The sequence below is a fragment of the Saccharibacillus alkalitolerans genome (assembly GCF_011090185.1).
In the GTDB taxonomy this organism is placed as follows: Bacteria; Bacillota; Bacilli; order Paenibacillales; family Paenibacillaceae; genus Saccharibacillus; species Saccharibacillus alkalitolerans.
In genome coordinates this window covers 57,672-225,002 of sequence record NZ_JAAFGS010000008.1, presented here as the reverse complement: position 1 = coordinate 225,002, position 167,331 = coordinate 57,672, and the positions used below count along the sequence as shown (strand labels likewise).

General features: G+C 59.1%; 147 protein-coding genes, 1 tRNA gene, 1 pseudogene and 2 riboswitches (1 of these 151 cut by a window edge). Of the genes and pseudogenes, 43 read left to right on the top strand and 106 right to left on the bottom strand.

Going from position 1 to position 167,331, the window contains the following annotated elements:
• Positions 1–328 precede the first annotated feature (328 nt).
• From GYN08_RS19665 to GYN08_RS19625, 9 genes are all read right to left on the bottom strand, one after another.
• Positions 329–1,720 (bottom strand): NCS2 family permease, encoded by a 1,392-nt coding sequence (locus GYN08_RS19665; RefSeq protein WP_166277977.1) that lies wholly within the window; start codon positions 1,718–1,720, stop codon positions 329–331.
• 138 nt (positions 1,721–1,858) lie between these two features.
• A riboswitch (purine riboswitch) is annotated at positions 1,859–1,959 on the bottom strand.
• A 269-nt stretch (positions 1,960–2,228) separates the two neighbouring features.
• Positions 2,229–2,600, bottom strand: a complete 372-nt coding sequence (locus GYN08_RS19660; RefSeq protein ID WP_166277974.1) for an MmcQ/YjbR family DNA-binding protein — start codon at positions 2,598–2,600, stop codon at positions 2,229–2,231.
• Between the two features lie 73 nt (positions 2,601–2,673).
• Entirely contained in the window at positions 2,674–3,276 is a 603-nt protein-coding gene (locus GYN08_RS19655; RefSeq protein ID WP_166277971.1) for a DUF1349 domain-containing protein, read from the bottom strand.
• Between the two features lie 139 nt (positions 3,277–3,415).
• Complete coding sequence (locus GYN08_RS19650) at positions 3,416–3,589, bottom strand: hypothetical protein (RefSeq protein WP_166277968.1); 174 nt, start codon at positions 3,587–3,589, stop codon at positions 3,416–3,418.
• Positions 3,590–3,620: 31 nt separating this feature from the next.
• Positions 3,621–4,391, bottom strand: coding sequence for an ABC transporter permease (locus GYN08_RS19645; protein WP_166277965.1), 771 nt, complete (start codon positions 4,389–4,391; stop codon positions 3,621–3,623).
• The gene (locus GYN08_RS19640; RefSeq protein WP_166277962.1) at positions 4,392–5,114 is read right to left on the bottom strand and encodes an ATP-binding cassette domain-containing protein; all 723 of its coding nucleotides are present in this window, start codon (positions 5,112–5,114) and stop codon (positions 4,392–4,394) included.
• 100 nt (positions 5,115–5,214) lie between these two features.
• Positions 5,215–5,817: a response regulator gene (locus GYN08_RS19635; protein WP_166277959.1), complete on the bottom strand. Its 603-nt coding sequence runs from the start codon at positions 5,815–5,817 to the stop codon at positions 5,215–5,217.
• Positions 5,798–7,831, bottom strand: a complete 2,034-nt coding sequence (locus GYN08_RS19630; RefSeq protein WP_166277956.1) for a sensor histidine kinase — start codon at positions 7,829–7,831, stop codon at positions 5,798–5,800. The genes GYN08_RS19635 and GYN08_RS19630 overlap by 20 nt, the downstream gene beginning before the upstream one ends.
• Positions 7,832–8,191: 360 nt before the next feature.
• Positions 8,192–9,154: an NmrA family NAD(P)-binding protein gene (locus GYN08_RS19625; RefSeq protein WP_235946399.1), complete on the bottom strand. Its 963-nt coding sequence runs from the start codon at positions 9,152–9,154 to the stop codon at positions 8,192–8,194.
• Between the two features lie 102 nt (positions 9,155–9,256).
• On the opposite strand from GYN08_RS19625, the gene GYN08_RS19620 reads away from it, so the two are divergent.
• From GYN08_RS19620 to GYN08_RS19610, 3 genes are read left to right on the top strand one after another with little or no spacing between them, the layout of a single operon-like run.
• Positions 9,257–10,162: a LysR family transcriptional regulator gene (locus GYN08_RS19620; RefSeq protein ID WP_166277953.1), complete on the top strand. Its 906-nt coding sequence runs from the start codon at positions 9,257–9,259 to the stop codon at positions 10,160–10,162.
• Positions 10,159–10,872, top strand: coding sequence for a potassium channel family protein (locus GYN08_RS19615; protein WP_166277950.1), 714 nt, complete (start codon positions 10,159–10,161; stop codon positions 10,870–10,872). Before GYN08_RS19620 ends, GYN08_RS19615 begins: the two co-directional genes overlap by 4 nt.
• A complete protein-coding gene (locus tag GYN08_RS19610) occupies positions 10,862–11,767 on the top strand; it encodes a hypothetical protein (protein WP_166277947.1) in 906 nt (301 codons plus the stop codon). The genes GYN08_RS19615 and GYN08_RS19610 overlap by 11 nt, the downstream gene beginning before the upstream one ends.
• A gap of 115 nt (positions 11,768–11,882) precedes the next feature.
• Here the strand turns inward: GYN08_RS19610 and GYN08_RS19605 are convergent, their stop codons facing one another.
• The 4 genes from GYN08_RS19605 to guaA all read right to left on the bottom strand — a co-directional run bounded on the left by GYN08_RS19605 (position 11,883) and on the right by guaA (position 15,836).
• The gene (locus GYN08_RS19605; RefSeq protein WP_166277944.1) at positions 11,883–13,091 is read right to left on the bottom strand and encodes a Bcr/CflA family multidrug efflux MFS transporter; all 1,209 of its coding nucleotides are present in this window, start codon (positions 13,089–13,091) and stop codon (positions 11,883–11,885) included.
• A gap of 91 nt (positions 13,092–13,182) precedes the next feature.
• Positions 13,183–13,659, bottom strand: a complete 477-nt coding sequence (locus GYN08_RS19600; RefSeq protein WP_166277941.1) for an SMI1/KNR4 family protein — start codon at positions 13,657–13,659, stop codon at positions 13,183–13,185.
• Positions 13,656–14,174, bottom strand: a complete 519-nt coding sequence (locus GYN08_RS19595; protein WP_166277938.1) for an RDD family protein — start codon at positions 14,172–14,174, stop codon at positions 13,656–13,658. Before GYN08_RS19595 ends, GYN08_RS19600 begins: the two co-directional genes overlap by 4 nt.
• 123 nt (positions 14,175–14,297) lie before the next feature.
• Positions 14,298–15,836, bottom strand: a complete 1,539-nt coding sequence (gene guaA, locus GYN08_RS19590; protein ID WP_166277935.1) for a glutamine-hydrolyzing GMP synthase — start codon at positions 15,834–15,836, stop codon at positions 14,298–14,300.
• Between the two features lie 194 nt (positions 15,837–16,030).
• Here guaA and GYN08_RS19585 point away from each other — a divergent pair.
• A pseudogene (locus tag GYN08_RS19585) lies at positions 16,031–16,618 on the top strand (DedA family protein); the annotation flags it as partial.
• A gap of 365 nt (positions 16,619–16,983) precedes the next feature.
• Here GYN08_RS19585 and GYN08_RS19580 read toward each other — a convergent pair.
• The 5 genes from GYN08_RS19580 to GYN08_RS19560 form a co-directional block, all read right to left on the bottom strand.
• Positions 16,984–17,223: a hypothetical protein gene (locus GYN08_RS19580; protein WP_166277929.1), complete on the bottom strand. Its 240-nt coding sequence runs from the start codon at positions 17,221–17,223 to the stop codon at positions 16,984–16,986.
• Between the two features lie 489 nt (positions 17,224–17,712).
• Positions 17,713–18,177 (bottom strand): thioredoxin-dependent thiol peroxidase, encoded by a 465-nt coding sequence (gene bcp / locus GYN08_RS19575; protein ID WP_166277926.1) that lies wholly within the window; start codon positions 18,175–18,177, stop codon positions 17,713–17,715.
• A 660-nt stretch (positions 18,178–18,837) separates the two neighbouring features.
• The gene (locus GYN08_RS19570; RefSeq protein WP_166277923.1) at positions 18,838–19,623 is read right to left on the bottom strand and encodes an ABC transporter permease; all 786 of its coding nucleotides are present in this window, start codon (positions 19,621–19,623) and stop codon (positions 18,838–18,840) included.
• Positions 19,624–19,627: 4 nt separating this feature from the next.
• Positions 19,628–20,422: an ABC transporter permease gene (locus GYN08_RS19565; protein ID WP_166277920.1), complete on the bottom strand. Its 795-nt coding sequence runs from the start codon at positions 20,420–20,422 to the stop codon at positions 19,628–19,630.
• Positions 20,415–21,467 carry an ABC transporter ATP-binding protein gene (locus tag GYN08_RS19560; protein WP_166277917.1) on the bottom strand — a complete coding sequence of 351 codons (1,053 nt, stop codon included), beginning with the start codon at positions 21,465–21,467 and terminating at the stop codon, positions 20,415–20,417. Before GYN08_RS19560 ends, GYN08_RS19565 begins: the two co-directional genes overlap by 8 nt.
• Before the next feature lie 257 nt (positions 21,468–21,724).
• On the opposite strand from GYN08_RS19560, the gene GYN08_RS19555 reads away from it, so the two are divergent.
• Both GYN08_RS19555 and GYN08_RS19550 read left to right on the top strand, forming a co-directional pair.
• Positions 21,725–22,813: an LCP family protein gene (locus tag GYN08_RS19555; RefSeq protein ID WP_166277914.1), complete on the top strand. Its 1,089-nt coding sequence runs from the start codon at positions 21,725–21,727 to the stop codon at positions 22,811–22,813.
• 176 nt (positions 22,814–22,989) lie between these two features.
• A complete protein-coding gene (locus GYN08_RS19550) occupies positions 22,990–24,297 on the top strand; it encodes a glutamate-1-semialdehyde 2,1-aminomutase (protein WP_166277911.1) in 1,308 nt (435 codons plus the stop codon).
• Positions 24,298–24,397: 100 nt separating this feature from the next.
• Here GYN08_RS19550 and GYN08_RS19545 read toward each other — a convergent pair whose 3' ends face one another.
• The 3 genes from GYN08_RS19545 to GYN08_RS19535 all read right to left on the bottom strand — a co-directional run bounded on the left by GYN08_RS19545 (position 24,398) and on the right by GYN08_RS19535 (position 26,814).
• Entirely contained in the window at positions 24,398–25,603 is a 1,206-nt protein-coding gene (locus GYN08_RS19545; protein ID WP_166277908.1) for an MFS transporter, read from the bottom strand.
• A complete protein-coding gene (locus GYN08_RS19540; protein ID WP_166278033.1) occupies positions 25,596–26,156 on the bottom strand; it encodes a PadR family transcriptional regulator in 561 nt (186 codons plus the stop codon). The genes GYN08_RS19545 and GYN08_RS19540 overlap by 8 nt, the downstream gene beginning before the upstream one ends.
• Before the next feature lie 121 nt (positions 26,157–26,277).
• Positions 26,278–26,814: a type 1 periplasmic-binding domain-containing protein gene (locus GYN08_RS19535; RefSeq protein ID WP_166277905.1), complete on the bottom strand. Its 537-nt coding sequence runs from the start codon at positions 26,812–26,814 to the stop codon at positions 26,278–26,280.
• Between the two features lie 152 nt (positions 26,815–26,966).
• Between GYN08_RS19535 and GYN08_RS19530 the strand changes: the two genes are divergently transcribed.
• Positions 26,967–27,914 (top strand): ATP-binding protein, encoded by a 948-nt coding sequence (locus tag GYN08_RS19530; protein ID WP_166277902.1) that lies wholly within the window; start codon positions 26,967–26,969, stop codon positions 27,912–27,914.
• 92 nt (positions 27,915–28,006) lie between these two features.
• Positions 28,007–28,903: a tetratricopeptide repeat protein gene (locus GYN08_RS19525; RefSeq protein ID WP_166277900.1), complete on the top strand. Its 897-nt coding sequence runs from the start codon at positions 28,007–28,009 to the stop codon at positions 28,901–28,903.
• 19 nt (positions 28,904–28,922) lie between these two features.
• On the opposite strand, the gene GYN08_RS19520 is transcribed toward GYN08_RS19525, so the two are convergent.
• From GYN08_RS19520 to GYN08_RS19490, 7 genes are all read right to left on the bottom strand, one after another.
• Positions 28,923–32,069 (bottom strand): PAS domain-containing hybrid sensor histidine kinase/response regulator, encoded by a 3,147-nt coding sequence (locus GYN08_RS19520; RefSeq protein ID WP_235946398.1) that lies wholly within the window; start codon positions 32,067–32,069, stop codon positions 28,923–28,925.
• A 226-nt stretch (positions 32,070–32,295) separates the two neighbouring features.
• A complete protein-coding gene (locus GYN08_RS19515; RefSeq protein WP_166277897.1) occupies positions 32,296–33,537 on the bottom strand; it encodes a stalk domain-containing protein in 1,242 nt (413 codons plus the stop codon).
• A 143-nt stretch (positions 33,538–33,680) separates the two neighbouring features.
• Positions 33,681–33,962: a hypothetical protein gene (locus tag GYN08_RS19510; RefSeq protein ID WP_166277894.1), complete on the bottom strand. Its 282-nt coding sequence runs from the start codon at positions 33,960–33,962 to the stop codon at positions 33,681–33,683.
• Between the two features lie 49 nt (positions 33,963–34,011).
• On the bottom strand, positions 34,012–34,872 hold the full coding sequence (locus GYN08_RS19505) for an inositol monophosphatase family protein (protein WP_408015078.1): 861 nt from the start codon (positions 34,870–34,872) through the stop codon (positions 34,012–34,014).
• Positions 34,873–35,240: 368 nt separating this feature from the next.
• On the bottom strand, positions 35,241–36,008 hold the full coding sequence (gene fabI / locus GYN08_RS19500; protein ID WP_166277891.1) for an enoyl-ACP reductase FabI: 768 nt from the start codon (positions 36,006–36,008) through the stop codon (positions 35,241–35,243).
• A gap of 28 nt (positions 36,009–36,036) precedes the next feature.
• Positions 36,037–36,354 carry a hypothetical protein gene (locus GYN08_RS19495; protein WP_166277888.1) on the bottom strand — a complete coding sequence of 106 codons (318 nt, stop codon included), beginning with the start codon at positions 36,352–36,354 and terminating at the stop codon, positions 36,037–36,039.
• 78 nt (positions 36,355–36,432) lie between these two features.
• Positions 36,433–37,521, bottom strand: a complete 1,089-nt coding sequence (locus tag GYN08_RS19490; RefSeq protein WP_166277885.1) for a D-alanine--D-alanine ligase — start codon at positions 37,519–37,521, stop codon at positions 36,433–36,435.
• Between the two features lie 331 nt (positions 37,522–37,852).
• Between GYN08_RS19490 and acnA the strand changes: the two genes are divergently transcribed.
• Together acnA and GYN08_RS19480 are read left to right on the top strand one after the other, a co-directional pair.
• Positions 37,853–40,597, top strand: a complete 2,745-nt coding sequence (acnA, locus tag GYN08_RS19485) for an aconitate hydratase AcnA (RefSeq protein WP_166277882.1) — start codon at positions 37,853–37,855, stop codon at positions 40,595–40,597.
• A gap of 209 nt (positions 40,598–40,806) precedes the next feature.
• Positions 40,807–41,277, top strand: coding sequence for a GNAT family N-acetyltransferase (locus GYN08_RS19480; RefSeq protein WP_235946397.1), 471 nt, complete (start codon positions 40,807–40,809; stop codon positions 41,275–41,277).
• 25 nt (positions 41,278–41,302) lie between these two features.
• Here GYN08_RS19480 and GYN08_RS19475 read toward each other — a convergent pair whose 3' ends face one another.
• The gene (locus GYN08_RS19475) at positions 41,303–41,812 is read right to left on the bottom strand and encodes a GNAT family N-acetyltransferase (RefSeq protein ID WP_166277880.1); all 510 of its coding nucleotides are present in this window, start codon (positions 41,810–41,812) and stop codon (positions 41,303–41,305) included.
• A gap of 134 nt (positions 41,813–41,946) precedes the next feature.
• Complete coding sequence (locus GYN08_RS19470; RefSeq protein ID WP_166277877.1) at positions 41,947–42,690, bottom strand: IclR family transcriptional regulator; 744 nt, start codon at positions 42,688–42,690, stop codon at positions 41,947–41,949.
• A gap of 420 nt (positions 42,691–43,110) precedes the next feature.
• Here GYN08_RS19470 and GYN08_RS19465 point away from each other — a divergent pair, with 420 nt between their 5' ends.
• Complete coding sequence (locus GYN08_RS19465; protein ID WP_166277874.1) at positions 43,111–44,163, top strand: alpha/beta hydrolase; 1,053 nt, start codon at positions 43,111–43,113, stop codon at positions 44,161–44,163.
• Positions 44,164–44,335: 172 nt separating this feature from the next.
• Here GYN08_RS19465 and GYN08_RS19460 read toward each other — a convergent pair whose 3' ends face one another.
• The 9 genes from GYN08_RS19460 to GYN08_RS19420 all read right to left on the bottom strand — a co-directional run bounded on the left by GYN08_RS19460 (position 44,336) and on the right by GYN08_RS19420 (position 52,482).
• Positions 44,336–45,283, bottom strand: a complete 948-nt coding sequence (locus GYN08_RS19460) for a lipoate--protein ligase family protein (RefSeq protein ID WP_235946396.1) — start codon at positions 45,281–45,283, stop codon at positions 44,336–44,338.
• Positions 45,284–45,459: 176 nt separating this feature from the next.
• A complete protein-coding gene (locus GYN08_RS19455; protein ID WP_166277871.1) occupies positions 45,460–46,071 on the bottom strand; it encodes a TetR/AcrR family transcriptional regulator in 612 nt (203 codons plus the stop codon).
• Between the two features lie 22 nt (positions 46,072–46,093).
• Positions 46,094–46,885: an ABC transporter permease gene (locus GYN08_RS19450; RefSeq protein WP_166277868.1), complete on the bottom strand. Its 792-nt coding sequence runs from the start codon at positions 46,883–46,885 to the stop codon at positions 46,094–46,096.
• Positions 46,882–47,781, bottom strand: a complete 900-nt coding sequence (locus GYN08_RS19445) for an ABC transporter ATP-binding protein (RefSeq protein WP_166277865.1) — start codon at positions 47,779–47,781, stop codon at positions 46,882–46,884. Before GYN08_RS19445 ends, GYN08_RS19450 begins: the two co-directional genes overlap by 4 nt.
• Positions 47,782–47,990: 209 nt before the next feature.
• On the bottom strand, positions 47,991–48,524 hold the full coding sequence (locus GYN08_RS19440) for a hypothetical protein (RefSeq protein WP_166277862.1): 534 nt from the start codon (positions 48,522–48,524) through the stop codon (positions 47,991–47,993).
• Between the two features lie 167 nt (positions 48,525–48,691).
• A complete protein-coding gene (gene folE, locus GYN08_RS19435) occupies positions 48,692–49,285 on the bottom strand; it encodes a GTP cyclohydrolase I FolE (RefSeq protein WP_166277859.1) in 594 nt (197 codons plus the stop codon).
• Positions 49,286–49,387: 102 nt separating this feature from the next.
• On the bottom strand, positions 49,388–49,669 hold the full coding sequence (locus GYN08_RS19430) for a YneF family protein (RefSeq protein ID WP_166277856.1): 282 nt from the start codon (positions 49,667–49,669) through the stop codon (positions 49,388–49,390).
• 126 nt (positions 49,670–49,795) lie between these two features.
• On the bottom strand, positions 49,796–51,727 hold the full coding sequence (gene queG, locus GYN08_RS19425; RefSeq protein WP_166277853.1) for a tRNA epoxyqueuosine(34) reductase QueG: 1,932 nt from the start codon (positions 51,725–51,727) through the stop codon (positions 49,796–49,798).
• Positions 51,728–52,056: 329 nt separating this feature from the next.
• A complete protein-coding gene (locus GYN08_RS19420; RefSeq protein ID WP_166277850.1) occupies positions 52,057–52,482 on the bottom strand; it encodes a GNAT family N-acetyltransferase in 426 nt (141 codons plus the stop codon).
• Between the two features lie 720 nt (positions 52,483–53,202).
• Here GYN08_RS19420 and GYN08_RS19415 point away from each other — a divergent pair.
• On the top strand, positions 53,203–53,814 hold the full coding sequence (locus GYN08_RS19415) for a superoxide dismutase (protein ID WP_166277847.1): 612 nt from the start codon (positions 53,203–53,205) through the stop codon (positions 53,812–53,814).
• A gap of 149 nt (positions 53,815–53,963) precedes the next feature.
• Here the strand turns inward: GYN08_RS19415 and mutY are convergent, their stop codons facing one another.
• The 5 genes from mutY to GYN08_RS19390 all read right to left on the bottom strand — a co-directional run bounded on the left by mutY (position 53,964) and on the right by GYN08_RS19390 (position 59,591).
• A complete protein-coding gene (gene mutY, locus GYN08_RS19410) occupies positions 53,964–55,163 on the bottom strand; it encodes an A/G-specific adenine glycosylase (RefSeq protein ID WP_235946405.1) in 1,200 nt (399 codons plus the stop codon).
• 74 nt (positions 55,164–55,237) lie between these two features.
• Positions 55,238–55,636: a holo-ACP synthase gene (gene acpS / locus GYN08_RS19405; protein ID WP_166277841.1), complete on the bottom strand. Its 399-nt coding sequence runs from the start codon at positions 55,634–55,636 to the stop codon at positions 55,238–55,240.
• A 657-nt stretch (positions 55,637–56,293) separates the two neighbouring features.
• Positions 56,294–57,109 (bottom strand): ammonia-dependent NAD(+) synthetase, encoded by an 816-nt coding sequence (nadE, locus tag GYN08_RS19400; protein ID WP_166277838.1) that lies wholly within the window; start codon positions 57,107–57,109, stop codon positions 56,294–56,296.
• A 230-nt stretch (positions 57,110–57,339) separates the two neighbouring features.
• The gene (locus GYN08_RS19395; protein WP_166277835.1) at positions 57,340–57,774 is read right to left on the bottom strand and encodes a BrxA/BrxB family bacilliredoxin; all 435 of its coding nucleotides are present in this window, start codon (positions 57,772–57,774) and stop codon (positions 57,340–57,342) included.
• A 95-nt stretch (positions 57,775–57,869) separates the two neighbouring features.
• A complete protein-coding gene (locus tag GYN08_RS19390; RefSeq protein WP_166277832.1) occupies positions 57,870–59,591 on the bottom strand; it encodes an ATP-binding protein in 1,722 nt (573 codons plus the stop codon).
• A gap of 230 nt (positions 59,592–59,821) precedes the next feature.
• Here GYN08_RS19390 and GYN08_RS19385 point away from each other — a divergent pair, with 230 nt between their 5' ends.
• On the top strand, positions 59,822–61,096 hold the full coding sequence (locus tag GYN08_RS19385) for a BaiN/RdsA family NAD(P)/FAD-dependent oxidoreductase (protein WP_166277829.1): 1,275 nt from the start codon (positions 59,822–59,824) through the stop codon (positions 61,094–61,096).
• Between the two features lie 87 nt (positions 61,097–61,183).
• Here GYN08_RS19385 and GYN08_RS19380 read toward each other — a convergent pair whose 3' ends face one another.
• Both GYN08_RS19380 and GYN08_RS19375 read right to left on the bottom strand, forming a co-directional pair.
• The gene (locus GYN08_RS19380) at positions 61,184–62,452 is read right to left on the bottom strand and encodes an ABC transporter permease (protein ID WP_166277827.1); all 1,269 of its coding nucleotides are present in this window, start codon (positions 62,450–62,452) and stop codon (positions 61,184–61,186) included.
• A complete protein-coding gene (locus GYN08_RS19375) occupies positions 62,449–63,183 on the bottom strand; it encodes an ABC transporter ATP-binding protein (RefSeq protein WP_166277824.1) in 735 nt (244 codons plus the stop codon). The genes GYN08_RS19380 and GYN08_RS19375 overlap by 4 nt, the downstream gene beginning before the upstream one ends.
• A 289-nt stretch (positions 63,184–63,472) precedes the next feature.
• Between GYN08_RS19375 and GYN08_RS19370 the strand changes: the two genes are divergently transcribed.
• The gene (locus GYN08_RS19370) at positions 63,473–63,940 is read left to right on the top strand and encodes a MarR family winged helix-turn-helix transcriptional regulator (RefSeq protein ID WP_166277821.1); all 468 of its coding nucleotides are present in this window, start codon (positions 63,473–63,475) and stop codon (positions 63,938–63,940) included.
• A gap of 325 nt (positions 63,941–64,265) precedes the next feature.
• Here GYN08_RS19370 and GYN08_RS19365 read toward each other — a convergent pair whose 3' ends face one another.
• Complete coding sequence (locus GYN08_RS19365) at positions 64,266–65,732, bottom strand: MDR family MFS transporter (protein WP_166278017.1); 1,467 nt, start codon at positions 65,730–65,732, stop codon at positions 64,266–64,268.
• A 315-nt stretch (positions 65,733–66,047) separates the two neighbouring features.
• Entirely contained in the window at positions 66,048–66,350 is a 303-nt protein-coding gene (locus GYN08_RS19360) for a hypothetical protein (RefSeq protein WP_166277818.1), read from the bottom strand.
• Positions 66,351–66,611: 261 nt separating this feature from the next.
• On the opposite strand from GYN08_RS19360, the gene GYN08_RS19355 reads away from it, so the two are divergent.
• Complete coding sequence (locus tag GYN08_RS19355; protein WP_166277815.1) at positions 66,612–67,091, top strand: GAF domain-containing protein; 480 nt, start codon at positions 66,612–66,614, stop codon at positions 67,089–67,091.
• 110 nt (positions 67,092–67,201) lie between these two features.
• On the opposite strand, the gene GYN08_RS19350 is transcribed toward GYN08_RS19355, so the two are convergent.
• The 3 genes from GYN08_RS19350 to GYN08_RS19340 form a co-directional block, all read right to left on the bottom strand.
• Entirely contained in the window at positions 67,202–67,927 is a 726-nt protein-coding gene (locus GYN08_RS19350) for a phosphatase PAP2 family protein (protein WP_166277812.1), read from the bottom strand.
• Positions 67,928–68,143: 216 nt separating this feature from the next.
• Positions 68,144–69,475: an Nramp family divalent metal transporter gene (locus GYN08_RS19345; RefSeq protein ID WP_166277809.1), complete on the bottom strand. Its 1,332-nt coding sequence runs from the start codon at positions 69,473–69,475 to the stop codon at positions 68,144–68,146.
• A 233-nt stretch (positions 69,476–69,708) separates the two neighbouring features.
• Complete coding sequence (locus GYN08_RS19340; protein ID WP_166277807.1) at positions 69,709–70,176, bottom strand: DUF402 domain-containing protein; 468 nt, start codon at positions 70,174–70,176, stop codon at positions 69,709–69,711.
• Between the two features lie 237 nt (positions 70,177–70,413).
• On the opposite strand from GYN08_RS19340, the gene GYN08_RS19335 reads away from it, so the two are divergent.
• Entirely contained in the window at positions 70,414–70,872 is a 459-nt protein-coding gene (locus tag GYN08_RS19335) for a GNAT family N-acetyltransferase (protein ID WP_166277804.1), read from the top strand.
• Between the two features lie 153 nt (positions 70,873–71,025).
• On the opposite strand, the gene GYN08_RS19330 is transcribed toward GYN08_RS19335, so the two are convergent.
• Together GYN08_RS19330 and azlC are read right to left on the bottom strand one after the other, a co-directional pair.
• Positions 71,026–71,352 (bottom strand): branched-chain amino acid transporter permease, encoded by a 327-nt coding sequence (locus tag GYN08_RS19330; protein WP_166277801.1) that lies wholly within the window; start codon positions 71,350–71,352, stop codon positions 71,026–71,028.
• Complete coding sequence (gene azlC, locus GYN08_RS19325) at positions 71,349–72,086, bottom strand: azaleucine resistance protein AzlC (RefSeq protein ID WP_166277798.1); 738 nt, start codon at positions 72,084–72,086, stop codon at positions 71,349–71,351. The genes GYN08_RS19330 and azlC overlap by 4 nt, the downstream gene beginning before the upstream one ends.
• Positions 72,087–72,194: 108 nt before the next feature.
• Between azlC and GYN08_RS19320 the strand changes: the two genes are divergently transcribed.
• Positions 72,195–73,583 carry an aminotransferase-like domain-containing protein gene (locus GYN08_RS19320; RefSeq protein WP_166277795.1) on the top strand — a complete coding sequence of 463 codons (1,389 nt, stop codon included), beginning with the start codon at positions 72,195–72,197 and terminating at the stop codon, positions 73,581–73,583.
• A gap of 44 nt (positions 73,584–73,627) precedes the next feature.
• Here the strand turns inward: GYN08_RS19320 and GYN08_RS19315 are convergent, their stop codons facing one another.
• The 11 genes from GYN08_RS19315 to GYN08_RS19265 form a co-directional block, all read right to left on the bottom strand.
• On the bottom strand, positions 73,628–74,290 hold the full coding sequence (locus GYN08_RS19315; RefSeq protein ID WP_235946395.1) for a M15 family metallopeptidase: 663 nt from the start codon (positions 74,288–74,290) through the stop codon (positions 73,628–73,630).
• Between the two features lie 160 nt (positions 74,291–74,450).
• The gene (locus tag GYN08_RS19310) at positions 74,451–75,674 is read right to left on the bottom strand and encodes a TraB/GumN family protein (protein ID WP_166277793.1); all 1,224 of its coding nucleotides are present in this window, start codon (positions 75,672–75,674) and stop codon (positions 74,451–74,453) included.
• 175 nt (positions 75,675–75,849) lie between these two features.
• Positions 75,850–76,749, bottom strand: a complete 900-nt coding sequence (locus GYN08_RS19305) for a YitT family protein (protein WP_166277790.1) — start codon at positions 76,747–76,749, stop codon at positions 75,850–75,852.
• Between the two features lie 246 nt (positions 76,750–76,995).
• A complete protein-coding gene (locus tag GYN08_RS19300; RefSeq protein ID WP_328802981.1) occupies positions 76,996–77,400 on the bottom strand; it encodes a GNAT family N-acetyltransferase in 405 nt (134 codons plus the stop codon).
• A 379-nt stretch (positions 77,401–77,779) separates the two neighbouring features.
• Positions 77,780–78,397: an NAD(P)-dependent oxidoreductase gene (locus GYN08_RS19295; RefSeq protein ID WP_166277787.1), complete on the bottom strand. Its 618-nt coding sequence runs from the start codon at positions 78,395–78,397 to the stop codon at positions 77,780–77,782.
• 157 nt (positions 78,398–78,554) lie between these two features.
• Complete coding sequence (locus tag GYN08_RS19290; RefSeq protein ID WP_166277784.1) at positions 78,555–79,850, bottom strand: ABC transporter permease; 1,296 nt, start codon at positions 79,848–79,850, stop codon at positions 78,555–78,557.
• Positions 79,843–80,748 (bottom strand): ABC transporter ATP-binding protein, encoded by a 906-nt coding sequence (locus GYN08_RS19285; RefSeq protein WP_166277781.1) that lies wholly within the window; start codon positions 80,746–80,748, stop codon positions 79,843–79,845. Before GYN08_RS19285 ends, GYN08_RS19290 begins: the two co-directional genes overlap by 8 nt.
• 44 nt (positions 80,749–80,792) lie before the next feature.
• Positions 80,793–81,686: an ABC transporter ATP-binding protein gene (locus GYN08_RS19280; RefSeq protein WP_166277778.1), complete on the bottom strand. Its 894-nt coding sequence runs from the start codon at positions 81,684–81,686 to the stop codon at positions 80,793–80,795.
• 92 nt (positions 81,687–81,778) lie between these two features.
• Positions 81,779–82,168, bottom strand: coding sequence for a GntR family transcriptional regulator (locus tag GYN08_RS19275; RefSeq protein WP_166277775.1), 390 nt, complete (start codon positions 82,166–82,168; stop codon positions 81,779–81,781).
• Between the two features lie 27 nt (positions 82,169–82,195).
• Positions 82,196–82,915 (bottom strand): hypothetical protein, encoded by a 720-nt coding sequence (locus GYN08_RS19270; protein ID WP_166277772.1) that lies wholly within the window; start codon positions 82,913–82,915, stop codon positions 82,196–82,198.
• Positions 82,916–83,209: 294 nt separating this feature from the next.
• The gene (locus GYN08_RS19265; RefSeq protein ID WP_166278008.1) at positions 83,210–83,398 is read right to left on the bottom strand and encodes a hypothetical protein; all 189 of its coding nucleotides are present in this window, start codon (positions 83,396–83,398) and stop codon (positions 83,210–83,212) included.
• 503 nt (positions 83,399–83,901) lie between these two features.
• Between GYN08_RS19265 and GYN08_RS19260 the strand changes: the two genes are divergently transcribed.
• Together GYN08_RS19260 and GYN08_RS19255 are read left to right on the top strand one after the other, a co-directional pair.
• A complete protein-coding gene (locus GYN08_RS19260) occupies positions 83,902–84,930 on the top strand; it encodes a serine hydrolase domain-containing protein (RefSeq protein ID WP_166278006.1) in 1,029 nt (342 codons plus the stop codon).
• A 177-nt stretch (positions 84,931–85,107) separates the two neighbouring features.
• Positions 85,108–86,376 carry an MGDG synthase family glycosyltransferase gene (locus GYN08_RS19255; RefSeq protein ID WP_166277767.1) on the top strand — a complete coding sequence of 423 codons (1,269 nt, stop codon included), beginning with the start codon at positions 85,108–85,110 and terminating at the stop codon, positions 86,374–86,376.
• A gap of 80 nt (positions 86,377–86,456) precedes the next feature.
• Here GYN08_RS19255 and GYN08_RS19250 read toward each other — a convergent pair whose 3' ends face one another.
• The 3 genes from GYN08_RS19250 to GYN08_RS19240 form a co-directional block, all read right to left on the bottom strand.
• Positions 86,457–88,145: a glycoside hydrolase family 13 protein gene (locus GYN08_RS19250; protein ID WP_166277764.1), complete on the bottom strand. Its 1,689-nt coding sequence runs from the start codon at positions 88,143–88,145 to the stop codon at positions 86,457–86,459.
• 346 nt (positions 88,146–88,491) lie between these two features.
• The gene (locus GYN08_RS19245; RefSeq protein WP_166277761.1) at positions 88,492–89,907 is read right to left on the bottom strand and encodes a nucleobase:cation symporter-2 family protein; all 1,416 of its coding nucleotides are present in this window, start codon (positions 89,905–89,907) and stop codon (positions 88,492–88,494) included.
• Between the two features lie 129 nt (positions 89,908–90,036).
• Positions 90,037–90,621: a xanthine phosphoribosyltransferase gene (locus tag GYN08_RS19240; protein WP_166277758.1), complete on the bottom strand. Its 585-nt coding sequence runs from the start codon at positions 90,619–90,621 to the stop codon at positions 90,037–90,039.
• Positions 90,622–90,959: 338 nt separating this feature from the next.
• Positions 90,960–91,059, bottom strand: a riboswitch (purine riboswitch).
• Positions 91,060–91,174: 115 nt separating this feature from the next.
• On the opposite strand from GYN08_RS19240, the gene mscL reads away from it, so the two are divergent.
• On the top strand, positions 91,175–91,660 hold the full coding sequence (mscL, locus tag GYN08_RS19235; RefSeq protein ID WP_166277755.1) for a large conductance mechanosensitive channel protein MscL: 486 nt from the start codon (positions 91,175–91,177) through the stop codon (positions 91,658–91,660).
• Between the two features lie 174 nt (positions 91,661–91,834).
• Here the strand turns inward: mscL and GYN08_RS19230 are convergent, their stop codons facing one another.
• Complete coding sequence (locus GYN08_RS19230; RefSeq protein ID WP_166277752.1) at positions 91,835–92,140, bottom strand: hypothetical protein; 306 nt, start codon at positions 92,138–92,140, stop codon at positions 91,835–91,837.
• A 216-nt stretch (positions 92,141–92,356) separates the two neighbouring features.
• Positions 92,357–93,535, bottom strand: a complete 1,179-nt coding sequence (locus GYN08_RS19225) for a hypothetical protein (protein ID WP_166277749.1) — start codon at positions 93,533–93,535, stop codon at positions 92,357–92,359.
• Positions 93,536–93,822: 287 nt separating this feature from the next.
• Between GYN08_RS19225 and GYN08_RS19220 the strand changes: the two genes are divergently transcribed.
• Positions 93,823–94,770 (top strand): GTP pyrophosphokinase, encoded by a 948-nt coding sequence (locus tag GYN08_RS19220; RefSeq protein WP_235946393.1) that lies wholly within the window; start codon positions 93,823–93,825, stop codon positions 94,768–94,770.
• Positions 94,771–94,903: 133 nt separating this feature from the next.
• Here the strand turns inward: GYN08_RS19220 and GYN08_RS19215 are convergent, their stop codons facing one another.
• The 3 genes from GYN08_RS19215 to GYN08_RS19210 form a co-directional block, all read right to left on the bottom strand.
• The gene (locus GYN08_RS19215; protein ID WP_328802980.1) at positions 94,904–95,728 is read right to left on the bottom strand and encodes a M15 family metallopeptidase; all 825 of its coding nucleotides are present in this window, start codon (positions 95,726–95,728) and stop codon (positions 94,904–94,906) included.
• Positions 95,729–95,810: 82 nt separating this feature from the next.
• The gene (locus tag GYN08_RS23850; RefSeq protein ID WP_235946392.1) at positions 95,811–96,668 is read right to left on the bottom strand and encodes a hypothetical protein; all 858 of its coding nucleotides are present in this window, start codon (positions 96,666–96,668) and stop codon (positions 95,811–95,813) included.
• 73 nt (positions 96,669–96,741) lie between these two features.
• The gene (locus GYN08_RS19210; RefSeq protein WP_166277743.1) at positions 96,742–99,822 is read right to left on the bottom strand and encodes a DEAD/DEAH box helicase; all 3,081 of its coding nucleotides are present in this window, start codon (positions 99,820–99,822) and stop codon (positions 96,742–96,744) included.
• 379 nt (positions 99,823–100,201) lie between these two features.
• Here GYN08_RS19210 and GYN08_RS19205 point away from each other — a divergent pair, with 379 nt between their 5' ends.
• Entirely contained in the window at positions 100,202–101,056 is an 855-nt protein-coding gene (locus tag GYN08_RS19205) for an AraC family transcriptional regulator (protein ID WP_328802984.1), read from the top strand.
• Between the two features lie 223 nt (positions 101,057–101,279).
• Positions 101,280–101,756: an HTH domain-containing protein gene (locus GYN08_RS19200; protein ID WP_166277737.1), complete on the top strand. Its 477-nt coding sequence runs from the start codon at positions 101,280–101,282 to the stop codon at positions 101,754–101,756.
• A 68-nt stretch (positions 101,757–101,824) separates the two neighbouring features.
• Here the strand turns inward: GYN08_RS19200 and GYN08_RS19195 are convergent, their stop codons facing one another.
• The gene (locus tag GYN08_RS19195) at positions 101,825–102,331 is read right to left on the bottom strand and encodes an SMI1/KNR4 family protein (RefSeq protein WP_166277734.1); all 507 of its coding nucleotides are present in this window, start codon (positions 102,329–102,331) and stop codon (positions 101,825–101,827) included.
• A gap of 230 nt (positions 102,332–102,561) precedes the next feature.
• Entirely contained in the window at positions 102,562–105,003 is a 2,442-nt protein-coding gene (locus GYN08_RS19190) for a glycoside hydrolase family 31 protein (protein WP_166277731.1), read from the bottom strand.
• A 404-nt stretch (positions 105,004–105,407) separates the two neighbouring features.
• Here GYN08_RS19190 and GYN08_RS19185 point away from each other — a divergent pair, with 404 nt between their 5' ends.
• The gene (locus GYN08_RS19185) at positions 105,408–106,178 is read left to right on the top strand and encodes a tryptophan-rich sensory protein (protein ID WP_166277727.1); all 771 of its coding nucleotides are present in this window, start codon (positions 105,408–105,410) and stop codon (positions 106,176–106,178) included.
• 833 nt (positions 106,179–107,011) lie between these two features.
• On the opposite strand, the gene GYN08_RS19180 is transcribed toward GYN08_RS19185, so the two are convergent.
• The 3 genes from GYN08_RS19180 to GYN08_RS19170 form a co-directional block, all read right to left on the bottom strand.
• Positions 107,012–107,398, bottom strand: coding sequence for a RidA family protein (locus GYN08_RS19180; protein ID WP_166277724.1), 387 nt, complete (start codon positions 107,396–107,398; stop codon positions 107,012–107,014).
• 206 nt (positions 107,399–107,604) lie between these two features.
• Complete coding sequence (locus GYN08_RS19175) at positions 107,605–108,930, bottom strand: MFS transporter (protein ID WP_166277722.1); 1,326 nt, start codon at positions 108,928–108,930, stop codon at positions 107,605–107,607.
• Between the two features lie 79 nt (positions 108,931–109,009).
• The gene (locus tag GYN08_RS19170) at positions 109,010–110,404 is read right to left on the bottom strand and encodes a sensor histidine kinase (protein ID WP_166277719.1); all 1,395 of its coding nucleotides are present in this window, start codon (positions 110,402–110,404) and stop codon (positions 109,010–109,012) included.
• Between the two features lie 227 nt (positions 110,405–110,631).
• On the opposite strand from GYN08_RS19170, the gene GYN08_RS19165 reads away from it, so the two are divergent.
• The 3 genes from GYN08_RS19165 to GYN08_RS19155 all read left to right on the top strand — a co-directional run bounded on the left by GYN08_RS19165 (position 110,632) and on the right by GYN08_RS19155 (position 112,932).
• The gene (locus tag GYN08_RS19165; RefSeq protein WP_166277716.1) at positions 110,632–111,489 is read left to right on the top strand and encodes a carbon-nitrogen hydrolase family protein; all 858 of its coding nucleotides are present in this window, start codon (positions 110,632–110,634) and stop codon (positions 111,487–111,489) included.
• 10 nt (positions 111,490–111,499) lie between these two features.
• Entirely contained in the window at positions 111,500–112,192 is a 693-nt protein-coding gene (locus tag GYN08_RS19160; RefSeq protein WP_166277713.1) for a GNAT family N-acetyltransferase, read from the top strand.
• Positions 112,193–112,263: 71 nt separating this feature from the next.
• Complete coding sequence (locus GYN08_RS19155) at positions 112,264–112,932, top strand: GNAT family N-acetyltransferase (RefSeq protein ID WP_166277710.1); 669 nt, start codon at positions 112,264–112,266, stop codon at positions 112,930–112,932.
• A 54-nt stretch (positions 112,933–112,986) separates the two neighbouring features.
• Here the strand turns inward: GYN08_RS19155 and GYN08_RS19150 are convergent, their stop codons facing one another.
• Both GYN08_RS19150 and GYN08_RS19145 read right to left on the bottom strand, forming a co-directional pair.
• On the bottom strand, positions 112,987–113,247 hold the full coding sequence (locus GYN08_RS19150) for a hypothetical protein (RefSeq protein WP_166277707.1): 261 nt from the start codon (positions 113,245–113,247) through the stop codon (positions 112,987–112,989).
• An 84-nt stretch (positions 113,248–113,331) separates the two neighbouring features.
• Complete coding sequence (locus GYN08_RS19145) at positions 113,332–113,559, bottom strand: CsbD family protein (RefSeq protein WP_206023834.1); 228 nt, start codon at positions 113,557–113,559, stop codon at positions 113,332–113,334.
• 353 nt (positions 113,560–113,912) lie between these two features.
• On the opposite strand from GYN08_RS19145, the gene GYN08_RS19140 reads away from it, so the two are divergent.
• The 5 genes from GYN08_RS19140 to GYN08_RS19120 all read left to right on the top strand — a co-directional run bounded on the left by GYN08_RS19140 (position 113,913) and on the right by GYN08_RS19120 (position 119,223).
• Positions 113,913–114,824, top strand: a complete 912-nt coding sequence (locus GYN08_RS19140; RefSeq protein WP_166277704.1) for an FMN-binding protein — start codon at positions 113,913–113,915, stop codon at positions 114,822–114,824.
• A gap of 145 nt (positions 114,825–114,969) precedes the next feature.
• Positions 114,970–116,844: an FAD-dependent oxidoreductase gene (locus tag GYN08_RS19135; protein WP_166277701.1), complete on the top strand. Its 1,875-nt coding sequence runs from the start codon at positions 114,970–114,972 to the stop codon at positions 116,842–116,844.
• Positions 116,845–117,054: 210 nt separating this feature from the next.
• On the top strand, positions 117,055–117,486 hold the full coding sequence (locus tag GYN08_RS19130; RefSeq protein WP_166277698.1) for a hypothetical protein: 432 nt from the start codon (positions 117,055–117,057) through the stop codon (positions 117,484–117,486).
• Between the two features lie 2 nt (positions 117,487–117,488).
• Entirely contained in the window at positions 117,489–118,469 is a 981-nt protein-coding gene (locus GYN08_RS19125; protein ID WP_166277695.1) for a polyprenyl synthetase family protein, read from the top strand.
• A 271-nt stretch (positions 118,470–118,740) separates the two neighbouring features.
• A complete protein-coding gene (locus GYN08_RS19120; RefSeq protein WP_166277692.1) occupies positions 118,741–119,223 on the top strand; it encodes a heme-degrading domain-containing protein in 483 nt (160 codons plus the stop codon).
• 401 nt (positions 119,224–119,624) lie between these two features.
• Here the strand turns inward: GYN08_RS19120 and GYN08_RS19115 are convergent, their stop codons facing one another.
• From GYN08_RS19115 to GYN08_RS19080, 8 genes are all read right to left on the bottom strand, one after another.
• The gene (locus GYN08_RS19115; RefSeq protein ID WP_166277689.1) at positions 119,625–120,497 is read right to left on the bottom strand and encodes a UbiA-like polyprenyltransferase; all 873 of its coding nucleotides are present in this window, start codon (positions 120,495–120,497) and stop codon (positions 119,625–119,627) included.
• The gene (locus GYN08_RS19110; RefSeq protein WP_166277997.1) at positions 120,494–121,897 is read right to left on the bottom strand and encodes an aspartate aminotransferase family protein; all 1,404 of its coding nucleotides are present in this window, start codon (positions 121,895–121,897) and stop codon (positions 120,494–120,496) included. Before GYN08_RS19110 ends, GYN08_RS19115 begins: the two co-directional genes overlap by 4 nt.
• A 137-nt stretch (positions 121,898–122,034) precedes the next feature.
• Complete coding sequence (locus tag GYN08_RS19105; RefSeq protein WP_166277687.1) at positions 122,035–124,110, bottom strand: peptidase U32 family protein; 2,076 nt, start codon at positions 124,108–124,110, stop codon at positions 122,035–122,037.
• A gap of 130 nt (positions 124,111–124,240) precedes the next feature.
• Positions 124,241–125,077, bottom strand: a complete 837-nt coding sequence (locus tag GYN08_RS19100) for an energy-coupling factor transporter transmembrane component T family protein (RefSeq protein ID WP_166277684.1) — start codon at positions 125,075–125,077, stop codon at positions 124,241–124,243.
• Positions 125,062–126,282, bottom strand: a complete 1,221-nt coding sequence (locus GYN08_RS23510; RefSeq protein ID WP_328802979.1) for an ATP-binding cassette domain-containing protein — start codon at positions 126,280–126,282, stop codon at positions 125,062–125,064. The genes GYN08_RS19100 and GYN08_RS23510 overlap by 16 nt, the downstream gene beginning before the upstream one ends.
• Positions 126,260–127,120 (bottom strand): ATP-binding cassette domain-containing protein, encoded by an 861-nt coding sequence (locus GYN08_RS19090; RefSeq protein ID WP_166277681.1) that lies wholly within the window; start codon positions 127,118–127,120, stop codon positions 126,260–126,262. The genes GYN08_RS23510 and GYN08_RS19090 overlap by 23 nt, the downstream gene beginning before the upstream one ends.
• 68 nt (positions 127,121–127,188) lie before the next feature.
• Positions 127,189–127,740 carry a Gx transporter family protein gene (locus GYN08_RS19085; RefSeq protein WP_166277678.1) on the bottom strand — a complete coding sequence of 184 codons (552 nt, stop codon included), beginning with the start codon at positions 127,738–127,740 and terminating at the stop codon, positions 127,189–127,191.
• Positions 127,724–128,116 carry a NusG domain II-containing protein gene (locus tag GYN08_RS19080; RefSeq protein ID WP_166277994.1) on the bottom strand — a complete coding sequence of 131 codons (393 nt, stop codon included), beginning with the start codon at positions 128,114–128,116 and terminating at the stop codon, positions 127,724–127,726. Before GYN08_RS19080 ends, GYN08_RS19085 begins: the two co-directional genes overlap by 17 nt.
• Before the next feature lie 500 nt (positions 128,117–128,616).
• Here GYN08_RS19080 and GYN08_RS19075 point away from each other — a divergent pair, with 500 nt between their 5' ends.
• Positions 128,617–129,975, top strand: a complete 1,359-nt coding sequence (locus GYN08_RS19075; protein ID WP_166277675.1) for a hypothetical protein — start codon at positions 128,617–128,619, stop codon at positions 129,973–129,975.
• 547 nt (positions 129,976–130,522) lie between these two features.
• On the opposite strand, the gene GYN08_RS19070 is transcribed toward GYN08_RS19075, so the two are convergent.
• The 7 genes from GYN08_RS19070 to GYN08_RS19040 form a co-directional block, all read right to left on the bottom strand.
• The gene (locus tag GYN08_RS19070; RefSeq protein WP_166277672.1) at positions 130,523–130,870 is read right to left on the bottom strand and encodes a hypothetical protein; all 348 of its coding nucleotides are present in this window, start codon (positions 130,868–130,870) and stop codon (positions 130,523–130,525) included.
• Positions 130,871–130,932: 62 nt separating this feature from the next.
• Positions 130,933–132,918 carry a hypothetical protein gene (locus GYN08_RS19065; RefSeq protein WP_166277669.1) on the bottom strand — a complete coding sequence of 662 codons (1,986 nt, stop codon included), beginning with the start codon at positions 132,916–132,918 and terminating at the stop codon, positions 130,933–130,935.
• Between the two features lie 105 nt (positions 132,919–133,023).
• On the bottom strand, positions 133,024–133,629 hold the full coding sequence (locus tag GYN08_RS19060) for a hypothetical protein (RefSeq protein WP_166277666.1): 606 nt from the start codon (positions 133,627–133,629) through the stop codon (positions 133,024–133,026).
• Positions 133,630–137,187 carry a DUF4132 domain-containing protein gene (locus tag GYN08_RS19055; RefSeq protein ID WP_166277663.1) on the bottom strand — a complete coding sequence of 1,186 codons (3,558 nt, stop codon included), beginning with the start codon at positions 137,185–137,187 and terminating at the stop codon, positions 133,630–133,632.
• Positions 137,188–137,214: 27 nt separating this feature from the next.
• The gene (locus tag GYN08_RS19050; protein WP_235946391.1) at positions 137,215–138,381 is read right to left on the bottom strand and encodes a VWA domain-containing protein; all 1,167 of its coding nucleotides are present in this window, start codon (positions 138,379–138,381) and stop codon (positions 137,215–137,217) included.
• The gene (locus tag GYN08_RS19045; protein WP_166277660.1) at positions 138,342–141,161 is read right to left on the bottom strand and encodes a DUF5682 family protein; all 2,820 of its coding nucleotides are present in this window, start codon (positions 141,159–141,161) and stop codon (positions 138,342–138,344) included. The genes GYN08_RS19050 and GYN08_RS19045 overlap by 40 nt, the downstream gene beginning before the upstream one ends.
• Positions 141,149–142,249 carry an ATP-binding protein gene (locus tag GYN08_RS19040; protein WP_328802983.1) on the bottom strand — a complete coding sequence of 367 codons (1,101 nt, stop codon included), beginning with the start codon at positions 142,247–142,249 and terminating at the stop codon, positions 141,149–141,151. Before GYN08_RS19040 ends, GYN08_RS19045 begins: the two co-directional genes overlap by 13 nt.
• Positions 142,250–142,565: 316 nt before the next feature.
• On the opposite strand from GYN08_RS19040, the gene GYN08_RS19035 reads away from it, so the two are divergent.
• Positions 142,566–142,817: a hypothetical protein gene (locus GYN08_RS19035; RefSeq protein ID WP_166277654.1), complete on the top strand. Its 252-nt coding sequence runs from the start codon at positions 142,566–142,568 to the stop codon at positions 142,815–142,817.
• 118 nt (positions 142,818–142,935) lie between these two features.
• On the opposite strand, the gene GYN08_RS19030 is transcribed toward GYN08_RS19035, so the two are convergent.
• From GYN08_RS19030 to GYN08_RS19020, 3 genes are all read right to left on the bottom strand, one after another.
• The gene (locus GYN08_RS19030) at positions 142,936–144,555 is read right to left on the bottom strand and encodes a sensor domain-containing diguanylate cyclase (RefSeq protein ID WP_166277652.1); all 1,620 of its coding nucleotides are present in this window, start codon (positions 144,553–144,555) and stop codon (positions 142,936–142,938) included.
• A gap of 222 nt (positions 144,556–144,777) precedes the next feature.
• Positions 144,778–144,849: transfer RNA gene (locus GYN08_RS19025), tRNA-Thr, on the bottom strand.
• A gap of 117 nt (positions 144,850–144,966) precedes the next feature.
• Entirely contained in the window at positions 144,967–145,287 is a 321-nt protein-coding gene (locus GYN08_RS19020) for an MTH1187 family thiamine-binding protein (RefSeq protein ID WP_166277649.1), read from the bottom strand.
• 359 nt (positions 145,288–145,646) lie between these two features.
• Here GYN08_RS19020 and GYN08_RS19015 point away from each other — a divergent pair, with 359 nt between their 5' ends.
• The 7 genes from GYN08_RS19015 to GYN08_RS18985 all read left to right on the top strand — a co-directional run bounded on the left by GYN08_RS19015 (position 145,647) and on the right by GYN08_RS18985 (position 156,075).
• Positions 145,647–147,689, top strand: a complete 2,043-nt coding sequence (locus GYN08_RS19015) for an anaerobic ribonucleoside triphosphate reductase (protein ID WP_166277988.1) — start codon at positions 145,647–145,649, stop codon at positions 147,687–147,689.
• Between the two features lie 28 nt (positions 147,690–147,717).
• Complete coding sequence (nrdG, locus tag GYN08_RS19010) at positions 147,718–148,278, top strand: anaerobic ribonucleoside-triphosphate reductase activating protein (protein ID WP_166277646.1); 561 nt, start codon at positions 147,718–147,720, stop codon at positions 148,276–148,278.
• A 276-nt stretch (positions 148,279–148,554) separates the two neighbouring features.
• Positions 148,555–149,397 (top strand): TerC family protein, encoded by an 843-nt coding sequence (locus tag GYN08_RS19005; protein ID WP_166277643.1) that lies wholly within the window; start codon positions 148,555–148,557, stop codon positions 149,395–149,397.
• 268 nt (positions 149,398–149,665) lie between these two features.
• On the top strand, positions 149,666–150,118 hold the full coding sequence (locus GYN08_RS19000; protein WP_166277640.1) for an IDEAL domain-containing protein: 453 nt from the start codon (positions 149,666–149,668) through the stop codon (positions 150,116–150,118).
• Between the two features lie 655 nt (positions 150,119–150,773).
• Positions 150,774–152,087, top strand: a complete 1,314-nt coding sequence (gene serS / locus GYN08_RS18995) for a serine--tRNA ligase (protein WP_166277637.1) — start codon at positions 150,774–150,776, stop codon at positions 152,085–152,087.
• A gap of 236 nt (positions 152,088–152,323) precedes the next feature.
• Positions 152,324–153,910: a methyl-accepting chemotaxis protein gene (locus GYN08_RS18990; RefSeq protein WP_166277634.1), complete on the top strand. Its 1,587-nt coding sequence runs from the start codon at positions 152,324–152,326 to the stop codon at positions 153,908–153,910.
• 170 nt (positions 153,911–154,080) lie between these two features.
• Positions 154,081–156,075, top strand: a complete 1,995-nt coding sequence (locus GYN08_RS18985) for a methyl-accepting chemotaxis protein (RefSeq protein ID WP_166277631.1) — start codon at positions 154,081–154,083, stop codon at positions 156,073–156,075.
• Between the two features lie 120 nt (positions 156,076–156,195).
• Here the strand turns inward: GYN08_RS18985 and GYN08_RS18980 are convergent, their stop codons facing one another.
• Positions 156,196–157,851 carry an NAD(P)H-hydrate dehydratase gene (locus tag GYN08_RS18980; RefSeq protein WP_166277628.1) on the bottom strand — a complete coding sequence of 552 codons (1,656 nt, stop codon included), beginning with the start codon at positions 157,849–157,851 and terminating at the stop codon, positions 156,196–156,198.
• A 61-nt stretch (positions 157,852–157,912) separates the two neighbouring features.
• Positions 157,913–158,545 carry an NAD(P)-dependent oxidoreductase gene (locus tag GYN08_RS18975; RefSeq protein WP_166277625.1) on the bottom strand — a complete coding sequence of 211 codons (633 nt, stop codon included), beginning with the start codon at positions 158,543–158,545 and terminating at the stop codon, positions 157,913–157,915.
• A gap of 395 nt (positions 158,546–158,940) precedes the next feature.
• Between GYN08_RS18975 and GYN08_RS18970 the strand changes: the two genes are divergently transcribed.
• Positions 158,941–159,867, top strand: coding sequence for a hypothetical protein (locus GYN08_RS18970; RefSeq protein WP_166277622.1), 927 nt, complete (start codon positions 158,941–158,943; stop codon positions 159,865–159,867).
• A 111-nt stretch (positions 159,868–159,978) separates the two neighbouring features.
• Here GYN08_RS18970 and GYN08_RS18965 read toward each other — a convergent pair whose 3' ends face one another.
• Positions 159,979–160,431, bottom strand: coding sequence for a DUF4385 domain-containing protein (locus GYN08_RS18965; RefSeq protein WP_166277619.1), 453 nt, complete (start codon positions 160,429–160,431; stop codon positions 159,979–159,981).
• 61 nt (positions 160,432–160,492) lie between these two features.
• Positions 160,493–161,545: a lactonase family protein gene (locus GYN08_RS18960; RefSeq protein WP_166277617.1), complete on the bottom strand. Its 1,053-nt coding sequence runs from the start codon at positions 161,543–161,545 to the stop codon at positions 160,493–160,495.
• Positions 161,546–161,790: 245 nt separating this feature from the next.
• On the opposite strand from GYN08_RS18960, the gene GYN08_RS18955 reads away from it, so the two are divergent.
• Positions 161,791–162,720 (top strand): ArsR/SmtB family transcription factor, encoded by a 930-nt coding sequence (locus GYN08_RS18955; protein ID WP_166277614.1) that lies wholly within the window; start codon positions 161,791–161,793, stop codon positions 162,718–162,720.
• Positions 162,721–162,853: 133 nt separating this feature from the next.
• Here the strand turns inward: GYN08_RS18955 and GYN08_RS18950 are convergent, their stop codons facing one another.
• The 5 genes from GYN08_RS18950 to GYN08_RS18930 all read right to left on the bottom strand — a co-directional run.
• A complete protein-coding gene (locus tag GYN08_RS18950) occupies positions 162,854–163,081 on the bottom strand; it encodes a hypothetical protein (RefSeq protein WP_166277611.1) in 228 nt (75 codons plus the stop codon).
• A 124-nt stretch (positions 163,082–163,205) separates the two neighbouring features.
• The gene (locus GYN08_RS18945; protein WP_166277608.1) at positions 163,206–164,618 is read right to left on the bottom strand and encodes a DUF4179 domain-containing protein; all 1,413 of its coding nucleotides are present in this window, start codon (positions 164,616–164,618) and stop codon (positions 163,206–163,208) included.
• 24 nt (positions 164,619–164,642) lie between these two features.
• A complete protein-coding gene (locus tag GYN08_RS18940) occupies positions 164,643–165,161 on the bottom strand; it encodes a sigma-70 family RNA polymerase sigma factor (protein WP_166277605.1) in 519 nt (172 codons plus the stop codon).
• Between the two features lie 250 nt (positions 165,162–165,411).
• Positions 165,412–166,734, bottom strand: coding sequence for a hypothetical protein (locus GYN08_RS18935; protein WP_166277602.1), 1,323 nt, complete (start codon positions 166,732–166,734; stop codon positions 165,412–165,414).
• Between the two features lie 116 nt (positions 166,735–166,850).
• Positions 166,851–167,331, bottom strand: the 3' portion of a protein-coding gene (locus GYN08_RS18930; RefSeq protein WP_166277599.1) for a hypothetical protein. Its footprint extends 992 nt past the window's final position; the window shows 481 of its 1,473 coding nt (coding positions 993–1,473); its start codon lies off the right edge, out of view; it ends in the stop codon at positions 166,851–166,853.

Sequence of the window (167,331 nt, the reverse complement as noted above, 5' to 3'; positions counted from 1 at the left end):
TCGAAGCGTCTATTTCGATCTCTTTTGGACCTGCTCACTCACTCGAACCGCACCGGCGCTCTCTCAAGGCCGTTCCTAGACTATAGCATGTGATTAAGAGCGGCGCAACCCCTTTATCCAAAAAATTTATATAGTCGATTAACCCGCTTTATCGCTTCCCCCCTTTTCTTCTATATATAAATGCGAAAAACCGGAGTCGTCTGTTCGACGTTCTCCGGTTTTCGCTTATTCCGCACGTTGTCCCTTTTGATTGTTTCTCTCTATTATATCTCTATCTTTTTATACGTAAGCTTCATGCATGTCCGGTCTTGATCTCGTTTCGGCAGAATTACTCGCCGCCCAAGAAAATGTAACGCGCAAGAACCAGAATCGCCAGCACCCACATCAGCCAGTGAATTTTCACTTTACGGCTGGTGAACAAGCTGCTCAGTCCGCCCAATACCACGTAAGACAGAATGCCGATCGAGATGCCGTTGGCGATGCCGTTGGTGAACGGCATGAAGATGATCGTCAGGAATGCCGGAATTGCATGCATCATGTCGTCCCATTCGATGCTGCGAACCTGGGAGATCATCAGAACGCCGACCATGATCAGCGCGGGAGCCGTTGCCGCCGAAGGCACGACCAGAGCCAACGGGGAGATGAACATCGCCAGCAGGAACAGTACGCCCGTCGTTACCGAGGTCAGGCCGGTACGACCGCCTTCCGCGATGCCCGCCGTGCTTTCCACATAAGAAGTGATCGTGCTTGTGCCGAGTACCGCGCCGGTGCTGACACCGACCGCGTCGACCAACATCGCTTTGCCCAGCTTCTTCTCGCCTTCTTCTTTGTTCTTCATGAGGCCTGCGCGTTCCGCCGTACCGACCAGCGTGCCGAACGTATCGAACAGCTCAACGAAGGTGAAGACGAATACGATCTCGAACAGGCCGAGCTGCAGCGCGCCCATGATGTCCAATTGGCCGACAGCCAAATCGTTGAACGAAGGAATCCATCCGCCTCCTGACAGACCGCTCAGATTCGTTACGCCCATCGGGATACCGATCAGCGTGATCAGCACGATGCCGATCAGCAGCGCGCCGCGAACCCGCATAACCATCAGAACGCCGATGATGAAGATCCCGATCAGCGCCAGCAGCGTATCTTTCTGGTGCATGAAATCGCCCAGTGCCAATTGGAAGTTCGAACCGATGACCGTTACCGGAGCCTGCAGCTGCGCCACGTCCGTCACCCCGGTAACCGTCGCCGAGACGGAAACGATGTTGCCGAGCTTCATGCCGATAATGGTCACGAACAGGCCGATACCGACCGTGATCGCCGCTTTGATCGATGAAGGTACGGCCACAATAAGCATTTGGCGCACCTTGGTCACCGTCAAGATGATAAAAATAATGCCGGAGATAAAGACTGCACCGAGCGCCGCCTGCCAGGTGATCATGCCGTTCGATCCGAGCACGACGGTCATGAAGTATGCGTTGAGTCCCATACCCGGTGCCAAGGCGACCGGAATATTGGCGACCAGCCCCATCAGGATGGTCACGATGCCTGCGCCTACCGCCGTCGCGAAGAATACGCCCGAAGCCGGGATGCCTGCTCCGGCCGGCCCCAGGAACGAAATGTTCACGATAAGGATGTAGGCCATCGTGATGAAGGTTGTCAGACCGGCGATGATTTCCGTTCTGACCGTGGTGCCGTGTTCTTTGAGTTTAAAGAACTTTTCCATGATACTGACTTTCCTCCTCGGGAATGTAAAAATGGGGGAACGACAAAAGAGCGCGGGTACGAATGGCTCGCCCCGACGCTCTTTAAAACTGGGAAAAGGCGGCGCCGCGCGCCGGACGATGTAAGGTCCCGGCCTATAGGCCGCCTTCTCCCGTTTCGTAGAGCGATCATTTGAGGTGATCACGTAGAGACTTTCGGGCCGATTCCCGAAATTATACGAATGCGGTTTTTATTGTCGATTACCTTATCCGCCGCCGCCAAATCATTCGTTCCGGCAGGTCGGCTTCACAGGTTACATTCTAGGGCAGCCCTTAAAGCTTGTCAACAGAAAAAACGAATGATAAAGAGAGGGTTTTAATCTAATGTTCGTTAATTATCCGAAATTTCTGAATAAAAAAAACGCTCTGCCCGCGCTTCTACTCACCCGAATGTCAGGCATGCCCGTAAAAAGCGCGGCAGGACGTCTAATATGCTTCTCCTACCTCATTTGAAAACGTTCGCTTTTAAGACTATTCTTCCAAAAGCGCCAGTTCGTCGCGAACTTTTTTCGGCAGCCCGCGGCGCACCAGCTCATACGAATGGCGAATCATTCCGGCGGCGAATTCCTTTTCCAGACCGCCTTTTTCCAACAGGAAGCTGTTCCAATGCGACTTGTTCGAGTAGTAACCGGGCACGATCTGTTCGTAACGTTCGCGGTACTCCTCGGCCAATGCCGGATCGCATTTGAGCGTCAGGATCTCCCGGCCTTCGTTATCGCGCCCCCGCATGCCGAAGTATTTGCCTCCGACCCGATATAGGGTGCTCCCCCACTCTTCTTTGAAAAATTCTTCCGCCCCCGGCAGCGCCAGGCAGGTCTCGCGAATCCATTCGTCCGTCAGCATGTCTGTTCGTTCCCTTCCTCGCGCGCCTATCCGTCTCTGCGGCTCGGCGCGTCATGGTCGCTGTACTGCAGGATTATTCGCCCGAATGCCCGCCTTGTTCGATCTCGAAGCTGCGGAAGACCGTTTCGAATCCGCCTTCCGTGCCGGGACTGGCCGAATACAACCCGACTTTGAGCGCCGCGCCTTCCGGGCAGCGCAGATGCGCGATCCGCAGCTGCTCCCACTCTCCGCCGGCCGGGCTCGCGTGCACGAAGAAGTCGTTTCCTTCGCGCGTGATTTTAAACCGAAGCTTGCCTTCGAACACGCCCGCGTCCGCGTTCCGCGTCGACCAATCGGAATATCCGTCCCGGGTCACGACCGCTCCCAGATGCGAAGGTCCGTCCGGAATGTATTCGACCGACGTTTTCAGCCAGTTATCGCGGTCGACCTCCACGAACAGGCCGGACTGGTCGAACGTGCAGCGCGGGTCCATGCTCAGCTCGGTCACGGCCGTGAAGTCTCCGACGATCTCGTCGTACAGCACATGCCCGTTATAACGCTCGAAGCCGTAATGCGTTTTCAGCCAAAAATCCGTGTCCGGACGGGTATGCAGCTTGAGTCCCTCCTCCGTCGTCTCCAGCTTTTCCGGCTGCGTCATGATTCGAAGCTTATCGATCCCCTGCGGTATGTACTGCATCTTGCCCTCTCCTTTCCAAAAACGGGAATGGTTTGAACGTAACGAACAATCCAAGTATATCCGATTTCCGCTTCGCAAACGACCGAACGGCCCTTCCCTTTCCCGGGAAAGGCCGCTCTCTTAACGCCTGAAACGGCGTTTATTTGAAGTCGGGGTTCGTCAATTTGAGCTTCGCTACCGTACCGCAGTTTGCGCAGAAGGTCAGAAGGACTTCCGAACCTTTCAAGGCCATTTTCCCCTTGCTCGCCTCTTTGACTTTCATATACTGGATCGCTTCATTGAATTCGGTTCCGCTGCATTCTTGGCATTGCATGGATCTCGCTCCTTTATCGGTAAGTTGTAAGTCAGATGCGCTCGCCGCGGTCGGCGATCTTGAACGTCTTCAAAGCGGCGAACCACAGCGCGGCGCACAAGCCGATCAGAATCAACAAGTACTGGTACGTCGGCAGCCAGGTGCCTTCGATCATGTTCAGCTCGAACAGCGCGATATCGTTCATGATCATCATGGGATTCCAGAACAGGAATTTGTAATACATCTGCGGGTTCTGCCCCTGCGTCATGGCGAGCATGGACGGCATCGTGATGCTGAACATCAACAGCAGCGTGATCGGGGTCAGGAACGCGACGACCTTTTTGCTTTTTTTGAAAAACGAAGCCAGGACGTAGCTCGCCGGGTAGAGGCAGAGCAGCGTGACGTTGGCAAACAGCGCGATCGATATCAGAGCCCCCGCGCCGATACCGAGCATCAGCTCGTAGCAGGCCAGGAAAAAGACCAGAAAAAAGTTGAAGATGATGAAAATCCCCGCCGCCGTCCCTATCAGGTAGCTGTTCATCTTCAAATCGGTTCGCTTGAGCAGCAGGAACGTCCCGTCTTCTTTCTTCTCCGACAGCAGCAGGACGTTCAGCGACAGCGCCAGGCTGAAGATCAGAATCAAGAGCGAAAAGGGCAGAAACTGCGACTTGATGATCAGATCGGCCGTCGCTTTGTCTTCGATCGTGCTCCGCAGCACCAGAGCGAACGCCAGGAAGATCATGGGCGCCATGATATTGCCGATGACGGTCCATTTGTTGCGCCACTGCTCCAGCAGATAGAATCTCGCGATATGCATCACCATTCAGCTCACCTCGATGTATTTTCCGGTCAGGCTGTAGAATACGCCTTCCAGGCCGCGGAACGGGGAATTTTTGTATTTCTCCAGCAGGTCCCGCGTTTCGCCGGCTTCGACGACCCGACCTTCGTCCAGCACGACCAGGTCGGTAAACAGTTCCTGATAGCCGGAAATCTCGTGGCTGACGATGATCGCGAGCAGGTTCTGCGACGTGATTTTTTCCTTCAGATGCCTTTCCAGCAAAAACTTCTTCTCGATGTCCAGTTCCGCGAACGGCTCGTCCAGCACTACGACCTTTTTGTTGAGCAGAAAGGTCAGGTAGAGCGAGACCGCTTTGCGTTCCCCGCCCGACAGATTCTCGATCAGTCGGTTCTTGATCCGATCCAGCGAAAGCAGTTCGTACAGCTCGGGATCTTCTTTCGCGCGCGCCGTCGTCATGGCGAAGAAAGACAGCACTTCTTTGACTTTCAAGAAGCGGAAGCTGGCGAAACTTTGATACTGGAAGATCGCGTTCGACTGCAGATCGCGCGTTTCGCCGTTCTCCAACAGTTCGACCGCACCTTCGTCGCTGTTGACGTTGCCCGCCAGAATGTTGATGAACGTGCTTTTGCCGGCGCCGTTCTTGCCCAGAATCAGATACGTCCGGCCGCTTCTGAAGGAAAGGCATACGTCCTGCAGCACCTTCCTGCCGCCGTAACGTTTACTCAGCTTCGTGACGTTCAGTTCCATTTCGCTCGCCTCCTTATTCGTCGTTGAACCTAGTTTAGTTCGGCGGACGAAAACGGAAACGAGTAATTTGTGCAATGTCGAACAGAGATCGCAAAAATATTCAGGTGCGGAAATTCAAACTGACGATTCCCAGCTCGATTCCTTTGACGATCGCCGATACGGTCGAATTCACTTGAAATTTCTCGTTGATCGCCTGAATATGATTGTTGACCGTTCTTCGGCTGATGTTCAACCGATCCGCCACGTCCTGCTGCCTCAAGCCTTCGGCCATCAGCTGCAGCACTTCTTTTTCCCTCGCGGTCAGAGGAAACACCTCGGAATCGGACGCGCTGCGCGGGAAGATCATTCCGCCCCGGTGAACTCTCTCCACCTGATCGATCAGATCATGGATGGAAATGTTTTTGTTGATGAAGCCTTTGGCTCCGATCTGGATCGCGCGATTATGGTATTCGAGCAGATCGTAGCCCGACAGAAACACGATCTTCTGATCGGGATGGTCTTCCAGCAGGCGCTGCGCGACCTCAAGCCCGTTATGCGCGCCCATATGAATGTCGAGCATCAGCACATCGGGGCGTTCCTGCCCGAGCCGCTCCTTCAACCCTTCCGGAGAAGTCAGCACCTCGAAGCGGCCGACGCGGCCTTTGAGCGAAATTTCCAGGCTTTTGGCAAACAGCTTATGATCGTCAACCAGAATAATATGCACGTTCCTCTCCCGTCCTTTCCAGCGGAATTTCGAAATGAAGATGCATGCCAGAGTCCGTCCTCTTCCGCACCGTCAGTTCTCCGCCAAGCGCGTTCATCTCTTGCTTCACGGATAACAGACCGATATGCCGGCCTTCCTCGGGAGCGCGAAGCTGCTTCTCCATGTCGAACCCTCGGCCGTCGTCGATCACGTCGCCCAGCAGCACGCCTTCCGCCGATATGTCCAGCGATACGACGATTTCATTGGCCTCGGCATGTTTGATCGCGTTCTGAAGCAGCTCCTTGACCGTACGGAACACCGTATATTCCAATTCCTCCGGCACTTCCAGCATCGTCTCCGCGTTCAAACGGACTTCAAGGCCCGGCTGCCCGACCGCTTCTTCCCGCAGCTTGCGGCACAAGATTCCCAGGCTCGGATAGAGTCCCAGATCCTGAAGCGTCGTCGGATAGACGTCGAACATCTTGTCGCGAATCGATACGTTCAGCTCATCCAACGTGCCGATGATCAACTCCCGAATCTCCGGGTCGACGCCGCCGCCGGCTTCGCACATATGGCGAACGGCCAGAATGGACTGCAGCACCTCGTCGTGCAGATACAGCGACATTTCCTTACGGATCTTCTCCGCGCCGCGGGCGACATGGACCTGCTTGTAATCTTCATAACGCAGCATGGGAAGATAAGCGTAACGCCGCCGGTTCTCCTGCAAAATTTCGGTCGTCTTGAACAGTTCGCAGACCGTGTCGGCAAGCAGTCCCAACGTCTCGACTTCGCTCCCCGTGAACTTCTCGCCGGCGGACTTATGTCCGACGATCATCCAGCCGTTCAGATTATTTTTGTACAGGAGCGGAAAAACGAGATGCGCTGCTCCGTCGATCTTCACGCTGTCCGTACGCTCGTGCAGCCGCACTTCATCCAGCCGCTTCAGCGAAAAGTCCGCGAACACGCCGCTCTGCTCCAAAATGTAGCGATGTTCTTCCTCTTTCCAGATGATCAACGTGCCGTCCAGCGAGATCGTTCTGTCGATCAGCTGTTTGATCAAGCCGCTCAGCGTGTTCAAATATCGGTCGTAAGTCACTTTTTGCAGGATGTCGAGCCGTTCCTTTTCCAGATTTTCTTTGGCCCGGCTTAATTTTTGCAGCTCCCGCTTCGACAGCGCTTTTTGCGCCGACAGGTACGCGTAGACGGTCAGGCTGGCGATCAGCAGCAGCAGCAGGATGTCCGCCAGCGACAGGCCGAGGCCGTAATAGGCCGCGCTCACGAATACGACCGTCCCTCCCAGAGCAATCGCCGTGAGCTTCAAAATAAAGCCGTAATTGTACCGCGTCTGAAGGCTGCTGCGTTTGATGAGGATATAACCGACGGCAATCGGCAGCGCGATCATCATATAAATGGAGAAGTAGCGAACCTCCGGGGGAAAGACATTTCTGAACGTCAGGTAGCTTAACAAAAACGGTCCGAAAGAGACTCCGACGGCCGCGTTCATCAGCAGGCGTTCCCGATTGAGCGTCTTTCGCTGCCGGGTTCGGTAATGCATCGAGATGCGAATGCATGCGGCGATCCCGAATATGACGTGGAAGAAAAAGACGTACTTGAGCAGCGTCTGAAAAGTCAGCAGGGCGATCATCGTCGCGGCTGCGGCATTAAGCATCCAGAAGTTCCACCGCTCGTACAGCTGCTTGCGGGGAAGTTCTGTGAAATGGACGAAAAACGCGAACAGCATGTTCGGCGCCAGGCTCATAAGCACCATCGCGATTCCGGCATATAGATAGGAAGGCGCGTTGAGCAAAACGATGATCCAAGCGGACTGATACATCAGCAGCAAAAACAACGTGCTGGCCGTCGTCTTGACGGTGCAGAGATAAATAAACGTCCCGAGCAGCGTAAGCATGGCCGCGAAGCCCATATCGGCAAAAAAAATCGGCAGGCTGTTTTTCGTCGGATAGAAATACAACATGAGGACCGACATGAGCAGCAAGTTGATCGGAATGAACCCCGCGCGTTTGCCTGCGATCATGCCGCGCGGAACCGAACCAAATCGGCCTTCTCCTTGTAGGCATTGGCTCTCCGAGCGTGCCTCGTGACTCTGAACGGCCTTTTTCGGAATATATGTACCTCAAGCATGCCGGACATCCCCTCCGTTTCGTTTCTTTTCCATATTTTATTTTACCGAAAACTTCCGAACATACAAACGGATAGGGGAACGAAGCCGGATTCGCGCGAAGATTTCACGAAAAATCGCGCGAGCGCGAGGAGGATGCGACCGATTTCAGAAATGCGCCCAAGCAAAAAAAGGACTCCGACGGCCGCCGAAAACTATTCGGCAGCCGCGAGTCCTTTTCCTTTTTTTCATTCTATTGCCGACATATTGCGGGAATTATTTCATCTGCCGCCAGTGCGTGATCTTCTCTTCCCAGATATAACGGTAGCGTTCCACGATATCGCGCGCCGTTTTCGGCTGCTGTCCGGTCAGGAATTCGATATCGCTTGATTTGATGTCGAACAGCCCTTCCTTGATCGCCGTGTCGTTCGTCACCAGGTCGGCTCCGCAGAACGGTACCGGAGCCTGCGAGAAATCGCCCGTGATCTCGCGCGGGATATGCAGGTTTTCCAGGTAGCGGTAATATTCTTCTTCCTCGACGGGCACGTATTCCAGCGGAAGGCCGGATACTTCCTTGACCAATTCGCACAGTTCGCGTACGGAAATGGCCTGCGAACCCACGATGTTATAAGCCGTGTTGTCCGCGCCGCGGCCCAGCAGCGAGTAAGTGGCGGCAAGCGCGGCATCGTCTTTATGCACGAGCGTCGCTCTGCCTTCGCCCGCCGTGCTCAGCCATTTGTTGTCCGACATCAGCGCGAGCATGACGTACATCGTCAAATAGTTTTCCAGATACAGATTGTTGCGCAGCGCATTGTAGGTCACGCCGAGCGTTTTCAGATAGTTCTCGGTGGCCGTATGGTCCGGCGTCACATAGACTTCGGCGTAAGCCGGATCGGTGGCGCCGACGAAAGAGCTGTACGTAATATGCTGCACGCCCGCTTTGACCGCCGCGTCGATCGCGTTTTTATGCTGCTGCACCCGTTTGCCGACTTCCAGCCCCGAGACGATATAGATCCGGTCTCCGCCGGCGAACGCTTTTTCCATCGAGTCGACGTCGTCGTAATTGGCTTCATGGACGCTCACGCCGGCCGCCCGCCAGCGAGCCAATTTGTCCTGCGGAAGGCGGTCCAACTTGTAGCAGGTAAAGGTCAGGTCTTTGCCGTCGACTTCTTTGAGCATGTTTTCCGCGACCCGCCCGGCCAATTGTCCGTCTGTTCCGCACACGATATAATGCATCATAATCCCTTCTTTCCGGTTAGTACGTTCAATTTATCACAAAGATTTAGGGCCGGGAAATGAAACTATGTTATCGTCGATAACCGAAAGGAATAGGTAAGGACCGTGAACTTCAATCAAATCTCCTGCTTCATTCATCTTGCGGAAACGCTGAACTTTTCGGAGACTGCCAAGAAGATGGACCTGACGCAGCCCGCCGTGACCAAAATCATCAAACAGCTGGAGATCGAGCTCGAAGCCGTCCTTTTCCACCGCAATACCCGAGGAGTAACGCTGACCCGGGCCGGCACGATTTTCTATGACGACATGAAGGACGTATTATTGAAAACGAACCTGACAATCGAACGGACTCGCAAGCAGAATCAGCAGGATCAGCATCTGTTGTCCATCGGTTTTACGGGAACGAAATTCGAAGAGATCTATCTCCCGCGGATCATTCGGAGATTTCACGAGACCGCTCCCCATACCCAGGTCCTCCTGCGCAATTTTGTGTTAAACCAGGAAACCCACGATCTGCTCACGCAAAAGTTCAATCTGGTGCTGACCTCCAACGAAGACATTAGCAGGCAGTCGAACTTCCGGTACGCCAAAATATTGGACGGGAGTTATGTATGCGTAGTGCCCCATGATCATCCGTTCGCGCGAAAAAAGGAAATCGGATCTGCGGATCTCGCCGGACAGACCTTGATTTTGTTCAATAAGTCCCAGTCCCCCCATTCGTTAAAAATGCTGCAGGATCGCTTATTGGAACAGCCCGACATCGCTTCTTTCCTATATGGAGACAGCATCAGCATCATTCATACGATGATCAAATCGGAAATGGGTATCTCGGTGCTGCCCAATTTCGTAACCAGCGACCGGGATGCCGAACTCCGCTTGATTCCTTTTGCGACCGATCTGGAAGTAAACTACGGAATCGGATATCTGGCCGACCAGTCCGCTCCGGACGTTCTGCGCTTTATCCGGGTGTTCCGGCAGGTCGTGGAGGAACTGCAGGAGGAACTCCGATGAAAAAAAGCGTGCTTGTCTTCGAATGTTTGATGTTCGTTCTTGTATTGGTCTCTTTGTTTTTGTCCTTTTCGGACATGCAGGACCTTACGGCGCTGAATTGGGGGATTTGGCTTATCTTTTTCATCGATTACACGGTGAGATTGGTGCGTTCGGAAAACAAATGGACGTATGTAAAAAAGCATCCGCTCGAACTGATCGCGATCATCCCGTTGGATGCCGTTTTCAGAGCCGCGCGCGTCGTGAGATTGCTTCGCATCCTTCGGTTAATCGGCATCGGTTCCCGGTATATGCCGCCCGTCTACAAGCTGCTCAAAACAAACGGCTTGGATAAAGTATTGATCGTGGCTCTCATTCTTCTGTTCATTATTCCTATCCCTATTGTCTTTCTCGAGCCCTCCATTCACAGCTTTACCGATGCTCTGTGGTGGGCCGTCGTGACGACGACAACCGTCGGTTACGGAGATCTGTCTCCCGAGACGCCTGTCGGCCGAATACTGGCTGTCGTGCTGATGATGGTGGGGATCGGAATCATCGGTACGTTAACTTCGGCGATCACCAGCTTTTTCAGCAGAAAAGAAGCGAATACCCACGATAAACAGGTGCTGGAAATCTTGAATACAATCGAGCAAGTAGACAGGTTGACGGAAGATGATGTCGAGCTGATTCAGCTTTATTTGAAAAGGAAAGGAAGCCAATCGAATGGACAGTAAAGCTTGGATAGAAGAATGGTTTAAGAATTGTACGGCATTCGAAGTCAAGCCTTGGGAATGGGATTTCAAACAAAGTTATATCGAAAGTCCGATTCCTAAAGACCGATCCCGCATTGCTCTCTTGTTGGAATATAAAAGCAATCAACTTACGGAAATCGGGATCTCTAACTCTACCGGAAATACTCGTAGTAAAGCGGACTGCGATAAAGAAGCTTATCCTGTTTATCGTTCTCTATGGGGGTTGGATGATTATAAGGTTATTCGCGGAGAAACCATGAATTCTTTTATCACGACGTTTCATCACGGTATTTTCGAATCCAAAAACAAAGATATCGTATACAGAAGTATAGGAATTTCTGAGAAAAAATACTTTACAGATCAATATGACAAACTGATTGCCGACGATAATTTCAAAAAATTCGAAATCATCCAACGGCATATAACCGAGCTCGAAAAATTCGCCGCTTTAACACACTGTATCGGAAATTTCACAATCTTACCTCATTGGATGAATACCGGTCGCTATCTTTTTTCTCAAGATTATTGGGATATTACTTTGCAATCATTTTCCGATTTTCTTCGACCTTTGGAAGCTTGGGAAAAATTCGTGGACTTGTACGACATGCAGCCTTACGTGAACAATGATCAAGAATGGACGGCAGATGAATTTTGGGAAGACCATTTTTCGAACATAGGAGGGCATCATCAAAAAATGAAGCCTCAAACTGCTAAACAATTCGATGAATATCTTAATAAAGTGAATATAAGGATTGAAGAAAGAGGCAGGTGGATGGTCAAAAAAATCTGCGAAAAACTTTCGTTAACTCACTTCGAGTTTTATCAGGAAATCAAAGACATGCAAATCCGATTCTCTAATGAAATTATGGATAAATGATTAATGTCCATCCCTTGAATAAAAAGGCTTGGAACTTACGATCGGACAACGACAAAAAAGAACAGCCGCCTAAGTGCGCAGCTGTCCTTTTTCAGATTCATTTTACGGCAATTCTCTATACCGATTCCGCTTTTCGCACAAGCATGAAGTAAGCGAAAAGCGCGATAAGGCTCGTACCCATCAGGGTAAGGCCGAGCGGAACGGCCGTGTCTTCGCCCGCAACCCCGACTATAGGCGCGACCAGCCCTCCCAGCACGAACGGCACAAGGCCGAGCAGCGCCGCCGCGCTTCCCGCATTTTTGGACTGGCTCTCCATGGCAAGCGGGAAGGCCGCCGTAGAGGTGATGCTGATCGAACAGACGAAGAAAAACAAAGGAATGACCAAAGCAAACAGCGGTCCTTCGACGATCGTAACCCCTACCACGACGATGCTTGACAGCAAAGCCATCCATAAGCCGACGACCATAAGCTTCTGCTCCGGAACCCGATGCGAGATCCGCCCGACGATTTGGGAACCGATCATCAAGCTGATTCCGTTGGATGCAAACAACACGGAGAACATCGTCGGCGAAACGCCGTAAATATTTTGATAAACGAAAGGCGTGGCGGCCACGTACGCGAATACGCCTCCCGTCAGGATGCCCTGCGCCAACATGTAGCCCACGAACTTCCGATCGCGCAGCATCAAGCCGTAGTTGCGAAGCTGGGACTTGAAATTCGGCGATACGCGCCGCTCGGGAGGATGGCTTTCCTTCAAACGAAACTGCGTCATCAGGTACAGGAAAACGCCGAGAATCGACAGGGAAAGAAATACGCCCGGCCATGTCGTGAATTTAAGCACTCCGCTTCCGGCAATCGGAGCGGCCAACGGTCCCAGGTTGCCGACGAGCAGCAGCAGGGAGAAGAATTTGGTCAGTTCATGCCCGCTGTACAGGTCCCGGGCGATCGCTCGGGAAATGACGATTCCCGCCGAAGCCGCAAAGCCTTGAGCGAATCGGAATACGATCAACGTGCCGATATTGGGCGAATACGCGCATGCCAACGAAACGATCACGTAAGCAATGATGCCGATCAGCAGAGGTCTGCGTCTGCCGTAAGCGTCGCTTAAAGGCCCTACGACAAGTTGGCCGATGCCGAGTCCGAGCAGGCAAGCCGTCAAACTGATTTGAACCAATGAGGCGTTCGTTTCGAAGTCTTTTGCGATTTGAGGGAACGCGGGCAGATACATATCGATCGTAAAAGGCCCTAACGTCGAAAACACGCCTAACAATAGAGCGAGACCGATGACGCTCCATCGACTATTTTTGCTTGTATGTTTATCCATAATAATGTAACTCTCCAGCCCCTCTTCATCTGATCTGATTCCAGATTATACAGGACCGCGGTTACTAAATGCACCTTATTTATTTTTGATTTTAAACTTTATTTTGTTCCTGCATAGCTCGATACGTCTCCAGAACAAACTTCGCCAGCTCGCCCAGCAGCGTCGGGAGATCGTCGGCGATCGCTTCCAGCGGGGATTCGTCGTATCCGTCGTGATCGAGTCGATACACGCTGCCGCCCGGCTGCAGCACGAGCAGATCGCCGTCGCCGAAGCTTCCGATCGGCAGCAGCTCCGTATCCCGCTCGATCGCGCCCTGACTGCGGTATTCCGCGATCAGCTTCGTGCCCGCCGGGTACGCCCACTCCTGCTCTTGGAGTCCGTGGATCGTGGGTTCGGCAAAATGCAGCGGACCGAACCGCGCCAGAAGCTCCCGGTATTCGCCGGGCAGGCGGATGCCGCGGCTCTCTTCGAACGCGGCCAGCCGCTCTTCCGATTCCGGTTCGGCCCGCTCATGTTCCCATAATTCATACGCCTCTGTCAGCAAAGATTCGATTTCTTGCATCTTCATGCTTTTCCCTCCTTTCGCACCTGCACCTGCGTTCCCGCAAGCAGGTCGCCCAAATGCCGTTTATCTTTTCTCGCGAATCCCATGATCAACAAAACAAGCGCCAGAATCAAGCTGAAGGCTGTATACATCATAGATATGCCGTCGTAACCGAGGTACACGCCGCGGATCGTGCCGATATGTCCCAACTGCCAAGGCAGGAACTTGATCACGTTACGCAGAAGACTTGCGCCGAAGTTCTTCCGGGTACGGTGCAGTGTCAGTCCCGCTTTGCGTTTGCCGATGCTGCCTCCGTTATGGTCCAGAACCGCAAAGATCAGAACAATCGGAATAACCGAAGTCAGCGATGCGATCCATTGGGACTGGGTTTGGGTAAAGATCGGAATCCCTTGAAAGATCGCATAATAAAGTCCCAGCGCCGCTCCCAGCAGAACAAGCAGATAGATCGAGACGACGAGATAATCGACCAGCAGCTCGCGGACCCGCTTTTTCCAGGAGACCGAATTGTTTTCAAACATGAATCATTCCTCCTTCGCTTTTTTCGATGACCGCGAAATTAAATAAATCCCTGTCAAGCTTAACCTTGACAGGGATTCGGAGCAATGAAGATCGGACTTCCTCGTAACTATTCGATTAATGGACTATTCCCACTCGATCGTTGCCGGCGGTTTCGACGTCACGTCGTACACGACGCGGTTGACGTTATCCACTTCGTTGACGATACGGACCGAGATTTTCTCCAGCACGTCCCACGGGATGCGCGCCCAGTCGGCGGTCATGCCGTCGATCGAAGTGACCGCGCGGATGCCTACCGTGTACGAATACGTGCGCGCGTCGCCCATGACGCCGACGCTCTTCATGTTCGGCAGCGCCGTGAAGTACTGCCAAATCTCGCTCTCGAGACCGGCTTTGGCGATCTCTTCGCGCAGGATCAGGTCGGAGTCGCGGACGATGGTCAGCTTCTCTTCCGTCACTTCGCCGAGAACGCGGATCGCGAGACCCGGACCCGGGAAAGGCTGACGCCATACGATCGCGTGCGGCAGGCCCAGTTCTTCGCCGACTTTGCGGACTTCGTCCTTGAACAGCGTGTTCAGCGGCTCGATCAGCTGGAACTTCATGTCTTCCGGCAGACCGCCCACGTTGTGATGGGATTTGATCGTCTGCGCCGTCGCCGTGCCGCTCTCCACGATGTCCGTGTACAGCGTACCCTGCGCCAGGAAGCCGAAGTCGCCGAGCTTGGCCGATTCTTCGTCGAAGCAGTAGATGAATTCGTTGCCGATGATTTTGCGTTTCTGTTCCGGATCGTCGACGCCCGCGAGCTTGCTCAGGAAGCGTTCCTGCGCGTCGATCTTGATTACGTTGATATCGAACTTGCCGACGAACGTCTCCATGACGCTTTCCGCTTCGCCTTTGCGCAGCAGTCCGTGGTCGATGAACATGCAGGTCAGCTGATCGCCGATCGCTTTGTGGATCAGCATCGCCACGACGGACGAATCGACGCCGCCGCTCAGCGCGCACAGCACCTTTTTGTCGCCGACTTTACCCCGGATATCCTGAATGGCTTCCTCGATAAACGATTCCATCGTCCATTCGCCGCTGCATTTGCAGACTTCGTAGAGGAAGTTCTTGATCATCTCGTTGCCGTATACGGAGTGGCGCACTTCCGGGTGGAACTGCACCGCATGCAGATTGCGTTCCGGATGACTCATGGCCGCGATCGGAGCGGATTCCGTGCCCGCTTCCAGCACGAAACCTTCCGGCAGCGTCACGACGTGGTCGCCGTGGCTCATCCAGACCGTCTGCTTGCTGTCGAGACCTTTCGTCAGGATGCTGTTGTGCAGGAAGTCGACGTCCGCCTTGCCGTATTCGCGCTTGCCGGCGCGCTCGACTTTGCCGCCGAGCTGCTGCGCCATCAGCTGCATGCCGTAGCAGATGCCGAAGATCGGCAGCCCCAGATCGTAAATGGCCGGATCGACGTGCGGGGCTCCTTCTTCGTATACGCTCAGCGGTCCGCCCGAGAAGACGATACCCGCAGGATTCAGTTCGCGAATGCGCTCGACCGGGGTATTGTACGGCATTAGCTCGCTGAATACGCCCAAATCGCGAATTCTTCTGGCAATCAGTTGGTTATACTGTCCCCCAAAGTCGAGTACGACGATGAGTTCGTTCGGTTTATTCATGTCACGCCTCCCTTAATTACTGTCGCTAATTATACCGATGCCCCCCACATACCGCAAGAAAAAAAGGCGATTCCGGCACCTTATTCGGCAAGCCGGCAGAGTCCGCCCCGCGAAGATGGATTTTTCCGTCCCAAATATCGTAAAATCAAGGAAAACGTCCGCCGCATTCATTGTCCAAAGGAGTTCGAAGCGCTATGGAAATATTCAAAATGGTTCAGCAGCTGTTCGAGCAGTACGGATATCTGGTCATGTTTTTGGGCCTGTTCCTGGAGTTCATCGCCCTGCCGTTTCCCGGGGAAACGACGATGGCTTACGCCGGCTATCTGTCCTACAAAGGCTCGCTCCGATTCGATCTGCTGCTGCTCGTCGCCTTTCTCGGCACCACGATCGGCATGAGCATTACGTATTTTATCGGCAAAAAAGCGGGTCTGCCTTTTCTGCGCCGCTTCGGCGGTTGGTTCTTCAAGGAAAGCAAGCTGCTCAAAACGCAGGCTTTTTTCGCGAAGTACGGTCCCGCCTTGATCTTCTTCGGCTACTTTATTCCGGGCGTACGGCACTTTACCGGCTACCTGGCGGGAATCATGAATATCGGGTTCAAAAAATTCGCCGCTTACGCTTTCACGGGCGCGCTGTTCTGGACGCTGCTGTTCCTCGGCATCGGCAAAATATTCGGCCCCCAGTGGTCGGTCGCGTTCCACCTGGCCGAGCGATATGCCGTCTGGATCGTATCCGTGCTTGCCCTGCTGCTGTTCGTTTTCCTCATTTACAAATACCGGGCGTGGACGGCTTCCGTGTTCGCGGCGCTATCCCGGTTATGGAGCGGCCGCGGACGGCGCAGTCCCCTCCCTCGCGCCGAGGGAGAAGCGCGGCGGGATGCCGGACGGCCGCAGCAGGCGCTGGCGCGAAGCCGGTTCCGGAACGCTCCCTCGGCGCACTTCCGCTCAGAGCTCAAGCATGTCCGCATTGTGCGGATCCGCCCGGGACGTTTTCCTTCAAAGATTGTGCTAAAATCCCGCCCGAAGTCTCGATAATGCATAGGGCATAGGGGCCGAAAACGAATCAAACGCACGCAAAAAAACCCGGATCGCAATGATCCGGGTTTTTAAGCAGTCCGGGGCCCCCCTGACCCAAGACCGAATCTGCCGATTCAGACGCCGACTCCGGCCGCTTCGTGCTGACGCTCCGGCTGTTCCGCCAGAATTGCAGCATCCTGCGCAGGAGCTTCGATTCCTCGAATCTCCAAGTCTTCAAGCAAATCCATGTACAGACGTTTTGCCTGTTCGCAAGCCGCCGTAATATCGTTTTCCCGTACATTTTTATAGATTCCCCGAAGTTTCGCGTTGTAAGAATTGTGATCCACTTTCACCCATGCTGGAATGATTTGCATGACAAATTCCCCTCTCCCCAAAAAATCGTTCAAGTTCCGGCCAACGGGCCCCTCGCCAGTTGTCGGACCGCTTGCAGCGCATATTCACTTATGGACGACAGTGATGCGCGGCAATCCCGAATACGGCAGAATCCGCCCATCCTCGGGCTTATGCGAACGGCTCTTCCTTGTTCCTCCCGGAAATCGGAATCCCCGGCCGTTCGGCTTATTCGTATGAATTCCCCCCTATCCAGAATATAATCTTGAAAACCATTGGTATTTTCATTTCCTAACATAAATTTAAACGTTTTTCCGATTTTTCTCAAACGATTTTTCCCATATTTCATTAAAAAATCTGAAAATACGACAAAGATATTTCAAACTTTGGATATAAAAGGGCCAAGCAAATGAATTTGTACGTTCTGTTCGAATAAGTCTTCGTTCTTCTATTTATTACTTTATTACTTGATTTGGATAAAATTAAAATCAGAAAATTGATAACTGGTCGATTTATTTAGAAGCGTCGACTGCTTGGAGCACTTCGTCGACGTGGCCTTCCACTTTGACCTTGCGCCATTCCCGAATCAGGCGCCCTTCTTCGTCCAGCAGGAAGGTCGAGCGCACGATGCCCTCGTATTCTTTGCCGAAATTCTTTTTAAGCTGCCATACGCCGAACAGGTCGCTTACTTGGTGTTCCGTATCCGACAGCAGAGGGAACGGCAGATCGTATTTGGCGCCGAATTTCTCGTGCGATTTGACGTCGTCCGCGCTGATGCCGATCACCGCCGCGTTTTTCGTCGTGAAATAGCTTTCGGAATCGCGGAAATCGCAGGCCTGCTGCGTGCAGCCCGGCGTCATGTCTTTCGGATAAAAGTAGATGACGAGCTTCTTGCCGCGATAATCGCTGAGCTTGATCTCTTCCCCGCCGACGGCCGGCAGGCTGAATTCCGGGACTTGTTGTCCGATTTCTACCATAAAAATGAATCGCTCCTTTTCGGTTTGGAAAATGTGGGGTGCCGCTCCGGAGAAAGGGGCCTTACGATCGCTGTTCCGATTCGATTTCTTCCTTGATTATATTTTATAAGGTGGAAGTCGAATCTCAAAGGCGAGCGCTAGCTTATGCTTCCGATGTGCCTTTCCTCCAGAAAGGCTTTAGCTTCTTCAGGCTCCCTTTCTCCTCCGCTTACTGCGGCGCATAAAAACATTTTACAAAGAAAACTCGCCGAAGGCGAGAGAGGAGCCGGCTTATTTAGCCGGCTCCTCTCGGCGCTGCCTGCGCCTTGGTTATTTAATCTCTTTTTACGCCCTTGTCTTGGTCTCTTCTTTCTCTTAACGTCGGCGGTTCGGCCCCCCGAACCGCCGACGTCCGAGTCAAAGCCAGAGCCTGGCTTTTGCTGCACCCGTTTTGGACCTTCAACAGCGATCGAAAGCGCAGCCTCGAAAAGCGCTTCGCCCTTTTCTCTCCCACCGCCGAGCAGGGCGTGAGCGGAGGGGGAGGGGGAGGCTGGAGAAACGGAGTGTTCGCCTTTGAGGTTTGATTTCACCCCTATAAAAATAAAATCGAAGAAATCAAACCGAAACAGCGATCGTAAGGCCCCCCTTCCCCGGAGCGCCTCCCCGATCGCCTCCCTCATATTACGACCCTGCCCCGCGGTACCTTTTCACGCCCACGTTCCAACTGACCAGCCCGATCGTCAGGAACACCGCGGCCATGACCGGCGTCAACCATGCCATATGCAGCATTTCTTCCCGGCCGAGGAACAGCGACGCGGGATACACGCCGACGAACGCGAAAGGCAGAATCCAGGTCAGCAGGAACTGGATCGCGCGGTTGTAGATCGTGACCGGATACCGTCCGTAGTTTTGGATATTGTACAGCAGCGGGATAATGCCGGTCGGCGAATCCGAGTAGAACGACAGCGACGTCAGCGTAATGTAGATGCCGCTGTAAATCAGCATGGCGCTGATCGAGAACAGCAGCAGCACCGGAATGTGCCACCAGAGCAGCTCGAGTCCCAATTGGCCGCCGCTGATGATCATGATGACAAGGCCGATCAGCGAACCGATCAATCCCGGCGGATCGATGTTTTCCAGGAAAATCTGAAACAGATTGTACGCCGGGCGGGTCAGAATGCGGTCCATCTCGCCTTTGACGATATAGCGGTCGCTGAAATTCCACAGATTGACGAAGCAGCTGAACAGCCCGAACGGCACCATGAAGAATCCGTAAACGAAGACGACTTCCGCCTCGCTCCAGCCGCCGAGCGAATTCGTGTGGCCGAATACGACGAAGATGAAGATCAGGTTGCTCGCCTGCATCAGCAGGTCGGAGATCACTTCGACCCAGAAGTCCGCGCGGTAGGTCAGTCTCGTTTTCATATAGTTTTTGAGATATTCGAATACCAAGCCGATATAGTACATCTTCTCACCCCCCCTGCACGAACAGCCGCTTGCGCGCCGCCCGCCACATGAAGAAGATCGGGATCAGCAGGCCGAAGAACCAGATCAGCTGGATGCCGAAAACTTCGAGAATGCCCGTCCCCTGCGTGCGCCCCGTAAATACGGAACCCGGCAGATAAGTAATCGCCTGAAAAGGCAGCCACTGCATGATCGAGCTCAGCCATCCCGGGAACAGGCTGATCGGAATGACGAGTCCGGAGAACAGATCGACGATAACCCGCTTCATCCGCATCATGCCCTCGTTGTTTTCCACGAAAAACGCCATCAGTCCCGTCAGGATATTGAGCTGCGAGTTGATGAGGAAGCTGAAAAACAGCATGACCAGAAAACCGATCCAGGCGGCCGGGTCGCTCGGCAGGCGGACCGGGAACAGCAGCAGCGCGAGCAGCATGCCGGGAATCATGAACAGAGTGAAGCGGAACAGTCCCTCGCCGAAGCCCTGCATCATTTTGACGAACAAATAGTTGTACGGTCGAATAAACTGAATGGCGATGGAACCGTCGCGGATATCGTTCGCGATCTCGCGGTCCAGATTGTTGAAGTAAAAAGCGCGCGCCATCCACGACACCGCGATATACGTCGTCATCTGGGATGCCGTGAAGCCGCCGATCTCTCCCCTGTCGCCGTAAATGGCCTGCCAGGTAAAGTAGTAGACGCCGATATTCAGCATGTAAATCAAGATGCCCGAGTAGTAATTGACCCGGTACGCGAGCATGGTCAGGAAACGGATGCGGATAAAATCGGTGTAGGCGCTAAGCATGGGAATTCCGCCCGCTTTCCGTCCCAGTGCCGGGATCGGCCGCCGCCGAACCGGTCCGGTAAATTTGGCGCACGATCTCGTCGGTCGTCGTCTCGGTGATTTTGATGTCCGTGATCGGGATATCCGTCTGGCCGACGACCCGCGCCAGCACGTCCGACACGTTCAGCCCGCCCGGCACCAGCGCTTCGGCATGCAGGTCGTTGTCGGCGGTCCAGCTTATGTCCACTCCTTCGGTCAACGCGCGCAGCCGCGCCAGCGGACAAGCCGTGCCGAACTGGAACGTGACGCGAGTCCCCTGGCCCCAGCGGGTCTTGAGCGTATCGAGCCCGCCGTCGTAAATGACGCGCCCTTCGTCGAGCATAATGACCCGCGAACAGAGCGCTTCGATATCCTGCAGGTCGTGCGTGGTCAGCAGAATGGTCGTGCCGTGCTGGCGGTTCATGTCTTTGAGGAACTCCCGGATCTCCGTCTTCACGATGATATCGAGGCCGATGGTCGGCTCGTCCAAAAATACGATCGACGGATTGTGCAGCAGCGCGGCGACCAGCTCGCAGCGCATGCGCTGCCCGAGGCTGAGCTTGCGCACGGGACGGCTGAGCAGCTCGCCCAGATCGAGGCGCTGCACCAGCTCGTCCAGCCGCTTTTTATAATCGTTCTCCGGCACTCCGTACACTTTGCGCAGCAGGCCGAACGATTCGATCACGCCGATGTCCCACCAGAGCTGGCTGCGCTGGCCGAACACGACGCCGATGTTGCGGACGAACTTCTCGCGCTCTTCGTGCGGCACGTAGCCGCCCACGTTCAGCCTTCCGGAAGTCGGAACGAGAATGCCGGTCAGCATCTTGATCGTCGTCGACTTGCCCGCGCCGTTCTCGCCGATATACCCGCAGATTTCGCCCGCGGGGATGGAGAACGAGATGTCGTTGACCGCCGCGACTTCGTTGTACTGCCGGGAGAACAGATCCTGCAGCGCGCCCTTCAGGCCGCCGCGGTTTTTCTGGACTTTGAAAACCTTGCTGAGGTGCTCCACTTCGATGGCGTTCATGTAAGTTCCTTTCTCTGATCCGTTCGCGTCGGATGGCGTTATTTTGCCTGAACGGCGCTCTCGCGCGGTTCATGATGAAAATAAGGGGGTATTCTGCGTGTAAGACGCCGATCCTTGCCCTACCGGCGGTTTCCTTATGCGCGGATGCGATCGGAAACGGCGATTGCCTGCCGCTCCGAAAAAAATTATAATGTAGGGATATCACGAAGGCAATCTGTTTCGCGCGTATTCCCTCCAGAACGAAAGGAAGAAAACGAATGACGAAAAGGCAAAAAAAGACCCTGATTTGGACGATTTGCCTCGTCTTGACGGCGGCGGCCGGTTATGCGGTCTTTTACTTTACAAGCCTCTACAATCAGGTGTCCGGCCTGCAAAAAGTAGGGGAAAGCTCTCCTTTCCGAAATCTCCCCGTGACCGAGACGACCACTGTGCAGGAACCTCCGAAATGGGAGGGCAGCGAGCCGGTCAACATTCTCCTGATGGGCGTGGACGCCCGCGGCGTCAAGGAAGGCGAAATTCCGCGCTCGGACTCCATGATCGTCGCCTCGATCGATCCGACCCGCAAAACGATCAACCTGTTCTCCATCATGCGCGACACCTACACCGATATCCCGGACCATGGCAAACAGCGAATCAACGCCGCCATTACCCACGGACCGAACACCGCCATGCAGACCGTTTCCGATCTGCTCGGCATCCCGATCCAGTATTATGTATATACCGACTTCCAAGGCTTCATCAAACTGGTGGACGCCGTCGGCGGAGTCGATTTTTACGTGGAAAAAGATATGCATTACGTCAGTGCGGCCGATGAGCATCTGTACGACATCGACCTGAAGGAAGGCCGGCAGCATCTGGACGGCACGACCGCGCTTCAATATGTCCGTTTCCGTCACGATCAACTGTCCGACTTCAGCCGTACGGGGCGTCAGCGCGAATTCCTGCAGGCGATCGCGGACAAGCTCAAATCCTCGACGTCGATCATGAACCTGCCGAACATCCTGGAACAAGTCAGCCCGTACATCGATACGAATTTGAGCGTCGGCGACATGTGGAAGCTGGCGACCGTCGCCTACGACAGCAGTATGGGCGGCAGCGAGCAAATCCCGCCGAACGAACTGCTGCGCGAAGAAAATATCGGCGGAGCAGCCGTTCTGACCGTAAGCAGCGAAGAAAAATTGAAAGCCTTTATTCAGGACACCCTGAACGGCTCCGATAACGAGAATGAAAATTCCGACGCCGCCGATTCGTCGAAGGACCTCGAAAAGGCTCCGGTGTCGTCGCTTCCGGTTCCTTCCGCCGTGAAGACCGAAGCGCTCGGAACGGACGCCGAAGGCCGGCAGTAAACCGCGCGCAGCCCCGCTTCCGCGCGCACCGATGCCGTCAGCCGAATCTTAACACAAAATCGTCCCTGTACGCGGGGCAAAAAATTCGTTACGCTTAAAGAGCGCCCTTGACGGGGCGCTCTTTAACGTTGGCCGACCTGCGCGTCGTACACCATATATCGAAAGGATCGTGAATCATGAATCGTCCAAATTCCGAAAGACTATACGCCGAAGCGCTTGAACATATCGTCGGCGGCGTCAACAGCCCGTCCCGCTCGTTCAAGGCGGTGGGCGGCGGCGCCCCCGTTTTCATGCAGAAGGGCCAGGGTTCCCGCTTCTGGGACGTCGACGGCAACGAATATATCGATTACCTGGCCGCTTACGGCCCGATCATTACGGGACATGCGCATCCTCATATCACCGAAGCGATTCTGAGAGCGGCGCAGAACGGCACCCTTTACGGCACGCCGACCGAGCTTGAGATCAAACTCGCCAAGATGCTGAAGGATGCCATTCCGTCGCTGGACAAAGTCCGCTTCGTCAACTCCGGCACCGAGGCCGTCATGTCGACGATCCGCGTCGCACGCGCTTATACCGGCCGGTCGAAGATCATCAAGTTCGCGGGCTGCTACCACGGCCACTCCGACCTTGTGCTCGTGGCCGCCGGCTCGGGCCCTTCCACGCTGGGCACTCCGGACAGCGCCGGCGTGCCGGCCAGCATCGCGCAGGAAGTCATCACGGTACCGTTCAACGACCTCGAAGGGCTGGAACAGGCGCTGAGCCGCTGGGAAGGCCAGATCGCGGCCGTCATGGTCGAGCCGATCGTCGGCAACTTCGGCATGGTCATGCCGGAGAAAGGCTTCCTCGAAGGCCTGTGCAGACTGGCCCACGAGCACGGCGCCCTCGTCATTTACGACGAGGTCATCACCGCGTTCCGCTTCCATTACGGCTCGGCGCAGACTTATGCCGGCCTGGACAACCATGACGCGATTACTCCGGACCTGACGGCGCTGGGCAAGATTCTGGGAGGAGGGCTGCCGATCGGCGCCTACGGCGGCCGCAAGCATATCATGGAGCAGGTCGCTCCGCTCGGCCCAGCATACCAGGCCGGTACGATGGCGGGGAACCCGGCTTCGATCTCGGCCGGTATCGCCTGCCTGGAAGTGCTGCAGGGCGAAGGCGTGTACGAAGAGATGGAACGCCTGGCGATCCGCCTGACGGACGGCATCGCCGAATCGGCAAAACGTCACGGCGTGCCGATGACGATCAATCGCATCCGCGGCGCGTTCTCGACGCACTTCTGCGATCACCCGGTCACGAACTACGACCAGGCGCAGGACACCGACGGCGAATCGTTCGCCGCTTTCTTCCGCGGCATGCTGAATCGGGGCGTCTGCCTGGCTCCGTCGAAATACGAAGCCTGGTTCCTGACGACCGCGCATACGGACGAAGATATCGACCGCACTTTGGAAGCGGCCGACGCCGCGCTGAAGGAAATGCGCTAGGCGTCCGTTCGGTTATAGCGGGAACGTTCCGCCTGAACAAAAAAATGAAAAGCAGCAGACGAAGAGACCTTTCCCCGCTAGGGAAGGTCTCTTCGTCATATCAGGCTTTTTTTCTGTTAAGAATAAAAGCGGTAATGTATAAAAGCGAGACGGCGCCGAAAACCGAATAAGCCGTCAGCAGCCCGAAGCCCTGCATCAGCACCCCGCCGAGCAGCGGGCCGACCATCATGCCGGCCGAATAGGCTGTATTATAGACGGCGAAGGTCGCGCCGTAAGAAGCGTTCCCGTGGCGCTCGGCCAGCAGCGCCAACCGAGGCAGCGTCGGCGTCAGCACGGTTCCCATGCCTGCGCCAAGCAAAGCCAATGCCGCCGCCTGCTGCCAAACTCCGTCGACAGCCGCATTGAGCGGCAGGGCAAGCGCCGTGACCAGAAGCCCCGCGGCGATGGTTCGGCTGTGTCCCCAGCGGGCGGATAAGGTGCCGATAATCGGCGCGACAAGGCCATAGGCCAACGTCGGTACGGCAAAGAGCAGGCCCACGGTGCCGGGCGAAGCGCCCAAGCTTTCATGGAGATGCAGAGGCAGCGTCGGTTCGAGCACCGTAGGCACCGCCGCGCCGATCGCAATGGCTCCCCCCGTCACCAGAAGAGCGGGGTGGCGCAGCAGCGCCCATACGGAACCTTTTTCTTTTTCAACGAGGCGTCGCTCTTCCGTCCGGCGCAGCAGCACTACGCGCAGAATGCCGTCCAGCAGGGCGAGTCCGGCCGCGCAGAGGAAAGGAAGCGTATAACCGCCCAGCTCATACAGCCAGCCTCCGACGGTCGGCCCAAGCAGAGTACCGGCGGCCTGGCCCGACAAGGCAAGCCCCATCGCCCGGCCTCGCGTTTCCGGCGAATAATGTTCGGCAATCAGCGCCAAGCCCGCCGTCCAGGTTGCCGCCGCGGAAATTCCCTGCAGCACTCTCGCCGCGACGAGCCAGGCGAACGACTCGGCGAAGGCGAACAGAAGCGTGGCGGCAGCGAGTCCCAGCAGCCCCCAGAGCAGAGGCTTTTTGCGGCCGATGCGATCGGACAGCATCCCCCAAAACGGCGTAGCCGCGAACAGGGCGATGGCATAACTGGCGAACAGCGCGCCGATCATCGATTCGGAAGCCCCGAGTTCCTCCGCATAGACCGGCAGAATCGGCACGATAAGTCCGTAAATCAACATATCCACAAAGATTGCGATGCCGACTACCCATAATACGGCGGAAGGATTGCTCCCTTTTCCCGTTTCGCGAAGCGCGGACCCTCCAAGTTTTTCACCCACGGCGATCCCCCTCCGATCCGGCTTCGCCGCCGAGAATGCGCCGAATGCGATCCAGCGTTCTCAGCTGCAGTTCGCATTGTTCGTAAATATGCTCGAAGATCGCTTCGACCTGCCAGGGAAGAGGCGCATCGGGGAAGGCGGCCTTTTTCTGTTCGCTGCCCGACTTCATGTCCGCATACAGACGGCGCACTTCCTGTTCCTGCTCGTCGAGTTTGCCCAAAATTTCGGATTTGCCCAGCTGATTGGCAAAAGTAAGCGCCGTGTAAAATTCGGTCGGAAACGCCAGAGCGGAACGTCCCAACCCCTGCAGAATCAACTCTCTCAACTCCGCTTCGCCGTCGAGCGTAATCTTGAAAATCGTCTTCGTTCGCATGCCGGTCTGTTCGACCGCTTCCAACACGACTTTCCCTTCGCCCTGCAGCTTCTTGAGCGCGTGATAGATCGAAGCGGGATTTACGCTCGCCCATGTCTCCGTTTGCGCCGAATTCATCATCTGCTGAATTTCATAGCCCGACATGGGGCCGAACTGCTGTAGCAAACCCAATACCATCATTCTTGTCACTGCTGCCGCACCGCCTTTAGTAAATATGTAATACTAAACGTTTAGTATGTGCTTATCATACCCCCTCTTTCGCTCGTTGTAAAGAACCGAAAAAAACTTCCGGCGTTCGGGATTATTCCCCGCCGGAAGCTTTATTCAACAAATCCCCTAACTTTACGTCTTTATGCAGACCGTGTTCCCACTCGACCCGCACGATTGCTTCCCCTTCGCCCGACAGCAGCTTCTCATAGCGCTCCCGCTGCAGCGTCAGCACGAAATTGTACCTTCCCTGTTCCGAGCGCGGAATATCGATCCGTACCGCCTCTCCGGCGTAACGGACATCTTCCCCTGAGCCTTCCGGCAAAATACCGGCACGCACATTTCGCATCTGCCGGAGCGGATTGCGATTGCCGATATTCAATTCCAACGGAAGGAAGACATACTCCCCGTTCGCGTCCATCCCTTCCGGCAGCGCAGAAACTTCTCCGCCGTTCGCTTCCGGCTCCGCCGATCGGATCACTTTCATCAAAGCATGATCTTTCGTTTTCAACGGTTCTTCCGCTTTTACCGAAGGCGAAAACAGCGCAAAGGAGCCGAAGCCCAGCACCATTTCTTCCGCAGCAAGCAGGAGCAGCATGACGATGACCAGGGCGGGCAATTTTTTTCTCATATCCGAATTTTCTCCTCACGCGCGCATTTTCCTTTTCTTCCTATGGAATAAACGCTTTGGCCTGCAAAAAAGTTGTGCGAACCCCCGTTTCTGGTGAAAAGCCCCTTCTATCGGTTATGATAAAGAAAAACGGGAGGCGGAAAGGAGCAACCATGGACGACGAAAAAGAGCAGCGGCGCAAAAACCTGAAAGTGATCCAGTTCGACAAAAATGCCGAAGATTTGATCGAAAGCGAAAAGCCGACGGTTACGTTCGCCGATGTCGGCGGGCTCGAAGAGATCAAGAAGAAGATCCGCATGAATTTCATTCTGCCGCTCAAGCAGCCCGAGCTGTTCGCGGCGTACGGGCGACAGGCGGGCGGATCGCTGCTGCTCTACGGACCTCCGGGCTGCGGCAAAACGTTCCTGGCCCGTGCCGTCGCCGGCGAGATCAGCGCAACTTTCCTGCATCTGGAGCTTCAGGCGATCCTTTCGATGTACGTGGGAGGCAGCGAGCATAATCTGCACGACATTTTCGAAAAAGCTCGCGCCGAAGCGCCGTGCGTGCTGTTCATCGACGAACTCGACGCGCTGGGCGGAAGCCGCCAGGGCATGCGTCAGCACCACGACCGTATGCTGGTCAACCAGCTTCTGATCGAACTGGACGGACTGGCGAGCTTCAACGAAAACGTGTTTATCATCGGAGCCACCAATACCCCGTGGTACCTGGACTCCGCCCTGCGCCGTCCGGGACGATTCAACAACCTGCTGTTCGTCCCGCCGCCGGAGGCGGAAGAGCGAAGCACGATCTTAGATTTGAAGCTCGCCGGCAAGCCGGCAGGCGGACTCAACGTGAACAAACTCGCCGAAGGGACGTCCCTGTTTTCCGGCGCCGACCTGGAGCAGCTCGTGCGGGATGCGACGGAACTTGCGCTCGAACGGGCAATGGAAACGGGCGAAATCCAGCCGCTGGCGGATACCGATTTTCGCCGCGTGCTGAAAAGCCGTCAGCCTTCCACGCTCGATTGGTTCGCCACGGCTCGCAATTACGCCACGTTCAGCGACACCAACGGCGAATATGCTCAAGTGCTCGAATATATTAAAAAGCACAAAATCCGTTAAACGAGGAGATAAATCCGGCACGACGATAAACGAGACGTTCCGCCCGCGGCCCCCAACCTGTGACGGCCGGGCGGGAAACGGGAGGTCGAACGATGAGCGAGCAAACGAACGGTTCCGTTCCTCCCGGCCTTCGGGCTGAGCGGTTCGAACGCCTGCTGAACTGGGGCAGGCATAAGGAAGCGCTGACCGAAGCCGGCGAATGGCTGCGCGAAGAGCCGGAGACGCCCGGGCCCTACAATGCGCTGGCGCTGGCCTATATCCATACGCATGAGTACGAACAGGCATTGGCATGCACGGATCAGGCGCTGCGTCTCGATCCCGACGATGAAGACGGCTGGTTTTTGCGCGCGGTCACTTATTATTCGACCGGCAAGTGGGCGCAGATGCAGGAAGCTGCGGACGAAGGGCTGCGCATCAACCCGTACCGCGCGCATCTGCATTATCTGTTGGCGAACATGCACAACAAGCAGGGCAAATTCGACCGGGCGCGCCGAAGCATCGAGCAGGCTTTGAAGATCGAGTCGGATAACGGACTGTACGAGGCGCTCTACAGCTATGTGCTCGCCAACGAGCGGGACTTCGCCGCTTCGCTGGAAGCCGCCGAAGCGGCGCTGCGCAAAGACGTCGAGAACGCCCAGTCGTTTTTGTATCTCGGTTGGGCCGCGGACCGGCGCGGCGACCCGAAGACGGCCAAGACGATGATGGAGCAGGCCATCCGTCTCGATCCGGACGACGAACAGACGCGCAACGAATACATGGAGGCGCTGCAAAAAAATTATTGGTTTTACCGCGTCTTCACGCTGCCCGTCTTTCTCCGCCGATTCAAGCCGTGGCAGCTGCTGCTGATCTGGGTCGCCGCTTCGATCCTATTCAGGCCGCTGATCATTCTGCTCGTCATTTTGTACATCCTGAGCTTTGCGCTCAGCAAGCTGTTCGTGCACGTCCAGGTCTACGGCTGGCGGCGCGCGCCGAAAAGGCGGGAGAAATAATCTCCCGCCTTTTCGGCGTTCAGACGACCTGCCGGCGGCGCAAAAATTCGCGCATTCTTCCGTTCGAGTCGGTCAGCACGCGCCGGATCTCGCTTTCCGAGATCGGCTTCGCGATATAATCCTGCATGCCGCTGGCCAGGCATTCTTCCGCAAAGCCGGGCCGCACGAATGCGGTAACGGCCACAAGGTAAGGAATCGATTCCGGCGGCAGCACTTGACGGATCAGCTTGGCAGCCGTCATGCCGTCCATCTCGGGCATCTGCACATCCATAAAGACCAGGTCATAGGGCTTCTTGGCAACGGCTTCGAAAGCTTCAATCCCGTTTTCGACCATGTCCGCCGTATGTCCGAGCTTCAACAGCAGCTCTTTCAGCAGTCTTCGATTGACCGGATGATCCTCGGCAATCAGAATGCGCAGTTCTTCGAGACGCTCCGGCTCCTCGGCCGCTCCCTTTCCGGCTGCCGGCAGCGCTTCGACAGGCAGCCGTTCGCCGTATCCGTTCGGCAGCAGCCCGGGAGTTTCCGGAATTCGGCCGGGGATCGTAAAGCGAAAGACCGAGCCTTTCCCTTCCCGGCTGTCGGCCCAAATTTCGCCTCCCATCAGTTCGACCAGCCTTCTGCAAATCGACAAGCCCAGTCCCGTACCTCCGTATCTCCGGTTCAGTTCCGAATGAAGCTGGGAAAACGACTGGAACAGCCGATTTCGCTTGTCTTCCGCTATGCCTATGCCGGTGTCCCGGACGCTGAACTCCAGCAGCGCGTCTTCGTCGGTCGATCCCTCGACGGGTTGAACCGACACCGTAATCGATCCCTGTTCGGTAAACTTCACCGCGTTGCCGATCAGATTGGTCAGCACTTGTCTGAGGCGTACGGGATCGGTTACGATTTCTTCCGGCACGCCGGACGCAATCTCCAACTGAAGGGAAATCCCTTTTTCCTCCGCGCGCGGCTCGAACAGCTCCGCCGCCTCCGATACCAGCGGCGCGAGCAGCACTCTCTCCGGCTCCAGCGACAGCCTTCCGGCATCGATCTTGCTGAAATCCAGCACATCGTCCAGAATTCGCATCAGCGAGCGGCCGCTGCCGCTTATAATCTCGGCGTATTCGCGCTGCTCCGGCGTCAATCCGGTATCCAGCAGCAGATCGGTCATGCCCAGCACGCCGTTCATCGGCGTGCGGATTTCGTGGCTCATCATGGCGAGAAAATCGGACTTCGCCGAAGCCGTCCGTTCGGCCAGCTCTTTTTGCCGCATCACTTCCCGCTCGTTCGTCACGTCCCGGAACACGATGACGGTTCCCTGTACCGCGCCTTTGTCGACGATCGGATTGACCGTATACTCGACGAAGCTGCTCGATCCGTCTTTTTTCCAGAGAACGCCTTCCTTGACCGCTCTGAGCATGCCGTCTTGTCCGGTAGTGCAGATCGGGCAATCTTCGACGGCATACGGTACCCCTCCGATTCCGGAATGAACGAGCAAATTGTGGTTGTCCTGCCCGATAAATTCATCCTGCTCGTAACCGAGCAGTTCCAGGGCGGCGGGGTTGGCAAACATGGTTTTCCCGTCCGTGCCGACTCCGAAGATTCCTTCCGACACCGAATTCAGAATCAGCGTGTATTCGTAGCCGAGCTGTTCGATCCGCCGAATATAACGCTTTCTCTCGGTAATATCGCCGGCAATTCCGTACACGCCGACAATTTCCCCTTCCACGAAAATCGGAATGTTCGAAATATTGAGTTCCACCCGTTCGCCGTTCGCCCGGTAAATGACCGCTTCGTAATTTTGCGGAATGCCGCGGCAGGCCGCTTCGAAGTGCCGGTTTGTCCGACTGAGATTTTCGTCTTCGATCGCGGTACGGTACGACTGCCCGATCAAATCTTTCTTTTCGCAGCCGAGAAGCGCCGCCATGCTCTCGTTGCAGGAAGTATAGACGCCCTCCAGGCTCAGCGAGTACACGCCGGAAGGATTGTATTCGAACAGCGATCTGTAGCGTTCCTCGCTCTCTTCGAGTCGGCGCTGAGCCAGCTTGCGCTCGGTGACATCCCGCGAAACGGCGATGATTTCCAGCGGTTCGCCGGTAGACTCGTCGTACGTAAAGCTCGCGGCGCTCTCCAGCCATACATAATCCCCGCTGCGGGTGCGCGCGCGGAACTCGACGGTGTGCGATGTATCTCCTTTGCGTACTTTGTCCAGGTAAGCCGCGACTTTTTCAGCATCTTCGGGATGGAGCACGCTGAAAGAACTCGTGCCGACCAGCTCCTCCGGCTTGTAGCCGAGAATATGCTCGCACGCCGGCGATAAATACAGGAAGAACGAATCCGCGGACTGCCGGGTGAACAAATCCAGCGAATATTCGGAGATGAGTTGGAATTCCAATTCTTTTTTCCGCATCTGCTGTTCCATCGCGGCCTGCTTCGTAATATCTTGAACCGTCCCGACCAGTCGGCCTTTGCTGGCGACCTTACCTTGGGAACGAAGGATTCTCAGTTCTCCGGCATCGGTTCGAAGCGTGTACGTCATGTCGTATTCGCTTCCGACGGCTTTTCGCCTGATCGTTTCCTCCACCCGCTCGCGGTCTTCCGGCACGATCCGCCGGAGCAGATCCTCCCGCCGGAAATCGGAGGTGCGATCTTCGATGCCCAGTATATCGTACAGCACCTCGGAAAATTGAATTTCCCCGCTGTCCAGGTTCAATTCCCAAAATACGATTCTGGCCCTCTCTTCCGCCTGCCTGTGCCTTTCGGACGCGGTCTGCAGACTGCGTTCCATTCCTTTTACCGACGTCATGTCCCGGCAGACCACATAGACGCCGAGCTGCTCGGACTCGTGCTCCAGCGGAACGAAATCCAAATCCAACTGCAGCAGTCCGCCGTTTTTGTGCAGGGCTTCGCATTCCGTATGGACTCGCTGCCCCGCTGCAGCCTGCGCGAACAGCGCGCGCAAATCGCCGAACTCTTCCGAGAGACGCAGACGGCTGTTTGCGGCTCCGGCCGTAAGCTCTTGAGCGGTAAAGCCGGTAATGTGCATGATGGCAGGGTTAAGATCTACAATTTCGCCTTGCATATCCAGCACGATGATTCCGTCCGGATAGTTGAGCAGCAAAGAACGGTACAATCCGTCCGCCGACATGAGCTTTTTAAGTGTTTCTGTCCGATTCTGCTCCAACAATGGATTTCTCCTTACGCTAAAAAATAATGAACGTATGCCGTGTCCTGCCGATCGTTTGCTAGTTATTACCCCGGAAACCGCTTCAAAAAACGAATCTCCCCGCTCGCCGTCCCCCTGCCGCGCGCCGACAAAAAACCGGGATCGGCATGCGCCGTTCCCGGTTTTGTCAGCCTCGGAAGCCGTTGGATCGACCCGACGATCCGGAAGGATCCGCGCTGCCGCCCTCTTACGGATTAACGAATACCGCGCGCAGACGAGGCACGTACTGAACGTCGAAGCCCAGACCGTCGGCCAGTACCGCCAGCGGTACGTAAGTCTTCGACTCTCCGCTTACTTTTTCCGTAAAAGCCGGCGTCTTGATCGCTACGTTCTTCCCGTTGACGACGACCGCCTTCTTCCCGACCGGAATGCTGACGCTGCGGCCTTCGAAATCGATGCTTGCCGTCGATGTTTTGTTGTCCCACTTCAATTTGGCGCCCAGGGCGTCCGTAATGTCGCGCAGCACGACGAAGGTCGTGCTGTTTTTCAAAATCGGTTTGAATTTGGTGTCCAGTTCTTTGCCGGATACGACAACGGCCACGGTCGACGCGGGAACGGCCTTGTTCAGCGTCCGATATTCGTTCCAAATTTTCTTGGAAAACGCTTCGGCGAGCGCTTCGTAGCCATCCTGATTCGGGTGGATATCGTTATAATCGATATAGGTGAGTGCGGATTCTTTGCCTGCGAACAAGGATACCACATGCACCACTTCCACCTTTCCTCCCTCTGCATTCCGCTTGGCCGCAAGGGTATCCAGCGTCTTCGTATACGACAGGGCTGCCTGGTTCAATTGGGGATATAACCCTTCGGATTTCGCTTCCGACACCGGCTGATACTGGTCGGCAATCACGATTCGCGCGTTCGGATTGATGAGCTGCAGGCTATCCACCACTTTATCGACATTGGCAGCGTAGTTCTTCAACAGTTCCTCCACTTTCGGTCCCAGCTGCTCTGCGGTCGGTCTGGGACGAGCCATGAGAAGCGGAAGCAAATCATTGCCCCCGATCGTGATCGTAATGACGTCCGCCTCCGCCACATCGCCGCGGATCTGAGATACCTTCGCCGCGAATCCGGCAGCGTTCGGATCTTGAATCCCCGCCTGGATTGTGGCAGCCGTCGTATTGGTTCCGGACTGAACCGCTTCGACAAAGTGATTCAATCCCGAAGAAGTGAGGCCGGATATTCCGTAATTGTCCACTTCGGCACGTCCGCGGAACTTTGCCTGTTCTTCGAGGCGCGGCACAAAGCCGTAGTATTCATCGGGTTTCCTGTCCGGCTGATAACCGGCCGTCAGCGAGTCTCCGAACGATACGATCTTATAAGCGGACTCCGCCGCGGAAGCGCGGGTGCCGCCGGTCATTCCGAATGCCGGCAGCACCAGCGCGGCGCACATCATTACCGTCGAGATTTTTTTCCATGTCAATTTCATGAATGTCTCCTCCCGGTCCGAGCGGACCATACGAATAGGGCATGTCTCCTGCTTATCCTGCAAACCGTCAGCAGCAAAAACTGCCGCCGTATCCGTCTCATGCTCCGAATACGGCGGCTCGTCTCACACTGCCTGTTCCCTGTTTATTCCTGCCCGCCGTCCGTGTCTTTCGGCTGGCCAGTCTGGGTCTTTTTCAAATATTCGTCGTAGCGTCCGTCGATTTCTTCGGCCATCTGCCGATACAGGCGCGTTTCTTCCACGATCGGATCAAGGGTCGTCTGGATGCGAATCTCGTAGCGGGGCGAAATTTGCTCCCGCTCTTTGCGCTCGCGATCCTCGTCTTTCAGTTCGCCTTCCGTAAGCAGCTCGCTGAGTTCCTCTTCCAATTCTCTTTGTCCGGGGCTGCGGTCTTGTGCATCGCTCATGCTTATTCCTCCTTGGGAATGTTCAAGTATGATGCTTTCGTCCTGAACGCTAAAAACCGGTAGCATCCGCTTCTTTAAGCAGGGTCAGCAGCTCGGCGTGCAGCGCGCCGTTGGTGGCGACGACGTTGCGGACGCCGAGATCGTACGCGCTGCCGAGCGTATCGGTCACCCGGCCGCCGGATTCGGCGACGAGCAGCGCGCCCGCCGCGATATCCCACGCGTTCAGTCCGGCTTCCCAGTATCCGCTCAGCCGACCGGCCGCCACGTGGGCGAGGTGAAGCGCAGCGGAGCCTCCGGCACGAAGGCTGCGCGCACGCGGCGCGACGGCTTCGATTCCCCGGATATTGATCGGCAGCTTAACCACCGGATCCGCCGGGAATCCTACGGCGATCAGCCCTTCGGACAGCCGCTCTTCCCTGGAAACCTCCATGCGTACGCCGTGCACATAAGCGCCTTTGCCTTTTTCCGCCACGAACATTTCGTCGCGCGACGGATCGTAGATGACTCCCAGAATCACTTCGCCGTTATGGGCCAGCGCGATCGATACCGAATAGAACGGGAAGCCGTGAACGAAATTGGTCGTTCCGTCGATAGGATCGATGATCCAGAGGTATTCTTCGTCCTGGGCTTCGGACAAGGCGCGGATCGAAGCTTCTTCGCCCGGCTCCACGCTTTCCTCGCCCAAAATCGCATGGTCCGGGAAATGGGTCAGGATCAGTCGGCGGATCATCTGTTCGGCGCCTTTGTCGATCTCCGTAACCAGATCTTGTCCGGACGTTTTCGTGGAGAGCTGTCCGTAAGAGCCCAGCCTGCTCTTGATCCATTCGCCTGCCTTGGCGGCCGCGTTGATCGCGACCGCCGTATAACTTTTGCCGGTTAAGACATAAGGAACTTTCTCGTTCGATTCCACAGATATACCGCCTTTCTTGGATTGCTCGGGAAGCCGCGGCCGCTCAGGACGCGGTTTGAAATGTCGGGTCAAGAACGCGGGACGAGTTCAGGTTTGCGCAGGGCGCGTAGAAGTCCGCGATCAGCGAGACCTAAGAGCCCGCTGGGCGCGGGAACTGCGAACCGCTTTGCCCGGAGGGGTATGCGGTTCTCGGCGTTGAAGACCCGCTGGGCGCGGGAACTGCGAACCGCTTTGCCCGGAGGGGTATGCGGTTCTCGGCGTTGAAGACCTGCTGGGCGCGTAGAAGTCCGCGATCAGCGAGACCTAAGAGCCCGCTGGGCGCGGGAACTGCGAACCGCTTTGCCCGGAGGGGTATGCGGTTCTCGTTCCTAACCCATTACATGATATCCGCCGTCGACATAGAGGACCTCGCCGGTAATACCGCGGGACAATCCGCTCAACAGAAACATCGCGGTGTCGCCGACTTCGGCCGTTTCGGTCGTGCGGCGGAGAGGGGCTTTCTCCTCCACAATCTTAAGGATGGAGTTGAAATCGCTGATGCCTTTCGCGGCCAAGGTACGGATCGGGCCGGCGGAGATGGCGTTGACCCGAATGCCGGACGGTCCGAGGTCGGCGGCCAGGTAGCGTACGGAAGCCTCGAGAGCGGCCTTCGCCACGCCCATGACGTTGTAATTGCGCATGACGCGCTCGGCGCCCATGTACGTCATGGTCACGATGCCGCCGCCTTCGGTCATCAGCGGATGCAGCTTCTGCGCCACCGCCACCAGCGAATACGAACTGATATCGTGCGCCAGAGCGAAGCCGTCGCGGGACGTGTCGACGAACTGTCCGGACAGATCTTCCGCCTTGGCGAAGGCGATGCAGTGCGCGATGCCGTGCAGCACGCCGAATTCTTCCTTGAGTCTGGAGGCCAGCGTCTCGATCTCGGCGTCATCCGTAACGTTGCACGGAAGTACCAACGAGTTCGGCAGCGTATCCGCCAGTTTGCGCACCCGGCCTTCTACGCGCTCGCTTTCGTAAGTGAAAGCCAGTCTCGCTCCCTGTGCGGACAAACTTTGCGCGATTCCCCAGGCGATGCTGCGATCGTTCGCGACGCCCATCACCAAGATATTTTTACCCGCCAACAGTTCTCCCATAATCCGTTCCTCCCCGATTATCCGTTCATTATTTTCGTTCGCCGAAAAACATTTCGTGCGCCAGCGAAGTCAACATCCTCGATTCCTCGTCCGTCAACTTCCGCACCAGTTCCAGTTCGACCTGGGTGATTTCCTTGTCTTGAAAATTGATCTCCGCAATGGATGCCGTAACCAGCACAATCGCTACCGCGCGGTTGTCCGGCGTATAAGCGATTACTTTTTGCCCCGTAGGAAATATCCGGAAGCCTTCCTTGCGCATCTTGCCGCGGCCGTACTCCAGCAGTTCGTACAGTTCCTGCTCGCTCTTGAATTTGCATACCGAATTGAACTCCGTTTCGAATCCCATCGATCAGAACTCTCCCTTCGAATCGTATCGTCGTTCTTCGGCCGTTGCCGGCGCGGAGCCTGCAGCCAAGTTGTTCTCCTAGCGTCCGTACTGGAGACGGGTCCGGGCTTCATGCCGTTCCACAGCCAGTTCGATCAGACGGTCCAGCAGGGCCGGATAGGACATGCCGGTCTCGCGCCAGAGAAGCGGATACATGCTGAAAGGCGTAAAGCCCGGCATCGTATTCACTTCATTAATAAGGATCTTGTTGTCGGAACGGCGGACGAAGAAATCCGCGCGGCACAGGCCGCTGCCTTCGACCGCTTTGAACGCCCGAATCGCCAGTTCCCGCAGCGAGTCGGCAAGATCCGGATCGACCGGGGCCGGAATCATCATCTCCGATTTGCCGTCGATGTATTTCGCGTTATAGTCGTAGTAATCGCCCGAGGAGACGATCTCTCCCGGGATCGAAGCCTGCGGCTCGTCGTTGCCGAGCACGCCCACTTCCAATTCGCGCCCGTCGATGAACGTCTCGATGAGCACCTTGCGGTCGTAGCGGAGCGCCAATTCCACCGCGTCGATCAGCGCTTCCTGATCGGCGGCCTTGGAGATGCCGACGCTCGAGCCGAGATTGGCCGGCTTGACGAAGCAAGGATATCCGAGCCTGCTCTCCGCTTCCTGCAGCAGCTCGTGCCGGCTTACCCGCCAGTCGCGCTCGCCGAAAGCGATGTACTCGCCCTGCTCGAGGCCGGCGGCCGCGAACAGCTTTTTCATGACGTCCTTGTCCATGCCCGCCGCGGACGAGAGAACGCCCGCGCCTACGTAAGGCAGCCCGGCCATCTCGAACAGCCCTTGAACGGTGCCGTCTTCCCCGAACGTGCCGTGCAGCAGCGGGAACATCACATCGATCCCGCTCTCCCGGCCGCTCAAAGACGCGAACAGCGCGCCGGCCGCCTCGGCCGTGCCGCCCGATGCCGATTCCAGCTTCATTTCTTCCTGCGAATTCATCGGTCCGTCAAGCGCGGAGCCCATTCGCCACTCGCCCTGAAGGGTAATATAAAAAGGAACAATCTCGTATTTCGAGTAATCGAATGCGTTCATTACCGCAAAGCCGGTCTGCAGCGAAATCTCGTGTTCGCCCGATTTGCCGCCGTATACCAGTCCTACGGTCAATTTGTTTGCTGTCATGTCTGAGCCCCCGTCAATTCGTTAAAATCTCTTTCCCCAGTATAGAGGATCGGCGGCCTGCCTGCAAAGAAAACCCGCATACCGCACCGGTTCGAAAATTGGAATCCCGCGGCTTTTTATGGGCAAAAAGGACTTTACGCGCACAATTGTAAACGTTATAATTAAATCAGGAATTTTTGAAATGTAGTTTCATCAAGTGAAACAAAGGCGGATTCTTCCGAATCGGTTCGGCGTTGCTTGATTTCATCTTAGTCACTCTTCCTGCTGTTCGCGCTTTTGCACGGCATAACGTGCGGGCGCCGTTCCACCACATTCCCGAGGAGGTACACCTATGGCTTTATCCGATCAATTCTCCGCCGCGCGCACCCTTGAATCGGGCGGCAAGACTTTCCGTTATTACAGCCTGAAGGCACTCGAAGAACAAGGTCACGGCAGCATCTCCAAGCTTCCGTTCTCCATTCGCGTTCTGCTCGAAGCGGCCGTGCGCCAGTTCGACGGACGCGCGATTACCGAAGAGCATGTCAAGCAGATCGCGCGCTGGAACGAAGAGCGCGACAATAACAAGGAAATCCCGTTCATTCCGGCGCGCATCGTGCTGCAGGACTTCACCGGCGTTCCGGTCGTCGTCGATCTGGCGGCCATGCGCGATACCGTAAAACTCGGCGGCGGCGATCCGAAGCAGATCAACCCGCTCGTGCCGGTCGATCTCGTCATCGACCACTCGGTCATGGTCGACGCTTTCGGCACTTCCGACGCGCTGGACTTCAACATCAATCTCGAATTCGAACGCAACGAAGAACGCTATCGCTTCCTGCGCTGGGCGCAGACGGCATTCGATAACTTCCGCGCCGTTCCGCCGTCCACGGGCATCGTGCACCAGGTCAACCTGGAGTATCTGGCTTCCGTGGCCGCGACGAAGGAAGTGGACGGCGAGACTTACGTCTTCCCGGATTCCCTCGTCGGCACGGATTCCCACACGACGATGATCAACGGTCTGGGCGTCGTGGGCTGGGGCGTCGGCGGCATCGAAGCGGAAGCCGGCATGCTCGGTCAGCCGCTCTACTTTGTTACGCCGGACGTCGTCGGCTTCAAGCTCACGGGAGGCCTGGCCGAAGGCGCAACCGCGACAGACCTGGCTCTCACCGTCACCGAAATGCTGCGCAAAAAAGGCGTAGTCGGCAAATTCGTCGAGTTCTTCGGCCCGGGTCTGAGCAACATCGGTCTGGCGGACCGGGCGACGGTCGCCAATATGGCTCCGGAATACGGCGCAACGATGGGCTTCTTCCCGGTTGACGAAGAAACTCTGACCTACCTGCGCAACACGGGTCGTACGGACGAGCAGATCGAACTGGTTGAGCAGTATTACCGCGCGCAGGGCATGTTCCGCACGGACGATATGGCCGATCCGGAATTCAGCGACGTGATCGAGCTTGATCTGGGCTCCGTCGTACCGAGCCTTGCGGGACCTAAACGTCCGCAGGACCGTATCGAGCTGACCAACATGAAAGAAAACTTCAATGATATCGTCCGCACGCCGATCGACAAAGGCGGCTATGGCCTCAGCGACGAGAAAATCGCCGAGAAGGTTACCGTTAAGCACAAGAACGGCAAAACGAGCGAGATGGGTGCAGGCGCCGTTGCGATCGCAGCAATCACAAGCTGTACCAACACATCCAACCCAAGCGTTATGCTCGGTGCCGGCCTGCTGGCGAAAAAAGCGGTGGAACGCGGACTGACCCGTCCGGAATACGTCAAGACAAGCTTGACTCCGGGCTCCTTGATCGTAACGGATTACCTGTATAAAGCAGGCCTGATGGATCCGCTTGAGAAGCTGGGCTTCTACGTGGCCGGTTACGGCTGCGCGACCTGCATCGGCAACTCCGGTCCGCTGTCGGAAGACGTTGCCCAGGCGATTACCGATAACGATCTGACCGTGGCGGGCGTTCTGTCCGGCAACCGGAACTTCGAAGGCCGTATTCATGCTCAGGTCAAAATGAACTATCTGGCGTCGCCGCCGCTCGTTGTCGCTTACGCGCTGGCCGGCACGGTGAACATCGATATGGCGACGGAACCGCTCGGCTACGACCAACAGGGCGAACCCGTCTTCCTGCGCGATATCTGGCCGACGTCCCAAGAGATCCGCGACGCGGTCGCCATGGCGATCACGCCGGAAATGTTCCGCCTGAAATACGCGAACGTGTTCACCGCCAACGAGCGCTGGAACGCGATCGAAGTGCCGGAAGGCGAGCTGTACGAATGGGATGCGGAATCGACGTACATCCAGAATCCGCCGTTCTTCCGCTACCTGAACGAAGGCCTGAACGATATTTCCGATATCAAGCAGTCGCGCGCTCTGGCGCTGCTGGGCGATTCGGTCACGACCGACCATATCTCGCCTGCGGGCAACATCGCGCCGAAGAGCCCGGCGGGGCTGTATCTGGCCGAGCACGGCGTGGAGCGCAAAGACTTCAACTCCTACGGCTCCCGCCGAGGCAACCATGAGGTCATGATGCGCGGCACGTTCGCCAACATCCGGATCCGCAACATGGTCGCTCCGGGCACCGAAGGCGGCGTGACCAAGTACCTGCCGACCGACGAAGTGATGTCCATCTACGACGCTTCCATGAAGTATCAGGACGAAGGCCAGAACCTGGTCGTCATCGCCGGCAAAGAGTACGGAACGGGCAGCTCTCGCGACTGGGCGGCCAAAGGCACGATGCTGCTCGGCGTCAAAGCCGTTATCGCCGAGAGCTTCGAACGGATCCACCGCAGCAACCTCGTCGGAATGGGCGTTCTTCCGCTCCAGTTCGAGGAAGGCAGCAGCTGGAAGTCCCTCGGCCTCGACGGCCGCGAGACGTTCGACATCCTCGGCCTGAGCAACGACGTGAAGCCGGGCCAGAAGGTGACGGTCGCCGTAACCCGCGAGGACGGCACCCGGTTCGAGTTCAACGCCATCGCGCGTCTGGACAGCATGGTCGACGTCGACTACTACTACAACGGAGGCATTCTGCAGACGGTGCTTCGCCAGATGATGAAAGTCGCAAACGGCGAAAAACCTCTGAAAATGCAGGACTAACCGTCAGCCGAAAAAAGAAAGCCGCTCCATTCGCCCTACGGCGGATGAAGCGGCTTTTTTGTACCCGAAAACGGCACGGCGCGAATCGGCGCATCTTTTGGCTCTTTTCGATGTCGATACGGAACGTCGGACAGGAGACTTTGTCTCTGCCGATCTTTTCGCGTTATAATGGCCCGGAAAGCCCGAGACCCTAGCAAGGAGGAACCAACTTGGAAAGAAACCTGCCGCTTATCATTCGCCCGCTGGGCCCGGAAGAACGACCGCCGCTGGAACTGCTGCTGCTTGCCGATCCGTCGCCTCCCCTCGTCGAAGATTATCTTCGCCGGGGAAGCTGCTTCGTCGCGGAATCGGACGTTCGGATCGTCGGCGTATACGTTTTGCTGCCTACCCGGCCCGATACGGCGGAACTCGTCAACGTCGCGGTCGACGAGACGCTGCACGGGCAGGGAATCGGCAAAAAGCTCGTCGGACACGCCGTGCGCACGGCCCGCGAAGCCCGCTTCCGCACCCTGGAAGTCGGCACGGGCAATTCGGGCATCGGCCAGCTTGCCCTGTATCAGAAATGCGGCTTCCGAATCGTCGGCGTGGACCTCGACTTTTTTATCCGGCATTACGACGAACCGATTTACGAGAACGGCATCCAATGCCGCGATATGATTCGGATGTCGATGGATCTGTAGCGCGCCGGGCCGAACGCTGTTGCGTTTACGGCCGGTGCGCGATTTCTTTTTCCATCACGAAGTCGTCCATGACGAAGCCGCCGCCGATATCGGCGACCTGTTCGCGCACGACGCGGAACCCTTTTTTCTCGTAAACGGCGATGCTCGAAGCGTTGTCGCGGTTGACCGTCAGCCAAATGCGGCTTAAATCGCGCCGCAGGCACAGCTCCTCCAAGAAGGCGTCCGCACGGCTGGCATAGCCTCGTCCGCGGTATTCTTTATGTACGTAAAACTTGCTCAAAAAGAGCCTGCCTTCTTCTTCCTTGACCGCCATGTAGCCGACGGGGACTTCTTCTGCGCGCATCAGATAATATTCGCAGCCTTGCTGCTCGATCTGTTCCGTGATCGCGGGCACGGACTGATATTTATCGACCATGTAGTCGACCTGTTCGCGCGTAATCAAGGACACGTAATATTCCCGCCAGATGTCCGCCGCAAGCTTTGCCACCTCCGCAATTTCCCGTTCCGTACCGACCTGCGAAAACGTCAATTCCATATCGGTTCCCCCGCCTTTTCCGAATAATGAGCTTCATCATGGTATAGGATAGCCGGATCCGTGCGGGAAAGCAAAAACGCGCGGCCGCCGATTCCTCGGCTTCCGCGCGTTTTTGTCATGCCGTTTCCGGCTGCTTACCGGATCATCAAGCCCATCTCCCGCGCTCGCTCCATCAGGAGCGGAGCGTAGCTCTCCAGCTTCTCGACCGGCAGGCGGGCAAGCGGACCGGATACCGACAGCGCCGCGGCCAGATTGCCTTTCAAGTCGAAGATGGGAGCGGCGACCGACGTCGCGCCCTGCTCGCGCTCCTCGACGCTGATCGCGTAGCCGGCGGCGCGAATAGCTCTCAGCTGGTCGCGGAACGCCGTCCGGCCTACCGAATCCGGCCAGATCGGATCGCTCAGAATATACTCCTGCTCGCGCTCGCTCGCGAACGCGACAAGCACCTTGCTCGAAGCGCCGACGTACAGCGGCAGCCGGGCTCCGACGGGAGCGACGCGGCGGATCGCCTGATTGCTCTGCACGGCCTGGATGCGCAGGCGCTCGCGGCCGTCGCGCACGTAAAGGCTTACGGTCTCGGCCAACTCGTCGCGCAGCCGTTCCATCGCGGGCAGCAGGAGCAGCGCCGGATCGTCGGTGTTCGACAAGTGGGCGGACAGCTCCCAGATTTTGATGCCGAGGCGATACTTTTCCGTCGACACGTCGCGGCTTACGAATCCCTTTTCCTCAAGCGTCGTCATCAGCCGGTGCACCGTGCTCTTGTGCAGGCCGACTTCTCCGGCGATTTCCGTCAGGCTCAGGCTGCCGCTCCGGGTAAAACACATCAATATATCGAGCGCACGATCAACGGCCCTTACCTTTAACTTGCCGTCTTCCATACAGGTATACCTTCTCTCCGGATTCCCATCGGGAATTTTGAGTTTCATCGGCTGCCCGGGCGTTTCATAATAAAAGACATGGTTCACCCGGCATCCGTTTCTTTATAATATAGCACATTTTCGTTTCATTGAATGAAACAAAAATATTTTTTATGAAACCGAAGACTGCGTCCGCGCTCTCCTTCTCCCCTCTTCGCAAACTGCGAAAGTCCGCAGCAGGCGGACAAGCAAAAGGGAGTTCAGAGAATGCATCCGCTTTCCGATAAAAGGAGTAGGTTTGACTTCGGTCTCGCCGGAACATACCATAAATACAAAGAACCTTTCATTTTTCAACAATATTCGAGCGGCCGCGCCGGCTGCGGCGGGAAACGCACAGCCGGCCGGCGCGCCAATCCAAATTCCAGACAAGGAGAGACCGCGATGAATCCCGCTTCCGGAACCGTCGCCCCGTCCGAGCGGCAGAACGCTTTGCAGACGGACGACAGCGTCAAGGAAATTTCTCCGGGCCGTCGCCGGTTGCGTAACGTAGCCGTGGCTTTGTTCTTATCGATTCTTTTCTTTTTGATCTTTTGTTTTGTCGCGCTGCACGCCTACATCGCCTGGGTGCTGTCCAATCCTACCGTCGCGCCGCTGTATTCCAATCCCAAGCAGGCGGTCAATATGGATTATAAGGATGTCACCTTCCCCGCAGCCGACGGAAGCCGAATCATGCAGGGCTGGTATATCCCGGCCGACGATGCGGAATCGAAGAAAACGATCGTGCTCAGCCACGGATACGGAGCCAACCGCGAAGAGACCTGGATTCCGATGTACGACATTGCCAATTATGCGCACCGACTGAATTTCAACGTCATCATGTTCGATTACGGCTTCGCTTCGCACGGCAGCAAAGAAGTCGCGACAGGCGGCAAAAAAGAAACGCAGCAGCTTCTCGGAGCCGTCCAGTACGCCAAGCAAAACGGAGCGGAGCAGGTGGTCGTCTGGGGCTTCTCGATGGGCGGCGGTACCGCGCTTCAGTCGGCTCTGATCAGCGACGATATCGATGCGATGATTTTGGACAGCGCCTTCCTGCTGCAGCCGGATACGCTGTACCATAACATTCGGCAGAACATTTCGCTCCCCCGTCATCCGTCGCTCGAGATTTTGCAGATGCTGTTCCCGATCCTGAACGGAACGAGTCTCCATCAGATTCCCTACAGGGAAGTCGAACAGAAAGACTATCCGATTCCGATCTTCTTTATCCACGGCACCGAAGATACGAAGGCGCCGTATCAGATCGCCGAGCAGCTGGCCGCGAACCAGACCAATCCGAATTCGCGTTCCTGGATCGTGCAGAACTCGCATCACGAGCTGATCTTCCGCGAACATCCGCGCGAGTATCTGCGCCGCGTCTCCAACTTCCTCGGCGATATCAGCCTGGCGAAGCAGGAAGAGATCGAAAAGGGCGAAGCGGTAGAGATTCCTTCGCCTTAACCGCCTCGTTCAAGCCGCCTTCGCATTTCGTACGCTTCTCCGGTCCGGAAGAACCTTTCCGAACCGCCGTTCTAACGTCAAAAGCCGTTCCCCGAGCCGCCGATGCGGCTTCGGGGAACGGCTTTTTGATATCGGAAAGCGAAAGTCCGTCGGCTTGCGTCCGCGCTTCTTCTCAGTCCCGGTCGTACCGTTTTCTAAGCTCCGCCGACAGCCGATCCAGCTCGTCCATCGGCAGCTGCGGCGCGCTTGTCAGCACGGAGGCGCCGGCGCGTTCGACCATCCACTCCACGAGCGACGACATGTAAGCTTCGGCCGACGGAACGCCGGCCAGCTCGTCCAGGCTGCCCATCGAGCCTTCCTTCACTTCGGGATACGCTTCGCCCGGCTGCAGCACGCCCGAAGCTTCGTCGTAAAATTCGCGCGCCAGACGCCGGCGTTCTTCCCCGCTGCCGTCCACGATCACGAACGCCGTCAGAATGTAAGCTTTCGTCTGCCTGCGCTGCGCGATGCCGCAGAACTTGCGTCCGTTCACGCTGACGTCGTAATCGCCCGGGCAGAATGCGCCTTCGATCTCGCCGGCTCTGGATTCGCTCGTCCACGGCGAAGCCGCGCCGGCGATCAGCGAGACCATCCGCTCGAAATCGCCGTGCAGCTCCAGCTTCCTGCCGGGATTAGGCAGGATGATCGAGACGTTGACCACGCCTTCGTCGAGCGGCACCGCGGCTCCGCCGGATACCCGCACGGCCACCGAGCAGCCTTCCCGCCTCAGCTTGTCCATCGCCTGCGGCGCTCTCGGCAGGCGTCGGTCTCTCATGCCGATCGTCAAGGCGTACGGATGCCGCCAAATATGCATGATCGGAGGCTCCCCTTCGCCGACCCGGCGGCACATCATTTCTTCCCAGGCCAGCGGAAACATCACGTCTTCCGGCATGCTTTCCAGCGGCGGGGTCCAGATGCGCATGCCCGCCGGCCAAGTTCCGCTCTCCCGTATTTCCGGTGGGTTCCGCTCTTGCGTTCCCGGCACGCCAACGCCTTCCGTTCCGCGTTCCGACCGGCCGATCCCCAACCGATCTCCCGCGCCGTGCCCGACCTCTTTGTATTCCGGCTGTCCGGTGTTCATCCGCGTCCGCTCCCCTTCCCGAATATGAACCTGTTCGAACGTTACCTGTCCCGCATGTTGTCCTTATTATCATGTACCGTAATCGAATACGCTTCAAAACATGAAACGAAAGGACGCGTTCTCCTCGCCTCCCCGTTTCTCCCTGTTCCGGGAAATCCGCAGGCGATTCGATCGCGTCAAGGCGTTCCGTTCTCCCCCGGATCCCGCGTTTTCGCTTCCTTCCGATACTCCTCGCTCAAGATTCCGCCGTACATCAGCGACAGAACCTGCTCCGAAGCGGCGCGAACGTCGGGCATGCCGTTCCAGGTCCCCGGTCGGCTCAAGTAATCTTTGACCGCCATCATGAATACGTACATCACATGAGGCGACACGTCTTTGCGGAGCATGCCGGACTGCTGGCTTTGAAAAATAATCCGCTCTACCTTGCCCGCCATGTTTTTCGTCTCCAACTCCATCAATTCAGCCGCGATGTCCGGGTACCCGTCTAGCAGGTCTCTGACGAAGACGTCGGAGACCGCCGCGTAGGACGCTTCGTGGCGGAGCCGAAGCAGCGCCTCGAAAGGATCGGTTTCCTCGCCCAGCACACGATCGATATCCGCTTCCGCTTTTCGGATCATCCGATCCATGACCTCGCGCAGCAGTCCTTCTTTATTGTTGAAATAATTATACAGCGTCATCTTGGATACCGAGGCCGCCTCGGCGATCCGCTCCATTCCGGTCTCGGCAATGCCGTATTCGAAAAACAGCGCGGAAGCGGCCTCGACGACCCGTTCGCGTTTGCCGCTCAATGTGCCTCTCACGCCTTCCTGTTTATAAATCCTGACGTCCCAACCCCCAGGCGGCGGCAGCCAGGCCGATTCCGTATAATCCAACGGTAATCAATACGCCTGCCGCTGTCAAGGAACCGTGCGCGACGACTTCGTTGGGAGGAAACAGCCGGAACAGACTCAGACTCGCCAGCTTCGCCGCCGTTCCCTGCGCCGTGGAAAGGAGGCCCATGAAGAACATGACCAGCACAATACCGATCCCCGCCGAAGTCGCCGTGCGTTCCGATGTCATCCAGAAGGTCATCAGATAACCGACGCCCAGAAAAGCGAGCGCGACGCAGCAGCCGGCCGCGGCGAGCATTAGGAGCGCCCGCACATCGGACACGCGGCTGAACCATTCCCCGGCGAGCCAGTTGACGAGAAACGTCAGCCCCGCGATTACAGTGACGAGCAGCAGGTGAGCGGCCGCTTTGGAAAAAAAGATTTCCTGCCGGGCGTAGGGAAGCGCGAACAGATACTCCGCCGTTCCTTTATCCCGTTCGCGGGTGATGCAGGTACCGGCCCAGATAGCCGAAAAAGCGCCGATCAGCAGCACGAACAGCGTATGCGGCTGCGCTCCGACCCAACCCTCGTAAGAAGACATCATGACGGGATCGATGCCGAACGACTCCAGAATCGCCGATTTCCCTTCGAGCAGTTCCATCATTCCCGCGTTTCCCATAAACGAATCCGCCATCGCGCCCAGCGCAAACTGATAAGCGAGCAGCACCAGCGTGCCCACCAGAAACGAAACGCGCAGCGACTTTAATTCCATGCCGATCAAATTTCGCTTCATCGCTCTTCCTCCTGTTCGTAATCCCGCATGAAGACATCTTCAAGCGTCGGGCGCTCGACCGTCAGTTCCACAATTTCGCAGCCGCTCAGCTTCCGCAAAACGGGCCCCAGCGGTCCGTCCGCGCTGAAGCGGTGCACGCCGTCCTTCAAGAACGCTCCGTCATCGAACTCCCGCAGCCCGAGCTCCCGCGTCCGGTCTTCTTCGCCGGCAAAGCGCACTTTGAATACGTGGCGCCTCGCGCCCGAGAATCCTTCGACGTTCTCCACCCGCAGCAGGCGGCCGCCGCGGATCATCGCCACGCGGTCGCACAGCCTTTCCACTTCGCTCAATACATGAGTGGAAAAGAAAATGGTCATGCCGTCTTCGCGCTGCCGCTTGAGCATGTCGATCAGCTTGCGCTGGATCAGCGGGTCGAGTCCCGAAGTCGGTTCGTCGAGAATCAGCAGATCGGGCTTGTGCAGCAGACACTGAATCAATCCCAGCTTCTTGCGGTTGCCGAGCGAGTACGACTTGATCTTCTTGTCCAAATCAAGATCCAGCATCCCCGCCTGTTCGCGAAAGTCCGTGCCGTCGAGCTTCAATCCGTAGGCCCGCGCCGTAAACGCCAGGCTTTCCCGGCCGGTCCAGCGTTCGTACAGACGAATTTCCGAAGGCAGATAGCCGATCCGGCGGCGCAGTTCGGGGGAAGGACGGAGAGCCTCCTGACCGAACAGCAGGATCCGGCCCGACGTCGGCTTGGCCAGCTGCATGATCATGCGGATCGTTGTGGACTTTCCCGCTCCGTTCGGTCCAATAAACCCATAAATTTCTCCGGCCCGAACATCGAGATTCAGATCGGATACAGCATGTTTTCCTTTATAATCTTTGCTTAGGGACTCGACTTGAATAATCGCCATCTTAGCACCCCTTTTATACTTTAAATATAACTTAAGTATAAAATAAACGATTTTACGTCTTTTGTTAAGATATTTTTTTACTAAACGATCTTTCCGAATAAAGTCAGAGGTCTACAGGCTGGCCGTCATTGATCCGAAACGCAAAAAAAGACCCGAAAGCGAAGCATGCCGCTTCGCGCCGGGTCTTTCTCGTTACCGCCTTCATCCGCTTATTTTTCCGATACCGTCCGCAAGCTTTTGGCCATGTCGAGCAGCAGCGGCAGAGCTTTGGCTTTATCGAGGTAGGTGAACGAGACGACATAAGTTTCTCCGCCCTGTTCCACCTTGAAAAAGTCCGCAATCCGTCCATCGTTGATCGAGCCTTGGTATTCCTTATAATTCATTAATTCCTCCGTGCGGTCGCGCATCAGCGAAGGATCGATCAGCGAATTCCGGGTGACGGTCATAAAAATCTGCCCGCTTTGAAAGCCCCAGGCCGTGTCGTTCCCCATTTTAAAAGCTTCCGCTCCTTCGGGCAAATACACGCCGATCGGCAGGTCGGGATGACGTTCGAACGTCCCCGGCACCTGAGAGCCTTCCCAGTTCAGCGTCACCTGCTCGCCGGCATCGTAAGCCTTCAGATCGAACAGCTGCTCCGTTCCTTTCAGCGGCTCCGCTTCCTGATTGCCGATCCAGGCCGGCTTGCCGCAGGCCGTCAGCACCACCAACAGCAGCAGCGCAAAACCGATTGCCGTCTTCTTCATGTAATCCGCTCCTCCCCTTGTTCTTCCGTAGGTCCTGACTCGTCTCCCAAGCTGAAAAAAGAACCCGCCGGCCCGCGGCGTGCTTTCAAAAGCGGCGGCTTATCCGGAAAGATAAGGCGTTTTGAAAGCACGGCCTCCGGCCGGACAGGTTCATGCTGCATGTCGTTTCAATTCTTGATGAGCGTCAGGCATTCCGCCCGCTGCGCCGCGTCGTTGCGAAGAACGCCGCGTACGGCAGTCGTGACCGTCTTGCTGCCCGGTTTCTTCACGCCGCGCGCGCACATGCACAGATGCTCGCCTTCCACGACGACCATGACGCCTTTCGGCTGGAGCACTTCCACCAAAATGTCGGCGATCTGCGTCGTGATGCGCTCCTGCACCTGCAGGCGCCGCGTTACCGCTTCGGCCAATCGGGCGAATTTGCTCAGCCCGGCGATGCGGCCGTTCGGAATATAACCGATATGAATCTTGCCGAAGAACGGAGCCATGTGATGTTCGCACTGGCTGTAATACACGATGTCCTTGACGATGACCAATTCTTCGTGATGTTCGTCGAACGTCACGCCCAGCGCTTCCCGGGGGTCGACGTCGTATCCGGCAAAAATTTCTTCGTACATTCGCGTCACGCGTGCCGGAGTATCCAGCAGCCCTTCCCGCTGCGGGTCCTCGCCGATCAGCTCCAGAATCTTGGCGATGTGATGCTCGATCTGCTCGCGGTTGTCGTCAACCTTTTTATTTGTATAATCGTTCAAGCCGGACATGTTCCGTTCCTCCTTACCTGATGCGCGGCCCGGCTCCGCTTTGTACGGACGAAGCCGGATCGGCGCATATGCCGGGCTCCCGCGGGCACCCGGAGGCCGCGCTTATTTTCTCCGCTTGTTGGGAGGAAACGCATTGCCTTTAGGCGCTTTGCCGCCGGGCATTCCGCCGGGCACGCTGCCGCCGTTTTTCTTCATCATCTGCTGCGCCTGCTGCATCTGCTTGCCGTTCAGATTATATCCCATCTGTTTGGCCATTTTTTGCAGCATTTGCGGGTCGTTCTGCATTTTGGTAAGCTGCTGGCGCAGATAATAAACGCCGATAAAGAATCCGCCGACCAAACCGACGATCAATGTCACGATCGGTATCACGTAATTCCACCACATCGCTGCTGTCACCCCACGTTATTTTGCTGTTTATGTGCGCAAAGACGCACGTCTTAAGTGTAGCACGAGGCGGCAATCGCCGCAATTTATAATTGCCGTGCTTTCCGCGTCCGCCCAAGCGTTCCGTCAATCGGGGCGAACGGCATTCCCGCGCGATCGCACGCCTCTTCGCTCGATCTCGAGCAGCTTCTCTTTTACGCCGAGTCCTCCGGCGTAACCTACCATTTTGCCGTCGGCGCCGACGATGCGATGGCAGGGCAGCACGATCGGCAGAGGGTTGCGGTTGTTGGCGCCGCCTACCGCGCGCACCGCCTTGGGACGGCCCACGGCCTCGGCAATCCGTTTGTAGGATGCGGTGCCTCCGTAACCGACATCTTCCAGCGCGCGCCATACTTCGATCTGAAAAGGAGTGCCGCGCAGATCCAGATCCAATTCGAACTTTTCCCTGCGGCCCGTCAAATACTCGAAAATCTGCTTTTTGTACGGCTTGATCGCTTCGGGCCGCCGCACGATCTCCGCCCCGCCGAACCATCGCCGAGCCCAGATCTCCAGCGCGGCGGCGCGGCTCCCGAACGTGCCGAAATCGATTCGGCACAATCCTTTTCCGCTCGCCGTCAGCAGCAGCGGTCCGATCGGCGACTGCATTTCGTCGTATACGAGCGTCCCGGCCGGCGCCTCCGAAACGGCTTCCTGCGGAATTCCTCCGCCCGGAACGTCTCCGGCCGGATCGGCCTCTCCCGCCTGCTCCGCCGGCGTTCCGGCTTCGCATGGCGGACCGTCCGCGCCCGCAGCCGGAGCGGCGCTTCCCGCTCCGAGCCGCGCATCCGGCTCGGCGGCCGCGCCGCGCCGCGAAGGGTCGCCCTTCGCGGGACGCGGCCTGCGGCCTTCGCGCGCTTCGCTCAGCGCGAGAGCGATCCGCTCCAGCACTTCCGCATCCTGCTCCAGCGCCTGAGCGGCAAGCAGGGCTTCTTCGGCGGCGGAACCGCCGATCCGGCCGATGGACCACGCGGCCGTGCCGCGCATGACCGGACGCGGGTCGCTCTGCAGCACCTCGGCGAGCTTGGGCATCGCCGCCTCGTCCTTGAAATTCCCCAGCGCGATGACGGCGTTGCGCTGGATCGGTCCCCGGCCGCGCCACGCCGCCGCCGTATCGCCGAACTGCTCCTTGAACTGCCGATTGCTTAAATCGAGCAGCGGCAGCAGCAGCGGCTTGGCTTTTTCCGGATCCGGCTGAAGCTGCTCGTGATGCGGCCAGTGCTTGCCTTTATTTTTCGGGCAGACGATCTGGCAGGTGTCGCAGCCGTACAAACGGTTGCCGATCTTCATCATGAACTCCTCGCTGAGCAGTCCCTTGGTCTGCGTCAAAAAGGAGACGCAGCGCTGGGCGTTCAGTTCGCCGGGACCGACCAGCGCGCCGGTCGGGCAGGCGTCGATGCAGCGCGTGCAGTCGCCGCAGTCCTCCTGCACTTCTTCGTCCGGAGAGAACGGAATGTTCGTGATCAGCTCGCCGAGATAGATCCACGAGCCGTATTTGGGCGAGATGATCATGCAGTTTTTCCCCTGGAAGCCGATGCCCGCCCGATGCGCCACGGCCCGGTCGGACAGCACGCCGGTATCCACCATGTTGACGACGCTCGCCCACGGCACCCTTTCCTTGATAAAATCAACCAGCCGCTCCATCGCTTCCCGAAGCACGTGATGGTAATCCCGTCCCCATGCCGACCGCGCCATCATGCCCCGGGTTCGGCCCGGCTCCGACTTCGGCGCGTTTTCCAGCTTCGACGGGTAAGCCACCGCGATCGCGATCAGCGACTGCGGATCTTCATGACTGAGCGCCGGATACGTGCGCTTGTCCAGATCCGGCTCCTCGAAGCCCGATTCATATCCTTTCGCGCGGTGCTGTTCAAGCCGTACCCGCAGCGACAAGAACGGATCGGCCGAAGCGAAACCGATGTCGTCGATGCCGAGCGACGGCGCCGCTTCGATAATTTCGCGCTTCAGCGCTTCCCACGAAGCCGTCTTCGCCGTCCCGCTCTCCTGCGTTGTCCGTTCGTTCATGCCGATTCCCCCCCCTTCTTCAAACATTCGTCTATGCCAAAAATGCGGTGCGACCGCATGAATCCGTCATTTGGGCCAACCTCTATTTTACCTCTAACGCGAAGCAAAATCGAGCAGTTTTGCAGGGATTGCGCTCCAAAAAAATAAAAGCACGCCCGCGCTCTCCGACTCCCGCGGCGGCGCTCGGCCGTGCGGAAACCCGATGGAACGGGCATGCTTATTCAAATTCAAGCGGTTCCTTTCCGGGGACCCGCGCGTTTGTCTGTTCTTCGGCCCGTCGCGCTATCCGAAGCTCCCCGCTCCCGGATATGCCGTGCGTGCTGCGCCGTTTAGTGCACCGCCAGGATGCTCAGTTTCTGGACAGCGTTCAGGATGCGGTTGGCGCCGTATCCCATCGCTTCGTACAGCGGGAACGCGGGCGAGTTGTGCTCGTCTCCCGATACGAAAATGTGGCTGACTTTGCGCTGCTGGAAGCGGCTTTCGAGCTTGGCGACCATCGCTTTGCCGATTCCCTGCCGGCGGTAATCCGGATGAACGGCGATGCGGTAGTAACAACCCATGTCCCGCTCGATCGTGCCGATCAGCACGCCGACGAGCTCGTCCCCGTCTTCAGCGACCAGGATCAGTTCCGAATCCCAGGACAGCTGCCGGGAAAAAGGCCCAATCGTCTTTTCATAACATTCTTCGGATAAAGCGATCTGCAAAAGTTCCGTGATGCGGCTAGAATCACTCAACTGAAAAGAACGAACGTTCATGCTTGAATCCCCTTCTTCTTTGGAAATGGCAGCAGTTGCCGAAAAGTCGCGCGTAAACGCCACAGCACAAAAACGGCTTCCGGCTATCGCTGCCGTCCGTTTCGCCATGAAAATTTCTCTTCGCAGCTTTTCGCAAACGCTTACTTGAATCAGGTTTTTACAGAAAGAAAGACGCGGGTTTACAAAAAAGGCAGAAAAAATGCGTGGTTTCCAGCGGGTTTACCTTTCTCACACGATTATTAAACCACATGTAACACGAAAAAACATTACTTTTCTTTTGAAAGCGCTACAATTCGAGCTTTTTCGGCAGATTTTTAGGGATAATCCGCCTTCGCCCGTCCACTCTGCCGCTCCATCATAAACGAACATCGTTTTACATCGTTATGACCTTTTTAACACTTCTTCCGTTTTCATTTCATGCAGAATTTTTATTTATGTCAGCTGCTCGCCTGTCCCGTTCCGAAGCGCGGTCGGGCCGTTTCCGCCTGATTTTGGTATGCTCGCGTTTCGTGAAAAAGGCTTGAAACCTCGTGTTTTCGCACCCGATTTATGATTTTCTTCATTGACCTAAAAAGTCACGGAGAAAAAATGATCTATTGATTTAAAGAAAGTGTTCCTGTTTAATAAAGAGGTAAAGACGTTCCTATGTACTTCGCATGTAAGCTTCATCATTTTCCGCAGGCAACGTCAAATCCAACTTAAGCAGGAGGTAATCTTATCATGGCATTTGAACTGCCGGCACTGCCGTATTCGAACGACGCGCTTGAGCCGCATATCGACGCTCAGACGATGGAAATCCACCACGATCGCCATCACAACACATACGTGACCAACCTCAACAACGCCCTGGAGAGCGCTCCCGAGCTGCAAAGCAAGAGCCTCGAAGAGCTGATCGCCAACCTGGACAGCGTACCGGAAAGCATCCGTACGGCCGTTCGCAACAACGGCGGCGGACACCACAACCACAGCCTGTTCTGGACCGTTATCGGACCGAACGGCGGCGGCAACCCTTCGGGCGCCCTGGCAGAAGCGATCGACAGCGAACTGGGCGGATTCGATAAATTCAAAGAAGACTTCGCCAAAGCGGCTACGACTCGTTTCGGCAGCGGCTGGGCTTGGCTCGTTGTCGGCAAAGACGGCAAACTGGCCGTAACGAGCACGCCGAACCAGGACAGCCCGATCATGGAAGGCCAAACGCCGATCCTCGGTCTGGATGTATGGGAGCACGCTTACTACCTGAAATTCCAGAACAAACGTCCGGATTACATCTCGACTTTCTGGAACGTCGTAAACTGGGACGAAGTGTCCAAACGTTACGAAGCCGCGAAATAAAAAGTTTCCGGTACTGCGGCCGGGCCTCAGCGGCCGAACCGCACCAAAAACGCCGATCCTCCGGGATCGGCGTTTTTTTGTTTTTGCGATTGTCGGAATCGCCGCGCGGAGCCGCCTTCCGATATCGAACGACGCGACATCGGCAATCCTTATTCCTGTTCGCCTTCTCCCGAAAAATACTTGTTCAATATATTCAGGAACAGATTCGGAAAAGCGATCGCCGACATGTCTTCGCGGGAGATCCAGCGCCATTCTTCGTCGGCCCCGTCGTTCGCGATGCCTTCCGCGCCGTCAAGTTCCGCCGCTTCCGGCACGGCCGCCTCGTACGGCACGCCGCTTTCGGCGGCCAGCTGCGCCAGCGCTTCCGGCTCCTCCCTGGCGATCAAGACCCGCATCGTCCAGTGAATATGGCTGAACGTATGCTCCGCCGTCATGTACGGAGACATCGGCGACCAGGACAATCCGCGATCCTCGAGCAGTTCCCCGAGCTGAGCCGCGTCGAGTCCCAGATCTTCGCCGCCGGCCGCGACGTGCGGAAGTTCCCACATGCCGGCCAACAAGCCGGTATTCGGCCGCCGGCGGACCAGCACCCGGCCCGCGCGCTCGCCGGAACCTTCCAGCAGCACGGCCAGCCTCTGCTCGGGTCTCGGCTTCTTCGCCTTCGTTTTGACCGGAAGATCGCGTTCCCGGCCTTCGATCCGGCCGCGGCAGTGCTCCATGACCGGGCAGATCAGGCAGTGCGGGGATTTCGGCGTGCAGATCAGCGCCCCCAGCTCCATCAGCGCCTGGTTGAAGTCCGACGCCCGGCCTTCCGGAATCAGCTCCGGAATCATCTTCTCCATCATGATTCTCGTCTTCGGCTTGGCGATGTCGTCTTCGATCAGGAAGTAGCGCGACAATACGCGCAGGACATTGCCGTCGACCGCCGGTTCGGGGCGATTGAACGCGATGCTCAAAATCGCGCCGGCCGTATACGGACCGACTCCCTTAAGCGCGAAAACATGCTCGCGTTCCGACGGCATCTGTCCTCCGTGCAGCTCGACGATCTGCTGCGCGGCCGCCTGCAGATTGCGAGCCCGCGAATAGTAACCGAGTCCTTCCCACATCTTGACCACGTCTTCCTGCGGGGCTTCCGCCAGATCCCGGATCGTGGGGAAGCGCTCGATAAACCGGTTGAAATACGGGATGACCGTATCGACCCGCGTCTGCTGCAGCATGATTTCCGATACCCAGATGAAGTAGGGATCGCGATGCCTCCGCCACGGCAGATCGCGCTTGCTGCGGTCATACCAAATCAGCAGTTCCCGGCTGAAATACGTTTTGCTGTCTTCCGCTTCCACGGCGGCCATCTTCTCCTGCACCCGGCGTTCTTCGGCATACCGTCCGCGGTCGATTTTTCCTTCGTTTTTGTGATCTTCGGCAGTCATGATGTCGTCCTTTCCACTACGGCGAAGGCCGAAGCCATTCCCGGCTGATGCGTAATGCTCAAATGTATGACGTAACCGTTCCCTCCCGGCAGGGCCAGCCTGTTCCAGGCTCCTTCCGACAGTTGGACGCAGGGCTTGCCCAGCGCATCCGGAACGATCTCGATATCCTCGAATCCGACAGTTTGCCCGATTCCCGTTCCCAGAGCTTTGACGATCGCTTCCTTCGCGGCAAAGCGCCCCGCTGCGAATTCCGGCAGCTTCGGACCGCGCGCGCGCGCGATTCCGAGCTCGGCAGGCGTGAGAATCCGCTGCAAAAACCGCTGCCCCAGCCTTCCTTCCAGCAGCCGGGCGATCCGGCCGATCTCCAACAGATCGTGGCCGATTCCGTAGATCATCTCGGCATTCCTCCACTTTACCCAGGCATAATCGGACAGCCGATCGCGCACGCGCCGTTTCGTTCGGCTCGTACGATCGGCAGTCCGTCCGATCGGGAGAAACAAGCTCTCCCTCAGCTTCGCCCTATATTGTAGCAGGAGAAGCAGGCGAACTCCAGTTCCGGGCCTTTATTCGCGTAAAACCTGCGGGCTGCGGGAGAAAGGACCAAAATAAATGCATAGGAGCAGCTATTTTCGAAAAAAAGCCACGTTTTTGCGAAATAGCTGCGTACAAGCACTTAAATTATCATTTTGATGTCTGTTTTTACGTTTCCGCAAAAAATAGCTGCTCTGCTGCACTTATTTTTCGATTCGGCCGCGATTTAAGCCAAATAGCTGCCTGAGCGCAGTTATTTCTAAAAATCCGGGCAGGCATGCGAACACTGCGGGCTGCGGACTGCGCGAAGGAGTCTTCGGACCTCGCATCTTCCTTTGATATCCGCCTCTTATCTCGTCTCCGCCGGCGGATCGGCCGATGCTGGACAAGCGGCCGACCGAAACCCTGCCGACTTTTCCGCAGAAAAAAGGCCTGCCGTAAGCAGGCCTTTCAGAACTCGTGTTCCGACCGCATTCCGTCCGCCCGGCAGGCGCGACGCGCCGAAGAAGCTCGGGCGTCGATCAGATGCCCGGGATCGGATCGCGCTTATGCGCCGTTTTCTTGTAATAGTTCTCCAACAGCGACTGAATTTCCGGCTTGATTTCCTTGCCCTCCAGGTAATCGCTGTTCTCGTCGTACGTGATGCCCAGTTCGTTCTCGTCGGTCTGACCGACCCAGAGACCGGCTGTCGGCGCTTTGGTCACGATCTCGGCCGGCACGCCCAGCGCGCTCGCCACCTGGCGGACTTGACGCTTGTTCAGCGTGGACAGAGGCGTGACGTCGACCGCGCCGTCGCCCCACTTCGTGTAGAAGCCGGTGATCGCTTCCGACGCATGGTCCGTGCCGACGACGATCAAGTTCATCTCGAACGACAGCGCGTACTGCACGACCATCCGGGTTCTGGCTTTGATATTGCCTTTGCCCTTATCCGTCATCTTGCGCGGATTGCTCGCGTCAAGATTTTCGAATCCTTTTTCGACGGTGGAAGCGATGTGCTCGACCGCGTCCTGAATGTTCGTCTCGACCGTATGCGTCAGGTTGAACGCTTTGGCGGTCGCGTAGCTGTGCTCGATGTCGGACTGTTCGCCGTAAGGCTGGAACACGCCGAGCGTGATGTATTCCTTCCCGGTCTCCTGCGTCAGCTCGTCCGTCGCGCGCTTGCACAGGCCGGTCGCCACCGCGCTGTCCACGCCGCCGCTGATCGCGATCAGCAGGCCGTTCGTGCCCGAGTTGACTACGTACTGTTTCAGGAAGTCGACCCGTTTGCGGATCTCGGCTTCCGGATCGATTGTGGGCTGAACGCCCAGTTCGGCAATAATCTGCTGCTGCAAACTCATCGTACATTCTCTCCTTTGAATATCCGGAATCTGTCTCTCCCGGACAAAATGGATGACGCCTCTCCCTTCAATTATACCCTTTAGAGGCTGACATCGAACTTACGCGGCGCATTTTTCGACTCCGTGCCGCGCATCGCCGGTCCGCGGATGCCTCTTCGCGACAAAAAACGCCCCGGCGGGACGCGTACGTCTGCCGGGGCGCTGCCTGTCAATGCTGCCGGAAATCCGGATCAGCCGCAGTATTCGTCGAACACCCGGGTCAGCTCGTCGGCAATCTCGCCGGCGGAGCGGTCTTCAATCCCGTGACGCTCGATAAAGTGAACGAGTTCTCCGTCTTTGAACAGCGCGATCGAAGGCGAAGAAGGCGGGTAAGGCGCGAAATATTCGCGTGCCTGCGCCGTCGCTTCCTTATCCTGTCCGGCGAATACCGTAAACAGGTTGTTCGGCTTTTTCTCGTGCTGCAGCGCCTGAGCGACGCCGGGACGGCATTGTCCGGCGGCGCAGCCGCATACCGAGTTAATGACGACAAGCGTCGTTCCCGAAGCGTTCGGAAGATTCTCTTCCACTTCCTCCGGCGTACGAAGTTCGCGGATGCCGAGCGATGTCAGCTCGTCCCGCATCGGTTGGATCATGTCACGCATGTATTGGTCGAAAGACATTGCCATGTCGATTCACTCCTTCGAAACGTTGATGTGCTTTCATTATACCGTGCCTCCTAACGAAAGGAAAGCCGTTTCCCGGCAAAGACGAACCGGGGCCTTCAGCCCCGGCTGCCGTCCCGCCCTTCCGAGGCCTTTCCCGACTTGACGAAGTCGACCCGCACTTCCGTGCCTTCCCCCACCGCGGAGTCGATCGTCAGCGTGCCCCCGTGGCGTTCGGCGATTCCGATGCACAAGGCCAGCCCCAATCCGGTTCCCGTTTTTTTCGTCGTAAAAAAAGGCTGCTTGATCCGTTCCAGCGTCTCTTCCGAAATGCCCGGACCGTTGTCCCGCACCCGAAGCCGAACGCCGTCTTCCGATTCCTCGACGGCGATGACCAGCTCCCCTTTGTCTCCCATCGCTTCGAGCGCGTTGCGGGCCAAATTCAGAACGAGCTGCTTGATCTCGCCGGGATGCATCGGCATCGCCTCCCCTTCCTCGCCGCCTTCGAGCCGAATCGTCTGGCCGCGCAGATTCGCATCCGCCTGCAGCAGCGGCCACAGCTCCTCGACGACCGAGCGCAGCGTTCGCCGTTCGTTCATTTCCCGCTTCGCGCGCGCCAACGAGAGAAAGTCGTCGATAATGCCTCCGGCGCGGTCCAGTTCCTCGAGAACGATTTTGTAATAATGCGCGTACTCCGCGGGCGTCTTGCGCTGGAGAATCTGCAGATAGCCGCGGACGACGGCCATCGGGTTGCGGACCTCGTGCGTGACTCCCGCCGCCATCTGCCCGATCAGGCGCAGCCGGTTCATGTCTTCCAGCTCAAGCCGCATCCGCTCGATTTCCGTAACGTCGTAGAGGCTGCATACCGCTCCGACCACCTCGCCCGCTTCGGTGTGCGCCGGCGAGAAATAAGCATGGAATTTGCGGCCGCCGAATCCGAAGGCCCGTTCGATCGCCCGATCTTCGCGGATCGTCTGCTCCAGCGCCTGCAGGAACAGCGGGTCGGCCTCCATGCCGATGGATTGAATCAGCTCGGAAAAACTCAGTCCGACAACGGCCTCCCGGGTCATGGACGGCATTCGGTTGCTGAGCGCGCTGAACGCTCGGTCATTCACTCCGGTGATTCGTCCCGAGCGGTCCAGCGTGAGCGCGAAGCCGGGCAGCGTTCGCATAAGGGCCTGCAGCTTCGTCTCTTCCTGAATCATCTTCTCCCGCATCGCGCCGGCCTGCTCGCTCAACAAATATCGATGCTGCACGTCCCGCCGGGAGTTCAGCAGCAGGACTCCCGCGGCGGCGGCGGCCAGCAGCTCGGCCGCCAGGCCCGGAAGCGCGGAAGCGGCGCCCGTTCCTTCTGCCGCGGCCCTCCCGATACGAAAGGCCGCGTGCGGAAAGTAGGCGGCCAGCAGCCATGCGGCCAACAGGAAGCGCCTCCGTACGTTTCGCATGCTCAGAAGCCGCGAACGCGACAGAGCGAGCGCAAGCAGGATAAGTCCCTCGAGCCCGATAAGTAGCAGCTCCCCCGGATTCGAAAACAGGTACCCCATCAAGACATATAACGCGACCAGCGGCAGTCCGCCTTTCGCCGCGCCGTACAAAATCCCCATTCCGGTCGGCAGCAGGGCCAAGCGGCCGTCGATCCGCAGGCTGCCCGCATCGAGTATCCAGCAGAGCAGAAGGGACACCGAACTGGCGTACGCAAAGGCGACGGCGACGGAATCCCAGCCGTGCCGGGGAAGCGGCTCTGACGCGCGCTTACGCAAAAACATCTCCAAAGAAGGCATCAGGAGGACGGGAAGCGAGGCTAACAAAAACTGGATGATGAACACGTTGAACAACTCCACCTGATCTTACCTCCTTTAAAAGGATGCGATGCGCCGACTTCTTGGCAGCCGAAAGGCCCGCAACTTTTCCATATTCAAGAAAATCCATTCCTATCGATTAAAGCATACCTTTTCTCCCGATACAAATTACCCAGAAACGCGCTGGAGTTTAAGGCAACGCCGCTCCTTTGCGCGCTGCCGTTTTATGCTATGATGGAAGAAATCGATCAACTGGAAAAGGAAGATGCATCTTGGATTATGACGTAATCGTCGTGGGCGGCGGTTCGGCCGGGCTGATGGCCGCCGTGGCGGCCGGCGAACGGGGCGCGCGCGTTCTGCTGCTCGACAAGGGAGACAAGCTCGGGCGCAAGCTGGGCATTTCGGGCGGAGGACGCTGCAACGTCACGAACAACAAGGAGTTCGACGAGCTCATCAAATGGATTCCCGGCAACGGCCGGTTTTTGTACAGCGCGCTGTCGCAGTTCGGCAGCCGCGAAATCATCGCTTTTTTCGAAGGGCTGGGCATCCCGCTGAAGGAGGAGGACAACGGGCGCATGTTCCCGGTCAGCGACAAAGCCAAAACGGTCGTGGACGCGCTGATCGGACGGGTCCGCTCGCTCGGCGTCGAAGTGCGGATCAACACGCCGGTCGAGCGTCTATTATATGAAGGCGGGCAGGCGGCGGGCGTAAGATTGAAGGACGGAAAACAAATTTCCGCTCCGTGCGTCGTCGCGGCGGTCGGCGGCAAGTCCGTTCCGAAAACCGGCTCGACCGGCGACGGCTATCCGTGGGCGATCGAAGCGGGACACACGATCACGAAGCTGTTTCCGACCGAAGTGCCGCTGACGTCGGGAGCCGCCTTCATCCAGAGCAAAGAGCTGCAGGGGCTGTCGCTGCGCGACATCGAGCTGACCGTTTGGAACGCCAAAGGGAAAAAGCTCGTCACCCATGTCGGAGACATGCTGTTCACGCACTTCGGCCTTTCCGGCCCGGCGGCTCTCCGATGCAGCCAGTACGTCGTCAAGGAGCTGGACAAGCAGGCCGGCGGAACGGTTCGGGTCACGGTCGACCTGATGCCGGACCGCAGCGCCGACGACGTATACCGCGAGACGCTGAACCTGACGGCGGCCGAGCCGAAAAAAGCGATCAAGAACGTGCTGAAAACGGCCGTGCCGGAAAAGTTGATTCCGCTGCTGCTCGTGCGCGCGGAACTCGACGAGATGCTGACGCACGACAATATCCCGAAAGCCAAATGGACCGAACTTTCGAAGCTGATCAAAGCTTTCCCGATTCCCGTGAACGGCACGCTGTCGATCGAAGACGCCTTCGTGACGGGCGGCGGCGTCCACCTGAAGGAAGTCGACCCCCATTCGCTGGAATCGAAGTTCACGGAAGGTCTGTACTTCTGCGGCGAGCTGCTGGATATCCACGGCTATACCGGAGGTTACAACATTACCGCGGCGTTCTCGACCGGCCATGCGGCGGGCACGAGCGCGGCGGAACGGGCGCTGGCGCTGCGGGGATAGAAGCGCGGTTCCGAAAAAACGCCCGAAAAACATCGAAGCCGGACCTCGTCATCGCGACGCGGTCCGGCTTTTTTGGTTTTCGGTCGGTTACTCCTTCTTCTGCCAAAACAAGGCCAGCATGTAAGCCAGCAGCACGCCCGCGGCCGCCCCCGGCAGGCCGAAAGCGAACGCTCCCCACCAGGCGCCGAGAACTTTGACGCCGAGACAGGCCGTCAGCGCGAACGCGAGCGGCAGCATCTGGATGCCGACCGTCGGCGCGCAGGCGGAGTCCGCCAGCGCCCGGTCCATCGAAGCGACCGGCGGGAAGGCATGATCGGCGAAGCGCAGCCAGAGCCCGCGCAGCCACATGGAGAACAGGAGCAGGATCAGCGGCACGAGGATCCAGCCGACCCAGGCCGGACCGGCGGCGGTGCTCGCCAGGCCGAGGACCGCGATGGGCAGGTACATCGACGCGTAGCCGCTATCCCGCAGCGCGCTCTTGAGCGCGGCGTCGGCGATCTGTCGCGTCCGCCAGCTGCCGACGAAGCTCGGCAGCAGCGGACCCGACCGGCGCAGCAGGCGCGACGACCGCTTCGGCGGACGGGGCTTGTCCACCGCGCGCGACAGCAGCAGCGCCGCGAAGCGCATTCGCGCCGCCAGGTCGGCGGCGGCGCTCTCCTCGAAATGATGCGACAGCGCGGCGCGCCTCCGCATCATAACGGCTGCCGCCGCGCCGAGTCCCGCGGCGGCGGCCAGGCTCGCGGCCGTCCCGGAAGCGGCCGCCCAGAGAAAGAGCGCCGAAGCCGCGAGCAGCCCCGCGGAGGCGGCATTGCCTTTCAGGCGTTTCCGCCGGAATACGCCCATAAAATGCGCCAGCATTCCCGCCGCGGCATGCAGCGCCCACGCCGCCGCATACAACGCGGCGACGGCGGTCCACGGGAGCCCGTACAGCTCCCGGAGGAAAGGCAGCAGCAGGGCGAAGACCAGCGCGGCTTTGATGCCCTGGAACGCCGCGAACAGCGTAAGTCCGCGGGCCGTCACGCCGCGCAGCCAGCCGGGACGCTGCCGCAGGAACACGGCGTCGGCCGGCTCCAGCATCAGGATCGGCCGGGAAGCCAGCGCCGTCAGCAGCGGAACGATCAGCAGCGCGATCGGCGGAATGCCCTGCATGACCGGCGGAATCTCCCCGTGCCAGAAGCCGTAATAATAGCGGCCGCCGAGCAGCCCGAACGGAATGACGATGTACAGCGCCACGACCCAATCGACGACCAGGCGCAAGTTTTTGATTTCCCAGTCCAAGTGGTCCCGCAGCCGGCGGCGGAACAGCGCACCCGGACGGCCCAATCCCGCGAAGGCGGATACGGCGGCGCGGCTCATACGGTCAGCGCCTCAAAACAGTCGAACAGATCGCCTTCCGCCAGTCCGCTCGTTTTCCGGATCTGCGCCATGTCGCCCTGCGCCGCCGTTTCCCCGTTCGAGAGCAGCACGAAATAATCGCAAATTTTTTCTGCCGTATCCAGGACGTGGGTGCACATCAACACGCCCGCTCCGCGCTTCCGCTCCTCTTCCAGCAGCCGCAGAAAATCCCGGGTCGCCCGCGGATCGAGACCGATGAACGGCTCGTCGACGATGTAGACGTCCGGCTTCAGCAGGAAGCCGAGCATCAGCATCATTTTCTGCTTCATCCCCTTCGACATGCCGCCGGGCAGCTTGTCGCGGGCGTCGGTCATCCGGAACCGCTCCAACAGTTCTTCCGCGCTCCGCTCGAACGCCTTTTCCTCCATTCCGTAGGCCGCGCCCGCCAACGACAGATGCTCCCACAGCGTCAGCGTGTCGTAGTAGAGCGGCTGTTCCGGCACATAAGCGTATGTTCCCGAACCGCCCATCGCGATTTCGCCCTTCACATGGGGGATCAGCTTGAGGATCGCCTTGATCGTCGTGCTTTTTCCCGCTCCGTTGGGCCCGATAAGCCCGACCAATTCCCCGCTGCGCACGCCGAATTCGATCTGCCGGACCCGGGCGTCCCCCGGCGAATAGCCGGCCTCCTCGATTCGGATATCCAGCACCCTGTCTTCCTGCAGGATCGGTTCCTGCTCTTCCGTTCCCATCGGCCGTCCCTCTCTTTCTGTTTACCAAAAGCACTGCTCCCTGCTTGCGGTCCTTGTAGCGCAGCAAACAAGTTTTTCTTCGCCATAATACGACTTTTTCGCACTTTGGTTGCTTTTTTCGCCAAATATCTCCTGTGTGCGCCGTCACTTCAAATTTGAAGTTTCGGTGAAAACGCAAAATTTTAATAGTTCAAATGAAAAACTGTGACAAATGACATGTTCCGAACCGATAACGCTGCACTAAGATAAATATATTCCATCTACCAAAATTTGAAAGGGCGGAGGCGCAATGATTCATTCCCAGGCACGCGATACCGAACTGGCGCTGCATCTGTACCGGGTGTTCGCCAAGTCGTTCAAGAGCGTCAGCGAACATGCCGTCAGCGGCAGCAAGATCCAAGGATTCAACCCGACGGCGTTCGCCGTTCTTGAAGTGCTGTATTTCAAAGGCCAACAGCCGATCCAGCAGATCGGAGCCAAGCTCCTGCTGCAGAGCGGCAACGTTACTTACGTCATCGACAAACTGGAGCGTCACGGCATGCTGGTCCGCCATCCCTGCCCGACCGATCGCCGCGTCATCTATGCCGAACTGACCGACAAAGGCAGAGCCCTGATGGACGAAGCTTATCCGAATTATGCCGACCGTCTCACCAACGCGCTGAGCGGCCTCGAAGAGGAAGAAAAGCTGCAGTTGATCTCGCTGCTCAAGAAAATGGGCATGGAAGCGGAAAGATTGTCTCCGTCGGCACGAAAATAACGGCTTCGTTCCGAAAATAACGGCGTCGCGGCTTCGTCCCGGCGGCGGTCTTTTTACGAAATCCGTGCCGCCTTATTAAGTGAAAATTTTCTCAATGTTGTAAAAGCCTCTTCGATTATACTCCGGTCCAGCACGGGCAGCCGGATACTTGAGTCACACAAAAAGACGATTTCCCGCTTCGTTTCGAGGCGCGGGAAATCGTCTTTTTGGCAAGCGGAGCCGGAATGCCGTTCAGCGCCGGGACGGGACGCCGCATAAGGACTTCGCCGTCCCTTCTACCGGGGCGTCCAAGCCTCGGGCGCGCGGCTCGGCCGTGACGGCCCGATCAGACGGCGTCCGGATCCGTCTCCCCCCGCTCCCCTTCCGGCGCGGGCGGCTGCTTGCTCAGCGGCAGTACCGCCAGCAGGCCGAGCACCGTTAAGATCAGCATGACGACGAACAGCGTATGCAGGCCGCCTTCCAGTACGCCCGAGAGGCTGCCGAGCTTATCCGGAGACATCGCCGCCCGTTCATGTTCCGACAGCAGCGCGTTGATGTCGGCTTCGCTGACGCCCGTCGATCCCGAAGTCCCGCCCCCCGACAGCAGGGAAGCGTTCAGCAGCGTCCCGAAAAAAGCGACTCCGAGCGTCTGGCCGAGCGTTCGCAGGAACGTATTCAGCGCCGTCGAGGCCCCCCGCAGCGAATAGCCGACCGAGGACTGCGCCACGATCGTGAACACGGTGAGCGACATGCCGAAGCCTACGCCGAGCACCAGCATCAGCAGCGGCAGCAGATAACCCGGCGAATCGCTGCCGAGCAGCGCGACGCCGGCGCTGCCCGCGACGAGCGCCGCCAATCCGATCACGGCCGCGCCGCGCGCTCCGCTCTTGGCGATCATCCGCCCGCCGATAAACGAACCGGCGATCCAGCTGAACGACATCGGTGCCAGCAGCAGCCCCGACAGCACCGCGCTGCCCTGCTGCACGCCCTGCACCCAGAGTGGGATGTAGGTCGTCAAGCCGATGAGCAGCGTGCTGACGAAGATCGCCGCAAGGCTCGAGAACGTAATATCCCGGATGCGAAACAGCTTCAGCGGAACCATCGGTTCCGCCGCACGGCTCTCGATCCATACGAAGAGCACCAGCATGATCGCCGAACCGGCCAGCAGACCGACGATCAGCGGAGATCCCCACGACGCGTTTTCTCCGCCGGAAGTCAATCCGAGCAGCAGCGCCGTCATGCCGATCGTAAAGGTAGCCGCTCCGGCCCAGTCGATCTGCGCCTTTTTACGCGTCCGCTCCTCTTTCAGAAACAGCGCGATAAACAGCACGGCCAGCAGGCCGAACGGCACGTTGATGCCGAAAATCCAGCGCCAGGAAAACGCATCGACGAGGTATCCGCCCAGCAGCGGACCGACGAGCGACGCGATGCCCCACACCGAGCTGATCATGCCCTGGACCTTGCCGCGTTCCTCCATTTTGTACAGGTCGCCCACGATCGTGTAGGTGACCGGAATGACGGCTCCCGCCCCGATTCCCTGCAGGGCGCGGAACGCGATCAGCTGCTCCATGCCTCCCGCGAAGCCGCACAGGGCGGACCCCGCGATAAACAGCAGGCATCCGGTCAGGAAAACGGGCTTGCGCCCGAACAAGTCGCTCAGTTTGCCGAAGATCGGCGTCGTGACGGCCATCGTCAGCAGGTAGGCCGCGAAGACCCAACTCATGAGCGAAGCCGCCTCGAATTCGCCCACGATCGACGGCGTCGCCGGACTGATGACCGTTCCTTCCACCGCCGCCAGAAACGTGGACAGCATCAAGCCGGCCAGCACATATTTCCGTTTGTCTTGCGATTGTTCCACTTTCGTCAAATCCTTCCGTCGGATCAGGCGCTCCGGCGCCCCGTCCAAAATTGCCGCTCCGATCTCGGCGGCACTTTTTCCATCTTACCACGTCAAGCCGGCGAACGAACCGAATTCCGAATCGATCGGCATGCAAATCCAACCAAGCCATAATAAAAACCCCCGTCTCTGCCTCCGAAGAGGCGCATCGAGGGTTTAACATTCGCCGAGTCGTTTTCGAATCGTTTCTATCATCGTCGGCGCAAAAGGGATCATGATGCCTTCGTCCGCTTAGACTCTGGCGGCCTTGGCGGTGCGGCTCTCGGTCAGCACTTCCGAGCACATGCTTCCGAGCGAACCGCGAATTTTGCGCAGCTCGTCGATTCCCGCCCCCGTCAGCGTGTACTCCTCGCCGTGGGCGGTAAGCAGATTTTCGGCAGCCAGGTTTTCCAGCTCCTGTTTCACTTCCCGATCCGCGACCCGGTAACCGGCACGCTCCAGTTTGGGCAGCGCTTCGCGGATCGAAATGTCCTGCTCCTCCGCGTAATGCAGCAGGTGAATCCGTATGAATAAATTCTGCGTTGCGGCCTGCATATCGCCTCTCCTCCATTCTGTGAACGGCTGTCGCATTCCCGTAGGTCGAATCGTGGCTCCATTCGGCAAAATACGCAGCGTTTGAGTTATCCACTACTTACCCGCCCTTTTCACACCGGAAACATTCGGTTTCCCAAGCTTCGCGCATTGACATTTCGGCGGGAACAGGCCTTAATTAAGAATGTCGGGGTGCCGATTTTGCGGCACGGCCGGCTCAATCGACATTTTTCGAAACCGCACGCGAATAGGAGGCTCACGCCCATGTTTGAAACGAAAAGCTACGCCGGCTCGCGCGAAGAAAATTACGCGACCGCGCTGTCCCAATTGAAAGCCCTGATCGACGGCGAACCCGACCGGATCGCCAACCTCGCCAACGCTTCGGCGCTGCTGGCGCAGTGCCTGCCCGATACCAACTGGTCCGGCTTCTACCTGTACGACGGGAAAGAACTGGTGCTCGGTCCGTTCCAGGGACTGCCCGCCTGCATCCGTATCCCGCTGGGCAAAGGCGTATGCGGCACGGCCGCGCAAACGCGCGAGACGCAGCTCGTCGAAGACGTGCACGCGTTCCCCGGCCATATCGCCTGCGACTCCGCCACCAACAGCGAGATCGTCGTGCCGCTGGTCAAAGGCGGCGAGCTGATCGGCGTGCTGGACATCGACAGTCCGGAACACGCCCGCTTCGACGAGACCGACCGCGAATTCCTCGAAAAATTCGCCGAGATTCTCGTCGCTCAACTGTAATACCAAGACGGTTACCCGCAATGCGCTTCCGTCTTCCGGACGGCCCGAATGGCGTTCGAACAAAAAAGCACCCGCAGCCGCCATTCGGCGGCGCGGGTGCTTTTTCTGTTTTACATCCGAACTCCGTTCTCCATGCCTTCCTGCCGATCCGCTTCCGACAGCCCTCCAAGGCGGCGCTGCCTCCGATGACGCCAGTATTCGAACGCTCCGATCGTCAGCGCCAGCCAGGCGGCGCTCGCCACGTATCCACCGATCACGTCGCTCGGGTAATGAACGCCGAGATAAATCCGGCTGATGCCGATCGACAGCGTCAGCAGAACGCAAAGCGCCAGCGCCGCAATCCGCAGGGGCAGCGGCTTGATCAGACGCCAGAGGATATAGGACAGAATACCGTACAGCGCGAAGGCCCCCATCGAGTGTCCGCTCGGGAAGCTGAACGAGTATTCTTCCGCCAGCCGATTGATATCCGGACGGTCTCGCCGAAATATATTTTTGAGCAGAATATTGAGCAGCGCGCTTCCTCCCGTCGCGCACAGCAGCAGCAGGGGTTCCCAGCGCAGCTTCGGCACGAGCAGCAGAAGCAGCAGCAGAATCGCTTCGATCGCGATCACGATTTTCGTCGAGCCGATCCAGGACAGCGTTTCGGCCGTTTTCGTCCATCCCGGCGATTCCTGTCCTTGAATCCGTCCGATCCATTTATGGTCGAAATCGACGACGGCCTGGTAGCCGGAACCGACCAGCATCGCGATCACTACAAAGGCGACAGCCAGTATGCCGAATCCCGCAAAATGCAGGGCGGTTCGCTTTCTCGAGACTTTGTTTTCCGATTGTGACATTTCTTTTCCTCCGAGTTCATCATGAAGTCATGCGCCGCGTTGAAAACGCAAGTTTTTATCATACCACCGGAACCGCTTTACATTCAATTTACGTTATTCGCGATCTGCGTAAACACTTTTAACAAATAAAAAAGCCCTTTGCCGAAGCAAAAGGCTTTAGCGGACATAAGGAGGCGGCAGCCGTTTCAAAAGCAGCCCCCTCGAATCCGTCCGCCGTCAGAAGCTTTCGACGATGAGGAAGACGTTCAGCGCGATAACCAGCGCCGCGATCGCCCAGCCCAGCACCTTCGTGACCGGATGGTTCACAAGGCCTCCCATCAGCTTGCGGTCCCCGGTGAAGACCATCAGCGGCACCAGCGCAAATGCGATGCCGAACGACAGAATCACTTGGCTGACGACAAGCGCGCGGGTCGCGTCGATTCCCGAGACGATAAGCGCAAGAGGGGGCACCATCGTGATGGCCCGGCGCAGATACAGGTTGATCCGCTTGTTGATGAATCCCTGCATGACCACATCGCCGGACATCGTGCCGACCGACGAGCTCGACAGGCCGGCGATCAGCAGGCCGAGCCCGAAGGAGATCGCCGTGGCCGGACCGGCCAATTCGCGGAAATGGATGAACGCTTGATCCAGCTCTTCGACCAGCAGGCCGTTTTTGAAAAACAGCGCCGCCGCGATAATCAGCATGGCCATATTGACCGCGCCGGCCACGATCATCGCGAAGACGATGTCGAAGAATTCAAGCCGGAAAATTTTCTTCTTCTCCGCTTCGTTGCGTCCGACGATCCGATTCTGCGTCAGCGAGGAATGCAGGTAAATGGCGTGCGGCATGACCGTCGCGCCCAGAATGCCCGCGGCCAGCATCACGCTCTGCGTGCCCGCGAAGTTCGGCGTGAAGATGCCCGCCGTCACGGCGCCCATATCCGGCTTCGCCATGAACACTTGAAACGCGAAGGCCAGCACGACGGCGACGACCATGCCCGCGATGCCGGTCTCCAGCGTGCGGAAGCCGCGGCGCTGAAGCTCAAGAATCGCGAACGACGCGACGGCCGTAATCAGCGCGGCCGGCAGCATCGGAATGCCGAAGATCAGATACAGCCCCAATGCCGCCCCGATAAATTCGGCCAGGTCGGTCGCGATGATGACCAGCTCGCTCTGAATCCACAGGAAGATCGAGACGCCTTTGGGGAAGCGGTCGCGCGCGACTTCCGGCAGATTGCGGCCCGTCGCGATGCCCAGCTTCGCCGACAGCGACTGGATCAACACGGCCATCAGGTTCGAAGCGAAAATGACCCACAGCAGCATATAGCCGTACTGCGATCCCGCCGTAATGTTCGTGGCGAAGTTGCCGGGGTCGATGTAAGCGACGGCGGCGATAAAGGCCGGCCCCAGAAACGGCAGCAGCCGTCTAAAGCCTTTCGTTTCTCCGTTCAACACGGCCTCGGCAGCCAGCTCCGTTTTGTTTCTTGCCCGTGCCTGGCCGCTTACGAGTTCATTCGGCGCCTTTTCTCTCTGCCGCGCCGCTTTTCGTTCAAGTTCTCTCTCCATGATTCGTTCACCTCTCCGTCTCCTGCTCTATGTGCACTTTCCTTCAGCTACATTTGTTCTCCTTGCACATGAATGTTTCCCTAGTGCAACTTTTGAACTGATTATAATCCTTTTCTTTTTATATGTAAACACTTCAATAGATAAATTTACACGAAAAAAAATTTCTTTTTTCACGTTATTTCATTCGCTTTCTTCCCTGCTTCTTCTCCCGAGCGATAAAAAAAACGGCGAAGCTATTCGTTCAGCTTCGCCGTTTCGGCCGCGATTCTGGACACTTGCGCGTCAAGGCTTCCGTCGAACGGAAATCTTCCCCGGTGCGCGCGTTCCTGAAGATCCCGCAGCGACCGCTGCGCGTACCGGACCAGTTCGTCGGGATAACCGAGCCGCCGGCGGTTGTCCTCGAACTCGTCCTCGTCGACTACCCGCCAGCCCAGTTCCTCGTTCCAGAGCAGGTCCAGATCGAGATCGACGAACGAGACATCATTCCCTTTCCTTACGCACGGCTGCGCGATATTGCAGTAGATCGAGATCACTCCGCCTTCCGCGATATCGAAGCTTACCGTATACCCTTCGTTCAGCGCGTAGACTTCAAGCGAGGCGTGCGGAACGGTAAAGGTTTGCCCTTTCGTATGATGCTTCAATCGGCGCCCGGCTTTGCCTTCGGCAATCAGGCAGCCTTCGCGCTCCTCGAGCAGCTTCATTTCCCAGTCGTAATGGGGGGGTATGTCCGTATTTCAGCGCATGCAGCTTCAACTCCATCGGCTTCTCCTTTCCGTTTCCCGGATTCTGTCGCGCGACGTCCGGATGCCGCTCCCATTATACCTTCCCGGAAGCATTTCCGCAGGCGGCAATTTACAGGGCGGCGGCCGGCTCTTATAATGCATGTATCCGATCCTTCAAATTCAAACCAAAATCCGGCACGAGAGGAATCCTGAGACATGCAATGGCATTTGAAATCGTTTCGACAATTGACCGGAGACGAAGTGTACCGCATTTTGCGCGAACGGGTAAACGTCTTCGTCTTGGAGCAAAACTGCCTCTACCCCGAAGTCGACGGCAAAGATCCGCTGAGCCATCATTTATACGCGGAGGAAGACGGACAGATCGCGGCCTACTGTCGCCTGCTCCCTCCCGGCGTCTCCTACGACCAGTCTTCCATCGGACGCGTTCTGGTCAACTCCGAATTCCGCGGGCAGGGCTTGGCGCAGGAACTGATGAACCGCGCGATCGCCTTCCTCGGCGAACAGTGGAGCGAGGCGGACGTCAAGATTCAGGCGCAGCATTATTTGGAAAAATTCTACGGTTCCTTCGGCTTCCGCTCCGTTTCCGACGTGTATTTGGAAGACGATATTCCGCATGTGGACATGGTGCTGAGCCGGAGCGAAAAACTTTCCTGAACCGTGCCCGCATGCCGCACCCGTTTCCTTTTCGAGCTCTTTATCGGCTGCCCGGAACTTTTCCGGGCTTTTCCCCGTGCGCGCTTTTTCTGCACCGAGCGGCCCGCTCCTTTCTCCTAAAAAAACAAGCGGCCTCTTTAAGAGGCGGCTTGTTCACAGTCGAATCAAAATCATATACAGCACAGTCCCCGCCGCGATTGACAGAAACATGTTTTTCTTCCACAGATGCAGCCAAACTACCGCCGCCACCGCCACAAGTTCGGGAAGCCCGCGGCTGCCGGCCAGCACGTTCACGTCTTTGAGGCTGTACACGACCAGCAGACCGATCGCGGCGGCGGGCAGCACCCGGCCGAGATACTTGACGTATTCCGGCGTCGGCCGGCCCGGCGGGAAGATCAGGAACGGAAGGAAGCGCGTCGCCATCGTGCCGAGCACGACGACCGCGATCATGATGATCTGCTGGCTTACCGTCATCGTCATGCCCGCTCCCCTCCTTCTCCCGCAGCCGCCGTTTTGCGTTCCATGCCTTTGCGCGTCAGCGTCAGCACGGCCAAAATGGCGATCATCGCCGGAACGATGAACTTATCCGCGCCGAAGACGATCAGACTGAGAACCGAAATGCCGATGCCCAGCAGCGCGCTGTCATGCACCTTCTGCTTCATCCACTGCTCCATGAAAATCACGACGAACAGCGCGGTCATCACGAATTCCAGTCCTTTCAGATCGAACGCGACAAACGACCCCAGCAGCCCGCCGATCGTCGCTCCCGCCACCCAGTACGCATGATTGAGCAGCGTGACGAAAAACATGTACCATCCCCGGTCGATGCCTTCGGGAATCTTGGCGGCATAGTTGATCGAGAACGATTCGTCGCACATCCCGAAGATCAGATACGGCTTTTTCCAGCCCGTGCCCTTATACTTTTCCAGCATGGATAAACCGTAAAACAAATGCCGCGCGTTCACCATCAGCGTCAGCAGCAGCGCGCCCAGCGGATTGAACGCGCCGAGCAGCAGACCCACCGCCACGAACTCCATCGAACCGGCAAAAATCAGCAGGCTCATCAGAAACGTCCAACCGGCGCCGAAGCCCGAGACGTTCATGAAGACGCCGTAGGCGATGCCCAAAAACATAAATCCGGCCAAGATCGGCACGGTGACGGGAAAAGCCGACCGGAAAGCCGCTCCCGCTCCTGTAGCTGCATGATCGTTCATCTCGCCTTTTTCTCTCCTCGCATCCAAACTCGTTTCGTTCATTCTAGACTCGTAAATCCATACAATCAACGATATAATTGTATGGATTACAATTTAACGAGGTGCGATATGCCGATCAATTCTTTTGTCGATTACCCCATGTCCTGGCGTCCCGAACGCCGCGAACTGGAACGTCCCGTGTATCTTTCGCTGGCGCGGATGCTGGAACGGGACATCACGGAAGGCTTCCTGCCGCCGGGTACGAAGCTTCCGCCGCAGCGCGAGCTCGCCGACTTTCTCGATATTAATTTCACGACCGTAACCCGGGCGTACAAGACCTGCGAGCTGAAGGGGCTGCTGCACGCCGTGACCGGAAGCGGCACGTTCGTCTCCACCAACGCCGTGCGCTCCGTCACGATCTCCAGGGACCGGGTGCCCGTCGAATGCATCGATTTCGGTCTCGTCGCCTCGTTCGAGCAGAGCAACTTCATGGTGACGGAAGCGGTTCGAAAGGTCTCCGCGCGCGCCGGGCTGGAGCAGTTTCTGAATTACGACAATCCGGACGGCATTCCCCATCAAAAAGAAGCCGCGCTCCGCTGGATGCGTCCCCTCGGCATTACGGCGAATGCCGACCAAGTGGCGATCGTATCCGGCGCGCAGAACGCGCTGACCGTGACGCTGCTCGCCCTGTTCGAGCCCGGCAGCCGGATCGCGGTGGACGAACACACCTATTCCAACTTTATCGAACTCGCGAAATCGCTGCGCATCAAGCTGATCCCGGTTCCCGGCGACCGGTCGGGCATGCTGCCGGAAGAGCTTGAGGCCTGCTGCCGTTCCACCGACGTCCAGGGCATCTTCCTGATGCCGTCATGCTGCAATCCGACCGCCATTTTCATGCCGAACGAACGCAGGCGGGAGCTTGCCTCGGTGATCGCCAGGCATGACCTGATCGTGATCGAGGACGATATTCACGCCGCCCTGCTGCAGGGAACGACGGCCGAAGACGGCCTTCCCGTCCGCGAAATGCTGCCCGAGCGGACCGTCTATATTTGCAGCACCACCAAGTCCATCTGCTCCGGCATCCGCCTCGCCTACATCGTGTTCGACGACACGATGCGGGAACGCATGCTGCGATCGATCTATCACGTCAACGTCAAGACTTCGTCGCTGGACGCCGAAATCGTCAGCGAGCTGATCGTCTCGGGCAGGGCCGACGACATCGTGGCATACAAAAAATCGCTGGCAAAGTCCGCCAACGATTTGTTTGCCGAATATTTTCCGCAGCCGGACGATCCGGGCCATCCGCTCAGCTTCTTCCGCTGGCTGCGCCTGCCGAAACCCGTGCACGCTTCCCGCTTCGAGAGCGACCTGCTCGCCAGAGGCGTGAGGGTGTTCCATTCGGACCGCTTCCTGGTCGGAACGGGAAGCCGGGAGCAGCATTTGCGCGTCGCGCTTTCTTCGACGGGCTCGCTGGACGAGCTGAGACGGGGACTCGAGATTTTGCGGAGCAGTCTGTAGCGGACGCAGACCGAATGCGCAGAATGAGCTGCGTCTAACCCTGCTCAATCCCTCTGCTGCTCCTGCGCCTCCTCGATTATCGATCCTTTCGGGTATTTGCCGTTCTGCAGCTGCCTCAGCGTATAGCCGAAGTCCATCTGAAGATGCGGGTAATCGCGGAAGTTGCTCCAGTCCCCGCCCCACTCGAAGCCGAACGCCTTGGCCAGGTCGACGACTTCCATCCAATCGGAACGTCCGCTGCCGTTGCCGTCCCTTTCCATGTCCCAGACTATTTTTCCCGCTTCGTCCCGCAGCGCGAAGTCCACCGCCAATCCGTAATTGTGGTACGACTGCCCTCCGCGCGCGTTGGTGACGATATTCCCCGGGTCTTCCCGGCCCTGCCGATACAGCCGATCCTGCTCTTCGGCGCTGCGGAACCCGGACGTGATCACGACCTCGATTCCTTTATCCGCTGCCTGCCGGATCAAGGTATCCGCCTTCGCCCGGACCTCCGGATGGAGTCCGACAAGGCGAGCATCCTCCCGGGTCTCGTCCGGCACGAATCCGAAGAAAGCCAGCGCCTTCCAGGCGGCCAGCAGCAGAAGCAGAAAAATCGCGAGCGGCAGCCAGACGCGTCTTTTTTTCCGTTTCTTGCGTTTACCCGAACGCGGCGGAGCAGGCCGCCCGGCGGGCCGGGAAGCGGAGTAAGGCTTTTTCGCAGCATGCATGATAGAATCTCCTTCGAAAAATTTCGTTATAAACGAGAAAGCCGCGCTTTTCGCGTCCTCCCCCGTACGCATAAAAACGCCTTCCGAAAATCGGCGCAGAAGCGGACGATCATGCGGAAGGCGTGTCGCAGGTTCAAGCTTGCCGCGCTTGCCTGCCGTTTTATTTGCGTGTCACGGTGTATCCTTTGTCCTTAAGCAGCTTGAGGATGCCTTCGTTCCCCGGATAATGCGCGGCGCCGACGACGATAAAGTACTCTTCCGCTTTGCCGCTCTTCAGATAGCCGTCGATTTTGTCGGCCATCCCGACGTTGCGATCGGTCAGCAGCGCTTTGTAATATTCGGGATCTTCGGCAAGGCTGTTCGTCATTTCAAGCAGCGCTTTCTCGTCTCCGCTTTTCCACATGTCCGCCATCTCGTCGGTGCTGTCCGCAATCGTGTCGAAGTTGTCGATCGCCGCCTTCAGATTGCGCTCCTGCAGCCCGTCGGACAGCCCGTTGAACATGCCGAGCTGGGATTCGTAAGACTCCAACTCCAGGACCGGAACTTTGCGCTTAAGCGCCTCCTGGATGAAGTACAAGTCGATCCCCGCGCTCGCGTCGTACCCGGCGCCGCTGGACTGAAGGCTGCTGATCGTCGTCTCGACGACCCATGGCTTGAACTTGTCGAAAGCGTTCGGCTGCAGTCCGTTTTTTTTGAGCAGCGCTCCAAGCTGTTTGTACGTATCGGCGGAAATATGGTCCTTCAGCGTCGTGCCGTCCTGATAGGTCCCCATCGAAAGAATCATCTGCTGCTGCTTTTCGTCCGCCGCCTTGCTGACGTCGATCTCGACGCCCAGATAATCGGCTTCGGCGAAGGCTTCCTCGAACTCTTTGCGCAGCGGATAGAAGCTGTCGTCCGCGATGTGCATCGAACCGACCAGATAGACCGTAGTCGGTCCGTTTTTCACTTCCCACAGGAAGCCGCGAGCCGCTTCTCCCGTCGCTTCGGAGACCAGAAGCACCGTGTTCGTCTTGCGGTCCCAGCGGACTTCGTAGCCGGACACTTCGGCCAAAGCCCGCACCGGGATGAACGATACGCCTCCGATCAGCTCGGCTTCGGTATCGAGCGTCACCGTTTTGCCGTCCACGATCACGCGGACCGTTCCGTTGTGGATGTCTTTCATTTTCGTGCCCAATGCGTCGAGAGTCAGTCTGACCGGAACGTAAGTCACGCCTTTTCGCACGATCGCTTCGCCGAACGCGTATTCGATCGCCTGTCCGTTCACTTTGACGGTTGTCTGCGCATACCCGGCGGGAGGACCGGCGGCGAACGCCGGAACGGACGAAGCCAGCAGACCCGCGGATACGCTAAGGGACAGCAGCATGTTTTTCCATGGTTTTTTCATCAAATGGTGTTCTCCTTAGGCTGAAATTTGACCTTCGATCTGTATTACCCTCATTCGCTCGCCAACGAGCATTATTCCTATATAACGCAAGGCGGATAACTTTCGTTTCGCCGGATTTCACGAACTTCCGAGGCGAAGACCGTTTGACGCGTTGCCGGGCGCCGGACGGCGTTCCTTAGTGAATGTCTTTCTTTTTGAAATTGCCGCCTCTGACTTCCGCCACGTCGTAGACGACCACGAAAGCCTGGGGATCGATCTCGTGAATGATTTCTTTGATCTTGCTCTCTTCCATCCGGTTGATGACGCAGGTGATTTCCTTGAACTGCTCGTTGCTGTAGCCGCCGTAGGCATCCGCATAGGTGGCCCCTCGGCCGAGACGGTCGCGGATCGTTTCGACCATCGTCTCGGGCCGGTTGGTGATGATCTTGAACGTCTTGGAGCCGCTCAGGCCCTCTTCGACGATATGAATGACCTTCGAAGCGATGAAGTAAGCGAGCGCGGACAAGATGGCGCCCTGCAGGCCGAATACGAACGATACCACGATGAACACGAACGTGTTCAGGAACAGGATCAGGTCGCTCGTGCCGAACGGCAGCTTGCGCGACAGCAGCACCGCCAGCATATCGATTCCGTCCAGCGCCCCGCCGTTGCGCAGCGCGATCCCCATGCCCAGGCCGATGATAATGCCGCCGACTACGGTGACGAGCAGCGTGTCGCCTTCGATGATCGCGGGAATATGATGCATCAGGGTCGTGCCGATTGCCAGAGAGGCGATGCCCAGCATCGAATACAGGGCGAAACTTTTGCCGATCTGCTTGTACCCGAGCCATACGAACGGAACGTTGATGATCGCGATCAGCAGGCCCAGCGGCATGCCGAAGAGCTGCGACCCCACGATGCTGAGACCCGTCACCCCTCCGTCGGAGACCCGGTTGGGAATCAATACGGCTTCGAGGCCGTAAGCGGCGATCGCCGCGCCGATCACGATCAGCAGTACCCTGGAGACGATTTTTGCCAGCTGGTTCGCCTTATTCGGTTTGCCCGGCTTTGCGGTTGACGCTTTAACTTGCTGCATTGCATTTCCCCCTTCTTAACGCGCGTCCTCCCGTTTGCCGAGAAGCTGACGAGCGATACGTTCACGCGCCGCGGATCAAAGCCCTAACTTCTATTTTACCGAAACGCGCGCAATTTTAGCAAATGAAACGGCATCTGCGGGAGGGCGCGGATTTTTACGCAAAAAAAGGCCGTCCTTCATCGCCGAAGCGCCGAAAGGACGGCCTGCCGCATATGAAAATGCCGCATATCGATCACGATTCAAGTTTTAGCAGCTCCGCTCCATGACTACGTAATCTTTGCCGCCCTTGTTGAACACGACATCCGTCTTCGACAAGCCGAACTTCTCGTAGAACGACACCTTGTTCACTCTGGCGTTGCAGTAGATCTGCTTGACGCCGCGGCGCTTCGCTTCTTTGAGCACATGGGTCAGCAGCCTGCTGCCGTAGCCGCAGTTCTGCCGCTCGGTCAGCGTCGCGAACTTGCGGAACTGCGCTTCTTTTCCCTGGACGAACAGCGATACCCCGGATACCAGCTCTCCGCCGTCGAACAGCCCGTAATGCAGCCCTTCGTCGTCGTCGGGCAGCTTGATGTAATCGAATTCTTCTGTCGGCCGCATGACCTGATGCCGCAGCTGCCATGCTTGTTCCTTGGTAATTAACTTAACTTCCACACCTAATCGTAACCTCTCATTCTGCGTTATACGTTTTGTTGAATGAACCGGAATCCGTCGGTCTCTTACCCTTACGGGCGAGAAGCACTCCGGTTTCACACTCGATTGTACCACTTTTGGAAGCGGGATGAGAGGGGCGCGCTTCAATACGTTCGGAAAAGATGAAAAGTTCAGCTTGCGGATCCTCGGCTGCTTGATGACGAAGTAATCGTCTGCCGCCTCGCCGCCAAAGTTCAACCCTAATTCATGGCAGCCGATCTTTTTATCCTCATACCGAATCGGCGTATACACTCGCACATGATTGTAACTCAAGTCGGGGGAATTCATGTAGGTAATCCGAATAGACTCGACTTGGACCTCGATAAGGAAAAAGGTTCCGTCAGTAAGCCAGCCCTACCCGGGCGCCGATATAACGGCGATCCCCGATCTGCCCGTACGCGAACTCCGCCGTGTCCGGGACCGAAATCTCCGTACCGCCTTCCGGCAAATAATCGCGCTCCGAGCGGAAGCGGCCCAAGCGTTCGCCGTCCGGCAGGTACGTCGGGCAGACGATCGTCCAGTCCAGATCGGAAGCTTTCAGCAGCTCGTACACGCGGCGGTGCTCTTCGGCGGCGCGGGTCGATCGGCGTTTGGATTCGCCGGATTGATAGCGCAGCAGCTCCGGTTCGGTACGGCTTTGCAGGATTCCGGCCGTGCCGATCGTCACGATGCGCCGGATGCCGGCTTCGCGCATGACGTTGATGATGATCGGCATGCTGTCGCTGAGCGTCGTGGTTCCGTCGGTGTTGAGCGCGCTGAACACGACGTCTGCCCCTTCCGCCGCGCGTCCGACGTCCGATTCGTCGCAGGCGTCGCCTTGAAGGATATTCAGACGGTCATGGGATTGAATCTTCCCCGCTTCGCGCACCAGCGCCGTCACTTCATGTCCGTCGTTCAGGGCTAGGCTCGTGATGACGCTGCCGACTCGCCCGGTTGCGCCCAAGATTAAGATCCGCATACTTCACCTCCATAGTTCTCGCAATTGTTTGTCGTCGTCCTATCCTGCCAGGGCTTCGTCCCCTCCGCATAACGCGCGGCGGCGGCAAACAGCCGAAAGGGACAAAGCCGTTTCCTGCCGGCCTTGCCCCTTTTCCTATCGGCTTCGTTACCGGATTTTAAATCTTGTAAGCCTTCATCGCTTTGCGCAGTTCTTTCATTGAAGGGCGCTTGCCGTACATCAGCACCCCTGTGCGGTAGATCTTCGCCGACAGCCAGCCGAAGAAGAAGATCGACGCCAGCAGCAGCGCAAGCGATACCGCGATTTCCCAGAAGGCGATCTCGCCCAGGCCGATCCGCGCGATCATGGTCGTCGGCGACGTGAACGGCACGAACGACGAAATTTTCATCAGCAGCGAATCGGTATTGTTCAGGCTGAAGATCCCGATATAGAACGCGGCCAGCGACAGCATGGTCAGCGGCGTGACCGCCTGGCCGAGATCCTCGGTCCGGCTGACGATCGACCCGACGGCCGCGTACAGCAGAGCGTACAGGAAGTAGCCGAGGACGTAGAAGACCAGTCCGTAAGCCAGGACATCGAACGGCATCTGCGAGAAGTCGAGATCGAAGCCGGCCAGCACCTCGCGGTTGTACGGCAGCATCAGGTTGATCGCGATCGTGAGACCGAACACGCCGATCTGCAGCAGTCCGACCAGGAATACCCCGATGACTTTTCCGAACATCTGGGTCAGCGGCGATACGCTCGTGATCAGAATTTCCATGACGCGCGAACTCTTCTCCGAAGTGACTTCCGACGCGATCATGTTGCCCGTCAGCATCGCCGAGAAGAAGAACAGCGTCATCAGGACGTAGACGGTGATGAAGTTCATCGGATTGAACTTATCGCCTTCCGGTCCGTCCGCGTTCTGCTCGCCGGTTCCCGCCAACTGATCGTAGCTGACCGTGCTCAGCTGAACCGGCGTCGTCAACTGCCGAATCTGCTCGTCGCTTAGCGCGCCTTCCGTGATGAATCGGGTCTTGGCGCTTTCCAGTGCCGGCTGCAGCACCGCCTGCACGTCGGCCGGCACGGAGCCGTTTTCGGAGACGTACTCGACCGCCGGGAACGCTGCGCCTTCGCTCGGCGCGATCGTCAGGTATCCTTTAAGATCCTGATCTTTCGCCTGCTTGTTCAGCGCGGCGGCATCCCCGCCTTCCAGGTCCGCGAACTGAATTTCGTTGCCCGGCAGCGCCGAGACGTAATCTTCGATCTGCTGCGCGATCTCCGTCTGGCCGTTCGCCGCGATTCCGATCCGGTTGTCTCCGCCTTCGTCATCGCCCACGAACATCTGAATGATAAACGGCAGATGAATCCCGATCGTGATCAGCAGGGCCAACAGCAGCGTCGTAATGACGAACGATTTGGTACGAACTTTGTTTTTGAACGTGAAGCCGATTACCGTTCCCAGTCTATTCATGGCGTTCACCCACCGATCGAATAAAGATTTGGTTCAGCGTCGGTTCTTTCACTTCGAAATGCCGCACTTCGCTCTGCCGCATCGCTTCCGTCAGCACCGGCACGGCGGCCGCTTCGTCGGAAATGCGGATCAGATAGCTCTCCGGGTCGCCCTCCACGCCGGTTACGCCGGGAATGTTCTCCAAGCCGGCCACGGCCCCCGAGGTCTTGAGCAAAATTTGCTCGCGGGGGAACCCCTTTTTGATCTCTCGGATATCGCCCTGCAGCACCGTTTTCGATCGGTCGAGAATGGTCAGGTTCCGGCACAGCTCCTCGACATGCTCCATGCGGTGCGTCGAGAACAGGATGCTGGCGCCCTGATCGCGCAGTTCCTTGACCGCCAGCTTCAGCAGCTCCACGTTGACGGGATCGAGACCGCTGAACGCTTCGTCGAGGATCAGGATCTGCGGACGGTGCACGACGGCGGCGATGAAGCCCATCTTCTGCTGATTGCCCTTGGACAGCTCTTCGATCCGCTTGTCGTAATACTCTTCGGCGTCGAACTTCTTCATCCAGTACTTCAGATTCTGTTCGGCGTCCGTCCCGCTCATGCCGCGCAGCTTCGCCAAATAGACGATTTGCTCGCTGACTTTGACTTTGGGGTACAACCCCCGCTCCTCCGGCAAATAACCGACGAGACGCTGTACCTCGCTTCCGTACGGACGGCCGCCGTACGTGATCGTTCCTTCGTCGGGATAGATCAAGCCCAGCACCATGCGCATCGTCGTCGTCTTGCCGGCCCCGTTCGCTCCCAGCAGTCCGTAGATCTCGCCTTCCTGCACGCCGAACGAAATCCGGTCTACCGCCGTTTTTTCGCCGTAACGCTTGAGCACGTCACGCAGAATCAGCCTTTCGGTCATCTTCATCATTCCTTTCCGTTATGTTTATGTAGACGCGCCGGCTTTTAGACCGGGGAGAGACCGCCGTTCATCCAATGCTCCATGACTTCGTCCAGTTCCAGCGCCCTTACCCGGATGGGCTTGACTCCGACCTCGTCCAGCAGCGCCGCCGTTCCCGCATAATCCAGCGTCACGAAGCGCACCATGCCTTCCGACTCAATCGACGATTCGACGATGCCCGGCAGTTCCTCCAACAGCTCGTCGTCGCGGGAAATCCAAATCTCCCGGCCGCGTTCAAGCAGCGCATCCTTCTCCAGCATGCCGAGCGATTTCCCTTTGTCTACCAGAACCAAATAGTCGGCCATCCGGCGAACTTCCTCCACGATATGCGTCGACATCAGCACCGTGGCGCCGTCTTCGTCCACGCAGCGGCGGATCTCGTCCATCATCGTTTTCCAGGCGAAAGGATCCAGGCCCGAAGACGGCTCGTCGAGCAGCAGCAGCTTCGGTCTTGTCGCCAGCGCCGCCGCGATTTCGAATTTTCGCCGCTGCCCTTTGGAGAGCTTGTTCAGCTTTTTCCCTCCCGGCACGTCGAATCGGCGCAGCAGCTCCTCGTAACGCTGCCAATCCCAGCGGGGATACCAGGACGCGCGAAAGTCGGCCGCGTCGTCCATCTTGATTCCGTTCTCCTCCGCCGCAAAATTCTCGGGCACGTAAGCGATCTCGGCTCTCACGTCCGCCGGCAGTCCTCCCGGATAAGGTCTGCCGAACCAAATGACTTCGCCTTCGTCGGGACGCACCAGCTGAACGGCCAGCTTCATCAGCGTCGACTTGCCGGAGCCGTTGCGCCCGATCAGCGCCGTAATATAATGCTCGTACAATTTCAGATCGAGGGGACCCAGTACCATGCGATCCCGCTTCTTGACGACGTTCCGCCATTCCAGCACCGCGTTATCCATCGTTCCACACTCCTCTTCCGCTCTCTGCCGTTCGGCAGGCATGGAATCGGAAGTCCGCCCCGGCCCCGGTTCGCTCCGGGAGCGGCTCCCGTCTATTTACGATTCTCTTCTCTCAACGTTTCATCCAATAACGAGCGAAGCTCGTCCCCCGTATATCCGACCGATCTCGCCGTATCGATCAGTTCGCGTACCGCGTCCTGCACGATCTGCTTTTTGTACGCTTCGCGGTCGTCCGTATCGACCTTGGTGACGAACGTCCCCGTACCCTGCCTCGTACGCAGCAGACCTTCGTTCTCCAGGTCCTGGTAGACGCGGCGGATCGTGATCACGCTGCATTTCAGATCGGCCGCGAACTCGCGGATGGACGGCAGCAGCGTCCCTTCCGCGACCTGTCCGGTCACGATAAGCGAGCGCAGCTGTGTCTCGATCTGATGATATAAAGGCTCGGCGCTGCTTTCGTTGATTTGAACGGGAATCCGCATTTTCTCACTCCTCTCCCGCCTGTCCGCTCATGCCAGGTCCCTCAGCGGCAGCCTGCGCACGATGAAGCGGTACGACACGTACGCCGACACCGCGCCCAAAGCAAGCATGATCCACATCGCCGGCGATGCGCCCCCTAATCTTGCGCTGATCTCGATGCTCGATTGCACGACGGATACTCCTGACAAATGCAGGCTCAGTATCGCCAGTTCCAATACGAGCATCAGGACGAGACTGTACCAGAAGTAACCTTTGCCCCGAAGCAAAAACTCCATCATGATGTAAAAACAGTTCAGCGTCACGCCGAAAGCCGTCCAAGTCAGCGCGAAAGCGGCATACTCGCCGAGAGTCATCTGTTCGCGTATCCCGCTGCTCACCGCATACATCAGCCCGAACAGCAGGACTCCGTTGCACAAGGTCGCCATCAGCAGCTGCATGTATCTCGCGACTACAAGAACTTCGGTCGCTATCGGCAGCGTGCGGTAATGGGCGAGCATATGCGTATACGAATCTTCCGTGATGTACTTGGTAATCCGTCTGGAAAAATAAAAGCCGACCATCGACGCGATAATCCAGAAGATCAAATCCACGAGAAGCAGCATCCTTTTGTCTTCCGCGATCTCTCCCAACGTTATCCCGCCGAAAAAGCCCATATACAAAATGAAAACCAAAGACCCCGACAGGTAATACCGATCGATCTTCAATTCCCGGCCGACGATCAGCCAGGCTTGACGCCAGGTTCCGCCCACATTGTCCCTCCGTTCTTCTTAAAAAGAGCCGTTCGCGGCCTTCGGACCGTTCCTGTGCTCATGTATATATCAACAAGCACAATTTAACCGAATTTATTCTTCCCGTCAAGCGAATCCGCCTGTAGCGCCATTTTTTGCAGCCAAAAAAACCGTCCTTTCGGCAAATTAGCCGCAAAGGACGGTCGAGTTGTCTCGCATAAGCGCTGCCTTTCACTTCAATCCGGTTGCCGGAACCTGTGCTTGCCGGCAAAGGCATCTTCACGTTAAATCCGTTCGCGGCCGCGGCCGCCCGCTTCAGGAAACGGACGAGTTCAGCTTGCCGAGCTCGTTCTCAACCACCAGCGTCAATTCTTCCTCGTAGCCGCCCATAATGTGATACTTCCGAACGTATTCTTTCACAAACTTTTTCGGATCACTCGGACGGAAAATACGAGTCATTTCCCGCAGACTTTCCTTGACTTCGTTATGACCTTTGGTCGCCATCATAATTCCCTCCCGGAACGTATTCGTTATCGAGAATGTCAAAAAAATCTGCTGCCGACAGACGCCCCTAGAGGTTATCGCACTGCCCGCCGCGCTCCGTTGCCTTGTAAATCGGCAGTTCCGTGCGCCGCCGTGAAGCCAAACATCCACCTGATTTCTTACATACCCGACGAAATGCTTACTGAATCACTTCCGGTTTGCCCTTTCTTCTCTCTCTTTGGCCGGATGCGACTCTCCTCCAAACGAAAAACGAAGATCTTTACACAGATTTAAGAAGATGCTTACTTACGAGTATAACATTTTTCGACGAAATTGGATATGAAGCGAGGGCCCTGAAGCAAAAACCCCGATTGCGGTTATAACTTCTTAATCGAGCTTTTTATCGAACCCTATTCATTAGACGCGCGCCGTTCGGCAAAGTTGCTGGAGCGCTTTCCGGGAATATCGCCGATAATCGGATAAGCCGCGGGCCGCAAACACGCTTAAGGAGGACTGCCGACATGATGCCCCATCCCGCGCCGTTGATCGTTTCGTCGGGTTCTTTCTCCGCCCCCCTGCCTTCCTGCTCGCCGGAAGAACAGCAGACCGACGGCTTCCCGCTGCTGCAGGCCGACCGCGCCGCCGAACGCAACTTCCCCAAGCTGCGCAGCTTCCTGCTGATGCGCGGCGGAAAGCTCGTCTTCGAACGTTATTACGGCGGCGCGACGGCGGAAACGCTGCACGACCTGCGCTCCGCAACCAAAAGCTTCACCGCGGCGCTCGTAGGCATTGCCCACGAGCGCCGGGGAGAGCCGGATCTGGACGGCTCCGTGTTCGGACATCTGGAGCGCGTCTGGCCGAAGGACGCCCATCCGCTGGCCGAAGAGATTACGCTGCGCCAGCTGCTGACCATGACGTCCGGATGCTACTGGAAGACCGGACGCAGCCTCGGCGAAGCGCTGCTGCGCCCGTTCCACCGCAGCCGCAGTTGGATCTCGTTCGCGCTGCGCCTGCCCGTGATGCCGGAACAGCGCGGCGTCTTCACCTACCGCAGCACCGATTCGCATCTGCTGTCGGCGATTCTGACGGAATGGACCGGCGAAGACGCGTTCACTTTCGCACGGCGCGAGCTGTTCGAACCGCTCGGCATCCGCAGCGCGGCCTGGTCGCCGGTGCGCGAAGGAGTCAGCGCCGGGCATATCGGCTTGGCCCTGACCGCGCGCGACCTCGCGCGCTTCGGGCTGTGCTGTCTCGGCGGCGGCCTGTACGAAGAGCGCCGCGTGCTGCCCGCGGAATGGACAAAGCAGATGCTGACGCCTCAGACCGAAGGCTACGAAGGCTTCGGCGACTACGGGTTCCAGTGGTGGGCCGGCGAGCTGGACGGCGTGCCTTACGCCTGCGCGCACGGCCACGGCGGGCAGCAGATCTATGTCCTGCCGACGCTGGACGCGGTCGCCGTCTTCACGTCGGACAGCCGCGTGAGCCGCTACAAAAATCCGCGCCAGCTGATGCGGAAGTTCGTGCTGCCCGCGCTCGGCGCCGCAAAAAGCTGAGCCGGAGATCCGGCTTTTCCCGGCTGCGGCTTATGCCCTCGTCCGCGCTTTGCCTTCGTCTCCCTGCCAAGTTAGGCGGGTCCGGTCCGAATCGGAACCGATTCGGCTCGCTCCCCGCGCCGAAACTTGATATGATAGATTTTATCTCGTCATCACGCATAACTCAGGGAGGAACCCATGCAACCGCAGGAACCGAACGTCCTAATCCTGTACGCCAGCTACGGCGACGGGCATTACCAGGCGACCAAAGCGCTCGAAAAAAGTTTGAACGAACGAGGTATTCACAAGGTCAAACTGCTCGATCTGATGGCCGAAGCGCATCCCAAACTCAACGATCTTACCCGATTCGTATACATGCAGAGCTACCGCACCATCCCCGGACTGTACGGCCTGGTGTACAACATGACGAAAGACATGAAAGCGGATAAACCGTTCGCCCATATTCTGCATGCTTTCGGCACGCGCCGGCTGGAAGACTATCTGAAGACCGAGCGGCCCGGCGTGGTCATTCACACGTTTCCGCAGATGGTCATGCCGAAACTGCGCCGCAAAATCGGCCTGGATATCCCGATCGTCAACGTCGTGACCGACTTCGATCTGCACGGAAGATGGCTGCATCCGGACGTCGACCGTTTCTACGTCGCCACGCCGGACATGCGCAGCCAGGCAGCCGGATCCGGCATCGATCCGAACCGGATCGCCGTCAGCGGCATTCCGATCAAGGCCGGCTTCGGTTTACCGGAAGAAAAGTCCGAGGAAGCAGCCGGCGAAGCCGGTTTCCCGGCTGGAACGGACTTCCCGGCCCGTCCCGCCGGGGAAGGTTCCCCGGCGGGCAGCCTCCCCGAATTCGCCGCCGCCCGCGCGCTGCGCGGGGTCGAGCCGCCCGTGCCGGGCGTCCGGCTCGACCCTGCGCGCAAGACCGTGCTGCTCATGGCCGGCGCCTACGGCGTCATGCTCGGCCTGCGGCGGGTCTGCGACCTGCTGCTTGCGCAGGACGATATTCAGGTCGTCGTCGTCTGCGGCCGCAACGAAGAAATGCGCGCGGGACTCGCGCAGCAGTACGCGGACAGCGGGCGCATTCACGTGCTCGGCTTCACCGACCGCGTCGCCTCGCTCATGCGCATGAGCGACTGTATCGTGACCAAGCCGGGCGGCATCACCCTGGCCGAGTCTCTCGCCTGCCGGCTCCCGATCTTCCTGTTCCGCCCCGTGCCCGGCCAGGAACGCAATAACGCCGTCTATCTGGAGGAAAAAGGCGCCGCGTTCGTTTCCCGCAGCGCCGACGAGCTTGCCGGACAGATCGCCGGTCTGCTGAGCGATCCCGCCAAGCTGCGCGAAGCCCGCGAACGCGCCGGCGGATTGGGCCGACCGAACGCGTCGGACGAGATCGCCGACGATCTGATCGCGCGGTATCTGTCCGCCCGTTCCGCCGATATTTCCGGCTGATCCGTCATTCGTTTTTTCTTCCCCTTCTCTCTTCACGAAAAAAGAGCCTATCCCTTTTTCGGGAAGGCTCTTTTTTTCGCTCAACTCAGCTTATACACCCTAGCCTCATAAGGCCGCAGCGTCAGGCTGTACAGTTCTTCGTCTTCCAGCGGCTCGTAGTTGGCGATCAGCAGCTCTTCCTTCATGCCCTGCAGATCTTCCGGCCACTCGAACGTCGGGGTGCCGCTGAAGAAGTTCAAGATGACCAGCAGCTTCTCGTTTTCCCATGTGCGCACGTAGGCGTAAATCTCTTCGTGCAGCGGCAGCAGCAGCTTGTAATCGCCGTAGACGATGACTTCGTGCTTTTTGCGCAGCTCGATCAGCTTGCGGTAATGGTGGAACACGGAATCCGGGTCTTTGCGCGCCGCTTCGACATTGATCTTGGTGTAGTTCGGATTGACCCCCATCCACGGCTCGCCGTCCGTAAAGCCCGCATGCTCGTCGTAATTCCACTGCATCGGCGTACGGGCGTTGTCGCGGCTTTTTTTCCAGATGCGCTCCATGATCTCCTTCTCGTCCATGCCCTTCTGCTTGCACTGCTTATAATAGTTCAGCGTCTCGACGTCGCGGTACTGGTCGATGGACTCGAAATGCACGTTGGTCATGCCGATCTCCTCGCCCTGATAAATATAAGGCGTGCCTTGGAGCGTATGCAGGAACGTGCCGAGCATTTTGGCCGAGCGCACGCGGTAATCCTGGTCGTTGCCGAATCTGGATACCTGACGGGGCTGGTCGTGGTTGCTCATATAGTTGGCGTTCCAACCTTTTTTGTGCAGGACGGTCTGCCAGCGGCTCATGATCTTCTTCAGGTCGATCAGCGTCCACGGCTTGATGTCCCACTTGCCCGTGCCGCCGGACTTCGCGTCCAGGAACATGTGCTCGAACTGGAAGATCATGTCCAGCTCGTTGCGCCCTTCCCCGACGTAATCCAGCGCCTGCTCCGGCCCGAGACCGGACACTTCGCCCACGTTCATGATGTCGTAGAAATCCAGCACGTCCTCGTTCAGCGTCCGCAGGAAGTAATGGACCTTGTCCAGGTTGGAGAAAAAGTGGTACGCCTGCACGACCGGAAGGTTCTGCGGGTTGTCGGCATCAGGCAGCCCTTCCGCTTTGACGATGTGGGAGATGGCGTCGAAACGGAAGCCGTCCACGCCTTTTTCCAGCCACCATTTCACCATATCGTGCAGCTCGCGGACCACCTCCGGATTTTCCCAGTTGAGATCCGGCTGCTCTTTCGCGTAAAGGTGCATGTAGTATTCCTGCGTCCGTTCGTCGAATTCCCAGACCGAGCCGCTGAAATACGATTCCCAGTTGTTCGGGTAGCCGCCGTTTTCTTTCGGTTCGCGCCAGATGTAATAATCCCGCTTCGGATTGTCCTTCGACGCCGAAGCTTCGATGAACCATTCGTGCTCGTGCGAGCTGTGATTGAGCACCAGGTCCATGATGATGCGGATATTGCGGGCGTGCGCTTTCTGAAGCAGCTCGTCGAAATCTTCCATCGTGCCGTACTTGGGATCGATGCCGTAATAGTCGCTGATATCGTAACCGTTATCATAGTCCGGCGACGTATAGATCGGGCAGATCCAGACGGCGTCCACGCCGAGCTCCTGCAAATAGTCGAGCTTTTCGATGATGCCGCGCAGATCGCCTTTTCCGTCGCCCGTCGTATCTTTGAAGCTGATCGGATAGATCTGATATATGACGCTTTCTTTCCACCATTTCTTATTCATTATTCCGTCACCCCGGAGCGAGTAGTAGTTGTGTCCGTGCCTGTCGTGTTTCTTCTCTATCCTTATTGTAACCATCTTGGAGAGGCATCTTTCAAAAATTCAGGAAGTGCCTTCGGAATCGGAGGAAACGCAGCGGCTCACGAGGCCCGATCCTCCGGCTTGCGGACATTTTTCGTCGCGAGGAAGCGGCTCTATTACTGCGATTGGATGAATACGGCAGGTCGTATGCGCCGGGCAGGCAAAAAAAAGACCGGCTCGGCCGCGTCGGCGCGGGAGCCGGTCCTGCTTGTCGGGAGTCGGGGCGGCGGAGCCGGCGCGCAGGGCCGTTCGGCTCCGCGGCCTTTTGTTACACCGCGCTGCCGACGCCGTTCTTCGAACCTGCCGGCGCGGAGGATTCCCGCGCCGAAGATTCGTCCGCGCCGCCGAACACGTCGTCGTCTTCGGTCACTTTAAGATGCGCGTTTTTCTCGCTCAGCCCGTTGAACAGCAGATTCATGAGGATCGCAGTGAAGCTGCCGGCGATGATGCCGTTGTCCGCCAGGATGCGAATCTGCTCGGGCAGGCCGGCGAACAAGCCCGGCACGGAAGAGACGCCGAGACCCATGCCGACGGAGCAGGCGATGATGAACAGGTTCTCGTGGCGGGACAGGTCGACCTGGTCGCCCAGCACGCGCACGCCCGACGAGAGCACGAGACCGAACAGCGCGACCATCGCGCCGCCGAGCACGGACGGCGGGATCAGCTGCGCGGTCGCGGCGATTTTCGGCACGAAACCGACCAGCACGAGCAGGATGCCCGCCACGGCGACGACGTCGCGCGTCTTCACGCGGCTCATCTGCACGAGACCGACGTTCTGAGAGTACGTCGTGTACGGGAACGAATTGAAGATGCCGCCGAGCATGATCGCCAGACCTTCCGCGCGGTAGCCGCGCGCCAGCTCCTTCGAGCCGATGTCGCGGCCGACGATTCGGCCCAGCACCATGAACACGCCCGTCGATTCCACGACGCTGACGATCGCGACGAGGATCATGGTCAGAATGGCGCTGATGTTAAACGTCGGAGCCGCGAAATGGAACGGCGTAATCGCATGGAACCAGCTGGCGTCGGTTACCGGCGAGAAATCGACTTTGCCCATCAAAGCCGCTGCGGCCGTGCCGACGACAAGCCCGATCAGGATCGAAACGGAACGGATGAATCCGGTCGAAATGCGGTTCAGCAGCACGATGAAGATCAGCACGCCGAAGCCGAGCGCGATATTGGGCAGACTGCCGAAGTCTTCGGCTCCGTTACCGCCGCCCAGATTGGTCATGGCCGTCGGAATAAGCGTAAGGCCGATAATGGTCACGACGGAACCCGTCACGATCGGCGGGAACAAGCGGATCAGCTGGCCGAACAGGCCGGAGAAGAGGAAGATGAACAGGCCCGAAGCGATAATCGCCCCGTAAATCGCGGAGATGCCCATGCCCGGCGCGTTGCCGATCATGATCATCGGAGACACGGCCTGGAACGCGCAGCCGAGCACGACCGGCAGCTTGATGCCGAACAGACGGTTGCCCCAGACCTGCATCAGCGTCGCGACGCCGCAGGCGAGCAGGTCGATCGCGATCAAGTAGGTCAGCTGCTCCGGCGTCATGCCGATGGCGTTGCCGACGATCATCGGCACGACGATCGCTCCGGCATACATCGCCAGCACATGCTGGATGCCGAGCGAGAAAGTTTTCGCCGGATGGCGGTGTTTTTGGAAAATGCGGTCCGAACTCATAAAGCTGGATTCCCCCTATACATAGTCGAAGTGGATGATTCGTCAGGATGCGCGCCGGAGTGCCGGATACGCCGCCGCTTCCGGCCGACGGCCGACGCCCTGTCCGGAGCGCTCCCGCTTCCGGACGGTTTAGTGCACGGCTTCCGCCGCGAAGGATACTTTGCCTCCTTCGAGCGAAGAGACGCGGACCAGCGATTCCACGCGGTAACCCGCTTCTTGGATACGCTGCGCGCCGCTCTGGAACGACTTTTCGATCACGATGCCGATGCCCGCGACTTTCGCTCCGGCTTGTTCGACGATTCTTGCCAGACCCAGCGCCGCTTCGCCGTGGGCGAGGAAATCGTCGATGATCAGCACGTTGTCTTCGGGAAACAGAAATTTCTTAGAGACGGTCACGTCGTTTTCTTGCCGCTTCGTAAACGAGTAGACCTTCTCCACATAGATATCTTCCCGCAGCGTCAGCGATTTCTGCTTGCGCGCGAAAATCATCGGCACTTCCAGTTCAAGCGCGGCCATGATCGCCGGCGCGATGCCGGACGACTCGATCGTCAGCACCTTCGTGATGCCTTCGCCCGCGAACAGACGCGCGAATTCCTTCCCGACTTCCTTCATCAGCACAGGATCCATCTGGTGATTCAGAAACGAGTCCACTTTCAATACCTGGTCGCTCAACACGATCCCTTCGCTCAACACTTTGTCCTGCAGTAGTTTCAAAGCAAGTTCCCCCCGGATGTTTAAGTTAGGGCGCTGCAGCCCGTAAACGTTCAACGAAAAATGCAAAAAGCCCGCCTCTCTTCCGTCTCGGAAGAAAAGCGGACTATGGAATGCACGGCTGCGGCTTCTTCGGTAGGCCCGGGCCCAAGCGCCGGCACGCGGCGGACCTTCTTCGCGCGAAGAAGGTCCGGCCGCATCCGAGCACGGTCGGAGCTGCGCTTCGGCCGGAGGATCGGCGTCCGCGCGCAGGCAGTGAAGCCTTCGCGCGGACGCGCCGCCGGATTCGCAGCGAACGGACCGTTTGTCCGAAGAACGCCGGGAAACCGGGACCACGCAGGCCCCGGGCAGCCGTTTTCCGTAGTCCGATCGTTCCGGCGACCGGGTAGAGACATGCGGGCCTATTCCCGCACCTATACGAAAAACAGAATAATGGTTGAAGTATACTCCGAATCGCAAAAAATGAAAAGTGAAAATTACATGAAAGGTTAGTTTTCAAACGAAAATTTTCGTGTACAATGAAAACTGATCCGTCTATCATTCAAGGAGGGAAATCATGGGAGTCGTCAAAGAATTTAAGGAATTCGCAATGCGCGGCAACGTGATCGATCTCGCGGTCGGCGTCATCATCGGAGCCGCGTTCGGAAAAATCGTCACTTCGCTCGTCAACGATATCATCATGCCGCCGGTCGGCAAGCTTCTCGGCGGGGTCGATTTTGCCAATCTGTTCATCAACTTGGACCGCGACGCGACGCTGTCCGACGGTTCGCCGATCCGCACGCTGGCTCAGGCCCAAGAAGCCGGCGCAACCGTGATCGCGTACGGACAGTTCATCAATAACATTCTCGATTTTCTCATCGTGGCTTTCTGCATTTTCGTCCTCGTCAAAGGCATCAATATGCTGAAGCGCCAGGAACACGAGAAACCGCAGCCGGAAAAAACGACCCGCGAATGCCCGTACTGCCTCAGCGAAGTGTCGGCCAAGGCCAGCCGCTGCCCGCACTGCACGTCGGAGCTCGAACCGGCAAAACAAGGCGCGTAATCGTACCGGTTCCGTTCGGTTCGCTCAAAAAAACGGCTCCCGCCCCCCGTTTCCGTGCGGGGCTCCGAGAGCCGTTTTGTCCTGCCTGCATAATCAAAGGAAAACGCCGAGCCGAGCTTATCCGGAACACGGCGGCGACCGGCGAATCCGATGCTTTCCGATTTCCGGCTTGCCTCAAATGGGACGGTTGTAATTCGGGAGCAGATTCGCGACGATCGAATTCAGGTCGTGGTCTTCCATACCTTTTTCTTCTCCCGTATCGAGTTCGCGAATCCGGATCCATTCGTAAGGAGCCGACGGATGAACCGGCTTGAACAACAGCTGTTCCGCGTCGTCGAGGCGCACCTCGTAGCCCATGCGGGCGAACATTTTGACGAATTTTTCCTCGCCCGGACGCTCGTCCTCGCCCAACAAGATCAAGCCTCTCAGCTGTTTCGGCTCTTCTTCCTGCATAACCTCAAAGTGTACGATGCATTCCATGATCCTTCACCCTTTCTGAAAGCTTGCCCAATAACTTTGATATTTTTTTCACACCCTTAACTTCACCTACGTAACAGCGTGCAAAACGTTGCAAATAAATGCAAATCAGCGTCAAAACGCCGAACCCCTGCCCGGCGGGCAGAGGTTCGGCAGCCGTATGACAAGCATAACTTCCCTGGCGCGCCCCGATTTTCCCGAGGCTCGAAGGACATTCGTTCAGATTTGCTCCGAAGCGCAGTGCGGGCACCATTTGGAGCCCTTCGGCAGTCCGCTTCCGCAGACCTGGCAGCGCACCACCTCGCCGACCGGACGGCGCACGATGAGCTCCTCTTCGTCGGTCCCTTCCGTACCGCGGTTCCATGAAGCGATCAAGCGGTCCAGTTCGTCTTGACGTTCCTTTTCGCGCTCGATTCGTTCCCGCTGCCGGCGCTCATGTTCCGGATCGCGAATCGGCTCCGCTTCTTCTTCCGCATAGGCATCCGGCCCGTCCGCGGGCGCTCCCCGTTCTCCGGCTTCGCGCTCTTCCTTCATCTTGCGGCGTTCGCGCTCCCGGATCTCGCGCAGTTCGCGGCGCTGGCGTTCTTCGCGCTGCTCGGGAGTCTCCTCTCCCGAGCGGAAGGCCGCTTCGTAGGATGGCACGTACTCGGCGACGCCTTGGTCCGATTCTTCCCGCTCGTCGGCCTGTTCTTTTTCCAAACGCCCCAGTTCGAACCGCTTCGTCTCGAACTGCTCGTCTTCTTCGGACGGCTGCTCCCGAAGACGCGACGTTTCGAAACGCTCTTCGTTCGGGAGACGCTCGCCTGTCTCGGACGGTTCCGCTTCGTTTTGAAGCCCGCTCCGCCGTTCCCGATCGTCGCGGCGTTCTTCTGTGCGAAGCTCCTCTTCGTAACGCTCGTCTTCATACGGCCCGTCTTCGTCAGGCCCGAAACCGGGAACCCCGAGCAGATCGTGCACCGCCTCCGATTCGACTTCCGATTTCCGCTCCGTTTCCTTGCGGAGCTCCACCTTGCCCGAAGAAGGCGCCGGCGCTCCCTCCGCCGTTTCCGGCGTCAACTGCCGTCCGCAGTGCGGACAGACTGCGGCATCCGCATCGAGACGCGCCCCGCATACGCACAGCTTCTCGCCGCGCAGCTCCGCGATCTTGGCCCGAAGCTCCGCGATCTCCTCGGTCAGCAGGTCGCAGGCGGTACACAATTCCATGATTTCTTCTTCGGCCGGCCCCGTGTTACGGCTGCTGTAATTTTCGTAAAACACCTGTCCCATGCGCAGAAAATGCACTTCGATTTCGCGCTGAATATCCGAAATGTGGCTGTTCAGCCGTCCGATTTCGACCGCGCTCTGGGCACGTTCGGAAGCTTTCCCCGCGCCGTCTTTGATCCGCTGCAAAAAATTCAAGTCCCTCTCCTCCTCTGTTCCGACCGGCGCGGCTTTCCGCGGCCGGAAAAGCCGATGCCGCACGCGCATCCCCATATTTTACACGATTTGCGGCTGGCGGTGAAAATACCTCGCGCATCTCCGCCCGATGCTTGCCTGCGGGCCGGATTCGCTCCCCCGCTCTTCCGGTTACAAGATAAGGCGGGGGTAGGCGCATGCCCGCAATCGACAATCGGGTTCCCTATGCTTGTCAGTTTACAATAGATGCGCCGATCCCACAATCCAAGCCCTTTCAGGAGTAGATCATTTTGAACAAGACCCGAGAATTTTTGGAAACGCCAACAAGCCTGCCGGAAGAAGCCGAGCGCGCCGCCCTGGAAAGGGCGATTCGCGCACCGCACGGAACGCGGCTTTTCCCGCGCGGCAGGTGGGTCCACACTCCCGCTATGCACCGCCAAGCGCTTCGGCAGCTCCGCGGCGAAATCGAGCGCATACGCAGGGAATGGAAAAGCGACGAGGGCTTCAGCCCGATCGAACATATTAAAACGCGTATCAAGGAGCCGGCCAGCATTCTGGACAAATTGTCGCGGCTGGGTCTGGAACCTTCCGTGGAACATGTAACCGAACGCATCCACGACATCGCGGGCATGCGAATCGTATTCGCCTTCGTGACCGACATTTACCTGCTGCTCGACCGGATCGACCGCCATCCGGATCTTCGGATTCTCTGGATCAAGGACTACATCATGAATCCCAAGTCCAACGGCTACCGCAGTCTGCATATGCTGCTGTCCGTCCCCGTCGAGTTCGAGGGCCGGACCTGCCGGGTACGGATCGAGGTGCAGATGCGCACGCTGGCGATGGATTTCTGGGCCAGTCTGGAACATATTTTACTGTACAAATATGATCGGAGGGTACCGGATTATCTGGAACGCGAACTCTCCTCCGCAGCCGGCGCCGCAGGCGAATTGGATCACAAGATGCTGGCGCTGCGCAGCGAGGTCCTGTCTCTGGGCGAAGAGGAAGAGCGGTCGCGCAGAAGCGGGCAGTCCTTTATGCCGGGCCGGGGAGACGCGGGAAAACATCGGGCTCAAACTTTACACGGGCCTGAAAAGTCGTCCGCGCCGCCCCACAAACGTGCCGCTTCGGATAAACCGCCTTTCGCCGGGCCTTACTGCGTGCGAAGCGAGGCCGAACGAAGAAACGGCCGGGCTTTATTCGATTCGAACTCGGAAAAACGCACGTTCCGGCTTTGAACCGGCGGACGGCCTCAGGTCGTCCTTTTTTGTTCCGTACAAAACAAAGACGCCCTTTACGATTGTAAAGGGCGTCTTTTCCCCGTCCCGAAAATTCGGGGTTCGTTCGATCTCAGGCCGGTAAAGACGGCTTTTACTGTCCGCCCGCCAGGCTGCTCTCTTCCAGATACTCTTCGAGCGACAGTCCGCTGGCGTGTACCGCTTCGGCCAGTTCCTTCCCGACGTAGCGAATATGCCACGGTTCATAAGAGTAGCCGGTTTGCTCTTCCTTGCCTTTGAGGTAGTGCACGATGAATCCGTACTCCTGCCCGCGGTCGGCCAGCCAGCGGCCTTCCTCGGTATCGCCGAAAGACTGCTCCAGCGCGTTGCCAACGCTCGGCGAGGATACGTCCATGGCAAGCCCCGTCTGGTGCTCGCTCGTGCCGGGCGCCGCGCTGACTTTGGCCGTCTCCTCTTCTCCGCGCGTGGAGACATTGTAGTCGTAAATGTCTTTCTGGCGCGCATAGGAGCGATAACCCGACACGGCGTACAGCTCGATTCCGTCCTTCTTCGCTCCCGCGAACAGCTGCTCCAGCGCTCCGGCGGCTTCTTTGCGCATGCGGCTCTTCTCCTGGTTCTCCGGGTCGCCGAAGGAGAATGGCACGTTCGGCACGACCAGATCGGACGGCTCGTAGCCGTCCGGCAAGTGACGATTCTTATTCACCACGACATGAATCGATGTCGGATTGGTCACCACGTTCCTGCCGTCCTTCTGTTCGACCGTGGACTGAAGCGAATCTCCCGCAAACGGACTTTGCGATTTCCCCGCTCCGTCTTCGGTTCCCCCCTTGACCGACTGCTGCGCCTCGCGATCCGGTTCGTTTTTGGCTCCCGCGGCGCTGCAGGCGCTTAACAGCCCCGCCGCCAGCGCCGTACCGAGCACGATCGTTCCCCATCTCGATGCGGTATATATGTTCACGCAGATTCCTCCCTGCTGTCCTGCTCTGCTCCGCTCCGCTTGCGCTGCTGATCTCGTCTTTTTCGCGTTCTGTCCAATTTTCTCACAAGCTTCCGCCCATCCGGACGCGCATCGCACGCCGAAGTTCCGACAGCGCCGCTTCCGCAGGGGCGGAGTCCGGCAGCAGCGAAAGATCGCCGGGACCCGGCAGGGCGGCTTCCGCAGCCGCCGGCTCATCCGGCAGGCGTCCGTGCTCGTGCAGCACGCCTTTCTCGGCCGCCGAAGCGATCCACTCGGCGATCTCCCGGCCGCCGCCTTCCGCGGCGGCGCGCGGCGCCGATTTCGGCGCCGCTTCATCCGGAGCGGCGGCCCAGCCGTCGCTCCACGCGGCCAGCGCCGCGCCGGCCAGCTCGCCGGGATCGATGCCGGCGAGCGTAAGTCCGAACGCCGGATGCGTTCGGACGGCTTCGGCCGCCGCCGCGAGGGCGGCCGGCACTTCCGGACCGCCGCCCGCCTGCGCGGCGGTCATTTCCCAGGCGGCTTCGCCGCCGTCGAACGTCAGCTGCGTTCGCGCGGACGGAATCTCGGCTCCGTCCGCCCGAGCGGCCGTTCCGCCGCCTTCGCCGGACCCCGATGCCGTGCCGCTGCCGGCCTCGGTCCGGCGGTCTTCCGCATCGGCCTCTCCGCCGCCTTCGACGGCGCGCCGCGCCGGCCGGCTCCGTCCCGGCTTCTCGTCGCCTCCCGGCCGTATCGTCAGTTCGCCGGCTTCGCCGAGCAGGCGATACAGCCCGAGCGCCGAATGCTCCGCCAAGCGCTGCCAATCCGCCCTCTGCTTCGCCGAAGCCGGGGCAATCGGAATTTCGACCCGGCGGGAAGCCGAACCTTCCCGCCGTTCTTCTTCGACAACGGCGATCAACAGGCCCGGCTTCGCTTCCAATTGTACTACGTGCAGGTTGCTCATCTCCATCCCCCTTTTCGCCGGGCGCAAAGCGGGCTTGCCGCCCTTATCGCCCCGCCGGACGCCCTTCCGGCGTTTACTCGATCCGTTCTCCCTGCAGGGACACGAGCGTCCGCAGTTCCTCGTTGGACATTTCCGTCAGCCAGCGTTCCCCGGTTCCGGTGACCCGCTCCGCCAACGTTCTTTTGTTCTCGATCATCTCGTCGATTCGTTCTTCCAGCGTCCCCTGGCAGATCAGCTTATGCACCTGCACGCCGCGCCGCTGACCGATCCGGAACACGCGATCCGTCGCCTGATTCTCGACGGCCGGGTTCCACCAGCGGTCGAAATGCACGACGTGGTTGGCGCGGGTCAAGTTGAGGCCGAGGCCCCCCGCCTTCAGCGACAGAATAAACGCGCTCGCGCCTTCGCCCTCCTGGAACGTCCGGATCATGGAATCGCGATCTTCCTTTTTGACCGCTCCGTGCAAAAACATCGGTTCTTCGCCGTAGCGCCGGCCCAGTTCTTCCGCAAGCAGCTTGCCCATGCGGACATACTGGGTGAAGATCAGCACCGACTCGCCGTTGTCCCGAATCCGGTCAAGCAGCTCGATCAGCTGCATCAGCTTGCCCGACTTTTCGGCTTTGAATCCTCCCGTATGGTCGCGCACGAGCGCGGGATGGTCGCAGATCTGCTTAAGGCGCGTAAGCGCCGACAGCACGATGCCCTGACGGACCGTCCGGCTGGACGCTTCCCGGCTCTCGACTTTTTGCATCAACTCCCCGACGACGGATTGGTACATCCCCGCCTGTTCGATCGTCAATTCGCAGTACGACTTCAACTCGATCTTCTCCGGCAGGTCTTTGCGGATATCGGGATCGCTTTTCAAGCGGCGCAGCATGAACGGAGCGACCATCGTGCGCAGCTTGTCGCTTTCCTCCGGCACCTGCGGCGCGTTGGCGCCGAAGCGGCGGCGGAACGAGGCCGCCGAGCCCAGATAGCCTGGATTCATGAACTGGAAGATCGACCACAGCTCGGCCAGCCGGTTCTCGACCGGCGTCCCGGTTACGGCAATGCGGTGCGGCGAGTTCAGCTTCATGACGTTCTGCGCCTGCTTCGTGCCGTAATTTTTGATCGACTGGGCTTCGTCCAGCACAACCGATGTCCAGACGATCCCGCGGAATTCTTCGACGTCCCGGCCGATCAGCGGATACGTCGTCAAAATGATGTCGTGTTCCCGGGCGCAGCGTTCGAACGCCTCGCCGCGCAGCCGCTGCGTGCCGTGATGCACGTGCAGCGTAAAGTCCGGGGCGAAACGTTGAATCTCCCGCTGCCAGTTGCCGAGAAGCGACGTCGGGCAGACGATCAGCTTCGGGCCCGGCATCGGATGGTCGAGCAGGCAGGCGATGACCTGCACCGTCTTGCCCAGGCCCATATCGTCGGCCAGACAGGCTCCGAAGCCCATCTCGCGCATCGACGACAGCCAGCGGTAGCCGCGTTCTTGATACGGGCGCAGCGTGCCGTTCAGCGCGGCCGGCACCTGCCGCTCCGCGGAAGCCCGGCCGCCGCCGCGCAGCAGATCGTACAGCAGCCCGTAAGTCTCGATTCCCGAGACGCCGACGCCGTTCCAGACGGAGTCGTCCTCGGCGGCCGAGAGCTTCAGCAGCTCGCCGAACGTCATCTCGTGCACGGTCTGCTTCTTGAGCAGCCGCAGCACCTGGCGGACCTCCTTCACGTCGACTTCGATCCATTCGCCGTTCAAGAAGACGAGCGGAACGCCGTCTTCCGCGATTCGGCGCAGTTCGTCAAGACCGATCGACGTCTCTCCGATCGTCGCCTCCAGATCGAATTCCACCAGCTGCTTGATGCCCAGCGCCGCTTCGCCTTCCCCGCTCCGTCCCGGTTCGAGCCGCGCTTTGAGCTTCACGCCGGCGGGACGCCGCCCTCTCTTGGTGAAGCGCGACGGCATCTCGATCCGCACGCCGTCCGCGCGCAGCGCGGGCACGCCGGCAATCAGGAAATCGAACATGTCCTCCGCGCCGAGCCAGGCTTCTTCCGGATGCGGACGGCTCAGCGCCTCTTCCAACTGCGGCACCTGCCGAGCGGCCTGCCCCAGCAGCGTCAGAAGCTGGCGTTTGGGTTCCGCGTAGCGTCTGCCGCGCAGCACCAGTTCGTCTTCGGTCAGGCGCCAGATATCCGAAGCCGGCAGCGAAGCCCCGGCTTCCAGTTCGTCCTCGGCGCGGAACGCCAACCGCCAGCGGTCGGCCTCCGGGCTGTCCGGATCGGAAATCTTCGGCTCGAGCCGAAGACCCAGCCTCAGCCGGGCGCTTCCCGCTTCTTCCTCGCCGGCGCTCTCCGGCACGGAACCGCCCAGTTCGGCGATCTGCCGTTCCAGCTCTTCGATATCGTCCGAAGCGCCCTGAACCTTCGTTTCGCGCTGCGGATCGAGCAGGCTGTTCCACCACAGCGCCGACAGCGGCGAGTATCCGCGCCGGTACGGAAGCTTCATCTGCTGCAGGCGGCTGCGCATGCCGCCCAGCATAAGGCGCATCTGTCCGTCGATCAGCGCCGACAGAAACGAATGCAGGACCAGCTCGCGCGCTCTTCCGAGCGGCGGCGATTCCTCCTCCGTGCCTGCCGCTCCGGGCGCCGTCAGCCCGATCGGCGGCATCGCCGCGGCCAGCGCGGCGAAGCGCTCCCGGTCTTCCGGCCGCTCCAGCAGCGGCTTCCACGTTCCCGTAAAGCTAAGTTCCGATGCCCTGCGCGCACTGACTCGCGCCGGCGGATCGGCCGCCGGCACGAAGCAGCCGTCCGCCAGCAGGTCGCGCGCGAATTTCACCGCCGCGCTCCAATAGCGCATTTCCGCCCCGGGCGCGAAGCCCTGCGCGGTAAATTTCTGCTCGTCGAAGTCCGACAGCAGCGCAAAGGCCGACGCGGCCGGCAGAGCCAGCCCTTCGAGCGTCCGCCCGCCGAATCCGCGGGTGCGGCCGCGGCGCGAGGACGCGCCCGGCCAGCGCAGTTCCGCAAGGCGCAGCGCGGCCTGTCTAAGCGGCTTCTCGCCGCCGATATCCAGTTTTCTCACCTGCCGGGTCCAGGCGTCCACCTTCGGCTCCGACGTTTCGCCGGAGAAGCAGAAGAAGACGTCTCCCAGCCATATTCCATAAAGCGGTTGATTCATGTTTGTCCCCCGTCTTGTCCGCTTTTTTCGTGTTCTGTCCTACCTGAGCCAAAATTGCCCTTCTCCCCATTCTAAACGATATCCGGCATTTTTTCGACTGATTCCGCAATGTCCGTGCAGGCCGCTTCGCGCTTTCGCCCCGGAAAGGCTTGACCGCTCCCTGCCGCCTGCTTCACGATGAAGACGAACGGCGGCAAAAATCCGGCCGACGCCGCCCGGGCCTCCCTTCGATCCTTTCCCTAAAAAACCTTGCACAAGCTGTACGACCTTCGCAAGGCATTCGGGCAGGGGACGCTCTAGACTGAAGGGGAAAGGACGGGTTTACGGGGAAGCGCCCGCGCCGGGCCGACAAGAGGAGGGACAGGTTGCGTTGGAATGGATGGATCGCATGAATGCGGCGCTCGATTATATCGAGGAGCGCCTGACGGAGGAAATTTCGTATGCGGAAGCGGCAAGAGCGGCCTGCTGCCCCGCTCAGCATTTCCAGCGCATGTTCGCGTTCGTCACGGATATCCCGCTCGCGGAATATATTCGCCGAAGAAGGCTGACGCTGGCCGCGTTCGAGCTGCAAAACACGCCGATCAAAGTGGTGGACGTCGCGCTCAAGTACGGCTACGAATCGCCCGAAGCTTTTGCCAGAGCGTTTCAGCAGCTGCACGGCGTGACGCCGACAGCGGCACGCGGCACCGGCTCGCCGCTTAAAGCCTACCCCCGGCTTACCTTTCAATTCACGTTAAAAGGAGCTGCGGAAATGAATTATCGGTTGGAACGGGCGGAAGCGTTTCGCATTGCGGGAGAAGTGCTCGCCGTAAACACGGAGCGGGCGTTCGAGGAAGTACCGGTACGCTGGGCCAAGGCGGCGGAAGAAGGGCTCTTCGGGAAACTGTGGGAGATTCGCCGGGAAGATGCTCCGCTGCGCGGCATCCTGGGCGTGCTGGCGGCCGGGGAATGGGGGCGGTCCGAAACGTTCGATTATTATTTCGCGATCGCCTCGGACGCTCCGCTGCCCGGCGGCATGGCGGAACTGCGCCTCCCTGCGGCGCTTTGGGCCGTCTTCGACGTGCCCGGCGTGCCGGAAGGCTTCCGGGAAACCTGGAAAAGAATGTACGCCGAGTGGCTCCCTTCTTCGCCGTACGAGCTGGCGGACCTGCCGGCAGTGGAATGCTATCTTCCTCCCGAAGAGAACCGCAACGAGCTGTGGATTCCCGTCGAACCAAAACCGCGAAAAAGCTGAGCGATTCCGCTCGGCTTTTTCTCCGTTCCGTCGTATTTCCGTCGCATTTCCGGCGCGTCCTCGAAGCGCTCCGCGGCGCGCGCAAATCCCGAAATTCCGGCGCGCCGGAAAGCTTGTCCGGGGCGTTCCTCTCCTTTCCGGCCTCGCGGCCGACGCCGCGATTACGGTATAATGGCTTTGATTGCCTGATTTTACTCTAATCGCGCGCAAGGAGGTCCTTCTTATGACCGAAAACAATTCCCGTTCTTTCGAATTCGAGGAAGAACCGCTCCCACACGAAGCGATCGGCAGCCGCGAGCTGCTGAGCAGCGCCGTACAGGCGTACAAAGTCTCGTTCGAGTCGCTGGAACGGCTCACCGGCATCGGCCGGAACGATCTCGAAGCGTACTCGAGCGGCGACAGCGACCTGGATCATTTGGACGCCGCGCAGCGCTCCGCCGCGTTCGACCTGATCGCCTTCCTCGGCCTCGGCATCAATACGCCGCAGATCCCGCCGGAAGAAAGGCTTCGCGCCGTCATGCAAGGGTTGTCGGAAAGCTTCGGCCTGACTCCCGAAGTTTTTGCGCTGCAAAGCGGCGTCGAGCCTTCGGACGCCGAACGCTTCCTCGCCGGACGTAAAGTCGCCGCCGAGAAACGGTTCAAGCTGGCCGTCGGCGTACTGTTCCTGTACTTCCTGATTTATCGCAGGGCGGACATGTAAAAGCCCGACGCATCCCGCGTCGGGCTTCCTTGTCGGCGCCTGGATTTCCGTTCCGGAATCCGCCCGTTTCAGACGGCCGCTGCCCGATTCTCCACCAGCTTGACGAGCCAGTCGTCGAACGCCGTGAATCCGTCCGCTTCGATCCCCTGCTTCGGCGGAGCCGCCGAACGAAACACGCCGTATCGCTCGTCCCGCTCGCTCCCCGGCCTGAAGCCGCCGAAACATCCGAACTTCGGCATCGATACGGCGAGGAGCAGCTTCGGATAAAGGCCGTCGCCCCGGCTTCCCAGCGCTTTTTCGGAAAAATCCGCGATTTCGTCCGGTCCGATAATCTCGATCCCCGCGCCCAGCGGCTCCGCAAACAATTCGACCGCGCCTACTCCGATCAGGAAGCGCTTGTATTCGGCCGGAAGTTCCAAGCCCGAGCTTTGCTCGAACGCTTCCAATTCTTTGCCCGTAAACGTTCTGCGCCGGGCAAACCGGTAAGGCTGGCCGTTCTCCAGTTCGATGAAACTGCCCTGGCTCGCCCGGATCCAGGCATTGATCTGATCGTACGCTTCGATGATTCTCCACATGTCCTTCTTCAACTCCCGCTTCGCGTTGTCGCTTCTCCTGTACGGCAGGCGGCCCCGCCGTCCATTTTCGCCCGCTTTTGTATGTAAGGTATTGCCGGACGTGCGCTTTCCTTTTCATTCTAAGCCTGCAAGCCTCCAAATTCCAACTTTTCGCCCGAAACAAAAAGCCGGCGGCGGTTTCGAGGACCGCTGCCGGCTTTTTCGGCTTTATTCCGCCTTCCGCGCCTTTTTTACCCTTTCAGCTTGAACGACGCTCCCTGGCTCGCGTCTTCCACTTGAAGGATCAGGCCGCCGGTCTGCTCGTCGACGTACCAGCCTTGCCGGCCCTTCTCGGCTTCGCCGCGTTCCAACTTGTTCAGGCCTTCGATTTCCGACGGCGCGAACGCCGTGCAGACGAGCGCGAACCGGAGCAGATTGCGGTTGGCCGTGTAGCCGTGGCGCTCGTAGCGATAGCTCAGTTCCAACTCCCCTTCGCCGCCGCGAAGCTCGAACCGGATCAGGGACGATACGCCGCTGACGTAGTCGAAGCTGGCCCCGTCGTCTTCGTACAGGCTGTACTCGGCTTTGAATCCCGGTTCCGCTTTGGCCCCGTAGACCCGCAGCGTCAGCGTCTCGTCCGTCCGGTCGTCCGCGTACTGTTTCGACTCGCCTTCCGCGATCACGGCCCCCGCCCGGATGTACAGCGGCATGACGCTGAGCGGCGCATGGGCGAGAATGTGGCGGCCTCCCTCCAGCGTCTCACCGGTCCAGTAATCGATCCACTGTCCTTCCGGCAGGTAGACGGCCCGGTGTTCCGTGGCCGGCCGGTAGATCGGCGCCGCCATCACGTCGCTGCCGACGAGGAACTGATCGCACAGATTGGTCACGTTCGGATCGTTCTGGTACTCGAGCAGCAGCGGACGCATCGGCGGAAGCCCCGTCTCGGCCGCTTCGTGGAACAAATTGTACAGATGCGGCATCCAGCGATAGCGCAGGCCGATGTACTCGCGGAGGATGCCTTCGATCTCCGGACCGAACGACCACGGCTCCTGCCGCAGCGTGCCGATCGACGAGTGGTTGCGGCAGTAAGGGAACAGCACGCCCATCTGCGTCCAGCGCACGAGCAGTTCCGCCGACGTATGGTGCGCGAATCCGCCGATATCCGGTCCCGCAAAAGACAACCCGGACAGGCCCATATTGAGCACCATCGGCATGGCGAGCGCCATATGCTCCCAGAAGCTGCGGTTGTCACCGGTCCATACCGCCGCGTAGCGCTGGATGCCGGAGTAGCCGGCACGCGTCAGGACGAAAGGCCGCTCGTTGTCCATATTCCGCTTGAGGCCTTCGTACGTCGCCTTGGACATAAGCATCCCGTACAGATTGTGCAGCTCTTCGTGCGTTTTGGGGCTGCCGTTGTTGCCGTGCATGACGTCGAGGTCCATCGTTTTGGAGCTGTTGAACACGGCCGGCTCGTTCATGTCGTTCCAGATGCCCGGAATGCCGAGATCCGTATAATATTTGTGCAGGTCGCCCCACCACTGCGCCGCCGTATCGTCCGTAAAGTCCGGAAAAGCGCTCGTTCCCGGCCATACGTCGCCGAAGAAAATGTCCCCTTCGAGTTTGCGGCTGAAATAGCCTTTCTCGACGCCTTCGCGATAAACGGCGTATTTCGGGTCTTTTTTGACGCCGGGATCGACGATCGGCACGATACGGATGCCCATCTCCCGCAGCTCCGCCATCATGCCTTCGGGATCGGGGAACCGCACAGGATCGAACGTAAACACCCGGTACTCGTCCATGTAATGGATATCGAGGTAGATGACGTCGCACGGAATCTGTTTTTCCCGGAACGTGCGCGCCAGATGCAGCACTTCGTTCTGGTTCATGTAGCTGTAGCGAGACTGGTGATAGCCGAGCGCCCATTTCGGAGGCAGCGCGATGCGGCCGGTCAGGCCGGTGTAACCGCGGACGACGTCTTTCAACGAAGGGCCGTATACGAAATAGATATCGTAGTCGCCCGTCGAACAGCCGATCGAATACGAGATGCCGTGCGAACGCATATCGAAGTCGGTACGTCCCGGGTTGTCCAGGAAAATGCCGTAGGAACATTTGCCGTGCATGTGCACGAGCAGCGGAATGGATTCGTACAGCGCTTCGATCTCCGGCATGTGCGGCGCGTAGACGTCCGTGTTCCACATCGTGTAGCGCTCGCCCTTTTTGTCGAGGAAGCTGGCCTTCTCCCCCAGACCGTAAAAATGGGAGTCTCCCGGCATGTCGTATACCGATTGGATGGCGCCTCTCGGGTTCCAGCTGACCGTATTCTGGCGGGCGATCAAGCGTTCTTCCCGATCGAACACGGATACCGCCGAAGACTGCTTCTCGATCTCCAGCACGAGACTGCCTCCCGTCAGCTTCCAGGCCGTCTCCGTTTCCTCCACCTCCGCCTGGAGCGGTTCGCTTTCCCTCGGCAGTACGGCGACCGTCGTGGACAGATCCGGTTCTTTGCCCATGAACAGCTTCATGCGGAACAGATTGTCGTCCAGAAAAACGAAGGCCAGCGACGCCCGCTCCCCCCTGCATACATATACGCCGTTCATATGCTCCAGCGTCAGCGCTCTTCCGAGCGTACCCCACGCCTCCTGCACGATCATCGGCCCTACCCGGTCCGGGTGTATCGCTTCACTCGTATCCATATCTGCGTCAGCTCCTTTTAAAGCCTGCCTTCGGCCGCTTGTCGCGAACCGAGGCGGCGTGATGTCGGTTTCGGCTCCGAGGTGAATTTGCGTATGATCACATATTTCACCGTTATCGTGCCGTCTGAACGAATCCTTCGGACCCTTTTCGCATTAAATCTGGGCAAACGTTTGCACAAAAGGGCGCAGCATTGCTTTTCCTGCCGGATTCGCGGAAGGCTTGAGGATGAAACCGCTCTCTTCTTTTCCGATTATGCCATCTTTGCTTCCTCGCCGCAATCAAAAAATTCAACGACCGGGTACGCGAACGCGCAAATGGGGTATAACATGGTTGTAGCCCGAAATGACTTGCCGGTCATTTCGGTACCGACGGATGCTTTTCATTCTGAAAGGAGCTGTTCCCTTTGTTCTCGTCTTCGAAAAATCCGTACAAATGGTTGAACGCCGTTCTTCTTGCGGCCGTGATCGCCGTCAATGCGATGGCCACCCTGCTGCCGCTCGCCGGCCGGGATACCGGCGAAATCTCGGACATGTACAAAAACCTGCTGACGCCGGCCGGCTTCGCGTTCTCGATCTGGTCGGTCATCTACGTCCTGCTGATCGGATTCGTCGTTTACGGCTTTGTCGCCGAACGCAAAGACCGGGCTTCCGCCGCGGCGCCCGGACCTTGGTTTGCCGTCAGCTGCGTGCTCAACATGGCTTGGCTGTTCTGCTGGCATTATCTGCTGATCGAGCTGTCGGTCGTCGTCATGCTGCTGCTGCTCGTTTCTCTGATCATGATTTACGTACGCACCCGGCTGGACCGGGAGCGGCTCGAAGTGCTGGACATTCTTTTCGTAAAGGTCCCGTTCAGCCTGTATCTGGGTTGGATCAGCGTCGCCACTATCGTCAATATCTCCGCTCTGGTCACCAAGCACGGCTTCGGGGATGTCGGCCTCGGCGATACGGGATGGGCTATCGTCATGCTGATCGCAGCCTTGCTGCTGGCCCTCGTGATCGGATTCCGCTACCGCGACGGCGTTTATCCGCTGGTCTTCGCTTGGGCGCTGTATGCCATCTCGGTGGAACAAGCGGATACGGTTCAGGCCGTGCACACGACCGCGCTGGCGACGTCGATCGCCGCGGCCGCGTTTGCGTTGTGGATGTTTGTGCGGTCTATCATGGATCGCGACTGAGGAGGCGCGGGGAGCGCGGGGAGCGCGGGGAGGCGCGGACCCTCGCCTCGGGGAGCGCGCGCGTTCGGGGGAGCGTCTGGGCGGGGGGCTCGCGTGAGGGGCAAACGTTCGGGCTCACCCGCCGTTGAAACCGGGAAATTTCGATCGGAGTACAGGCCAAGGTGAATTTCCCGGTTTCAAATGCGGCCGCTCCGCTGTTCGCCTCGAACGTTTGCCCCTTGCGGAGTCACTCCGCAAGGACGCCGCTTCCCTTCGGGGCGCGGCTTTCACAGGAGAGGGACCGTGCCTGACGGCGGTCCCTCTCCATGTGCGTTTAAGGCGGGGAGGGCTGCCGGAAAGCCTCCGTCTCCCGGCATGGGAGAGCGCCGCGGGCGGGACTTCGGCGGCCTGCGCACGCCTGGTCCCGCGGGAGAACGCCGTGGGCGAGACTTCGGCGGCCTGCGCACGCCTGGTCCCGCGGGAGAACGCCGCGGGCGGGACTTCGGCGGCCTGCGCACGCCTGGTCTCGCGGGAGAGCGCCGCGGGCGGGACTTCGGCGGCCTGCGCACGCCTGGTCCCGCGGGAGAACGCCGCGGGCGGGACTTCGGCGGCCTGCGCACGCCTGGTCCCACGGGAGAACGCCGCGGGCGGGACTTCGGCGGCCTGCGCACGCCTGGTCCCGCGAGAGAGCGCCGTGGGCGAGACTTCGGCGGCCTGCGCACGCCTGGTCCCGCGAGAGAGCGCCGCGGGCGGGACTTCGGCGGCCTGCGCACGCCTGGTCCCGCGGGAGAGCGCGAAAAAGCCGACTGCACGGGCAGTCGGCTTAAGCGATCGGGTCGGAATATCGTTCCCGGTCAGTCGACCAGAGCGATTACTTCGACTTCGACCAGGGCGTCCTTCGGCAGACGAGCCACTTCGACCGTGCTGCGGGCCGGATAAGGCTCGTTGAAGAATGTGCCGTACACGGCATTGGCTGCGGCGAAATCGTTCATGTCCTTGAGGAACATGGTCGCTTTGACGACGCGGTCGAGGCTGCTGCCCGCGGCTTCGAGAACGGCGCGCACGTTTTCGAGAGACTGCTTGGCCTGCGCTTCGACGCCGGACGGGAATTCGCCCGTCGCCGGATCCAGTCCGAGCTGTCCGGAAGCGAAGACAAAGCCTCCTGCCGCGACTGCCTGCGAGTAAGGACCGATCGCGCTAGGCGCTTGGTCGGTGACGATCGGCTTTTTGGTGTTCGACATGATATCCCATCCTTTTCGGCTTGTATTGGGCGCTTATCGGGAATAAACGCTTGATCCGCCGTGCTGCGGCCTGTTTCCGGCAGCGCGGCGGTTTCTGCTTTTCGCATATAGAGACAGTTTAAGCGGTGGAAAAGCTTCTAGCAAGCCGTCCATGACGGACGGACGAGACCGAATCCGGCCGGATGTCGGGATTTACGGCCGCCGGGTCAAGCCCTGGCTTCTTTTCGCCGGATCAAGCGGCGCAGCGGAGAAGCTTCCTTGCGCTCTCCGACAAGCACCCGGCGTCCGACCGTGACGGAGAACACGAGCAGCAGCGCGCCGACCGTCATCTGTACGCCGTAAGCCTGAATCCAGTGCGGACCTCCTTCGACCCAGTCGTACACCCGCCCGCCGATCAGCGGACCGAAGAAGGACATCAGGCCCGTCGAGGCGGAATACACGGCGGTAAACATCGGACGCTCCCGCTTCGGCGTGTCGCCGATAATGAAGTTGAACGACAGCTGGTTGAAGCCTCCGATTCCCGCGCCGAGCAGCATATGGGCGAGCACCAATGCCGCAACGACCGGCAGAAACGCCTGCAGTCCCCAGGACAGGCAGGAGACGGCGACGATCGGCAGCGTCCAGTACAGCAGCTGCTTGCTGCTGTAGCGGGCGTTCAGATTCCCCCAGACGTAAAAGCTCGCCATCATGCTCAGCGTCTGCACGACCGTCATCGTCGACACCGTTTTATAGCTGAGGCCCAGGATGTCGAGCATGACGTACGAGAATAGCGGCACGACGATCGTCTGCAGCAGCAGAAAGAACGACAAAAAAGCCGTTGCCCGGATAAAAGAAGCGTCATGCAGAGGCTTGCGCAGCATCGGAAAAAACTTGGTTTCCGCCGAGCGCTCGAACGGCACGTCCGGGAATTTGAGCAGAACCAGGATATTGATCAGAATGCATGTCCAGACGACGATATACAGGATCAAAAATCCCGGCCCGCCCGGATTGGCGTCCAAAATGATTCCGCCGACGAACAGCGTCAGGCTGCCGACCGCATTGACGATCATGTTGCGCATGCCGAAATAACGGCCTCTGACCGCCGGCGGCACCAGGTCGCTCACGATCGACGTCCAGAGTACGGTTACGACGGCGTTCGCCAAAAAAGCGGCCACGTACAAAACGACAAAAGCGGTGACCCAGTGCGACGGATCGAACAAAAACGGAACGAGACCGGTCGCGCCCCAGATCAGCCGCTGAACGATGCCGAAGGTGACGAATATTCGTTTTCTTTTTTCAAGGCGCTGAATCAGAAAAGCCACGGCAACCTGGGCGATATTGACGAAAGTCGTGATCGCCAACACGAAGCCGACCTGGGAGGCGCTGGCACCCAGATAGAGCAAAAATCCGGTCAAGAACGGCCCTGCCAGCAGAGTCTGGAACACGATCGCCGGGATTCCCTCCGCCGTGGCGATCCGCAGCTGTCTTCGCTGCACGGAGAACTTTCGCTTGGGTCTGTTTTTGACGACTACGGGTGCTTTGATAAGGGACACCTCCTTGAAAACTTCCAGAAAGTTTTATCCCTTTTCACTTACCCAGGACGCTTCCGCCCGAAAAGCGAGCGTGCCGGCTTCAAGAAAGAGGAAGGAAGAGCGAGAACGTGCTGCCTTTTCCTTCCGTGCTCTCCATCCGGATGAATCCGCCGAGCAGCCGGGACAGATCGCGGCTGATCGACAATCCCAGCCCCGTTCCCCCGTATTTTTTGCTGATGGTGCTGTCCGCCTGCTGGAATGCTTCAAAGATCGTAAAATGCTTGTCGGCCGCTATGCCGATGCCCGTGTCCCGGACGGCGAAGACGATCCATTCCCCTTTGAGCTGCGGTTCTTCGGCTTTGTAGACATGAAGCTCGACTTTGCCCGTTTCCGTAAACTTGAAAGCGTTCGCAAGCAGGTTTCGTAAAATTTGCTGCAGCCTCTGCGGATCGGAATGGATCGTGTCGGGCAGGCCTTCCTCCATACGGATGTCGAACGCCAGGCGTTTGCGCTCGGCGGTCAGCTCGAAGTAAGGACCGACCCAGCCGGCCACTTCGACCAGACTGATATCTTCGTTGACGATCTCCAGCTTGCCCGCCTCCACCTTGGACAGATCGAGGATGTCGTTGATAATCTTGAGCAGGTCTTCCCCGGAATGGAAAATCAATTGCCCGTAGCGCGCCATTTCCTCGCTGGGCGTGTCTTCCGCCGACTCGGAAATAAACTGCGCGAGGTTGATGATGCTGTTGAGCGGCGTCCGCAGTTCATGCGACATGTTCGCCAGAAATTCCGACTTGTACTGCGAGGCGAGCAGCAGCTGCTTCGCCCGGTCCTCCAGCACGATCTTGTTCTTGCCGAGTTCCTCCGTCTGCTGGTGCAGCAGCCGATTCGCCTCTTTCAACGCGATCGCTCGCTGCTGATCCTTCTGGAAATCCCGCAGGATGAAAGCGAAGAGTCCGCACAGCAGAATGCTGGTCGGCAGCGCGTAAGGCACGATGTGCGTCAAATAATAACCGTCCGGCATTACGCCGAAAATCATGATATTGATGCAGTTCAGCAGGTTCATCAGCACGATGACCAATGCCGCCCGTTTCGCGAATGTCCAGTCCACGCGGCGCAGCCACACATTCAGCAGCGCGCCGGCGGCTCCCAAAATGGACAAGTTGATAAATCCCGCCACCGCCGCCTCGCTCCACCCGAAAGCGAAGCGGGTCAGCCCGATGCCCACCCCTACCACGAGCACGACCGGCGGACGGCTGTATACGAAGATCGCGATCAGCAGCGGAACAAGACGCATGTCGAAAATCACGTCCTCCGTCAGCCTGAATCCGAACATCATGGCAGTCCAGCCGCCGGCAATCAGCAGCAGAACGGAGCATATGTATTTTATGATCCCCGAGGTTCGATAGATCGCGTACTTATAAATCAAGTTGGCGATATAAGCGCAGGTAACCAGGACCGCCATATTTTGCACAAACATTTTGGAAAATTCCATCTCTTCGCCTCTGCTTCCTGGATCTTCCGTTCCGGCTGTTGTCGGCCCCATCATACCATGAAGATTCAGTTCCGGGATATATGCTTCCGATTCGAACGTATGATCTTTTATTCTTATATACAATACATTTTTTGTCAAGGACAGAAGCGGTGGCCGCATGCTCCGTTTCCGACCGGCCGTCAATTTGTTATGATGAAATCATCTTGAATTTTAGGAGGTTTACGCCGATGAAAATGCGCGCAGCCGCCGTGCAGTATCGCCTGCATACCATTTCCACGTTCGACGAATTCGCCGCACAGGCCGAACATTATGTAAAAACGGCTCAGGAGTTCGAAACCGAGTTCCTGCTGTTCCCCGAATTTTTCACGACCCAACTGCTGTCCATTCCGGACGAGCACGGCAGCGCGCAGGGGATCGAGAATCTCCCTGATTATACGCAGCCTTATCTGGATTTGTTTCGGAAGCTCTCCTCCGAGTCGAAGATGCACATCATTGCGGGCACCCATGTCGTACGGCGCGAGGGCAAGCTGTACAACACCGCCCACCTGTTTTATCCGGACGGCAGAATCGAGACGCAGGAAAAAATCCACATCACCCCGACCGAAGTGCACGAATGGAACATGGCTCAGGGAGACGCGCTGTCCGTATTCGAGACGGAAAAAGGCACCGTTGCGCTCCTGACCTGCTACGACATCGAGTTTCCGGAAATCGTTCGCATGGCCCGGGCCAAAGGAGCCGACGTCATCTTCTGCCCTTCGTGTACCGACGACCGGCACGGCTTTCACCGGGTCCGCTACTGCTGCCATGCGCGCGCGATCGAGAACCAAATTTATATCGTCACCACCGGCACCGTAGGTTCGCTGCCGACGGTCGATTTCATGCGCGGCAACTTCGGTCAGGCTGCGGTCATCTCTCCGAACGACGTGCCTTTCCCTCCGCGCGGCATCGTGGCCGAAGGAGAGATCAACGACGACATGATTATCGTTGCGGACCTCGATCTTGCGCTGTTGGATAAAGTTCGGGAAAAAGGCTCCGTCACTACCTGGAGAGACCGGCGCACGGACCTTTACACGGATTGGTCCTGAGGCCGTACCTATGAACCGCGAATATCTGTACGAAAAAAGCTGCTACGTTTTCCGCGACGGACAGCCGGAGCGGCTGACCATCCGCAGCTATACGGAAACCGACGTCGAAGCGCTGATCGAAATTCAGCGGGAATGCTTCCCGCCTCCGTATCCGCCCGAACTTTGGTGGAACCGCGAGCAGCTGCTCCGGCATACGGAACTTTTTCCCGAAGGGGCGCTGTGCGCCGAAGTGAACGGCCGGCTTGTCGGTTCGCTGACCACCCTGATCACGGCATTCGACCCGCAGCACCCTCGGCACAGCTGGGCGGAAATGACGGATAACGGATATATCGGCACGCACAACCCGGACGGTGATACCTTGTATGTGGTCGACATCAGCGTCTCTCCGTCCGCCCGCGGTCTGGGTCTGGGCAAGCAGCTGCTCCAATCGGCTTATGAGCTGGTCGTGGCGCTGGGCCTCAAGCGGCTGCTCGGAGGCGGTCGAATGCCCGGCTACGGAGCCGTCAGGCACGAAGTGACGCCCGAACGCTACGCGGACGATGTCCTGCAGGGGCGGCGGCGCGATCCGGTGATCGGTTTTCTGCTGCGCTGCGGCCGCACTCCGCTGGCTGTCGTGCCCGATTATTTGGAGGACGAGGAATCCGCCAACCATGCCCTGCTGATGGAGTGGCGCAACCCGCTGCTCTTTCTGCAGCGGCGTTAACGCGCTTGTCCCCATTTGGACTGGCGCGCAAGAAGTTGTCGTTCAATTTCGAATTATGGGAGGAAAACAATATGGAATACATCCGAGTTAACGACATTGCCGATCCGCTGTTTGCGGGACTGCATCGATTGATGAGCGAAATTTTCCCGCCCGAGGAAGTGCTCGCGTTCGATCTGTGGAAAGAACCCCTGCTGGACCCCGGCATCCGCGTTTTCGTCGCCGTCCATGAGGGAGAAGTCGTCGGCGCCACCGAATATCGGTATTACGCAGGCGACGACATCGCCATGACCGATTTCACGATCATCGGCCGTCCCGGCCTCGGAATCGGACCGTTCCTGGCTTCCCGCCGCGAAGCGAACCTGAAGCGGCTGGCCGCTGAGGCGGGCGGAACGCTGAAAGGCATGTTCGCCGAAATTTACGATCCTTACCGCTCGCAGGATCACGAATTCGGCGGCGTGAAACCGATGGATCCGTTCGTCCGGCGCGAGGTGCTCGCCCATCTCGGCTACCGCCGGCTTGATTTCGATTACGTACACCCTTCCTGGCAGGGCGACGGCGAAGCCGTAGGCGGGCTGGACCTGTGCTTCCTTCCTTACGAAGAAGCCTCTTCGCTGCCGGGACCGTTCGTCGCCAAGTTTTTGCGGACCTATTACAGCGTATTGGAGCCGAAGCCGGCCCAATGGCTCGATATGGTCGAGACGCTCGAACGCCAAGAGAGCGTTAAGCTTCTGCCTTTATAAACGCCGGAACCGGCCTAAACGTTTGCATTAGAAAAAAGAGTGCTAACCGCGCCTTCAGGCGCGGTTGGCACTCTTTTCTTCTTCATATTCGAGCGGACGGGAAAACGCATGCCGTGTCCATTTCGACAGCACCACGGGATCGGGAGAAGTCCCGGCTTCGGCTTCTTCCTTCCGACCCGGCAAAAACTCCGTTTCTTCCGGGGCCAACTTGTAATAACGCAGATCGTAGGAACTTACGAGACCTCCCTGAACGGTAAGGACCTTGTTGCCGCGCTGCTCGATGATCTTGCCGGATACGATCCGAGATTCGGCCATGCTGCGTCCCCTCTCTTCCGCTTCATACTGGAACCTGCAGAACAAAGCTGCGTCTTCTCCGTCTTTCTCCGTTCCGGCAGCCGCTTAGCGGTCGTTGCCGGTGGTCAATGCCGAAGCCCAGGACTTGTACTCCAACTCGGCCGATTCGGCGTCATGACCGTATCTTTCCCGAACTTTTTCGATCAGCTTGTCCTTGTCTCCGTTTATATAGTCCAGATCTTCTTCCGTCAGCTTGCTCCACTGCTTCTTCGCCTCGTGCTGCGTCTGATTCCATCTGCCCTTGATTACTTTGGTTTCGATCGGATTCGTCATGTGGTCAGCTCCTTATCTGGATGGAAATCCGTTTACTTGAATTTACCCCTGCCCCAAACCGGTGAATCCGTTCTCAAGACGCTTGCTTAAAACGGAGCGAGATCGAAAAAAAACGAAATTTGATACTTTTTAAAGGAAATGAGACATTTGGCACACACTTTGTGATTGTTCTCACATGAATACTTCAAATTGTATGTTATTCTTTTAACGAAAACGGTAACGGACCGAGATCGAACCTGCGTATCGCCCTTCCGGGCGGCTGTCTAGACTGAACAATCCCGATCCGACGTCATCGTTTTCGGCTAATCGTCGAACTTGAGGACGGTTTAATCAGACATAACGGAGGGGTTAAGATGGGTAAAAAGAACTGGTCCGTATTGATGTGCAGCATCCTGTTGATGGGAACGCTCGCGGCGTGCGGAAGCAAAAACGAAACGGCCGAACCTGCCGCGCAGCCCGCGGCGCAGACCGAAACGACGAAGGAAACGGCAAGCGAGCCGGCGGCTTCCGAGAGCGCTTCTTCCATTCAAGACGGCATGTACTTCGCCCAAGGAGAAATGGACGCGAAATCCGGTTGGCAGCCTTACGTGATTCTTAAAGCCGAAGGCGGAAAAATCACGGATGCCACTTGGAGCGCGTCCAGCGTCAATGCCGGTCCCGACAAAAAAACGTATTCCGAAGAAGGCAAATACGGCATGAAAGCCGGCGGCGCTTCCTCCGAATGGCACGAGCAGGCCGAAAAAGTCGAGCAGTACCTGATCGACAACCAGGACCCGGCGAAGATCACGACCGATGCCGAGGGACACACCGACGTCGTATCCGGCGTGTCGGTTCACGTGAATGATTTCACGACTCTTGCCCAAGAAGCGCTGGCAGCCGGACCTGTTGAAGCCGGCCCTTACAAAGACGGCGGTTATCACGCGGAAGCCGCGGACTTCGATGCCGAAAGCGGCTGGAAAGAAACGGTTGACGTTACGGTCGCGGCCGGCAAGATCGTGGCCGTTAACTTCAGCGGCGTAAACGCGGCCGGCGAAGACAAAAAGACCAATTCCAAAGAAGGCAAATACGGCATGAAAGAAAAAGGCGGAGCTCAGGCCGAATGGCACGAAGAAGCCGCAAAAGCCGAACAATACTTGATCGAAAAACAAGATCCGGCGGCCGTCGAGACGAAGGAAGACGGAACGACCGACGCGATCAGCGGCGTAACCATTCACGTCGGCTCTTACCTGAAGCTGGCCGAGCAGGCTCTGGCGAACGCGAAATAAGCTCTTTTTTCCGACTCCCGCAGCTTAAACAAGAAAGCCTGATTCATTCTCAATTCTGAAACAACGGACAGCCCTTCGCCCGACTGAAACGGTTCGACAGCAGGCGGGCGGGACAAGTCCTTCCACGGAAAGGTTGGTTTCCCTGATGAAAAAGATAGTCGTTCTGGGCGGCGGTTACGGCGGCGTTCTGACTGCAAAACGATTGGCCAAAAATTTCAAAAAAAACAACGACGTACAGATTCAACTGATCGACCGTAATCCTTACCATACGCTGCTGACCGAGCTTCATGAAGTCGCGGCGAACCGGACTCCGGAAGATGCGGTCAAGATCGATCTGAAGAAGATTTTCGCCGGCCTCAAGGTCGACGTTGTGCTCGACGAGATCGAAAACATCGACTTCGACGCGCGCTCCCTGCAGGGCAAGCAGGCCGCCTACGCCTATGACTATCTGGTCATCGGAACGGGCTCCAAACCGACTTTCTTCGGCATTCCCGGCGCCGAGGAAAACAGCTACACGCTCTGGTCTTACGACGATGCGGTCAAGCTCAAAGACCGTTTCCGGCAGATGTTCACCGAAGCGGCCAAGGAACCCGATCCGCAAATCCGCCGCGAGAAGTTGTCGTTCGTCGTGGTCGGCGCGGGCTTCACGGGCGTCGAACTGATCGGCGAAATGGCGGAGTACCGCAGCGAACTGTGCCGCGAGTTCTATATCGATCCGTCCGAAGTACGCATGATCGTCGCCGATATGGCGCCGAAAATCCTGCCCCTGCTTCCCGATAAGCTGATCGCCAAGTCGGAACGCTACCTGAAAAAGCTGGATATCGAGATCATTACCGGCAAACAAATTACCGGCGTATCCGAAACGGGCGTCGATCTCAGCGGACAGAAACTGACGGCACGCACCGTGATCTGGACGGCGGGCGTCGAAGGCGCGGAAATCATCGACAAGCTCGACGTGCAGCAAAAAGGCCGGAAGCGGATCGAAACCAACGCTCACCTGCAAAGCCTTGATCACGAAAACGTGTATGTCGTCGGCGATAACATCTTCTTTATTCCGGAAGGCGAAGAACGTCCGGTGCCGCAGATGGTCGAAAATGCCGAACACGCCGCTCCGCTGATCGCTCACAATATTACCGCCGATATCAAGGGCGGAACGAAAAAATCGTACAAACCGGCTTTCCACGGCATGATGGTCTCGATCGGCAGCCGCTACGGCGTCGCCAACGTCGGCCTGCCGGGCAAGTTCTTCTCGCTCACCGGATTCTTCGCGATGTTCGCCAAGCACGCGATCAACGTGCTTTACCTGTTCACGGTGCTGGGCTTCAACAAAGTCTGGACCTACCTGATGCACGAGATTTTCCACGCGCACGACCGCCGCACGTTCCTGGGCGGACACTTCTCGAAGCGGTCGCCGAACTTCTGGCTCGTTCCGCTGCGCGTGTTCGTCGGCTGGATGTGGCTGCACGAAGGCTGGGACAAGCTGCAAAAAGTCATCGATGATCCGAACCATATCTTCCTGATCCCGCCGGATCCGAACGCCGATGTCGTAAGCGCAGCTTCCGAAGCGGTCGGCAACGTCTCTCAAGCGGTCGACGCGCAGGCAGCCGCTTCCGCGGTCGAAAACGCGGGGCAGGCCGTACAGGCGATTCCGGTTCCGGGCTTCATCTCGGACATGGTCAGCTCCATGATGGACCTGATGTTCTACACCGGCGACGGCGGCTATACTTGGCTTGCTACCGCTTTCCAGATCGGCATGGTCGCCGCCGAAATCATCTTCGGCTTGATGCTGATCGCCGGGCTCTTCTCCGCCATCGCCGCGATCGCGACGATCGGCATGGGCCTCATGATCTGGTCTTCCGGCATGGCGCCGACCGACATGTGGTGGTACTGGTTCTCCGCCTTCGCCCTTATCGGCGGATCGGGCAGCGTCTTCGGTCTCGACTATTACGTTCTGCCTTGGCTCAAGAAACACTGGAAAAAAACCTGGTTTGCCAAACGCTGGTATCTTTATACGGACTGACGACCGAATTTGCGTTACGGGCGGGGTCATGTGCAGCTTACGACGCACATGACCCCGCTTTTTTCAACCCGGCAGACGCTGCGTCAGCCGCAAATTCCACGCCGTAAACTTTGCATATTCAACGAATTTGTCTCATAATGTGGGGGAATCCGAGTGAACACGGTATACACGCCGATTCGGTATTTTGTTAGTCCGTCAAGGGGTGCCTTAATGAACGACATCATGATCCGGGAAGCGCTGGATCGCCTGCAGGGCGAGATCGATCCGATCACGCGCATCCGCCTTCATCCGGAGAAGGCGGTGCTGTTCGAAGCGCTGGCCGTCTTTGAACGCTGCGGCGTGGAAAAGCCGAGGCTGCCGGGACTGCTGGCCGTGTATGCGCTGCTGGCCGAAGCGCTGGCCCGCCATTCTCAACCGCTGGAGTTGGACGATCCGGAGCTGACCCGCCGCATTTTGGACGGCGATTATTTGTACAGCCTGTACATCCGATACGCTCTGAAATGCATGGAAGAACCGCTGCTGCGCGAACTGTCGCCATTCGTCAAAAAAATCCAGATTGCCCGGGCACTCGGTCAAAACGGAGAACCTTCTCTCCTTTCCGCCTTCGAGCAGGTGCTGCTGAGACAGAAGGAGGCGCGATAGCCGTGGGACTTCATAAGAAACTTCGCGTCGACCTGCGCCGAATCAACCGGGAGATGAAACGAATCGTCAAGTACGACAACGACGTTCCGCCGAACTCCGAGCTGGAGCGCGCGCTGCTGCAGACCATCGACGCCGGCGGCAAGCGTCTCCGGCCGATGCTCGTTACGGTCGGCAGCCGCTTCGGCGATCGGCCGGACGAACACCGGATCGTGCAGCTTGCCGCGGCAGCCGAGTTCATTCATACCGCCTCGCTGATCCATGACGACCTGATCGACCGTTCTCCGCTTCGCCGGGGGGAACCGTCGCTGCATACGCTGATCGGGCCGGCCAAAGCCGTCTATGTGGGCAATTACATGTCGGCCCGCGTCGTCGAACTGCTGTCGGGCGCGGAACCGCAGCCGGGCAGCGGCCGACAGAGCTTTACCGCCGTCGCGACGGCGGAATTGTGCCTGGGCGAATATGAACAGCTGGAGCACGCTTACGATTATGAACTGAGCCTGGACGATTATCTGCTCAAGTCCCGGCATAAAACGGCCCATCTGATGGCCGTCTCGCTTGAATTCGGCGCCCGAGCCGCGGGAGCGCCGGAGCCGCTCTCCCGCCGGCTGTACGCTTTCGGCGAGCATCTGGGCCTATCGTTTCAGATTCGGGACGACCTGCTCGATTTCACGGCTTCGGACGAGCAGCTCGGCAAGCCGGCCGGCAGCGACCTGCTGGGCGGCCAGGTGACGCTGCCCGTGCTGTACGCGTTGGAAGATCCGGCGCTGGCCGCGGAGATCCGCCGCGTCGGACCGAATACGAAGCCGGAAGACATCCGGCCTCTGCTGGACAAGATTCGCGCAAGCGGCGCCCTTAAGCGCGCCGAAGCTTTCTGCGAGTCGGAGCTGGAACGCGCGCGGGAGATTGCCCGTTCGCTCCGCGATTATGCGGCGCATGAAGATCTGCTGACGCTGACCGATTATTTCGGAGAGCGGAAGTTCTGATCGGGGCAGATATGCAAAGGGGAGTCCCCGGGCCGGAAGGTGTTTCCGCGGCCCGGGGACTCCCCTTTTCCCATGCGGCCGGACTTTATCGGGAAACGCGGCTCAGATCGTTCGATAGACGAAAATGAAGTTTCGATCCCCGAAGCCGGCGGGAGGCGGACGTCAACGATTCGATTCGCGTGTTTTCGCTTCTGCAGGAAAAGGAAATCGGAGATCCGCGTCGAATATTGCTACTCACCAACCAAGCATACTTCAAAGGAGATACTCGTCCATGTCCCTGACAACCGAAGAAAGACTGCTGCAGATGCGGCAGGAAGAAGAAGAACTGCGTTTTCGCACCTTTGACGCCGAGACCGCGCTGCAGCTCGGCCTGACGCTGATCGACGAAGCGCGCCGAACCGGCAAAAGGGTCACGGTCGACATTACCCGCAAAGGACATCGCCTGTTCCTTCACGCGATGGAAGGCACGTTCCCCGAAAACGAAGATTGGATTCGCCGCAAAAACAATACCGTCGCACGTTTTGCGAAAAGTTCCTGGCACACCGCTCTTCAGCTTGGAAGCGAAAACAAAACGCTGGCGAACGATTACGGACTGAGCGATGACGAATTCGTCCTGGCCGGCGGCGCTTTCCCGCTGATGGTTGCCGGGGAAGGCATGATCGGCACGATTACCGTATCGGGGCTGCCCGATCAGGAAGACCACGATCTCGTTACGGCCGGAATCCGGCGTTTCTTGAACGAAGCGCAGGCTTAAGAAACGGTTTGCCGTTATAGCTTCGGACGCCTGGCAAATGCCGGCGTCTTTTTTGTTTCCCCGTACGCCTCAAGGAGCATAACGAAAATTTCCCGCACTACATCCGCGCTTCAGGCCTTTCCTTTTTCCTCTTCTTAAAGGTCAGGTATCCGACTAAAAAAATAGCAAGCGGCACGGCGACGATGCATAAAACGCCCCACCTATACGATTCCGCCGAGCCTTCAAGCAGCCGAAAACGCAGGGAGTCGCTTTGCGCATATCGGGCAAGCAGTCCCGAAACGATAAGGGTGACGGGGTAGGCAAGCTCATTTCGGACATTTTCCCGACCGTATCCGCTCTCCCTTCACTTTATTTGGATCATTCTTCCAAATAAAAAATCCGTACCCACAGGTACGGATTTTTCACAAGAAATAATCCAACATCGTAAACAGCAGAATCAGCATGCTGACCACTTGATTAAGATTGTACGAAGCGATCTTCATCAGGCGGCGGTTATGCGGCTTCACGATGCCGTGTTCCAGCATGAGCAGGAAAGCGGCCAGCACGATTCCGATCAGATAAACGGCACCCAGTCCGCGGAACACGAACAGGAACAGCAGCAGACCGACCATGACGGCGTGCAGGAAACGCGAAATGTACAGGGCCGGCTTAAGTCCGAACGCGCTCGGAATGGAATACAATCCCTGCTTGCGGTCGAAGTCGATGTCCTGGGTTCCGTACAAAATATCGAAGCCGCCGATCCACAGCATGACGACCGTGCCCAGCACGAACGGCGTGAACGCGAACGATCCCGTCACGGCGAACCAGGCACCGATCGGCGCCGAGGCGATGGTAAAGCCCAAATACAGATGGCTGAGCCAAGTAAAGCGTTTGGTATACGAATAGGACGAGATCAGGAAAATCGCGACCGGCGACAGCGCCAGGCACAGCATGTTCAGCATGCCGGCGGCCGCGATGAAAATCGCGTAATTCGCAATCACGAATATCCACACTTCGCGGATGCCGAGCAGCCGCTGCGGCAGATGCCGATGCGCGGTGCGCGGATTGGCCGCGTCGAACTCGCGGTCGGCCAGACGGTTAAACGCGTTCGCTCCGTTGCGGGCGGCGACGAGCGCGATCAGCGACCAGAATACAATTCGCCCAGGCGGAATCCCTCCGGCTGCCCACACGATCGAAATAACAGCGAACGGGAGCGAAAACAGCGTGTGCGAGAACATGACCAGCGCACCGAAATCCCGCGTCTTGCCCCATACGACGCGAATGGCGGCGCTCATTCCGGGCGGCCTCCGTTCGCGGCTTCTTGCGAAAGGAACGGCTCTTTTCCGGCAGGCCCGCTTCCTCCGGCCGAAACGTCATCGGCCGGCGTCGGCGTCTTCGCCCCTTCGGCCGCTTCTTCTTCCTTAAGCCGCTCCTGCTCGATGCCGCCGAGCACCGCGTCGAGCGCTTCAAGCATCGCTTCGATGTCTCCCGGTTCGATCACGATCGGCGGCTGGAACGCCAGCACGTTGCGGGAGACGCCGTTTTTGCCGATCAGGAAGCCTCGGTCCTTCATTTCTTCCAGCACCCGGTCGGTTACGGCCGCGCCGCGCGCCGGATCGCCCGCATACAGCTCGGCGCCGAGCATCAGGCCGAGGCCGCGCACTTCGGACAAGAGATGCGGATAGTACGCGCGCATCCGTTCCAATCCGCGCTTGAGCGCCGTTCCGAGGCGTTCCGCCCGTTCGGGCAGCCGCTCGGCTTCGATGTAATCGAGCACGGCCAGCGCCGTCGCGGCCGAGACCGGATTGCCGCCGAACGTCGAAGCGGACGGCACGTTCAGCGAAGCCGCGACTTCTTCGGTCGCCGCGAAAGCGCCGATCGGAATGCCGCCGCCGAGCGCTTTGGCCATCGTCACGATGTCGGGCTGCACGCCGAGCTGCCGCGAAGCGAGCAGCTGTCCCGTCCGTCCGAACCCGGTCTGGATCTCGTCGGCGATCAGCAGCACCCCGTATCGCTCCAGCAGCGTCTTGGCCCGGGCCAGATAACCGTCCGGCATGACGATCATCCCTCCGTTGCCCTGAATCGGCTCGACGATCATCGCCGCGATATTGTCGCCGGCTTCGTTCAGCACGTCTTCCAGCGCACTGAGCGAGCGTTCGGCCGCTTCCTGCGGATCGAGGCCGAATTCGTACGGCCGGGGGATGAAGTAGACGTGGTCGTCCGGGAAAGGGTCGGTCCGCCACATGCTCAGCCCCGTTACGCTTGTCGTCAGCGATGTACGGCCGTGCAGCGATTCGGTCAGGGAAATGAATCCTCTGCGCTTCGTGTGCCGGCGAGCCAGCACCAGCGCGCCTTCGTTCGCTTCCGAGCCGCTGTTGCAGAAAAACACGCGCGGATACGCCGGCAGAAGCTTTGCCAGACGCTCGGCCAGCAGCGCCGAAGGCTCCGTCAGGTAGATCGTCGTCGTATGCTGGAGCCTGCGCGCCTGCCGGACCGTCGCCTCCGCGATGGCCGGATTGCAGTGGCCGGTCGCCACCACGGATACGCCGGCGAAGAAATCGGTATAGACTCTGCCTTCGCCGTCCGTCACGTGCTGCATGGAGCCGGACACCAATACGGGCGGATTGCGGTAAAAATGCTGGGTGCACGGGAAGAAATGCGCTTTGCGCAGCGCAACGACTTCTTCCGGCGTCATCGAAGCCGCATCGCCCGCGACGCCGCGTTCCTCCCCGTTTTTTTTCGCCTCTTCCGCCGTGTTCGCTGCGCCTGTCACGTTTGTTCCCGTCTTTGTTTCGATATTCGTTTCCATGTTCGTTTCGGTGTTCATTCCGCTCACCCTTTCATGTCTTGAAGCACCGGCTCGCGTTCGGCCGCCGAACGTTTCTCCGAAGCTTCTTCCGCCGAAGGAGCCGCATCGAGCGTCGTCGGCAGGTTCGCCGGCGTGCTGCGGTCCGCCCGGCGGAAAGCCAACGCGCCGAGCGTAAAGCCGGCGAACGCCGGCTCAAGCTCCGCCGCCAGTTCGCCCGCGCGTTCCGGCGCGCCCAGCGCCGTCCGGTATACCGACAATAGTTCCGTCAAGCGCTCGGGCGAATAAGTCGAACCTTCGATGCGGAAATGCGAAATCCCCGCCGCCGCCAGTTCGCCGATCACCGGCAGCATGCAGATCTCTTTCGCCGTCGTCAGATGGCATCGGCCGTGCACGTCTTTATAGACCGGGCTTTCGCCCTTGTCCGTCACGAGCACGAGAACGTCGTCGCGCACGTAGCGGTTGCTTTCTTCCGCGATGGGCTCGTAGACTTCCGTGTTTTCGTACAGGTCGTGTTCCATGTACATGACGACCGGCGTGCCGTGGACCGTCAGCTCCAGCTCGCCCTTCGTCCGGCTCAGCAGCGCGGCCAGATCCGGCAGATTCGCTTCGATCGAAGCGGTCAGACGTTCCACGCCGAGCTCCCGGTACATGCTCTCCGCCATGTGGTTATACAGATTCAGCGACAGGTCGCCGATCATCGGCAGGCCGAACTTCTTGAAGCGGCGCACCGCGCCGATATTCGTGACCAGCAGCGCGTCGAGTCCCGGCACGCCGCCCGACAGCAGTGCATCGTACTGTTCGAAATGAATTTCGTTCATCATGCGCGGCGTCGCCAATACGACACGGGTGTCCCCTTTTAGCGGCGCCAGCTCCGCGATTTCTTTGCGTCCGAACGGCCGGTCCGGCAGCAGCACGTCGCCCGACAGGAACAGTTCGTCGACGCCGGCTTCCAGCGCAGCCTTCGCCTGAGCCATGTTGTTGACCCGTACCGTCAGCTTCGGCGCGGTTTTGGCATCCGTTTTCGTGCCCGCGGCCGCTTTTTCCGCCGCCGTATCCCTCAGCCATTCGCGCACCGCGCCGACGGCCGTCTCGTTCGTTTCGCGTTCCGCCGTGGGCGTGCTGAAAACTTTGCCCGTACTGTAAAACTTGCCCGTGCCTTCATAACGCTGATTGATGTTCGACAATCCCGGCTTGCCGAAAGCGTAAGCGGTGGAGAAGTCCCGTTTGCGATTTTTGTGCAGCTCGGCGCTGTCTACGCCGCGATCGAAGCCGACCGGATCGTCGAGATAGCGGTCGATCGCCTCGCCGTAGCTGTTGACCAGCGCCGACATAAACGCTTTGTCCCGCATCCGCCCTTCGATCTTGAACGAAGTGACGCGGGCGTCGATCAATTCCGGCAGATACTCGTACATGTTCATGTCTTTGGCGGCAAGCGGATAAGGGGTGCTGAACACGTAGCCGTCCTTTTTCATCCGGTAGTCCCAGCGGCACGGCTTGAGACATTTGCCCCGGTTGCTGCTCATGCCGAACAGATGCGAGCTGATGTAACAGTTGGCTCCGTGCACCGTGCACATGTCGCCGTGGACGAAATATTCGATCTCGATCCCCGTCTGCTCCTGAATGATCCGTGCCGTTTGCAGGTCCATTTCCCGCGACGTCACGACCCGCGTCACGCCGTATTCCTGCAGCGCCCGGACCATCTCGGCGTTATGTACGTTCAGCATAACGGAGGCGTGGACCGGCAGCGACAGCCCCTGCTCCCGCAGCAGCGACGGAACGGCCAAATCCTGCGCGATGATCGCGTCGACGCCCGCCCGGTCCAGAAAAGACAGATATTCGCCGGCTTCCGAGACATCCGTCTCGCTCAGCATGTTGTTGACCGTGACGTACGCCTTTTTGCCGAGCCCGTGCGCGACGTTCACCGCTTCGACGATCTCCTCCCGGCTGAAATTGTAGCCTTTGCGCATCATGCGCATATTGAGTCCCGGACCCCCGAAATAGACCGCGTCGCAGTTCGCCCGGATCACCGTATCGAAAATGTCGAACGTGCCCGCAGGCGCCAGCAGCTCGACTTCTCTTCCTTGAAAATAACGTGCCATGCTTATTTCCCCCCTTTGCTGTCGTGAAGCATCCTTGCCGCCATATCTTGAACTTTCCCGTTTTGTGCCGCTTCCTCCGAAATCCATGCCGCGCGAAGTCTCGAAACCGACCCCCGCGTCAAAGCTGTGCCTACGAGACCAAACGCATGATCAAGGCTCCGGCCGGCAGCAGGGCGAACAGCAGCGTGAACCACGTGTCCGCCGCGCGCCAGGCCAGCTGCCGGTATGCCGTGCGCGGAGCGCCGATCCGGTAGCCTCGGGCTTCGAGCGACGTCGTCAGCTCCTCCGCCCGCCGGAAAGCGCCGACCGTGACGGGCACGAGCAGGGACAGCAGGAGCCGGGCCTTGTCTTTTGCGTTCATTTCTTCGTAGTCCGCTCCCCGGGCAGCCTGGGCTTTGAGAATCGTCTGCGCCTCCTCCAGCAGAGCCGGAATGAAGCGCAGCGCCAGCCGCATCATCAGCGAAAAACGCTCCGCCCCCGTTCCCCCGCGGGAGATCGGCTTGAGCATGCCCTCGATGCCGCGGCTGAGCATGGAAGGCGTCGTCGTAAAGGTCAGCAGAGCCGTAAAGACGATCAGCAGCGCCATCCGGCTCACCGCCAGCAGCGCGGCGGACAAGCCCGCCGACGTCAGCGTGACCGGCCCCGCCGTCCACGTCCAGAGCGCCGTTGCCGCCGTCGATGCCTCGGCAGACCCGGCCCCGGGCCCGGCAAACAGCTGAAACAGAAAAACGAACAGCATCAGCCAGCGCAGCGGCCGCATCGTGCGCAGATACGTTTTCGGCGGGATTTTCGTCGCCGCCAGCACGGCCGCGGCCAGCAGGGCCAGTACCGCCAGCTGCGCCCATCCGTCGGACAGGATCAGTGCGGCGGTAAACAGCAGCATCGCCGTGATTTTCGCCCGCGGGTCCAATCCGTGCACTTTCGAGCCCGTCGGGATCATGCGTCCGATGATCAGCTTGTCGCGCATACGTTTATCCCCCGTTCGCCGATTGTCTCCGCCTCCGCCCGGCGGACGCTTTCCGCGCGAGGCAGGCTTTCCGCCTTATCGCTCGGAGCAGGCGGGCGGCCGCTGCCGGCTTCCCCGAGGAGGTGCGTCGGCCCGCTGCCCGCTCCTCCGAACGGCTTGCGGACGTTCCCGCTCCGTGCCGAGATTTCGGCCCCCCGCACCGCTTCCGCGATGCGCAGCGCCATATCGTCGGCCGTGCGAGGCAGCGGCAGCGCCGCAAGCTGCGGCAGCCGGGCCGTCCATTCCGCCCAGCAGCGCAGCTGCTCGGGCACGGCCACGCCCCAGCCGGCCAGTTCGTCCGCACGGTCGGCCAGTTCGTCGGCGTCGCCCCGGAACACGGCGCGACCTTCGTGCATGACGATCCATTCGTCCGCCGCTTCGAGCAGCTCCTCGATCCGGTGCGTCACCATCAGAATCGTGCGGCCTTCTTCCCGGCACAGCCTCGCCAGCAGGGCGATCAATTCCCGCCGCGCGGCCGAATCCAACGTGGCCGTCGGCTCGTCGAGCATCATAATCTCGGGACCCGCAGCCAGCACCGAAGCGATCGCGACCCTGCGCATCTGTCCTCCGCTCAGCGTCAGCGGATGGCGCAGCAGCAGCTCTTCGCCCAATCCCATCGACGCCAGCGCTTCCGCGGCTCGGCGCTGCGCTTCTTCTTTCGGCAGGCCGAAGTTCAGCGGGCCGAACATCAAATCCTTTTCCACCGTATCTTCGAACAGATGCTGCTCGGGAAACTGGAAGCTAAGCCCGATCCGGCGGCGCAAAGCGTTCAGCTTCGGCTTTTTCATGCCCGGCAGCAGCGTGTGATCCAGCACCCGGACGGAGCCGCCCGTCGGCAGCAGCAGCCCGTTCAGCAGCTGCAGCAGCGTCGACTTGCCCGAGCCGGTGCCTCCGGCGATGCCGACGAGCGTCCCCCTGCGCACCCGCATATTGACGCCGTGCAGCGCCGCCGACGCGAACGGGCCGCCGGCTTGGTACGTGTAATCGGCATCGGTCAGCTCGATTACGATCTCGCGTTCGGCCGCCGAGTCCGTCTGTCCGGGCGCCTCGAACGTGCCCCTTCCGGCCGAAGCTTCCGCCTGCTCCGATCCGCTTCGGTCCCGGTCTTCTATTCCCCTGTCTCCCGAGCTTTCGAACTGCCGTTTATGTCTGCCGATGCCGAACACGACCGTATCCCCCTTCGCCTGCCTGTTTCGCTCCCGTTTCCGCCGCGCCGCCGTCCGACGCCGCCGCCCCCAAAGCCGACAGCCGACGTTCCAGCCTCAGCCCGAACGGAAGCTCGATGCCGCAGTCCCCCAGCAGCTCCTCGTCCGCAAAAAAAGCGTCGGGCGTCCGGTCGGCGCGGACGAACCCGCCCTTCAGCGCCCAAATCCGGTCCGCCGCCAGCATCTCGGCCGCGTCGTGCGTGACCGAAAAAACGGTGTAGCTCCCCTGCCGCTTCATGTCCCGCATGACTTCCAGCAGCTCGCGGCGGGACCGCTCGTCCTGCATGGAAGTCGCTTCGTCGAATACGACGATCTCCGGCTCCATGGCGAGGCAGGCCGCGACCGCGCAGCGCTGCTTCTGTCCGCCCGACAGTTCCCCCGGATGCCTGCCGAGCAGCGCTTCAATCTTCAGCCTATGCGCATACCGTTCGATTCGGCGTTCCATTTCCGCGAGATCCAGGCACAGTCCTTCCAGACCGAAAGCGATATCCTCTTCCACCGTCTCCCCGATAAACTGGTTGTCCGGATTTTGGAAGACCATTCCGATTCTCGCCCGCATAAGCGGCGCATTGCGTTCGGTCAGCTCCTCCCCGAATACGGACACCGTTCCCGACCGAGGACGCAGCAGCGCGTTCAGCAGGCGGACGAGCGTCGACTTGCCGCAGCCGCTTTCCCCCACGACGGCGATCCACTCGCCTTTTTCGGCGCGCAGGCTGATATCCCGCAGCACCGGCTCCCCTTTTTCATACTCGAATTCGACGTTTTGAAGCTCGGCCGCGGCCGCGTTTTTCCGTTCCATATCTTTCCCCCCTCTTCGCCGCGGCCCGTTCCGCCACTCTTTTTTGCCTGATGACGCGCAGCCCCCGTTTAATCTTCCGGAACGAACGCCGCGAACATTTTCATATGGCCCAGCGCATTCGTCAGATAGCGGACCGCGATGCCGACCACGATTCCCGTCGCGACGCCCGCGATCATCAGCACCGGCAGATAGTAGAAAATGTTGAGCGAGTCGATCACGATCGCCGCCGCGCCGAGCTGACCGATATTGTGCGCGATCCCCCCGGCGACGCTGATCCCGATCAGGCTGAGACGCTTGCGGCTGATCTTCATCAATCCGTACATGACGGCAAAACTGAGCAGGGCCCCGAACAAGCTGAACAGCAGCATCGAAAAGGTCCCCAGGATCATTGCGGTCAGAAGCGTCTTGAGCACGACCAGCATCAGCGTATCCTTGCCGTTCAGGAAGTAAAGACACGTCAGGATCATGATGTTCGCCAAGCCCAGCTTCGCTCCCGGCACCATGAACGTCCCGAGCGGGATGAGCGATTCGACGATGCCCAGCACGACGGCGGCGGCCGAGAAGATCGCCAGGATCACCGTTTTTTTCAACAGCAAAGATTCTTCAGCCAACGACGTCATCGACTTCCAGCTCCTCTCCGGAATCCACTCCGATAAAGACCGACACGCGGTGCGGCAGACACACGATCTGCTGTCCCGGCCGCGTGACGAACCCGAAGCCGAGACACAATTTGTCGGGACAGTCCGCATCGATCATCTGCACGCCGCCGTCGTGGATTTTGATCTGATTGAACCCCTTGTCCGTGTTGATCGTAACCAACTGCTCTTCCTCGGTCAGCGGCAGCGTCTTGTAGGGCTTGCCGTCGACTTCGATATGCACGACGCGATTTTGGATGTGATTTTTTTCACTTTCATCTCCATTCAAATACCTCGGAACGATAAAAGCGAGCGCCGCGATCAATACGATTCCGATCAGAATCAAGTCGCCCCTTTTCATCATCTTGCCTTTCATTGCATGGCCCCTCACCCGTACTTTGCACCAAATTTCACATATGTTTTCAAGAAAAAGCTCCTCGCTGCAAAATACTCATTTTTTTGAATACCTAAATCTTAGATGCCTCCATTATACGCCCGCCTCCCCTTTTCGACAATGCTTCTCGCAGGCGCAGACGAAACGTTTTCGGTTCATTTCACAAATTGCTCAACATTCTATAAAAATTTAGATAAAAATGAAGACGATACAGCCGCAGCGAACGTTATAGAGGGATCGGATGAAGAAGGGCGCCGAATGCGGAGCGCGCGGCGGGCCCGCTTCCCTCTTCGGCAGGCCGGGACTGCGCGGACGGATCCTTTGCGGCCGGGAGCGGCGGAATCTGTTAAAATGGAAAAATAATGCGCGAGACCGGACTGCGGGCATCGACGTACAGCCGCAGAGGGCAGTAAGGCAGTTGACCGGCGGCCGCGCAGACAGTCCGGAATAGAACAGGAGGAACGAAGATGAAGCTCAGCGGGAAATCCCGGTTTTTGCGCGCCGCGCTGGCGTCGGCGGCTTTGCTCGCCGTGCTGGGCGCCTGCTCGGGAGAAAGCGCAAAAACGGCGAACGGCGGCGGAACAGGCGCCGAGACTCCCCGTCCGATCGAGTCGGACGGCTCGGGGACAGCGGAGACGACACGGCCGGACGGCGGAACGGCGACCGAGCAGCCGCGGGAAGACGGCGGCCGGACGGCGCCTGCGGAGGCGGAGAGCGGCGGCGCGGCGCGGGCCGAGCAGCGACGGCCCGATGGCGGCACGCCTCCGGCGGAGGCGGAAAGCGGCGGCGCGGCGCGGACCGAGCAGCGACGGCCCGATGGCGGCACGCCTCCGGCGGAGGCGGAGAGCGGCGGCGCGGCGCGGGCCGAGCAGCGCCGGCCGGATGACGGCACGCCTTCGGCGGAGCCGGAGAGCGGCGGCGCGGCGCGGGCCGAGCAGCGACGGCCCGATGGCGGCACGCCTCCGGCGGAGGCGGAGAGCGGCGGCGCGGCGCGGGCCGAGGAGCGACGGCCGGATGGCGGCACGCCTCCGGTGGAGGCGGAGAGCGGCGGCGCGGCGCGGGCCGAGGAACGCAGCCGGCCGCAGGAGAGCAAGCGGCCGCAGAGCGGCGAGCAGGCGCAAGAGCAGGCGCCTCAGGACGCGCCGAGCGGCGCCGCGAAGGAGCGGCAGCGTCCCGAAGGCGAGGGCGGCGGGCAGACCAAGAAGGATGCGGGCTCGCTCTCCGAACAAAGTCGGACGAATAAAGGTAACCCGGCCAAGGATCGCAGCACGGCGGACGAGCGGCAGCGCCCGACGGCCCCGCCGAAATGGACGGGACCGAACGGCACGGCCGAGATGTCTCGCTCCGGCTCCTCCTTTCCGGGCAGCGGACAGTATTTGATCCACACCCATATCCGCCCGGGCTTATACCGCTCGGTCGGCACGATCGAATACTGGGAACGCGATTCGGGATTGTCCGGCACGGCGAAGGATCGGATCGCCGGCGGCAGCCCGAAAGGTCCGGCCGTCGTCGAGATCAAGTCGACGGACGCCGGCTTCGTCTCGAAAGGTTCGGGCTGCTGGCAGGCCGTAAGCGCCGGGAAATCCGTCTCGCCGAAAACGAAATTCGGCGCCGGTACTTATATCGTCGGCGTCGATATCGCTCCGGGGCGCTACCGCTCGTCGGGCGGCGCGGATTTCTGGGCCGCGCTGTCCGGCTTCGGCGGCGAACACTCCGACATCCTGCGCAGCGCTTCGCCGGGAGGCTCCTCTCCGGTGACGGTCGACATTAAAGCGACGGACAAAGGATTCACCTCGACCGGAGCGCTGTGGACGAAGATTAATTGAACAGACCATCGGTCGAAGAAGCCGCCGCTCGAAGAAACCGCAGCGGCAGCCGAAACCTTCTTCAGAGCCTTTCTTCAACATCTTTGTTCAGAATCTTTCTTCAATTCGAAAACCGCAATTCGAAAACCGCTTTTTAAACACTCCTTTTTGAAATAAGTGCACATGAGCAGCTATTTGGCTCCTATGTAAGCCGAACGAAGAAATAGATGCAAATAAGCAGCTATTTCGCGGAAAAAGAGGAAAAATCGCCTCTTTTCCGAGATTTAACTGCTCTTACGCACTTATTTTGTTCAAGTCGGCCTATAAAGGGAAAATAAGTGCTCTCCTGCAACTATTTTCTCCTGCCACCGGGAGGCGGGAGAACAATCCCGCTTTCTGCCCAAACGAGCCCGCCGTTTATTTTCTCCGCTGCTTTTGCAGGCGGTTCAGAGCTTCCGTTTACGCAAACTCCAAAAAGAGCCGAAAAGTCCGCTGGGACTTTCCGGCTCTTTAAGCATCATAAGGCGCGCCGCTTACTTAGCCGCGCGGCGCGAAGCTCATCGCCGCTTCAAGACTCGGCTTCCTCCGCTGCGGAAGCCAAGTCTTCTTCGGACGATTCGCCGCTGCCGCCTCGGGCCAGCTCCGCGTACCCGCACAGGCGGAAAAAGGCTCCCGCCAGCTCTTCCGCGGCGGTCTCCCCTTCGGCTCCGCTGCCCGCCGAAAGCCGGCTGCGCTCCCCCGCTTTCGCAAGGCGGCGCAGCAGTTCCTCCAGCAGCCCCATGCCGAGCCGCTGCGCTTCGTCCGCCAGACGTTCCAGCCGCTTCGCGTCGTCCGACGCGAACTGCGCGGCTCCCCGCAGCAGAAGCTCTTCCGTCCAATCGTCCACCCGCTCGAGCAGGCGGTTCATCTCGTTCATATTTCTCCTCCGTTTCGGGACGGCCGACTTCTCCCTCGCGTATCCCCGCGCGCCTCTCCCGCCTACAAATCCAGCTTCAGATTGATCTGTCCATCTCCCTGCAAAAAGCTGATCGGATGAACCGCGTCCTCCTCGATCGAGGCGAATACGTAAAATTCTCCCGCGTCCGGCAGGCCGCGCCCCGACTCAAGGCGATTGATCGCCGTTTTCCAATCGGCATGGTACGGCAAGGTCAGCTCCAGCCGATCTCCCGCCGCGCCCGCGATCGTCAGCTTCAGCGCCTGGGCGGCGCGGTCGTAGGCGCAGCCTTCGACCGCGGAAGCTTTCAACAGCTTCAAGCTGCGCGCGGGCGCTCCGAACAGGCTGTCCCGCCCGCGCTCCTGCGCGAGTTCCGCGAAGCCGCCCGCGGCCAGGCTGCCGAAGTCGAATGCTTCGACCGGCGGCCGCTCGGGCAGCGCCAAAACGGGCGAGCCGCCGGAGGACAGCCGTCCGTCCGCGCTGACCTTGACCGAACGGAAAGAGAGCATCGAAGCGCTCGCCGCCTTGAGCGTCAGCTCCGGCTTCCACGGCGAACGTTCGCGGTAATGCCGGGAGAAAGAGAACTCCGCTCCTTCATAATAAGCGGGACGGGCCTGCGTGTAGGTATAGACGCCGTCGTCCTCCGCGCAGTAGAAATAATACGTGATCCCCCGATACCCGGATCTCGTCTCCCACGGCTCCGCGCCGAGAGCGTACAGATCGAGCCTCGGCACCGTGTAATACCGGCTGCGGAAACGCCCGGCCAGCTGTGCCCGGCGCGCAGGCCCGATGTCCCGCTCCAGCGCTTCGAGCATCAGCGCCACGCGGGTCAGGCGGCTCAGCAGCGCTCGGCCCGAGAAGCGAATATGCCGCGCGAAGAACAGCTCCAGCTCGCCGTGAATGCCTCTCGCTTCGCGTTCCAGATTCGGCAGGCCGCCGCTGCGCGCGGCGATCGCCAGCAGCTCGAAGCGAGCCGCGAAGCTGTGAGGCAGCCGGGCCAATCCGCTGCCCAGCAGCGCCCGCACGCTCTCGCGGAACTCGCGGAGCAGCTCCGGCGGCGGCGCCACCGGAGACAGCTGCCCGGCCAGCGCGTCTTCGTCGCGAAGCCCTCGGCTCGCCCGGTAGCGCAGCAGCGCCTCGAGCTTGTACATCTCGCCGTCGGCGCCCGGTACCGCGCAGAGCGCGCGGGACACGTCCCCCGCGTCCGTGAAAGCCACTTCCACGCCGGATCGGTTCATCCGCACGACCAGCAGCGAGCCTTCGTCGACGTTCAGCTCTTCGCGGTAGCGCAGGCGAAACGCCGCCTCTTCGACCCTGGAAGCGTTAAAAGGAGCGATCAGCTCGCTGATCTCCCGTTCCAGCAGCCACCCGAAATCCGGCTTCGGCAGCTCGTCCGCCGGTTCCGCAGCCGAGCCGGCGGACAGTTCGCCGTCCGCTTGGACCGTCTCGGCCGAAGCCTCGCTCGCATCCGCAGCCGCGCCGCGGACCGCGTCTTTTCCCTGCCCCGAATCTTCGGCAGCAGCGCCGGCTTCCTCCGTGCCGGCCGCGGACTTTTCGCTCTCCTTTTTCGCTCCGCTTACGCTTCCCGAACCATCCGGCTCCGGAAGCGCAGCGTTACCGGCTTCCTCCGCGCCGGCCCCGGGCTTTTCGCTCTCCTTTTTCGCTCCGCTTACGCTTCCCGAACCATCCGGCTCCGGAAGCGCCGAATTCGCGGCCGCCTCGCCGCCGGCCGCCGCCGCTCCCCCTTGACGGCGCGCGTAATACAGAATCCCGATCAGCACGTGCTTGCAAATTTTGTCCGACGGACAGCTGCAATCGAAACGCTCGATCGAATCGGTCAAGACGCAGACGGTGCCGTCGTCCAGCGTGCACGTCACCTCGTCCGTTCCGAAGGCATACTCCGCGGTCGTTCCTTTTTCCATATCTTTGAGCGCCCGATTGTACAGCCCTTTATTCGCGTAACGGATCAGATAATCTTCCGTGCACAGCGCCGTCAATCGGCGGAACCGCCGTTCCATCGAATCGCCCATTTCCGTTCGCCTCCGTTTCCCGGCACGTCTGCGCCCCCGATGTTCAACAAACCGAAGTAACGCCGATCCGGCCCCGGTCCCGACAGGACCGTCCGCGATGTTTCGCTAAGCGTCTTCTTCATCGTTCAGATACTCGTCCAGATACTGCCGCACCGCCGCTTCGTCGCTCAATTCGACGCTGACGCCCCAGGCCAGATCGGCCAGCATGAGCGGAGCGATTCCGGCCAGCGTTCGCAGCAGCTTTAAACTCAGGTCGTACCGCTCGCGATTTCCGATATTCAGCAGCATCCAGGCTTTGCGCAACGTTCCGTCCTCATGCTCGCACAGAAGTACGGTCTCTTCGTCGGGCCCGAACGCCTTGATGCCGGGACATTCCGCCTCATAAGTGGAACCGTAGCCTGTTGTCACCTTGTCGTACGGACGCGCGAACGAAGATACCGCCCGTTCGACGTTCGCCAGCGGAATACCGAGCCCGGCCAGTTCTTTCGGATCGCTTTCCCGCACGTAAAGGTCCGTATAGCCTCCTTCCGTCCGATGCTGTTCCGCGAAAGCTTGAATCCGCTCCATTTCCGCTTCGACGTTTCCCCGGCGCTTCGCGGGCATCAGCTCCAGCATGGCGTAATCGTCTTCGTGAAAGAAAAGACTGCGAATGCCGCCGCCTGCGGGCGCCGCCGAACGCGGCCGGACTTCCGGCGGATCGCTGCGTTCCATTCAGTTCTCTCCTCCGCTCGCCCGCAAAATGTCGTATACCGTCTCGCTGAACACCCGGTCCGGCACGTTTTTCAGCGGATGTCCGGTCATGACCGTATAGTAGTAACCGTCGCCTTTGTTGCCGAAAAACTCGAGTTCTTCCAGCGTGACGTCTTCCATTCCTTCATAGTAAGCGATGCTTGCCCCGCTGAACGTCAGACGGGCGATCAATTCGCCGTACTCCTTGAACAGCTCGTTGTAGAAGCCGCCGTCCTGCGCCCGGCCTTTGACCCAGCCGTATTTCTCCAGCGCTTTCGGGAAAGCGGTCGGCGAATATTCGCCCTGCGGCAGGCGGCTGTAAGTCCGGCGCTCCAGTTCGTCTTCCTCCGGCGCGTACACCGGACGGTTCAACTGCACGAACGGCTGGAGAATTTCGTAGTCTTCCAGCTGCGTTTTCCAGGCTTCCAGCGTGTCCGTGTCCAGTTCGAGCGGATGGACCAGGCCGATGACGGCGTCTTCCGCCAGTTCGTATTCGTCCTCATCCACCGTGTTGAACGTGCCGTCTTCCATATAGCGGAACGTCGTTTCGACCGCCGTGTCCTCGCCGCTTCCCCCATAGACGCCCCAGATCAGGCCCACCGCGAACCGCCGCATGATGACGTTGCCGACAAACAGCTCCCGCCATTCCCCGGCCCGCCACAGCCGCCGTTTGGACAGCGATTCCTCCAGCCGCTGCGCCTGGATGCCGACCATCGTTTTCAGATCCTTTTTGAGCTGGGTGAAACGGGCTTTGGACTTCGCGGCAAGTTCCGCATCGTCCTTCTGTCCCGGCGCCGGAAGGCTCTTGACCGGCTTGCCGGTCTCGTCGTTCACGGCGGACAGCTGCAGATCGGCGTTAACCTTGACCGTGAACGAGCGTTCCCCGTAGCCGAGAACCAGTTCGCCGTTCGCGTCGAAGCCGAGCTGCGTAATCAGCCGGTCCGCCAGCTGTTCCTTGGTCAGGCCCAAATTGTCCGCCGCCAGTTGGAGCGCTTCTTCCGCCGCTCCCTTGACCTGGCGGTTCTTGATCGTGCGGCCCAGCCGGTCGATCGTCATCAGCGCGGCGGTATCGTTGGTGTAGGCCAGCGCCCGCACCGCTTCCGCCGCGATGGCGCCCCGGCTGTTCTCCGTCCAGTCTTTGATCTGGCCGCCGAGCAGGTCGATCATGCTTCGGCCGCCAAAGCGCGCCGCCAGCGGCAGCACCCATTTCTCCTTGGCCGGCGCCCCGTCTTCGATCCACAGCCGCAGCACTTCCGTCGCGAACGCCGTCAGCGAATCCGCATCGGCGTATTCCGCCACCTCGTCCAGGCGCGGGCTCGGTTCGGAAACGAAGTCGACGGACTCCGTCAGCACATACGTCTTGATCGCCTCGTCCAGCTTATGGCCGTCTTTGGCGCGCAGTTCAGGCAGCCCGTCCAGCGGCATCCCCTTCAAACGGGCCGCCTTTTTGGCGTCGGCATGGGCGGCCAGCGCGGCGTGCGCGTATTCCGCCGGCTTGCCCAGCGTATCCAGCAGCGCCTGCAGGCGGGCTTTGAGCGCGGCCGACTTTTCTTTTGCAAGCAGATTCCGGTACGCGTCCCCTTCTCCTTCGATCCCTCTCAGCAGGTCGATGACGATCTCGCGGACGCCGGCCTTTTTCTCCTCCAAATAGAGCTTCACGTACAGGTCTTTGTCGGGACGCCGCAGCAGCTGGCCGCGCGCGATTTCGCGAATGCGCTTGGACGAATCGCCCAGGCCCATCCGCAGCGCCCGGATCAACAGCGCCTCGTCCGCCCCGCCGGCCGATTCGCCGCCGCCCGGCAGCGCCTCCTCCAGAATCGTCTGCCGGACTTCCGCCTGCACGTCGTTATAATAATCGAGGCATTTTCCCAAACGATGGCGGATGATGCTCCGCAGCTCATCTTCCGGAACGCGCGCATAAGAGTAGTATTCGTTCGCTCCGTTCAGCAGCAGCAGTTGAAGCAGCAGCTTTTCGCTGTCGACGCCCGGGTCTTTTTCCGCCAGCTCCAGCAGTCTCTCTCCGCTGAATACCGGCGAACGGTACAGATAAGACAGGAATCCCGCCGTGCCGATCTCCGGATGAGCGGCGATCTTGACGAACCGGGCGTACGTTTCGGAGTCTTCCGGCAGCAGCGTCACGGCGATGAGCAGGTTGCGGCGCCGGCTATCGTTGCCGTGCGCGTTGTCCCAATCATGCGAAGGCTTATGTTCGAGGTAAGTTTCGAGCGGCAGTTCGCCCTGCAAATATTTCGCCAGGCTTTTTCCGAGAATGCTGCCGTAAATTTTGTCCGACAGCGCCTCCAGCACCAAGCGCTCGATGCCGCCTTCGCTCTCCGGCGTCATGCCCGCGTCCTCCATGACCCGGTAGACGTACGCTTTGAGCAGCGGGCGGCGCAGGATGGCGAACAGCCGCTTCGTGCGTTCGGGATCTTTCGACAGTTCGCTTTTCATCATCGTCCACGCCGGCATGTAGCCGTCGATCTCGTCCGCCAGCGTCTGGATCAGCGCGAACGGCTCGTCGAGCGGCACGATGCCTTCGAGCAGCAGATCGGGGTCTTTGCCCGTATTCTCCAGCAGCAGCAGCTGGTCGCGCGTTTCCAGCGGCAGGATTTCGTGCGCGACTCTTACGCCTTCGAGCACCGCCCGCGTCAGTTCCGACGACGATTCCAGCAGTCCTTCCTTGCCTCCTTCGAGCAGCAGCACATAGTAAAACGCACTGCGCAGCGTCGTCATCAGCTCGTTCTGCTTCTCCCGCTTGAGCGGCTCTTTGCGGTCGAGCGCCGAGTCCGGGAACAGGCGCTCGCGCACGGCTTGGCGGCGGGCCTTGAGATACGCTTCGTCCAGATCGAGCCGCGACGCCGTGTCCTTGAGCGGAAGTTCCCGGATCGCCAGCGGTTCGAATTCGCGCAGCAGTTCCGCCCGCAGCGGCTCCGCGTCTTCGTTCAGCAGCTCCTGCAGCAGCTTCGGCAGCTGTTCTTTCATCTCGTTCATGAACTCCGGATCGATCTGCCCGTACAGCTTCAATGCCAGCAGCGTATCCGCGCTCGTCTCCTGCGGAAGCACGTATTTGCCGACTCCCCGGCTCATGTTGATGTGCATGCGGAACATCTTGCGGACGTTCTCGCCGCCCGCGTACCGGTGCACGCTGCGCAGCCGCTCGAGCGTCTTCGCTTTCCGCTCTTCCATATCGCGTACCTGGCGGCCGCCGAGCACGAAGCCGCTCAGCAGCTCCCCCGTGGCCATCCGCAGCAGTTCCCGTTCCTGATACGACAGCATGCCTTTGCCTTTGGTCCACAACAGAAGCGAGAATGCCCGGTAAAATTCGTCCCCGTCCGCCTTATCCGCCAGCTTGCCCAGCGCGTCGAGCGTCCGATGCAAAAAGACGTTGGAGCCCGCCAAGACGTCGGGACGCTCTTCGGTCGCCCCCGTCACATAGTCGATCACGGCGTCTTTGCGGCTCACGGCCAGCGAATAGTCGTCCGAGAACGACTTTGCGAATTTTTCGACCAACGGGTCGATCGTTTGATTTTGCAGTGCCATATGTATGCCTCCTCGATAGGATTCGATTTAATTGATGACCCGGCCGATCCACTCCGCCAGGGCGTTCGGCGTGATCGCCGCCACTTCCGCCCCCATGTCCGCGAGCGTTCTCGCCGCGCGCTCGTCGTAGGAACCGTGTCCTTCGAAGTCGAGCGCGGTCAGCACCAGCATGCGCGAGCCTCCGTCCAGAATGTCTTTGGCGGCCCGGTACATGTGCTGCGGCGCGAAGCCTTCTTCCAGATCGCTGACCAGGATGAAGAGCGTGCGTCCGGGGTTCTCGATCAGCGTCTCGCCGTAGCGCAGCGCCTTGGCGATATGCGTGCTTCCGCCGAGCTGCACGCTCATCAGCACGTCCACGGGATCTTCCAGCCGCCCGCTCAGGTCTACCACTTCCGTGTCGAACACGAACAGGCTCGTTTTGAGCGCGTTCAGCCGGTAAAAAATGCTGGCCATGACCGAGCTGTAAATGACGGAATCCAGCATGCTGCCGCTTTCGTCCACCGCGATGATCACATGCCATTTGTTGTAAGGCTGTACCCGTCCGTCGAAATACAGCCGGTCCACCACGAAGCGGCGTCTGTCGCGGTCGTAATTTTTGAGATTGCGGGAAATCGTCTTCTTCATATTGAGATTGCGCAGCGAGCGGGTTCGCCCGGCGACGTAGCGGCTCCGCTTGCCCGCGATGTTCTCGCGCGCTTCGGACTCCAGCCTGCGCCGCAGGTCTTCGACGACCTGCCGCACGATCTCTTTGGCGCTGGCCACGACCTCGCCCTTCATCCGGCCTTTGAACTGCATGATATTCTTGAGCAGGTTCATGTTCGGCTCCAGCGATTCCAGCACCGCCTTGTCGGTCAGCAGCTCGTTCAGGCCGTATCGGTCCAGCGCCTGCTTCTCCAGGATCTCCACCGTCTCCCTGGGAAAAAGCTTGCGGACTTTGCCCAGCCAACCGGGCACGGTCAGGCTGGAACCGCCTCGGCCGCCTTTCCGGCCGCGATAGCCCTGCTCCTCGCCGTATTCCCGGTCGTACAAATAGCCGAGCAGCTCGTCCAGCTCGCGGTAAGCGAAGTCCTGCGGCGAGTAGCCGCCCGTCTCGGCAAGCGGCTCGTCGGCGGAAGAGCCCAGCAGCAGCCGCCAGCGGTTCAGCGCTTCGCCGCTCATTCCTCTTTTGTGTTCGTTTCCGGTTCCAGTTTCCATAAGGCAAACTCCTCTCGAATCGCCCGGTCCAGCTTCAGCGCCGATAGCCGCGCCGCCTCGTCCGCCGCCGGCCGCTCCAGCCGGGAAGGCGGAATGCCGTGCAGCCCGGCCACCTTGGCCGCGATCCGCGACGTCTCGGGCGGCGTGAAGAACGTGAAGGCAAGCCGCAGCTCCGGCAGCAGCCGCAGGAAATCTTCGTGCGGCAGCCGTTCCAGCAGCCCGCTCAGGTCGGCCAGCAGGATGTCGTCCTGCATGAGCGCGTCGCGCGCCAGCGCGAACACGCCCTGCAAATAATCGGCGCTTTTCAGCACCTGATCCGGCGTTCCCAGCATATAGGCGCGGGCCCGCCGGGAAATGTCGTCCGGCGCCGTCTGACCCAGCCGGACGAGAATCGCCGCCGCCGCGCCTTCAAGCCTCGGGGCCAGGTCGCGCACGGCCAGCAGCTCGCCCAGCCGATCGCGGAAGTTCTCGTCCGCGGCGGCTCCTCCGTGGCCGGCCCGGCCTCCGCCAGCCGCCGTACTACCGCGAACGTCCGTACCGCCGAGATCCGCCGCACCGCCGAGATCCGCCGCACTATCCAAATCGTCCGCGCCGCCGGATCTCCCGGCGGCGTGCATATGCAGCAGCTTCAGCCCTTCGACGGCCTGCGGCTGCTCGTCCGGCTTCAGTCCGTTCAGACCCGGCAGACGCAGGACCGCCGCCGCGTAAGCCTCCTCCGCAAGCCGGCGCAGGCGCCGTTCGTCGGATACGCCGAGCAGCCGGCGATGGGAACGAATCCGGTCCAGCTGCTCCAGCGTGCCGCACAGCGACAGGAAGCTTCCGTCCCGGCGCAGCGCCGATTCCAGCCGATCGAACAGCCGGCCGGCCAGGCTTTCCAGCCCCATAACGAGCGCGCGCAGCAGCCAGAGCGCGGTTTCGCCGCTGTGATGCTCGGGCACGCGGTTCAGTTCTTCGGCGATTTTGGCTTCGGCCGCCTGGGCGACCGTTCCTCCGTAGATCGAGTTCTCGATCAGGCGAGCTTCCGTCCGCGACGAATACGAATACGTCCACGTCTCCCGGACGAGGTTCATGTCCCGCCGCGCGACCCAATCGGGCCCCGCTTCCTTGTTCGCGAACTCCGTCCCGAGAAACTCCGCGCAGTGCAGCAGGCGGCTGGCTTCGCGGTGCGCCGGCTTGGCGTACGGCTCAAGCGCCTTCCTGTGCCTTCCCGTCGACTTCAGATTCAGGCGGCAGGCGGCCGCCCGCGCCTTGAAGTCTTCGACGATCGGAACCGCAAACTCGTTCGGCGCCACTTCGCCGATCCGGTCGCCGGTCATCAGCTCCAGCAGCTTCCCGAGCGGCCGGTCCGCGGCGATCGTGCGCTCGCCCTTGACGAAAGACGACGTCACGGCATCCGTCAGTTCGTAGGCGCCCGGCTGACTCTTGCTTCGCAGCGCCGCCAGTCCCTGCATCAGGCCGTACGCCTCGATCCCGTCCGCGGTGGATACGCCTTCGGCTTCGCGGCGCAGCTCCCTGCCCAGCCGCGCCAGCAGTTCCAGTCCGGCCCGGTCGTAAGGCTTCGTCTCGCCGGACTTCAGCAGCTGCCAGATCCGGTCGTAGTATCCGACATGCGGCATGCCGCTGGCGTAGCCGTTCAGGCGGTCCGCCTCCTCGAAGGTATACACCATCGGATAGATCGGCTTAAGAAGCGGCTCCCCGCTTCCTCCGCCATAGCGGGTCGGCCGCCCGTCCGGCGGCGCGTCCGCAGCCTCTTCGCGAAGACCCGTCCCCGGGCGGCTCCCCGGATCGTTCGCTTCCGCCTTCGCGGCGGAAGCGGCGGAATCCGCGCCGATCGCCGCGGCAAAGCCGCCGTCCCTTTCCCCGCCGTCCTTCTCGCCGGCCACCAGACCGTAGGTGTGGAACCCTCCGGTCACGACCAGCACCCGGCCGAAGCTCTCCCGCGCCTCCGCGATAAGCTCCCGCATCCGCGCTTCGCGGGCCAGGTCGCCTTCGAGCCTCAGTCTCTCCGGCGGGTACGCCATTCGCGACAGCGTGCAGTACGCGAATACGCCCCGCGCGAATTCGCGCGTATCGCGGCTCAGTCCGCCGATCTCGAACGCCCGCTCCCACAGCTCGTCGAAGCTGCGGGAACGGCTCGAACGGCACAGCCGCCCGATAAAGGCCGAGCCCGCCAGCAGCGCCTCGTCCTGGGCGGACGCTTTGCCGCCCTCCTCGGCGGCTTCCGGCCTGCCGCGGTAATCCAGGTCGATAAAGCGCGCGGGAATTCCCCGCGCCGCCGCTTCCCGGATCGCCGCGTACTCCGGCGAATAATCCAGCAGCGGGAAATAGCAGGCGCCCCGGCCGTGCTCGTCCTCGTAGCCGTAATACAGGCTTACCGGCGCCTTCGTTGCCGGATCGGCCAGCACCGGAACGAGCGGATTGCCGCTCTCCGGCCCTTCGATCAGCACGATGTCCGGGTTGTATGCCGCGAATGTCCGCAGCAGATGATGAGAGCATGCCGGGCTGTGATGCCGGATCGGAAAATGCACGACCGGCCCGTTCAAATCGAACACTTTCGCCGCGAACAGTCCGTCGATCTCCTGCATTTCGGCTTCCGTTCCGGGAGGCAGGCCGAGTTCTTCGTCCTCCGGGGATCGACGGGGCGCATCCGCCGTTCCTTCGGCAGCGACGAATTCGGCCGATCCTTCCCCGGCCGCGCCATGAATGCCGGCTTCGCCCGCTTCTCCGCGCGCCGCCGAGCAAAACGGCAGTCCGAACGCGGACGCCTTCAGCCGATCCATTTTTTCTCCTTATAGTAGGCGTCCCACAGCGGCTCCGTGCGGGCCCGTTCCTTGACCACTTTCGAAAAATACGCCTGAAGCGCGCCCAGATCCTTCGCGTTTTCCTTCGCGACCGTGCCGAGCATGTTCTGCACCAGGCGCTCCAGCGACAGTCCGCCTTCTTCGTAATAATAGGAAGTCATCGCGCTCTGCACGTACACGGAGACGGCTTCGGCCGTGCTCATGACCGCCTGCGGCACTTCGATCTTATAGCCTTCGCGTGTACGGCCCGTGCGCAGTTCGATAAAGGTCGTCGCCAGCAGCTCCACCACGTCGGGGTCCACCGAGGCGTCGATGCCTCCGTGGCTCAGCAGGTTCGAAGCCTGCGACTCGATGATTTTCGCTTCCATTTTCACGTTTTCGATCGGCCGGATGGTCTCGAAGTTGAACCGCCGTTTAAGCGCGCTGCTCATCTCGTTGACGCCTTTGTCCCGGATGTTCGCGGTGCCGATCACGTTGAAGCCCGGCTTGGCGAACAGCACGCCGTCGCCCAGCTCGGGAATGTTCATGACCTTGTCGCTCATGATGCTGATCAAGCTGTCCTGCGCTTCCGACGGGCAGCGGGTAATCTCCTCGAACCGGGTGAGGATGCCCTTTTTCATCCCCTGGTAGAGCGGGGACGGCACCAGCGCTTCCTCGGACGGTCCTTTATCGAGCAGCATCGCGTAATTCCAGGAGTACTTGATCGTATCTTCGGTCGTGCCCGCGGTTCCCTGGATCGTATTGGTGCTCGTCCCCGAAATCGCGGCGGCCAGCAGCTCGCTCAGCATCGTCTTGGCCGTGCCGGGTTCCCCGACGAGCATCAGCCCCCGGTTGCCGGCCAGCGTTACCACCGCCCGTTCGATCAGGACGTCGTTCCCGTAAAATTTGCGCGTGATGGGTATGTATTCACCGTCCAGCTCGGCCGGCTTCTCCCGCCCGATCAGAAAGTCCCGGACGGCGGCGGGCGACAGCTTCCAGTTCGGCGGGCGCTTGCCCCGGTCTTCCGCGCGCAGCGCCGTAAGTTCGCGCTCGTGCAGCACTTCCGCCGGCGGCTTGATCATGTCGATGCTCATAACGTTCCTCCTCGGATAAACAGATCATACGTTCTCGTTTTCGATACAAGTATTTTATCATACTCGGCGGCAGGATCGCGAGCAGAGGCCCGGAAATAGGCGTATGCTCCCGCTTCCCTGCAAAGGCTCGGGATGCTCCGCCCTTTTCGAAATCCTTTTTCAGGGACCAAAGTCGCTTTCTTCCGGGATATCATTCTTTTTTCGCCGAAAACGAACTTTCTCCTTCCTTCGCGCGTATATGAAGCAAGGAGGGAAACTCGAATTCCCGCTTTCCGTCCTTCCATTTTATTCATTACAAGGAGGCAATCGTATGGCAGCGTTCATCTGGATTCTGATTATCGCGTTCGTGGCGTTCTCCCTGATCAACCCGAAAAGCGGCAGATCCCGGTCGCATTCGCGCGGAGGCGATTACTCGAACTCCGGCAGCGGATTTTTCTTCTTCGGCGGATCGGACAACCATTCGCATTCCCACTCGCATAACGACTGCGGGCACTCTTCGTCTTATGACGGCGGAAGCTGCGATTCCGGCGGCGGAGACGGCGGAGGGGGCGGGGGCGAATGACTTCGGAAAGTTTCGAGCCAACAAAAAGAACGCGTTAATCCCGGCAGCCGAGGGAAACGCGTTCTTTTTGTGTATGCAGGTTCAAGACCGAAGCCGTACGGCCGGCGCGCCGGTCAAATCAGACCACGACGCGGTTGCGGCCGCCTTCCTTCGCTCGGTACAGGGCCCGGTCGGCCAGCTCGAACAGATCGTCGACGCGCGCGGCCTGCAGCGGGCAGATCGACGCGCCGATCGACAGGGTAACGGGAATGCGAAGCGAGTTTTCGTGGGCAGCCACCGCCAAGCGCAGAGATTCGGCCATCTCGTACGTCTCCGGCAGGCTGCGGCCCGGCAAAACGACGATAAACTCCTCTCCCCCGTAACGTCCGCACACATCGCTGCCGTCAATCGTCTCCTCCAGTTTGCGGGCGACCGATCGAAGCACTTCGTCGCCGGCCGCATGCCCGTAGCGGTCGTTGACCGACTTGAAGCGGTCGATATCGATCAGCAGCAGCGAAAACGGCTGATTGTCGCCTGCCAGCTTCTCCAACGTCTCGTCCAGCGACCGGCGATTCGGCAGGCCGGTCAGCGAATCTTTGAGCGCAAAATCGTTCAAGTCGCGATTCTGCCGCTTCATCTCCCGCACCGTTCGCATGACGGCCCGGTTCAGCAGGTCGGCCTCGCGATTCCAATGCCGCTTGATGCAAGGCATGACTTCGTCCTGGGGACGATCCGCCGCATGCGCGACAAAATCGGCCAACGACACAAACGGAGCCGCCAGCCGCCTGGCCAGGAAGAGCGCGAGGGCGGACAGCGCCAGAAACGGTCCCAGTACGACCATCAGCGTTCCCCGCATCTGTTCCATCTGCTGCGCGTCTATCAGATCCGTCGGCGTCTGGGCTACAATCCCCCAGCGCGTCGTCGGTATAGCTGTATAACCGACCAGGAACATTCTGCCTTCCGAATTGACCAGCTTCCCCTGCCCGCTGTTCCCGAGTGCCAATTGAGCGACCGCCGGATTGGCGCTCACATTCTCTCCGATTCGTTTCGGATTCGGATGGTAGATGAGCCGGCCGGCCGCGTCGACGATATACGTATACGATCCGGTCTCGTCGACCGACTGCCCGCCGAAAAGCTCGCCCAGCACATCCGGCGCATGCAGATGCAGCGCGCCTCCGACGATTCCCAGATACACGCCTTCCTCGGTATAGACCGGCTCGCTGATCAGCATGACCATTTCTCCGTATGCATCCTTGTAAGGTTGGGACTGGAACGACCTGTTGGCTTTTACGGCTTCGCTCAGCGCTGCCTCGTCGACACGCTCCGGTTTGCCTTGATTGCCTTTTTCGTTTTCGTAAAAAGCCGATATACTGCCGTCCGCACCCGCCACGAACACGAAAGAAAAATAACCTCCGCTGTCATAGAGGAGCTTGAGCTCATGTTTCGCTTCCGCGGACGCACGCAGCGTCGCCAGTTCGGTAAATTCGTCCGCGAAAGCCGTCAAGCTTTTGCCGATCGAGAAGAACAGCATATTCATCGCATGGCCCACCCGCTCCGATTCGCGAACGTTGGCATCCAGCGTGCGCGTCTCCAGCAGCTTTTGTTCCGAACGGTAAGAAGCGAACAGCGTAAGAACCAGCGTCATCAAAAAAGTCAAAGCCACGAGACCCGAAAACAGCGCGCGCAGGCTGACCTTGCCTTTTGCGCGCCGCGAAGTCTCGTCGAGCCCTGTTTTTCGGTCCTCCGATGCCTTTCCCACTGTTCTCATCACCTTTTCGACCGATTATTTGATCCTTCTGCCGCCGTTTTGCTTTCTTTCTATATATTACGGCACAATTTGTCGAATTTTTAGGATTTTGGTCCTCTTTTGCTTAATCGCTTGATTTTGGTTCGAAATACCGGGTTTTTCCGAAAAAGAACGGCACAGCAAAAAGCGCGAGCCCCGGTTTCCCGAAACTCGCGCTTTCCTGTCTGCCTTGGATGCTGATGAAGGGAATTGAACCCCCGACCTACGCATTACGAGTGCGTTGCTCTACCCCTGAGCTACATCAGCGTATCTTGCTGTCTTAACAGCAACGAAATCTATTATACACCTTTCTCAGGGATGCGCAAGCCTCTTCTCAAAAAATCCCGAAATTTCGGGTTCCGCGGCTTTTTTCATGTCTCCGCGTCATTCGGTCCCGCCGTGTTCGGCCAGCTTTGCATGCACCGAGGCCAGCTTCTGCACGGACGAGCCTGCCTTGTCGCGGCGGTCGTCGATCTTGATCGACGTCGATACCCGCTGCGCCCCGGACTCGAACGTATGCTCATGCAGCGCCTTCACCGCCTCCAGAATCCGATCCAGCGGTCCTTCGATAATCGTGCTCATCGAGGTCAATTCGTATTCGACGCCTTCGAGCGTCTCCAGCTTCCGCTGCATTTCCGCCACATAACCGCTCAAGCTTGTCGTGCCCGTTCCGATCGGGATGATCGTCACTTCCGCAATCGCCATCTTGTTTTCCTCCTTTGTCACGGATTCGACGCGGTGTCAACTCCGTTTTTGCGTCTTTTCATTGTACTCTTCTTTCGCCGGAAAATCGAATTTGTCCACGGATCGCGCCGCTGCGGGCCTCCCGCGAAAAGGACGTTTTCAACCTTGACGAATTCGGTAAAATTTCGCCCCCTCTTTGTGTCCATTATGTGGCAACTCCTCTCTCTTCGCTTCACAGACACCATATCTAGGTGTAAATTAAGTAGCCGAAGGCCAAATATGGTGTTCGGAAGCGAAAACGACCGAAACCGCGCCCCTGCTTCATTCGGGCTGCGGCTTACATAATACTCCCTATCGAAAGGACGGAATCCACAATGAGCATGACCCTTCCACTCTCCGTTAACCGCAAAGAGGACGACGCGCTCGAGGAAATCACCCGGCTCGGACGCGACATCGCCGACAGCCTCGACACCGAGACGCTGCGCGAGAACGCCAACCTGAACGGGGACAGCTTTTCCGGCAAAATGAGCAAATTCGGCAGCGAGTACGCCAAATGGTACGCGCGCCGCCACGTGCTGCCGAAGGAAGTGGAAGCGGCCATCCGGGGCAACACCGTCTATGTGCATGACCTCGACCATTACGCGGTGGGCACGACCAACTGCATTTTCATCCCGTTCGACAAGCTGCTCGCCGAAGGCTTCAGCACGGGCAACGGCGATCTGCGCACGCCGCGGACGATCATGACGGCGATGGCGCTGGTCGCGATCATCTTCCAGTGCCAGCAGAACGCGCAGTACGGCGGCGTATCGGCCAACAAAATCGACTACGACTTGGCGCCTTACGTCGGCCGTTCGTTCCTGAAGCATTTCCGCAAAGGACTGGCTTATTTCGAGGCTTTCGCCGAAGACGGCGGCTCTCTCTCTTCGGATTTCTCTAATGAAGGGAAGAATGCCGCTCCTTCCGACGACGAGATCTATATGGACAATACGGAGCTGCGCGACCGTTATCCGCACGCTTACCGCTACGCCTGCCAGGAGACGCGCCAGGAGACGTTCCAGGCGGCGGAAAGCCTCATCCATAACCTCAATACGATGTCGAGCCGCGGCGGCGGGCAGATTCCGTTCACGAGCATCAACTACGGCACCTGCACGTCCAGCGAAGGCCGTCTGGTCATGGAAAGCCTGATGGACGCCACGATGCGCGGACTGGGACAAGGACAGACGCCGATCTTCCCGATCCAGATTTTCAAATGCAAAAAAGGCGTCAACCAGAACATCGGCGATCCCAATTACGATCTGTTCCTGAAAGCGGTCGAATGCTCGACCAAGCGGCTGTATCCGAACTTTGCCAATCTGGACGCGCCGATCAATCAGGAACATTACGTGCCGGGCGACCCGGATACGGAATTCGCCACGATGGGCTGCCGCACCCGCGTTATCGCCGACCGTTTCGGCCGCAATCATCTGTCGGGCAAAGGCAATCTGTCGTTCAACACCATCAATCTGGTCAAGCTGGGTCTGGAAAACGGCATCGCGCTCGGCGAGCGCAAATGGGCGGACGAGGAAGGCTTTTACGCAATGCTGGACGAGGCGCTCGATACGGCGATGGTCGGTCTGCTGCACCGCTACCGCATCCAGGCCAAGCAGCCGGCAAAAGCGTCCGACTTTATGATGCGCGAAGGCGTCTGGGAAGGCGGCGAGCAGCTGGGACCGGACGACAAAGTCGAAGACCTGCTGAAGCACGGCAGCCTGTCGATCGGCTTCATCGGCATCGCCGAGTCGATGAAAGCCATGTACGGCAAGCATCACGCCGAAGACGAAGACGTCTACGCCAAAGCGCTCGCGGTCGTCCGTCATATGCGCGCTTACTGCGACGTCATGAGCGAGAAGCACGACTTGAACATCACGCTGTTTGCCACGCCGGCCGAAGGGCTGTCGGGCAAGTTCACGAAGAACGACGCCCGCGAATACGGCTCGGTGCCGGGCGTGACGGACCGCGAGTATTATACGAATTCGTTCCATGTTCCGGTCTATTATCAGACGACGGCCGCGCGCAAAATTTCGCTGGAAGCGCCGTTCCACGAGCTGTGCAACGCCGGAGCCATCTCGTACATCGAGCTGGACGGCAACGTGCGCAGCAATCCGGAAGCGTTCCGCAAGATCGTCGCTTACGCGCTGGAGCAGAACGTCAGCTACTTCAGCATCAACCATCCGATCGACCGCTGCACGTCGTGCGGACACGAAGGCATCATCGGGGAATCGTGCCCGTCCTGCGGGAAAAAGGAAACCGAAGTCCGCATCTCCCGCCTGCGCCGGGTCACCGGCTACCTGACGGGCGACTATCAGACGCGCTTCAACGGGGCGAAGCAGGCCGAAGTCCGAGACCGCGTCAAACATGCCGGTTCCGCGGCGCAGCCTCGATAAACGCCGAACTTCAGGGAGGCATAACGTTATGAACATCTGCGGGTATTACCCCGAATCGATCAACGAAGGGGAAGGCCTTCGCGCTTCCGTGTTCATCAGCGGCTGCAGACATTACTGCAAAGGCTGCTTCAGCGCCCGGACTTGGAATTTCGACTACGGCGAGCCGTTCGACGAGACGCGTCAGCGGCAGATCGTCCGCGAGATGGCGGACAATCCGCTGCTCGACGGCTTGACGCTGGCGGGAGGCGATCCGTTCTTCTCCGCGGCCGAAGCGGCCGCTTTCGTCGACCTGGCGAGAGAAAGCATCCCGGACCTCAACGTCTGGATGTACACGGGCTACACGTTCGAACAGCTTGCGCAGCGGCCCGGTTCCGACGAATACGAACTGCTTCGGCGCGGGCAGGTGCTGGTCGACGGGCGCTTCGTGCAGGAGCTGCGCGACGTGTCGCTGCTGTACCGGGGCAGCTCCAATCAGCGGCTGATCGACGTTCCCCAAAGCTTGGAGCGCGGCGAAGCCGTCTTATGGGAGAGAAGGAATCCATTTCCGTCTTTTCTTGTTGACAAGCGACCGTTTTATCCATTAAGATGAACTTAAATTTATGGAAGACCCCAATTTCATACTTAATCTTTCCTTAACCGGGTAAGAGGGAGTAGCTTTTACAGCAAAGTCGTCAATACGGGATCGCATCCCCGGCTTTGTTGGCAACCATCGTTGTTAGCGAGACTTTTACCGCTTTAGGTTACGTTTATTCTTTTTTGGATAACCGTACCCTTTGGCGGTAAAAGTCTCTTTTGTTTTATTGGGGTCTTTTCATGGATAAAGAATAGGGAAGACATTCATCCCTTACCAAAAGGAGAGAAGCTCATGGATTTGTCATTGGCGCTGGAATACGGATGGGTACTGCTCGTACTCATCGCGCTGGAGGGCCTGCTCGCCGCGGATAACGCGCTCGTACTGGCCATTATGGTTAAGCCCCTGCCGGAAGAACAGCGCAAGAAAGCCCTGTTCTACGGTCTCGTGGGAGCATTCGTGCTCCGGTTCGGTTCCCTGTTCATCATCTCGTTCCTCGTCGACGTATGGTGGATTCAGGCCATCGGGGCGGCGTACCTGCTGTTCATCTCGCTTAATCATATCATCAAGGCTATACGCCATAAGCAGTCGGAAACGGACGAAGCGGAAGAGTCCGCGGAAGGCAAAGGCGTGGGCAAGAAAAAAGTCAGCTTCTGGGGCGTCGTGTTCAAAGTCGAACTGGCCGACCTCGCGTTCGCGGTGGACTCCATTCTGGCGGCCGTGGCGCTCGCCGTGGCTCTCCCTCCGACCAACTGGGGCACCATCGGCGGCCTGGATACGGGACAGTTTGCGGTTATCTTCGCGGGCGGCTTCATCGGCCTCGTGATCATGCGTTTCGCGGCCAACCTGTTCGTCGGCCTGCTGCACTCCCGTCCGGGTCTGGAAACGGCCGCATTCGTCATCGTGGGCTGGGTCGGCGTCAAGCTGGGCATGCACACGCTGGGCCACGAAGCGATCGGCGTCGTGCCGCACGACTTTGTCGAAGGTACGATCTGGAAATCGACTTTCTACATCGTTCTCGTCGCCATCGCGCTGATCGGCTGGTTCACTTCCAAGAAAGTCGAGCCGAAAACGCACGAAGATCCGATTCGCGAAGTCGAGGAACAGGCGAAAAAACTGCCGAAACTCGACAAGTAAACGTTCTGACCGCTCGCACTTCCCAGTACCGGAAGGTCCTCTCTAGGACCCTCCGGTACTTTTTTGCGTCCGTGAAAATAGGCGCGTATCGGAAGAAGTTCCTATTAATCTTTTACGAGTAGATTTTGCGAAATCTTTTTAAAAAAGCTATAAACTTTCGTTTTCCTTCACCGATAAATAATTCAATGAAACAAAACACCAACAAAAATCGACAAAGTCATTCATTAACCGACAAAAAACAACTAACCAAGAGAGAGGTGCAGCAGTCATGATCACGCTGAATACACAAGGAATCATGGAAGTTCTCCACAAACAAATCACGAAGTTTTTCGAAGCGGAGCCTGTTCTGCTCGAACTGACCCAAGACGTCCCGAATGCCGACAACACGGAAGCCGGACAGACGCTGCACTTCTCCAACTCGCACTACTGGGTCAAAGTCATGGACTGCTCTTTCGAGAGCTACGTCAGACCGGTTATCCTCTGCGAAGTGATCTACTTCCTGAAAAAAGAATACATGGACGCCGAAGTCGAAGTAAACGTCGACATCGATCTTTCCAAGGCTCCTGAAGAGCGCATTACGATCTCCGCAAACGTCAGCTTCAACGACCAGGTCGAACTGGAGCGTCACGAGCTCAACAACCTGATCGATCTCGCGCTGCAGCTCAAGGACAAAGAATGGTTCGAAGAACTGACCAGCCGCTACAACGGAATCACCGCCTAATGACAGGCTTCATTCCGGATCGCGCCGGAATATAGATCGAAACGCAAGCAAGCTAATCAGCATTCGACAAAATCGGACATCCCTTCCCGCCAACTTCAGTCCGTCCGATTCCCAAACGATTTGCCGCCTTTTCCCCTACCGGGTGTTCCGCGGCTTCCCGACCGGTATCTATCATCCAGACTTCGCTTCCGCTGCCGGGACCCGCTTCATCATATCTTTTTCTCCTTCCCTTCCGGCGTATCTCCAACTCCATAAGCAGCAGGATACGCCTTAGGCTCCGGATTCCCCCGAATCCGGGCCTCTTTTTTTGCGTAAGCCGAAAAGTCCGAAGCTTTCCTCCCTCTCTCCCGCCGGTTGACGCCTGACGATCCCCGAGCTATACTGGGAATCACAATTTTAGATTTCACCGTGCCGATGAAGAGCATCCAACTCCGAGGCGTTTTCGTCAAGGGCCCGCCTCACATTCGCCAATTGCGGCAGGCCGCCTAAGTCAACCGGGATTCGCCCGTTACCGCGATACTCCAGAGCGGATCGTTCCCTGCGAACGGTCAAGTTGGGTGGCACCGCGAGCGTAGATCACACGCCCCTCGTCCCAAACGAGAGGGCGTTTTTGCGTTTTTTTATCTTCACCCCATCCAAAGGAGCGTGCGAAAACATGATGAACATTCGGAATATCCGGGAACGGGCGGCGGAATTTCAGGCGGCGGCGGACGGCAAAGGCATCGCGGTCTCGATCGCGGAACTGCTGGAGACGGACGATCGCAGACGGGAATTGGCGGGACGGGCGGAGACGCTGCGCGCCCGGCGCAACCGCCGCAGCGAAGAGATCGGGGCAATGATCGCAGACGGGCGGCGGGACGAAGCGCGGCGGGAGAAGGAAAGCATGCGTGCGGATAAGGAGGCGCTGGCGGCGGCCGAAGCCGAGTTGGATACGGTTCTGCAGCGCTATCGGCATCTGATGGATCGCGTGCCGAATCTTGTGTCGCCGGACACGCCGGCGGGCCGTTCGGATGCGGATAACGTCGTCGTAAGCGTAACCGGGCAGCCGCCCCGGTTCGAGTTTGAGCCGCGGGATCATGTCGAATTGGGGCAGATTCATGAATTATTCGACACGGAGCGCGGTGTCAAGGTAGCCGGCGCCCGCAGCTATTTTCTGAAAGGCGACGGCTTGAAGCTGCAGCGCGCCGTGCAGCAATTGGCGCTCGATCTGCTGGAAGAGCGCGGGTTCACCGGCATGGACGTTCCGCTGATGGTTCGGACCCGGGCCATGCGCGACACCGGCTTTTTCCCGACCGGTCGGGATCAGGCTTACCGGATCGAAGGCGAGGACGCCTGGTTGGTCGGAACGTCGGAAGTCCCCTTGATTGCGTATTTCGCGGACGAAATCCTCGACGTGACGGAGCCGATCCGCGCCGCCGGCGTCTCGACCTGCTTCCGCAGCGAAGTCGGTTCGGCGGGGCGCGACGTGCGCGGGCTGTACCGGGTACACCAGTTCGCCAAGGTCGAACAGGTCGTGATCTGCCGGGGCGAAACCGAACAATCCGAGCGGCTGCTGCAGGAGATCACGCGCAACGCCGAAGATCTGCTGGATCTGCTGGAACTCCCGTACCGCAAAGTCGCCGTCTGCATCGGGGACATGTCGCAAAAAAATTACAAGCAGTACGATATCGAAACGTGGATGCCGAGCCGGAACGCTTACGGCGAGACGCATTCGGCGTCGAACGTCGGCGATTTCCAGGCCCGCCGTGCCGGTCTTCGGTATCGCGGAGAGGACGGCAGGCTGCATTATTGCCATACGCTGAACAATACCGCGGCCGCCGTCCCGCGTCTGCTGATTCCGCTGCTGGAAAATCATCAGCTCGAAGACGGTTCGATCTATCTGCCCCAAGCGCTGCGTCCTTATATGGGAGGCCGCGAACGCCTGGCCGCTCCCGCTGCCGAAGCGGCAACGATCCGGAACGACGCATAACGAAAGCGGGCGACCGCAGTCCGCTTTATTTCAAAATACCGCCGTCCCTTTTTTTCGGGATCGACGGTATTTTTTTATGCTTGGCAGCCTGGAATACGGACTTAAAAATATATTTTTTTTACATTTATGAGAATCCGATATCAAAAAATGATGTTCGGGTGACGAAAAAACATATAGACACCGGAACAAGAGTCGAAGCCGTTAAGGCTTAAAAAATAAAATGGAGTGATGACAGGATGCGGTGGTTCAGAAATCGAAAAATTTTAACGAAGCTTATGATGGTGGTCATGGCAATGACCCTGCTGACCGCGGGCGTCGGTCTCTACGGTCTTACCAACATCAACATGATGCGAGACAATCTCAATAGGCTTTACAGCGAAAACATGATCCCGATCCGAAATCTGGCGGCTACCGAAAGCACGCTGCTGAAGCTGCGTATCACCTCGCGCGATATCGCGATCGCCACGACTCAAGCTCAAAAGCAGGAAATCGCGGAAACGATTAATCCGCTCGTAGACAAAGTAAACGCAAGCATGGATACTTATCGGGCGACCAACCTGTCGGAACAGGAAACGCCTCTGCTGGCCGAATTCGATAACTATTGGGCCGAATACCAGAAGCTCTACGCAAACGCTATAGAGCTGGCCGAAACGTCGAGCGACGCGGCTTTCCAAAAATACGTAACCGACGAAGTGGGACCGGTCAGCACCGAAATGTACGAAACCATCGAAGAACTCGGCGCTCTCAACGAAAAGTTGGCTTCCGAGGCCGATGCGGCTTCCAAAGCCGATGTAGCCCGGGCTTCGCTGTGGACGATGATCGTCATCGCCGCTTCGCTCGCTTTCGGTCTCCTGCTCGTCGCCCTCGTAACCGCCATGATCAGCAGTCCGGTCAAACGGATCAACAACATTCTGAAAGAGATCGCCGACGGCGACCTGCGCAAGAAATCGGACTACGAGTCCAAAGACGAAGTCGGCGAACTGTCGCTGTCCGTCAACAAAATGGTCGACAAGCTGTCCGTTCTGATCGGCGGCATCCAGGATTCGGCACAGAACGTGGCGGCTTCCTCGGAGCAAATCTCCGCCAGCACCCAACAGATCGCGGGCGGAACGTCCGTTCAACTGCAATCGGCGCGTTCCATCAACGAACTGTTCAAAGACATGGCCGTGGCGATCGAAGACGTGGCGAAGGGCGCGGAAGACGCCGCCGAACTGTCGAACGCGACCGTGGAAATGGCGCATGCCGGCGGGGAAACGATTCAGCTTGCCCTGCAGAGCATGGAAGACGTGACTTTCCAGGTCGGCAAGCTCGAAGAGCATTCCACAAAAATCGGGGATATCATCGGCGTCATCGACGACATCTCCGCGCAAACCAATCTGCTTGCCTTGAACGCGGCGATCGAAGCGGCACGGGCCGGCGAGTCGGGACTCGGCTTCGCCGTGGTCGCGGACGAAGTGCGCAAGCTGGCCGAGCGCAGCGGCGCGGCCACCAAAGAAATTACATCCATCATTCGATCCATGCAGTCCAACATCGAGAAGAGCGTTTCTGCGGTCAATACGAATCTGCAGCATGCCGGCGAGTCCGGACGCGCTTTCAACGAAATCGTCGACCGCGTCGGCAGCACGTCGCTCAAGGTGAACGGGATCGCCGCGGCCAGCGAAGAACAGGCCGCCCAGACGGCGGAAGTCATGCAGACGCTCAGCGGCATCACGGTAGCCAGCGAAGAGTCGGCAGCCGCCAGCGAACAGACCGCGTCTTCTTCGCAGGCACTGGCTCAACTTGCGGACCAGCTGCATCTGTCGGTGTCGACTTTCCGGGTATAAGACAAGCTTTATTGAAAATACGAAGGACCGCAGCCGTGTGGATATCGAATATCCCGACGGCTGCGGTCCTTTATTTTTGCTCTCTGTCCGCCATCTAAAAAGCGGCTCGGAAGCTGCCGATATAATACCGGGTCGATGATACCGAAAGAGAGAAAGAGGGACGAACGAATATGACATCCATGAAAATGAAAATGATCCTTCCGCTTGTGATCGTAATGGCGCTTGTTTCGTCGGCCATTGCGGGAGTTGCCTACAAACTGACCGAAGACAGCCTTCTCCGCAAGGAGAACACGACGCTGATCACGGCCAAAATCGGATTGGAAAACGCGCTTATTGCGCAAAAAACCGCAGAAGACGTCATGGAACAGGAAATGATCGGACAATCCGTTTTGCTTTCTTACCTCTATGACCGGGGCAGTCTGGATTACGCGACAGTGAAAGCTCTCGTCCAAAAAGCCGGGATCGACGAAGTGTGGATTTCCGACGAACAGGGCAAGCTTGCCTTGACCAACTTCGGCGAAAAGGTCGATTTCGACTTCGGAGCCGATCCCAAAGCGCAGGCTTACGAATTCATGAAGCTGATCACCGGCGGCGAAACGTCCGTATCGCAGCCGGCCCAGAACCGGACCGTCGACGGCAAGCTGTATAAATTTGTCGGGGTATCCGGCTGGTCCTCCCCCCGCATTATCCAAGTCGGCAGAGACGGGGCCAAGCTGACCGAATTGGAGCAAAAGATCGGAGCCCGCACCGTCTTGACCGATCTTAAAGAACAGCTCGGCGATGACGTCAAGTTCGCAGGAGTGCTGGACGCTTCCGGACAATTGACCTTTTCTACGGAGGCCGAAGGCTTTAAACCGGACGCTTCGTTTTCGGCTCTGATGCAGTCCGGCCTGAAAAACGGAAAACCGGTGCTGGATTCGTTCGACGGACAAAAAGCCGCTTACCATTTCGCGACGCTTTCCAATGGAGAAACGCTCGTTCTGATTCTGTCCGACGAGGTGCTGGACACGATTCTGCATATTACGATCCTGACCGCCGCGCTCGGCCTTGCAGTCGCGGCAGGCCTCCTGTTCGTCGTAATCGGACGGCAGGTCAAGCGGATCGGCGCGCTCCGGCGGGCCATGACGGAAATCGGGGAAGGCGAAGGCGATCTGACGCAGCGGCTGACGATCGGTTCGAAAGACGAAATCGGGCATCTGGGCGAAGCCGCCAACCTGTTCATCGCCAAGATTCAGTCCATCGTGTCGGAAGTGAAAGAATCTGCCCTGCTCGGCACTTCCGGCGCCCGGGAAATCAACGATATGACCGGCCGGACGAGAAAAATCGCGGCGGACATCAACGGATCGATTCAGGAAATCGCCTCCTCCGCTTCCAAGCAGGCCGAATACGTCGAACAGGGCATGCGCGAAATTCAGAGCTTGGCCGAGGGCATCTCGGTCGGCCGTTCCCAAGCCGAAGGCTTGAACGGACAAAGCTTGCTGGCCATCAAGCAAGAGGAAAAGGGCGATCTGCTCATGAACGATTTGCTTGATGGCATACGCACGAACGAAGCCGCCTCCCGCTCCGTAGAAGAGAAACTCGGGACGCTGATGCGGGATATCGAAGCGATCCATGTGATGGCCGAAGATATTCACCGCATTTCCAGACAGACCAACCTGCTCTCCCTGAATGCCGGAATCGAAGCGGCGCGCGCCGGCGAACACGGACGCGGCTTCTCCGTCGTGGCGAGCGAGATCAATAAGCTGTCCGAAGAGGTCGGAGTCTCCGTGAACCGGATCCAGAACCTTGTAACCAATGTAATCGAGTCCGGCGAGCAAACCGTGGGAGCGATTCAGACCGCCAACCGACAAACCCGCGCTCAAGAAGAAAAAGTCCGGGACGTGTCGGAAATTTTCGCGGAGATGCGCGCCTCCCTGCAGCAGATGAGCGGAACGACGCGCGATCTCGCGGCCGAGATGACCGGTCTCAATCAAGGCAAGGAACAAATGTTGGAATTCGTTCAAATGGTATCCGCACATGCCGAACAGACCGCGGCGAGTACCGAAGAAATTCTGGCGGCCATCGAGTCGCAGACCTCCGGCTTCGAAAACGTAGACGACCGTTCTGCCGCTCTTCGCTCCACGATGGAAAAGCTGGAAGAAGCCGTTAACCGATTCAAAGTATAAAAAAGCAAAGGTCGGTTTCGGCCGAGCAGAAAAAGCCCTCCAAAACGGGAAATCCGTTTTCCGAGGGCTTTTCTGCATGGCGGAAAAAACCGTCCGATCGAAAGTCCTGCGCCCGAACGCTTACAGCGCTTCGATCACGTCGCTGGCCAGCAGCGAAGCCGGATGCTCGCGCAGTTCGGCGGCGCGTTCTCCGGCGCGTCCGTGCAGGTAGACGCCGAACGCGGCGGCCTGCAGCGGCGACAACCCTTGGGCGAGCAGCCCGGAGACGACGCCGGTCAGCACGTCGCCCGTTCCTCCGGTCGACATGCCGGGGTGGCCCGTCGTATTGACGAAAAGCGCTCCTTCCGGCGAAGCGACGACGGTGCGGGCGCCTTTCAGCACGAGGGTCACGCCGTGTTCCGCGGCGTAAGCTTTTGCGGCTCCCAGGCGATCCTTCTGCAGCTCCGCGGTCGGCACGCCCAGCAGGCGGCCCATCTCGCCGGGATGCGGCGTCAGCACGACGTTCTCGCGGCGGCCCCAATCTTTCAGGGATTCGCCGGCATCGGCCAAAATATTCAATCCGTCCGCATCGATCACGAGCGGCACGTCCGAACCGGTCCACAGCTCCTTCAGCCATTCCGTGTCGTCTTCGAAGCGGCCGAGCCCCGGCCCGACCGCCAACACGTCCATTTTTTCCGCAAGCTTCAGAATCGTCTCGGCGGAATCTCGGTTCCAGCCGTCTCCTTGGGCCCCCTCGGCGACCATCAGCTCCGGCACGTGGCCGACGATATCCGGCAGCAGCGCCGACGGCAGCGCCCAGGTGACCAGTCCGCTGCCGATGCGCAGCGCGGCACGCGAAGCCATGAAGCCCGCTCCGCTCATCAGACGGCTGCCGCCCACGACCAGCACATGGCCGTAAGTACCTTTGTGGCTGTCTTCCGCCCGCTTCCGCGAGGTGTCGATTTCCAGCGTTTCGCGCAGCGAATGTTCCGTAATCAAATGCGCGTTCGGCCCCTCGTCGATACGCGAAGCGGCCAGACGCGGAATGCCGACGGCACGCACGCGGACTTCGCCGGCGGCTTTCGCCCCCGGATATTGGACCAGCCCCGCCTTGAGAAAGGCGATGCACACCGTGCGCTCCGCCCGGATGCAGGCTTGCGCCGTCTGTCCCGTATCGGCGTTCAGGCCGCTGGGAATGTCGGCGGCCACGATCGGCAGGCCGCTGCCGTTGGCCGCCCGGATCAATCCGCCGTAAGGCTCGCGCGGTTCTCCGCTCGCGCCGACGCCCAACAAGGCATCGACGAGGCCCGTGTACGGCCCGAAATCCGCATCCGAAGGAAGGCCCGGCGTCTCCAGCACGGGAATGCCCGAACGCCGGGCCGCCGCGAACTGCACCGACGCTTCCTTCGAAAAAGAATCCGGGCTTTCGGCGCACAGAATGGAGACCTTTATGCCGGCGTCCTGCAGATAACGCGCCGCCGCCAACCCGTCGCCTCCGTTATTGCCTTTTCCCGCGAGAATGAGCCAGTGCTCCCGCTCCGCTCCGTCAAACGGAGCGATCAGCTTATCTTCCAGCACGGGACTATCCGACGTTACGCCGCGTTTGGGCGAACCGTCGGGACGCGTTCCGGCTCCCGCCGCGCCTCCGGCCGAATGCAGCCGGCCCCGGCAAAAATCCAGCACTTCTTCGGCGACCGCCCGTCCGGCGGATTCCATCAGCGCCGAGGCGGGAATGCCCAGTTCGTCGATCGTGCAGCGGTCGATTCTTCTCATCTGCTCTGAAGTAACGATTAACATGGTCTGCTTCGTCTCCTTCCCTCTCGAAGATCCGGCGCGCCTTTTGCTCCTGCAGGCCGAATCAATACGCGACCGTGAAGCGCGAACGGATAAAGTTCGGGTCGTCCAGTTCGTCGATGACGGCGGCGGCAAAATCTTCGACGCTGATGCGGCTGTGTCCTTCTTCGTCGGTAACCATCAGCACGGTGCCGATACGGAAATTGCCCGTGCGCCGTCCCGGTTCGATCCAGGCGGCCGGGCTGGCATACGTCCATTCCAGGTCGCTCGCCGCAAAAATTTCGTAAGCGTCCGCATGCGCCTGCGCCAGCGGCCGAAGTTCCGCCGGATAATCCGGCGTATCCATCAGACGGACGCCCGGCTCCGCCAGCAGCGTGCCGGAGCCGCCGGCGACGATCAGGCGTTCAACGCCCGCCGTCCGGGCTCCTTCCACGATCATGCGCGCCGCTTCCGGCAGCAGCGGGCCTTCGCCGGGCTCCGAACCGAACGCGCTCAAGATCGCTTCGCAGCCCGCGGCCGCTTCTGCGATCGCGCCGGGCGCCAGAAGATCGCCCTCCCGCACATGCAGCGCAGCCCGCTCTTCGCCCAGCAGCGAAGCGTCGCGCAGCAGCGCCGTCACTTCGCACTTCCGATCCAGCGCTTCCTTAACGATGCGGCGTCCGATCGCGCCCTCCGCTCCAAGTACCAATATTTTCATCAATGGTTGTTCCGTCCTTTCGTTCGGCCGTCTGGACGGCCGGATATTTGCCGATTCGGCTTCTTTACTCCTATACCCGTTTCCGGGGAAGACGGCTCTCGCCGGGGCGGATAACCTTTCGTCCCTCCCGGTTCCCTGCGGCTTTCCTCTCCGGCGCGGCATTGCTCCCTGCCGGAAGGACCGGATTCCGTCTTCCCCCGCGCCCCGAATTGTACGCGCCCCCGCCCCGTTTGTCCATGAGCGCCCATCGGGCGCGCCGCGGCGGGCCTTCGAATCCTTCCGGATTTCAAAGATACCGACAATTCGCGGCGGTTAGCGTGCCGGAACGCTTGAAGAGGCCGCATGCTTGTGTAATAGTGGGTAGGGAAGGTTATGCGAGAGGAAGGCGAATCGGAATGGAAACCTATGTCTGGCTGGCAACGGCCGCATTTGCGATATGGATTTACGAACAAGCGCGCCGGGCGTTGAGCCGGCGCGCGGCCAACCGGGAACGGCGCCTGCGGGCGGCGCTGGAAGCGATCGGCTCCGCGGCCGCGCTGCTGGACGAAGCGGTCGCAGGCCCCGGCAGGATGCCGTCTCCCGCTCTGGAAAGCCGGATGCGCGAGCGGCTGCTGCTCTGCCAGGGCATGCAGGGCTTCGCGTCGGAACTGGACGGGCAGCTTGCGCTGTATTTGCATGAAGGCGGTTCCGAACGCCTTCCGCTGCTGCACGAAGCGCTGCACCGCGAGCTGGAGCGGACCCGCCACGAACTGGGCATACTGCTCGAGCGAGAAGAGCGTCCCTCCTGGGGCGGCGGCTTTTTGCGCCTGCTGACGCCGGCGCTCGTGCCTGCGCTGCTGGCGGCGGCGGGCGCCGCCGGCTGGCAGTTCGCCCGGGAGCCCGAGCTGGGCGGCTCCATGTGGCTCCCGCTCTGCCGCCTGCTGTCGTGGCTGCTGGCGGCGCTGCTCGCCGCCCGGCTGCTCGAGCCGGGCTACCGGGCCGAACGGCCCGTGCTGCGGCGCATCGTGCCGCTGCTCGCGGCGGCTCCGGCGCTGTTGAATGCGCCGCTGGGCGCGGAAGCGGCGCCGTGGCTGCTCGCCGCGCAGCTCGTGCTCGCGGCGGTCGGCTTCGCCGCGCTGCGGCCCGCCGCCGCCAAGCGGCGGGAGCGCCCTTACGCCGGGCTCACGCCGCAGCTGCGCCCGGCATCGGCGCAGCCGCCGCATTCCCCGGAACGCGGCCCGGGGGAATACGGGGCTTCCGCGGTTCCCGGGCCTCGGAGCGGGAAGGCTGAAGCTTCCGCTTCCCGGTCCGCCGAACCGAATGCGGCGCTGTCTTCCCGCTGAGCGGGCATTCGGTCCGCGCCGAGCGGCAAGACGCCGCTGCCGAAAAGCGGCTTTACGCACGGCTATTCCTTCATTGCGCAAAAAAGCCGCGAAGTCTTGCTTCGCGGCTTTTTACTGTTCGTACCTTTCCCGGTGCTCGTTCATCATGCGCTTATAGTCCTCGTCCGTTTTCGCCTTTTCCCAGGCCCGCTTGAAAATGCCGGCCGATTCGGCTTTCTGCGGGTCTCCTTTTCGGATCGACAGCGTGCCGTTTTCCGCGTATTTTCGCCCGCCTTTATAATTCGTATACCGCCGGGCCCTGGTGTAACCCATCTGCAAAAACTTCCGGGCCATATCCATGCCGACGAAATCGTCCGCTTCCTTATAGGCCAAAAACAGGGCATAGATCTTGTCCGACGATTCGCGCGCGATCTCCGGCGTCTTGAAGCGCCAGTGCGGCAAAATCTCGCCCTTGTAAGGCTGAACGAGCAGTACGCCCTGTTCGCCGCGGCCGATCCGATACAGCTCGGGATGCTTCCGCAGATCCAGATTCTCGTAATCGAGATCGTAGTCGAATGCTTTCACTCCGCTCCCTCCTTCATGCGCCCGTCTCCGCGCTTCTTCGGAACGGGACTCCTCCGCTCTTCTATTCCGTCAGCGGGCAGACGCATACGGGACGGTTCAGCTCCAGCGCGAATCCCGTCGGCGTCAGCCGGCCGTCTTCGGGGTTAACCGAGAAAGAAACAATGCTGCCGCTCTCCTGGTTGGCCGCCAGCAAAAAGCCTTCCGTCATCGCGAAATGACGGGGGACCCGTCCTTCCGACGGCACCCGCTCGACGAAGGTCAGCCGTCCGTCTTCCGGATCGACGGCGAACTGCGCGATGCTGTCGTCGCCGCGGTTCGATACGTAAACGTAGCGCCCGCACGGCGATACCGCGGCATGCGCCGCCGTATTGGCCGGATCGGCGGCCCGGTCTTCCGGCAGAAGCTCCGCGCGCTGAATCGGCGTCAACCGGCCGATCTGCGCTTCGTAATGAAAGGCCGTTACCGTGTTGTCCAATTCGCCCGACACGTAAGCCCAGCGGCCTCCCGGGTGAAAAACGAGCGTTCTCGGGCCCGTTCCCGGCGGCAGCACGGTATCGTCCTGCCTGAACAGCAGCTCGTCTTCGCGCGTATATTTGGCGATGCGATCCGTCCCGAGATCGGGCGCAAACAGAAACACGCCGTCCGGCGAAGGAACGAACGAATGCGGATGCGGTCCTTCCTGGCGCTGCGGATTCGGTCCCGATCCGGTATGCCGAACGCGGCTCTCCAACCGAAGCACGCCCCGGTCCCGAATCGAGAATGCCGTGACGCAGCCCCCGTAATTGGCAGCCAGCAGCGTGTTGCCGTCGGGCGTCGTTTCGACGAAGCATGGCGAGGATCCTTCCGAAGACTTTCGGTCGTGCAGATGCAGCTCTTTGGCCTCGGGGTCGATCGTGTACGCGAAAATTTCGCCGTCCTCTTTTTCGCTCGCCGCATACAGCGTTCCCCGCCCCGCCTGCGTTTTGAGGTAGGACGGATTTTCGATCCCGCTTAATCCGGAAACGAGTCGCATTTCGCCGTTTTCCGCATTCAAGACGCAGTGAAACAAGCTGTCCTCCGTTTCCGAAGCATAGGTTCCCACGTAAAAGTGCACTGTCCGTTCTGCTGCCGTCATGTGTATATTCTCCTTTATCGAATCCCGTTTCCGATGCGGAACAGGTTTAAAGTCGTTTCGTATGCTTCATTATTAAAGAGGATGACGCCTCGATGAAACCGTATTGTCGAAATTTGCCCGGATTCGACAGCCGAATTGCACGAGATCCGGCGCAGGCCGTGCTTTTGTACGCTCCGCATTATATACTGATAGGAAGACGATCACCTATCGGATATTTTGAAAATCACTGCCATTTGGAGGAAGCCATGGAACTGGACATCACCGAACAATCGCTGCCCGTCTACGAGGCGCTTGCCAGCAAAGTCCGCCTTAATCTGCTCTCGCTGCTTGCCGAGCGGCCGATGAACGTGCGCGAGCTGGCCGAAGCTTCGGGACTCAGCAGCGCCATTATGACCATGCACGTGCGCAAACTCGAGACGGCCGGACTGATTCGTACGGAGCGGATGGCCGGCCGGGGCGGGGCGCGCAAAGTCTGCTCGCTGGCCGAAGACCGAATCGAGATCATCCTGCCCAAAGCCGGCAGCGATCGCCGCTCCGTGCATCCGGTCAACGTCCCGATCGGCCATTTTACCGACTGGGAAGTGCATCCGACCTGCGGACTCGCCACGACGGAGAAAATGATCGGCCAGTTCGACGACCCTCGATTTTTTCTGTCGCCGGAACGGGTGAACGCTTCCATTCTCTGGTTCGGGCAGGGCTTCGTCGAATATCGCGCCCCGAACTTTCTGCTGTCCAGCCAGACGCCGGAAGAGCTGGAGATTTCGATGGAAATCTCGTCCGAAGCGCCCGGCATCGACGAGAACTGGCCGTCCGACATTACGTTCTACGTGAACGGCGTCGAGCTCGGCACCTGGACGAGTCCGGGCGACTACGGCGAGCGGCGAGGCAATCTGACGCCGGCCTGGTGGCCGAACGACATCAATCAATACGGACTGCTGAAAAGGCTGAAGATTAATCGGAGCGGTACCTTTATGGACGGCACGCCGCTCTCTTCCGTTACGCTGGACCAAATTTCTCCGTCGAGCAAGGAGTGGAAATTCCGGATCGGCGTGCGCAGCGAAGCGCAGCATGTCGGCGGCGTTACGCTGTTCGGCAGCGGCTTCGGCAATTACAACCAGGACATCCTGTTCCGGCTGTATTACCGCGACGCGCTCAAGCCGGAACCGCAGGGCTGAATCGGAAGCGGACCCCAAACGCGGAACAACGGAACGAAAGCCGGAGCCGGAAACGGGTTCCGGAAAAGCGCGGCACCGCAAAGGCGGTCCGCGCTTTTCCCGTTACCGCGCCAACCAAAAAGAACCCTCGGCGTCAATCTTCGTACGCCGCGAGTTCTTCCTGCAGTCCGCCGAGTTCGTTGCGCGCCTGTTCCAGTTCGGCCCGCAGTTCCTTCAAACGCTCTTCAGGTCCGCTTTGCGAAGCTTCGATCTCGTCCGCCAGCCGCCGCGTCCGGTCGCTCAGCTCGCCGATCCGGTATTCCAGGTGCGCGATATTCGAAGAAGCCCCGGCCTGCGAGCTGCCGCGCTGCGAATAAGTCATGCCCGTCCCTCCCCGTTTCGATTTTTTTCCAATATAGACAAACGCGGCCCGAAACGCAAGCGGGCACAGGCGAAAAAGCCGTTTTCCTTGACGGAAAACGGCTTTTCGATACCGACGCGCGGCCTCATTTGATTTTCAGTTCCGCGGCTTCGAGAATCGGGTTCCAATAACTCCGGATGCGGAATTCGGCCGGCTGTGCCACTTCGCCCGCGCCGAGTCCGACCGTAAGCGATTCCGTCATCTTGCCGTCCCGGTTCTCCCGTTCTCCGAGAGGATCGGACAGCTTGTGCTCGATGCCTTTCGCGTCGGTAAACGTTTCTTCCAGCATGAACGCATCCGCATGGACCTGATTATACTCGTTGTACTCGCCCACCGTGCGCTCCAGCGTGATCTCCTTTTCGTCCGGGTCGACGGACACCGTCAGGCCTTCGCCCCCTTCGACGATCTTCCCGGTTTCCGTATCGAGCACAAGCCGGGTCTGTTCAGGGTCCGCGGCGGAGATTCCCGCTACCGAAAAGTCGATGGAAGACGGGCTTTCCAGGTCGGCCGCTTCGAAGTTCAGCGTGTCTTTGCCGTAGGTTCCGCCGATAAAACGGGGATTGGCGACAGTTGTTCCGTCCGCGTCCGTCAGCTTCAGCTTCGGATCGATCAGGCTGAACAACCGCTTGTCGTTCGCTTCGTTTTCCGCGTAGTCCAGATAAATGCCGAGCGGGGTAATTTCCACGCTTTTCACTTCGATCTTCTGCCCCGATACTTCAAGCTCCCGATTGACTTCCACCGTCTCGATTTCGTCCTTCAGCGCTTCCGTATGCGCCTTGAAAGGAACGTCGATCGTCACTTCTTGGCCGGCCGGCCGGCCGAAGTCTCCCGGAGTGATTCCGGCACGGAAAATCGCGTCTTCCGGATATTCGTCTTCCGGCGACAGTTCGATCTCCGCGATATAGGTCGCGGTGCTGCCGGGAATCAGCTCGCCTTCCGTCCCCATGCGGCTTTTCCACTGGCTGTGGACGCCCTCGCCGAAATCGACTTCCGTGCGGCTGACCCGGGCAATCTGATCCGTATCGTTTTTCACGGAGAGCGCGACGAACATCTTCCGGTCATCCATCGCCTCGCCCCGAAGAGTCAGCGTATATCCGTCTTTGGAGACCGTCCGATCGATCGAAGACATGTGTCCGCGTTCGATGATCCGGGACACGTTCGCGTCCATGCCGACCCCCCGATAGTCTTTCGGGTTTTCTTTTTGCGCGTCCGCCTCCTGCCCGCCGTTCGGCACTCCGGCCGTTACCCGGGGCTGTCCCGGTTCGTCGCCGGTAGCGCCCGATCCCGGCATCAGCGACGAGGACAGCGCGATCATCGCCGCGGCCGCGGCCGTTACCGCCCCGGTCCCGTAGACCGCGCGGCGGCGTGCCGCACGTTTTTTGCCTTGACCGATCCCCCGCCGCGTCGCCTCGTTCAATTCCATGCTCCCGACCTTTTCCGAATCGCGCGCCGCCCGTTCGGCGTCTCGCCGCAGCTTCTCTTCTTCATGGTTGGTCATCCGTGTTCCCTCCCGTTTTTCGCTTTATAATAACGTTCTCAGCTGCTTCAGCCCTTCGCGCAGCCACGTCTTGATCGTTCCTTCCGGCTTTCCCAGCACCTTCGCGATCTCCGCCGACGTCATGCCGTGATAATATTTGAGCATGACCGCATGGCGGTACTTGGGCTTCATTCGTCCGAACGCCCTTTCCAGGTCGATCCGTTCGTTGCTCCGCATCTCCTCCGCGTGTCTCTCTTCGATCTCCGCGGTCGGAAATGCCCTCTTTCTTCGCCTTAGCTCGTCCATGCAGCAGTTGATGACGATCCGGACGAGCCAGCTCGAGAACATGTCCGGGTTGTTCAGCTTTTTCCGCTTGATCCACGCCCGGCAGGACGCTTCCTGCACCGCTTCCAGCGCGTCCGCTTCGCGGCGCAGATAACTGAACGCGATCACGTACAATTTCCGCTGCTGCTCCGAAATCCGTTTGAAAAAAAGCTCTTCCTCCGCGTTCGCGGAACGTTCCATTTCCGTGTGCCGTTCCGCTTTCTCCACCGCCTTCTCCATATTCATTCCCCTCCTGTCCGGGCCGCTGCAGCAGCCCCTGCCGACGGAACCGGATGCGCCGCCGAAGCCTATGCCGCCGCATGGCTCCGCGCCGCCTCCGATATCAGCCTTTTGCAAAATCTGATGCCTGTAAGACGCGCCGCCCGTTCAAAACGATTGATTTATTTTAACAAAAGCCGGAAAAACAGGCATTAAAAAAGACCGTCTTCCCGGGAAGACGGTCCGATCGCGGTCTTTTGACGCCGAACGCTTATTTCAAATCCAGATTTTGCGCGTCCGGGATCAGGTTCGGATACATATAGATGTCGAATGTCAGCGGCTGCGGATAGCTGCCTTTTTTGAAATACACGGTCACGATGCCTTCCTCGCTGTCGCCGTAGGAATAGGAGTAGCCGAAACCGGAACCGTCCGGCGCTTCGACCGTTTTATGCTTCTTGCCTGACGCGTCCGTGAACTCCGTTCCCAGCACGAGCTGCGAAGCCAGATCCTGCGGATCCTCGTAAAGGGCAGGGTCCACTTTGTACGTAAACGTGGCTTTGGATACGTCCTTCGAAGCATCTTCCACTTTCACTTTCAGGTCAGGAATCGCGGGAGCGTCGACGGTGCCTTTTTTCGTATCCAGCTTCGCCTTCAGTTGGTCCTTGTCCAGAGCTTCGATCCCGTCCGCATGGAAGACGACGCTGTCGGGCTCGGTCAGCAGCGCTTCGTTCGGGAATTCGAAAATGTAATCGGAACCGTCGTTGTACGACACGCCCAGCTGCGGCCGCGCCGTCTGTTCGACGCCGTCTTTGCCCAGTGTCAGCTTCACGCCGTACAGGCGGAAAATTTCTTTGCTGTTCGACTTGTCCGCGGTAAGGGTCACGTAAGTGCGAAGCGGCGTGCTGTAAGCTTCCGTCACGTTCAGCTTCTGTCCGTCCAAAGTGATCGTCTGCCCGGTCTTCAGGCTGCTTTCGTGCTGTCCGAACTTCGTCGGGTCGGTCTGCACGTCGAGCTTGAGCGTCGTCAGCAGCTTGCTGGTCGGATCGTAGCCCGGATTCGGCGTGCGGCTGTATACCGGCGCGGTCACGCTGAACGTGCCCAGCGTGCCGTCCGACTCCGCCAGGCGGAACGAGGCGTAACCGTACACTTTGCCGCCGATGACGGTCGAGTTCGAGAGGCCTTGGGACTTAACCAGTTCCCGGCCGCCTTCTTTGAGCGAAATACGGCTGAGCGCCGCTTTGTCCGCGTTGTCCCCGCTCAGCTCGTACAGCAGCGTCAGGCTGCGGCTGTCCCGAATCGCGCCTTTGACATTCAGCGTGTAGCCGGACCCGCTGACGGAATCGTTCAACGCTTCCACGCTGCCCTTGTCCAGCGCGGCCGTCAGCACCGCATCGTCTTGACCGATCGCTTTGCGGAAATTCTCGAACGCTCCCGTATCTTTCGCGACCGGCGCTTTTTCGGACGCCGAGACGGCAGGAACCGATTGTGCCGAAGCCGCGAAAGCCCCCGGAGCCGCGAACAGCATACTCGAAGCCAAAACTGCCGCCGTGCCTGCGCCTGCGAACCTTTTTGCGGTTTGAAGTCTTTTTCTCATTTCCATCCTCCTCTGGATAATAAAAGAATTCAATCACTATGTTGACGGAGCGCAAGCCCAAACGGATTCGGCAAAAGTCATTTTTTATTTTTTTCTTGCGAAACCCTCGCCGCCGATCATTTCAGCTTCAGTTCGCGGTGTTCGAGAATTTCCTTCGGGTACACCAAAATCTTGAACGTAAGCGGCTGCGCATAATCCTTATCTTCCATAACGTAGGATGCGAATGTCGATTTGCTGCCCGGCTGCACTTCGCTGACGACCATGCCGTTCTCCCCGACGAAAGACGACAGCGGATATTCCTTGCCGTCCGCATCGGCGAAGGTCGTGTCCAGATACATCAGAGACGGCGGATCCTCGCCGAAGAAGCGTTCCGAATCGATCGGATAATTCAATTGAAGCACTTCGGTTCCTTCCGCTCCGGGATTGACGTCCACCGACGTTCCCGGGTCCGGCGCCTGCAGCACCTTTTTCTTCTCGGTGTCGACGACCAGTTTTTGCTCTTCCCGGCTCAGCGCTTCGATCCCTTCCACGCTGAACGTGACGGAGTCGGGATCTTTCGGCAGCGGCACCCGATTAAACGTAAATTCGAAGCGCGTC

Excerpts from the sequence above, each read along its gene's own strand:
- GYN08_RS19665 (WP_166277977.1), bottom strand. The coding sequence starts at position 1,720 with ATGGAAAAGTTCTTTAAACTCAAAGAACACGGCACCACGGTCAGAACG.
- GYN08_RS19660 (WP_166277974.1), bottom strand. The coding sequence starts at position 2,600 with ATGCTGACGGACGAATGGATTCGCGAGACCTGCCTGGCGCTGCCGGGG.
- GYN08_RS19655 (WP_166277971.1), bottom strand. The coding sequence starts at position 3,276 with ATGCAGTACATACCGCAGGGGATCGATAAGCTTCGAATCATGACGCAG.
- GYN08_RS19650 (WP_166277968.1), bottom strand. The coding sequence starts at position 3,589 with ATGCAATGCCAAGAATGCAGCGGAACCGAATTCAATGAAGCGATCCAG.
- GYN08_RS19645 (WP_166277965.1), bottom strand. The coding sequence starts at position 4,391 with ATGGTGATGCATATCGCGAGATTCTATCTGCTGGAGCAGTGGCGCAAC.
- GYN08_RS19640 (WP_166277962.1), bottom strand. The coding sequence starts at position 5,114 with ATGGAACTGAACGTCACGAAGCTGAGTAAACGTTACGGCGGCAGGAAG.
- GYN08_RS19630 (WP_166277956.1), bottom strand. The coding sequence starts at position 7,831 with ATGATCGCAGGCAAACGCGCGGGGTTCATTCCGATCAACTTGCTGCTC.
- GYN08_RS19625 (WP_235946399.1), bottom strand. The coding sequence starts at position 9,154 with ATGATGCATTATATCGTGTGCGGAACAGACGGACAATTGGCCGGGCGG.
- GYN08_RS19615 (WP_166277950.1), top strand. The coding sequence starts at position 10,159 with ATGAAAAAAAGCGTGCTTGTCTTCGAATGTTTGATGTTCGTTCTTGTA.
- GYN08_RS19610 (WP_166277947.1), top strand. The coding sequence starts at position 10,862 with ATGGACAGTAAAGCTTGGATAGAAGAATGGTTTAAGAATTGTACGGCA.
- GYN08_RS19605 (WP_166277944.1), bottom strand. The coding sequence starts at position 13,091 with ATGGATAAACATACAAGCAAAAATAGTCGATGGAGCGTCATCGGTCTC.
- GYN08_RS19600 (WP_166277941.1), bottom strand. The coding sequence starts at position 13,659 with ATGAAGATGCAAGAAATCGAATCTTTGCTGACAGAGGCGTATGAATTA.
- GYN08_RS19595 (WP_166277938.1), bottom strand. The coding sequence starts at position 14,174 with ATGTTTGAAAACAATTCGGTCTCCTGGAAAAAGCGGGTCCGCGAGCTG.
- guaA (WP_166277935.1), bottom strand. The coding sequence starts at position 15,836 with ATGAATAAACCGAACGAACTCATCGTCGTACTCGACTTTGGGGGACAG.
- GYN08_RS19580 (WP_166277929.1), bottom strand. The coding sequence starts at position 17,223 with ATGCAAATCATTCCAGCATGGGTGAAAGTGGATCACAATTCTTACAAC.
- bcp (WP_166277926.1), bottom strand. The coding sequence starts at position 18,177 with ATGGTAGAAATCGGACAACAAGTCCCGGAATTCAGCCTGCCGGCCGTC.
- GYN08_RS19570 (WP_166277923.1), bottom strand. The coding sequence starts at position 19,623 with ATGTACTATATCGGCTTGGTATTCGAATATCTCAAAAACTATATGAAA.
- GYN08_RS19565 (WP_166277920.1), bottom strand. The coding sequence starts at position 20,422 with ATGCTTAGCGCCTACACCGATTTTATCCGCATCCGTTTCCTGACCATG.
- GYN08_RS19560 (WP_166277917.1), bottom strand. The coding sequence starts at position 21,467 with ATGAACGCCATCGAAGTGGAGCACCTCAGCAAGGTTTTCAAAGTCCAG.
- GYN08_RS19555 (WP_166277914.1), top strand. The coding sequence starts at position 21,725 with ATGACGAAAAGGCAAAAAAAGACCCTGATTTGGACGATTTGCCTCGTC.
- GYN08_RS19550 (WP_166277911.1), top strand. The coding sequence starts at position 22,990 with ATGAATCGTCCAAATTCCGAAAGACTATACGCCGAAGCGCTTGAACAT.
- GYN08_RS19540 (WP_166278033.1), bottom strand. The coding sequence starts at position 26,156 with ATGATGGTATTGGGTTTGCTACAGCAGTTCGGCCCCATGTCGGGCTAT.
- GYN08_RS19535 (WP_166277905.1), bottom strand. The coding sequence starts at position 26,814 with ATGAGAAAAAAATTGCCCGCCCTGGTCATCGTCATGCTGCTCCTGCTT.
- GYN08_RS19530 (WP_166277902.1), top strand. The coding sequence starts at position 26,967 with ATGGACGACGAAAAAGAGCAGCGGCGCAAAAACCTGAAAGTGATCCAG.
- GYN08_RS19525 (WP_166277900.1), top strand. The coding sequence starts at position 28,007 with ATGAGCGAGCAAACGAACGGTTCCGTTCCTCCCGGCCTTCGGGCTGAG.
- GYN08_RS19515 (WP_166277897.1), bottom strand. The coding sequence starts at position 33,537 with ATGAAATTGACATGGAAAAAAATCTCGACGGTAATGATGTGCGCCGCG.
- GYN08_RS19510 (WP_166277894.1), bottom strand. The coding sequence starts at position 33,962 with ATGAGCGATGCACAAGACCGCAGCCCCGGACAAAGAGAATTGGAAGAG.
- fabI (WP_166277891.1), bottom strand. The coding sequence starts at position 36,008 with ATGGGAGAACTGTTGGCGGGTAAAAATATCTTGGTGATGGGCGTCGCG.
- GYN08_RS19495 (WP_166277888.1), bottom strand. The coding sequence starts at position 36,354 with ATGGGATTCGAAACGGAGTTCAATTCGGTATGCAAATTCAAGAGCGAG.
- GYN08_RS19490 (WP_166277885.1), bottom strand. The coding sequence starts at position 37,521 with ATGACAGCAAACAAATTGACCGTAGGACTGGTATACGGCGGCAAATCG.
- acnA (WP_166277882.1), top strand. The coding sequence starts at position 37,853 with ATGGCTTTATCCGATCAATTCTCCGCCGCGCGCACCCTTGAATCGGGC.
- GYN08_RS19475 (WP_166277880.1), bottom strand. The coding sequence starts at position 41,812 with ATGGAATTGACGTTTTCGCAGGTCGGTACGGAACGGGAAATTGCGGAG.
- GYN08_RS19470 (WP_166277877.1), bottom strand. The coding sequence starts at position 42,690 with ATGGAAGACGGCAAGTTAAAGGTAAGGGCCGTTGATCGTGCGCTCGAT.
- GYN08_RS19465 (WP_166277874.1), top strand. The coding sequence starts at position 43,111 with ATGAATCCCGCTTCCGGAACCGTCGCCCCGTCCGAGCGGCAGAACGCT.
- GYN08_RS19460 (WP_235946396.1), bottom strand. The coding sequence starts at position 45,283 with ATGAACACCGGACAGCCGGAATACAAAGAGGTCGGGCACGGCGCGGGA.
- GYN08_RS19450 (WP_166277868.1), bottom strand. The coding sequence starts at position 46,885 with ATGAAGCGAAATTTGATCGGCATGGAATTAAAGTCGCTGCGCGTTTCG.
- GYN08_RS19445 (WP_166277865.1), bottom strand. The coding sequence starts at position 47,781 with ATGGCGATTATTCAAGTCGAGTCCCTAAGCAAAGATTATAAAGGAAAA.
- GYN08_RS19440 (WP_166277862.1), bottom strand. The coding sequence starts at position 48,524 with ATGAAGAAGACGGCAATCGGTTTTGCGCTGCTGCTGTTGGTGGTGCTG.
- folE (WP_166277859.1), bottom strand. The coding sequence starts at position 49,285 with ATGTCCGGCTTGAACGATTATACAAATAAAAAGGTTGACGACAACCGC.
- GYN08_RS19430 (WP_166277856.1), bottom strand. The coding sequence starts at position 49,669 with ATGTGGTGGAATTACGTGATACCGATCGTGACATTGATCGTCGGTTTG.
- queG (WP_166277853.1), bottom strand. The coding sequence starts at position 51,727 with ATGAACGAACGGACAACGCAGGAGAGCGGGACGGCGAAGACGGCTTCG.
- GYN08_RS19420 (WP_166277850.1), bottom strand. The coding sequence starts at position 52,482 with ATGAACGTTCGTTCTTTTCAGTTGAGTGATTCTAGCCGCATCACGGAA.
- GYN08_RS19415 (WP_166277847.1), top strand. The coding sequence starts at position 53,203 with ATGGCATTTGAACTGCCGGCACTGCCGTATTCGAACGACGCGCTTGAG.
- mutY (WP_235946405.1), bottom strand. The coding sequence starts at position 55,163 with ATGGCCGCCGTGGAAGCGGAAGACAGCAAAACGTATTTCAGCCGGGAA.
- acpS (WP_166277841.1), bottom strand. The coding sequence starts at position 55,636 with ATGATCTACGGAATCGGCCACGATCTGTTGGAGATCGGCCGGATCGCC.
- nadE (WP_166277838.1), bottom strand. The coding sequence starts at position 57,109 with ATGAGTTTGCAGCAGCAGATTATTGCCGAACTGGGCGTTCAGCCCACA.
- GYN08_RS19395 (WP_166277835.1), bottom strand. The coding sequence starts at position 57,774 with ATGGCAATGTCTTTCGACCAATACATGCGTGACATGATCCAACCGATG.
- GYN08_RS19380 (WP_166277827.1), bottom strand. The coding sequence starts at position 62,452 with ATGAGCCGCGCCGCCGTATCCGCCTTCGCGGGATTGGGCCGTCCGGGT.
- GYN08_RS19375 (WP_166277824.1), bottom strand. The coding sequence starts at position 63,183 with ATGGGAACGGAAGAGCAGGAACCGATCCTGCAGGAAGACAGGGTGCTG.
- GYN08_RS19370 (WP_166277821.1), top strand. The coding sequence starts at position 63,473 with ATGATTCATTCCCAGGCACGCGATACCGAACTGGCGCTGCATCTGTAC.
- GYN08_RS19365 (WP_166278017.1), bottom strand. The coding sequence starts at position 65,732 with ATGCTGTCCACGTTTCTGGCGGCGGTGGAAGGAACGGTCATCAGTCCG.
- GYN08_RS19360 (WP_166277818.1), bottom strand. The coding sequence starts at position 66,350 with ATGCAGGCCGCAACGCAGAATTTATTCATACGGATTCACCTGCTGCAT.
- GYN08_RS19355 (WP_166277815.1), top strand. The coding sequence starts at position 66,612 with ATGTTTGAAACGAAAAGCTACGCCGGCTCGCGCGAAGAAAATTACGCG.
- GYN08_RS19350 (WP_166277812.1), bottom strand. The coding sequence starts at position 67,927 with ATGTCACAATCGGAAAACAAAGTCTCGAGAAAGCGAACCGCCCTGCAT.
- GYN08_RS19345 (WP_166277809.1), bottom strand. The coding sequence starts at position 69,475 with ATGGAGAGAGAACTTGAACGAAAAGCGGCGCGGCAGAGAGAAAAGGCG.
- GYN08_RS19340 (WP_166277807.1), bottom strand. The coding sequence starts at position 70,176 with ATGAAGCTGCTCGAGGAGCGCGAAGGCTGCCTGATTGCCGAAGGCAAA.
- GYN08_RS19335 (WP_166277804.1), top strand. The coding sequence starts at position 70,414 with ATGCAATGGCATTTGAAATCGTTTCGACAATTGACCGGAGACGAAGTG.
- GYN08_RS19330 (WP_166277801.1), bottom strand. The coding sequence starts at position 71,352 with ATGACGATGACGGTAAGCCAGCAGATCATCATGATCGCGGTCGTCGTG.
- azlC (WP_166277798.1), bottom strand. The coding sequence starts at position 72,086 with ATGAACGATCATGCAGCTACAGGAGCGGGAGCGGCTTTCCGGTCGGCT.
- GYN08_RS19320 (WP_166277795.1), top strand. The coding sequence starts at position 72,195 with ATGCCGATCAATTCTTTTGTCGATTACCCCATGTCCTGGCGTCCCGAA.
- GYN08_RS19315 (WP_235946395.1), bottom strand. The coding sequence starts at position 74,290 with ATGCATGCTGCGAAAAAGCCTTACTCCGCTTCCCGGCCCGCCGGGCGG.
- GYN08_RS19310 (WP_166277793.1), bottom strand. The coding sequence starts at position 75,674 with ATGAAAAAACCATGGAAAAACATGCTGCTGTCCCTTAGCGTATCCGCG.
- GYN08_RS19305 (WP_166277790.1), bottom strand. The coding sequence starts at position 76,749 with ATGCAGCAAGTTAAAGCGTCAACCGCAAAGCCGGGCAAACCGAATAAG.
- GYN08_RS19295 (WP_166277787.1), bottom strand. The coding sequence starts at position 78,397 with ATGCGGATCTTAATCTTGGGCGCAACCGGGCGAGTCGGCAGCGTCATC.
- GYN08_RS19290 (WP_166277784.1), bottom strand. The coding sequence starts at position 79,850 with ATGAATAGACTGGGAACGGTAATCGGCTTCACGTTCAAAAACAAAGTT.
- GYN08_RS19285 (WP_166277781.1), bottom strand. The coding sequence starts at position 80,748 with ATGACCGAAAGGCTGATTCTGCGTGACGTGCTCAAGCGTTACGGCGAA.
- GYN08_RS19280 (WP_166277778.1), bottom strand. The coding sequence starts at position 81,686 with ATGGATAACGCGGTGCTGGAATGGCGGAACGTCGTCAAGAAGCGGGAT.
- GYN08_RS19275 (WP_166277775.1), bottom strand. The coding sequence starts at position 82,168 with ATGCGGATTCCCGTTCAAATCAACGAAAGCAGCGCCGAGCCTTTATAT.
- GYN08_RS19265 (WP_166278008.1), bottom strand. The coding sequence starts at position 83,398 with ATGGCGACCAAAGGTCATAACGAAGTCAAGGAAAGTCTGCGGGAAATG.
- GYN08_RS19260 (WP_166278006.1), top strand. The coding sequence starts at position 83,902 with ATGCCCCATCCCGCGCCGTTGATCGTTTCGTCGGGTTCTTTCTCCGCC.
- GYN08_RS19255 (WP_166277767.1), top strand. The coding sequence starts at position 85,108 with ATGCAACCGCAGGAACCGAACGTCCTAATCCTGTACGCCAGCTACGGC.
- GYN08_RS19250 (WP_166277764.1), bottom strand. The coding sequence starts at position 88,145 with ATGAATAAGAAATGGTGGAAAGAAAGCGTCATATATCAGATCTATCCG.
- GYN08_RS19245 (WP_166277761.1), bottom strand. The coding sequence starts at position 89,907 with ATGAGTTCGGACCGCATTTTCCAAAAACACCGCCATCCGGCGAAAACT.
- mscL (WP_166277755.1), top strand. The coding sequence starts at position 91,175 with ATGGGAGTCGTCAAAGAATTTAAGGAATTCGCAATGCGCGGCAACGTG.
- GYN08_RS19230 (WP_166277752.1), bottom strand. The coding sequence starts at position 92,140 with ATGGAATGCATCGTACACTTTGAGGTTATGCAGGAAGAAGAGCCGAAA.
- GYN08_RS23850 (WP_235946392.1), bottom strand. The coding sequence starts at position 96,668 with ATGAGCAACCTGCACGTAGTACAATTGGAAGCGAAGCCGGGCCTGTTG.
- GYN08_RS19210 (WP_166277743.1), bottom strand. The coding sequence starts at position 99,822 with ATGAATCAACCGCTTTATGGAATATGGCTGGGAGACGTCTTCTTCTGC.
- GYN08_RS19205 (WP_328802984.1), top strand. The coding sequence starts at position 100,202 with ATGGATCGCATGAATGCGGCGCTCGATTATATCGAGGAGCGCCTGACG.
- GYN08_RS19200 (WP_166277737.1), top strand. The coding sequence starts at position 101,280 with ATGACCGAAAACAATTCCCGTTCTTTCGAATTCGAGGAAGAACCGCTC.
- GYN08_RS19195 (WP_166277734.1), bottom strand. The coding sequence starts at position 102,331 with ATGTGGAGAATCATCGAAGCGTACGATCAGATCAATGCCTGGATCCGG.
- GYN08_RS19190 (WP_166277731.1), bottom strand. The coding sequence starts at position 105,003 with ATGGATACGAGTGAAGCGATACACCCGGACCGGGTAGGGCCGATGATC.
- GYN08_RS19180 (WP_166277724.1), bottom strand. The coding sequence starts at position 107,398 with ATGTCGAACACCAAAAAGCCGATCGTCACCGACCAAGCGCCTAGCGCG.
- GYN08_RS19170 (WP_166277719.1), bottom strand. The coding sequence starts at position 110,404 with ATGGAATTTTCCAAAATGTTTGTGCAAAATATGGCGGTCCTGGTTACC.
- GYN08_RS19165 (WP_166277716.1), top strand. The coding sequence starts at position 110,632 with ATGAAAATGCGCGCAGCCGCCGTGCAGTATCGCCTGCATACCATTTCC.
- GYN08_RS19160 (WP_166277713.1), top strand. The coding sequence starts at position 111,500 with ATGAACCGCGAATATCTGTACGAAAAAAGCTGCTACGTTTTCCGCGAC.
- GYN08_RS19155 (WP_166277710.1), top strand. The coding sequence starts at position 112,264 with ATGGAATACATCCGAGTTAACGACATTGCCGATCCGCTGTTTGCGGGA.
- GYN08_RS19150 (WP_166277707.1), bottom strand. The coding sequence starts at position 113,247 with ATGGCCGAATCTCGGATCGTATCCGGCAAGATCATCGAGCAGCGCGGC.
- GYN08_RS19145 (WP_206023834.1), bottom strand. The coding sequence starts at position 113,559 with ATGACGAATCCGATCGAAACCAAAGTAATCAAGGGCAGATGGAATCAG.
- GYN08_RS19140 (WP_166277704.1), top strand. The coding sequence starts at position 113,913 with ATGGGTAAAAAGAACTGGTCCGTATTGATGTGCAGCATCCTGTTGATG.
- GYN08_RS19135 (WP_166277701.1), top strand. The coding sequence starts at position 114,970 with ATGAAAAAGATAGTCGTTCTGGGCGGCGGTTACGGCGGCGTTCTGACT.
- GYN08_RS19130 (WP_166277698.1), top strand. The coding sequence starts at position 117,055 with ATGAACGACATCATGATCCGGGAAGCGCTGGATCGCCTGCAGGGCGAG.
- GYN08_RS19120 (WP_166277692.1), top strand. The coding sequence starts at position 118,741 with ATGTCCCTGACAACCGAAGAAAGACTGCTGCAGATGCGGCAGGAAGAA.
- GYN08_RS19115 (WP_166277689.1), bottom strand. The coding sequence starts at position 120,497 with ATGAGCGCCGCCATTCGCGTCGTATGGGGCAAGACGCGGGATTTCGGT.
- GYN08_RS19110 (WP_166277997.1), bottom strand. The coding sequence starts at position 121,897 with ATGACGCCGGAAGAAGTCGTTGCGCTGCGCAAAGCGCATTTCTTCCCG.
- GYN08_RS19105 (WP_166277687.1), bottom strand. The coding sequence starts at position 124,110 with ATGGCACGTTATTTTCAAGGAAGAGAAGTCGAGCTGCTGGCGCCTGCG.
- GYN08_RS19100 (WP_166277684.1), bottom strand. The coding sequence starts at position 125,077 with ATGCGCGACAAGCTGATCATCGGACGCATGATCCCGACGGGCTCGAAA.
- GYN08_RS19090 (WP_166277681.1), bottom strand. The coding sequence starts at position 127,120 with ATGGAACGGAAAAACGCGGCCGCGGCCGAGCTTCAAAACGTCGAATTC.
- GYN08_RS19085 (WP_166277678.1), bottom strand. The coding sequence starts at position 127,740 with ATGACGTCGTTGGCTGAAGAATCTTTGCTGTTGAAAAAAACGGTGATC.
- GYN08_RS19080 (WP_166277994.1), bottom strand. The coding sequence starts at position 128,116 with ATGAAAAGGGGCGACTTGATTCTGATCGGAATCGTATTGATCGCGGCG.
- GYN08_RS19075 (WP_166277675.1), top strand. The coding sequence starts at position 128,617 with ATGAAGCTCAGCGGGAAATCCCGGTTTTTGCGCGCCGCGCTGGCGTCG.
- GYN08_RS19070 (WP_166277672.1), bottom strand. The coding sequence starts at position 130,870 with ATGAACGAGATGAACCGCCTGCTCGAGCGGGTGGACGATTGGACGGAA.
- GYN08_RS19065 (WP_166277669.1), bottom strand. The coding sequence starts at position 132,918 with ATGGGCGATTCGATGGAACGGCGGTTCCGCCGATTGACGGCGCTGTGC.
- GYN08_RS19060 (WP_166277666.1), bottom strand. The coding sequence starts at position 133,629 with ATGGAACGCAGCGATCCGCCGGAAGTCCGGCCGCGTTCGGCGGCGCCC.
- GYN08_RS19055 (WP_166277663.1), bottom strand. The coding sequence starts at position 137,187 with ATGGCACTGCAAAATCAAACGATCGACCCGTTGGTCGAAAAATTCGCA.
- GYN08_RS19050 (WP_235946391.1), bottom strand. The coding sequence starts at position 138,381 with ATGGAAACTGGAACCGGAAACGAACACAAAAGAGGAATGAGCGGCGAA.
- GYN08_RS19045 (WP_166277660.1), bottom strand. The coding sequence starts at position 141,161 with ATGGATCGGCTGAAGGCGTCCGCGTTCGGACTGCCGTTTTGCTCGGCG.
- GYN08_RS19035 (WP_166277654.1), top strand. The coding sequence starts at position 142,566 with ATGGCAGCGTTCATCTGGATTCTGATTATCGCGTTCGTGGCGTTCTCC.
- GYN08_RS19020 (WP_166277649.1), bottom strand. The coding sequence starts at position 145,287 with ATGGCGATTGCGGAAGTGACGATCATCCCGATCGGAACGGGCACGACA.
- GYN08_RS19015 (WP_166277988.1), top strand. The coding sequence starts at position 145,647 with ATGACCCTTCCACTCTCCGTTAACCGCAAAGAGGACGACGCGCTCGAG.
- nrdG (WP_166277646.1), top strand. The coding sequence starts at position 147,718 with ATGAACATCTGCGGGTATTACCCCGAATCGATCAACGAAGGGGAAGGC.
- GYN08_RS19005 (WP_166277643.1), top strand. The coding sequence starts at position 148,555 with ATGGATTTGTCATTGGCGCTGGAATACGGATGGGTACTGCTCGTACTC.
- GYN08_RS19000 (WP_166277640.1), top strand. The coding sequence starts at position 149,666 with ATGATCACGCTGAATACACAAGGAATCATGGAAGTTCTCCACAAACAA.
- serS (WP_166277637.1), top strand. The coding sequence starts at position 150,774 with ATGATGAACATTCGGAATATCCGGGAACGGGCGGCGGAATTTCAGGCG.
- GYN08_RS18990 (WP_166277634.1), top strand. The coding sequence starts at position 152,324 with ATGCGGTGGTTCAGAAATCGAAAAATTTTAACGAAGCTTATGATGGTG.
- GYN08_RS18985 (WP_166277631.1), top strand. The coding sequence starts at position 154,081 with ATGACATCCATGAAAATGAAAATGATCCTTCCGCTTGTGATCGTAATG.
- GYN08_RS18980 (WP_166277628.1), bottom strand. The coding sequence starts at position 157,851 with ATGTTAATCGTTACTTCAGAGCAGATGAGAAGAATCGACCGCTGCACG.
- GYN08_RS18975 (WP_166277625.1), bottom strand. The coding sequence starts at position 158,545 with ATGAAAATATTGGTACTTGGAGCGGAGGGCGCGATCGGACGCCGCATC.
- GYN08_RS18970 (WP_166277622.1), top strand. The coding sequence starts at position 158,941 with ATGGAAACCTATGTCTGGCTGGCAACGGCCGCATTTGCGATATGGATT.
- GYN08_RS18960 (WP_166277617.1), bottom strand. The coding sequence starts at position 161,545 with ATGACGGCAGCAGAACGGACAGTGCACTTTTACGTGGGAACCTATGCT.
- GYN08_RS18955 (WP_166277614.1), top strand. The coding sequence starts at position 161,791 with ATGGAACTGGACATCACCGAACAATCGCTGCCCGTCTACGAGGCGCTT.
- GYN08_RS18950 (WP_166277611.1), bottom strand. The coding sequence starts at position 163,081 with ATGACTTATTCGCAGCGCGGCAGCTCGCAGGCCGGGGCTTCTTCGAAT.
- GYN08_RS18945 (WP_166277608.1), bottom strand. The coding sequence starts at position 164,618 with ATGACCAACCATGAAGAAGAGAAGCTGCGGCGAGACGCCGAACGGGCG.
- GYN08_RS18940 (WP_166277605.1), bottom strand. The coding sequence starts at position 165,161 with ATGGAGAAGGCGGTGGAGAAAGCGGAACGGCACACGGAAATGGAACGT.
- GYN08_RS18935 (WP_166277602.1), bottom strand. The coding sequence starts at position 166,734 with ATGAGAAAAAGACTTCAAACCGCAAAAAGGTTCGCAGGCGCAGGCACG.